Genomic DNA, 230,686 nt, shown 5'->3' with positions numbered 1-230,686 from the left:
GGCATTTGGTAACGCATCATCGCGCACCACCACTCGCGGGGTTTTCACCAGCCCGGCCTCAATCGCATCGTACAAGCCAAAATCGGAAATGACCCACGGAAACAACGCCGATTCGGTGTTGCGCTTACCAGTCGGGGCAAACGGGGTGGCGGACAGGTCGAAACAGCGGGTAATGCGGCGCGTTTTGTGGATGCGGTCTAGCCCTTCAATCCAGCGGGTAGCCTCATCCAGATCAATGCCTTGTTCAGCGGCTTGCGCTTTGCTGATCTTGAGTTCGGCGGGTTTGCGGTAAGCGTGGTGGGCTTCGTCGTTGATCACCAGCAGACCGCGCTTGCTTGACAGTTTACCCAATACCCGGCGGGTAAAAGCTTCGTCGTTTTCCGCACCTTTTTTCTGTACCGAACGTTCCGGTTCTTTCAAGGGCATTAGGCTGTGCCAATTTTCAATCAGCACTTCCATCTGGTTGAGTTTGTGGCGCAGCGAAGTATTGGGGCAAAGACTGAATGCATCGTAATAGTTGTCGGTTGCCCCCGGTTGCAACACTTGCAAACGTTCCTTGACGGTCAAACCCGGTGCAATGATCAGGATGTTGCTGGAAAACTCCTTGTGGCGTTTGGGGAACGCGAGGGCGTTGAGTACCTGCCATGTGATGAGCATTGCCATGACAGTGGTTTTGCCTGTACCCGTCGCCATTTTGCTGCACAAACGTTCCCACGCGCCGCCGTCGCCTTCAATCACGATGCTTTGTTTGTAATCGGGCAGGGCTTCTACCCACCAGATCAGGGTTTCGATGGCTTCCAATTGGCAGAAATAGAAGGGGTAATCGCGGGCAGTGCTGTCGTGCCAATGTTCCAGCAGACTGCGGGTAATCGTGGTAATGCCGGGGTAGCCAGCGGTACGCCATGCGTCCACCCGTGCGCGGATTTGGTTGACCAGCGGCAATTCGACTTCGCGACTGGTATTGTTGCGGGTGTCGAAGATTTCGTAACTGGCAGGGCGGCGACCGACTACCTGCTCTAATTTGGGCGTAGTGGAATTGTTTTGTGTTGCCTTTCGCCAATATTGTTGCGGGCAGGCGTAGGGGCTATTGATGATCAGGGATTTGGGGGCAGTCATGCGGCTTTTCCCTGTACACATCTCAGTGCTGCACTTAATAATGCTGGGAGATTGATAGAGGATGCATACCATTCACTAACGTGCAAACCATTGCGTTCTTCAAATTGAAACGTTAAATGTTTACTGGGTTGATTTCTTGCACGTCTTTGGTCGCCGTAGCACAAGACACCGAAGAAATGCGGTGGATGAGCAGTACATTTACTGTGCAAAGTGAGTATTTCAAGCACAAAATTGACAAATAACTTGCTTGATTTCATTTGCTGTAGGTAATGCCCTTTATTTGCCTGTTTCATCTCGATCAGGAAGACAAATAAATTCTCATCACGACTGCCAATTAGAATCAAATCACACTGTTGGGTAATGCCTGACTCGGTGGGTTCAAAAAATGGTAGCAAGCTGTCTTTAGCGATTGACTTTGCTTGGTTGCTGTCTTTGTTACGGTCAACATCCGTGGACAATAGCAGGCATTCAGCCGCATTTTTGGTATTGATATTGAGTTCTTGACGGCTTTTCTCATCAACTATCGTCAATTGGTATATGCCGCTGTCTTTGCTTGATTCATTCGCAAAGAAATCACGTTGAATACAGCGTTTAATCGCTTTTACCGTTTCAATCGCAGGGTTTGACATCGTTGTTAGTTCCCTTTGCCTGCGCCGTACTTTAATGTATAAAAAATGTCGTCACTGGTTTCATTCAAATCGTTAATGACTTCATCAAAAGTGGTGGCAATGATGCCTTCCTCCTGTGATACTTCCATTGTTTGAATACTGTTTTTGTCAAACAAATACGCCCCAACCTGCTCAGGCTTCAGAATTTCAGCTTCGGTATAACCGTATTTCTCCATTAGATCAGCGCGTTGTGGGTGTTCTTGTGACAGCATGATCAAAGAGTTGATTTCACGTATCAAGTAGTCGCTGTGCGTACTAATCACAACTCGCATTCCTTTATTTACTAATTTTGAAATCAAACGAGCAAATGCTCGTTGATTACTTGGATGAAGATTTAATTCAGGTTCATCAATCATCAATGTCGCCAATTTTCCTGATGGTTTTCCCATACCATTTCCATTCAAAAAAAACCATAAGCCTGCTAAAGAATTGGCAGTGGAGGAAGAGAGATGAAGTTCGGTTTGAATATTATTGTTAATAAACGATATTTTATTATTATCGTCAATCTCATAAGAACCACCACTGATTTTTTCTATATCAAACGTTAGTTCTTGCATTGGCGTTATTATTTTAATAAAAGACTTACCACCTAGCGATAACGTATTTAACCAATCAATATAATCAGCTATAGGTTTTGCATAAAGAGAAAGACGCTTTAAATAATCTTCTAATTCTCTTGATCCAATCCGACCAGCATGTAATGCCTGCACTCGTGTAAAATTTAACTCCCTAAACACTAAATGCAGTCCATTTCTTTCCGCAGGCAATAAGAAAGGATGACCAGCACCCAAATAGCGTTCCCCAGCAATATGTCTAAAAATAAATCTCTTTAAATGCATTTCTATATCAGGCAAACTCGCATCAAGCAAAGTAAATTTTATATCTAGGTGTTGATGTTCTTTCTCTGCATGAAAAACCGGATGCCCGCCTATATCTGCAAGACTAGTATTAATTTGTAATGCTTGAAAATATTTTACCGACCATTCTTTGTTTAAAGCATAATTAAAAACTGATTCTTCAAAAAAATCACTTGAAGAATTCAAAATTCTAGCCAATTCATTATTAATAGAGTTTTTAATGATATTCTCAATAAGAATAAAATTCCTCTCAAACCATTCACTAGGATTTAATAGTGCTTTTCCAGAAGTGCGCAATTGATTTGCCAGATTTTTAATCTCTGGCAGTTCGCCATCTATATCAATGCCACTTAATACTCCGTAGAGGGCATACATTGCCCATGTTTTTCCAGTATTATTTTTTCCACAGAAAATAGTCAACGGCTTTAATTGAAACTCTCCTTTTTGGATACACCCAAAATCTTTCACCGAAAACGTAACGTTTTTAGGAGGGTCAATACTGCCCTCAAAGCTAAAATAGCCTGTCATACCAAGATTATTTTGATCCATATCTATCACTCCAACTCCATCACTTTCAGCGATTCTATCCCACGGTCATCCACGATTTTGACGGCAATGCGCTTGTGGTCGCCCGCCGCAAATGGCAAAGACACCGTGCCGTGGAACGCATCCAGCCGCGTTTCGTCGAGTTCGGCGCGGATGTCTTTCTTGAGTTTATACCAGCCGTCCTGTTTGCCTGCCATCGGAAAGAAAACTTGTGCAGGAAACAGCGAGCGGTTGTCGTAGTCCGTATCCAACGACCAGACGGCGATGCGGTTTTTGCCGCCGGATTGCAACTCGCCTTTAGTGGTGTCGAAGTAGTCGAAACCGTGGACTTCGATTTCGTACTGACCGTCTTTGCGTTTGCGCACTTCTACGTCGGGTTGTCCCATGAGCCAGAAACTTTGGTTGTTGGCGCGTTGTTTTTTGAGGTCTTCGGTGAGCAAGTCGGTGTTCATTTGCGCTTTCAGGGCGGTGATGCCTTTGGTCGCGTCGATGTCTTTGGCTGCTTCGGGGTCGAAGGTGAAGGCGCAAAACACGATCATTTTCGGCAGCGGGAACAGTTCCCCGGCTTCGCGCAGGGCATTTTCGACTTGGCGTTGTTCGAGTGCGGCGTGTTCGGGACCGAAACTGACCACCACGCGCTCGCCGGTATCGAGAGTGCCGCTGCTGTGCAGGTAGCGCGTACCGGGCAAGGTTTCGAGTTCGGCGAATTTGAGCATTTGTTTATTTTTGCCACGGATGCCGGTTTTCATCAGTTCGTCGCGCCATTGGGTTTGGCGGGACGTTTCACCGCTGCGGGCAACGCTGTTGTCGGCTTGGGTGGGTTGCACGGCATCGTTGAGGGATAGCACGGTGGGGAATGGCACGGCTTCGAGCGAAAACGGGCCGGTGATGCGCCGTTTGTCTTTGGCGATTTGCGGCTGGTCGTAGAGGGTTTCTTGTCCGGCATTGGCGGCGATGCTGTCATCCATGCGGCGTTGCATCGTCTGACGCGCCGTGTGGAAAGCGTCGAATGAGGCGCGGGCGGATTCTGGCCAATCGGCGGGGAAATCGAACGGCACATCCCATTCTTGTAGCTGCCCCTTAGGAGGGGGCCGTTTTATCATGGCATTCAGTTCCCGTAACGCCTGTTCAATCGCCGGATGCAGTTTATCGTAAATCAGGTCGATTTCGGGGTTGTTGGCGATGGATTTTAGCGTGACGTGCGGGACGGTTTTGTAAATGAAGCCGCCTTTCAAGCCTTCTTGCGGGTATTTGAGGTCGAAGTAGTCGAAGCTGGCGGTCATCAGGCGTTGTTTTGCCAGCGTTACGGCTACCCGTGAGGTATCGCAGGTAATCCAGCGTCGCCCCCACTTTTCTGCCACGAATGCGGTTGTGCCGCTGCCGCAAGTCGGGTCAAGCACCAAATCCCCCGGCTCCGTCGTCATCAACATACACCGCTCAACAGCCTTGTCTGCCGTTTGAACAACATAAATACGGTCACTTGCTCCCGCTGTATCTACCCAGTTATTTCCTAGCGGGAATGCTGAAAAGTCGTCAATAAAGCGTTTGTATGAAAGTCTTATACCTTGTGGGACAAGCCTTCCAGCTTTTGAAAGCCGTTCCATACCTTCTGAGGTTGTTGTCCAACCCCGTGAACTTGGCGGATAAAATTCACTACCATTTACTTGCACTGGAAAATACATTGCTGAACCCAAACCAGAATCACGACCCTGCCTTTGTGAAGTAACATCGCCCAAACGAAAAACTTTAGCGGCATCTGGCGGATTTTTTTGTCCCAATCTTTTTACTTCTCCGGTGTCGAGCTGAAAGAATTGATACATTGCACTACCAGCACCACCAATTTCTTTTGATAACAATGGCTGTCGGTATTTTAAGTATTCAATATCTTTTGCATACCAAACCAAGTAATCACAAGTTCCAGATAAAAATCGGGACGTTTGCCCAGATGTTTTTTGAACAGTAATGAGCGCAACAACGTTATCGACACCGAAGATTTCGTCCATGAGTTCGCGGACGTGGTGGAGGTTTTCGTCGGAGATTTGGACGAAGATTGAGCCGCTGTCGGCGAGCAGGTCACGCGCCAGCAGCAAGCGGTCACGCAAGTAGGTGAGATACGAGTGGATGCCGAGTTCCCACGTATCGCGAAACGCCTTGATCATTTCCGGCTCTTGCGTCAAATCCTCATCCTTGCGGTCTTTGACATCACGCTTGTTCACAAACGGCTGGAAATTCGAGCCATACTTAATCCCATACGGCGGATCAAGGTAAATCATCTGCACCTGCCCCGCCATGCTCTCCTTCTGCAACAACGAATTCATCACCAGCAAGGAATCCCCCGCCACCAAGCGGTTCGACCACCCCTTATCGTGATGGTAAAAATCCACCGCATCCCGCAACGGCAAATTCTCAAACGGCGCATTAAACAACCCAAACTGAAACCGACCAGAACCAAACCTCTTCGCTACCTCGCCCCTTGAGGGAGAGGGCTGGGGTGAGGGGTTCTTCATCCCCCGCTGCAACGCCGACAAAATACTCAACGGATCAATCCGCTCATGCACATGCAAACTGACCGTATCCACCGCAAAGCTGGTACGTTCCGCCTTCCCCGCCCAATTCAAAAACGGCGACTGCATCCGCTTGAGTTCCGCCAACGCCTCCCGCATCACCGCCTCATCACCACTCGCCAGCGCCTCATCAATCAATTGCTCCACCGCCGCCCGACTGGAATCAAACTGCAATTCTGGCGCAAGGTGCGGATTATGCGCCCACTCAGTCTTAGGCTGTGCCGGGTCATTGGCATCGTTGACCATGCCCACTTCCGGGTTGTTCTTGCGGGTTTCGCCGTGGCGGTAGGAAATAATCGGGGTTTCATCCACTGCTTTAGGCTTGGGAGCAGGTTTGGCAGCGGCTTTACCCGTCAATTTGAGACCTTGCTGTTTAGGAGGCGTAGGCGGCACGACTTGCGCCGTAAGATCAAGGGATTCAGCAGGTTGGGTATTATCAGTTTTGTTGGAAGGCATGAGGCAACATCAGGTTACACAATAATAATGGCGATTGTACCCGAAAAATTTTCATGATGTGTCAACCGAACCTGCGCTTAATCGTTATACATACTGACTAAGCCCAAGAGTCCCTAAAAATAGTCATCATAAAAATTCACAGCCCTTAATGCTTCAAAACCCTCCTGCGCCGGAGGGTTTTATTTTTCAGGGACATCCGCCGGACTGAACTTCACCCGCACGCGCAATTGCCGTAAAACATCCGACGGCACACTGTCCGGCATGACAATCAGCGAATACAACTTACCGTTTTGCGTCCGCCAATTCAGCACACACCCCCACGGATGCAAAAAGCTACTATCATCCAACCACGCAAAAAACCCCGCAGAAGCAGTACGCACCAAGGCATTATCCACCTGATAAAAACGCACTTCCTGCACCGCATTCGGCGCAACCCGGCTAATATGCAGCCGCCAGTAATAACGCAACGACACCGCGATCAACACCAGCAGCAAGCCCTTGCCCCACCACGGTAATGCAGGCATAAAACCCACCACGAGCGCCGCCAGCACATGGCTTACCAGAATAAAAACAGCCAGTCGCCGTGAAGCCACTGGCTGTAAATACAAGGGCGGCTGGTTATCCAAAGCTGATCAGCACACCAAGGCACGCAACAAAGCACGCGCATTCGCCATGCCCACCACTAAATTCTGCTGAATATCCTCCATGGTGATTTCTTCACTGTCTTTACCTGCTGCCCAGTTCGCCACCACCGCACAAGCCGCGTAACAAAGATCCAACTCGCGGGCAAGCGCCGCTTCTGGCATCGCCGTCATGCCCACCAAATCACAGCCGTCACGTTCCAAACGGGTAATTTCAGCAGCCGTTTCCAAACGCGGGCCTTGGGTAGCGGCATACGTGCCACGCGGTACCACATCCAACTTGGCGCATTCAGCCGCCGCCAGCAACGCATTGCGCACTTCTGCACAATACGGCCACGAAAAATCAATGTGCGTCACATCGGTCAAACCGTCTTCAAAAAAGGTATGCGCCCGCCCATGGGTATAATCAATAATCTGATCAGGAATCACCAAACGCATGGGCTGCATTTCCGGCGTAATCCCTCCCACGGCGGCAATCGCCACTATTTTTTTAACACCCAAACTTCTCAGCGCCCATAAATTCGCACGGTAATTCACCCGATGCGGGGGGATATTGTGGGTATAACCGTGCCGCGCCAGAAACACAATGCGCTTACCAGCGATCATCCCATGCGTCACCGGGCCGGACGGCTCACCGTAAGGCGTATGCACCACTTCACGGTGAATCACTTCCAAGCCTTCGATTTCGGTCAGCCCGGTGCCGCCGATTACTGCAAATTCAATCGTGCTCATTTCACAACCCTTTTACTGCGTAAATACCGTTGGCATTGCGCCAATATTCCTTGTAATCCATCCCAAAGCCAAACACGTAGCGATCCGGTAATTCCAACGCCGAAAAATCACGGTGAACACCTTCAACCCGACGCTCGTGTTGCTTATCCGCCAAAACTGCTACATGCACGCTTGCCGCACCCTGTTCCCAACACCAGCGGGTAATTTCACGCAAGGTATAACCTTCGTCGAGAATATCGTCGAGTAACAAAACATTCCGCCCCGCTAACGATGTATCCGGCTTGTGCAACCAAGCAATCGTTTTACTGCCACTGGTTTTGCCACGGTAGCGCGTGGCGTGCAAATAATCCTGTTCCAAGGGGAATGCCAAGCGCGTCAGCAAATGCCCCGTCAAAATCACGCCACCCGTCATCACGCACAACACCAGCGGGTTTTTATCCGCCAGTTTTTCAGTAATTTCGGTCGCCATCCTATCCAACATGGCAGCAATATCCTCAGCGGAATACAATAAATCAGCGTCTTCCATGGCACGGGCAACGTCAGCAGATGTGATAATCATTTGTTCACCTATTGTTCAAGCAATCTTGGTATTCTAACTTAAATCAACAAATCGTCATGAAAAAACAGAAATATCACGAACAGGTATTGCATTAGCACAATCAGAATATTATGATTTGCTTATATTAATTAAACCCTTTTTACGCGCTGATGAGCGCATTACTCTCCGCTAGAGGTATATCCCATGAAACATACAAAAATCGTACTGATGATCGCATTACTGGCTGCTTCCGGTGCTGCATCTGCTGAATTCTTCGACGGCTTTGACAATGGCAGCGGCGTCGGTCAAGGCCAAGGCCAAGGTCAAGGCAGTACTAGCGGTCAAGGCCAAGGTTACGGCACTGGCGCTGGCGACGTAAACGGCTGGGGTCGTGGCAAAGGCGATGCTGACGGTGAAGTTGATTTCAGCATCACGTTCAAAGGCAAAGGCAAAACCGACTTGGCTGCTGATACTTACGGTCAAGGCCGTGGCGATGGCGCTACCAATGTACAAGGCAGTGGCTACGGTTACGGCGATGGCAACAGCAATATGTACGGCTACAGCAACACTTCAGCTAACGGTGCTAACGGCGGCAACCCTTGGGGCGGCTACGGTATGCAACAAGCACCTGCTATGCAGCAAATGCCTGCTCAAGGTCAAATGCCAACAGCAGCAGCACCTGCTCAAGGTCAAATGATGCAGCAAATGCCTGGCTACGGTTACAGCCCAATGATGATGGCACCTAGCTACGCGATGCAAGCGCCTAGCTTCGAGCAAATCCAAAAGCAAATGGAAATGCAACGCGCTCAAGCTGATGCTTTCTTCAAGAAAGTCGAAGAACAGCGTGCAGCGATGGCTGCTCAACAGCAAAAAATGACTGAAGCCAACAAAGCGGCTGCTCCTGCTGCACCAGCGACAGGCACTTACGCTGCTCCAGCCGCTCCTGCTGCTGAAGTCAAAGTTGAAGCGGCTGCTCCTGCTGCACCAGCCGCTCCTGCTGTTAAGTAATCAGATTTCATCATCTGAAGAAAAAGGCCGGTCTTATCCGGCCTTTTTTGTGGCCTCCACACACTCACGCACCAACCCCGCCCCTCGGTAAATAAATCCGCTGTAAACCTGCACCAAACTCGCACCCGCTGCCAATTTCGCTTGCGCATCCGCCCCCGACAAAATCCCCCCGACCCCAATAATCGGAATCCGGCTATCCATATCCGCCCGGAACTGCCGAATCACTTCTGTCGAATGCTGCGTCAACGGCTTACCGCTCAATCCACCTTGTTCATTGGCATGAGGTAAACCTTGCACCGTTGATTTATCCAAGGTTGTATTAGTCGCAATCAAGCCATCAATCTGCACCTCGGAAAACACCTGCGCCATATCACGGATTTCCACCTCGCTTAAATCCGGCGCAACCTTAATCGCCACCGGCACGTAACGCCCGTATTGCTGGACAAGTCGATTTTGCTCTTCACGTAAAGTGACCAATAAACGCTTCAATTCATCCCCGTATTGCAAAGTGCGCAACCCCGGCGTATTCGGCGAGGAAATATTGACCGTGATGTAATGCGCCACAGGGTAAGCTTTACGCAAACCGATTAGGTAATCATCCGCCGCTTTCTCAACCGGTGTATCGAAGTTTTTACCGATATTAATGCCAATAATACCGGGATAATGCGCTTTGGAGACATTCTCCAGCAAATAATCAATCCCGTGATTATTGAAGCCCATGCGGTTGATAATGGCTTGCGCTTTGGGTAAACGGAACAAACGCGGTTTAGGATTGCCGGGTTGCGGACGTGGTGTCACTGTGCCAATTTCAATGAAACCAAAGCCTAATGCCGCCAGAGCGTCGATGTATTCGCCGTTTTTATCCAGCCCTGCCGCCAAGCCTACGGGATTCGGGAATTCAATGCCCATTACCGTGACAGCTTTGCCCGGCAACGCCGCCGGTTTGCCCAATACGCCGGTTTTGCCAGCCAGTTTCAGGGAATCCAATGCCAGATGGTGTGAGGTTTCAGCGGGAAATAGAAACAGCAGATCGCGTAGGAGTGTGTACACAGAAAAATCCCCGATTCAGGATAAAACCGGGGATTATAGAGGTTTAGTGCATGTTTTGCAGCGCGGCAATGCGGTCTTCCAGCGGCGGGTGGGTCATGAAGATTTTCTTCAAGCCATCGCCCAAACCGCCAGCGATACCGAATGCTGCCATGCCACCGGGTAAATCGTGTACCGCATGAGCGCTTTGCAAGCGTTTCAGTGCATTGATCATTTTCTGACGACCTGCCAAATCCGCACCGGCAATATCCGCTTTGAATTCGCGGTAACGTGAAAACCACATCACAATCGCAGTTGCCAAGAACCCCAGCAGAATATCGGCAATGAACGAACCCACAAAATACCCGATACCCGGCCCGCTGTTTTCGCTATTGTTACCACGGAAGAAGTTATCCACCATCATGCCAATCAACCGCGCAAAAATAATCACGAAGGTGTTCAACACACCTTGCAGCAAGGTTTGCGTCACCATGTCGCCATTGGCAACGTGACCAATTTCATGCCCCAATACCGCTTCGACTTCATCCGCCGTCATGTGGTCTAGCAAACCTTGGCTGACTGCCACCAGCGCATTGTTACGGCTGGCACCTGTTGCAAATGCATTCGGGTCGGGTGAATAGAAAATCCCAACTTCGGGCATTCCAATACCGGATTTTTCGGCTTGGCGGCGCACCGTTTCCACCAACCAACGTTCTTGCGCAGTTTGTGGGTTTTCAATGATTTGCACGCCCATGCTGCGCTTCGCCATCCATTTGGACATTAGCAAGCTGATAAATGAGCCGCCAAAACCCATCACGACCGCCATTATCATAATGCCGCTCATGCTGCCCGCACTCATATTAATGCCGAACAGCCTGCCGATAATATTCATCGACAGAAATAACACAGCCATGACCGCAAAGTTGGTCAGTGCCAGTAAAATAATCCGCATCATGTCTTTCGACCTCTAGGTTAGATGTTATGCCATGAATAGTAGGTTACGCGGGGCGGGATTCAAGTTTTCCTTACTAATTGACGCTTATTTCCAGACCAGTGACATTTTGGTAGCCTTTCGGAAGCAATTTGCCGCGTTTCGCACGTTCACTGCGGTATTCATCCAGTTCCGCACCTTTAATCGTTTTGAACTGCTTACCCGCACGAATCAGCAACGCTGCATTCGCAGGCAAAATCACCGCAAACTGCACGGTTTCATCGGCAATGCCCAACCCGCCTTTTTTCAGGCTGATCAATTTGTTGCCCTTGCCCTTGGAAAGCTGTGGCACATCTTGCAAGCCTATCACCAGCACATAACCCGATGATGACACCAGCACCAGCGAATCGGTGGCAAGGTTTGTCACCAACAAGGGCTGTAAAATCGCCACGCCCTCGCCCACCGTCAGGGTCACTTTGCCCGCCTTCACCCGACTTTGCATCTCGCCAAAGGCACACAAGAAACCGTAACCTTCCGCTGAATGCAGCAAATACTGATCGCTGTCTTTGCCCATCAGCGCGTATTGGAACTTCGCGCCTGCCGGTGGTGCTAACTTACCCGTCAAAGGCTCACCTTGCCCGCGTGCCGATGGCAAGGCATTCGCTGGCAATGTATAGGTGCGCCCAGTGCTATCCAGCAGTACCACTTGCTGGCTGGAACGCCCGCGTACTGAGGTTAGGAATTCGTCACCCTGCTTATAGCTCAATGACGCGGGGTCAATATCATGCCCTTTTGCCGAACGAATCCAGCCCATTTTCGACACCACCACCGTCACCGGCTCGGATGGTGTTAGCGCAGTTTCATCCAACACTTGTGCCGCCGCACGTTCTTGCAGGGGCGAACGCCGTGCATCACCGTACAACTTCGCATCTTCTTTCAATTCTTTGCGGATCAGATTGGTCAATTTAGTATCCGAACCCAGCAATGCCAGCAAGGTTTCTTTTTCCTTTTCCAACTCGTCCAATTCGCCGCGAATCTTCATTTCTTCCAAACGTGCCAATTGGCGCAATTTGGTATCGAGGATGTGATCCGCCTGAATCTCGGTCAAATCGAAGCGGCGCATCAACACCGCTTTCGGCTCGTCTTCGGTACGGATAATGTGGATCACTTCATCAATATTGAGGAATGCCACCAGCAAACCCGCCAACAAATGCAGGCGTTTTTCGACTTTATCCAGCCGCCATTGCAAGCGGCGCGTCACCGTTTGCCGCCGGAACGTCAGCCATTCGGTTAAAATATGCAGCAAATTTTTGACTTGCGGGCGACCATTCAGACCGATCATATTCATATTGACGCGGTAACTGCGCTCTAAATCGGTGCTGGCGAACAAATGCGACATCAGCATGTCCACATCCACGCGGTTGGAGCGCGGCACAATCACCAAGCGCACTGGCTGTTCGTGGTCAGATTCATCGCGCAAATCTTCCACCAACGGCAGTTTCTTCGCCTGCATTTGCGCGGCAATTTGCTCCAGAATCTTGCTGCCTGACACTTGATACGGCAAGGCGGTAATAATAATGTCGCCATCTTCGATTTCGTAACGCGCCCGCATTCTAAACGTGCCGTTGCCTTTTTCGTAAAGCGCGAGGAAATCCGCCGCCGGAGTAATGATTTCGGCTTCGGTAGGAAAATCCGGCGCGGGAATGTGCTGATGCAGATCCTGCAAGGTCGCATTGGGGTGATCCAGCAAATGCAGGCACGCATTCACCACTTCACGCAGGTTATGCGGCGGAATATCGGTCGCCATCCCCACCGCAATGCCGCTGCCACCGTTGAGCAAAATATTCGGCAAGCGGGCGGGCAAAATGGTTGGCTCTTCCAACGAACCGTCGAAATTCGGTTGCCATTGCGCCGTACCCTGCCCCAATTCTTGCAGCAATACTTTGGCGTAAGCGGTCAAACGCGATTCGGTGTAACGCATCGCCGCAAACGATTTCGGGTCATCTTGCGAACCCCAGTTGCCCTGCCCGTCCACCAGCGTGTAGCGGTAGGAAAACGGTTGCGCCATTAACACCATTGCTTCGTAACACGCCGAGTCGCCGTGTGGGTGGAATTTACCCAATACGTCACCGACAGTACGTGCGGATTTTTTGTGTTTGGAAGCCGCCGTCAGCCCTAATTCGGACATGGCGTAGACAATGCGGCGTTGCACAGGCTTTAAGCCATCGCCAAGATGCGGCAAAGCGCGGTCAAGAATGACGTACATGGAATAGTCGAGATAGGCTTTCTCGGTGTATTCCTGTAGCGGGAGGGTTTCGATGCCTTCGTAGTTCATGGGTATCCTTTATGCTGGCGGCACTAATGGGGGCAAAGCATAGGGGGGTACATCGAAGGACGCAAGTAATGGATGTGGCAGCGGTCGTTCTGCCACATCCGTCAGACTCAAACCAAATTAAACGTTCATGATCTTAATGGTCGGGAACTTGGTGCTGTAGTCTTTGGCTTTTTGTGCCAAACGTGACGAGGCTTTGCGGGAAATCTCTTTGTAGATTTGCGTGACCGCGCCATCCGGGTCAGACACCACGGTCGGGTTGCCGTTGTCGACTTGTTCGCGGATTTTGATGTCGAGTGGCAGACCACCGAGGTAGTTCACGCCGTATTGTTCTGCCATGCGTTGACCGCCGCCTTCGCCGAAGATGTGTTCGACTGTGCCGCAGTTGCTGCAAATGTGCATACTCATGTTTTCGACAATACCCAAAATCGGTACTTCGACTTTTTCAAACATTTTCAGACCTTTACGTGCATCCAACAAGGCAATGTCTTGTGGGGTAGTGACAATGATTGCGCCAGATACCGGGATTTTCTGGGAAAGTGTCAATTGAATGTCGCCCGTGCCGGGTGGCAGGTCGATGACCAGATAATCCAAATCGCCCCAGTTGGTATCACCCAGCAATTGCTCCAGTGCTTGTGTGACCATTGGGCCGCGCCAGATCATTGGGGTGTCTTCTTCGATCAGAAAACCAATCGACATGGCTTTAATGCCGTGGTTTTGCATTGGCTCTAGGCTTTTGCCATCGCTGGATTCGGGTTGACCGCTGATGCCTAACATGCGCGGCTGGCTGGGGCCGTAAATATCCGCGTCAAGCATACCGACTGTTGCGCCGTCGGCTTTCAGGGCGAGTGCTAGGTTGACGGCGGTGGTGGATTTGCCTACGCCACCTTTGCCGGATGCGACCGCGATAATGTTTTTGATGCCGTCTTTACGCTTGACGCTTTTCTGCACAGCGTGTGCTGCCACTTGGGTGGTGACGCTGACGTCTGTGTTGGTTGCGCCAGCGGCGGCTAATGCGGCTTTGATTTCTGCTGCCAATTCATCCCGATAGTTGCCCGCCGGGTAGCCTTGCACCACGCTGACGGCTACATTGCCGCCTTCCACACGGATGTCTTTTACTTGATGCAGGGATACGATGTCCTGCTCCAAATAACGGTCTTTGATGCCTTTCAGTAGCGTTTCAACGTGGTCACGGGTCATGTCTGTCATTCTGTTTTCCTCAGTCAACTTGAATATCTGGGCGCGAGTTTACACCATCCTGACGCATACTCGAAATAAGCACCCATTCAGGGATGGTATTACCTAGTGGTTTAGTCGGGAATAGTGTGGGTAAGCAATGGCGCATGATTGCTGGTAATGGTGCTTAAGGTGCGATTAATTTTTGTAATCCGGCGCAATCAAGTGTAAATTACAGCCTATTGTTGCAAAATCAACGCAACGCATCGGGTGGGGTCAATACAGATCAGGGCGGTAGCGTATCTCAGACTCACTACATCATATCGGCGGGGCTGCGCACACTGATACCGGGCGTATTCAGCACATGGGTATAAATCATCGTCGTCGACACATCCGAATGCCCCAACAACTCCTGCACCGTGCGAATGTCATAACCGGATTCGAGCAAATGGGTCGCAAACGAATGGCGGAAGGTGTGGCTGGTAGCGTGTTTGGTGATGCCCGCTTGTTTCACCGCCCGACGAATGATTTTCTGCAAACTGGTTTCATGCACATGATGGCGACGCACCACCCCAGAACGCGGGTCAGCAGCGACACCACTGGAAGGAAACACGTATTGCCAGCGTAATTCTTTCACCGCATTTTGATACTTACGACCCAAGGCATCCGGCAAGTACACCTCACCAAACCCGTTCTTTAAATCCATTTGGTGTTGACGCTCAACAAAAGCGATTTGTTGTTTAAGTGCCTCTTTGAAACGCTCAGGCAATGGCACAATCCGATCTTTAAACCCTTTGGCATTGCGGATCAGCAGTTGGTTGTAATCAAAATCCACATCCAAAATCCGCAAGGTCACGCATTCCATGAGGCGCAAACCGCCACCGTAGAGCAAGCCCGTCATTAAGTGATGCGTTCCTTTCAGGTGTTGGAATACGCGGCGCACTTCATCGCGGGACAGCACCACCGGCAGTTTACGCGGGCGTTTTGAACCGATAAAGTCGCCCAAATCATCCAGCGGCTTTTTCCAGACTTGATTAAACAGGAACGCAAGCGCATTTAATGCCTGCTTTTGGGTGGAAACCGACACATTGCGTTTAAGCACAAGGTATTCGAGGTATTGTTTGACTTCTTTACCCCCCAAATCATGCACGTCATTGGGTTTGTGGAAGTAGAAAAACCGGGAAATCCAACCACGATAGGTTTGTTCAGTGCGCATCGCGTAATTTTTGAGGCGTACCACTTTGACCACTTCAGCTAAGGCTGGCTGGTAACGTTGGTAAAGCTCATTGGAACAACGCTCTTCCCCTTCGAGCATTTCCAATCCCTCCAGACCTTCGAGGGCATCCGTGTAATCGCGGGCAACGGTGGCATGGTTGGCTTCCAACTTTTTCGCCGACGCTGACCAATATTCCCAATCGAAGTCGTTTGCCCAACTTTTTTTCAATGCCAGACAAAACAGAATCCGTATAGCATCGACGACTTGCCCAAATTGCCAGGCTTTCAAGTTGACTTCACGCCCCACTTTGGTGAGATATTCCTCTACCTGTTGGGGTGTATGGGTACGGATATGGTCGTCGGGAAAGTAAGCAATATACTGCTTAGTACGCAACACATACCATGTCACATACTTCTGACTAATGCCTTGTTTAACAAGAAAAAGTGTGTAATTTTCCCAGAACTCATGGGAATACGTAGTTGCCGGTTCTACGGGGCTTCGTGTATGCTTCTTATCCATTAACATTAACTGAATTTTGGGGACACGATTTATGATAATGCCAGACTATGCGGAATTCTCGACGAACCAGATAGGCGGCGTGTGCGCACCGATTGAGCGCAGGCTTCCTATCCTGATATTCCAGAACGCCGCCTAATAAACTGTTAGAAATCAAAATTGACCAACACCAAACATAAAGGAAATCAAAGATGAAAATGTGGGTTTTTAGATTACCAACTGGGCCTGGCGGTGATCCCAATGGAGGAGCCTGCGACGTTAATAAACTAAATGCTTCAGAGATAGCATTGGGCGAGAAAAATTCAGAAGTTCATTGTCATACAAATTATGATAACTGCCTAGATTTTACGTTAGATGAGTTATTTACATTTGGCAACTTAAGACAAGGATGGGGCATTCCTACATTAGATTTACGACTACCTGAAGATGTTTGGTTAGTCAAATATATAATTGCCGCTAAAAAATATTGGAGCGTTGAGGTGGGTTGTGAGGCAGCAAGAGGACGACGCGATATTTTAGCTCATATGTTAAATATGAATAAAGGTGATATTATCTTCTTACCAAAAATATCAAAAAATGGAGAGTCAAAATCGCATTTTACTGTCGCTACAGTATACGACCCATATTTCTTTGAAGATCGCAGCCAAGAAGATATTAAAGATTTTGCCCACACAATAAAGGTGAGTTCTGTAAAAACATTCCCTTATCCGATTGATGATATATCTGATGGTATTTTTGGAGCACCGTTCATGCGTGCTGTTGAGCCAGTTGAAGAACACTACGCACATAATGTTCACAGCCGATTGTTAGGGTTTATTAACAAACATTACCAATAAAATTTCTAACGATTTATTCGACGACGGACGCGGTGACAGCCCGCGATTTTTAACGGCTTACTCCCCGCCGCGCCCGTCAATTCGGACGTTATGCAGATAAATGTAACAGCAGTAAAACCTGATACAGCACAGAACAAAGAAACCAACCTACTTTTATGAAGGATTTATCCAATGAAATTTATAGTAACTATCTTATTTGTTGCAGCACTTACTGGATGTTCTAGCACTCCATCCCACAAAGACTACATAGGAAAAGATGCAGCTATTGTAGAAGGTAGCTTTGCTGGCTTAATTGGTTTTTTAGGTGGTGATGCACACGCAAGAGTTCAAGAGATTGATGGCATAAGAACTCCGGGGGGCGTGACTTCATTCAAAGTATCGCCGGGTGTTCACGAGCTTGGTCTAATTATTATAGGAGATCGTGGCACTGCGACTACCTATATTAAACCCAACCTTCAACCCTCGAAAAAATACCGTGTCACTGGTGATATGACAGGTATCACGGCAAAAATACGACTGTATGATGTTACGTCAGACACTCAATCATTGGTCACTGAAGAACGTAAAGAAATAACCCCCAATGCTCCGCAACCTATGGTTATCATGCCTGTAATAGTTAAATAAAATATATTAAGAGAAATAAATGGACATAGAATATTTCCTCAAGAGCCGAACTAAATTCATTTGGTATTTCTACGAAAATGCTTCAGCTCCATTTTGTAAAATCATATCAGCTATTGAAGATGAAGAAGAACCTTACATTCCCATATATAGTGAAAACCCAGAACCACCGTTTTGGCAAGAATGGAGTGAAGCTAAAATAGGCTTTGATACCGTTGGACATACAGCACTGTCCATGCTTTCATCTTCATTACAGCTTTTTTTAGAAGAATGGGTTGATCGTTTAAAAAAGCAACATAATCAAAAGCTTAAATTAGACAAAAATAATGGCTGGCTTAATGGGTACTTAAAAATAATTGAAGAATTAAATTTGGATATAACAAAATGCCCTGCAAACTTAGATACTATTAAACAAATAAGAATAGCTAGGAATAATGTTCAACACCCCAAAATAATCAGCTTATTGAATATTCCTTATTCAAAAAATAATTTGGATCAATATCCTCATCCATTTTTCGCACAAGAAGATGAGATTCAATTATTAACTGAATTGTTAACTGACAAAGCTGATGCGGTAGCTTTACACTGGTTTAAGCCATCCGTTGCAATTACAAAAGAAAAAGTTGCTACAGCTATAACGGAAGTTGAGTCCTTTTGTAGTTGGTTAGAAGCAGAATATTGGAAAGTAAGGAATAAGGCATAACGAGATTCTCGACGACGGACGCGGTGACAGCCCGCGACTCTGATTTAATTACTCCCCGCCGCGCCCGTCAGATTTGACGTTAGCAGGTCATAGTGAATCACCAAAGTTAGTGTTTTAAAACAAAATATAATTAATCCATTATACGATAAATTCATCATTATATGAGCAAACCATCACAAGTAAATTTAACTGCATCTTTAGAATATCCCATCGCAACTGCTTACGACTTGGAAATGCTATTAGGACAGGAAGTAGTAGAAAATTTAGTTGCTGATTGTACTATTTATGCGATAACTCAACGACCAGCTATATATTTCGATAATGTAAATATCAAAGAACTAGCGCGTGGTAGATTTATCTGTCAAATAACAGATGGCAAAAATATACCAATCGACTGCTTTTTTAACATACCTGTTGAAGAATGGGACGTTTTAAACGTTGAGTCAAAATTTTATAGCAAAAAAGAAAAGAAAGATGCAAGCAATGATTTTTTTAACAAAATAGAAGCGATACAAATTCACCTAAGAAATAAACCACCCATGTGGATTAGCGCAAATGTTTTCATTTATCTACATTACAACTCACCTCTTCACTACAAAATATCTGGGAATATTACACCATATCTAATACATAAATTGCATTATATTGGACAAACGACAAAGCAAAACATCACAAAAAGGTTGGCACACCATAGAAAATTGACTAGGGTTATTACGCTTGAAGAACCTGTTAACAATAATAATATAGGAACTCCTCATGAAATAACTATTATGACTTTTAAAATAAACTCTGACGACGAAGCTATTTCCGGGATTCACATCACAAATGAAATTGAAGCTGCTTTAATTAATAAATTTCAACCATTTTACAACGAAGTGAAATATAATAATTATCCAAATATCGAGAATGGATTTAAAAAAATAAATAAGGCACTTTGGCAGTTTGAAATAAAAAATTTACCAATAAGCCTATATACAGAAAAATACAGCATGAAAAACTCTATAATTGAATGGGAATAAGATTGCTAACGAGTGTGTCGACGACGGACGCGGTGACAGCCCGCGATTTTACCCAACTTACTCCCCGCCGCGCCCGTCACACGAGACGTTGGCTTTTCAATCTACCAATTATCAGTAAAAATAACTATTTTATCGGTTGATGAGCATAGTTGTTAGAATTAATTGACTACATTTGAAGACTTCAAAGGGTTTAGGTAGTCAAGGATGATGACAATGAATACAGTTAGCAGCCAATCTCGGAATACTAATAGTGTTAGCCATCAAGCCACGCAGTTCAGGACCTCTTCAAAGGGTAGCTCTTCTTTAGCCGCCAAATTCGATAACATAAGTTTTACACCTCCCGCAACATTGAAGCAGAACTTCGCCAAAGTTGCCGAGCAACATACGAAGGCTATTCGTGAAGTGGCTACTCAAGGTGTAGGTTTTGTGAAAGGAGTCGGTGAGGTCATCGGCGAAACAGCATCAGGACTTTACACGTTGGGTAAAAATTCTGCCGCCACCTATATTGACATTGTTGAAGGTGGAAAACTTGATTTGGCAGATAAGATAATTAGTACTACAACTGGACATAAAATTGAACGCCCTGAATGGATGCCCAATCGACAACGTGGGGTCGAACGGTTGGAGTAAGGAGGAAAAGTATTACAAGGAGTGATAGAAAATCCTAAAGTACTTTGGCAGGCAGTAGCTGACCCTATTAAAGAAGATTGGAATGCTGGGCGATATGGGGAGGCTGTTGGGCGAGGTACAGCGGAGGTTGCGGGAATATTCTTAGGCTCAAAGGGAATGGATAAACTAAGTGTAGCAAACAAAGCTGCTAAAACTGTTTCCCATCTTGATGATGCGGCTTCTGTTTATAAAAAAGAACATATACAGAATACGAAATTTAATCATCAAGGTGTTCCGTTGGATTTAGTCAATGATGTCGCCACATATATGGGAAAAACAACACAAGAAGTTGAAAAAATGTATGATTCATTGAAAAATACTAATGGGATTGATTACAATTCCTACCTTGACAAAGCTGTAAACAATAACCAGCGTGGAATTACAAAAGAAGATGCACACTATGTTTTTGCATATACTACAAATCTTTTTTATGAAAAAATGAATCAAGAGTTAAGAACGACTGGAAAATTGAACAATCAAGCAGGAGAAAATATATATAATAAATTAGTGGCAGCTTTGGATAAACTACCTGATAGCCCAAATAAGTATTATAGACATCTCGAAAACTTAACTGACGATATAACCACGCTCATAGATAACAAATATAAAACAGGCAATGTAGTCACAGAAAGAGCTTTTTTATCAGCCGCTGATGCTCCTAGTCCAGATTACCAGAATGGATTATCGCGAACTTTTATAATTAATGCAACACACTCTGCCAAAGACATATCAGAAATGACATTAAATACCGAGCTTGCTTCAAAAATAGGAGCAAATCCAATGAATAAAGAAGTTGTTATAATTCCTCCCATTGAAGTTAAAGTCATAAAAAATATTAACGATAGTTTCTATTTAGATACTTTATAAAGGAATATTTATGGTTTTATTATCAAATTTAAACAGCATAATAAGTGATGGGGGTTATTCTTCAATTTCCGAAGATAAAAAAATTCAATTCTGGGTTTGGTATATTCATGCAGCACAAAGAAATTGGATTGATGCTTGCTCCATAGCAGGCATATCTAGTAATGACTTTTACTTAACAAAAAATATTTATGCACTAATGGCTGACAATGAATCTAATATTGACAATATAATTCTTGATGTTATGTATAATGTAGTGACTGAATCTTATTTATATCCAGATGACTTCATTGAAAAATCATTTTTAAATTTAAATAGAGTTGATCTTCTGGAGTCCTACCAAAAGAAATATGAGAAATCAAATGGATAAAAACATATTGCATAAAACTCTAGTACACGAGTATGGACAACCTCAAGTATTTTTCAGGGATACTACTCTCGATACTATAATTTCTACAAAATATCAATCTGGTATATTCTTGCGAGAACCTACATTTTGTGATGCAACGTACAAGTTAGGTGGTTTACTTGGAAATCAACGCTTTTATATTATTTCAACTAATGCTCATTATATTGATAAAGCTCTCTCTCATTCTAAATGGGGTTTGTGTATCTGGAAACCAAATACTCACTTTAAGGTAATTGGTCGAATAGATCAAGCTGGTAAAACTCAAATCACACTGCTTGAAGTACCAGAAATATTGTTACCATTTTTTCAAAGCTCCCAATCTGCCTATATTGAAGAACTTTTTGTCCATCAGGCTCATGAACACTTTGTACAGGCATTAGAATTACCGATATTACCAGAGCTTGATAGTATCGAATGGCGGCAGCGTGTCGCTCATCCCTTGGGAATGGATAAAAATGGAATATTTTTCCCGATTATGCAACCTGATTCCGATTAAAATATCCAAATTACACCAGAGTTTATTCCCATTAATTAATGAGCCAACAAGTTATTCGACGACGGACGCGGTGACAGCCCGAGACTTCGCCCAGCCTACTCACCGCCGCGCCCGTCAATTCAGACGTTGGCGGAGCGATGTCTCATTCTTAACTTTCTGCCATAGAGTAAATAACTTATGGAAATATGAAGATATCGCAGCACAGCTTATTTCTCCTTATATCTATTTCAACTTCCTGTTTCTTGGTGAATTGGTTCGAATGGTATTTGAAAAAAATTTCCATATATGATTTAAAAAAGCAAGTCTAGCAATGAGCAATTTTCTACCGCACTTTTAAGTAGCTTAGATTGCGCGAATTATAATGGAGATGATTTAATTGATTGCTATGACAGTATGTGAACTTTTCTGGAGTTATTCTATGTGTAATTATCAAGATCCCCTAAATGAAAACATTCCCAAGCTGGCTTTAAACGGTAATTGTTGGGTAAGTGGCTGCTATTGTCTAGAGTTCATAGGTAGTGGTGATATATGTCAAACTTGCCATCACGAATATCGTATGCATGAAGGCTGGAGAAATGGTATTCCATCAGATAGAGATGACGATGACGATGATTTTGACTTTTAATAAGGAGCGTAGCTATGGATCCTATTTCAATGTTCGTAGCATTTGTAGCCTATAGAACATGGCTGGAAAAAAATAATTCTTCATCACCTCCACCACCTCCACCACCTCCGTCACCTAAAAAATCAGTCAAAAGACCGCCATTTAGGAATCCATCGAATGACGATGACGATAATGGTGATAATGATGGCGGTGATTTTGGAGGAGGTGATTTTGGAGGATTCTAGCTTTATAGTTATATCCGTCCCAAATGAGTTTTCGGTTTTCCCTATATTTAGAAGAAACCCTTCCTAACCCATAGTTTTACACATAAGTCGAAAAATAGTTATTAAATCGCAACTATTTATCCGCTGATAATACGCCAACAAGTTATTCGACGACGGACGCGGTGACAGCCCGCGACTCTGATTTGATTACTCCCCGCCGCGCCCGTCATGCTGGACGTTAGACTTACATAAAGCAATCACACTATGACTTATCAATATGCCTTTGATGAAATACATCAACTTCTTAAAAAATACAAAAAAGAATGGGATAGCAAACAATATGATACGCCTACAATTCGTTATATTTGTGCATTATTTGCCGAGTTAGCATATTATCAAATCCCCGATTTTGAGTTAGATAATCAAAAAAGAGGTAGTTTGTTTAGCTTTTCTTTCCTTAAGAGAAGAAAAGCAAAGAGAGTTCCATCAACAGAATATTCTCGAATATTCACAAAAGGTATTGATACAAATATCCAAGAATATATGAGGTCGCTAGATATTCAGATTTTATTTTTAATTGTTGATGTTAATATTCTTGTAATTGGGGTCAAGATCAATAGATTTTTGTTTATAACATTTAGAGGAACTAGATTTTTATTTGACTGGAGAATAAATTTTCAATCAAATTTAAAGAAATTGACTTTTTCAAAAAAAATTGATTATTTATGGTTTTTAGGTCATGATGTTTCTTTGTCAGTAGAGACTTACCCTATGTGTCAGCCTACTTGTCGCGCCCTCTTTTCATCTCATTTAGAATGAGAAGGGCGACCTAAAGGACAAGGACATGAAACATTACACAGCAGACAGTAAAGCCGCGATCATCAAACGCCTGATGCCGCCCAACCCTGTATCGGTAGCCACACTGAGCAGCGAAACGGGTATTCCCAGCGCGACGTTGTACAACTGGCGCAAACAAACCCAAGCCAGTGGTCAAGCCGTCCCCGCTACTGCCAAGCATTCCGACCATTGGGCAGCCGCTGACAAGCTCGCCATCGTGTTTGAAACCCGCAGTCTGAACATCGCTGAATTGGGGGAATATTGCCGTAAAAAAGGGCTTTACCCCGAACAAATCAAAGCATGGGAAGCCGCCGCCCTGAGTGGCTACCAGCAGCAGGAACAGCTCGACAAACAACGGTTGCAACAAAGTAAAGAAGACCGTAGCCGCATCCAGCAACTGGAAGCCGAATTGACCCGAAAGAACGCTGCCTTGGCTGAAACTGCTGCCCTGTTGGTGCTCTCAAAAAAGTCCCGTGCCATCTGGGGGGACAGCGGGGAATGTTAATCTCCCCTGCTGACCGCCAGATGGCACTTCAACTTCTCGCTGAAGCCGTGGAAGCCGGAGCGCGGCGACATAAAGCCACTGAAATCCTTGGCTTAAGCAAGCGTACCTTACAACGCTGGAATAAAGCCGATGCCAGTCTGGTAGACCGGCGGACAGTGCGTACCCACCTACCGGCTAACAAGCTCAGTGAGGCAGACCGCCAACAGGTGCGGGACATTGCCAACAGCGAAGCCTTTAGCAGCCTTTCGCCCAAACAAATCGTCCCTGCCTTGGCTGACCGTGGCGAATACATCGCTTCTGAATCGACCATTTACCGCATCCTGCGTGAAGCCGACCTGATGCACCATCGGGGACGCACCGCAGCACCGGTTGCCCGTCCTGCCAAACCTGAAGGCTTTTGTGCCACCGCTGCCAACCAAGTATGGAGTTGGGACATCACTTATTGCGCCAGTGCGCTGCGTGGGGTGTTTTACTACCTGTACCTGATCATGGACGTGTACAGCCGCAAGATTGTTGGTTGGGAAGTGCATGAAACCGAATCGGCTGACCATGCCGCCACCTTGGTGCGTAAAGCCTGCCTCGCCGAGCAGGTACAAGAAGATCAAGTCACCTTGCATTCTGACAACGGTTCACCCATGAAAGGCGCGGTGATGCTGGCAACCTTGCAAAAGCTGGGGGTTGCACCATCCTTTAGCCGCCCGTCGGTTAGTAATGACAACCCCTATTCGGAAGCTTTATTTAAAACCTTCAAATATCGACCTGATTATCCCGCTAAGCCATTTGCTGACATTGACACTTTGCGGCAATGGGTGCACGGTTTTGTGCAATGGTACAACCATGAACATCGCCACAGTGCCTTGCAATACGTCACGCCCATGCAACGCCATACCGGTGAAGACATCGTGCTGCTACAGCAACGCACCGCCGTTTATGCACAAGCCAAGGCTAACAAACCGGAACGCTGGAGTGGCGATACCCGCGATTGGTCACATGACAATGAAGTTTGGCTCAACCCCTCGCAGGGGCAGGCAAACGATGAGATACAGATGAAAAAGACAGCCTGATTTTTAATCAGAAGTGACAAGTAGCTTGACACCTACCGCTTATGGAGAGTTTCATTGCGGTTTTACAGAAGAATCGTACAGAATCAGTCTTTTAATAAAAAATGAAATGACTAAAAAAGGACTATCTGATATTGAGCATATTTTCTTATGCGGGCATTCACTAGGTGGTGCGGTCGCAGCCATTTCTGAGAAGTTATTAAGAACTACAATAAATGAGCTATCTTCTGATCAATGTAAAGTTTCCACATACATTTATGGCTCTCCAAGATATTCTGATATTTCTTCCTACATTTCATCGCCTTATCCTCCAGCTATACAGATAAGGCGTCTTGGGGATATGGTTCCTTTCGTTCCACTTAAGAAAATGGGATACACTGATCACCCATATTCATTCAATACAAATGGAAAAACAGACAAATACAAATTAAATGATAGATGGTTGCCATATATGTGGTTTCCCTTCTTTATTAAAAAAGTGGAGCCTCATTCTATGGAGTCATATAGAAAAGAACTTGCAAAAACTGCCGAAGTAGATGCGTTAGATTTATCCTTAATCTCATTAGAAAAGTTGAGCAAGATAGATAGTTCAGATAAAGAATAATAAAAAAGTCTAACAATAATATCGACGACGGACGCGGTGACAGCCCGCGATTCCGTCCAGTTTACTCCCCGCCGCGCCCGTCATATTGACGTTCTGCACATAGATTCCTCACTCACTTGACAAAATCCAGAAAAGAAAATACCGTCTAGTCTGTCCAGTTTAATTTGAGATTGAAGCTATGGAACAGAACATATGGCAACTCCAAGATGCAAAAAGCAAATTCAGCCAATTAGTCGATAGTGCAATACACCACAAACCTCAGTTTGTCACTAAACATGGGAGCAATGCTGTCGTTATCATTTCATTTGAAGATTATATAAAATTTATTAAGCCAAAAGATGATTTGGTATCATTCTTCAGAAACTCGCCTCTGGCAGAAAGTGGGCTTGATTTCTCAAGAAATAAAGATATGCCAAGAGATATTGAACTATGAAATACCTACTAGATACCTGTGTTATCTCTGAGGTCATAAAAAGAGAACCAAATAAAAATGTTATTTCATGGTTGCAAGCTCAAGATGAAGCTAATTTATTTTTGAGCATATTAACGTTTGGTGAAATACACAAAGGCATTCAAAAAGATCCCGATCAAAATAGAAAGCAGAAATTAAAGATATGGGTTGAAGAAGACCTAAAAAAACGCTTTGAAAATCGAATTATCCCCATTGACTTAAAAGTTGTGACTAACTGGGGTTCTATTCAAGGTTTAGCGGAACTAGCTGGAAAAACAATGCCAACCCTAGATGGGCTTATAGCTGTTTCAGGATTAACTTACAATTGTACTGTAGCCACAAGAAACACCTCAGACATGGAACAAAGCACCGCAGAGCTATTCAATCCTTGGGAATATCACTAACGATTTATGCCCAACTACTACCTCCACACAGACAACGCCAAACAAGCGTTGGATGCCATCGCCGCAGGGCTTCCCCTCGTCCGGCTTTCCACCGACCTGAATCTTTCCGAACAAGATTTTGCCCTAAATGATCAAAGTCTAGTGCTCGACGCAGACAATCAACTCTCCATCGACACCCTCAAAAGCATCATCAAAAAGACCCAACGGATCTACCTCTGTCGCGATGGCGCAATGACTCCCTTGGAAGACCGTAGCACAGGCTACTACAAGCTCGTTCCCACCGCTGGCGCACCGCTGCTAGAAATTAGCGGTGTCAAAATGCACATTTCCAAGGGAACCGACCCCTTTACCAGTGCTTCCGAGATGGCTCAACAAGCCGTGCGCAAGGGTGACAAAGTGCTGGATTGCTGTAGCGGCTTAGGCTACGCCGCCATCGCTGCCCACCGCCTAGGCGCAAGCGAAGTACTCAGCATCGAACTAAGCCCAGAAGTCATGGGGTTACGTGCGCTAAACCCTTGGTCAAACGACTTGAAGCAAACGGGAATCGTGCAACACCAAGGCAGCAGCTACGAGCTAATAAGCACCCTGCCTGCGGCTTCCTTTGATGCGGTCATTCACGACCCCCCGCGTTTTTCCCTCGCTGGAGAGCTATACAGCGAAGAATTCTACCGCGAAATCTTCCGAGTGCTACGCCGCGACGGACGACTCTTTCACTACACCGGCAATCCGCACGTCGTCAAAAAAGGCAGCAGCTTTGTCGATGGCGTTATCCACCGCCTCAAAGCAGCAGGCTTCAAAAACGTGCAAAAAGTCGAACACCTGATGGGTGTCAGCGCACAAAAATAACCGCAAAAAAAAGCGGCTCGTTGTTCAAGCGAGCCGCCAACCGGTTTCTCACTTACGTGAGGAGTCAAACTCAAAATCTCTCTCTCTTACTCCCTTCCCCCCTTGCGGGGGTAAGGGCTGGGGATGGGGGGTTACTTCTTCGGCGCGTAAATATCCGTGCAAGTCCCCTCTGCCACTTCCGAAGCAAAATTCAGCGTCTCGGAAAGCGTCGGATGCGGGTGGATAGTCAAGCCAATGTCATGCGCATCCGCCCCCATTTCCAACGCCAGCACCGCCTCGGCAATCAGCTCACCGGCATTCTTGCCCGCAATGCCCGCACCAATCAGTTGCCCCGTTGCCTTATCAAACAGCACCTTGGTAATCCCGTTGCTGGCATCCATCGCCAACGCCCGCCCACTCGCTGCCCAAGGGAACGCGCCTTTTTCATACGCAATCCCTTCCGCTTGGCACTGCTCTTCGGTCTTGCCCATCCACGCCACTTCCGGGTTAGTGTAAGCAACCGACGGAATCGCTTTCGCATCAAAATAGGCTTTATGCCCCGCAATCACCTCCGCCGCGACTTTGCCCTCGTGCGTGGCTTTGTGCGCCAGCATCGGCTGTCCCACAATGTCGCCAATCGCAAAAATGTGCGGCACATTGGTACGCATCTGATTATCCACCGGAATAAAGCCGCGTGTATCCGCAAACACCCCCGCCTTACCCGCGTCAATCAGTCCACCATTCGGCGAACGCCCAATTGCCACCAACACCCGGTCAAATGTATCCGTCGCAGGCGCACCTTTGCCCTCAAACGCACACACCAAACCCTCTGCCGTCGGCGTAATCGCGGTGACTTTGGTATTCAGGTAGATGGCCTCGTACATCCCCTTAATCTGATTGTGCAAGGGCTTCACAATGTCACGATCCGCACCGGGCATCAGACCGGGTGAGAGTTCCACCACGGTAATTTTTGCACCGAGCGCATGGTAAACGGTCGCCATTTCCAACCCGATAATCCCACCACCCACCACCAGCATCCGCTTAGGGATTTCCGGCAATTCCAGCGCATCGGTCGAATCCATCACCCGTGGATCGTCCCACGGAATAAACGGCAATTTCGTCACCCGCGAACCGGCGGCAATGATGCAATTCGCAAACTTCACCGTCTGCTTGCTGCCATCCGCCGCTTCCACTTCGATGGTATGCGCCGAGGTGAAACGCCCGTAGCCGTGGACGATTTGCACTTTGCGCTGTTTCGCCAGCCCTTTCAGACCCGTCGTCAACTTGCCGACCACATCGCTTTTATGCGCTCGCACGGCATCAAGGTCGATGTCCGGTTCTCCAAACTTCACGCCATGCTTGGCAAACTCTTTCGCCTCGTTGATCACTTCTGCCGTGTGCAATAACGCTTTCGAGGGGATGCAACCGACGTTGAGGCATACGCCGCCAATGTTGGGGTAACGTTCGATCAGCACCACTTTTTTGCCAAGGTCAGCGGCGCGGAACGCAGCGGTGTACCCGCCGGGACCAGAGCCTAGAACGACGAGTTCGGTTTCAAGATCAGGCGTTCCGCCTGTTCCCCCCATCCCTAACCCTTCCCCCGCAAGGGGTGAAGGGGACAAGACAGAAGAATTGGACGGAGTGCCTCTTGCTCCTTCCCCCCTGCGGGGGAAGGCTGGGATGGGGGGATTCTTCCGCTTCCGCCACCTCCAACATCAGCAACGCCGACCCTTCCGACACCCGATCCCCCACCTTCACCAGCATCTGCTTAATCGTGCCAGCCAGCGGGCTAGGAATTTCCATCGACGACTTATCAGACTCAATCGTAATCAGCGAATCTTCCACGTCAATCTGGAAACCGGCATCGACCAACACTTCAATGATTTCAACGTCTTTGAAGCTGCCAATGTCAGGGACTTTGACTTCGATAATCTTGCTCATACCAGCAACCTCCGAATATCACCCAGCATTTTGGCGAGGTAAGTGGTGAAACGTGCGCCATCCGCGCCATCAATCACGCGATGGTCATACGACAGCGACAGCGGCAACATCAAGCGCGGCACGAATTCCTTACCGTTCCACACAGGCTGAATGTCGGACTTGGAAACCCCCAAAATCGCCACTTCCGGCGCATTCACAATCGGGGTAAATTTCGTGCCCCCAATCCCGCCAAGGCTGGAAATCGAAAAGCAACCGCCCTGCATATCCGCCGGTTTCAGCTTCTTGTCACGCGCCTTCGCCGACATTTCTTTCAGCTCTTCGGACAATTGCATAATCGACTTTTTGTCCACATCACGGAACACCGGCACAACCAGTCCATCCGGCGTATCCACCGCCACCCCGACGTTGTAATAGCTTTTGCGGATCAAGTTTTCGCCCTTCGCATCCAACGAGGAATTGAAGCGTGGGTAAGCCTTCAAACCCGCCACCACCGCTTTCATAATGAACACCAGCGGGGTAATTTTCATCCCCGACTTAGCATTTTCCTCATTCAACTGCTTGCGGAAAGTTTCCAGATCGGTGATGTCCGCTTGGTCAAACTGCGTGACGTGCGGAATGTGTACCCAGTTGCGGTGCAAGAATTCGCCCGTCAGCTTATTGATGCGCGACAACGGCACGGTTTCGATTGCACCCCATTGGCTGAAATCAATGTCCGGCATGGGTGCTACACCCAGCGTATTGCCAGTCGCCGCACTTCTGCCCGGTACACCGCCCATGCTCATCACGTCTTTGATGTACGCTTTTACGTCATCTTGGGTAATGCGCCCTTTGCGGCCTGAGCCTGTGACCTTGTTCAAGTCTGCGCCGAGTTCGCGGGCAAACTTGCGCACTGAGGGGGTGGCGTAGGCTTTGCTGAAGTCGAGTTTTGAAGAGGAAGAAGCCCCCTTCCCTAACCCTTCCCCCGCAAGGGGTGAAGGGGACAAGACGGCTGGGACAGGTGCAGGTTTAGCAGGTTCGGAGGCTGTCTTCGCCCCTTCCCCCCTTGCGGGGGAAGGCTGGGATGGGGGGGCTTGCGAAGCAACAGCCGCGCCAGCGGCTGCCTCTACCACCTCCATCATCACCACCAAACTCCCTTCCGAAATCCGATCCCCCACCTTCACCTTCAGCTCTTTAATGACGCCCGCGACCGGCGATGGAATTTCCATCGACGATTTGTCGGATTCAATCGTGATCAACGAGTCTTCAACCGCGATGGTGTCGCCAACGCTCACCAATACTTCAATGATTTCAACATCTTTAAAGCTGCCAATGTCTGGCACTAAAACTTCTTGGATTGCCATGATCGCGCTCCTTATGCCAGACGTGGGTTAGGTTTTTCAGGGTTAATGCCGTATTTTTCCATCGCTTTCACCAAATCAGCGGCTGGCAGGGATTTTTCATCCACCAACGCTTTCAGTGCAGCAATCACGATGTAATGACGGTTCACCTCGAAATGTTTACGCAATTGCGCACGGGTATCGCTACGCCCAAAACCGTCTGTCCCCAACACGGTGAACGGCATTGGCAGCCATGCACGAATCTGGTCAGGGTATTGGCGGATGTAGTCGGTGGCAGCAATCGCGGGGCCACGTTGCCCTTTCAAGGCTTGGGTGACATACGGTACTTTCGCGTCATCCAGTGGGTGCAACATATTCCAGCGGTCACAATCACGCGCTTCCCGCGCCAGTTCGTTGAAACTGGTCACACTCCACACATTCGCATCCACGCCCCATTCCTTGTCGAGCATTTCTGCTGCGGCGATCACTTCGCGCAAGATCGTGCCTGACCCCATCAGTTGCACTTTTTTGCGCTTTTTGCCGCCGCCACTGAACAAGTACATGCCTTTCACGATGCCGTCTTCGACACCGGCTGGCATGGCAGGATGCGTGTAGTTTTCGTTCATCGCAGTGATGTAGTAGTACACATCTTCCTGATCCTGATACATGCGTTTCAGGCCGTTCTGGATAATAACCGCAAGTTCGTAGGAGAAGGTTGGATCGTAAGACAAGCAGTTCGGAATCAAACCCGCCTGAATCAGCCCATGCCCATCCTGATGTTGCAAACCTTCACCCGCCAGTGTGGTTCTACCGGCAGTGCCACCAATCAGGAAGCCACGCGCACGCGAATCACCCGCTGCCCACGCCAAATCACCAATGCGTTGGAAACCAAACATCGAGTAGTAAATGTAGAACGGCACCATGTTTACGCCGTGGGTGCTGTACGCCGTAGCTGCTGCAATCCATGACGAAAACGCGCCCGCTTCATTAATGCCTTCTTCCAGAATCTGCCCAGTCTTGTCCTCTTTGTAGAACATGACCTGATCTTTATCCTGTGGCTCGTACAATTGCCCAACCGAGGAGTAAATCCCCATCTGGCGGAACATGCCTTCCATCCCGAAAGTACGCGCCTCGTCCGGCACAATCGGCACGACGTTTTTACCCATGTTTTTGTCACGCGCCAACAAGGTCAGCAAACGCACAAACACCATCGTGGTAGACATTTCGCGGTCGCCCGTGCTTTCCAGCAGCGGTTGGAAAATCGAAATATCCGGTACTTTCAGCGGAGTCGCGTGGGTTTGGCGTTGTGGCAGAAAACCACCCAAGGCTTTGCGGCGTTCCAGCATGTACTGCATTTCTTCGCCGTTCGGGTCGGGGCGGTAATATTTGGCTTCTGCCGCATCCGCATCGCTCAACGGGATATTGAAGCGGTTTTTGTAGGCAATCATTTCGTCGCCACTCAGCTTTTTCTGTGAGTGGGTACGGTTCTGGCCTTCGCCCGCCGAACCCATGCCGTAACCTTTCACGGTGTGCGCAAGGATAACGGTCGGTTGTCCGGTGTGATTCACGGCTGCATGGTAAGCCGCATAAACTTTGTGCGGATCGTGACCGCCACGGTTTAAACGCCAGATGTCCGCGTCGCTCATTTTCGCGACCATTTCTTTCAGCTCAGGGTATTTGCCAAAGAAGTTTTCGCGCACGTATTTGCCGTCTTTGGATTTGTAATTCTGGTATTCGCCATCGACCGCCTCCATCATGCGATCTTTGAGGATGCCGTCTTTATCTTTGGCGAGGAGTGGATCCCAATACGAACCCCACAGCACTTTGATCACGTTCCAGCCTGCGCCACGGAATACCGCTTCGAGTTCCTGCACGATTTTACCGTTGCCGCGTACCGGGCCGTCGAGACGTTGCAGGTTGCAGTTCACGACCCACACGAGGTTATCGAGTTTTTCGCGTCCACCCAAGGAAATTGCGCCGAGGGTTTCCGGTTCGTCAGTTTCACCGTCACCGACGAATGCCCAGACTTTACGGTTAGCGGTTTCTGCCAACTTGCGGTCTTGCAGGTATTTCATGAAACGTGCTTGGTAGATCGACTTGATCGGCCCCAAACCCATTGAAACGGTCGGGAACTGCCAATAATCTGGCATCAACCACGGGTGCGGATACGATGACAAACCGCCACCATCGACTTCCTGACGGAAACCATCAAGATCGGTTTCGGTAAAACGGCCTTCGAGGAAGGAACGTGCATACATCCCCGGTGCGGCGTGACCTTGGATATACAGCAAGTCGCCGCCGTGTTGCGGGGAAGGTGCGTGCCAGAAGTGGTTCATGCCCACGTCATACAAGGTGGCAGCAGAAGCGAAAGTGGCAATATGCCCGCCCAATTCCGGGCTTTCGCGGTTGGCGCGTACTACCATTGCCGCCGCATTCCAGCGAATGTAGGAGCGCAAACGCGCTTCAATCGCGGGCTTGCCGGGGGTATAGCTTTCTTTATGCGGGGGAATCGTATTAATGTAGGCGGTATTCGCGGAGTACGGCAAATTCGCACCATTTTGACGGGCGGTAGCAATCAGCTCTTGCAATAGAAAATGTGCGCGTTCCACACCTTCAGTTTCGATGACAGCTTCAAGTGACTCAATCCATTCATGAGTTTCTTGAAAATCAATATCTTGTAATGATTTATTCATTTTTCATCCTCTTTCTTCCAGCAGTAAATCTGGTAAGCCAAATGGCAGGAGCATTCCAGATGGACAAGAAAGATAACACAGACCGACATGCTTTTGAAGAAAAAGTTCATATAAAAATAAAAGCTAAATTTTCAAATACTTGTAGCAAAGAAATAATTTTTAAAATCTTTTGTAGGCATTTTCTATCAGTTCCGTTAAGCTCTCGTTATGACAGATGATATAGATATAATCCCCATTGCCGGACGTTTCCGTGGCTTTCTCCCTGTAGTGGTAGACGTGGAAACAGGCGGCTTTGATTGCCGCAAGGATGCGTTGCTGGAACTGGCAGCCGTGGTGTTGCGCATCGACGAAAAAGGTGAGCTATCGCGCCACCGCACGTTCAATTGGCACATCGAACCCTTCCCCAATGCCAATATGGATCCCAAATCGCTGGAAGTGAACGGCATCAAGCCCTTCAGCCCACTGCGCATGGCAGTGCCTGAGCCGAAAGCGATGGAAGAATTCTTTAAAGTAATCCGCAAAGAAGTGAAGCTCAACCGCTGCAACCGTGCCATTTTGGTCGGGCATAATGCGCCGTTTGACTTGAACTTTGTTCACGCCGCTTCTGACCGCATTAAAGCCACGCGCAATCCGTTCCACCCGTTTAGCACGCTGGATACGGTTTCATTGGGAGCGGTGATGTACGGGCAAACGGTATTGGCGCGACTGGCGCAAGCCGCAGGCATGGGGTGGGATGCCGAATCTGCACATTCAGCCGTGTATGATGCTGAAAAAACAGCGGATTTATTTTGCCATTTTGTGAATACTTGGCAAACGCTAGATGCGGCGTTTAAAGCGGTCGAGAATTAGGGAAACCCCTCACCCCAACCCCTCTCCCTCAAGGGGCGAAGGGCTAAGAGATTGCTTACTTCCCTGTCTTCAGCTTTTCCCAGTAGCCGTCGTACAGCTTCATGGCGTCGCCGATGTCGTTTTGGAATTCGCCCTTGGCAACGTCTGCTGCTGAGGGGAAAATCACTGGGTTGCTGCTGGTGTCTTCATCCAACAATTCTTTTACCGCGATATTCGGGGTGCTGTAGCCCAGCTCTTCCACCACTTGCTGCCCGACTTCGGGGCGTAACATGTAGTCGATAAATTTGTGGGCGTTATCGGCATTGCTGGCACCTGCCGGAATCACGAAACTATCCACCCAAAAACCCGCGCCTTCTTTCGGAAAAATGTATTCAATGTCGGGATTTTCCTGCTGTGCCATTGTGACTTCGCCGCTCCAGATCATGCCGAGATTCACATCACCTGCCAAAAACGGTTCACGGGGTGCATCTGCATTGAAAACCAACACATTCGGCATTAGCTTTTGCAGGTCTTCGTAAGCGACTTTGATTTCATCCGGGTTGGTGGAGTTAGTGGAAAAGCCGTTCTTTTTCAGCGCCATGTGGAAGACTTCGCGCACATCGTCGGTCAGCAATAACTTGCCCTTCCACTTTTCATCCCACAAATCTGCCCACGAGGTGATGGTCGAGGAGTCGATTTCTTTGCCATTCACGCCAATGCCGGTGCTGCCCCACAGGTAAGGAATGCTGTATTCATTGCCGGGGTCATAAGGCTTATCCAGCAAGTCCGCTGACAAATTTTTCAGGTTAGTCAGCTTGGTTTTATCGAGTTTTTGTAACAAACCTTCGCGGCTCATTTTCGCCACCAAATAACTGGACGGCACCACGATGTCGTAACCCACGCCTTTTTGCAGCTTGAGTTTGGAATACATCACCTCATTGTTTTCATAGGTGGAATACTCAACCTTGATGCCGGTTTCTTTCTCGAATTCTTCCAGCGCAGTTTCGGGGATGTATTCTGCCCAGTTATACACCACGAGTTTTTCTTCAGCGTGCAGCGCGGTCGCCGTCAACAGCAACAAGGTTGCGAACAGGGAGGTTGATTTCATGTCAGTGCTTTCTCCTGAGCAATAAGGTCGATAGGGTGACTAAGACCAGCGAAATCGCCAGTAACAAGGTCGCTAATACGTTCACTTCGGGCGACACGCCAACTTTTACCATTGAAAACACCCGAATCGGCAGGATTTCAAAGCTAGGCCCCGTCACGAATGAACTGATGATTACATCATCAAGCGACAGGGTAAAGCTTAATAACCACCCAGCCACAATTGCCGGGAATACCAATGGCAAAATAATCAGCCGAAAAATACGCCCTTCGCTTGCGCCCAAGTCTTGCGCGGCTTCCAGCAAATATTTATCAAAGCCTTTGAGCTGCGCATACACCGTAATCACCACAAACGGCAGGCAAAACGTAATGTGCGCAATCAGCAACGACCAGAACCCCAGTTGAATCCCCAGAGCAATGAAAATCACCAGAAAAGTAATCGCCAGCACAATATCCGGTGACATCATCACAATAAATAATAAGCCACTGGCAGTTGCTTTCAAGGGAAAACGGTAGCGGTGTAACGCCAATGCCATTAGCGTCCCAATGAACGTGGCAGCGGTTGCCGCCAGACTTGCCACTAGCAAGGAATTTAGAAAAGCTTGGGTAAGCGCCTCATTTTCAAATAACTTGCCATACCATTTCCACGTGAAGCCTTGCCATTCGTAGCCGTATTTGGAGGCGTTGAAGGAATTGATGACCAGAATCGCAATCGGTAGATAGAGATAGAAGAAAATCGCCGCAATAAAACTCCACTTAAAGACCTTCATCATCCAACCCCCCTTGCCGATTAATGCGCCGATTTGCCAACACATACAACCACAACAACCCCGCCATAATCACAATCAACGCCACACTAAACGCCGCCCCAAACGGCCAATCGCGCGCCACCAAAAACTGATTTTTAATGATATTCCCCAGCAATAAGTTTTTCGCGCCTCCCAACAAATCCGCCACGTAGAACATGCCCATCGCCGGTAAAAACACCATCAAACTCCCCGCAATAATCCCCGGCATGGTCAGCGGCACAATAATCAACCGAAACCGCGCCCAAAAACTCGCACCCAAATCTTGCGCCGCCTCCAACAAGGTTTCGTCCAACTTGCCGAAACTCGACACCAACGGCAACACCATAAACGGCAGCAACACGTAAACCAACCCAAACACCACCGCAAACGGCGTGTATAACAATTGCAACGGCTCATCAATCAGCCCCATGCTCATCAAGGTGCTGTTCACAATGCCTTTATTGCCTAAAATCAATTTGATAGCGTAAGTCCGAATCAGGCTATTCGTCCAAAACGGCACAATCATCAAAAACAGCAACACCCCGCGCCACACCGTCGGCAATTTCGCCAACAAATACGCAAACGGATACCCCACCACCAAGCAAATCAGCGTAGTCAGTGCAGACAGCCACAAACTGCGCCAAAACACTTCCGCATAGACCGGCTCAAATAGCCGTTCCCACGAATTCAAGGTCAGCGGCCACACCGCCAAATGTTGCGCATCCGGCGACATCACACTGGTCAATAACACCAATACGTGCGGAACCAGCACAAACAAACCCAGCCACACCAGCGTCAGCACAATGGCAAAACGCCGGAAATTCAACAGACTCATGACTTACCCGCCCTTTCCGCAGGGATCACATGCTCCCAGCCCGGAACCCAGTCGACACCGACTTTTTGATTAATGCTGTAATCGAAATCGGGGTCATCTTCGTCGAAAAACTCATGCGCCATGACGGTTTGCCCATTTTCCAACCGAATATGCGAATTCAAGGTTTGCCCGGTGTAATTGCGCTCCAGCACCACGCCGGGGAAACCTTTGCGTTCCTTCACGTCCGGGCGACAGTCGATGCGCAAATCTTCCGGGCGCAACATCACATGCACCTTATCACCCACCGCAAAACGGTGATCACACCGAATTTCGCGTTCCACGCCGTTAATCATGGCTTGGTACTGGTATTCGCCTAGTGCATGGGTAATTGCGCCGTCAAACACATTGATTTCACCAATGAATTGCGCCACGAACAAATTACGCGGCGCTTCGTAGATTTCGCGAGGTGTGCCGACTTGCTGCGCTTGCCCGTTGTGCATGACTAAAATCCGGTCAGACATCGACAAGGCTTCTTCCTGATCGTGGGTGACGTACACAAAGGTAATTCCCAACTGGCGTTGCAATTGCTTGAGTTCGAGCTGCATTTGTTGACGCAATTTGTAATCGAGTGCGCTAAGTGATTCATCCAATAACAAAATTTTGGGGCGATTCACCACCGCACGCGCAATCGCCACGCGCTGTTTTTGCCCACCGGAAAGCTGATGCGGTTTGCGCGTCGCAAAATCAGACAAGCGCACAATCGCCAGCGCATCGGCCACGCGCACCGCCGTATCCTGCGGATCCACGTTCGCCATTTTCAAACCAAACGCCACATTGTCGAACACACTCAAATGCGGAAACAACGCATAACTCTGAAAAACCGTATTCACCGGGCGCTTTTCCGCTGGCATTCCGGCAATATCGTCATCATTCAGCAGGATTTGCCCCTCATTTGGCTGCTCAAAACCCGCAATCAGACGCAATACCGTGGTTTTACCGCAACCCGATGGGCCTAAAATCGTGAAAAATTCGCCATCGTGGATAGTGAGGTTAAATTCAGAAAGCACTTCCTGAGCGGCAAAGCGTTTGCTGACATTGCTCAGCGTTAGGATCGGAGGTCGGTTCAATGGCTACTCCTAGCGTAAATTGCCTAGCGTGGCGGGGTGTCATCCATTATATTTCCCACACGCACAGATTCAATGGATAATATCCTCGCTAACTGAAGGAATTGGAAGAACCCGACCACCCATGAAAATTACCCGACGCTTACGCTGGCTACTGGCAGGCGGCATCTTATTAATGACGCTGCTGTTTTTGCTGTTCCTGTTTTTTGCCACCAAAAATTTCCTCGACTTATGGGACAGGTTGCTATTACTTCCGCATTGGCTATTTTACAGCTACAGCACCGTTATTGTGGCGGTGATGGGATTCAGCGGCTGGCTCATTGTGAAATTGGTATCCGGTGGGCGTTCCCCCACAACGCTCAAACGCCCTATTCCCAAACCTGTCACCGAAGCCTCGCTGACCCAAGACATTGCGCAAATCAAAGCAGCGGGCATGGATACCGCGCCGCTAGAAATCGAAATCGCCGAATTAAACGAACGCAGAACGGCTGGAAACGCGCACATTGCCTTTTTCGGTGACATTAGCACCGGTAAATCGTCCATTATCAAAGCCCTGCTACCGGAAGCGGGTGTGGAAATCAACCTGCGCGGCGGTTCAACCCGCGAGATTCGCGAATACACTTGGCAAACCTTGGCTGGCGACCACCTGTTACTCACTGATTTACCGGGGCGCAATGAAGCCGAAGGCACACTCGATGCCGCCGCTCGTGATGAAGCGATTCGGGCGCACATTGTGGTGTACGTCACCGATTCCGATCTGAGCCGTACCCAATTTCAAGATTTGCAAGAATTAGCCGCTTTCGGCAAACCGTTATTAATTGCCATCAACAAGCGCGATCAATACACCGCCGAAGAACAGGTACAACTTGCCACACGCATCCGTACACGCTTCGACGCCCACTCCGTGAAAGGCGTCTTACCGCCAGAAGTGCTGTTCATCCAATCCGGTGGCACGGAAGAAATCGTGCGCGTCTACCCCGATGGGCGCGAAGAAACCGTACAACGCCCCCGCAAAACCGACATTTCCGCCCTCGCCACCCACTTGCAGACCGAAATCGACCAACGTCTGGAAAGCCTGACACAACAACGCGATACCAGCGTCTTGAATCTCGTACAGGAAAAACTCGACACCACCCGTGAAGATTACCGGCGCAACCAAGCGGAAAAAATCGTGCGCAGTTCCACCCACAAAGCCATACTGGGCGCATTGGCTTCCGTCAGCCCCGGCACGGATCTGGTGATTCAGGGTGTAATCGGCACGCGCATGGTACAAGAACTCTGTAAACTTTATGATAGCCCCGTGAGCCAACTCGACATTGACCAATTCCTAAATTTCACGCAAGGGAAGTTAGGGAAAAGTATCCCGCTGCTACTCGCTGTCGCCGGAAATGGCTTAAAAGCCTTCCCCGGTGTTGGTACGGTCGCGGGCGGTTTGGTACATGCCGTCGCTTACGGGCTAATTTTTGACGCGCTCGGCAAATCCGTCGCGCACACCCTCGAACAACGTGGCGCACTCAAAGCAGCGCCCGCCGCCGCAACATTTCAGGAGATGCTCAGTGGAAATCTGGAAGAACGTACAAAAACATTTGCCAGATTGGTTATTGAACAGTATCGGGGCAAGTAAGGAAGAAGAAACCAACACCGCCGTCACCGTCATTGCGGACACGCCGCCACCCAGTAGCGGCGATACCCACTTGCAACTGGCCACCGAAAGTTTGCGGCAATTGCTCGAAGACTCGCGCATCCCCGATGATGTGCGCGAAAGCTTGCGCAATGATTACACCCAAGTGCGCGGAATGCTCGACAAGCTGGAACACGGGCATGTCCACATTGCCGTTTTTGGGCGCGTCAGTGTGGGGAAATCTTCCCTGTTGAATGCCTTATTGGGGCAGTCGGTGTTTAGCGTCAGCGTTTTGCATGGCGAAACCCGCAGCGTCAATATGCAGCAATGGCAGGAATACAGTGATGGCGGTATTTTCCTCATCGACACCCCCGGCATTAACGAAATCGACGGCGAATCCCGCGAAAAAATGGCGCACGAAGTCGCCAGCCGTGCCGATTTGGTGTTATTCGTGGTCGATGGCGATTTAACCGATGTGGAATTCCAAGCGCTTAAAACCGTGACCAGTTCGCACCGCCCCACCCTGCTGATCGTGAACAAAGCCGACCGTTACACCGAAAAAGAGCAGCAGCAATTGCGCAGCATTATGCGCACCCGCACCCAAGGCGTGATTGCCCCGGAAAACTTGATTTTCACCACCGCGCAAGCCAGCCGCCAAACCATTATTTACGTGGATGAAGACGGCGAAGAAGTCGAAGGTATCCGCGAACGCCCCGTCAATATCAGCGCCCTCAAAACCCGCTTGTGGGACATTATCGAAGCCGAAGGCAAAACCCTTGCTGCCCTCAACGCCACTCTGTTTGCTGGGCATCTCAGCAAGGAAGTCGGGCAGCGCATTCTCGCTATCAAACGCGAACTCGGCGAAAAAACCATCCGCCTGTATTGCATCGGCAAAGGCGTGGCGGTGGCATTCAACCCGATTCCGGTGGCGGACTTGCTGGCAGCCGCCGCGATTGATGCCAGCATGATCATGCATTTATCGAAACTGTACGGCTTACCCATTTCCCGCAATGAAGCCAGCGACTTAATCCGTACCATATTGGGGCAAATGTTATTACTCGCCGGAACAGTCTGGGCAGTGCATCTGGTTTCTTCCGCGATGAAACTAGGCACGGGGGGCATTTCCACGATCATCACCGGCGCAGCACAAGGCGCAGTGGCTTGGTACAGCACCTTAGTGGTTGGACGTGTCGCCGAAGAATGGCTGGCAAACGGCAAATCATGGGGCGAAGTCGGCCCCAAACTCACGGTGGAACGCATTCTGGAATCGTTGGATCGGGATTCGGTATTAACTGAAGCGCGGGAAGAAATTCTCACGTACTTGCACAAAACGGTTAAAAATCCGCAAAACTGACCCCAAATAAAAAGGCGACCATCAGGCCGCCTTTTTTCACACGATCAGCACAAATTAACGCAACAGGCCGAACGGTGACAGCAAACCACCCACACCGCCGTAATCTTGGATAGCTTCTTTGGTCGAAGAAGAATGCACTTGAATTTTGTCGCCCGCCATCACAATCGGGTCGGCGATTTTACCTTGATTCACGTCTTCCAAACGTACCGTATACGGTTTGCCATTGCGGAAAACGGTCACATTGTCTTTGATTGCTAAACGGTTTAAACCTTCTGCCAACGCAATTGCTTGGGTCACGGAAGTATCGCCCGCTAATGGGTACACACCGGGTTTATTCACCGCACCAGACACCGTGATTTTGCTGGCAGTCGCTTCTTTCACCAGCACATTCACTTGCGGGTTGTGCATGTAGTCTTTTTCCAAACGGGTCGCAATTTGCTTTTCCAACTGGCTGGCGGATAAACCTTCCGCCCGTACCGTACCAATCAGCGCCAGCGTGATATTGCCATTGTCATCAACGCGCACTTCTTTGGACAAATCGGGTACTTTGAATACATCAATTTCCAGCAAATCTTGTGGCGCAATGCGGTCACTGCCCGATGTGCCAGTCGGCAAACTCGCTTCTGCCACACTCGTAGTAGAACCCGGTAACGCGGTGTGTTGCGGCGCATTATTAGAACAAGCACCCAACGTCAGCGCCGCCAAGAGAGGAAACAGTAATTTCCAAGTCATTTTCATGAAGAATCTCCCTAGTCATATTTTTAACAATTAAGTGGGATAAGGGGTTAGCCTTGCTAATGAGCATCAAACCGAATGATAAATTCACTGCGGCGCTTACGCTAATGCATTCTGAATGAACGTAAGCAATCCACAGACAACAGGAATATAGCTCAAATCAGGGTTGGCTATCGGAGTTTATGACACACAAGATTTAATTATAACCACGCGGGTTAGTGCTTTGCCAGTGCCAAGTATCCCGACACATATCCACCAAATTCTTTTCAGCCTTCCAATGAATCAACTGTTCCGCCAAGGCGGGGTCAGCATAACAACTCGCAATATCGCCCGCCCGCCGTGCCACAATGCGGTAAGGCACCTCGCGTTCACTAGCAGCACTGAAGGCATTGACCATATCCAATACCGAATAGCCTTGCCCTGTACCGAGATTCACGATCAATAAATTCGGTACGTCAGCACGTTGAAACGCTTCCAAGGCTTTCACATGCCCTTTCGCCAAATCCACCACGTGGATGTAATCGCGCACTCCCGTACCGTCATGCGTCGGGTAATCGCCGCCAAATACCGATAAATATTCGTATTGACCGACCGCTACTCGCGCAATATAAGGCATCAGGTTATTGGGAATACCTTGCGGGTCTTCACCAATTTGCCCGCTGCTGTGCGCTCCCACCGGATTGAAATAGCGCAGCAAGCCAATTTTCCAATCAGGGTCTGCCTTGTAAAGATCGCCTAGTATTTCCTCAATCATCAACTTGGAACGCCCGTAGGGGTTAGTGGCGGATAAAGGGAAATCTTCCTGAATAGGTGTAGTATGCGGGTCGCCATACACCGTGGCGGAAGAGCTGAACACAATGTTTTTCACACCGTGTTGTTGCATGGCTTGCAACAATGTCACCGTGCCTGCGACATTATTGTCGTAATACGCCAGCGGCTTTTCGACCGATTCCCCCACCGCTTTCAATCCAGCAAAGTGAATCACGCTGTCAATCGGATACTCGTTAAAAATACGCCCAAGCAGCGTTGCATCGCGAATATCCCCCTCAAAAAAAGGAATGCTCTCAACACCAGCCAGTGCTGCGGCACGGCGTAACGCTTCTGGGGAGCTATTACACAAATTATCCAGCACCACCACCTGAAAACCGGCAGCAAGGAGCTCAATACAGGTATGTGAACCAATGTAACCCGCGCCACCCGTCACCAAAATATGTTTCGTCATTTGTTGCATGTTCGCCCTCATTAATCGACAGACGTAAATCACGTTTACGCCTGCCGTAGGGTAACAAAATCGCTTAGGATTTATCAGCTTTTGCAGCCGCTTTATCGGATACTTTATCGACAGCCTCGGCTTTGTCGTCTTTAGCAGCCGCTTTCTCCGCTTTCGCATCGGTTTTTTCGGCTTTGTCCGTATCAGCTTTGGCAGTTTTATCGGTTGCCTCAGCATCCGTCAACGCAACCTGATCCTTGATTTTATCGAACAGTTTGTCGCCAATACCGGAGACTTCTTTCAGGTCTTCCAAAGTCTTGAATTCACCATGTTCAGTGCGGTATGCCACAATCGCTTCAGCCTTTTTTTCACCAATACCATCCAGTGAGTCCAGCGCTGCCACATCAGCAGTATTGATGTTAACGGTTTCCGCCAGCACCACAGAGGATACGAACAGGGAAAGCAGCAAGGATGCAATGGCTAGTGTTTTTTTCATCATCAGTTTCTCGTTATCAATTAATTTTAAATATTGTGTTGATAAGCTCAACCAGTACACTTTGCCACAACGCATTTACTGAGACAGCCAACTTCTGACGAGTGACTATGCTATTGGTCGGAATCCTGAAAATGACATGCCACCCATCTGCCTTGCGTCACCTCCCGCAACGCAGGCACTTGCGCCCGACACTTTGCCTCTGCCTGTGGGCAGCGCGTATGAAACACACACCCCGACGGCGGATTCAGCGGCGAAGGCAACTCCCCCGCCCCCACGCGAATCTGCGCTAACCGCTCTCGCTCCTGCTGCGGGTCGGTCAACGGAATGGCCGCCAGCAATAGGCGCGTATACGGGTGCAACGGTTCGGCATACAAACGTGCTGTATCCGCAATTTCCATAATTCGCCCCAAATACAGCACCAACACGCGCTGACTCAAAGTTCTGACCACCCGCAAATCGTGCGAAATAAACAGCAAGGTCAAGTGATGATCACGCTGCAAATCCGCCAACAACTTCACGACTTGCCCTTGAATCGACACATCCAACGCACTCACCGGCTCATCGCATACAATCACTTGCGGCTCGACACTCAATGCCCGCGCAATCCCAATCCGCTGGCATTGCCCGCCGGAAAATTCGTGCGGGTAACGGTTGTGCATTCCGCTTTCCAAGCCCACCGCTTGCAGTAAATCAGCAGCACGTTGGCGAATCGCCGCCTTACCCAATTCTGGGCGCAACGCAAGGAGCGGTTCTTGCACAATATCGCCGACCGTCATGCGCGGATTCAGCGCATCCAATGGGTCTTGAAAAATGCACTGCACGGCACGGCGATAGGCTTTCATGCTGGCATTATCGTGCGGATTCAGCGTGTTACCTTGCCACTCGACTGTGCCTTGCGTGGGTGTCACCAATTGCAAAATGGCGCGGGCAAGTGTGGATTTGCCACAACCCGATTCGCCGACAATCCCCAAGGTTTCCCCTGCTGGCACGCTAAACGAAACGTCGGTAAGCGCCTGCAACGCCTGCCCGGTTTTGAGCCGGAAACGCACGCTGAGGTTGCGCACTGCCAGTTGTGGCGCGGTCATTCAGTCAGTCATCCAGATCAGGGAAGCCATGCGCCCGGTTTGCCCGTCGCGACGGTAGGAGAAAAAGCGTTCCACATCGGTATATGTGCAAAGGTCGCCGCCATAAATGGCGTGAACGCCAACCGCATTCAAACGTTGTCGTGCCAGCAGGTAGATGTCTGCCAACCACTTGCCTTCATTGCCGGAAGGCTGGAAAGCGTTGGCGGCAGCGGGGTCATGCTGCATGAAAGCCTCGCGGACTTCTGCGCCAACTTCAAACGCCGTCGGCCCAATCGCAGGCCCTAGCCATGCCAACACATCGGCGGGTTGGCATTGCAGGGATCCGACCGTGCGTTCCAATACACCGGCTTCCAGCCCGCGCCATCCGGCATGAGCGGCGGCTACCCGCGTCCCTGCTTTGTCGCAAAACAGCACGGGTAAGCAATCGGCGGTCATAATCACGCACACTTGCCCCTTGCCGAACGCGGTGGAGGCATCGCCGGTTGGGTAGCATTCACCCACATCCATGCCGCATACGTCGACACCGTGGACTTGCTTGAGCCACAAGGGTTCAGAGGGCAATTGCAGGGCATCGCCGACAATCATGCGGTTGCGGGCAACAGCGTAGGGGTTGTCGCCGACGTGATCGCCGAGGTTGAGGCTATCGAATGGTGCTGCGCTTAAGCCGCCGTGACGGGTGGTGCATACAGCGCGGATGTTGGCGGGGGCAGGCCACGCGGGGGTAAGCCACCCTTCGGCTGCGCTCAGGGTACGGTTCGGGTTCATGCGGGAATTACCGATGCGCGAAACAGCGCCAACAGCTCCGCCATATCCTCCGGTACTGGCACTTCCCACGCCATCGCCTCCCCCGTTGCCGGATGCGTCAACCCCAAACGGGTCGCGTGCAACGCCTGACGCGGGAACGTCTGAATCGCCGTGCGCAATTCCTCCTTCACCCCCGCAGGCACACGCGGACGCCCGCCGTAAGTTTGATCGCCCACAATCGGCATGTGCTTCCAGCTCAGATGCACGCGGATTTGGTGAGTACGCCCCGTTTCCAGTGATACGCGCAACAACGTATGGTGTGGGAAACGCTCTTCCACGCGGAAATGCGTAATCGCCTCCTTGCCGCCATCATGAACCGCTTGGCGCTTGCGGTCGATGTGATGCCGCCCGATATTGCCCTCAATCGTTGTCCCCGCAACCACTTGCGCGGAAACCAGCGCGAGGTATTCGCGGCTGACATCACGATCTTGCAACTGTTCGACCAGTTTGCCGTGCGCTTCCAAGGTCTTGGCGACTACCATCAAACCCGTGGTGTCTTTGTCGAGGCGATGCACGATTCCCGCACGCGGCAACATTTCCAGCGAACGGTCATGGTGCAATAAGCCATTGACCAGCGTGCCTGACCAATTGCCCGCGCCGGGGTGAACCACTAACCCAGCAGGTTTATTGATAATAATAATGTCATCATCTTCATAGATGATAGTGAGCGGAATGTCTTCCGGCTCGAATTCGGTTTGTGGCTCGTGAACAGCCTCTATGGAAATTTCCTCGCCGCCTATTAAGCGCTCCTTGGGTTTGAGGATTTTATCATCGACGCGCACGCAACCGGCTTTGATCCATTTCTGAATCTGGCTGCGCGAATATTGGGGGCATAAAGTAGCAAGAGCCTGATCCAGGCGCTGACCTTCCATATTGAGTGGAACTATGCTGACGATCTGTTGATTTAGGGGCATTCTTAATCCGGTTGAATACGCTATACTTGCAAACTCATTCTATCATCATGTGTTGTTAAGCAAATGTCGATAAATACAAAAAGACTACGCGCCAGCGTTTATCTGGCAAGTGTATTGGTTATGTCGGCGGCGACCAGCGGCTGCTCGATCTTTTCCCAGACTGAAAAAGACCTGACAGAAGGTTGGTCAGCCAATAAAATTTATACCACGGCACGCGAAGCCGCCAACGCAGGCGACTACGAACGTGCCATTGGCTTGTACGAGTCGCTCGAAGCACGTTACCCCTTGGGGCGTTTCGCGCAACAAGCGCAATTGGAAACCGCTTATGCGTACTACAAGTTCGATGAGCCGGATTCCGCTTTGGATGCGATTGACCGCTTCCTGCGCATGAACCCTAGCAGCGAAGATGCGGATTATGCCCTGTATTTGCGCGGCCTGGTAAACTTTAACCGTGGGCATAGCATCGTGGATAAATTATTTCCACGTAGCATTGCCGATTTGGACACAGTACGCCAAAAAGAATCGTTCCAAGACTTTTCACACCTGCTAACGCGCCACCCCAGTAGCAAATACGCACCGGATGCGCAAGAACGCATCAAGCATTTGCGCAACAGTTTGGCACAATCCGAGTTAAATGTGGCGCAATACTACATGACACGCGGCGCGTGGCTCGCGGCATTCAATCGTGCGGAATACGCGGTGAAACATTATCAAGGCTCACCCGCGATTGCGGATGCGTTGGAAATCAAGGTCAAAGCCGCTCACAACCTCGGCAAACCGGATTTAGCCGCTGATAACCTGCGGGTGCTAGAACTCAACTTCCCGGAACGGGCGGCTGCTCTCAAAACTCAACTGCGCTAAGCCCCAAACGCCGATTATCGGTTAATGCTGGCAGCTTGCCTGCCAGTCATTTACAGTCGTGATAAAAGCTACCCAGCAAAATAATAATATCGGGGCTACACACATGACGATTTCCAACACTGCCGCGCTTGCCGTGTGCCTATTCAGTGTACTGAGCAATACTGCGATGGCAGACAACAGTTCACCTTTTTCCAAAATCAAACCGATGTCACCCATTGGCATGAATTCCAACGCCAAAGCACCCAACTATTTGGGGGCAAGCATCGGCACGACCACCACCGATGGGTTTTGCGATCCACTTGGCGACTGTGACAACGGCGATAAAAGCTGGAAAGCTTTCGCCGGGGTGCGCATGAATGACAATATTGTGCTGGAAGCAGGCTATGTCGATTTTGGCAAACAAAGCGGCACAGCTACCACGGGTGAAGTTAGCCAACAGGCAACCGCTTTCACCACCGCCGCCGTCGCTGGCATCCCCATGACCGACCAAATCGAACTGTTCGGCAAAGCGGGCATTGCACGCTGGACATTGGAACAAACCGATAGCAGCGGCACGGTAGAAAATACCGGCACGGATGTATTGGTCGGCGTGGGTGCAGACTACAACCTCGGTGACAATATGGGCGTGCGTGCCGAATGGGAACGCTTTAAAGACGTGGGCGACACCGCTGCTCATGCCAATGACATTGACTTGCTGAGTCTTGGCTTTATTTTCTCATCGTTATAATAAATTCCCTCTTCGGGAGGGGGCATACAGAAAGGGGCTTGTATGAAAATTTTGCTTTCCTGCTCAGTAGCAGGCTTGGCGCTATTGGCAAATAGTGTGTACGCAGGTGGTCTGGAAGGCTACGGCGCACCATCCAATGTTTCACTATACGGCGGTTTGAGTGCGGGTCTAAGCAGTCATGATGGCGCTTGCGCAACCGACACCACTGACTGCGAAGACGGTGATACCGGGCATAAAGCCTTTGTCGGTTTACGTGCTGATCCTAATCAAAATCCGAGCGAATTATGGGCAACGCCAGCCGGTGTCATGCCTGCATCATCCCTGCCGACCATGGGTGTGGAACTTGGTTACATGGAATTGGGCGAAAATACCGCAAAAGGCACGGCGGGACGTGAAGGTATTTACGACAGCGAACTCCAAAGCGAACTCTCCGCCAGTTATGTTGCGGGCGTAGGCTACGTTCCGGTTGCGCCACGCACGGAATTACTGGGCAAAGTCGGCGCAGCCTTTTGGAAACAAAATGGCAGCAAAACCGTCGCCGAAGACTCTGAACTGGATACCACCAGCACCAACAGCGGCGTTAGCATGTTATTGGGGGCTGGCGCACAAGTTAAGCTTAACCCTAACTTGTCATTGCGTGGCGAATATGAACGGGTGCTTGGCACCGCCGCTGATACCGATTACGAAGCTGATGCGAGCTTATTGAGCGTCGGTGCGGTTTTTTCCACCTTTTAAACACGGGGCAACAGGATGAAACGTCAATTGGCATGGTGTTTGTGCATCGGTTTAATGGGTAATGTGCAAGCAGGTGATTCCATAATGGGCAGCGATTTCAGCAATGGTCCTAAATTGTATGTCGGCGGCAGTGCGGGCAGCGCTAAACAGGGTGATACCTGCAATGACCCGTTTTTCAGCGGCGAATGCGATAATCAAGCGTTTGCGTGGAAAGCCTTTGGTGGCGCACGCTTCAACCCCATGTTGGGCGCTGAAATCGGTTATTACGACCTCGGCGATAGCAATATGAATGGCACAACGGGTGGCAGTACCGCCAAATTAAGCAACAGCACCACCGGCAGTGTCGTGACTGGGGTCGGTTACGTGCCACTTTCCCCGCAGCTAGAAGCGTTTGGCAAAGCGGGAGCGATGGCGTGGGAAAGCAAGACCAGCAAAACCTCCGGCAGCCAAACCGAAGCAACGGAAAACAGCGGCACCAGCATTCTGGTAGGCGGCGGTGCACAATTCCAACTCAACAGCAATCTACACCTGCGCGGTGAATGGGAGCACATGCTCAATATTGGCGCTGACTCCGCTTACGAAACCGATGCGGATCTGTATTCACTGGGCGTAAGTTATTCCACACTCTGAAAACCTATCTCCCTCGGAAGGGCTGTATTAGCACAGCCTTTCCGGTAAAGTGGCAGCACTTTTGCCTTTTTGATCGCCACGTTTTGAGGAGAATAGTTATGGCACGTCAAGCCGATTTCATTGCACCATCCATCCTGTCTGCTGACTTTGCCCGTCTGGGTGAAGAAGTGGTAAACGTCTTAGCCTCCGGTGCGGACATTGTGCATTTCGACGTAATGGATAACCATTATGTTCCTAACCTGACCATTGGCCCTTTGGTTTGCGAAGCCCTACGCAAGCACGGCGTAACTGCACCGATTGATGTGCATTTGATGGTTAAACCGGTTGACCGCATTATCCCTGACTTCGCCAAAGCGGGCGCGTCTTACATCACTTTCCACCCGGAAGCGTCTGAACACGTTGACCGTACCCTGCAACTGATCCGTAACGAAGGCTGCAAGGCTGGCTTGGTATTCAACCCGGCTACACCGCTGAATATCTTGGAATATTTGATGGACAAAGTGGACATGATCCTGCTGATGTCGGTCAACCCCGGCTTTGGTGGGCAAAGCTTCATCCCGTCAACGCTGACCAAATTGCGCCAAGTCCGCAAGATGATTGACGATTCCGGTCTCGATATTCGTTTGGAAGTCGATGGCGGCGTTAAACCGGGCAATATTCGCGAAATCAAGGAAGCCGGTGCGGATGCATTCGTGGCAGGTTCTGCGATTTTCAACGTGGCTAACAAAGCTGACCCGAACCATTACAACACTGTTCTGGCTGAATTCCGTAAGGAATTGGCAGCAGCAAAGGTTTAAATCCCCATGTTCAAACCGAAAATGGTATTGATCGACGTGGACGGGACGCTGGTTGACAGCGTTCCCGATCTGACGTTTTGTGTCGATGAAATGATGCAGCAGTTAGGTATGCCAGCACGCGGCGAAGCGATGGTGCGCCAATGGGTCGGAAACGGGGTGCAACGTTTGGTAGAACGCGCCTTGACCAACGATTTGGAGGGCTACCCTGACGCAGAATTGTTTGCGCGTGCCATGCCGATTTTCATGGAACTGTACGCGGAGAACACCTCGAAACGCAGCCGTTTGTACGATGGCGTGTTAGAAGGCTTGAATTTTCTGCAAAGCTGTCCCGGTTTGAAAATTGGTTGCGTGACCAACAAAGCCGAGCAGTTTACCCTGCCCTTGCTGACCGATTTGGGTATTGTTGACCGCTTTGAAATCATTATCAGCGGTGATTCTTTGCCGGAAAAGAAACCGCATCCCCTACCCTTGTTACACGCCGCCGAAAAGCTGGGTGTAAAACCGGAAGATTCGGTAATGATTGGCGATTCCAAATCTGATGTGAAAGCAGCGCGAGCGGCGGGCTTCCAAATCATTTGCATGACCTATGGCTACAATCACGGCGAAGACATTCGTAACTATTCGCCGGATGCAGTCATTGATTCCATGACCGAACTCGCCAACTTGATTAGCGCCTAAACACTGAAATCCACCTCTCAATTCCTCCCCTGATAAGGGGAGGTCAGGAAGGGTTTCTTCCTATTCCGGCCTCATGTGCGGAAAAAGTATCACGTCTCTTATCGAAGGCGCATCGGTAAACAACATCACCAAGCGATCAATCCCAATCCCCTCACCCGCTGTTGGCGGCATCCCGTATTCCAACGCACGAATGTAATCTGCATCAAAATGCATCGCTTCATCGTCGCCCGCGTCTTTATCCGCGACTTGCTGCATGAAACGTTCTGCCTGATCTTCCGCGTCATTCAACTCGGAAAAGCCATTGCCAATCTCACGCCCGCCAACAAAAAACTCGAAGCGGTCAGTGATGAACGGATTAGCATCATTGCGCCGCGCCAATGGCGACACTTCCGCTGGATATTCGGTAATAAACGTTGGTTGCAGCAAACGGTGTTCGACAGTTTTCTCGAAAATCTCGATTTGCACTTTGCCCAAACCGTAACCATCTTTGAGCGGAATGCCAAGTTTACGCGCCACTTCCCGTGCACCTTCCAGCGTATCAAGCTGTTCGGCAGACAGTTCCGGGTTGAAGTGCAGAATGGAACTGCGCACACTCATCCGCGCAAACGGTTTGTCGAAATCGAAGGTTTCGCCCTGATACGTAATTTCATGGCTACCGACCACATCGGTGGCGATACCGCGCATCAGGCTTTCGGTCAAATCCATCAAATCGTGGTAAGTCGCATACGCCTGATAGAATTCGATCATGGTGAATTCAGGGTTGTGGCGCGTGGAAAGCCCCTCGTTGCGAAAGTTGCGGTTGATTTCAAACACCCGTTCAAACCCACCCACGACGAGACGCTTCAGGAACAACTCCGGCGCAATCCGCAAATACATCGGCAAATCCAGCGCGTTATGGTGCGTGATAAACGGACGTGCCACCGCACCACCCGGAATCACTTGCAACATCGGCGTTTCCACTTCCAGAAAATCGCGCTGCATGAAAAAGTTGCGGATATAACTGACGATTTTGGAACGCATCACAAACGCTTCACGGCTTTCCTGATTCATGATCAGGTCAATATAACGCTGACGGTAACGCTGTTCGTGATCGGTCAAGCCGTGGAATTTTTCCGGCAGCGGACGCAGCGATTTGGTCAGCAAGCGGATTTCATGCACCTTCACCGACAATTCGCCCGTTTTGGTTTTGAACAACATCCCGGAAGCCCAGATAATGTCGCCCAAATCCCAATGGCAATAATCGTCAAAAATCTCATCACCCAGCACGTTTTTCTGCGCGTATAGCTGAATACGCCCGGACGCATCCGAAATCGTCGCAAAACTCGCCTTGCCCATGATGCGCTGGAGCATCATGCGCCCCGCCACGGTCACGGGAATGGCGTGCTCTTCAAACCATTCCTTATCATTTGCGCCGTATTCCTGCTGCAAATCCGCCGCTTTGTGCTCACGCACCACGTCATTGGGAAACGCCTTGCCCTGTTCGCGCAATTTTGCCAGCTTGTCGCGGCGTTGCGTGATCAGTTTATTCTCATCATGCTGGTCGTGATGGTTGTCGTGTTCGCTCATAACAGTCTCGCTTTTACAGCCCGCTTTTTAAGCTGGCTTCAATAAATTTGTCCAGATCGCCGTCCAATACGGCTTGCGTATTGGCTGTTTCCACACCCGTGCGCAAATCCTTGATGCGCGACTGGTCGAGAACATACGACCGAATCTGACTGCCCCAACCAATGTCGGATTTGCTGTCTTCCAACGCCTGCTTTTCGACGTTGCGCTTTTGCATTTCCAACTCGTAGAGTTTGGCACGCAATTGCTTCATCGCGTTGTCTTTGTTCTGGTGCTGGGAACGCCCGCTCTGGCATTGCACCACCGTATTGGTGGGCGTATGGGTAATCCGTACCGCCGATTCGGTTTTGTTGATGTGCTGACCGCCCGCACCGGAAGCGCGGTATACGTCGATACGCAAGTCGGCAGGATTGATGTCGATTTCGATATTGTCATCGACTTCCGGAGACACGAATACGCCGCTGAAGGAGGTGTGGCGACGGTTGCCAGAGTCAAACGGCGATTTGCGCACCAAGCGATGCACACCTGTTTCGGTGCGCAACCAGCCAAAGGCGTAAGGGCCTTCAAAGCTGATACTCGCGCCTTTAATGCCCGCCACGTCGCCGGGGCTGGCTTCGAGCAATTCCACTTTGAAACCTTTGGCTTCACCCCAACGCAAGTACATGCGCAACAGAATTTCTGCCCAGTCTTGCGCTTCCGTGCCACCCGAACCGGCTTGGATGTCGAGGAAGGCGTTGTTGCGATCCATCGGGCCGGAGAACATGCGTTCAAATTCGAGCTGGGCAACGTGTTTGTCGATGCCATCGACATCAGCAATCACGGCATTGGCGCTGTCTTCGTCGTCTTCCATTTCGGCGAGTTCGAGCAGCTCTTTGGCGTCAGCAAGGCCGGAACTGATTTTATCAATGCCGCCGACAATGCCTTCGAGAATGGCGCGTTCTTTGCCAAGATCTTGCGCCCGCTGCGGGTTATCCCAGACTTTGGGGTCTTCGAGTTCGCGGGTAACTTCTTCTAAACGTTCGTGTTTGACTTCGTAGTCAAAGATACCCCCGCAGAGCGTCCACGCGCCCTTGGAGATCTTTGATTTTGGTGTAGGTGGGGTTGAGTTCCATGATATTTCGCTAATACGAGAGAAAGCGAAGGATGATAGCAACCCCGGTTACAGATTCCTAGGGCGACGTGTGGCTGTTCCACATTTGGCACAAAGGCTTTATCCGCAGCCGCCCCGTGGATGGCATTCTCGGTCGCCGCAGTATACCGCCATTCAATTTCACCGATGCGGAAATCCGCTACACCTGCTGCAACTCCGCCGCCGTCACCAGCCGATAACTGGTACTCCGCCCCTTCGCCGGATTCTGCACCAACACGCCCCACGCCAGCAACGCTGCAATATCGCGCAACGCCGTATCATTCGAGCATTTCGCCAAGGTCGCGTATTTTGAGGTATTCAAATACCCCTCGAAATCACCCAACATCCGGTTCAACACCACCCGCTGCCGCGCATTCACGGCATAAGGGTGCAAGCACTCCCACACCTTAGCTTTGTGCAACACCGCGCCCAACGTCTCCCCAGCACTCACAATTGCCCGCTCCAGACAGCCCAAAAACCAGCCAAGCCACGGCGTAATATCCAGCGAACCGCGTTGCTGGCGTTCCAATTGCTCATAGTAGTGTTTGCGTTCGGCTTCAATTTGCGCCGACATGCTGTAAAACCGTTGCGGCGTTTGATCCGCTCGTGCCAACGCCATATCTGCAATCGCTCTGGCAATGCGCCCGTTACCATCCTCAAACGGGTGCAAGGTGATAAACCAGAAATGCGCCACGCCCGCTTTCAGCACCGGGTCAAGCCCGCCATCAGCCGCGAACCAATCCAAAAACGCCGCCATTTCCTCTGGCAAGCGGGTCGCTTCTGGTGCTTCAAAATGCACCCGTGTACGCCCGTAACCACCGGATATAACCTGCATCGCCCCCGCCGAAGGCGGTCGCCACATGCCCACCATAATCGGGGTCATGCCACTGAAACCGCTCGGAAACAAAGCTGTGTGCCATGCGCATAAACGTTCTTCGGTCAACGCTTGTGGATAAGCCTGCGTCGCATCCAGCATCACTTCGACAATGCCCTCCACATGGCGGCTGGCAGGCAAACGCCCACCCTGATCCATGCCCAGTTTGCGGGCAATCGACGAACGGACTTCCTCGCGGTTCAGTCGCTCACCTTCAATCGCGGACGATTTCACCACGTCATTGGTCAACGCATTCAAGCTGGCTTCCATCTGGAACGAAAACCCCAACGCCTCCATACGCCCCAGCAACCGCCCTTGTTGATGGCGCACCGATGCCAACGGGGTGCTTAAGGCTTTGTCATCCCAGTAAAAACGAGGCCAGTCAGATTGTTCATGTATCCATTTCATCGTAATCACCGCAGCTATTGCGGTGTTTATAGAACCTAATCGCCGCAAATGCAAGCCTAATCACCGTATGATTTGCGGCGATTAACCCGGTTATTCACCGCAACAGCCCTTGACCTGAATCAATGTCCCCCACACCACCATGCCCTAACCTTGCCCCATGCTTGACTTCAAAGGGTATGACAATGGCTAAGTCGATATACCGATCCGCGAACAAGGGCGTGATTTGTCGTGTCTGTTGCTGGCGGATTTTTCGATGTCCACCGACAGTTGGGTCAGCAATACCTCGCGGGTGGTGGACGTGGTACGTGACGCGCTGATCCTGTTTGCCGAAAGCCTGAGTGCCACCCGCGACCGTTTCGCCCTGTACGGCTTTAACTCGCTCAATCGCCAGAACGTGCGCCTTTACCACCTGAAAAAGTTCACCGAACACTACGACGGGCAAGTACGCGGGCGCATTATGGCTACCCAACCCGGCTATTACACCCGCATGGGTGCTGCAATCCGCCACGCTACGCAATTGCTGGAAGCTGAGCCATCGCAACAAAAACTGCTATTGCTGCTGACTGATGGCAAGCCCAATGACCTCGACATTTACGAAGGGCGTTACGGGCTGGAAGACACGCGCATGGCATTACAGGAAGCGCGGCGCAAAGGCTTGAAACCGTTTTGCGTCACCATTGACGACAAGGCGGAAGATTATTTGCCGCGTTTGTTTGGGCAAAACGGCTGGGTGCTGGTAAAGAAAGCGGAAGAGTTGCCACAGAAATTGCCGCAGTTATATGCGCTGCTGACCGGGCGGTAAACGCAGGGGTTGCATTCCGCCCGTGTCCGTCGCATTATGTTAGTAAGTACTCGCTAACATAAACACTGGAATACCTGCCATGAATGCTGCCACCGTTTCCCTACGCCAACCCGCTGAAGCCCGCCAAGCCGAAATGGTGCAAGCCGTGCTAAGTCTGGCAGCCCAGCAAGAACCTGCCAGCATTACCACCACCGACATTGCCAAAGCGGTCGGCTTGAGCCAAGGCGCAGTCTTCCGCCACTTTCCCAATAAACAGGCGATCTGGTTGAATGTGGCGCAATGGCTGGAAGCCACCTTACTTCCATTGGTGCAAACGGCGGCGCAGTCATCCCCCGACCCGCTGACCAGCCTCGGTAACATTTTTTGCTCCCATCTGCAATTTGTGCAGGAAAACCCCGGTGTGCCACGCTTCATTTTCCACGAATTGCAACAACCTGCCGCTTCCCCCGTCAAGCAGCAAGTCGCGGCGATGTTGCAAACCTACAGCGGCATTCTGATCCGCGTACTCCAGCAAGCCAAAACCGCTGGGCAAGTTTCGCCAAATCTGGATGAACGCAGTGCTGCCACCTTATTCATCGGCTCGATTCAGGGCTTGGTGATGCAAGCCATGTTGCTGGGTTCAAGCACCAGCATTCAGCCCATGATAGCGGGGGTATGGGCATTGTATTTAAGTGCTATCCGTCAGGAGGTTGCGTCATGACATCGCCGTTATTGAAAAAAATCCTGTTACCGCTGATTGGTGTGGTGGTGCTGGGAGGTTTTGGCTGGGTCGTGACCCAACAAGGGCCAATGGCAGCCACCCGCATCACGGTGGTGACGGTCACAAACCAAGCCATCAGTGCCAGCGTGTTTGGCATTGGCACGGTGGAAGCGCGTTACAATTACCGCATCGGCCCCACGGCTGCGGGGCGCGTCCAGCAAGTGTTGGTCGATGTCGGTGACAGCGTACAAGCGGGGCAAACCTTGGCAATCATGGATGCGGTTGACCTCGATTCCCGCATTCAAGCCGCTGGTTTAGCCGCCGAACGCGCCACTGCCAGCATCGCCAGTGCCAACGCGCAAACCAAGGAAGCGAACGCCCGCTTCACCCTTGCCCAGCACGAAGCCCAGCGGCAGCAAAGCCTTGCCGCCAAATCCCTCGTCAGTCAAAGCAGCAGCGATGCCCGTCAGCAAGATTTAGCCGTTGCCAACGCCGCTGTGGAAGCCAGCCATGCCGCCGCCGCTGTCGCCAAAAAAGAACAGCAACGCCTGCAAGCCGAACAGCAAGCCTTGCGCCAACAACAAGCCAACCTCACCCTGACCGCGTCCGTTGCAGGCATGATCACCAGCCGCGATGCCGAACCGGGAACAACGCTGGTTGCGGGTCAGGCGGTTCTCACCCTTGCCGACCCGCAAAGCTATTGGGTCAAAGCCCGCATCGACCAAAGCCTTGCCTTGGGTTTACAAGCGGGTCAAACGGCAAGTATCACCCTGCGTTCTGCCCCGCAACAAGCCTTACCCGGCAAGCTGGTACGCATCGAACCGTTAAGCGATAGCGTCACCGAAGAACGTATCGTCGGCATCGCGTTCACCCCCGTACCCGCTGCGTTGTCCTCCGGCGAACTGGCGGAAGTCACCCTGCAAACCGGACAAAAAGATTCCGCGCTGGTGATTCCCAACGCCGCCATTCAGCAACAAACGGGGCAATCCGGCGTATGGAAACTCACCCCTGACAACAGCCTGCAATTCACCCCGGTGCAAACCGGCATCCATTCGCTCGACGGTCAAATAGAAATCCTCAGCGGCTTGCAGGCGGATGACACCATCGTGGTCTATACCAGCAGCGCCCTCAGTGCTGATAGCAAAATCAAAGTGGTAGAGAAACTATGATCAGCCTTGCCGCCCGTGACATTGCGCATTCGTGGTCAAAATACGTCCTCACTGGCATTGGCTTGGGTTTGCTGATCGGAGTCACGCTGTCGATGGCGGGGATTTTTCGCGGCATGGTGGACGACGCGCAGGTGCTATTGCGCAACAGTCAGGCGGATGTGTGGGTGGTGCAAAAAGACACCCAAGGGCCTTACGCCGAATCGTCCAGCCTGCCCGACGATGTGTACCGCAGCATTCTGGGAATGCCGGGGGTGCAACAAGCCGCCAATGTCACCTATTTCACCATGCAGGTGCAGCATCAGGGCAAGGATACCCGCGTGATGGTAGTCGGTTTCGAGTCGGGGCAACCGGGTGCGCCGCCGTCGCTGATTGCCGGTCGGCACGTTACCCGTTCGCACTACGAAGCCGTGGCGGACGTGAAAGCCGGTTTCAAGCTGGGCGAAAAAATCCGCATTCGCCGCAACGAGTACACCATTGTCGGCTTGAGCCAGCGCACCGTGTCATCCGGCGGCGACCCGATGGTGTTTATCCCACTGGCGGATGCGCAGGTAGCACAGTTCCAGAAAGACAACGATGCGATTGTGAGCGGGCGTGAACGTACCGCCGCCAACCCCGCTTTCAACCGCCCCAACGTGCCGGGTTTGCTGGAAGCGGTGCAGATGAGCCAAACCACCAGCCACAACGTCAATGCCGTGCTGGTGCAAGTGCGGGCGGGGTGGGATGCGGCGCAATTGGCGGCAGACATCCAACGCTGGAAACACTTGCAAGCCTACACCTACGCCGACATGGAAGAAATTTCGGTGAAAAAACTGATTGCCACGTCCGCCAAGCAAATCGGCTTGTTTCTCGTCATCCTCACCATTGTCAGCACCGCGATTGTGTCGTTCATCATCTACACCATGACGCTGGGCAAAATCCGCGAAATTGCGGTGTTGAAGCTGATCGGTACGCGCAACAGCACGATTTCATGGATGATTTTGCAGGAATCCCTCGGCTTGGGGCTGGTGGGTTTCATTATCGGCAAAACGGTGGCGACCTTATGGGCACCGGTTTTCCCCAAATACGTCTTGCTGTTACCGCTGGATGCTGTGCTAGGGCTGCTGGTGATCGTGGTGGTGTGTACGCTGGCGAGCGTCATGGCGATTCGCGCCGCGTTGAAAGTTGATCCCGCTGAAGCCATAGGAGGCTGAACATGGCAGATAACACCACTCCAGCCATTGAACTGCGCGGCTTATGCAAACGCTACGGCAGTGGCGACACCGCAGTCGATGCACTCAAGGGCGTGGATATGCGCATTGCCCCCGGCGAAGTCGTCGGGCTGGTCGGCCCCAGCGGTTCGGGCAAAAGCACCTTGCTGAAATGTCTGGGCGCGGTCATTGACCCGACCGCAGGGCAGATGTTTTTGGGCGGCGAAGCCATTTTCGATGGGGTATGGAAGGTGAAAGATTTACGCACCTTGCGCCGCGACCGGATTGGTTTTGTGTTCCAAGCACCGTACCTGATCCCGTTTCTGGACGTGACCGACAATGTGGCACTGTTGCCGATGCTGGCGGGCAAATCCAACAAGGAAGCCCGCCGTCGTGCCTTGGAATTACTCGAAGCCCTCGACGTAGCCCATCGCGCCAAATCCAATCCGGCACTGCTCTCCGGTGGTGAACAACAGCGCGTGTCGATTGCGCGGGCATTGGCAAATAATCCGCCGGTGATTCTTGCCGACGAACCCACCGCGCCGCTGGATGGCGAACGGGCATTGGCGGTGGTGAAAATCCTCAACGACATGGCGCAACAGCATCAAACCGCGATTATTGTGGTCACGCATGATGAGAAGATTATTCCGACCTTTAAGCGGCTGTATCATATTCGCGATGGCAAGACGTATGAGGAAAGTGTGGGTTAACGCTGCTGCTTCGCCACCTCCCGCAAACCCTGCACCGCCTGTTCCAACACCATGCTCTCCGCTTTTTGCGGGTAAACCATGTACGCCGGATGGTCGTATTCCGGTGCACCCAACACCGGAAACAATTGCCGCGTTGTCAACAACGGCTGTGCCAAACGCACCGGCAAGAAACAGCAGCCGCCATTCGCCAGCACCAGTTGGATTGCCAGCCAGCCGATATTCGCCACCAACGCAGGGGTTTCCATTTGCGGGAAACTTTGGCGGTGCTGCGCATGAAAACTTGCACCCCAATCAACGTGGACATAACCCGACCCCGGTTCGTGAACATCGGGGCGACTGCTGACCAGAATCAGACGTTCGTCAAACAAATGTTCAACGATTAACCCCGGCTGATGACTGGGCGTGTACATCAAACCCAGATCGAGCGTGCCTTCAATCAAGCGGCGCATTAGGTCATCTTCAAAGCCGATTTCCGTGCGCATCGCCACATCGGGATTGGTGCGGCGCATCCACCCGACCCATTGCGGCAAAAAACCTTCCCACAACGCAATGCGCCCACCGACACGCAGCGTGGCGCGGTAACGGCTGGATGAACCCACGTCGTGAATCGCCTGTTCTGCGGTGAATACCAGCCGTTTGGCGTATTCCAGAAAGCGTCGCCCTGCGGGTGTCAGGCTCGCGCCGGAGCGATTGCGCACGAACAGCCGCGCATTCAAGGTTTCCTCCAGCCGTTGAATCCGCGCACTCACGGTGGATTGCGTGAGGTGTAGCTGGCTGGCAGCGGCAATAAAACTGCCGTGGGCAGCAATCGCGAGGAACGTACGGGCTTGTTCGGTATCCATGCGGTACTCTTTATATCGACGATTCCGATATTAGACAGCAAAAAATATCGTTATGTAAGGGTTAAGGCTTATCGTTATACTTGAATTTGAATGGTTTAGTAGGAAAAGGAGATGCATCATGCTCACAGAAATAAACGCTGAACGCGATGCCGAAGGCTATCTCGTCAACCCCGAAGACTGGAATCCAGACCTTGCCCACGCCTTAGCCGCCGAAGAAAACATCGAATTGACCGATGCGTATTGGGTGGTATTGAACTTCGTGCGCGATTCGTGGGGCGAGAACCAAATCACGCCCGATATTCGCCACGTCACCGATTTCATGGCAAAACAGCAAGGCATCGACAAAAAAGCTGCCAAGCAGCAATTGTTCCAGTTATTCCCGTATGGCTATGTGAAACAGACCTGCAAGATTGCGGGGATGCAACGTCCGCGTGGGTGGAGTACGGGTTAAGCCGTGACACAAACCGCACCAAACGATAATGCCCTGCGCTGGCTGGAAGGCTTGCCGCCGGGCTATTTTGCGGTGGCAATGGCGAGCGGTATTTTGAGCATTGCCTTCGATATGATCGGGCAGAATGTTCTGGCTAAGGGGTTATTTGCCGCCGCTTTGCTGGCATGGGTGGTGATGCTGGGCTTGAGTGCGTGGCGTTTGTGGCGTTTCCCGCAAGCGGTGAAAATCGACTTGTTGAATATCCGACGGGTATTTGCGTTTTTTACGTTGGTGGTATCGACCAATGTGGTGGGGATTTTGCTGCATCAACACGGCTATCCGCAATGGGCGTTGGTGTGTTGGGCAATCGCGTTTGTGGTGTGGTCGTTGCTGTTGTACCTGAGCTTTAGCGTGCTGACGTTTTTGACGCATCCGCATACCGTGAATGTGGTGCATGGCGATTGGCTGACCTCGATTATTGCCACGCAATCGCTGGTATTGCTGGGGGTGATGGTTGCGCCGGATTTGGGCATTTACACCGATTACATGCTGGTGGAAGTGCATTTGCTGTGGCTGCTGGGGCTGGTGTTATACGGAATTTTTGTCACCTTATTTTGCTACCGGATCTTCTTCCAACGATTTCAGCCGGAAGACACTTCGCCGTTGTTGTGGGTCATTATGGGTGCAGCGGCGGCAGGGGTGAATGCCGGAACGGTATTGCTGCAAACCTCAACGACCCTGAGCTTTTTACAAGCCTTGCACCCGTTTATTGACGGCGTGGCGATGCTATTGTGGTCGTGGGCAACGTGGTGGATTCCGATGCTGGTGATCTTTGGGCTGTGGAAGCACGGGGTGAAACGTTACCCGCTACGCTACGAGCCTGCGATGTGGAGCATGGTGTTTCCGCTGGGGATGTACGCGGTTGCCAGTTTCCGGCTGGGTTTGGCGGCAGAATTTCCGCCGTTGCAGTGGATTTCATTGCTGATCGTGTGGATAGCGTTTGCCGTGTGGTGTTTTGTATTGCTGGGGTTAGTTTTATTCATGTTTTTTAGTCACAAGGAAAGCTCACAATGAGAGATGTTTTTAAGCGTATTGGTGGTAAAGCCGCAGTGGATGCAGCGGTTGATCGTTTTTACGAATACATGCTGACAGATGATCGCGTCAAACACTTTTTCGCAAATATCAATATGGAAAAGCAACGCCAACACCAAAAGGATTTCATTTCCTTTGCGTTGGGCGCGGAGGGCGGTTATGCGGGTAAGGACATGCGTTCCGCTCACCAGCACATGGTCGATCACATGGGGCTTTCTGATGTGCATTTCGATGCCACCGTGGAAAATCTGGTCAAAGCCTTGCGTGATTTGAATGTGCCGGAAGACATTATCGCAGATGCAGGGGCAATCGTGGAAAGCACTCGTACTGACGTATTGTGTCGGTAAGCTAAAGCGTGTGCGGGTGGTGCAATGCCATTCGCATCCAAAATGCCACTTGATGTAGATCAACGCCCGCCCCACGCGATTACCCTAGTGTTTACATCAACTTTATTAGTGAGAAAACTTCGCCATGATAAAACTGGAGATTACCCCGCCCGCTTCACAGCGTCATGCGTTTACCCACCTCGGTTTCCGCCCGTTCTTTCTGGCGGCGGGTTTGTATGCGGTTGTGGGCATGTTGTTATGGACTGCCCTTTACAGCTTTAACTGGCAAGGCTTGCACAGCGCTTACCCGTCGGTAACTTGGCACGCGCATGAAATGGTATTTGGGTATGCGGCGGCGGTTGCGGCGGGATTTTTGTTGACGGCTATCAAAAACTGGACGGGGCAACAAACCTTGAGTGGTACGCCATTGCTGCTATTGGTGGGATTGTGGTTGGCGGCGCGGGTATTGCCATTTACCGGATTGCCGCTGTTTTGGACGGCAGTGTTGGATGTATTGTGGCTCAGCGGCTTACTGATCGCGGCAGCACTGCCCATTATCCGAGCGAAACAATGGAATCAAGCCGCGATTGTGGGCAAGGTTGGGTTGCTGTTGCTGGCGAATGCGTTGTTTTATCTGGGTTTGCTGGGTATTTGGGCGCAAGGAATGCAACTGGGTTTGTATGCGGGTTTTTACGTCATTGTAGCGTTGATTTTGACAATGGGGCGGCGGGTAATCCCGTTTTTCATCGAACGTGGCGTGAGTTGCCCGTTTACTGCGCAGAACCATTCGTGGATTGATCGCGCCAGCCTGATTTTGTTTTTGCTGTTTATGCTGGCGGATTTGCTGGCAATGGCAAGCGGTCATCGCGGCGCAGCGTGGGCGGCAGCACTTTTGGCATTGGTGCAAGTGCCGTTACATATTTTGCGTTTGTGGGGCTGGTATCACCCCAATATCTGGCAAAAACCGTTGTTGTGGGTGCTGTATCTGGCGTATGGCTGGTTGATTGCGGGTTTTGCGCTGAAATTTCTGAGCGTGGCGGCGGGAATTTCACCGTTTTTGGCAGTTCATGCGTTTGCGTATGGCGGAATTGCGACCCTGACGGTGGGGATGATGGCGCGTGTGACCCTGGGGCATACCGGGCGTAATGTGGCTGAGCCGCCGTCGTTGGTCAGCCTGATTTTCGGCTTATTGCTAATCGGTACGCTGGTGCGGGTGGTCGCTGCGGGGCTGTTGCCGCAGTTTTATCCCGTTTGGATATTGAGTGCGCAATTTATCTGGATTGCAGCATTTGCGCTGTTTGTGTGGCTGTATGCGCCAATGTTGATCAAACCGCGTGTGGATGGTCGTTATGGCTGAAGAAAGCGGCTGATGCAAAATCAATAAAGTTATAGTTATAACTTTATTGTAGAGCTTGCTACTATGATCAAATGAATTGGTTATTACTCATTATTTCCCTGCCCACCGAAAACGCCACGGCACGAATGCGCATCTGGCGGGCATTAAAAACCCTTGGTTGCGCCAGCCTGCGTGATGGCGTGTGGCTATTGCCCTCACGCCCTGATACCCATGCACGGTTTGATGGCATTGCCGAAGACACCCATAAATCAGGCGGCGAGGCGTGGGTGCTGGCACTGCAAGCCGATGCGCAACAAGCCGACAGTTTCCCCGCTTTGTTTGATCGCAGTGCCGAATACAGCGCGTGGCTGGATGACTTGGCGCAATTCGACCCGCTGGCAACCGATCTTGCTGCTACCCGCAAACAACTGAAAAATCTCAGCAAACGGCTCACCGCCATTACCGACACGGATTATTTCCCGCATCCGTTGCAAGTCACCGCACACGAACGCTTACACACCGCAGAAGCAGCATTGCACGGGCGGCTGACGTGTGCCGAACCCTCATTCCAGCAAGGTGAACCGGAACGGCTTACCCTTGCCGATTTCCAAGGCAAAACATGGGCAACCCGCCGCGATTTGTGGGTAGACCGCCTTGCCTCTGCATGGCTGATCCACCGTTTCATTGACCCGCAAGCGCAATTTCTGTGGTTGGGCGATACCGCCGTTTGCCCCACCGACGCGCTCGGTTTCGATTTTGACGGGGCGCGTTTTAGCCACATTGGACGCTACGTGACGTTTGAAACCTTGCTGCATAGCTTTGGGCTGGCTCAAGATATTGGGCTGCAACGCTTGGCGCATCTGGTGCATACGCTGGATGTGGGTGGCAATGCGCCGGAAGCCGCCGGGTTTGCGGTGCTGCTGAAAGGTTTGAAACACCGCTCCCCGAATGATGACGTGCTGCTGGCGGAAGGCGGGCAGCTCCTCGATGACCTTTATTGCGCTTTTTCCTTACAGGAGGATTCCCTTTGAGCGATAACCCACAGACTGCACCGCAAGCCCCAACCTTGGGTGAAGCGTTTTTCTACTGGCTGAAACTTGGCTTCATCAGCTTTGGTGGCCCGATGGGGCAAATTGCCCTGATGCACACCGATCTGGTGGAAAAGAAACGCTGGATTTCAGAACACCGTTTTTTACACGCGCTGAATTTCTGCATGATCTTGCCGGGGCCGGAAGCGATCCAGTTAGCGATTTACATTAGTTGGTTGATGCACGGGGTACTCGGTGCGGTCATGGCGGGAGTGTTGTTCTTTATGCCTGCGTTCTTGCTGCTATCGGTATTGGCGGGGGTGTATCTGGCATGGGGCGATGTGCCGCTGATGCAAGGTTTGTTCTATGGCATAAAACCCGCAGTGGTGGCGATTGTGCTGTTTGCTGCGTGGCGGATTGGCTCGAAGGCGCTGAAAAACAGCGTCCTATGGGGTATCGCCGCCGCCGCTTTTGTCGCTATCTTTGTGTTTGATGTGGGTTTCCCGTGGATTGTGTTGGCAGCCGCTTTGCTGGGTATCATTGGTGGCAAAGTCATGCCGGACAAGTTCAAAGGTGGTGGCGGGCATGGTGCATCGGATAAGCAATACGGCGCGGCGGTGATTGATGATCATACGCCAACGCCCGCACACGCCAAATTTTCGTGGGCAAAACTGGGTATCACTGTCGTCGCTTTTATCGGCATTTGGGCAGTTGCGATGTTCGCATTGAGTGGCAATCAAGCCTTGAGCGAGATGGGTAACTTCTTCACCAAAGCGGCATTCCTGACCATTGGCGGGGCGTATGCGGTGTTGCCTTACGTCTACCAAGGCGGTGTGGAGCAGTTCGGCTGGTTGACGGGTGCGCAAATGATGGATGGTTTGGCATTGGGTGAAACCACGCCGGGGCCGTTAATCATGGTGGTTACTTGGGTCGGCTATCTGGGCGGTGTGGCAAAAACAGTGGTAGCCAACCCGATTGCAGCAGGCTTTGCCGGGGCTGCCGTCGCCACCTTTTTCACGTTTTTACCGTCATTCCTGTTCATTCTTGCTGTGGGGCCAGTGGTGGAAAGCTCGCGTAATGACCTCAAATTTACCGCACCCTTGACGGGCGTGACCGCTGCGGTGGTGGGTGTGATTATGAATCTAGCGGTGTTTTTCGCGTGGCATACGTTCTGGCCTAAAGCGACAGATGCGACCCCGTTTGTTGCCCCGTTTGAATGGTTCGCCGTGGTGGTGGCAATAGGTGCATTCGTCGCGCTGTGGAAATACAAGGTAGATGTGATGAAAGTGATCGGCGTGTGTGCCGTATTGGGTTTGAGTTATACACTGGCTATGGGAGCAATGTGAGTATGGAACGTACTATTAAACCAGAATAACTCGGCTTGAAAGTGAGGGGCGGGTGTTGCTGATGCTTCACCCACCCAACGCTCATTGCTTGGCTTCATCTTTCGCTGGTGTTGCCGTTGCCGGAGCTTCTGTTTTCTGGAGCGGCGTGTAGCGTACTGTCATCGGCGCAGGCGTGACCGAAAGCACCACTTTCATATCCTCACTGGTTTTGAAATCGCCCGTGCCTTTCAGCAGGTTTTCCTCCGCTGGTTCGAGTTTCACCTCGGTTTTGGTTTCACCAGAAAGCACCGTAGCAGTGGCGGTCATTCCCGCGCTGGGCTGGGCTTCATTGGCGTGGTTCATCACGTACACAGTAATGTCTTTGTCCTTAATCACTAATTCAAGGTGGTGGGTATCGGTCATGCGGATTTGCCCATCGTGCGGGGATTTTTGGCTGTCGAGGAATTCATCGGTATGCGCCACGGCATAACCTGCAAATAGCAGTGATGCCGCCAGTAGGGTGGTTTTAAACAGTTTCATGGGAATCTCCTTGAGTGGATAACAATTGGTTCAACGGTTGCTCGCCCCAGCGGTAAAACAGTACCGGGGTGAGCAGGGTATCCAGCAGGGTGGAACTGACCAACCCGCCGAAAATGACTAATGCCACCGGATGCAAAATTTCCTTGCCCGGTTCGCCGCTGGCTAAGATCAGGGGCAACAACGCAAACGCTGCCACCAACGCGGTCATCAACACGGGTGTCAGGCGTTCCAGACTGCCGCGCACGATCATGGGGATGCCGAACGTTTCGCCTTCATGCTGTACCAGATGCTGGTAATGGCTGATTTTGAGGATGCCGTTGCGGGTTGAAATCCCCGCCAGCGTGATGAAGCCGACCAGACTTGCCACCGACAGCGTTTGCCCCGCCAGCCACAGCGCCACCACCCCACCAACCAATGCCAGCGGGATATTTCCCATGATGATGAGCGCCAACACGCTGGATTGGTAACGACTGTACAGCACCAGAAAAATCAGCGTCAGTGAGACCAGCGCCAGCATGGCAATGAGTTGGGTAGCTTCCTCTTGTGCTTGGAACTGCCCTTCGAGGCGGGTGAAATAGCCTTCGGGTAGCGGGAAATCGGCAAGTTCGGCACGGATGGCTTGCACCACACCTGCCATATCCGCACCATCAGCGGCATTGGCAGACAGCACAATGCGGCGGCGGCTGTTTTCGCGCACGATCTGGTTGGGGCCGCTGCTGTCTTCGATGCTGGCAATCTGCTGCAAGGGAATGTAACCGGAATGGGTTTCCACCAGCAGATTGCGCAAGCCATGAGCCGTGCGGTCAATGTCTTGCAAGCGGATCACCACGTCAGCCCGGCGGTTGTTGTCCAGCACTTGCGCGACGCTTGCGCCATTGGCAAGGGTTTCGAGAGCCTGGTTGATGCTGGCAGGGGTAACGCCGTATTGCTGCACTTTGTTGTAATCGACCCGTACCTGCAATTGCGGGATGCGCACCTGTTTTTCGAGTTGCAGATCAACCACGCCGGGAATCGCTGCCAAGCGGGTTTGCAGCGCCGTTGCCAAGCTGCGTAAGGTGTCAGTGTCATCACCAAACACTTTCAAGGCTATTTGCGCCCTGACTCCAGAAAGCAAATGGTCAAGGCGGTGCGAAATCGGTTGCCCGATATTGATGGCAGCCGGAATCACCGCCAATCGGCTGCGAATGTCCGCCAATACCCCGTCACGCCCACGTTCCGAAGGCTCCAGATCTACGTCAATTTCGCTGGAATGCACCCCTTCCGCGTGTTCGTCCAGTTCAGCGCGTCCGGTGCGCCTCCCGACCTGTTTCACCTCCGGCACTTGCAACAACAGGTTTTCTGCCAATGTGCCAATGCGGTTGGATTCGGTCAGGGAAATGCCCGGTTGCAACAGCAGGCTGACCGTCAACGTGCCTTCGTTGAACGCGGGCAGGAACGCACGGGGGAAAAAAGGGATGCTGGCGATGGCGAGCAATACCACGATCACGGCAGCACTGAGCAATAGCTTGACGTGGCGAAATGACCAGTGCAGCAGGCGGGTGTCGAGGCGTTTGAGGAGGTGGACTAGCGGGCTGTCGCCCGTACCCCTCACCCCTAGCCCCTCTCCCTCAGGGGGAGAGGGGAACAAGAGGGCAATTTTCTTAGCCCCTCGCCCCTTGAGGGAGAGGGGTTGGGGTGAGGGGTTCTTCAGCAAGTAATAGCACAACACCGGCGTCACCGTGACCGCCACCCCCAGACTTGCCAGTATCGACACAATGTAGGCAATGCCCAAGGGCGTAAACAGCCGCCCCTCAATCCCCGCCAGAAAGAACAGCGGCACGAACACCAGCACCACAATCAGCGTGGCATACACCACCCCGGAACGCACTTCCCGCGAAGCCGCCGCAATCACTTGCAAGGCAGGCAAGGGCTGTGGCAGCAAGGCATTCTGGCGCAGGCGGCGCAGCACGTTTTCCACATCGACCACCGCATCATCCACCAGTTCGCCCAAGGCAATCGCCAAACCGCCCAGCGTCATGGTATTGACCGACAAGCCAAACGCATGAAACACCAAACCTGCTGCCAGCAAGGATAGCGGGATGGCGGTCAGTGAAATCAGCGTGGTGCGCACATTCAGCAAGAACAAAAACAGCACAATCACCACCATGATAGCCCCGTCACGCAAGGCTTCTTCCACATTGCTGATGGCGCTTTCGATGAAGTTGGCTTGCTTGAACAGCAGGTTATCCGCCTTTACCCCGGCTGGCAGGTTGCGGTTGATCTCTGCCAAGGCGCTTTCTACTTCACGGGTGAGCTTGACCGTATCGACGCTGGGCTGCTTTTGCACCGACAGGATCACCGCCGGTTTGCCCATGAAACTGGCTTCCCCGCGTTTCACCCCAGCAGCAAATTCCACCTTCGCCACCTGTTGCAGCAGGATCGGCACGTTGTCGCGGTGTGCTACCACTAATTGCTGCATGTCTTCCAGCTTGGTGGTGCGCCCAATGTTGCGGATCAGGTATTCCTGCGACTGTGCTTCCAGAAAGCCGCCGCTGGTGTTGCTGGCAAAGCCGTGCAGCGCGGTTTGCAACTGGCTGATGCTGATATTGAGGCGTTCCATGTTTGCCACATCGGGGGTAATGCGGTACTGGCGCACTTCGCCGCCCATCGGAATCACTTGCGACACCCCCGGAATCCCCAGCAAGCGCGGGCGCACCACCCACTCCGCCAAATCCCGCACCTCCATCGGTGTAATCTTGCTCCCCTCTCCCCTTGAGGGAGAGGGGCTGGGGGTGAGGGGTTCTTCCGCCGTCATTGCCACCAGCAAAATCTCACCCATGATCGAACTGATCGGCGACATTTGCGGCACAACCCCGACAGGCAACTGGTTAGTGACAGCGCCCAGCCGTTCCGAGACTTGCTGGCGGTTACGGTAAATGTCCGTCCCCCAGCCAAATTCCACGTACACAATCGACAAGCCCACACCGGAGACGGAACGTACCCGTGTCACGCCTTCCAGCCCATTCATCGCCGTTTCCAGCGGGAAGGTGACTAGTTGTTCGACCTCTTCCGGGGCGATACCTTCGGCTTCGGTCATCAGGGTGACGGTGGGTTTATTGAGGTCGGGGAATACGTCCACGGGCAATTGCCGCAGGGTAAACAGCCCGTACAACATCAGCAGCAATGCCCCCATCAACACAAACAAGCGTTGTTTCAGGCTGGTCTGGATAATCGCGTTAAACATGGCAACCCCCTAGCGCACTTGCGACAGCAAGACCGCGCTGCTGGTGACGGCGCGGATACTGCTGTTCGGCAAGCCTTCGGTAATGATTACGGTATCGGCATCCAGCGTTTGCAGCTTGACGGTGTGGGGGGTGAAGCGTTCGGCGGCGGTTTTTACCCACACGGTTGGCTGTTGCTGGTTATTATTGACCACGCTGCTGGCGGGTAAGGGCGTGCCTTGAATGCTGGTGCGGGTTTGCACGGCGAGTTTGAGCGGTTGCCCGACGGTGAGAGTAGAAGAACCCCCCATCCCCAGCCCTTCCCCCGCAAGGGGTGAAGGGGGCAAGACCGTGAAGCGGAGGGGTAGTGCTTGGTTGCGCAGTTGTTGGCTGCTGCCGATGAAGTCCAGTGTCAGGGTTTGACCGTTGAGGGTGGTGGTTGCACCGGTGATTTGTGCTGCTACCGTTGCGTCGTAGGCGAGGGCTTCGACTTGTAGCTGTGCTGGGTCGATGATTTCAAACAGGACATCGCCTGCGTTGGCTTGTTGCCCTAACACTACCTTGGCACTGCTGATAATGCCGGACAGTGGGGCAAACAGCGGTTGTGGCTGTTGCGCAAGGTGGCTTTGCAGGGCTTTAAGGCGGGCGTTGAGGGTCTCGGCGGTGTTGCGGGCGGCATCCACTTCCATTTGTGGAATAACGCCTGCAATGCTAGTCAGGCGTGCGGCGTTTTTCTCTGCCAGTGCCAGTTCGGAGCGTACTTCAGCGATTTTGTCTTGCTGGTCGCCCTTGTCGGTATTGCTGGCGGCGGGTTCGAGGATGGCGAGGATTTGCCCTTTTTTGACCGTGCTGCCAATGCTGGGGAAGCCGTTTTCCGGTGCAAGTAACCGTCCGCTCAGCGGCGGTTGAATCACTGCGCTGGCGTTCGGGTCGGTCACGACTACGCCATTAAGGGTGACACGTTGGGCAACGGTTTGCGGTTTACTGGCCGTGGTGTGTAAGCCAAGAATTTGTTGGGACGCTTGCGGCATGAACACGCTGCCATCGGTCAAGCGGGTGGCTTGTGCTGTGCCATTGCTAAACGCCAGTTTGCCCACTAGCAAATCGTTGACACCCTTGGCTTGCACGGTTGCCAGCAATTCGCGTTTGTCCGCTTGTTGCAACCATGCTGCCTCTGTTTCACCTATGCCGTTGACATCGGTTTGCAGCAGCAGCTTTTGCCCCTTGCTTTCCAGCTCGATGTTGGCATTGGGAATCGGGGTGTTGTCGCGGAAATGGCTGGCATACAGGGTCAGTTTGCCGTCATGGAGTGCGCCGAGCAATTCCACGTCGGGCGATTGTAATTCCCAGCGTATGCCACTGTTATTGGGGGCAATAATGGGCGCAGGGGGCGCGTCATCGTGGCTGTGGTCTTCGCCACCGTGGGCAAATACAGCCAAGGGGAGGCTTGCCATACCCATGAGCAAGCAGCCGCTTAAGGCAGCAATCAAATAATTGTTCATCGTTATTCACCTAAAAAACCAAATACGCAGAAAAGGGATGCGGAAGGTTCTTTAGGCAATCGGTGGGCGATAGAGCACGTCAGTGCGTTCGGGCAAAGGCTGGAATGACAAAGCAGGCGGGATAAAACGGTTGGTTGGTGCAGCGGCTGGCATTTCCGGCAGGCTCAAGATAAATTGAGCGTGCTGGAGTTGGTCGCAATGGCAGGTATCAGCGGACACTTGCGCCGACTGCTGTGTTTGCATCTCAAGGCAGCAGTGATGGTCGGTGGCTTGCGGCGTTGGCACATGATGGCACACCATCGACGCTGACCAGACTGGCAGGGCAGCCATCAGCAAGATGAGGAATGTGACAATGTGCTTACGCATACGATTAGTAAATACCTGTATGATTTGGGTTCAAACATAGCAAAAGTCTCACGTATAGGCAAATGCCCCGTCCAGACATTACTCCGCCTCTAGCTGCAAGTACGTCTGATGCACATTGCGCCCGTGCAAGTCTTTGGAAAGTTTAGCGACATTTCCACGCCACCGATGGTGAGGGTTTTTTCATCGTCCTCAAAGGTTTCGCTGGCGTATTCCACCTTCAGGTCTTCGGGCTTGCCGCCAATCGCGCTGGAAAAAGGTAGCCATCATTTTATTGCCTACCCCCCCGTCATCGACATAAACCGCAACACCTGCGTTTGCGTTTGGTTGAAGTTATGCTCCAGCGGCTTCAGCCACAACGCCTTGCGGATCACTCCTTGCAACGCCACATCGCTAATCCCCGCCCGCAATAAAGGACGCAATGCCACGCTGTGTTCCTGCCCCAGACACAAATACAACGTGCCATCCACACCCAGCCGCACACGGTTACAGGTAGCACAAAAATGCTGCGAAATCGGCGTAATAAACCCAATCTTCAACCCCGTATCGCCAATGGTGTAATACTGTGCCGGGCCACCACCCTCCATAATCGACGGCAACAAATTGTAGTGTTCCGCCAACCGTGCCTTAACCGTTTGCAGGCTCAGGTAATACGAATCGCGGGCATTGCGTCCCGTTTCACCCATCGGCATGGTTTCGATAAAACGTAGGGTGAAACGGTGTTCCAGACAGAATTCCACCATATCCAGCACTTCGTCGTCGTTGATGCCCTGCATCACCACCATATTGATTTTGATCGGAGCAAATCCGGCAGCTTTGGCTGCCATCAAGCCTGTCATGACTTTATCCAACTTGCCTTTGGTAATGAGTTGAAAGCGTTTGGGTTGCAGGCTATCGAGACTGATATTGAGGCGGGAAACGCCTGCCTGCTTGAGTGCCACTGCCTCATGCGCAAGGCGGTTAGCATTGGTGCTTAAGGATAAATCGGTAATACCGGGTAATGCTGCCAGCCGCGTCGCCAGTTCAGGCAAGCCCTTGCGCACCAACGGTTCACCACCTGTCAAGCGCAACCGACTCACGCCCAAGGCGGCAAACGCTGCCGTGACCCGCTCGATTTCCTCGAAGCTCAGCCAATGATCCGGCACGGTATAATCGTTGAAGTGTTCGGGCATACAGTAAAAACACCGCAGGTCACAGCGATCCGTCACCGATACCCGCAAATAGCTAATTTCACGCCCAAACGGGTCAACCAATCCATTACCCATACACCACCACCCACCCTTACTGCACTAACGGCGAACCGGCGGCATTGAAGGCAATCCCCTCAACACCAATTTCTGCACCCAACACCTGCAAGTATTGGCTCAACGCCCGCCGCGTTACTTGCTCATGCAAATACTGACGGATGCGCGTTGCCACATGCTCATATTCCAACGGCTCGCCTTCCACGCGCTGATCGACGCGCACCAGATGGAAACCAAAGCGCGTTTCCACTGGCTGTTCGGCAAGTCCGACCGGCAAGCGCCATACTTGCCGCTCGAATTCCTCCACGGTTTGCCCTTTCGACAATTGCCCCAGACTGCCACCCTGCCCCGATGATGGGCAGGCAGAATATTGCTGGGCTAATGCCGTAAAGCTGTCCGCGTCAGCTTGCAACTGCCGCAGCAATTGCGTCGCCAGAATGCGCTGTTGGTCACGTTGCTGCACATCATCCGGTGCGGCGGGCAGCAAGATATGACTCACTGCCAGCAATACCGGTGTTTGAAAGCGTTGCCGATTGCTCTGAAAATAGTGAAGACACTGCGCCTCTGTTGGATCAGGCACTTGCAGCTCCCTTTCCAACAACAGGGCAGTGCGTTCTTCTTCACTAGCGGCTTCGATACCCAATTGTGCAGCACGCTGTTCCAGCAAGGTTTTCACCACCAAGCTGGTTGCCGCTGCTTGCCATGCTTCATCCAATTGTGCTGCCGGGTGGTATTGCAACTCTTCCGCAATCGCCTCCTCAGCCAGCACTTGCGCACCAACACGCACGGGGGTATACGTTCCAACTTCCATAAATTACCCCCGCGCCCGCACGATCTGATACTGACGATTCACGTATTGCACCGGCACGCTCCAGATATGCACCAAGCGCGTAAACGGGAACAACAGGAACACGGTCAATCCAAGGAAAATGTGCAGCTTAAAGATAAAGCCCACATCCGCCAGATGCGCCGCTGCACCGCCCTTGAAGAACACAATGGATTGCGCCCATTCCGCCAGTTTCAGCATATTGCTGCCATCCAGATGCCCCAAGGTCGGAATGATGGTCAGCAAACCCAACGTCACTTGCACCAGCAAAATACCAATCACCACCAAGTCCATCGTTGAGCCGGTAGCGCGTACCCGTGGATCATTCTTGCGGCGCATGAACAGCAAGAACGCGCCATACCAACAAGCCGCCCCCGCAATCCCACCGACCAGAATCGCCATCACCTGTTTAGTACCGGGTGACATAAACGGTTCATACAACCAATGCGGCATCAGCAAACCGACTAAATGCCCAAAGAAAATCACCAGAATGCCCACGTGGAACAAATTACTTGCCACCTGCATCCCAGATTTACTGAGCATCTGGCTAGAACCCGCACGCCACGTATATTGCGCTTGGTCATAACGCAGCCAGCTACCAATCAGAAACACTGCCCCCGCCACATACGGGTACAGCCCAAAGAAAAGTGAATCAAAGTAAGACATATCAGTTCTCCCGAAAATGCAGCGTGTGGGTTTGGTTGGTGGATTGGGTGGGTCGGCACGACGCGCCTTTGTCTTCCACAAAGGCGACCATTTCCTCTTCCCAGACCTTATCCATCGCAGCGGCGGTGTCATCGCGGGGTTCAGTTGCCACTTTACCGCGCAATTCCCCCATGTTCGGCTGGATGCCAATCATCGCCAGCAACGCATCAAACAACAGGTGGTAATGACTGCCGCGTTCCTGCAAACGTGCCGATAACAGCGCGAGAATGGGGTGAACATCCCCCAAGCCTTGCGCCGCTTCCGCTTCGCTGCGGGTGGCGAGGTATTCCAGATACAACGGGATGTAATCCGGCAATTCCTTGACGCTCAGTTCCAGCCCCGCATCGCGGTATTGCTGGAGCAAATCCACCATTGCCTGCCCACGATCCCGCGATTCGCCGTGAACGTGTTCAAACAGCAACAAAGACAGCGAACGCCCGCGATCAAACAGCGCCACGTAATCTTCCTGCGCATCCAGCAAATCGCCCGTACCCAGTTGCTGGATAAAAGCGGTCAGGGAATCGCGCAAGCTCTGCGGCAAACGGGTTTCTTCGCGCACTACGTCAATCAAAGCACTCCGCGCTTCGATCAGTTCCGCCGTGGGGTAATCCATTAAGCGTGCCAGTACGGCAAAAATCTTGATCATGGCTTGACCTCCTGCTTCACGAAGTCGATTTTCTGCACCATTGTCACGGTCTGCTTGCGCCCGCCGAACAGGTTGACCTCGTTATTCCCCGTGCTAGTGCCGCAACCGTCGCCGAAGCTGAAACCGCAGCCGCCGCGTTCGGGGAAGGCTTCGCGTGCCAGTTCGCGGTGACTGGTAGGAATCACGTAACGGTCTTCGTAATTGGCAATCGCGAGGTAACGGTACATTTCCTTGGCTTGCGCTTCCGACAAACCGACTTGTTCCAACGCACGGGTATCGTGGATGCCTTCCACGGTTTCCGCTCGCTTGTATTGGCGCATTGCCATCAGGCGTTTGAGTGCCAGTTTGACGGGTTCTTCATCGCCCGCAGTGAGCAAGTTGGCGAGGTAGCGCACCGGAATCCGCAAGCTGTCCACATCCGGCAATACGCCGTCGTAGCCGATCTTGCCCGCATCCGCCGCCGATTGAATCGGGGAGAGTGGCGGCACGTACCACACCATTGGCAAGGTACGGTATTCAGGGTGCAACGGCAGTGCCAGCTTCCAATCCATCGCGAGCTTCCACACGGGGGACTCTTGCGCGGCTTTCAGCACATTGTCAGGAATGCCGTCTTTCTTCGCCTGTTCAATCACTTTCGGGTCGAATGGGTCGAGGAATACTTCCAACTGCTTTTGGTACAAATCCTTTTCGTTAGGTGTACTGGCGGCGGACTCAATCTGATCCGCGTCATACAACAATACGCCAAGGTAACGGATGCGCCCCACGCAGGTTTCCGAACACACCGTCGGCATCCCCGCTTCAATGCGCGGGTAGCAGAAAATGCACTTCTCGGATTTACCGGACTTCCAGTTGTAGTAAATCTTTTTGTAAGGGCAACCACTCACGCACATGCGCCAGCCCCGGCATTTGTCCTGGTCGATCAACACAATGCCGTCTTCGTCACGCTTGTAAATCGCACCGCTGGGGCAAGACGCGACACACGCCGGATTCAAGCAGTGTTCGCACAAACGCGGCAGGGTAAACATAAAGGTGTTTTCAAATTCACCGTAAATGTCCGCCTGAATCTGGTCGAAGTTTTTGTCCTTGCGGCGTTTGGAAAATTCCGTGCCGAGGATTTCTTCCCAGTTTGGCCCCCATTCGATCTTGTCCATGCGCTGCCCAGAGATCAGCGAACGTGGGCGTGCCACTGGCTGATGCTTGCTATCGGGTGCGTTGTGCAAGTGTTGGTAATCGAAATCGAACGGCTCGTAATAGTCGTCAATCGCGGGCAAATCGGGGTTGGCAAAGATATTCGCCAATACCCGAAACCGCCCGCCAATGCGCGGCTCAATCTTGCCATCGGCACGGCGCAACCAGCCGCCTTTCCACTTGTCCTGATTCTCCCATTCTTTGGGATAACCAATACCGGGTTTGGTTTCGACGTTATTGAACCACGCATATTCCATGCCTTCGCGTGAAGTCCAGACGTTTTTGCAAGTAATCGAGCAGGTATGGCAGCCGATGCACTTGTCTAAATTCAGCACCATGCCGACTTGGGAACGGATTTTCATTTTACTGCCTCCTGAATCGTGTCATTACCTTCGCCGTCCAGCCAATCGACATTGGTCATCTTGCGCACAATGACGAATTCATCGCGGTTAGAGCCGACCGTACCGTAGTAGTTGAAGCCGTAAGCCTGTTGCGCGTAACCGCCGATCATGTGCGTCGGTTTCGGGCACACACGGGTAACAGAGTTGTGAATACCGCCGCGTTCGCCGGTAATGGCAGAACCGGGTACGTTCACAATGCGCTCTTGCGCGTGGTACATCATTACCATCCCCGGCATGACGCGCTGGCTGACCACTGCCCGCGCTGCGATTGCACCGTTGGCGTTGAACAGGTCGATCCAGTCGTTATCGACAATGCCCAGCTTTTTGGCATCATCCTCACTCATCCACACAATCGGCCCGCCGCGTGACAGCGTGAGCATCAGCAAATTGTCGGTGTAAGTAGAGTGGATGCCCCATTTTTGATGCGGGGTAATCCAGTTCAATGCCAGTTCGGGGTTGCCGTTGGACTTTTGGTTGAGCATCGGCTTGATGGTTTTGGTGTTGATCGGCGGGCGATACACCAACATGCTTTCGCCGAAATCACGCATCCAGTCATGGTCAAGGTAGAACTGTTGCCGCCCCGTCAAAGTGCGCCACGGAATCAGCTCGTGAACGTTCGTATAACCGGCGTTGTATGACACATGTTCATCTTCCAAACCCGACCACGTAGGGCTGGAAATGATTTTGCGCGGTTGCGCCACGATGTCGCGGAAGCGGATTTTCTCGTCTTCCTTGTTCAAGGCGAGATGGGTGTGGTCAATGCCGGTGATTTTCGACAAAGCTGCCCACGCTTTCACCGCCACTTGCCCGTTGGTTTCGGGGGCAAGTGAGAGGATCATTTCCGCCGCATCAATCGCACTGTTCAGGCACGGACGACCTTCATTCGTGCCGCTGGTGTGCTGATGGTTGAGTTTGCCGAGGAATGCGATTTCGGTTTCGGTATTCCAGCCAATGCCTTTGCCGCCGTTACCGAGCTTTTCCATCAAGGGGCCAATCGAGGTGAAGCGAGCGTAGGTTTCGGGGTAATTGCGTTCGACCGCAATCATGGCTGGGGCAGTTTTGCCCGGAATCAGGTCGCATTGGTCTTTTTTCCAATCCTTCACGCCGAAAGCTTGACCCAATTCGGCTGGCGCATCGTGCAACAGTGGCAGTGTCACCAAATCGGTTTCCACCCCCAAATGCCCGACGCATACCCGTGAGAATTCCTTGGCAATGCCCTTGTAGATTTCCCAGTCGCTCCGCGCTTCCCATGACGGATCGACGGCGGCGGTCAGCGGGTGAATGAACGGGTGCATATCAGAAGTGTTGAGGTCGTCCTTTTCGTACCAAGTTGCGGTTGGTAGCACGATGTCGGAATACAAGCAGGTGGTGGACATGCGGAAATCGAGTGTTACCAGCAAATCGAGTTTGCCTTCGGGCGCATCTGTATGCCACTTCACTTCTTGCGGTTTCACCCCGCCCATTTCACCAAGGTCTTTGCCTTGCACACCGTGTTTTGTGCCGAGCAAATACTTGAGCAAGTATTCATGCCCTTTGCCGGACGAACCCAGCAAATTGGAACGCCACACGAACAGGTTGCGCGGGAAGTTTTGCGCGTTATCGGGGTCTTCCGCCGCAAACGCGATCTTGCCGGATTTGAGGCTGGCAACGGTGTAATCCGCCGGACTCATGCCCGCATCTTTCGCGGCTTGGGCAATACGCAACGGATTAGTATTCAACTGCGGCGCGGAGGGCAACCAGCCCATGCGTTCTGCCCGCACGTTGTAGTCAATCAAGTTGCCGGACTGACGCTCTTTGTTCGCCAGCGGGGAAAGGATTTCCTTGATTTCGAGCTTTTCGTAACGCCATTGGCTGGAATGGTTGTAGAAGAACGATGTGCCATTCATTTGCCGTGGCGGACGTGACCAGTCCAGCCCAAACGCCAGCGGCAACCAGCCGGTTTGCGGACGCAGCTTTTCCTGCCCGACGTAATGCGCCCAGCCACCGCCGGATTGCCCGACGCAGCCGCACATGGCGAGCATATTGATCAAACCACGGTAGTTCATGTCCATGTGATACCAGTGATTCATGCCCGCGCCGACGATAATCATCGACTTGCCTTTGGTCTTGTCGGCGGTATCGCCGAATTCACGCGCAATGCGGATCACTTTGTCACGCGGCACACCCGTAATCGCTTCCTGCCACGCCGGAGTGTACGGCGCATTGGCATCATCGAAACCTTTGGCACTGTCATCATCGCCCAAGCCACGGCTGATACCGTAGTTGACCATGTTCAGGTCGTACACCGACACCAGCAAGCCTTCGCTACCATCCGCCAAGGTCACTTTGCGGGCAGGCAATTTATACTTGAGAATGTCTTTGAGGGTATTGCCTTGGAAATAATCGCTCGGTACACCGCCGAAATAAGGCAGTGCAACGTCTACCACTTCATCGTGACGCTCAACCAAGGACAATGACAGTTTGACATCTTCGTGGGTTTTGCCATCTTTCTGTTGCAAATTCCACTGCCCACTACCATCCCAGCGGTAGCCGATAGAACCATTCGGGGAAATGATTTCACCCGTGGCATCGTCAATTGCCACCGTTTTCCAATCCGGGTTTTGCTCTTCGCCCAAACCCGCTACGAAATCGCTGGCACGCGCAAAGCGTCCCGCTTGATAACTGCCATCGTCCCGCGCTTCCAGCAACACCAGATTCGGCCAGTCGGTGTAACGGCGCACGTAATCGGTGAAGTATTCGCTCGGCTTGTCAACGTGGAATTCTTTCAGAATGACGTGCCCGAACGCCATCGCCAATGCCGCATCTGTTCCCTGTTTCGGGTTCAGCCATTGGTCGGCATGTTTGGCAACTTCCGCGTAGTCCGGCGTAATCGCGACGGTTTTCGTGCCTTTGTAACGCACTTCGGTAAAGAAATGCGCGTCAGGAGTACGAGTCTGCGGAACGTTAGAACCCCACGCAATGATATAGCTGCTGTTGTACCAATCGGCAGATTCCGGCACGTCGGTTTGCTCGCCCCACACCATCGGTGACGCAGGCGGCAAGTCGCAATACCAATCGTAGAAGCTCAAACACACGCCACCAATCAGCGACAGGTAACGGCTACCCGCAGCATACGACACCATCGACATCGCCGGAATCGGTGAGAAACCAATCACGCGATCCGGGCCATATTGCTTAGCAGTGTACACATTCGCCGCTGCAATCAGTTCATTCACTTCATCCCAGTTGGAACGAACGAAACCACCCAAACCGCGCCGGGTTTTGTAGGATTTCGCCGTGGTTGGATTTTCAACGATGGATTCCCACGCCGTGACCGGATCAGGGGTTTTGGCTTTGGCTTCACGCCACAATTCCATTAACTGGCGGCGCATCAAGGGGTATTTGAGGCGGTTCGCGCTGTACATATACCACGAATAGCTTGCGCCACGCGGGCAACCACGCGGCTCATGATTCGGCAAATCCGGGCGGGTACGCGGGTAGTCGGTTTGCTGGGTTTCCCACGTCACCAAGCCGTTTTTCACGTAGATTTTCCAACTACATGAGCCTGTGCAGTTTACGCCGTGGGTGGAACGTACCACCTTGTCGTGTTGCCAGCGTTTGCGGTAGCCGTCTTCCCAGTCGCGGCTTTCCTCGGTCATCGCGCCATGCCCGTTGGAAAACGGCGTTTGGGTGTGTTTGAAAAAATTCAGGCGGTCAATAAAGTGGCTCATGGCAATCAATGCTCCCCTTTGGTTCTACGGATACCCGCCAAGCGATTGCCCTGCTTTTGCGGGCCGCCTTTAGGGAAAATTTCATGCAGGTAATGGTTGGTGGCGAACTCTTCACCCCACGCTTGTTTGAAGTGCTTGAGCATGTCACGCACCGGGGCTTGCACGCCGTGTTCCTGATGGTAGTTACGCAGGAACTCGATGATTTCCCAATGCTCCTCGGTCAGCACCAAGCCTTCACGTTCGGCGAGGGCTTCCACGAAACCTTCGCTCCAGTCATCCATGTTCTGGATGTAGCCTTCCTGATCGGTGAGAACTTGCTTGCCATCCACGTCCAACGCCAAGGTATAAATCGCGTAAGGATTGGTTTGCAGATTGTCGTCATACTGTTGAATTGCCATATTTGTAGCTCCTGTCTTACGGATTCTTAATGTCGCTGCCACTACGCAGATAAAACCACCAGTTCAAAATCAGGCACAGCGCGTAGAAAATCGCAAAGCCATACATCGCATTTTCCGGCGTACCCGCTTTCACTTGCGCCCCGATTACCACGGGCGCAATGAATGAACCGTAAGCCGCCACTGCTGAAGTCCAACCCAACACAGGGCCTGCTTGCAGACGGTCAAAAATCACCCCAACGGTGCGGAAGGTCGAGCCATTGCCCAAACCGGTGGCAGCAAACAGCAACACAAACGTCCACAAAAACGGCTGGAAGTAAATTTCGGGGGTAGCCGATTGATAAGCCTGCATCATGATGTAACCGGCATACGCCGACGCGCCTACCATCACCACCGAAATCACTTGCGTAACGATAGAGCCGCCTACTTTGTCAGAAATCCAACCACCGACCGGACGAATCAACGCACCTACGAAGGGGCCAATCCATGCGTAAGTAAACACCGAAATAGCGTTCGGATTTTTGGCATGTACCCACGCTTGCGTCGCTGCGTCAAACACATGGGTATTGCCAAAAATAACTTTGATCGCCAGTGGTAATGCCATTGAAAAACCGATGAAAGAGCCGAAAGTCAGCAGGTACAACACGGTCATTGACCAAGTATGCTTATTGCTGAAAATCGCGAATTGCTTGTTGATGCCCACCTTCATTTCACCAAAGGCAGTCACTTTCATAATCCCCAGCGTTGCCACAATGATCAGCGGCAGCGCTATCCACATATTCAACAAACCCAAACCCGTGGGCGCAGGCAAGTACAAATACAAGCCAACCGCCGTGGTGATGAACGCCAAGCCATACAGCCACAAAATTTTCACGAACGCCGCAAGCGTGCCGCCAATAGCTGGAGAAATCGGCAACAGGTTATTCATGCCAAAGAAGCCAAAAAACGCCAGCGGAATCAGGAATACCAGCCACACAAAGCCCGCGTTTTGCACCCACGTTTCTGTGCCTGCCAAAATTTTGCCAAGAATCCAACCGGAATCTTTCATCAAGGGCATGGAATCGCCACCCAATGCGCCAAACACGCCCATCGTCATCGCTAACGGGATGAGGATTTGCATGGTAGTCACACCAAAGTTACCCAAACCCGCGTTCAAACCCAGTGCCGTACCTTGCAAACGCTTGGGGAAAAACGTGCTGATATTCGACATGGAACACGCAAAGTTACCGCCACCAATCCCGGACAAAAACGCCAGAATCTGGAAGGTTAGCAGCGGGGTTTCCTTGTTTTGCAACGCAAACCCCGTGCCGATAGCCGGAATCATCAGCAGCGCGGTGGTCAGGAAAATGGTATTGCGCCCACCCGCCAAGCGGATAAAGAAAGAAGCCGGAATCCGCAGGGTCGCGCCTGCCAAACCGGCAATTGCCGTCAAGGTAAACAACTCTTCGTCTTTAAACGGAAAGCCCAGATTGGACATCTGTACGGTGATAATCCCCCACATCAGCCAGATGGCGAAACCCATCAGCAGGCTGGGGATCGAAATCCACAAATTGCGGTTGGCAATCTTCTTGCCGGTGCTTTCCCAGAACGTGGTGTCTTCCACGTCCCAATTTTTAATATCAGTCATCAGGTATTCCTCGCGTTAAACGGTTGTGGTGAGGGACTTTGCGTGTAAATCGGCATGAACCGGGCGAACTTCGGTGAAATACATCCACATCAGCGACACCCACACCACCCCGAACATCAGCATGAAGGCGGAAGAGCGAATACCGGTGAGATCCACCAATGCGCCAAACATAATCGGCATCAGGAAACCACCCAAACCGCCCGCCAAGCCCACTACGCCGGATACCACGCCAATGTTGTCGGGGTAGTCGTCCGAGATGTACTTGAAAACCGAGGCTTTACCGATGGCGAACACCACGCCGAGGGTAAACAGGATGATGGTGAAGACGGTCGGGGTCAGCCCGAAGTGAAAGGTTTTCGCCCCATTCAAGGTTTGAATCGTAATGTCACTTTGCGGGTAAGACAGGAAGAATAAGCACACCAGTGAAACCCACAATACCCACCAAGTCATGGTGTGTGCGCCGAGTTTGTCGGAGAAGTAGCCGCCAACTGCCCGCAATAAGCCGCCGGGAATACTGAAAGCGGCTGCCAAGAACGCGGCGGTTTTCAGGTCGAAACCGTATTCGCTGACATAATATTTGGTCATCCACAAGGCCAGTGCCACGTAGCCGCCAAACACGATGGAATAATATTGGCTGTAACGCCACACCTTGGGGTCTTTGAACGCCGCCAGTTGTTCCCGCACCGTGACCGATTTTCCGACCTTGTGGCTCGGTTCGCTAAAGGTGAAAAACCAGAACACAATCGCCGTGACCAGCATCAACACGGCGTAGACTTTGGGTACCATTGTCCAGCCATACCCCACCACAATAATGGGCGCGAGTAATTTGGTGACTGCCGCGCCGGTGTTGCCTGCACCGAAAATACCCATCGCCAAACCTTGACGTTCCTTCGGGAACCAGCGGGCACAATAAGCGATACCGACCGTGAATGAACCACCCGCTACGCCGACAAACAAGCCAGTTACGAGGAAATGCCAGAATTGGGTTGCCTGCGAAATCATCCAAATCGGAAATATGGTGGACAACATCAGGATGAAAAACACGATGCGCCCACCGAATTTATCCGTCCACATCCCTAGCGGCACGCGAATCAACGAACCGGTGAGTACCGGTGTTGCGATCAAAATCCCGAACTGGGTTTCGTTCAAACCCAAGGTTGCCTTGATAGGAATCCCGATGACGGCAAACATCATCCAGATCATGAAGCACACGGTAAAAGCCAGCGTACTCATGATGACGACCGACCATGCCTTGTATTGCTGCGTTGCCATAATTCACCTCGTAACAAAACCGTAAGTGGTTTCAAGGTGATTCTATGCCGATGAATTCCTTATTCTAGTGGGGGTAATAGGCGAAAAGAGGAGCGAAGTACCACTTTGGTGGTAGGGGTGGCATTGCGTAACCTATTGTTTTATAAGATTGTGATTTTAGGATAGAGGATGGGAATGGACGGTGGTAGCGTAAAGGTGGTACGCCTTTTTAGCTGCCGATCGCCAACCAATTAGGAGGGAATTGGAAGTGATTAACGTGTTAGGTACATAAGTTTATGACGTAGACTACCCATTAATTGCGCACCCGAGCGTCTTTGTTGTTCCGGGGTCGTTTGTAGCCCTAACTACGACCGTCCCTTGTAACGTTTGCCATAAGGCGTTGTTAGCTATGTTTAGAGTTTGGTGCATAGCTCTAACAGGCTGTTAAAACTCTTCAGTGCATCTGGATGCTCAGCGCCGCCAACCAATATGCAGTCAATACCGGCGCTCTTTGCACCACCCAAGTCTCTTCTCGGTGAATCACCAACCACAATGGCTTCTGAATTAGCAATTCCGAGCTGATCCAACACAAGCTCAAAGGGTTTTGGTGATGGTTTTACCATGCCATGATCGGAGGAAAAAGAGGTGGCGGAAAACAGACCTGAGATACCCGCACGCTCGAACTCATTTAACCATGCTGTTTTTGGTGCCCAGATGTCTATGACGGCAGCCAACGTAAATCGCTGCCGCAATTGATGGAGCGCTGCGGCGTATTCTTTGGGGATGTAACCGAGTTCATGGAAGGTAAAGGTATCGATAATTTTAGTTATTTCATTCCCGTCCAATATTTCGCTGGCAACTTTGCGCACTGCACTTTCCAGAGAAGGGAAACTATGCCGGTAGTTTTCATCGGGGTAGCGGGCGTCCAAGTATTTATATACTGCCCGCACGATTTCATTAATTTTATCTTGAGGGAGTGCCCCGCCGATTTTGAAATAGTGAACCGAGAAGTCTTCGGATGCACTGAATCTGTCCTCACCAAACATGAACGTGCTGTTCATATCAAGCAGTAGTGCCTTTTTCCCTGCAAACACGATAGAACTCCCTTCTGTGAACAGCTAACGTAAACTAGGCGACCTAATGTCGCAGTTAAAAACGACATCCTGTCGCATACCTCCGACCAGATGCCAACGATTTCAAGCGATTGTAACGAGTCATCCCGTTTGTTGCAACCTAAACGGAAGGGGTAGGTAGCCGGACGGGAATACTATTCATCCCGAATCTGTCGCAAAATTTTCAGGGAAACCCGATAACCAGCCAGCCTTACGGTTTCAACTGCTTGCTCCGCGCTATCGAGTAAACCTTGCTGCTCGGCAATAGCCAGCAAACGCACCAAACCGATAAACGTCAGTCCTAATTTCGCTGCTTGCCGACGCGCTAACTGGTCATCCACGATCAGCAGGGAATGTTCATGTTGAATTGCCAGACAAATGGCTTCTTTTTCTCCATCGCCCAAGCTGCGGGGCAAAACCATAGAGGAGATGGCATCACTGGGAATGACGTGCAATTGTTGGCTATCAATCGCTTGCTGGATGCGCTCGCTATCTTCACCAGACTTTGCCAGACATTCCCGCTGCACGGCTTCCGGTATCAATACTGTGCCAAACAGTTTTTCTAACAGGTGTAAACCATCCAGTTTTGCCAAAGCAAGCAATGGCCCAGCATCAGCAATTACGACTTGAGCCATGCACTCACATCCTTCGCTTCTTGGGCAACAGTTTCATCGGCTTTGACGATTTCGATGTCGAGGCTATCAAGGTGCTGGATGAAATCCACAAGGGGTAAACCACTGAGTTTGGCAGCAGCACCCAACGACAACACACCGTCACGGAATAAGACGGAAGCCAACGCAGGGCGCAATGCCAGCATGGTATCACCCAAAGTCGATTCCAGATGCAGCAAAACAGAATCGGGTTGATTGCCTTTGAGGATGAGTACTGGCTCATTGCGTGCATGGCGCAAGGCGGCAGAAGGGTTCTTTTTCAGGTCGCGGACATTGGTGGCGTACATAAGTTGCACCTCGTTAAATGGTGTGCTTAGTGTAGTCCACATTGTATCAGTTTGCCATTTTGGCTACGAAGCAGGTGGCATGGCAACTACAGCAACGCTTCGGCGGAAATGCTATGATTGCCCCATGCAGCCACACGCAGGAACACCCATGAAAACTCCCTACGGCGAAAGTAACTTCAAGAAAGTCATCAGCCAAGGTTTCATCTACATCGACAAAACAGCTTACATCGCCAAGCTGGAGGATCATGGCAGCTACCACTTTTTGTTGCGCCCACGCCGTTTCGGTAAAAGCCTGTTCATTTCGATGCTGGAACATTACTACGATGTGCAACGCACGGATGAATTCGCGGCGCTGTTTGGCAAGCTCTACATAGGTCAGCACCCAACCCCATTAAAAAACACCTATCAGGTGCTGTTCATGGAGTTTAGCGGGATTGAGACAGGTAGCCACGCACAGGTATTTAATGGTTTCAATGCCAATACCAGCCTGCACTTGCAGGCATTTCTCGAACGCTACGGCTATGGGGATGCCGCAATAGCGGGGTTGGCAAACTACCAAACACCTGCGGATAAGATGAAATACGTATTCACCTTGGCGAATAACCAGAAAATCCTGCTACTGATCGACGAATACGACCACTTTGCTAACGCACTCCTCGCTGAAGACCCAGGCTTGTTCCAAAGCGTTATGGGCAAAGGTGGGTTCGTGCGTAGTTTTTACGAAACCATCAAAACGGCAACCCAACGCGGCACGGTAGACAGGCTATTCATCACAGGCGTTACGCCGCTCATGCTTGACAGCCTAACTAGCGGTTTTAACATCGGTAAAAACCTTTCCCTGCACCAAGACTTCAACACCACCATGGGCTTCACCCAAACCGAAGTCGTTAGCCTGTTACAACCGCTGGTTGAGCAGTGCAAACTGGATGCGGACACATTACTCGGTGACATGGCGCACTGGTATAACGGCTACCGCTTCCACCCCAAAGCCAAGGAAACCGTGTACAACGCCAACATGGTGCTGTATTTCCTTGATAATTTCAGGATGGAGGAATGTGCCTACCCCGAATTGATGTTGGATGACAATATCGCTTCGGATTACCGTAAAATCATGGCGTTATTCCACATCGGCGACCGTGAAGCCAATTATCAAGTGCTGGATGAACTCATCAACGTAGGCACAGTAACCGCACAACAACAACGTAAGTTTGAACTGGACAAGGATTTCAACCGCGACGCTTTCATCAGCTTGCTGGCTTACATGGGGTTTGTGACTATTGCAGGGAGTACCCTGACCCAAACGGTATTCGCCATTCCCAACCACGTTATCCGCGAACTATATTTTCAGTATTTCAAGGTCGAACTGGAACGCCGTAATCAAATCCGCATTCCTGATCAGGCGGTGCTGCAAGCCATTGAAACGCTGGCTTTGCACGATGACATCCAACCGCTGATCAATGAAATGCAAGGCGTTTTGCAGCTACTGTCCAACCGTGATTTTGTCAAAATGGATGAAAAACACGTCAAAACGCTCTTACTGACGTTGCTTTACCAATCTCCGGTGTACTTCATCCAGAGCGAACGTGAAATGAATCAGCGTTACCCCGATATTTTACTGCTGGAACGCAGCCCCTATAGCGTTCCACATCAGCATTTGATCGAACTGAAATACGGGAAAAAATCTGCCAAAGCTGACGGTTGGAATGCCAAACGGCAAGAAGGCATTGAGCAGGTACACGAGTATTTGCAATTGCCGACCATTGCAGCACTTCCCAAACTCAGCGTGTGGGTGGTACTCACCAATGGAGAAGAAGTCGAGGTCGTGAAAGAAAAATGAACCGCCTTCTGTGGAACAAACTCCAAAACTCCCTGCTGCTACGGCTAGGCGGCATGATCGCTGCCATCACCGTTCTCGCCGTCGTCGGCATGTCCACCTCGTGGATGGTCGCGGAAACCACCCAAGGCAACGGCGAAGCCATCAACGTCGCCGGAAGTTTGCGGATGCAAAGCTGGCGCATGGCATCGCTCTACCAACGCATTCTACAAGACCCCAGCCCCACGCACCGTAACGACTTACAACAAGCCATCCAACGCTTTGAAACTGATCTCACAGCGGACTCGATCCTCTCCGTATTGCCCGCCGACGAAACCACCCCGCTCAAACAAGTATACCGACAAGTGGAAAATGGTTGGCAGCAACGCATCAAACCCGACCTGATTCCCCTGCTGACCACGATCACCACTACTGCTGCCGATACCGCGTTACTCGATGCCATCCCACAATTCGTTGCGCACATCAACGATCTGGTCAAGCAGATTGAAGAAGCCACCGAAGCCAAAATCTTCGTCTTGCGCGTCATTTTGGGTGTCGCTGTGATTGGCACAATCCTCGCCGTCATCCTCTCCATTTACTTGGTCAACAACCTGTTCGTCACCCCTCTCAAAGGGCTGTTGGGGTTAACCGACCAAATCCGCCAAGGCAATCTCGCGGTGCGCACCGAACTCGGCGGCGAAGACGAAATCGGGCAATTGGGACAAGCTTTCAACCTCATGGCAGAAGATTTGTCCAAACTCTACCAAGACCTCGAAGCACGGGTCGAACAAAAAACCGCCGAACTCACCCGCAGCAATCGTTCGCTGGATTTGTTGTACCGCTCCATCACCCGCTTGCACGGCATTGCCCCTGACCGCGCCGTCTTCCATAACGTGTTGAAAGATGCCGAAGCCGTGCTGGGTTTAGGCAATGGCACGATTTGCCTCAAAGAAGACAACAATCAGCAAGGTGATGTCGTCGCCACCACATCCAGCGATGGCAAAAGCCCCATGTGCCAACGCGCCAACAGTTGCACGGAATGCCACGACCCGCACGCCGCCCGCATGGACACACTCCCCGACGGTCGCCAAATCCTGCGAATGCCACTCACCGATGCCGAAAAACGTTACGGCATGTTAGCCGTCGATGTCCCCGCCAACACCACCGCCGAACGCTGGCAAGTGCAATTGCTGGAAGCATTATCGCGCCACATCGGTGTCACCATTGCCTCCGAACAACGCAGCGAACAGCACCGCCGCGTCTCCTTGCTGGAAGAACGCGCCGTCATCGCCCGCGAATTGCACGATTCCTTGGCACAATCGCTGGCGTACATGAAAATTCAAGTCAGCCGCTTACGTGCCGCCGTGAAAAACCCAGCGGATGCTACCGAAGTCACCGCAGCTTTGGAAGAATTACGCGAGGGTCTCAACAGCTCCTACCAGCAATTGCGCGAACTGCTCTCCACCTTCCGTTTGCGCATGGAAGACGACGATTTAGGCATGGCACTGGCGCAAACCACCACCGAATTTGCCGAGCGCGGCAACTTGCCGATTGCGCTGGAGGTCAGTTTAGGCAACCTCAACCTGACCCCCAACGAAGAAATTCACCTGCTGCAAATCGTGCGCGAAGCCTTATCCAACACCCTCAAACACGCGCACGCCAGCCAAGCGTGGGTGTCGTTGCAGCGTCAAGACGATAACCATAGCCTGCAATTGCGCATCGAAGATGACGGCGCAGGTATCCAAAAAACCGCCAACCTGCACCATTACGGCATGGCAATTATGGACGAACGCGCCCGCGCCCTGCATGGCATACTGCAATACTTGCCGCGCACGGGCGGTGGCACTTGCGTACAACTCGATTTCACCCCCAAAACAAGGATTGCCCATGCCGCTTGAAACCCCGCAACGCCTGCTGATCGTGGATGATCACCCCTTGTTTCGCAAAGGCGTGCGCTATTTGGTCAATATGGTGCCTGATTTCATCATCGTCGGCGAAGCTTCCTGCGGGCAGGAAGGCATCGACATGGCGTTGGAACTTGCCCCCGACATGATCCTGCTCGACCTGAACATGAAGGACATGAGTGGCATCGAGGTACTAAAAGTCATCAAAGCCTCTGGCAGCGATGCACGGGTAGTGATGCTCACGGTTTCCGATCAGGCGAGTGATTTGGTGGCAGCGTTACGCGCAGGCGCAGACGGCTATTTGCTCAAGGAAATGGAACCTGAAGATTTGGTTGAAAAGCTGGCGGAAGCGGCGGCGGGACGCATTACCCTCACGGAACGCCTGATCAACTTGCTGGCACACGCGATGCGCCACGACGCAATTCACCCCAAAACCAGCTCCGAAGCCGGTTTGACTGAGCAGGAACAGCGCATTCTGGAGCGCGTCGCGGCGGGTAAAAGCAATAAGTTGGTAGCGCGTGAATTGGGCATTACCGAAGGCACAGTCAAAGTTCACGTCAAACATTTGTTGCGCAAACTCAACCTGCGGTCGCGGGTGGAAGCAGCGGTGTGGTTTGTGGATCAGCACAAATAAAAACAGCGAGCCGCTTTAAACGTAAGGAACTTTCGCTGATAGCCACCACCCGCCAAACGAGTTACCAGCAAAAGCAAATCAGGGCAGAGGGGCAGCAATTCGCTAACATGACCTTGGGAAAAGTGTTCAAGGATTATCTGACATCGCATAAGAATCTGAAGCCCGTCACGATTGCCGATTATGAGCGTGCTGTCAGCGTCGGTTTTTCCGACTGGGAGTCTCTGCCGTTGATCAGCATCACCCGTGACATGGTAGAGGAACGTCACCGCGAACGTAGCCAACACTCAGAGGCACGGGCAAATAACGAGATGCGCGTGTTACGTTGCATCTTCAATTACGCTGCTGAGGAATACTTTGATGACAATCAGCAACCGCTGATCAAATCCAATCCGGTCAAGCGCCTCTCACACAGCCGCGCATGGAACCGCGTTGACCGCAAACAGACCATTATCAAAAATGACGAACTCCCGATCTGGTACGAAGCGGTAAATTCACTGCCGGAATGGTACGGCGGCGCACTCGCTGAAAAGGCGCGGGTCTATTTCCTGCTAACCCTGTTCAGTGGCTACCGGTGCACGGAGTCCAGCACCTTGCTGTGGGAAAATATCGACCTGATCAACAATACGATCAGGCTGGAAGACACCAAAAACCACCAAGCGCACACACTGCCGCTCACCACCTACACCCGCGATTTGTTGACGCAATGGCAAGCCCGCAGTGGACAGGGCAGCGGCTTAGTATTCCGGGCGACTGACAACACCTCGCCCCTGTCCAGCGTGGAGAAAACGATAAAGGCCATCCGCACCAGGTCGGGTATTCACTGGGAAATGCACGACCTGAGACGCACGTTCGCCACCACTGCCGAAAACATCGGTGTTCGCGGCTATACCCTGAAGCGCCTGATCAACCACAAGACCGGCGCGGCGGATGTGACCGGCGGTTACATCGTGACCGACGTGGAAAGTCTCAGAGAACCGATGCAAACCATCACCGACAAGCTCTTAAGCCTGACATCCGGTACACTATCCGCATCCAAGACCGCAGCGGCGGCAATCAATACCTGAAAAGGAAGTTTGGACATGACCGACACCCCGAAAAAAACCTTAAGCATTACGCGCAAACCTGCCAACAGTGGCACGGTAAATGCCACCGCTGGCACAATCCAACGCACCGGCAAACGCATTATCAGGCGTGACGAACTGCCGCAAGTGCAGCGCATCCCCGCACCCAAACCCAAGCCACCCGCCAGCGCCAAACCCAAGAAACCGCGCAAGCCACCCGCACCGAAAAAGCAGGTCACGCCACCGTCACAACTGAAGATGCGCGAATTGAACGACCGCCTAAACGCCTTCCGCGTCTGGTTCAACTGCCAACCGCTGGCAATCGGTATTGAAAAGGAAATCTTCCGACTGGTGAACGAGGAGCACTTCCCCGGCGCAAGCAAGAACGTTGTGCAAAAGCTGCTGAGGATGCACGTTAATCACGGTGTCTACCTGCAAAACCTCAAACACGGCACAGACCGCTATCAGCTCGACGGCACGCCCGACGGCACGATTGATGACTATCAGCGCCAGCTCGCAACCGACACCCTGACAACACGCTTACAGGGTAAGTCTTGACAGGCAAAACAAGCGTATGTACAAAAGCCATATATGGAAGAGTTAATATTTACATGGGATGAGCGCAAGCGCCAAACCAACCTAAAGAAGCACGGTATCGACTTCGCAGACGTGACCGGGATTTTTTACGATGATGAAACCATCATCATAGAAGATTCCAGTCATTACGATGAGCAACGCTATATTGCTCTTGGAATGGATGCAAAGAACCGTGTTGTTGTCGTTGTCCATGTTTACCGTGAAGAGGATGTTATCCGCATCATTTCAGCGCGTAAGGCAGACAAGACAGAACATCAACAGTTCACAGGTGGAATATGAAAGAACACTATGATTTCAGCAGCGGTGTACGCGGCGCGGTTATCAAAACCAGCAAAGAGAAAATCACCATCAGGCTCGACCCTGAAGTTATCCAGTGGTTTCGTGACCAAGTGCAGGGCGGCGGCAATTATCAAAGCCTGATCAATGACACCCTGAAAGCGCATATCAAGCAACAGGGCGAACCCCTAGAAGCAACCTTGCGGCGCGTTATCCGCGAAGAAATGCAAAGCGTAAAACTGTCAGAGGCGGCATGAAAAGAGGGTAGTAGCCATGAGCCTAGACAAAGCCGTTAAGCACGGCAAAGAGCGACGCAAGCCGCATACAGGCGGCAAACTCATTGCTAATTCATGCAGGAATCACGGTGGTTGTCCGTGGTGCGAAGGCAACCGCCTACACAAGCACAAGCGCCGCGAACCCATATCAGACGATCAAATCATTGACCCCGAAGAGCCGCACCTGATGCGGCTTTTTTGTGTCTGGGATTCCCCCGGCCTGCTTGCGTGTCAAGGTCGGGCGTAGCCCGTTCATTTTAACCTTGATACGCCTTCTTAAGACAAACTAACGCAAGGGGTGCAACATGGTTGCACCCCACTAGCCTAGTGGCAATGAGCGACAAGGAAAGCATTACTTATCAATGTATTAAATATAATAATTAAAGTAGATTATTAGGTTGTTTGGAACGCCAACGCCCAAGAATCGCATTCTTTCTTGCTCGCACTTGCCGTTTTTGAATTCCGTCCATATTGGAAATGATCTTGGATTGGAAAAGGGCGGCAATGGTGAAAAACGAAACAACTAAAACGGTATTTTTGGGGTTTGAGGGTAAAACACTGGACAATGGTTTCTTTATAAATAACGTCGTGATGACGTAAAGGACAAATCTCATGGAAGCCTTACAGACACAAGTAACCCAAGCGATCAAGCAAGCCCGTTACAACCTGAAAGACGGGCAAATGAAACCCGAAGACGAAACCACTCTGAAAACAATGCAAGCCGACATTGATCAAAAAATTGCAGACCTTCAGGGAATCCGTAAGCAAATTGCATCATTCAATCTTTCGATTGCTGGTCACTACTCTTAAGGGGTGTTGTTATGTTCCATTTTGTGGATGAGCGGGCAACGAGCCTGCAACCATTATTTACTGACGATCTGCAAACCGTCTGTGACGACTTCTTCGCATTTGTCGACGCGCACGGGCTGGTATACAACTACAGTCCATTCAAAGTGGGCAAGCCCCCCAAGGGTTTGCACATCGCCATGTATCGGACTGAGTATGACCGGATATTATCCCGGCTCAATAAAAGCCCCGACACCTTGGCAGTACTGCAACGAGTGGCAAACGACCTGCAATCGCATATTGAGCGCCTTGATAACTCAATCACCGATCAATCGCGAATCCTCGCAGAGTCTAACGACTGGTTAACCACCATCGACGATGACTATTCCCAAGCCGTTATGTTTGCCGACGATGACAAGCTCTATGAGATTGAGGTGGCAATCAAAGACAAGCAGGATTTGATGCAGCGGCTAACGATCAAAAAAGCCGGACTTGAAAAAGCACGGCAAAAAATCGCGAATATAAAAGCCATTGTGTCGGCTATGGCGGCGTGGTTATCGCATCAACTCGCACTCGACGCGGCATTAACCGCAGAGCAAGCGTTTAATGAAAAATTGGCACAATTTGCCCAAGACCTCCATGAGTTCCGTGGCGTGGCTAATCGTGTGCGGATGTACACAGACGGCGGCATCGTCATGAAAGTGGTCAACGCGCTCGGCATGGCTAAACATTTATATGGGCATCAACAATGGATGATTTCAGAGCGTTATTAGATAGCTATTGCAACACCGGCACACCGGCACACCTGCAAACCTAGACCGCGCTACCGCAAAAGCCACCAGCAAAACCGCTGATATATACCTGTTCGGCGTAATCGGCGGCGAAACTGCCAACCTTGACCAATTCAAGCGCAATCTTGATGCAGCAAAAAAAGCCGACACCATTAACGTGTACATCAACACCGTCGGCGGCGCATTCAACGATGGCTTGCCCATCTACAACCTGCTCGAACAACACCCCGCAAAAATCACCGTAAAGATAATGGGTTACTGCCTATCCATCGGCTCGGTAATCATGCTGGCAGCGGATAAGATCGAATGCGCGGCAAACGGTATGATCATGATTCACCGGGCGCAAGGGTTCACCTATGGCGACGCTGGCGATCACGCCAAAACAGCCACCGTCTTGCAAAAACACGAAGCGGCAATTATTCCTCACTATGCCAGCAAGTTACGCAAGACTCCCAACGAAGTGCAAGCGCTGCTGAATGCCGAAACGTGGTACACCGCACCAGAGGCAAAAGCCGCCGGTTTGATAGATGCGATTATCGGTAGTGTTGACCCGGATACCGCCAGCGACGGCGCGGGCATGACTGGCAGCGGGCGTGACATCATCAATGCCTACAAGTGCAAACCCGGCACACTCTGCTTACCACACAGCGGGCAGGGCAGAGGGCATTACTCATGACTAACTCATTAATCAAATCAGGCGTTTACAAGGTATATCGCGGCGCGGTACTCAGTGGCACTTTTACCGATTACGGCGGCGCGTGTCTCCATGCCAGAAGCGGGCAGTGGGTGATGCTTGCACCGTTCGCCACGTTGACAGCGCAACCAAAGACGAAACCCCGCTTTATCGTGCGGATTTGCTCACAGCGGCGGCGGATTGGGTATTAAAACCACTGCCAAAATCAACAGAGCCTTGATTCATACAGCCGATTGACAGACAGTCGACAACCTAACGACATAAAAAAAGGGGAACTGTTGAGAGTCATACGCGCCAACTTAAGCCCCTAACCCCTTGTTTCCTCTTGCAAACAAGATGTGGCAACCCCACACAGATGCTTTTACCGACCAAAGTGAAAGTTCCCATGAAGTTGCCACCATTATTAGATACCCGTTTTGCCCAATTCCTGCAAGTGCTGCCAGCCGATTATCAGGAACAAGCGTATGCCTTCAAAGCCTTCGCCCGTCCCCGCAAGATCAAAAGCCCGCTGCAATTGCTCCAGTTAGTGCTGGCTTACTGCGGTTTGGACTTGTCGCTACGCAGTTGCGCCGGGGAGGTCGCCCAGAGGCAGGGCTACCTCAGTGACACGGCGGTAAAAAAAGACTGGAAGCCTGTGTTCCGTGGGTAAAATCCCTGCTGGCAGGCGTATTTGGGCTAAGCGAGGTGGTCGATAGCGGCAAACTGCGCTTTATCGTCATTGACGGCTCGACCGTGCAAGAACCGGGTGCAACTGCCACAACGTACCGCCTGCATATCGCGATTGATTTGATCAACCTCAGCCTGCATCAAGTGGAAGTCACCACCGATAAAGAAGGCGAAAACCTCGACCATTACACCTTGGAAGCAGGCGATGTGGTGCTGATTGACCGGGGTTATAACCAACCCAAAACGCTTGTCCCTTTCATCGACCGGGGCGGTGACGTGGTATTACGCTACAACGCCCACAGCATGAACCTGTATGAAGATGGCAAAGGGGATGATACCGGACACCTAGTCAAAATCGACTGGTACACGCGCTTACGTAAGCTCGGTAAACGCCCCAGTTGTGTGCCGGTTTGGTTATGTCATGGCAACAAACGCATTCAGGGCTACCTTCATGCCATCCCCTTACCCGAAGAAAAGGCTGCTGAAGCCCGGCGCAAAGCCAGACAACGCGCCAAAGACAAAGGACGTAACCCCAGCACGGAAGCCCTTTGCCTGAGCGAATGGGTACTGATTTTCACGTCATTACCGCCTGAAGTGCTGTGTACCACCACCGCATCTGCACTCTATCGTGTCCGCTGGCAGGTTGAATTGGTGATCAAACGCCTCAAAAGCTTGCTGAATGTCGATGAACTACGAGCGCACAAAGGCTCAAAACTGGCTGAACTGTATCTACACGGCAAATTATTGTACGCAGCCGTGCTGGAAAAGATGACGCAAAGTCGCTTTGCCGATGCCAAACGCAAACTCGACAATCCTCGCCAACTCACTGATTGGCGACTTTGGAAAACCGTCGCGGACGACCTCAAAGCAGGCATCAAAGCCTGTTTTCCTGTCGATGCACGCTTTGCGGATGACAATATCAAGAGTTTGAGCGAACGCCCCAGAAAGCGGACGTTGCAATGTTTACCCAGCCCCATTTTTGCTCTGTTGAACCAATGCCGAGAAATGGCGTTGAGCCGTGTTTAATCAAGGGGATAGGGGCTTAAGTTGGCGCGTATGACGAATCCCCTACCCCGCCAATTCAGCGTATGTCTGTATCTGACACCATCCGTGCGTTAGTGGATGCAGTTAAAAAGTCAGGTGCTACCACTGAAGCCGATATTCAGGCGCAAGTATTCGACGCTTATGCAAAACTGTTTAACCCGTGCGATCTTGACGATAAAGACCTGTTAAAAGTAGCGGGCAAAATTGCCAAGAGTGCCACCCCTGCCACCGCATTTCCTGCCACACCATTTCAGCAACGTACCGGCGCAACTGGCCTCCACAACCCCGCGTTAGGCACGGCTGAAGAGCATTTTTCTCTCCCACTTCCCGTGACCGAATCCGTGATCGATTCCCGTGACCGTGACCGAAATTCCGTGACCGGTCACGGAAACCCGGTCACGTCGGTCACGCCGGTCACGGAATCGGTCACGGACGAAGAGAAAATTAAGATGCGTGAAAAACTAGCAATGCTTGAACAAAAATTAGCCGATCAAAAAGCCGAAATGGAAGCACAAGCAGAGCGTGACCTAGAAAGTCGGTCACGGATGGAAGCCAATGCTCAAGCCAAACGTGAAGCCGAAAAAGAGGAGCAGGAGAGGGCGGAACAGGCACAAGCAGAGCGTGACCGAATCCGTGAACTAGAAAATCGGTCACGGGCTGAAGCAGCAGAGAAGGCCGCTCGGTCACGGGAGGCCGAAATTCGGTCACGGGCAGAGGCAGCAGCAGCACAAGCGGCGCGTGACCTAGCAGCAGCAGAGGCAGCAGCAGCGGAAAAAGCAGAGCGGGGAAGCGTGACCGACGAACAGATTGAACTAGCAACGGCGGTGATTAGAACGGCAATTGTTGAAGGTCATATTCAGAAAGTCGGTTCACCGCAAACCAGTCCAATTTTAAAAGCAGCGGGTTTGCCAACCAGTAGCGACACCCTGAAAATATTGAGCAAATACGCCTGCAAACAACTGGAAACAGAAAAACTGGTTGTGCAGAATCCGAATAAGGCAAACGGGCAACCACTTTATTTAATCGCATAATCACCCAAAGCGGGCAGGGTAGCACCTGACCCGCATTAAGTGACCATCAAAGAGCCGGGATTATTCTCGGCTTTTTTCTATTAACATTTTTATTAATCTGTCAGTGAGGTAATTATTTTGTATCAAGACTGGAAACAATGGGCGCGGGCGGTTTATGCCATCCTGATATTATTAATGGTCGGATGGCTGATAAAACCGGAGCAATTAATTCACGGCGCAGGCTGGCAAGAAATCAAAGAACTGTGGTGGGGAACAGGCTTCGTTCAAGCCGTACTGTTTACCGTATCCGCCGGGTTGATATTCCCCAAAGAAAAAAAGCTGGAAGAGAATTTTTTAGACGTGGGCGGGGATTTTTGGCAGTTCATTGTCGGATGTTACCTAAACGGCTTTGCGTGGTTCATCGCCATTCTCTAGTGTGCATCAAAACCTGATCAAGAAAGCCGTGTCATCTGATGCGGCTTTTTTTGACCATAGAGTAGGGTGCTAATCCCTTGCGCCTTGTCCCCACAAAAACCGCAGGGATGACCCTATCATGACCCCGACCAAAACGGCGGGGAATCATCGGGCGGCAAAACAACGCAACACCTTGATAAAATTGGTGGGCCCACTAGGACTCGAACCTAGAACCAAAGGATTATGAGTCCTCTGCGCTAACCATTGCGCCATAGGCCCTAAAATCGCTACGCTCAGTTTGTGGGTAAGACACCCGGCTCGTATTCTAAGAAGCTGCGAAGCATATCCGAACGGCTCGGATGACGCAACTTGCGCAACGCTTTGGCTTCAATCTGACGGATACGTTCACGGGTTACGTCGAACTGCTTACCCACTTCTTCGAGCGTATGGTCGGTGTTCATGTCGATACCAAAACGCATCCGCAGCACTTTAGCTTCGCGGGAAGTCAAACTGGACAAGACATCACGAGTCACTTCCGACAAACTGGAAGTAGTCGCAGACTCAATCGGCGACAAAATATTGCCATCCTCGATAAAGTCACCCAAGTGAGAATCTTCATCGTCACCAATCGGCGTTTCCATCGAAATCGGCTCTTTGGCAATTTTCAGCACTTTGCGGATTTTATCCTCCGGCATATCCATCGCTTCAGCCAATTCTTCCGGTGTAGCTTCACGACCTTTTTCCTGCAACAGCTTGCGCGAAATGCGGTTGAGCTTGTTGATGGTTTCAATCATATGTACCGGAATACGGATAGTGCGCGCCTGATCCGCAATCGAACGGGTAATCGCCTGACGTATCCACCAAGTGGCGTAAGTCGAGAACTTGTAACCACGGCGGTACTCAAATTTATCCACCGCTTTCATCAGACCAATATTGCCTTCCTGAATCAAATCAAGGAATTGCAAACCACGGTTGGTGTACTTCTTCGCAATGGAAATCACCAAACGCAGGTTGGCTTCGACCATTTCCTTTTTCGCACGTCGCGCCTTGGCTTCACCTACCGACATGCTGCGGTTAATGTCTTTGATTTGCGAAATGGATAAATTGCATTCGCGTTGAATGCCTAATAATTCTTGCTGCGCTTCCTGAATTTTTGGCAAGAAGCTCTTCAAACGGGTATGGTCGCCGCGTTTATCCGCACAATAACGATCCAACCAAGTCAAATCGGTTTCATTTTGTGGGAAACTGTCGATGAAATCCTGACGCGCCATGCCGCCTTTTTGGACGCACAATTTCATAATGTGGCGTTCATTTTGGCGAATCTGATCCACGATTTCATTTAACTGCACGGTCAACTGTTCGATGATCGGTTGCGCTAAACGGAATTCCATGAACTTGAGTGCCACCGCCTCACGCGCCGCCGTGTAAGCCGATTGGTTATTGCTGGCGCAAGCTGTTTTGGACGCTTCGTACAATTCGCGCAATTCTGCAAATTTAATCCGCGCTTCTTCAGGATCAGGGCCGGTATCGACTGGATCAGCAGCGTCTTCGTCATCTTCTTCTTCGACGACGGCGACCGCTTCTTCTTCAGCCGCAATAGCGGCTTCTTCCAATTCTTCCGGCACAGCAGCAACCTGAAATGCCGTCAAATCTTCATCCGGGTTAACAAAACCGTTGATGATGTCGGTTAAACGGATTTCTTCAGAATCAATCAGGCTGGCTTTTTCCAGCAACACCTCTGTCGAGGCCGGGTATTGCGCCAACGCTCGCAAGATTTCGTTCAAACCGTCTTCGATGCGGATCGCAATCTGAATTTCGCCTTCACGGGTCAACAGTTCCACCGTTCCCATTTCACGCATGTACATGCGTACCGGGTCAGTAGTTCGCCCGAAATCGCCATCCACATTCGCCAACGCTGCGGCGGCTTCTTCTGCGGCTTCATCGTCGGCCTGCACCGCTTCATCGTTTAGCAACAGGGAATCGGCATCCGGGGCATGTTCATACACCGTAATACCCATATCGTTGATCATCGCAACAATATCTTCAATCTGCTCCGGATCAACGATGGTATCGGGAAGGTGGTCGTTGACCTCAGCATAGGTGAGGTAGCCCTGCTCCTTACCTTTGGCAATTAACTCTTTCAAGCTGGACTGCTGCTGCTCTTCTTGACTCATGCCCTAAAACTCTCTGGAAAAAAGGTCGGTAACTATATCACATTTTTCTAAAATGCAACCACATGCGCTCACTCACGCCCCCGGACTTTTATAGTCTTGGAGCAGTAAATAAGCTAAATCACTGCGCTCTTGCTCGCTCAATGCGTGGGTTTGACCCCGATGCAACAAGGCTTCAAGCTGTTTTTGACGCGATTGCCGTCTGATTTGTTGCAGACAGTCGGCAAATTCACGCCGTATAACGGTTTCATCATCCGTCTCAGGTCGCCAGTCAGTGAGGCGCTGAATAATAACCTCGTGTTCGGTCTGACGAAAACGCTCTAACAAACCCGCCAAATGTATATGGGGGCTTTCCTCGATATTTTCAATGATAGCTGCCAGCAATGCGGTACCGGGCAGGTCATAGCCAAGAATCTGTTCGGAACTACCCGCCAGCTCCACCAATACCGGATGGTGCAACAGCAACGCAATCGCGTGCCGGATGGGAGTGCGCCGCACATCTTGGTCGCCCAAACGCGCTTGATTATAGGCGAGTGGCGCGTCACCCGTTGAACTTTTTTTCAGATGACGGTGCACCAGCTCTAAAGGCGTATTGGTGAGTGTAGACAATTCTCCGAGAATTTGCTCGCGCAGCAAAATAACCGGCATGGTAACGAGTAATTTTACCCCGTCATTTAACAAGCGCGACTTGCCTTCTTTGGTACTCAGATTGAAGCGCTCCTTCAGCACTGCCAGTAAATAAGCGCTGAGCGTGAGTGCCGTGTCGAAGCCCGCTTCAAACGCTGCTTTACCCATTTGACGGATTTGCGTATCGGGGTCTTCACCTTGCGGCAAAAACAAAAAGCGGATTTCCTTATCATCGCGCAATTCTGGCAAAGCGTTTTCCAAGGCTCGCCATGCCGCATCCCGCCCCGCACGGTCGCCGTCAAAACAAAACACCACTTCAGGCACGAGACGCAATAATTGGCGGATGTGTTCCGGCGTAGTTGCCGTTCCCAACGTCGCCACCGCATAGGTAATGCCGTATTGCGCCAGCGCAATCACATCCATGTAGCCTTCGACCACTAACAGACGCTCCAGCTTACGGGTGTCGTTACGCGCTTCAAATAAGCCGTAAAGCTCAGCGCCTTTGTGAAAGACCTCGGTTTCGGGGGAATTCAGGTACTTGGGTGAACCATCGCCAATCACCCGCCCGCCAAAACCGATCACGCGCCCGCGCCGATCCCGAATCGGGAACATAATGCGTTCCCGAAAACGGTCATACACCCGCCCGGTTTCGTGGCGAATCGCCATGCCGCTGGCGACCAACTTATCGTCCCCGTAACGCGCCAATTCCCGCCCTAAGAAACTATTTGGAGGAGCAAACCCCAAACCAAAGCGTTTTATCACGTCTTTGCTCAAGCCCCGCCGCTGCAAATACCCAAGCGCATCAGGGTTTTGCGGCAATTGTGCTTGAAACCATGCCGCCGCTTCTTCCAGCAAGGTATACAGGTTTTTGTCTTTACGCGGGCGTTTGGGGGCATCTTCTGCACCTTCACGGGGAACAGGCACGCCAATGGTGCGGGCTAACGCCTCAATTGCCTCTGGATATTCAAGATGTTCGTATTCCATTAAAAAAGTAATGGCCGAACCGTGTACCCCGCAACCAAAACAATGGTAGAACTGTTTCGTCGGACTCACCGTGAAAGAAGGCGTTTTTTCATTATGAAACGGGCAACACGCGGTATATTCCCGCCCTGCCTTTTTTAATGGCACACGCCCACCGATCACGTCGATAATGTCGACGCGAGCTAACAGTTGGTCAATAAACTCTTTTGGGATGCGACCTGCTTTACTCATAAGCTGTGTGCGATCTTGCTCCGTTGTGCTGGTAGCGTAGTATACGCTAAATAAGATACCGCTTTCTGGGCGTGTCGACAAAAACGCACCAAGGTGTCTAGCCCTAAACTGGCATTTTGGTACATAATACTCACCCTTTTATCGCCTGAGAATACGATGAGATACACTGAACTACCCCCATCGCAAGGTCTTTACGACCCTGGCTTTGAACACGATGCATGTGGCATGGGCTTTGTGGCTCACCTGAAAGGTGTTAAGTCACATCAAATCGTCCAACAGGCATTAAAAGTATTGACCCACATGGAACACCGTGGTGCGTGCGGCTGCGAGGAAAATACCGGCGATGGTGCGGGTATCCTGCTCCAACTGCCGCATGAATTCCTTGCCGCTGAGTGCAAATCACTCAATATTAAACTGCCCGCACCCGGTCATTATGCGACCGGCATGGTGTTCTTGCCACAAGATGCCGACGCACGCGCCGAGGTTGCCGCTATCTTCGCCCGCATCGTTGAAGAAGAAGGTCAAACCCTGCTCGGCTGGCGTGATGTTCCCACCAACTCGACCCCGATTGGCAAAACCGCGCTCAAAGCCATGCCTTTTATTCGCATGGTATTTGTTGCCAAATCCGCTGACATCGCGGAAGGCATCGACTTTGAACGCAAGCTCTACGTGATTCGCAAACGCACACAAAACAGCGTTGATACCCCGGAAGTCGCAGGACACGTTTATTTCCCTAGCCTGTCGTCACGCACCCTTGTTTACAAAGGCATGTTGACCACCGAACAGGTTGGGCAGTTCTACCGCGATTTAACCAATCCACGCATGGAAACGGCGATTGCGATGGTGCATTCACGCTTTTCCACCAACACTTTCCCAAGCTGGGAACGTGCTCACCCGAACCGTTACCTAATTCACAACGGTGAAATCAACACCATGCGCGGTAACGTTAACTGGATGAATGCACGGCAAGGTGTGATCAAAACCACTGTCTTCAACACCGATGTTGAAAAGCTATTTCCAGTCGTCAATCCTCACGGCAGCGACTCCGCGATGTTTGATAACACCTTGGAATTCATGTATTTGTCAGGCTATTCCCTGCCCCATGCAATGATGATGATGGTTCCCGAACCGTGGTCGAACCACGAAAGCATGAGTGCGGAAAAGAAAGCCTTCTATGAATACCACAGTTGCCTAATGGAACCGTGGGATGGCCCTGCCGCAATGGGTTTCACCGACGGCACACTGGTTGGCGCAACGCTGGATCGCAACGGTTTGCGCCCCTCGCGTTACTACGTCACCAATGACGACATGATTATCCTCGCCTCCGAAGTCGGGGTATTGGATGATCTTGATCAAAGCACGATTGTCTCCAAGCAACGCCTGCAACCGGGGCGAATGTTACTGGTCGACACCGCACAAGGCCGTATTATTGCTGACGAAGAAATCAAGCAGCAAATCGCCACCGCTAAGCCGTATCAAGACTGGCTGGCAAGCAATTTGGTCGAACTGCAAGAACTACCGGCTGCCCCACAAAGCGCCCTGCCAGAACACGAAACGCTGGTACAACGCCAGAAAATGTTCGGCTACACCTACGAAGATGTGCGCAAAGTCATTGTGCCGATGGCGCGTGACGGCATCGACCCGCTGGGTGCTATGGGTATCGACTCGCCAATTGCGGTGCTATCCAACCAAGCACAACCGCTGTTTAACTACTTCAAACAGTTGTTTGCGCAAGTGACCAACCCGCCGATTGACTCGATTCGCGAAGAAATCGTGACCTCGTCTTACACTACTTTGGGGTCAGAGGGCGATATTACTGCGCCTACCGCAGCAAGTTGCCAGCAAATTCTGCTGAAAACCCCGATTTTGGACAACGATGAACTGGCGAAACTGACGCACATTAACCGTGAAGGTTTCAAATGCGTCACCCTGCCGATTATGTTCCGCGCTGCCGATGGCAAAAATGCACTGGAAGCCGCATTGGAACACCTGTTCGCAGCGGCCGATAACGCCATTAATGACGGCGCAAATTTGATCGTGCTGTCCGACCGCTTGGCGGATGCGGATAATGCACCGATTCCGTCACTCTTGGCGGTCGCGGGCTTGCATCATCATTTGATTCGTAACGGTTGCCGCACCCGTGTGAGCCTGATTCTCGAATCCGGTGAACCGCGTGAAGTGCATCATTTCTGCACACTTTTGGGTTATGGGGTACAAGCAATCAACCCTTACGTCGCGTTTGAGTCAATTGGTGATTTGATTCGCGAAGGTTTATTGCCCGGTATTCAGCACGATTACGCTGTACAGAAGTACATCAAAGCCGCCACCAAAGGCGTGATCAAGGTCATGTCCAAAATCGGTATTTCCACGATTCAATCTTACCGTGGGGCGCAAATCTTTGAGGCGCTGGGGATTAGCAAAGCAGTCATCGACAAATATTTCACCGCGACGGCATCGCGCATCGGTGGTATTGATTTAGCCACTATCGCGAAAGAAGCCTTGATTCGCCATCAAACCGCTTACGATCACCACGACGCGGAACAACGTTCGTTGCGTGCCGGTAACGTGTTCCAATGGCGCAATGAGGAAGAAGAGCATCAATATAACCCCGCCACGATTTACGCGCTGCAAAAGGCGGTTCGGCTAGGTGATTACGGTTTATACAAGCAATACAGTCGCTTGATGCACGAAGATGCGGAAGTTAAATTCAACCTGCGTAACTTGCTGGAGTTCAATTTTTCGGCGCAACCCATTCCGCTGAGTGAAGTCGAATCGGCACAAACCATTGTGAAACGCTTCAAATCCGGCGCAATGTCCTTCGGCTCAATCAGCCAAGAAGCACATGAAGCCTTAGCGATTGCCATGAACCGTTTGGGCGGACGTTCCAACTCCGGCGAAGGTGGCGAAGATTCCGCACGTTTCATTCCTGATCCGAATGGCGATTCACGCAACAGTGCGATCAAACAAGTGGCTTCAGGACGCTTCGGAGTCACCAGCCATTACCTGAACAATGCGCAAGAAATCCAGATCAAGCTGGCACAAGGTGCAAAACCGGGTGAAGGTGGTCAATTACCGGGCAAGAAAGTGTACCCTTGGGTGGCGCGAGTGCGTGGTACAACACCGGGTGTAGGGTTGATTTCACCGCCACCGCACCACGATATTTACTCGATTGAAGACTTGGCGCAGCTCATTCATGACCTGAAAAACGCCAACAAACGCGCACGCATCAACGTCAAGTTGGTATCCGAAGTCGGCGTTGGCACGATTGCAGCCGGTGTTGCCAAAGGCAAAGCGGATGTCATTCTGATTTCCGGTTATGACGGCGGTACGGGCGCGTCCCCGAAAACCAGCGTCCAACACGCCGGTTTGCCGTGGGAATTGGGGCTGGCAGAAACCCACCAAACGCTGTTGCTCAATAACTTGCGGAGTCGGGTGCGTCTGGAAACCGACGGCAAGCTGATGACTGGGCGTGACGTCGCCATTGCCGCGCTATTGGGCGCGGAAGAATACGGCTTCGCAACGCTGCCACTGGTGGCGCTGGGTTGCGTGATGATGCGCGTTTGCCATCAGGACACTTGCCCCGTTGGGATTGCGACCCAGAACCCAGAGCTGCGCAAGAAATATGCTGGCGACCCGCAATACGTGGTGAATTTGCTGATGTTCATCGCCGAAGAGTTGCGCGAATACATGGCGAAACTCGGCTTCCGCACCATTGATGAAATGGTCGGGCGTGTCGATAAACTGCGCCAAGGCACGGCGGAAGGTCACTGGAAAGCCAGCATGGTCGATTTGAGCGCCTTGCTGCATACCCCAGAACTGGAAGAATGTGACGGTATCCGTTGTTTACGTGAACAAGATCATGGCATTGCGCAATCCTTGGATGAACGTGAAATTCTCAAAGCTTGCCAACCCGCGATTGATCACGGCACACCGGTCACCGCAACGTTTGCCATCAAAAACATTGACCGCGTGGCAGGCACGATCACGGGTTCAGAAGTTACTCGCAAATATGGCGCGGCAGGCTTACCGGAAGACACGATTCGCCTGAAATTTAACGGCTCGGCTGGGCAAAGTTTCGGCGCATTCCTGCCCAAAGGCATGACGCTGGAACTCGAAGGCGATTCCAACGACTACATCGGCAAAGGGTTGTCGGGTGGCAAGCTCATTGTTTACCCACGTAAAGATGCGCAGTTTGCGGCAGAAGACAATATTCTGATCGGCAACGTGGCATTCTTTGGCGCAAGTGACGGTGAAGCCTATGTACGCGGTGTCGCGGGCGAACGTTTCTGTGTGCGCAACTCCGGTGTGCGTGTCGTCGTTGAAGGCACGGGCGACCACGGCTGCGAATACATGACCGGCGGGCGCGTGGTGGTATTGGGCAAGGTTGGGCGTAACTTCGGCGCGGGCATGTCCGGCGGCGTGGCTTACGTGTATGACCCCAGCGGTATTTTGGCGGTCAGCGGCAATACCGAAATGGTCGCTTATAGCCCACTGACTGCTGCCGACGAAAAAGCCGAAGTCAAAGCGATGATCGAAAAGCATGTGCTGTATACTGGCAGCGTGCGCGGTAGCCTGATTTTGGCGGACTGGGACAAATACTCAGCCGATTTCGTGCGCGTCATGCCGAACGACTATCAACGCATGTTGGAAGCGATTCGCTCGTTTGAGCAGCAAGGTCTCTCCGGGGAAGAAGCATTGATGGCCGCTTTCACCGCAAACAATAGCGACGCTTCGCGTGTCAGTGGCAATTAAGGATTAAAGGTAACAATCATGGGTAAACCTACTGGTTTCATGGAATACCAGCGCGAGCTGCCAGCCGACCGCGCCCCGTTGGAACGCATTAAAGACTGGCGTGAAATGCATTTGCATTTCGATCGTGAAGCGGAAAGCCGCGAGCAAGGGGCGCGTTGCATGGAATGCGGCATTCCGTTTTGTCAAACCGGCAAAATGTTGCCCGGTGGCGCGAGCGGCTGCCCGGTACACAATTTGATTCCTGAATGGAATGACCTGATCTTTCGCGGCTTGTGGAAAGAAGCCTACGAACGCCTGCGCATGACCAACAACTTCCCGGAATTTACCGGGCGAGTTTGCCCAGCGCCGTGCGAAGGTTCTTGCACATTGGGTATCAATGAACCACCTGTGACCATCAAATTGAACGAAGTGTCGATCATCGACAAAGCGTTCGAGGAAGGTTGGGTTAAGGCTGAACCGCCAACAGAACGCACCGGCAAGAGCATTGCCGTCGTCGGTTCTGGTCCTGCGGGGTTAGCGTGTGCTGACCAATTGAACAAAGCCGGTCACAGCGTCACCGTTTACGAACGCGCGGATCGCATTGGTGGCTTGCTGATGTACGGCATTCCCAATATGAAGCTGGATAAACAGGACATCGTGCAACGCCGCGTTGACCTGATGGCTGCCGAAGGCGTGAATTTCGTCACGGGTGTGGACGTAGGCAAGGACATTTCTGCTGAACAGTTGCGCAATGACTTTGATGCGGTAGTGTTGTGTGCGGGGGCTACCCAGCCGCGTGATCTGCCAGTGGAAGGCCGTCACCTCAAGGGTGTGCATTTCGCGATGGATTTTCTCACCGCGAATACCAAAAGCTTGCTGGATTCAGGCTTGGCAGATGGTCAGTATATTTCGGCACAAGGCTTGGATGTGATCGTGATTGGTGGCGGTGATACTGGCACGGATTGCGTGGGTACGTCGGTACGGCATGGCTGCAAATCGGTCACACAACTGGAAATCATGCCACGTGCACCGGACTCACGTGCAGCGGATAACCCTTGGCCGGAATGGCCGCGTGTGCATAAAGTTGATTACGGTCAGGAAGAAGCGGCTGCGGTGTTTGGGCGTGATCCGCGTGACTATTTGATTTCCACCAAGAAACTGGTCGGCGATGAAAGCGGTCATGTAAAGGAAATTCATACGGTTGGCGTACGCTGGGAACAGGGTGTTGGCGGACGTATGAATTTGATCGAAGTCGAAGGCACTGAAGAAGTATTGCCCGCGCAATTGGTGTTGCTGGCAATGGGCTTTACCGGGCCGGAAAAAACGTTGGTGGATGTACTAACGCTGGACACTGACCCACGCGGCAATGTCAAAGCCGACTACGGTAAATACACGACCAATCTACCGGGCGTGTTTGCTGCCGGGGACATGCGCCGTGGGCAAAGCTTAGTGGTGTGGGCGATCAATGAAGGCCGCGAAGCCGCACGGGAATGTGATCGGTTTTTGATGGGTAAAACTTACTTACCGTAAGTTCAAAGCCGACGTTTCACATGACTAAAAAGCGCCCCATTAGTGGGGCGTTTTTTTGGATGAGGCAGCACTAAACCGGGGCAAGATTCAAACCCTTGCGTTTACTTTTAGCCGCTTTGGTTTCAGCCTTGCTGGGATGAACCGTGTGGTAACGGTCATAATAGCGCGAGTCCAGCGCTTCTTCTTGCGATTTCACCATTAAAAATCCGACTACGTTTTGGCGCACGCGCCGTAATTGCTCAATGACTGTCAGCAAGCGTTTGCGGTTGATGCGCTCTTCATCGGCAACAATCACCGTTGCTTCCGCCATTGACGACAAATAGAGTGCATCTGCAAAACCTGCTGTCGGCGGGCCGTCAATAATCACACTGTCGAAATGCTTGGTCGCCAGACTCAGTAATTGCGCCATCGCCGGGCTGGACACCATCCGCACCGGATCCGTCATCAATGTACCCGCCAAAATCAGGTACAAACCTTTAAGCTCGCGGGAAGGATGCGTCACGCTGGCAATATCAACCTCGCCATTCAGGTAATTGCTCAAGCCTCTGGCATGTGGCAAACCCAATTTGACATGCACCGACGGGCGACGCAAATCCGCATCAATCAGCAATACCTTCAAGCCCTGTTGTGCTTGGCTCATGGCAATATTCACCGCCGAGGTTGACTTGCCTTCCGCCGGATTCACGCTGGTAATCAAGGTGACACGCGGCGCAACCCCGCCGGGCAGTACAAACCGCAAGTTTGCCGTCATCACCCGATACGATTCCGCCAGCAACGACCCAGCGTCGCGCACCGTCGCCAGCGCTAAATTGCCCTCGGATAAATGCCGCACATGCGGAATCGTTCCCAATACCGGCAACCCGCTCAGTGTCTGCAATTCGCTCATCGAAGCCACGCTCTGACTCAGGGTTTCACGCAATAGCGCCGCCCCCACCCCCAACATCAGCCCCACTAAGCTACCAATAATCAGGTTCAACGCTTTTTTAGGGCGGAATACATCGTCATCGGGAGCCGCTGCATCCACCACCCGAATATTGCTGCTGGTCACATTAGAAGCGACATTGACCTCCTTCATGCGTTGCAACAAACCATCATACAAATCCCGACTGGTTTCAACTTCGCGTTTCAGAGCGTTGTATTCAATGCTGCGGTCACGCAAATCCACCAACTCGCTTTTATAAGCTTCTAATTGGCTACGCAAATCATCTTCCAGATTTTTTGCTGCTGAATATTCGGCTTGCAACGCTTGTTTCAACCCACCAACTTCTTGTTGCAATTGGCTACGCACTTCCTGAATTTGTTGCTGCAAACGCTGCATATCCGGGAACGCGGGTTTGAATAATTTAAGCTTTTCTTGGTATTCCGCTTCCAAGGTATTCAGGTTTTGCTTAATGCCCTCTACGACCGGATTATTCAGCACTTCACGCACATTGCCGTGCTTGCGGCCTTGAATCATCTGGCTTTCGGCTTGAATACGGGTGCGTTCCGCAGCACCTAGCGCAGAATACAGCTCATCCAGTTGACGTTCCTGACTCGACTGGCTGTTATTCACTTCCAGAATGCCATTTTGCTTGGCGTATTCAATCAGTTTGCCCTCTTGCAAGGTCAAGCGCTGCCTGGATTTATCCAATTCCTGTTCCAGAAATTCCTTGGCGTAAGTGTCTGTTTCGCTTTGAGAGCTGATGTTTTCCTTGATGAAAGCATTAATCAGCGCATTCACAATGTCCGCTGATAATACCGAATCCGGGCTTTCATAAAATACTTTGACCAAATGCGTCTTTTCAATCGGCTCGACATAAAGCTTTTCAACAAATTGCGCGGCGTAGTCAGCCGTCTTATTACTACCCGCAGCGGTTTGCTTAGCAGGCAAGAAACTCCCAATAAAGCCTTGGATAATCACTTTAATAGACGTCAGCAGACTAAATTTTGCAGGACGCTCAAACAAACGGGTGCGCAAATCCAGATCAGCAATGACACGCTCTGCCAACTTACGGCTTTTCAACTGCTCGTATTGGGTACGGAAAAAAGGATCTTGCTCGCCCATGTCCGGCGATGCACTTGTCACTGTCCCAAAATTAACAACTTGCACCCCTTCTTTCTCAATCTGGATTGTCGCACCGGCACGGTAAGAAGGGGTCGCTGTCCAAGTGAAATAAGCCGTCAGCAGTAAAACAGCTAAAGCGGTGAGCAGTAACGTCCATTTTTGCCGTAGCAAACGCCGCCAGACATCTTCCAGTGTCAACGTATGGGCAGCAATCCCATTAGTAGGCATCGCAATGTACGGCACTGACGCACTGACAGGATGAGACGGACTCGAAGCACGGTTAGCGTTGACAGTTAGCATGGTTCTCTGCTGGAGATAATTGTTAGTATGTCATTCATTGTCCGACAGCATCGCCCATACCGCAAAGTTTAGCCTGCATTCGCGGGCATTTTCTGGATAAGCGGGCATAGCACCAGACGAATGACCGCCCACCCAACAAAGTTGCCCCGTTAATCTGCTCAGACTGGCATGACTTTCCCCAACGTCATACAAATAGGTAATCATAAAAACAAAGCCGTTTGGAAGATGAGTATAACGATTACGCCAGACCTGCCACTTACGCCAACATTTACGAATGGAGGGGTTTTTCTCGATCCCGCCTTTCGCGCAATTCTGGCACGCGAGTTCCGGTTGCAGCCCGTGCAAGTGCAACTGATAACGGCTGAACAGGAATGGACTATTCCGGCTTTCTTACGCACAGCTTGGCTCGGCAAACAAACACTGATTTTGGGCGCAGGTTTCGATAAAACCGGCATAATTCCCAACACAACACCCGACAATTATGGTGTGATGATTGCAACGTTGGCACAAGAACTTGCCACTACGCGCATTGACACGCTGGAAATACGCACCGCGCAACACATTCCCTGCTTGACGGATACAGCCGATAAAGTCGAACTGAACCTCGATATTCAACCCTCAGTCGATGCTATCTGGCAGAAGCTATCCAGTAATACCCGCAAAAACATTCGTCGCCCGTTGAAAATGGGGTTTACATCAGTCGTAGGCGTGAATTCGCGATTATTCGATGAATTTTACCAACTGTACCGCATGAGTCTGCACGACCTTGGCAGTTTGCCGCACCCCAAAGCATTTTTCACCGACTTAATGCAGCAATGTCCCCAACACTTGGCAATTTTTGTGGGCTATATTGACGGCATTCCGGTGGTATCATCCGTCAATTTCGTGAGCCAAACCGAAGTGTATGGTGCTTGGTCAGGCATTCATACCGATTACAAAAAGCATAATGTATTCCTCGCCATGCTCTGGCAGATGGTTGAATATTGCGGTACAAGCGGGCGCACCACTTATAACCTAGGACGCTCATCCGCCGGTAGCAATCCGCACCAATTCAAGCTCAAACTCGCCAATCGCAGCCACAAGATTTACTACTACAAAATACCCACGCCGCAACCGTCATCCACACATTCCAAGGTACAAGGTGCTGCCTCTTGGCTAATCCGCAATACGCCGGAAATCGTGATGGATGGCTTATCCCGCGCCCTGCTCCACAAATTTTACTGAACACCCCATGACAACTAACCCACTGAAAATTTTGGAAGTTTGCACCGTTAGCAGTTCCGCCTATGCGCTGGTGTTTCATCGCGCTCAGGCACTTAACCAACGTCATGCGGGCGCGATACAAGTCGACGTGCTGTGCAGTGACGGCCCCGAAGTCGCCCTGATGCAAGCCCAAGGCATGACTGTAGTAGTAGCAGATCAACACCGCAGCCTAAACCCACTGCAATTGGCGCGTTCAGCCTGGAATTTACGCCGTGCCATTCGCCAAGGCGGTTATCATGCTGTGCACCTGCATTTTGGCATACCCGGTTTGGTCGGGCGTTTTCTCGCTTTGTTTGATCACCAAACGGTGTGGATTTACCAAAGCCACGGTTACAGCATTGCCGAAAATACCAGCCCACTGGCACGCAAAGCCTATCTGCTGATCGAAAAACTGCTGAAAAAAACCGTGCGTTACTCGTTATTCCAATTGCGTGAAGACATGGAATTGGCGCGTGAACACCGCTTACTCGACGAATCACAAATGGTATTTCTCGGCAATGGCATCGACCTAAACAAATTTGAGCCGCATTTTACTGCCGCTACCAACATCACGATATTTGGCATGGTGGCACGCTTTGAACCCATTAAAAACCATGCCTTATTACTGGATGCCGCCGCATTACTGGCAAAACAAACCCGTGATTTCAACATCAAATTGATCGGTCAAGGGCATTTACAAGCCGACATACAAGCCAGCATCCAACGAAAAGGGCTGAGTAATCTGATCGAAATCATGCCATACCGCAACGACATGCCTGCGTTTTACCAAAGCATTGATGTCGGTGTCCTGACCTCGTTCGCCGAAGGCATTCCCCGCGCCTTAATCGAACCGATGGCGTCCGGCAAACCCGTCATTTGCACCGATGTGAAAGGCAGCCGCGAAGCCATTATTGCTCAACAAACCGGCTTCAAAACCCCCATTGATTCCCCGCAAGCGCTTGCCGACCACATGTTGTGGTGCATCCAACACCCCGAACAACGCCAACAAATGGGCAAAGCCGCTCGCAAACACGCCTGCCAGCATTTTTCCGAAACCCGCATTCTCGACATTCTCGGTGACATCTACCTAAGTTGTGAGCAAAACCTATGATCTTCACCGCCGACATCGAAGACTGGCAACAATCCGTCTACGATTTTGACCGCGCCGTTTCCAACCGCGTGGTACGCAATACCAGCCGCTTATTGGATATTTTGGATACACACAACGTTACAGGCACGTTCTTCATCCAAGGCATGGTCGCAGAAAAATTCCCGCAATTGATCCGCAGCATTGCACAAGCTGGTAACGAACTCGCCAGCCATTCGCACACTCACCGCATGATTTACAACTTGACCGAAGCCCAATTTCGCGCCGAAATGCAACGCTCGGTCGGCTTGCTGGAAGACATTAGCGGCACGAAAGTCATCGGTTTTCGCGCCCCCACCTTTTCGGTACGCGACGATATTCTGGATTGGTATTGCGATGCATTGCGGGAACAAGGGATTATTTACGATTCATCCATTATGTTAGCCACCGTGCGCAGTTGCTACGGCTTTGGCGATGACGGTATTTTGCAACGCATTGCGGCACGTGGGCTGGATTGTTACCCCATGAGTGTCAGCCGCGTGTTGGGCAAGAATTTGCCGGTGATGGGCGGTGGTTATTTCCGCATTTACCCTTATTGGCTGTCACGCTGGCTGGCGCGTGATTTGAATCACGCCACCAGTATTTTCTACATGCACCCTTACGAATTGGATACCCACGAACACCGTGAAGTGTCACAACAGGTCAAGATTCCGCTGAAAATGGCAGTCCACCAATTTGCCCGACGCGGCAGCATTCCGGGAAAACTCAATAAACTGTTGCAGGATTACCCTTTCACTTCATTCAAGGAACATTATTACGCCGATGCACCTACGGTAACAAACGCGATCCAATAATCCGATAAGTCTCCGTGCTAAGCAACGTATCCCAAAATGCATGGGAATCCGGCACAACCGCCCATGCAACAATCGTGGCAATCACCAGCACCGTGGATTTTTCACGTTTCTTCCAGTCAAGGATCTTAAATGCCGTGCCGAACGAGCGTTTAATGCGGTGATTCATGAAATCCACGCTGTACAACTCATCCAGCACCAGATGTAGCACAAACCCTAAAAACACAAACAAGCCAAACAACCAAGACACAAACGGCGTTTCCCCCATCACATGGTGTGCGAACGCTGTCATCAAAAACATGAACAATACCGCCGCCACCAAGGAATGAATCGACCCACGGTGCGTGGTGTACTCATGGAATACCGTCCAAATCGGAAAGCGAATTAACCCAAAAGTGATCAACCCCACGCCCCACAATTCCACAATCGACAAATTATTTTCGCTGGAAAACACCACCATAAAGGCGGCAAGGATCGCAAACAAGGAAAACATAATTCGGCTAGGGTAAGCGTGTTGCAGATCAATATCCGGCAGGATACCGCCGATGGTTCCCAACAGCGCCAGCATCAAGGCTTCACGCGGCTCGGCTAAACCCACCTGCAAGCAGAGGACAGACAATAAGCCTGCCCCCGCTGCTGCCACGCTAATATGCGTACTAAAATTTGCCATGATGAAGAGGGCGTATGCAATACGCCCCTACGGGTGATTTCTGTCTCACGCGGTTTTCGCCACAATGAACTGCTTGATGGCTGCGGCATCCGCGTCCATCACTTCAAAACGCTGCGGCAGGCTTTCCAGATCGCTCATACTCGCCGGACGCACGGGATCACGCCCCAAGGCTTCGCGAATGGAATCTTCAAATTTCGCAGGCAACGCTGTTTCCAGCACCAACATTGGCACACCCGCTTCACGCTGTTCCAACGCCACTTTCAAACCATCAGCGGTATGCGTGTCAATCATGACGCCATACGTTTCAAACGTCTGGCGAATGGTTTGCATCCGGTGCGTATGCGAACTTGCCCCTGACTGGAAGCCGAATGTTGGCACTTGTGCAAACACACCATCCGCATTCAAATCAAATGCGCCGCCGTTATCCACTTCATTCCACAAACCGCGTACTTTGTCGCCATCACGCCCAACCAAATCGAACACGAAACGCTCAAAATTCGACGCTTTGGAAATATCCATCGACGGGCTACTGGTGTGGTAGGTGTTCGCCGCACCACGCGGACGGTACACGCCTGTGCGGAAAAACTCATCCAACACATCGTTTTCGTTGGTTGCCACGAGCAAATGCTTGATCGGCAAACCCATCATCCGCGCAATATGCCCCGCGCACACATTCCCGAAATTACCGGAAGGCACGGCAAAGCTCACTTGCTGATCGTTTGAATCCGTCGCCGCAAAGTAGCCTTTGAAGTAGTACACAATCTGTGCTGCTACTCGCCCCCAGTTGATCGAATTGACCGCACCGATTTTGTTTGCAGCCTTAAACGCATGGTCGTTAGACACCGCTTTCACAATATCCTGACAATCGTCAAACACGCCATTGACCGCGATATTGAAGATATTGTCATCTTGCAAGCTGAACATTTGCGCGGTCTGGAAGCGGCTCATCTTGCCATGCGGCGACAGCATGAACACGTTAACCCCGTGTTTGCCGCGCATGGCATATTCCGCTGACGAACCGGTATCGCCCGACGTCGCCCCCAGAATATTGATGCCCTGCCCCGCTTTTGCCAGCACGTATTCAAATAAATTGCCGAGCAATTGCATCGCCATGTCTTTAAACGCAATCGTCGGGCCATTTGACAAGCACAGCAGGTGCAAATCCGGTTCGAGCGTGTGCAACGGCGTAATGTCTTCAGCATTTTCGCCGTCACGCACATTGCAATACACCTCAGCGGTGTAAGTTTTGTCAATAATCGTCTTCAAATCAGTCGCCGGAATATCCGTGGCAAAACGCGACAGCACCGCAAACGCCAGTTCGCGGTAATTCATGCCGCGCATTTGCGTCAAATCGTCCGCGCTGAAATGCGGGTAAGTTTCCGGCAAATACAAACCGCCATCAGGCGCAAGCCCGCCCAGCAGGATTTCACTGAAAGATTGCGCAGGCGATTGCCCGCGAGTCGAAATGTATTTCATATTATTAGCCCAAAGTCTCGACACGGATGCGCGTAACGCTGCTGCAAATGGTGTCCAACGCTTCAATCGCCGCCAGTGCCGCGTTCATATTGCCTTCGCGCACGCGCTGGGTCAGCATGATAATGTCGACTTTATCCACACCGCTGGTCGGCTCTTTCTGAATGAAAGCCTCAATGCTGATTTGGCGATCACCGAGAATGCGCGTCACATCCGCCAAAACACCGGGGCGATCCAAGGCACACATGCGCAAATAAAAGGCCGTTTCCACTTCCTCAATCGGCAAAATGGCAGTATCCGCAAGCTGTGACGGTTGGAACGCCAAATGCGGCACGCGGTTTTCCGGGTCAGCCGTCAGCGCACGAGTAACATCCACCAAATCCGCGATCACAGCAGAAGCCGTTGGCTCTGCACCCGCACCTGCGCCGTAATACAAGGTCGCGCCGACCGCATCACCTTTCACCAATACCGCATTCATCACGCCATCGACATTGGCAATCAAGCGCCGCTCAGGAATCAGCGTGGGGTGAACCCGTTGCTCAATGCCCGCCGCAGTACGCCGTGCAATGCCCAAATGCTTGATGCGATAGCCCAGCTCAGTTGCATAAGTCACATCTTCAGCACTGATTTTGGTAATGCCTTCGGTGTACGTTTGCTTAAATTGCAGCGGGATACCAAACGCAATCGACGACAAAATCGTCAGCTTGTGACCGGCATCAATGCCTTCCACATCAAAAGTTGGGTCAGCTTCGGCGTAACCGAGTGCTTGTGCTTCCGCCAACACATCCGCAAACGCACGGCCTTTATCACGCATTTCGGTGAGAATGAAATTGCCCGTACCGTTAATAATACCCGCCAGCCATTCAATGCGGTTAGCCGACAACCCTTCACGGATCGCCTTAATGACCGGAATGCCACCCGCCACCGCTGCTTCAAACGCGACCATCACGCCTTTGGCTTGTGCTGCCGCAAAAATTTCATTGCCATGCAGTGCAATCAATGCTTTATTCGCGGTAACAACATGCTTGCCATTGTTAATCGCCTGCAACACCAAATCCCGTGCCACGGTATAACCACCGATCAGCTCGACCACAATCTGGATGTCAGGGTCATTGACAACATCGAACGCATCCTGCGTTAAGCGCACGTTCCCCAAGCCCAATTCTTCGGCACGACTGAGGTCGAGGTTGGCAGCGTAATCAATCACAATGCCACGCCCAGCGCGACGCGCAATTTCTTCGGCGTTACGCTTCAACACGATGGCAGTACCGCCACCAACAGTCCCCAGCCCTAGCAGGCCAACCTTGACGGGATCCATGCTCACTCCTTTAAACCTTGATCTTTACGAAACATTTGTTTGATATTGCGAATGGCCTGACGGGTACGGTGTTCGTTTTCAATCAGGCTGAAACGCACGTGATCGTCACCGTATTCACCGAAACCAATGCCCGGTGACACCGCGACTTGCGCATCTTTTAACAATTTTTTGGCGAATTCCAACGAACCCATCGCGGCATAATGCTCAGGAATTTTTGCCCACAAGAACATGCTCGCTTTGGGGCGTTCGACTGCCCAGCCCGCTGCATTTAAACCATCACACAACACATTGCGACGGCTTTCATACATCGCGCTGATTTCTTTGACACAATCTTGCGGGCCATCCAGTGCTGCAATCGCCGCAATCTGAATCGGCGCAAACATGCCGTAATCCAAATACGATTTAATCCGCTCCAAGGCTTTCACCAGCACGGGATTACCGCACATGAAACCTACCCTCCAGCCGGGCATATTGTAGGTTTTGGACAGCGAATAGAATTCAACCGCAATGTCTTTCGCCCCCGGCACTTGCAGGATCGAAGGCGCTTGGTAGCCATCAAAGCAAATTTCACCGTAAGCAATGTCGTGGATAACCCAGACATCATGCTCTTTGGCAACTTTGATCACGCGTTCAAAGAAATCGAGTTCCACGCACTGCCCTGTCGGGTTGCCGGGGAAGTTGATAATCAGCATCTTGGGCTTAGGCCAAGAGTTTTTGATCGCCGCTTCCAATTCGACAAAGAAATCCTTGCCTTCCACCAGCGGTACGTGGCGAATATCGGCATCGGCAATAATGCTGCCATACGGGTGAATCGGGTAAGCAGGGTTTGGCACAAGTACCGTATCGCCACGGCTCAAGGTTGCCAGCGCCAAATGTGCCAAGCCTTCTTTTGAGCCGATGGTGACAATTGCTTCGGTTTCCGGGTCAATGTCCACGTCAAACTTGCGCTTGTACCAATTACTGATCGCTTTGCGCAGCCGTGGGATGCCCCGCGACATGGAGTAGCGGTGGGTGTCGCCACGTTGCGCTGCTTCTACCAGTTTGTCTACAATGTGTTTAGGCGTCGGCTGATCGGGATTACCCATCCCGAAGTCGATAATGTCTTCGCCCTTGGCGCGTGCTTCCCGTTTAAGCGCATCGGTGATCTTGAAAACGTAAGTGGGAAGCCGGTTTATTCTTTGAAAATCGTCCTGCACGGTTCTGGGTATCCTGATTGCTAATGCCAGTCACATTACAATTCACCATGCAGGCTGTCAATTACAGATAAAGGCTAAGGTAGGCTAAATGAAGTTCAGCGAGGAATTGAATAGCGCTCATTACCGCATTACCGGCTACGGCGATACGTGGGTAGCCGTTAACCAGAACACTTTGAGCAATAGTTTTTTGATCGGTTCGCAAACCTTAATCACTGATTGGCAACCGCAATCCATCCAAGCCTTGCAACCGGCTCATTTAGAACCGTTGTTTGCGATTGGTGCTGAAGTCATCTTGATTGGAACGGGGAAAAATCAGCAATTTCCATCCCCCGAAATATGGAAGGTTCTAGTGCAAAACGGGGTAGGTTTTGAAGTGATGACCACCGCTGCTGCTTGCCGCACTTATAATGTATTGTTGTCGGAGGCAAGGCGTGTAGCAGCAGCATTTTTTTTAACGTAGCAAATTAACCAATACCCAACAGGTTTTCGCCGGATAATCCTTTATTTTCAAGGATACGGCGCAAACGCTTCAACGCATCCATCTGAATCTGCCGGACGCGCTCGCGGGTCAAACCCAGTGCTTCACCGACCTGCTCCAAGGTAGCACGTTCATGACCGTGCAAACCAAAACGCCGCACAATCACTTCTTTTTGCTTGAATTCAAGCTGACTTAACCAGCTATCAACGGACTGCGTAATGTCTTCATCTTCGAGCTTACTGTCGGGTTCATCACTGGTTTCTGCACTCACGAAATCGACTAACGGGCTGTCACTGTCTTTACCAACTGTCACATCCAATGAGGTAATCCGTTCATTGAAATCCAGCAGCTTACGCAAGGTTTCAATGGGTTTATCTAATGCTTCAGCCACTTCTGGCAAAGACGGCTCATACCCCAATTTCTGGGTCATTTCGCGAACCTTGCGCAAATAAACGTTCAGCTCTTTGTTCACATGAATCGGTAAGCGGATGGTGCGCGTTTGGTTCATTAATGCACGTTCGATGTTTTGGCGAATCCACCAAGTGGCATACGTCGAGAAGCGGAAACCACGTTCGGGATCGAATTTCTCAACCGCGTGGATCAAACCCAGATTGCCCTCTTCAATCAAATCAGGCAATGGCAAACCGCGTCCCATGTAACGGCGGGCAATTTTCACCACCAAGCGCAAATTGCAGGTAATCATTTTCTTACGACCGAACTCATCGCCATCACGGGCGAGACGACCATAAAACACTTCTTCTTCGGGAGTTAGCAGCGGCGAAAACTCAATCTCGCGCAGGTACATCTGAGTTGCATCAACATCAGCCATGGATGCCGCAACCGTGACGCTGGCACTCTCAGTCAGGCTTGAAATTTCATCGTCATCGGCAATAATGCCTTCATCCTCAAGATCATCGTCCAAATCTATAACATCGCCAGCTTCTGATGACACAAAAGGAATCACCTCTTTGCTATCAATATGGGTCTGTGGTCGTGACATTCTTGAGACTCCTTTTCTTGCAAGGCGCTATGGCCTTATATATTTTCAGCAAAACACCGTTTACGCCGCTACGTCAGCATAAATCGTTTCAACCCCAATAAGACGAACGCACTTTGAAGATTATTATGTAAGCACATTAGCACAAATCCGTATCAACGAGAAGACCTTAACGCAAACTTAACAAGAGATCCAACATGTTGTTTTTCAAACAAAATACATCATAATAAATAAAATTGATTAAAACTTATCCTTAATGAAACCTGAATATCTAAAAAATAATTTAGTACGTAATGGCAATATCAATTGATTTTTCTGATATTACCCACTACTTCCCATATTGTTGCTGCAAATCTTTCATGTACGCTCTGCGCTCAGCATCCGTCATAACTGCCCACTTTTCACGCAATTGCTTGCGCTCATTTTCTGGCAATTTTTTGACCCACTCGTGCCATTGTTTAATTTTGGCTTTCTGGGCGGGTGACATGGCTTTGTAACGCTTGAGTTGTTTCGCAATCTTTTTTTGTTGAGCAGCCGACAATTGCTGCCAATCACCAAAACGTTGCTTGATTCTGCTACGCTCTATTGCAGGTTTCGCGGCCCAACGCTTCAAATTGCCTTGGGTTTTATCCGACAAGGAAGACCAATCACTTTGAAAAGCCTTCAATACCGACTTTTCGTTATCGCTTAAACTTTCCCACGTTACTGAACCCGCCATCGCGTTTCCACCTGCCAACAGTAGCGCCATCATTGTCAAGAGCGCCATGAAAAAACCGACAAAACGGCGTTTATTGCTGCTGTTGGTCATCTGCTTGCTCCATCGCGTTCTCGGCTAAGAGGTATTCTTGGTCATTACCCGCAAATTCGATGAAAGCTTCCGCTTTTTCCCACTCACTACCGACTTCATCCCACCAAGTGAGCATGGTTGTAATTTCTTCGGCTGTTTCAGCAGCAGCAACCGAACCAACACTTATCAGCAACACCACCAATGTGCTGCACACCCACAGGATTCCTTTCCTTTGCATTGTGTTCTCCTTAACGACTTAGTTAATGCGGTTAGCCGTATTCGGCCTCCAACCACTCATACATGTCCAGATTTTCCAGCAAGTCCATGTCCTCGCTGGCCATCAAGACTTCCATAACATTGACATCCGCATCCGTTTCGGCAGCGGCATCCGTGAAGTGATCACTAGAAGCAGCCGCTAAACTATCAGGGGGTATCGCAGTATCGGGCAATACCCAAAGCGTTGCCGCCAATGTGACAGCCGTTGCAATCGCAAATCCCCGTGAAAACGCTGAAAGGCCGAAACCCTCCGACCAATGGCGTTTCTGTTCGCGTTCTAACGCTTGTAAACGTAAACGTGTCAATGTTGCCTGCGTCTGCCAATCCAACCCCATGACAGCCTGATCCATCCCCTGCTTCACGGCACTGACTAATAGCTGCTCAGTAATTTCGTGTCTCATCTTGGTCATTGATAATCTCCCAGTTTTTCTCGCAAACTGTGGACAGCCCTTGAATAATGTGTTTTGACGCTCCCTTCGGAACATTTCATGATTTGTGCGGTTTCCGCAATGTCATAGCCTTCCCAACCCCTTAACAACAACGCCTGTTGCTGACGCAGGGGCAATTGCCCGATCGCTATTTGCATCAGCACACTCATTTCATCCTGTAGTAATTGACGTTCTGGCTCTAAAAATTGGGTCTGGACAGCCTGTTCTGCTACATCAATATCTTCCTCATCGTCTTTGCTTGAAAAAAACACCCGCCAGCGATTGCGTACTGTCTGCCGCCGGTGCCAATCATTGATTCTGCTGTGCAAAATCGTATGAAATAGCGCACCCCATTCACCGTGCGGATGCCCCGAATACTTTTGCACCAGTTTGAACAAAGCATCCTGCACAATATCCAGCGCCTCTTCTTCGTCTTGAGTCGCCAGACGCGCCACCACAAAGGCACGTCGACTCACCTCTTTGAGGAACTGATCCAAACGTGCCGCATTATTCAAACCGTCGTTTTCGTGCGAATCGCTCTCTAACCGCTCGTTATGCGCGGTTATCAATGCCGCCATTCTCATCATATTCCTTTGAGTGCCCCTCGTTCCCCTGCTAACAGCCGGAGACTCCAGTAGATTAACGCCTTAGTCATTTATAAGTTGACAGATTCCGCTTAATTGGCTTTAGTTCTACGCAACGTGAAATAATTCCCGCAAATATTTTTATGGAGCAAAACATGCGCTGGAAAACAGGACGACAAAGCAGCAACGTGGAAGACCGGCGCGGTGGTCGTAGTAGCGGTGGCGGCGGCGGGATGAAAATTGGGTTGCTCGGCACTATTGCGGCTGTCTTAATTGGCTGGTACATGGGATTTAACCCGATTCAAATACTCGGACTGGTCGGTGGAGCCAATACGATTTTAGGCGGTTTTGGCGGCGGCAGTTCCACCCAAACGGTGGCAACGGGTGTACCACAAGATGATGCGGGCAAGTTTGCATCCACGGTGCTTGCCTCAACTGAAGACGTGTGGAATCCGGTGTTTCGTCAATTGGGCGGGCGCTACGTTGAGCCTAAATTGGTATTATTCACCGACAGCACCGATTCCGTATGCGGCTACTCCACGGCTGCCACTGGGCCGTTTTATTGCCCTGCCGACCAAAAAGTTTACATTGACTTAGGTTTCTTCCGCGAACTGCAAAACTTGGGCGCATCTGGCGATTTTGCGCAAGCTTACGTCTTGGGGCATGAAATCGGGCATCACGTGCAAAACCTAATGGGCACAACCGACGAAGTAACCCGTTTGCAAAACAGCATGAGCAAAACCGACGGCAATGCACTCTCGGTAGCACTCGAACTACAGGCGGATTGTTATGCCGGTGTCTGGGCGCACCACGCCCACAAACAATTCAACATTCTGGAAGAAGGCGATATTGAAGAAGCCATCAATGCGGCTGGCTCTATTGGCGATGACCGCTTGCAACGCATGTCAGGGCGACGCATCAATCCCGATTCCTTCACCCATGGTTCCTCTGTACAACGCATGGAATGGTTTCAACGCGGTCTAAAATCAGGCGATTTAAAATACTGCGATTCTTTCAAAAGTTAACCGTTATCTCCCCGTAATCCCCGTTCCAGACGCTCCACCGCCTGCGCCAACCGTGCCACACGCGTGGTGTAAGCGAAACGCACATGCGTTGTCGCCTGATGGCTACCAAAATCAATCCCCGGCGTGAACACCACGCCGGTTTTATCCAGCAAATTCGCACACAACCGTTGCGCATCATCCCCGAAACGTTCCGAACCCGCATAGATATAAAATGCCCCTTGCGGTTCAGCTCGCACCGAAAAACCCAGCCCTTGCAGGGCTGGCAATAAAAAATCCCGCCGTTGCTGCAATTCCTGCCGCTGCGCCTCCATGATTGCCAACGCTTCCGGGGTAAAGGCTGCCAGTGCCGCGTATTGCGCCGGGGTCGATGCGGCCAGAAAGATGTTTTGCGCCAAACGATCCAGCGTTGATACCGCCCATTCGGGGGCAACCACCCAACCCAACCGCCAGCCGGTCATGCCGAAATATTTGGAAAAGCTATTGATGACCCAAATATTGTCCGCGTCCACCGCCAGCGCCGTGGTATCGGGTACACCGTAAGTCAGCCCTTGATAAATTTCATCGACAATCAATTCCCCACCGCGTTGCCTCACCTCGCGGTAAATGTCCGCCAATTGCGGCACACTGAGCAACGTTCCGGTAGGGTTCGCCGGGCTTGCCAACAGCACCGCACGGGTATTGGCATTCCAATGTGCTTGAATATGCGCACTGTTCAGTTGATAAGCAGTCTCTGCCCCCACCGGAATTGCCACCGGCTTGCCTTCAAATAAACGCACGAAATGACGATTACACGGGTAGCCGGGGTCGGTCATCAACACCTCATTCCCCGGATTCAATAATGCCCCCAACACCAATTGCAACGCGCCGGATGCACCGGGGGTTACGATAATTCGTTGTGGCGCAATCGTCACCCCAAAGCGACTGGCATAGTAAGCGGCAATCGCTTCACGCAAGGCAGGCAAACCGCAGGCAGGCGTGTATTTCGTCTGCCCGGATTGCAATGCCTGTATGCCTGCTGCCACAATAGGTGCAGGGGTTGGAAAGTCGGGTTCACCGACTTCCATGTGAATAATATCCTGACCTGCTGCTTCGCGTTGGCGGGCTTCTGCCAACAAAGCCATGACATGAAAGGGCTGGATTTCCCGCATTCGTTCCGCTGCTATGCTATGCTTCATCGTAGCGTTTTACTCGTTCGATTAGGTTAATAAAAATGAAAAAATGGTTACTGTTGAGCTTAGCATTGTATTCTTGCAACGTACTGGCTATGCCACGCGAAAACCCTGTGCCTGGCGGTATTGCCCACCTCCCCATCGCACCACTGTCCGCACAAGCGCCGCTGGTACAGTACGAAGGCAAGCGGGTAACGGTTGTACCGCTGGATGCATACTGGGTTGCCTTGGTCGGCATTCCTTTGGATACGGCAGGCGATCAAACCGTGCAGTTACAAGGCGGTCAAACACTATCCTTCCCGATACAAGCCAAGGAATACAAAACCCAGCGTCTGACGATTAAGGACAACAACAAAGTTGAGCCAGATGATGAATCCGGCGAACGCATTGTGCGTGAAATGGCGGTACAGGAACAGGCTAAAACCCACTTCACCGCAGGCGAAGCGCAACTGGATTTCATTAAACCCGTACCTGGGCGTGACACAGGGCGCTTTGGTTTAAAACGTTTCATCAATAACCAACCACGCAACCCACACAGCGGGATGGATATTGCCGCCGCGACTGGCACACCGATCAAAGCCACTGCTGCTGGCACTGTCATTCACACCGACGATCTCTTTTTCAGCGGTAATACCGTTTACTTGGATCATGGCGCGGGCGTGATTAGCATGTATGCGCATTTAAGTGAAATTCAGGCGCAAGTAGGTGATACCGTCCAGCAAGGCGACGTGATTGGCAAGGTAGGCAGCACCGGCAGAGCCACAGGGCCACACCTGCATTGGTCGGTGTATTTGAATGGTGAAGCGGTGGATCCGGCGTTGTTTTTACCGAATAAAAAATAAGCCAAGGGTTCAGGTTCGATTCATGGATTCGAGATTAATATAGTCCCAACTTCAGCAGAAATCGCGAACTTGGGGTTTGTGGTAACGATTTCGTCGTCAAAAGTATCTGAAATAAAAAATAAGCTTGTTCCGCCGTTCTGACACTCAATGGCATAAGAGATTCGGGATGACGGCACGCTGAAGTTACTTTCTCAACCCCCACCCTTACAACCGGCCATTTATTGGGGAGCTGGTTGAATGGTGAGGATTGGGCAATGGATGCATGTTCGTAAACAGGGGGTTTACCTGCATTCACTACCGCAGCAATCCGCTACGGCGTTCTTGAGTTATTTTCGCAAAAAGCGAGTCATTCATGGCTCGCTTTTTTTTGCCGTTCTGACACAGACATTAACATTATTATACAGCTTTCGTTCATAAATAAAATCTTTTTGTGCGCTCAATACCGGAATAGAATAGGTTATCCCTCGCCAGACACGCTACACTTAGCAACAGATTATAAAAAGGAGGACAGATGTCATGGCTTATGCCTTACGCAAGACGGTTGGTTTTATTCTTTTAGTGGTCACGGTTGGTGGCGTTAGCGTGCTATCCATCTTCAACTTATTTCCACCGCTGTTCTAATGGGAGACACCATGACCACAACCGTCAAATCGGCTGCCAAACGTTATGAGCCTACCATTCACAATGTCCGTTATGGCATCAAAGGCATTCTGCTTTATTTATTGCCGCTACCTGCCCTGATTACGGCTATCGGTTCACTGATGCGCGGTGACGTCATGGCTACGTTGGTAACGGGTGGGGTATTCGCCGCGTTCATGGTGGGCGCGAGTGTGGCGCGTCACGGTTTCCGGCTGGAAGGCGAATACGAACGGCGCAAAATTGCCCGTGCACCATCGACTCCGTTCAAAACCGTTGCCGCACTTATTATCAGTATTGCCACGGGTATTTTAGACTGGTGGAGTTCGGATTATGCCATGAGCGGCATTTTGCCAGCGGTGTTGATTGGCGCAGTAACCTTCCTTGGGTTTGCCTTGTATTACGGATTAGACCCTCGTAAAGACAAAGCGGGCAATATTTCCATCGGCGTCACGCTCGAAGAAGTCTTAGACGCACTCGATGCCGCCAATGTGAAAATCGACGCGATCGAGCAAGCACGCCGCCAAATTCCCAACCCCGAATTCAATGCCCGCCTGCAACGCATCACCAGCAAAGCCCGCGAAGTGCTCACCAGTATCGAAGATGACCCGACCCGCCTGTCACGCGCCCGCAAATTCCTCAAAGTCTATTTGGACGGCACACAACGTGTGACCGAAGGCTATGCACGCACGCATCAGGGAGAAAAGGCAGTTGCTCTGGAAACCAATTTCAGTCGTGTGCTGGATTCGATAGAACAGACCTTCGCCGAACAACAAGCAAAATTATTGGAAGACAACCATTTTGATCTGGACGTGCAAATTGAAGTCCTCGAAACCCAACTCAAACGCGAAGGCGTTCTCTAATTAAGCGATAAACTCAAGGAGAAGACCCCCATGAATGAAACTCAAACCACAACCACCGTAACCCAAACCGCGCCTGCCATCGTTCCCGGTACCGAACTCACTCCCCTGCCAGAAATGACCACCGAACTGGTCGCTTACGCCCAAGCCGATGATACCAATAAAAGTAAACTCGAAACTATCATCGCTGAAATCGATATGAACGACCGCAGCAGCATTATGTTCTTCGGCACCAAAACCCAAGAACAAATGACGACCATTTCGGAAAAAATGCTCAACGGTGTCAAAAACAAAGACATTGGCTCCGCTGGCAAATCCCTGACCAATATGGTTGTCGCCATCAAAGGTTTCGACATTGATTCCCTCAACCCCAATGACGAACCCAGTTGGTGGGAAAAACTCATTGGCAAAGCCAAACCCGTGGTCGCATTCCTGAATCAGTACGAAGAAGTCCGCAAGCAAATCGACACCATTACCGACGAAATGGAAGGCCACAAAACCCAATTGCTGACGGATGTGGTCACACTCGACAAGCTCTATGAAGCCAACCTCGACTTTTTCCACAATCTCGAAGCCTATATCGCCGCCGGTGAAGAAAAGCTGCGTCGCCTCGAAACCAATGACATTCCTGCGCTGGTTGCCAAAGTCGAAGCCAATACCGCCGACATGATTCTGGCGCAAAACCTACGCGATTTACGCAGTTCGCGTGACGATCTGGAACGCCGCGTACACGATTTACGCCTAACCCGCCAAGTCGCCATGCAAAGCTTGCCCAGCATCCGTTTGGTGCAAGAAAACGACAAAACCTTGATCAATAAGATCAATTCCACGTTGATCAACACCGTGCCGTTGTGGAAAAACCAATTAGCGCAAGCCGTCACCATTTTCCGCATGAGCGATGCCGCTGAAGTCGTCAAAAAAGCTTCCGACCTTACCAATGAATTGCTGGAAAAAAATGCCGAAACCCTGCGCATGGGCAATGCCGAAACCCGCAAACAAATGGAACGCGGCGTGTTCGACATCCAATCGGTGAAAAAAGCCAACCAAAGCCTGATCGACACCATCAACGACTCGCTGCGCATTGCCGACGAAGGCAAGGTCATGCGTGCCAAAGCCGAGGAAGAAATCAAGGTCATGGAAAGCGAATTGCGCCATGCGCTGACTTCCGCCAAAGCCAAGGCAGACAGCCCACGCCAAGGAGTATAAATCATGGGATTATGGGACAAATTGATGGGTGAGTTTGTTGATGTCATCGAATGGACTGACAGCAGCAGCGACACCATGGTTTACCGTTTCGAGCGCCACGGCAACGAAATCAAATACGGTGCAAAACTCACCGTGCGCGAATCGCAAGTCGCGATTTTCGTTAATGAAGGCCAAGTAGCCGACGTACTCACCCCCGGCATGTACGTGCTGGAAACCCAAAACCTGCCGCTGCTATCGACCCTGCAACATTGGGATCACGGTTTCAGCAGCCCATTCAAAGCCGAAGTCTATTTTTTCAACACCAAGCAATTCACCAATCTGAAATGGGGAACGCGCAATCCGGTGATGATTCGTGACAGCGAATTCGGCGGGGTACGCATTCGCGCTTTCGGTACGTATGGAATGCGCATTGACGATTCGCGCAAATTCATGCAAGAAATCATGGGGACAGATGGGAACTTCACCGTCGATGAAATCAGCGACCAGTTGCGCAATCTGATTGTGACACGCTTTAGTAGCATCGTTGCCAGCGCCAATATCCCGGTGCTGGATATGGCAGCCAATTACGAACAATTGGGGCAATTCGTCACCCAGAAAATTGTCCCGGAATTTGCTGCTTATGGCCTGAAGCTCACCAATATTCTGGTGGAAAACATTTCCCTGCCCACCGAAGTGGAAGAAGCGCTCGACAAACGTACCAGCATGGGCATGATCGGCAACCTCGACAAATACCTGCAATACCAAACCGCGCAAGGCATTGGCAATGGTGGTTCCAACAGTGCGCTGGATATGGGCATGGGTTTTGCGGTTGCCAATAAAATGGCAGAAGTGCTTAACAAACCGGCAACAGCAACGCCACCACCGTTACCGGATACCGGCTGGCACGTTGCGATCGGGCAGGAATCCAGTGGCCCGATTGGAATGCCACAATTGCAACAAATGGCGCAAAATGGGCAACTCACCGCAGCAACGCTAGTGTGGCAAGCGGGCATGGCAAACTGGCAAGCGGCGGGGGAAACGGCAGCACTGAGGGGTTTGTTTGCAGGGCAAGCAACCCCGCCGCCGATTCCACCCTCAGCGCCCCCTCACAGTAGCGAATAACAGTGCAGGCTTAAATGGCGGATAATAACAACACCAAACAACAGCATTTTCCGTGCGAACAATGCGGCGCTGATCTGCTCTACCAACCGGGGACAGAAACGCTTCAGTGTAACTATTGTGGACATCAAAACCTGATCCGCCCTAACCAGCAAGAAATTCGTGAATACAGTTTCGAGCAGGCATTGCGGGCTATCCAACAGGGCAAATTGCGCCCGATGGATAACACTCAGGTTATTAAATGCCCCAATTGTGCCGCCACGTTTGAGCTGAAGCAAAACACGCACGCGGGTGACTGTCCCTTTTGCGGCACGCCCGTGGTAACAGGGACGGAACAAGCACGGTTGTTCCAACCCAAATCGTTGTTGCCATTTTTAATCACCGAAAAAGATGCCCGTAGCGCGTTTGATAAGTGGATTGGTGGCTTATGGTTTGCGCCTTCTGCCCTGAAAAACAAAGCTAAACGCGATGAAAAATTGCTGGGCATTTACATCCCATACTGGACGTATGACAGCCATACCGACAGCTATTACAGGGGTGAACGCGGCGTGATTTATTACGAACGCCAAATGGTCACAGTAATGGTGAACGGGCAACCCCGCCAACAAGTGCAAAATGTACCCCGTATTCGCTGGACACCGGTCAGTGGACGAGTACGTTTATTCTTTGACGATGTATTGGTCGGCGCTACCCATACTCTGCCCCGCGCGATTCTTGACCGCCTCGAACCGTGGGATTTGCCCAACCTCGTGCCTTACAACGAAAGCTATCTGAGCGGTTTCCAGAGTGAAATTTATCAGGTGGATTTGGACGAAGGTTTTGAGCAAGCCCGTGGCATCATGGATAGCCGCATTTACAATGCCATTGCAAGCGATATTGGCGGTGATCAACAGCGCGTTCACAGCCTGCAAACGCAACATTCAGCCACCACGTTTAAACACGTTTTGCTGCCGGTTTGGTCGGCGGCATTCCGTTATAACAGCGAAACTTACCGCTTTGTGATCAATGGGCGTAACGGCAAAACCCAAGGCGAACGCCCTTACAGCGTGGTGAAAATTGTGTTTGCCGCGTTATTGGGGCTGACATTGCTCGGCGGCTTGGGCTATGTCATGGAAAAGGCGGGCGTATTTGAACAAGCCTTGCAACAAAGCGGGGATTATTACCAATACCAACAGTATCAAGCACCCCGCCGCTTGCCTGATCCTTACCGTGCGCCGAGGTATTAGCGCCGGATTTATACACCGTATAATTGCTGCATCAAACGTAATTGCTCTAACACCGCCCAAGGTGCATCCAAGAACAGCATGGCATCACGGTGGGCAGTATGCTGTTGCAAATGCTCGAATATGGCGCGTAAAGCTTGCGGCGATAACACTTCATTAGTGCGTATTAAGCCGATTTGAGCCTCTGCACCTTGCGGCATTGCAGCAAACCACTCGCCTTCCGGCAAGACATGCACAGCAAAACGCTCTAACCACGCCGCCGGTATCCAAGGGACTACCCCAGCATCTGCCACAATACCCAGCACTTGCGCCGCCAATTCTTGTTCAATCGCAGCACGTACTGCCTCCCAATGCGCTGCTTGCAACAGTTCTGGGGTTAATTCCACATAGAAATCGAAATCTTGCCCGACTTCCGCCGACCACGCCTTGGCTTGCTCCACGGGTGCTATCCAATCACGCGCAGGAATCAGTAAGCGACTGAATTCATTGGCGTAATACGAAGCCTGCCAATCCACTGGCAAATCATCCGGGTAAAAGACACTTGCCCAATTAGCAGGCGACCAACCATAGGCTGCCAAGGTTAACGTTGTGAAAGTGGGAGTAACGGCGCTCATGAACACTCGACCATGCAATAAAATAACAGTTGCCCAGCATACCACGCGACTCAGGCGCAGACATAACTTGACTTATGCGCTCGGAAATACTACTTTTAGGATATAAGCAAGGTATCAAACCACACCACTAGAGATAGTCGGGTTTGTCATCACCACAGAAAACACTCAGGAGGATTGAGTTATGATGTTTAGCGATGTTTCTTTGGATGAGATGTTCCCACGCGCCCACGCGGTCATGCGAGCACCGTTGCCCACACTTAAAACCCATGACGTTTACCAGCTAATTCGCACCAACGCCGCTGAACGCGGCATGACCTTGACAGCAGAACACATGGCAGTGATCAATTTCATACTCGACTTCTACGAACACTGCGATGACTGTCAGAATGCGCGAATGCTGGCAGATATGCTGCAAGACGAATTTTTACCCCAAGGCGGGCGTAAATACTTGTATCAACTCTTCCCCGATGGCCCACTGAGCACCATCCACGACATTGCTGAATTGCCCAAATTAGGCAATGAAACCGATAAAAGTTTCGGCACTAACTGGTAACGCCAAGTCACGACTGCTAAAAACCAACCCAATCGCCTGAAGTGATTGGGTTTTTTGTTTGTGTTCAGGATTGAACTTATAGAATGCCCTTACATTCTAAATGCATAACAAAAAACAGGGCAGATCATAATGGGCAATATTAAAGCAGCACTGCTAATGGGTGCAGTCACTACTGTACTCGGCGGATGCGCACCAATGGGTTCATACCCGCAGACCGCACAATACCCGTATTGGAACCACACCGTTCCGGGGGTTTACCAAAACCAAGCACGACCGTATTTCACCAGTTATAATCAACCCTCGATGTCGCAACCGGCATTTTCACAACAATACCAACCGTTTTCGCAACAAGCCGAACCGTATGATGCACCCGCCCGCCGCGCCTTATTAGCACAAGCGCATCAAGCCTTAGGCGTGCGCTACACATTTGGGGGTGAAACTCCACGCGAAGGCTTTGATTGCAGCGGCCTGACTCAATACGTCTACAAAAATGCCCAAGGCATCACCCTACCGCGCACCGCCGCCGAACAAAGTACCGCCAGTCGCACCCTTAGCTTTGAACAAATGCGCCCCGGTGACTTAATTTTCTTCCGCACCAGTGGCAGCAAAGTCAACCATGTGGGTATTTATATTGGGCGTGGGGATTTTATTCATGCCGCATCCGGTGGCAGCAAGGTGAGTATCGACAACTTGAGTAAAACCTATTGGCAACAACGTTTGGTTAAATTTGGCGCTTTTCTCGCTTAAAAGTCTCCCATTCATGAACCTTTCAACAAAATTTGCCGACTGACCGTCAGGCCAGTTGTTAATTTTGGCTGAATAACGTCTATACTACGAATGGAGATTAATCCATACGTAAACCAAGGAGAAAATAAGATGGGACTGTTTGATTTCGCCCGTAACATTGGCAAGAAAATTTTCGGTAAGGAAGAAGAAGCACCTGCTGCGCTGACTCAACACATCAATGAAGACAATCCTGGCGTTGAAGGCTTGCAAGTGGAAGTCAAAGACGGCGTGGCTACGTTGACAGGTCAAGCGCAATCGGCTGAAGCACTGGAAAAAGCCGTATTGATGGCGGGCAATGCCATGGGCATCGAATCCGTGAAAGCGGATGGCATGACCATTGCGGACGGCAGCCAAGTCGGTGGTGACGACGAATTCTACGTGATTGAAAAAGGCGACACCCTGTGGGAAATCGCTGAGAAAGCATACGGCAATGGTTCAAAATACACCCGTATCGTCGAAGTTAACCGTGAAGTCATTAAAGACGCGGACAAAATCTTCCCCGGTCAAAAAATTCGCATTCCGAAAAGTATTTAAATAAAGGTACAGGCACACATGGACATAATGCAAATTGCTACCCAAGTATTCAAAAGCCAATTGGATACTGACCGTGATGGTCAATTAGAGATCACTGAAATTGCGTCAGCCATGATGAAACTCATGGGCAATAGCGGTAATCAAGCACAAGCAGGCGGTTTGGGTGGCTTAGCCTCCATGATTTCCGGTATGCAAGGTGGCGGTGACTCTGGTTTGGCGTCACTGGCGGCTTCATGGTTAGGCAACGGTCAAAACGCCCAGCCTTCTGGTAGCCAACTGACTCAAATGTTTGGTCAAGACAAAATTGCAGCGTTTGCCCAGCAATTAGGTCTTAGCCCGGATCAAGCGCTGAAAGGTCTGCAAGCGGCTGTTCCAGAAGCCGTGGACAAAGCTTCCCCTAACGGTTCGTTGGATATGGGTAGCCTGTTGGATTCGGTCGGTGGCGTGTCTGGCGCTATTGGTCTGGCAAGCAAGCTGTTTGGTCGCTAAAGCGCACCTAACATCACGTTTACCCTGTTAAAAACCGCTCTTCCAAGGGCGGTTTTTTGTTCTAAACCATAATTTTCATGGGAATACTGTTCTGTCATTAACATCTCACCTATAGTTAGATGATTACTGTACAAGGCTGCTACAAATCCTATGACTTTTGTGACTGATCACAACACTAGCGACATTACTGCCCTCTTCCCTATTGGCACAGTATCCGAACAGACAGGCGTGAACACTGTCACATTACGCGCATGGGAACGCCGCTACGGTTTACTTAAGCCGCGTCGCACCCCGAAAGGGCATCGTCTTTACAGCCGCCAAGACGTCGATCGTGTCAAACAAGTGCTGATATTGCTGGAACAAGGCATTCCCGTAGGCCGCGTCCGTGACGTGCTCGACAGTGGTGAAACCCCGCCCATGCGCTTACGCACCGCACAAGATGTACAAACCGACGACCCTTGGCGGCACTATTGCTCACTGTTTCAACGCTGCATCCACAAACTGGATACCCGTTCCTTGGAACACACCTTCAACGAAGCCGTATCGTTGTATTCGCTGGAATTGGTCGCCAAAAAATTGATATTGCCCCTGTACCAGCAACTGTGGCAACAGCAGGCAATGTTGCCATCTACCCGCGCTGACTACGCTTTCCTGCATGAATTTTTGTGCGTGAAACTCGGCTCACGCTATTTGCATTACAACAGCCGCGCCAATGGCAAACGGGTGTTGCTGGTCAATACCCAAACTCATGCAGTGCAATTGGAAACGTTATTACTCGCGAATATTATCAGCCAACACGGTTATCAAGTCAGTTTGCTTGGCACGGAAACCACGCTGGATCATTTACCGCTGATTATCGAACGCGCCGAATTTGATGCCTTACTGCTGCCCAGTACTGACGTATCCGACAGCCTGCAAGCCTTGAGCATTATGACCCAAATCACCGTTTTTCTGAGTGGTGAAGCCAAACCAGAGTCACAACCCGGCACTGCACCGCTACGCAATATTCACTGGTTGCCCGAAGAATTGAGCGAGATTTGTTTAACCCTTGATAAAGTACTGGCAAAAGAACCTGCGCATGTACTCATACCGGTTGCCGCTGTATGACGATCGCGATTGTTTGGCTACGGCAAGACTTGCGTCTGGCGGATAACCCTGCGCTTTACCAAGCTTGCCGCACTTGTGAACAGGTTATTCCGGTTTTTATTGACGACCCGCTGCCCAGTTCCATCAGCCAACTCGGTGCGGCGAGTCGGGTATGGTTGCACCACAGTTTGCAGGCGCTCGATACGCACCTGCAAACGCTAGGCAATCGCCTAATCTTACGCCAAGGCGCTGCCCTCCCCGTTTTACAGCAATTGATCGCCAACACCGGCGCAACCCATGTGTATTGGAATCGGGTGTATGACCCCGCCAGCCTTGCCCGCGACAAACACATTAAAGAAACCCTCAAGCAAACCTGCGAAGTCCACAGCTTTAATGCCAGCCTACTGAATGAACCGTGGGAAGTCTTAAAAGCCGACGGCACACCTTACAAAGTGTTCACCCCGTTTTGGAAAGCGATGCTGAAACACGGGATTCAACACTTGCCGCTGCCCACGCCAGAACGCATGGTTGCGCCCGCCAATTTGCCGGATAGTTTGCCTCTGGATGCGTTGGGCTTATTGCCGACAATCCGCTGGGATACCGCGATGATGACCCATTGGGAAGTCGGTGAAGCGGCGGCGATGCAAAAATTGCTGGCATTCTTGCCACAGGGTGCAGATTACAAAGAAGCACGCAATCTGCCCGCCCAAACCGGCACCGCCCGCCTCTCACCGCATTTGCACTTCGGCGAAATCAGCCCGCGTCAGGCGGTTTATCACACCGAACACTATTTGCAAACACACCCCGAAGCCGATAGCGGCCTACGCCATTTTGTACAAGAAATCGGCTGGCGCGAATTTTCTTACCACTTGCTGTATCACTTTCCGCACACGCAGGAACGGGCGTTGGATGCACGTTTCGATGTTTTCCCTTGGGCAGACGATTACGCCGCTGTGCTAAACCGTTGGCAACAGGGGCAAACCGGCTTTCCCATTATTGATGCGGGGATGCGCGAATTGTGGCAAACCGGCTGGATGCACAATCGGGTACGTATGATTGTGGCATCATTGCTCACCAAAAACTTGCTCGTGCCTTGGCAAGTGGGGGAACAATGGTTTCGGGATACGTTGGTAGATGCTGATTTAGCCAGTAATGTGTTTGGCTGGCAATGGACTGCCGGGTGTGGGGCTGATGCTGCGCCATACTTCCGCATTTTCAACCCGATTTTACAAAGCCAGAAATTTGACCCGGAAGGGGAATACATTCGCCGCTGGGTTCCAGAATTGCACGCACGGGATAATAAGCAGGTGCATTTGCCGCGTGAATTGGGCGATGGTTTGCGGGATTATCCCCTGCCTGTGGTCGACTTAAAAATCAGCCGTGAACGCGCATTGACGCTGTTTAAGCGCATTTAACATGAGATTGCCCACGCGATGGAGCGCGGGCAACCTGAACTGGTGAATTACACGCCGTATTCTGCTGTCAATCGGAATTCTCCGCCTGCCACTACTTCCACCACATCATCCGCCGCATTCGTCGTTTCGACGCATACGAAGCGGGTGTAATCGTCGTCCTGCAAGTCAGCCATGCCCGCTGCGATTTTTGCCCATGGATTCCACACCACCGCCGTTTTATTGCCGCTGGAAGTAATGCGAATCGTTCGGTTCAACGCGCCATCGACAATCGCCAGCTCCGCCGGAACACCGAGGTAAACGCGGTCAACTTCGCTGTTGATGCTAATTGCACCGTCTTGCTGCTTGGTAGCACCATTGCCGTCTGCCGCTTTGTCGAGGTATTGCGTACCTTCCAACCCGGTCACAGTCGTTTGCGCAATATCACCCACCGCAAAATAGGTGTGCATCGCTTGGGTAATAGTGAACGCTGCATCGCCGGTATTGCGTGTCACCAATGCCAGTTGCAAGGTTTTACCGACGGTAATTTCCATCGCCAAACGGAAGGCATGAGGCCAAATCGCCAAGGTTTCGGGGGAGGATTCCACGCCCAAAATTACCGTGGTTGAGCCATCCGCATTTTCGCGGGTTTCCCACTCGCTCCACATCCGATTGCGCATAAAACCGTGAGCGGGGCGGCCTTTGCTTTCGGGGTCTGCGCCAAACCAAGGCCAGCAAATCGGCACGCCGCCTTTGATTGCTTTGCCTTCGGCGTAATAGGCTTTGTCGCTGACAAACAGCACATCCGCCGCGCCCTTGGGGGTAAAGGACAAAACTTGCCCTGCGTAAACCGAAATCACGGCATCGGCATGGTCGTTGCTAACGTTGATCATCGGCAAGCCACCGTTGCCTGTTACACGAGTGATTGTCATGGTGCATTCCTGTTTATGGTTAAAATCGCCGCCATCATACCGCATCCCTCAAGGCAGATGCAGCACCTGATCTATCGCCTCTAACCCATGCGCACGGTGCGTAATCAGCAACAAGCTTTGCCCGTTACGCGCCACATGCGCGAGGATATTGGTCATTACTTGTGTCGCGGTTTCTGGGTCTAAGCCTTCGGTAGGTTCATCAAGAATCAATAACCGCGCCGGTTTCAGCAAGGCACGCGCAATTGCCACGCGCTTGGCTTGCCCGCCGGACAAACGCACGCCCGTTTCGCCCACCCACGTTGCATAGCCTTGCGGCTGTTGCGTAATGAAATCGTGAATCAGCGCAGTGCGGCACACCGCTTCCAGCTCCATATCCGTCGCATCACGCTTTGCCAGCAACAGGTTTTCGCGCAAGGTGGTGTTGAACAAATGCGTTTGCTGCGGCACAACCGCGATGTGCTGGCGCAAAGCTTCGCCGCTGTATTGGGAAATAGCTTGCCCACCTAACAGCAATTCACCACTGCTCGGTTCGCGGAAACGCAGCAGCAAACTGGTCAGGGTGCTTTTGCCAGCGCCGGTTACGCCGACAATGGCGAGCTTGTGGCCTTGCGGAAAATCCAGCGTCAAACCATCCAATACCGCATCACCCTGCGGCTGGTAACGGAAACCCAGTTCCCGCAACGCAAAATCCAGACGTTCCGGCACAGCTTGCGGATGCGCTGGTTCTGTCACCGCTGCAACTTGATCCGCAAGGCTGAAAATACGTCGCGCCGCCGCCAAGGTTTCACCCAAGGATTGGAACGCCAGCGGCAAAGGCAACACCGCTTCAAAACTTGCCAGCGCAAACAGTGCCAACATCGCCAATTCCGGCGGGGCTATCGTGTGATCACGCACCAACGGAATCGCCAGCACCAACATCCCCCACATTGCCAGATTGGCACACAACCCCAGCGCGCCTTGCGCCACGCCATTCAAGCGGCTCAGGGTTTGCTGTTGCGCTGCCAAGGTTTGCGACAACTGTTGAACGTGCGCGGCATGGTCATCCGCCGCGCCATACACCAGCAATTCGCCCATGCCCTGCAAATCATTCACCAAAGCCGAGCGCAATTGCGCAGCCGTTTCCACCGATTGCTGCCCTGCTTCATGCCCCAAACGGTTCATCAACCACGGGATCAACACGCCCGCCACCAACAACAAACTCAATTCCAGCAGTGCCAACAACGGGTGATAAAACAGCAACGCCACCACAAACACGAGCATCGCCAACGCTGCCACTACCACTGGCACTAGTAGGCGCAAGTACACATTATTCAGCGTATCAATGTCGGCACGGATGCGGCTCAATACATCGCCACTGCGATATTGCTCCAACACCGCCGGAGCCAGCGGCTCGATGCGCTCATAAAACCACACCCGCAATTCCGCCAACATCCGAAACGTGGCTTCGTGCGTGACCAAACGTTCGCCGTAACGTCCCGCCGTGCGCACAATCGCCGCCAGCCGAATCAATGCCGCAGGGGTGAAATAGTTCATCGACGCGCCCGCCACACCTGCCATTGCCATCGCAGTAATGAACCAGCCCGACACCGCCATCAGCCCCACATTTGCCAGCAAGGTGATGAATGACAAGCCCATGCCCAACGCAGCCCAGTTCCAATACGGCTTGAACAGGCGCAATAATCGCAGTAAATCGTTCATGCTTCACCCCCGTAAGCCGCTTGCATCTGCTGGTAGAGCGGAGAATTTGCCAGCAATTCGGCGTGCGTCCCGATTGCGCTCACCTGTCCCTGATCCAGCACCACAATCCGATCGGCGGTTTGCACGGTGCGCAAACGGTGCGCAATCATCACCAGCGTGCGCCCTTGCGCCAAACGCTCGACCCCGGCTTGCACCAAGGTTTCACTGGCTCGGTCAAGGTTAGCGGTGGCTTCGTCGAGGATCACCAGCGGCGCATCCTTGAGGAACGCCCGTGCCAGTGCGATGCGTTGCACTTGTCCGCCGGAAAGCCCTTGCCCCGCTTCACCAATCAGCGTGTCGTAGCCTTGCGGCAATTTGACGATGAATTCGGCGGCATAGGCTTGTTCAGCAGCGGCTTGCACTTGCTCCAACGTCGCCGAGGGGTTGCCGAGGCGGATATTGTCGGCAACCGTGCCGGGGAACAGTTGCGGTTTTTGCGGCAGCCATGCCAGTTGCTTGCGCCATACGTCGGGGGAAATGGCGGTTAGCGGCGTATCGCCGATGAGGATTTGCCCGCCTTGGGGTTGCAGGAAACCCATTAGCAGGTTGATTAAGGTGGTTTTGCCAGCACCGCTTGCGCCGACGATGGCCAGGGTTTCGTTGAGGTGGATGTCCAGCGAGAGGTTGCTTAGGGCGGTTCTAGCGTCGGGGTAGGTGAAGGAGATTGAGCGGAAAGAGTACCCCTCACCCCCCAGCCCCCTCTCCCTCAAGGGGCGAGGGGGAACAAGAAACTCTTCTCTTAGCCCCTCGCCCATTGAGGGAGAGGGGGCTGGGGGGTGAGGGGTTTCCCCCAATATCCCCACCATCTTCTCCGCCGCCCCAATCGCCGCCATCCGCGCATGATATTGCGTCCCCATATTGCGCAGCGGCAGGTAAAATTCGGGTGCAAGCAGCAACACAAAAAAGCCGTACAGAAAATCCATTTCCCCCCAGAACAGGCGGAAGCCGATCAACACTGCAATAATGGCAATGCTGACTGTGCCAAAAAATTCCAGCACAAACGAAGACAGAAACGCGACCCGCAATACCGACATAGTGCTTTGGCGGTATTGGTCGGAAATTTGCGCGACAACTTGCGCTTCACGGCGGCTGGCATTGAACAGTTTCAGGGTAGTTAAGCCTTGAATCACGTCGAGAAAATGCGCACTCATTCGCGCCAGTTGTTGCCATTGCTGCTGGTTGCGCTTTTCCGTGCCTTTGCCGATCAGGATCATGAACAACGGAATCAGCGGGGCTGTCACCAGCATTACCACCGCCGAAAGCCAATCATTGGCAAGCACGAACACCAATATCGCCAGCGGCACGAGTGCCATCAGCGACATCGCGGGAATGTAGCGGGCGTAATAGGCTTCGAGAGCCTCCACTCCATCACTGAGGGTATTGAGCAAATCGCCGCTGCGCTCCCCCGTCAGCCATGCGGGGCCGAGTTGCTGCACTTTTTGGTAAAGCTGGGTGCGGATGGCGAGCTTGACCTGCACCGCAGCATGAAACGCGGCTTGTTCGGATGCCCACGCCAAACCTGCCCGCAGGAGAAATAATGCCAGCAAACCCCACAGACTGGGCATGACATCCGCTAAAGCGGCTTCGGCAAATACTACGGCATTGACGACATTTGCCAACAACCATGCCTGCACGATCAGCAACAAACCGGAAGTGAGACCAATCGCAACAGCGGCTTTCAGCCAGAAACCGGAATGGATTTTCCAGCCTTTGAGCGCGGCAGTAATCGCAGGGTCGGGTTTGTGTGGTTTCGATTTATTTTCATTACTCAAAGCGGGATTCCCCATAAGCAAAGGGAGTGCCAAAACACTCCCTTTTTTCAACTCAGACGCAGTTTACACCTTACTTCTCATCATCCGTATCCAACCCACCGTGAAACTCCAGCCACATCACGTTAATGATACCGAAGGAACACGCCAGCAATACGCCGAGCAACCAAGCAAAATACCACATGGTAAAATCTCCTTAATAGACTGAGTGATCGTTTTCACGGATGAATTTAACGGTAATTTTGCCCCACATCTGCTTGTAGCACCACACGGTGTAGAACAAAATAATCGGCACAAAAATCACCGCCGCCCAAAACATAATCGCCAGCGTCAAATGGCTAGAAGCCGAATCCCAAATCGTCAAACTGTGGCTAGGGTTCAAACTGGAAGGCATCACGAACGGGAACAAGGAAACGCCCGCCGTCATAATCACCCCAATCAAGCACAAAGAGCTGTGAATAAAGCTCAATACCGGACGACCTTTACCACCCGCCAAAATCAACACGCCAAACGCGCCAAGGAACCCCGCAATCGGTGCCATAATCGCCAGCGGATAGGTGCTGTAATTCGTCAACCACGCGCCCGCCATCGGCACAACCGTTTTCGCAATCGGATTTGGCAAAGAATCATGCGGTGGCGCTTGGGTAATCACATACCCATCAATGCCCGCCCATAACCAAATGCCCGCCAGCCCGAAGGTGATAATCACCCCAGCCGCCGTCCATTGCGCCGCTTTGCGTGAACGCGCATAGACCGCCTCATCCGTGCGCAACATCAAATACGTCGCGCCCTGCATGGTAAACATCAGCAAACTCACCAAGCCCACCAACACTGCAAACGGGTGGAACAACTTAAAGAATGAGCCATACGTCGTAATCCGCAAAAACTCATCAAACGCAAACGGCACACCCAGCAACAAATTGCCAAACGCCACACCGATGACCAACGGCGGCACAACCCCCGCGATCACCAACCCCCAATCCCACGTGTTCCGCCAGCGCGTATCCGCAATCTTGGAACGGTAATCAAACCCCACCGGACGGAAAAACAGCGAAAACAACGTCAATACCAACGCCCAATAAAACGTCGAAAACGACGCACCAAAGGTAATCGGCCAAGCCGCAAAAATTGCCCCCGCTGCCAGAATCAACCATACCTGATTGCCGTCCCAATGCGGCGCAATCGCATTGATCGCTACGCGGCGTTCCTCATCGGTTTTGCCGACAATGCGCAATAACGCACCCACGCCCATATCGAAGCCATCGGTCAAGGCAAAGCCAATAAACAGCACGCCGACCAATGCCCACCAGATTAACTTAAACGTTTCGTAATCAAAAATCATGGTTTGCTCCTTAGACCTGATCGTTCATTTTATCAGCGTAAACCGCACCCGCATGACCGCCACCGTGCTTCTCATGGTAATAACGTCCGGTATGCAGGCTGCTCGGCCCTTGTTTCGCAAACTTGATCATCAAGTACATTTCCACCACCAACAACACGGTGTAGAAGAACACAAACCCCGCAATTGAGCCGATCAAATCCCATTCTGTCAGCGTCGATGTGCCCATGAAGGTTGGCAAAATTTCACCAATCGCCCAGGGCTGACGACCTGTTTCTGCCACAAACCAACCGGATTCAATCGCAATCCACGGCAACGGCAAACCCGCCACCGCCAGACGCATCAACCAACGCTTTTCATACGCGGTCTTTTTCGCGGTGTAATAAAACGCCAATGCAAAAATAAACAACATCGCCACACCCGATGCCACCATGATACGGAACGTCCAGAACAATGACGCAACGTGTGGCACAGTGTCTTTCGAGGCTTGCTGAATTTGCGCTTCCGTCGCATCCACCACATTCGGCGTATAACGCTTCAGCAACAAACCGTAGCCCAAATCGGCACGCATCCCTGCAAACGCGGTTTTTTCCGCTTCAGTTGCCGTGCCTGCACGCAATTTCAGCAATAAGCCGTAAGCGGTCATGCCGTTGCGAATCCGCTGCACATTTTCCTCAACCAAGTCATTGATACCTTTAACTTCCTCGGTCAAGGAGCGCGTTGCAATCAAACCCAGCGCGTAAGGAATCTTGATGGAAAATTCGTTTTCCCCTTTTTCCTGATTAGGCCAAGCAATCACATTGAAACCTGCTGGAGCGGGTTCGGTGTGCCATTCCGCCTCAATCGCTGCCAGTTTCATTTTCTGCACATCGCCCGCTTCGTAACCGCTTTCGTCACCCAGCAAAATCACCGACAGAATAGATGCCATGCCGAAACCCGCTGCCACCGCAAACGAACGCTTGGCAAACCCAAGATCACGCCCTTTGAGGATGTACCAGGCACTGATCGACAGCACAAACATTGCGCCTGTGACATAACCCGCCGCCACGGTATGAATAAACTTCACCTGCGCCACCGGATTCAGCAAGACAGCAGCAAAATCGACCATTTCCATACGCATGGTTTCATAGCTGAATTCCGACCCAATCGGGTTTTGCATCCAGCCATTCGCAATCAAAATCCACAGTGCGGAAAGGTTCGTGCCAATCGCCATCAACCAAGTGACAGACAAATGCTGCACTTTGCTCAGACGATCCCAACCGAAGAAGAACAAGCCGACGAACGTCGATTCGAGGAAGAAAGCCATCAAGCCTTCAATAGCCAATGGTGCGCCAAACACATCACCGACGTAGTGTGAGTAATACGCCCAGTTCGTGCCGAACTGAAATTCCATTGTCAGGCCGGTGGTGACACCGAGCGCGAAGTTAATACCAAACAGTTTGCCCCAAAATTTCACCATATCCTTGTAGATTTGCTTGCCGGTCATCACATAGACCGACTCCATGATCGCCAGCATGAAAGTCATGCCTAACGTCAGGGGGACAAACAGGAAATGGTAAAGGGCGGTGACTGCAAATTGCAGCCGCGAGAGATCGACGACTTCTTCCGTAATCATGTGGCGCTACCTCCTAGCACATTAAACGACTAACGGAGCAACACCATACCCAGTATTGCCCCGTTATTTTTCAGGGAACAACTCTACTTACCGTGATCAGAAACATACGCCGCATCGCAGTGCAGCAGCATTGATTTCGCGCAAATCCGGTAAAATTATCTGCTTTATTATTTAGATACGGGTGATGCCCAGCATTTTCATAATGGACTTTTCATAGAACGGCTCAGAACTGCCTTTCTTCATTTTACGGATGAAGTATTTCTCAAAAGCAATCTTGGCAAGGTGTACCCACTTGCCTTTTTTCGCCCACACCATATTGCGGGGTGGGATTTGCGGAATGGCCACAAACGCCGCGCCGCTATCGCCAAAGTCTGCCAGACAAATCGTGCTCCACGTTCCCGTGGTGTGCGGTGTTTTGCCTGCAATTTCGTCAGCGATATTGTGAACAGCAGACGTGACCATTGACTCGATCATGTAGCCGGTTTTTGGCATACCGGTGGCGACTGGCGTGGCTTCCAATGGCGGAATCGCAATACATACACCAGCCGAGTAAATATTTTTGTATTTCGGGCTGCGGTGCAATTCATCGACAATCACGAAACCACGCGGGTTACACAAACCTTCCACAGCAGCCACCGCTTCCACACCTTTAAACGCTGGCAACATCATCGCAAAATCGAAGTCGATGACGTGTTCTTTTTCCACTTCACCCTTTGCGGTCATTTCGGTGACGTGCATTTTGCCTGCTTCGACTTTGTGGGTCTTGGCATTCACCATCCAATTGATGTGGTGGTTGCGCAATTCGGATTCGAGCATTCCTTTGGAATCGCCCACTCCGCCCAAGCCCAAATGCCCAACGTAAGGCTCGGAAGTCACATACGTCATCTTGAATTTGTGGCGAATTTTACGCTTGCGCATATCGGCATCGAGGATGAACGCAAATTCGTAAGCGGGGCCAAAACAGCTTGCTGCGGGCATTGCACCCACCACAATGTGACCACTGCCTTTTTCCAACAGCTTTTGGTATTCCTCATACGCTGCCACGGCATGATTCACATCACACACCGATTGGGTATGACCGCCATGTGGCCCAGAACCTTCGACTTCATCAAAGAACAACTTGGGGCCAGTGGCAATGATCAGGTAGTCGTAGCCGACCACTTCGCCATTGTCCAAATGCAGTTTGCTGCCGTCTGCATCAATTTTGTTGCAACGACTGGCGATGAACTTGATGTTTTTGCGGCTCAGGTATTTTTCAATCGGGAAAGTAATGTCATCACGGGTACGCCAGCCCACCGCAATCCACGGATTGGATGGAATGAACTGGAAATAATCCCGTTCATTGATGACGGTGACTTCGTGTCCCTTACCCAAAATTTCGCGTAATTCATACGCAGCAGGCATTCCGCCTGTACCAGCACCAAGAACGACGATGTGCGCCATAAAAAAGACTCCTAGCGATTATGTTAATTTGTGTTTCTGGACGCAGATAACACCATAATCAACCCAAAATGTCAAAAAAATATCATTTAATTTCAATCATTTATAAAGTAAGTATATAATTATTTACTTATGCAGATAGTAAAAATACTGGTTTTTTTTGATAACTATCAATGCAAAATCATAGCAACTACTAAACCAATAGAAAAACCGCCAATCCGCACGCGGGGGTTTCGCAAAGGCGCGATGAATTCTATAATTGGCGGTTTCCCATACCGGATAGAAGACAACACCATGCGAGTTTCCCGATTCCCCCTGAGCACCCAGCGCGAAACGCCCGCCGATGCCGAAGTCATCAGCCACCAATTAATGCTACGTGCGGGCATGATTCGCCGCCTCGCCTCCGGTTTGTATACGTGGATGCCGTATGGCTTGCGCGTATTGCGCAAAGTCGAAGCCATCGTGCGTGAAGAAATGAACAACGCGGGTGCAATTGAAGTGCTGATGCCTTCCATCCAGCCTGCCGAATTGTGGCAAGAATCCGGTCGTTGGGAAAAATACGGCGCGGAATTGCTGCGCATTCGTGACCGTCACAGCCGCGACTTTTGCTATGGCCCGACGCACGAAGAAATCATTACCGATTACGCCCGCAAAGAATTGAGCAGCTACAAGCAGTTGCCGATCAATTTCTACCAGATTCAAACCAAATTCCGTGACGAAGTACGCCCGCGTTTTGGCGTAATGCGGGCGCGTGAATTCTTGATGAAAGATGCGTATTCCTTCCATGCCACACAAGAATCGTTGCAGGAAACTTACGACATTATGTTTGCGGCGTATTCGCGCATTTTCCAGCGGTTGGGGCTGGATTTCCGCCCGGTGCAAGCGGATACCGGCTCGATTGGTGGCAATGCATCACACGAATTCCACGTCCTTGCTGATTCGGGTGAAGATGCGATTGCCTTCGCCAGTGGCAGCAATTACGCCGCGAATATCGAATTGGCGGAAGCGGTGTGCCTAATTGCCGAACGCGCCGCGCCAACGGAAGCGATGCGCGAAGTCGACACGCCTAACGCCAAAACCATCGAGGAATTGGTGGCGCAATTCGGCTTGCCAATCGAGAAAACGGTTAAGACCTTGATCGTGGCGGCGGCAGAAGAGTCCGAGCACGCCTTCATTGCTTTGCTGGTACGTGGCGATCATACCCTCAACGAAATCAAAGCGGAAAAAATCCCCGGCGTTGCCGTGCCGTTGCAGTTTGCGCGGGAAGATGAAATTCGCGCCTTGATCGGTGCAGGCCCCGGCTCATTGGGGCCAGTCGGTTTGACCATTCCGGTAATCGCTGACCGTACCGTGGCGAATATGTCCGACTTCGGCGCAGGCGCGAATGTCGACGGCAAACACTTCTTCGGCATCAATTGGGAACGCGATGTCGCGCTGCCGCAAATTGCCGATCTGCGCAATGTGATCGAAGGCGACCCCAGCCCCGACGGTTGCGGCACACTGTCTATCGTGCGCGGTATTGAAGTCGGTCACATCTTCCAGTTGGGCAAAACGTATTCGTCGAAACTCAATGCGACGGTGTTGGATGAAAGCGGGCGGGCGCAAGTGATGACAATGGGTTGCTACGGCATCGGCGTTTCCCGCGTGGTCGCCTCAGCGATTGAGCAGAATAACGACGAATTCGGGATTCGCTGGCCTACGGCGATTGCGCCATTCACGTTGGTGATTGCGCCGCTGAACATGCAGAAATCGCCGGATGTGGCAGCGAAAGCAGAAGAACTTTACGCGCAATTGCAAGCAGCGGGCGTGGATGTGTTGCTGGATGACCGTGCGTTACGCCCCGGTGCAATGTTTGCCGACCATGAATTGCTGGGTATTCCGCACCGCGTCATTATTTCTGAGCGTGGTTTGCAAGCGGGCGAGTTGGAATACAAAGCGCGGAGTGGCGGCGATGCGGTGAAAGTGCCGGTTGCGGATATTCTCGCGTTTATTGCCCAACTTTAACCGAAACTTAACCGCAATGTGATAGTCGTCACGGTATCCGGGCGATTATTGCAAGATAATCCGTTTATGGCTTTCGTCGGGCAAATTTCGGGGCTGATTATGGATATTCTTACAGTGTCGTTTTTATTGCTGTTGGGTGCGGCAGCAGGTTCATGGTTGGGCTATTCACAAGGGCTTGCACAGGGCAAACAAGTCGGCAAATTGGCGGGGATAAAAGAAGGCATTAAAGAGCAACTGCGTAAAGAACTGATTGAGTCCAAGATCATTGGGGGGGCTTATGAGGTTAAGGTTCACGCGGATGCCTGCAAAGAGCTGGAAGCCGCCTTATCCGGTAAGCCGCAGAAGAAAGCTCCCGCGTCATCACTACCGGGCTGGGTGATGGTGGCGGGGGTATTATTCGCGAGTTGGCTGCTGTTGATGTAGCGAATCAGCGCCAACGCTTTGGATGAAATACACCGACGAATGGTAGAGCAGCGTCAGCAGCAGGGTTTTGATGTGCTTTTCATCCATCTTCATGAAATCGCGGTTGGAAAGCACCTGCAACACGCGCTGCATCTCATCCATTAACGGCTGGATATTGTCATCCGCCGCCAAGGATGCCACTGCCGAAGCTAAGCCACGATTGGGAATCTCAATCTGGTTACGCCGCTCCAATTCCGCTTTGAAATACTGGAAATACATCTCCTGCATCACATGGTTGGGGATAGCAAACACCTCCCCGGCCAACTCTTCGCGTTGCAGCGACACAAACCCCATATAGGCTAACAAGCTGATGAAATCATCCCGGAAAAAGCCTTTGTCGAAATCAAATTTTTCCGCCTGTCGTGCGATGACTTCGCCCGTGTTGAGCAACTCATCCAGCACCTTGTAATTGTCTTCACGGTCGCCGATACCGAACAAGCCCATTAACTTACCATAGTCGGAGGCAATATTCGCATCCAACATTTTTTTCGGGTAAGCACAGCGTTTCGTGTCGAAATTATCCAGAAAATACAACACCATATTGGCGTTATAAACCGTTTCGGGTGCATCCGCGTGAAAGCGGTAGCCGTTGTACCACCGTGTCACGTCATCCAGCAACACTGAGGCATCCAGATGGCAGTCGACCGCCAAGGGCTGGAGTAAGCCCGCTACTTCATCCTTGGTAAAACCGACGGCTGCATTGAAGTCTTCTTGTAACGACAGGTTTTTGCCAATATTAAACCCACTGGTCAGACTATCCAGCATGATCGGCGTAACCCCCGTGATGAACAAACGGTCTACCGTGCCGCGCTGGGTAGCTGCCTTAATGGTTTCGTAAAAGCTGCGCACGAAACCGCCCTTGCCGACGATACTTTTGAACAGCGGCATATTCTCCGCCAGTATCGAATTGGCGAAATGGTCGTATTCGTCGAGCAACAGGAACAGTTTTTGGTTCGCTGTTACCCCAAAAAAGTACTCCATTTTTTCGTATGGGGAGGTCAATGCAGCAACCCCGGCCTGCTCTTGTTGCGTATACTCGTAACGCTTGAGGAAGTTCTGCAAAGCCACATCGACTTTGGTATTGAACGCCCGGTAAACCGATTCCGCGCTATCCGTGGCAATCCCGCTGAACTCCATGAACAGCACCTGATAGCTGCTGCGCGTCGGGGTTGGATGTTGCCCGATGTGGAGTTGGGAAAAGATTGCGTCGAAATCTGCTTGGTGCTTTACGTCGTAGTAATACTCCAGTGCTGAGATGAACAGGCTTTTACCGAAACGGCGCGGGCGCAACAGAAAGTGGTACTGCCCATCGGCTTCTAGCGCGGCGATGTAGGCGGTTTTGTCCACATAGACAAAGCCTTCGGTGATGACTTTCTTGAAATTGCTCAAGCCGTAGGGGATTTTCATGGCACGTCCTGCACGGTGGTGATGTGGCAGATGATAGCATATTGCCATGTAGCGTTTACGCTTGACACGCCAAATCTCGTACATACAATGTAACCATGATGAAATTCGAGTGGGACACAGCAAAAGCTGCTTCAAATCAGCGCAAACATGGCATTTCTTTTGAGGAAGCCAAGTCGGTTTTCTTTGATGAATTTGCTGTGCAATTTTACGATGAGGAACATTCGGATGTGGAAGACCGTTTTTTGATGCTCGGTCTTAGTGATGAATCCAAAATCCTGCTTGTTTGCCACTGTGAGCGTGATTCAGGCACTACCATCAGAATCATCTCAGCTCGCAAAGCAACCAAAAATGAACGTCAATACTACAAAGGTAGCGTGCCATGAAAGCGGAATATGACCTGTCTCAAATGAAATCTCGCAAAAATCCCTACACCTCCAAACTGAAAAAGTCCGTCACCATTCGATTGGGCGAAGACGTGGTAGGGTATTTCAAAGAAATGGCTGAAAACACGGGTGTACCTTACCAAAGCCTGATCAACTTGTACTTGCGTGACTGTGTGCGCCAGCACCGGACAATTGATATTTCGTGGTTATCGAATCCGGCATAAAAAATAATTTCGCTTTAAACTCTTATGGATTAGATGAGTTTAAAATGATTAAAAATTTAAATAAGAAGTCAGTGAGATCAATCATGACCTCTTTGATTAAGTATCAAAGGATAAATAATGGAAGAAATTGATGATCTTTGGATAAAATTTAATGAACATTCAAACAAACTTGCCAAAGCATTAGGAAGAACAAGTAATTTAGTTGGTGAATACGCTGAATATCTTGCCCATCAATATTATGGTGGTAAGTTGCTAAATATTTCTGGTTTCAGTGCAGATATAGAAACCGACGATGGAAAACTATATCAAGTTAAATCAAGAAAAATCAAAGGTACTCCAACAACACCATTAAATGTAATTCGCTCATGGGAGTTCGATTATTTGGTAGTAATTTTATTCAATGAGCAAGGACTTATTAAGAAAGGATTAGAAATACCTGTTGAGATTGCAAAAGAATATGCCATTAAAAATAGTCACCAAAACGGCTGGATAATTACAACAACTCAAAAATTCTTAACTGATAAAAGATTAAAAGACATCAGCGTCGATCTATCATTATTGATTAATTCAAAAAAAGCATCTTCAGAAAAAAACCAACAAATTAATACATCATTTTCGTCAAATAAAAACACCAACGAAAGTAAATTATTAATTATTTTAAACCCATCCAATCCAGAAGAATTCAAAGCGAAATTATTAGTTTCAAAGTTAGCTGAAATCAAAACAACCTATTCAGATGGTAGAACTGAACTAAAAAAATGGAATGCAGATCGGTTCAAACAAAGCTCTAATATACTTAACAACATCCGCTCTAGACCTGAATATCGTTCTGGTCAATGGCAAGCCAATAATATTATTCGTGTTGATGTGGCGGTAATAAATAATGTTTTATAGAAATAACTATAGACAAGCAAAGCCCGCAAAAATTTAATTGGAGATCCTAAACCATGACTCAATCCTATTCCCGAATCTTTTTACTCAGCCACATGCGAGCCTATAGCAGTTTGCTAGGACATATTATCGGCTCACAACCGCGTATCAATGGCTATTACGAAATGCACCAAAGCTACCTCAGCGACGCTGATTTAGCCCAGCAAATAGCGGATTATAGCCAATACGATAGCATAAAAACTTGGATTTTAGCCGGACTGATGATGTATTCTTGGCTGCATTCATCCATTTTTCGAGACTATCAATGACAATTCAGCAAGCAATAAATGCTCTGGCGCTCGACTACTCAAATCGGCTGCGGGCGGCGATTGATGCAAGAACAGAGGAAATGTTAGCCGATGACGTATCACATTATTTGATATACCGAGTGTTGGGGATTTCTAAGCTTGAAGGTCAACAAATCGACATTTACCAGAACAAAGGTCGATTTTTATATAAGTACGCCGGTTCATTTCTCGAACAAGCCACCAAAAAATGTTTTGAACATGCATTCCCCGATTCGGGAAGCCTTCGCATCCCAAATACCAGAGGTCAAAAACCCAAAACATTTGAAATTGATTGCTTGGTAGGAAATGACGCGCTTGAAATAAAATGGAAAGATGCAACCACTGATGGTGATCATATCACCAAAGAGCACACCAGAATCCAAGTCATTGCTGATGCGGGATACACACCTATTAGAGTCATGTTTTATTACCCAAATCGTCAGCAAGCCATGCGTATTCAGCAAACTCTTGAAACGCTTTATCAAGGAATGGGTGGTCATTATTACTATGGGGACGCTGCTTGGGCTTATGTGCAAAAGAGAACAGGCATAGATTTAAAAGCAATACTAGAACAAATCGCCAATGAGCGCGTTCCAAATGAAGACTAAATCCAATATGAAAGAATTATATCACGGTGATTGCCTAGAAATAATGAAGGGTTTGCAAGAAAAAACCATTGACATGATTTATCTTGACCCGCCGTTTCTCACCAATAAAAAACACAGTTTAAGTTCTAGGGACAGAACCTCCCACTATAGCTTTGATGACCTGTGGGCGTGCCATAAAACATACGCTGACTTTATGCTGTATCGCCTAATTGAAGCAAAGAGAATCCTAAAAGACTCTGGTACAATATTTATTCATTGTGATAAAACGGCTAACCACATCCTGAGATTAATTGGTGAAGAGGTATTTGGTCAGGATAACTTCCTTTCTGAAATCATTTGGTCATACAAAAGATGGTCAAACTCTGCTAACAATCTCACGCCAAATCATCAGAATATCTTATTTTTTTCAAAAACCGACAGCTATAAATTCAATAAAATATTTACTGACTATTCAGAAACCACCAATATTGATCAAATTCTGCAAAAAAGATCGAGAGATGCACACAATAAATCCATTTATGCGCGTGAAGATGATGGCAGTGTTGTTTCAGCCGATGAGAAAAAAGGTGTTCCATTAGCCGATGTGTGGGAAATCCCTTTTCTAAATCCAAAAGCCAAAGAGCGCACTGGATACCCAACCCAAAAGCCCATCTTATTGCTTGATCGAATCATTGAAATATCAACCGATGAAGGTGATTTAGTGCTTGACCCCTTTTGTGGAAGTGGGACTACTCTAGTCGCCGCCAAGATGAAAGGCAGAAAATTCATAGGAATAGATACGTCGTTAGATGCAATTGAGTTATCTAAATCGCGACTAGAAACATTAGTAAAAACAGAATCCGCCTTGCTAAATAAAGGTCGAGAGTCCTATATCAATGCAGATGAAAAATCTCTGGCAATACTCTCCGGTCTTGATGTGTTGCCCGTGCATCGCAACGCGGGAATAGATGCAATCTTAAAAAGAAACTATCAAGCTAAACCCGTACCAATAAGAGTACAACGTGAGAACGAAACCCTTTATGAAGCAGCGTCAAAATTATCAGCAGCCGCGAGAAAAAAAGGCGCTAAGATTGCATTTCTTGTTGCTACCCGTAAAGCACAAGATTTAATTGAAATGAAATTTGACGATCATATCGTGCAAATCATTAATTCTCCGGCATTAGAAATTGGCTCATTCATAGATGAACAGTGGTCTAAGCAATTACTCAACCAAACGGGCTAAAAGTTTATTTGACCGGAAATCCTAATATGAAACACTCCTACTCCCGAATCTTTTTACTCAGCCACATGCGAGCCTACAGCAGTACGTTGAGTCATATTATCGGCTCACACCCGCGTATCAATGGCTATTACGAAATGCACCAAAGCTACCTCAGCGACGCTGATCTAGCCCGGCAAATCGCGGATTACAGCCAACACGATAGCTTAAAACCCGACAGTCACTATCAATTTGATAAACTGCTGCACAACGATTATCGGCTGAATTTAAGTCTGCCCGCATTACAAGATGCTGTCATTTTTATTGCGTTGCGCCAACCTGAGCCAACCATTAAAAGCATCATTAAGTTATTCCGGCAAAAATCCAGCGATGATTTGTATGCGCAACCCGCTGGCACAAACGACTATTACCTTGAACGGCTGCAAACCCTTACCGACTTCGCCCAGCAACACCCGCAACGTTATTACTATTTTGATACCGAAAAAGTCTGCACTGACACCGACGGCTTATTAAGCCAGTTACAGCAATGGATAGGCGTGACTGAACCGTTATCGCATGAATACGGTAGCTTTGCCAAAACGGGCGTAGCCGGTGCGGGGGATACCTCACCACTCATTCACACCGGCAAAATATTACCGAATTTTCAAGAAGCGGTGGATGATGTGGAACTGGATGCGACGTTATTGCAACAGGCAGAACAGGCTTATCAACGCAGCCGCGCTTTATTGCTGCACTACGCCAAACAGCATTGCTAATAATCGACTTTTTTACGCCCCGATTTAATATCGCTGTGCTTTTTCTTGCTGTCAAGCCGCTTGAGCCGCGAGCTAAACGTCGGGCGCGTGGCTTTGCGCTTCTTTTGCACTTTGGTCGCATCCGCGATTAATTGTTGCAAGCGTTCAAGCGCGTCCGCCCGGTTTTTTTCCTGACTGTTGTGGGTTTGCGCCTTGATGACCACCACGCCATCGCCGGAAATGCGCTGATCAGCGTAGTTCAACAGCTTTTCTTTCCAACTATCCGGCAAGGAAGAAGCGCGGATGTCAAAACGCAAGTGAATCGCAGTCGAAACTTTATTGACGTTTTGCCCGCCGGAACCTTGAGCGCGGATGGATTGGAAATCGAGTTCTTCGGGCGGGATATTCATAATGACCTTCAAAACGGCGTCTAATTGCTGTTTACTTTAACGTCCAATGGCCGATTAGTGAAGGTATTTGACGGGAGTTTAGTATTCCAGCACGGAATACTGACGCTCTACAGCGCTGCGGTATATCATGCACCTTTCAACCAACACCAAAACCACTTTTTATGGCTACCACCAACACACTTTCCGACCCCGCTATCCAGCTCCAGCTCCGCCAAGCCAAAATGGATGACATTCCCCAAATTGCCGCGCTATCCGAGCGCGTTTATGCAGGCACGGGGATGTACGGCTACCCAGAGCCGGTACTGATCGGGCAGCAAAATCACTTCCCAGAAGGGCAATTTGTGGTGGTCGCAGGCGAAAAAATCGTCGGTTACTGCGCCACCCTGCGCGTCAGCGAAAAACGCGCTTTCAAACAACATAACTGGAGCGAAATCACCGGCAACGGCTACATCGCTACCCACGACCCCCACGGCGAATGGCTCTACGGCATGGAAGTGTGCGTCGACCCCAACTACCGTGGCTACCGCATCGGGCAACGCCTGTACAATGCCCGCAAACAATTAGCGCAAGACCTCTCCCTGAAAGGCATCGTCTTCGCCGGGCGTTTGCCCACGCTTGCCAGCCGCATCAAGCGTTACGGTACAGCGGAAGCGTATGTCGAAGCCGTGCGCAAAAAGGAACAACGCGACCCGGTACTTTCCTTCCAGCTACGCAATGATTTCGAATTCATTGGCTTAATCCCGCATTATCTGGATGCTGACCACCAATCAATGGGTTACGGCGTCCACATGATTTGGCGCAACCCCAAAGTTTCGCAGACGCCCGCCAAAGGCAAACAGAAAAACTACGGCAAACGTCAACCCGATAGCGTGCGCGTCGGCACGGTGCAATACCAGCAACGCAAAGTGCAATCGTTCGAGGAATTCATGGAAGCCGTCGCCTACTTCGTTGACGTGGTAGCCGATTACAAAGGCGATTTCGTGGTGTTCCCCGAACTGTTCACCCTGCAATTGTTGTCGATGGAATCGCAGCAATTAAGCCCCGTGGAAGCCATTGAAGCGCTCACCAAATACACCCCGCAATTCCGCGAAGCCATGCGCGACTTGGCGTTGCGTTACAATATCAACATTATTGGCGGCTCTCACCCCACACGGATGCCGAATGGTCGGGTGGAAAACATTTGCTACATTTTCCTGCGTGACGGCACAGTACACGCACAAGCTAAAATTCACCCCACGCCCAATGAAGCGTATTGGTGGAATATCGAAGGCGGCAGTGAATTGGATGTCATTCAAACCGATTGCGGCCCCATCGGGGTACTGATTTGCTACGACTCGGAATTTCCCGAACTGGCACGCCACCTCACTGATCAGGGCGCACAAATTTTGTTTGTGCCGTTTTGTACCGATGAACGCCAAGGCTACTTGCGGGTGCGTTATTGCTGTCAGGCACGCGCCGTCGAAAATCAGATTTACGTGGTCATGTCCGGCAACTGTGGCAACCTGCCCAACGTCGCCAATATGGATATTCAATACGCACAAAGCTGCATTCTTACCCCGTGCGACTTGCCGTTTGCGCGTGACGGTATCGCCGCCGACACCACCCCCAATACCGAAATGGTCGCCATGGCTGACCTGCGTCCCGATTTATTAATGACTGCCCGCAATAGTGGCTCGGTACAAAACTTGCGCGACCGCCGCCATGACTTGTACCACGTCCGCTGGAAAGGCAAATAGCCTCAAGGCAATGCCACAACCTCATCCCACACGGCGCGTTCTGCTTGATAACTCAGCAGAGCCGCCAGCATCTGCTGTTTACGCTTTGCCCGATGTTCAGCCGATTGGATTTGCTGCCAAGCCAACGACTGATCACTGAAATTGCGGCGAATATTCCCCAAAAACTGCAATACTTGCGCCAACGCGGGCGAACCCTGCCAACCGTGCTGCGGCTGTTGCACCCACTGTTCCAAGGCTTGCACCTGCGCATTCACTGCTGCATGTTTAGCCTCATACAAGTTCAGCAATTCCGACTCCACCGACTCCATCACCTGTTGCACCGCAGCGGCGTTGGCTAATTGCGCCAAATCGTGCTGCTTCAGCCACTCCACCACCGAGAACAGCATCAAATCGCCGAAAAACTGGCGTTCAAACTCATCCGAAATATCAATCGCCGCATCGTGCTGTTGCTCCACACCGGGGCGAAAACCGTCATCGGCATCCGTGGTACGCTTGTGCAACATCGGCAAATTCGCCGCCGCAAACCGTTCGCCAATTTCCGCCTGAATCAACCGTCCCGCCGTCGGCCCCGACATCCGCAGCCGCAAATGCCCAAACGGAATAATGTATTTCAAACCCTCGAAATTGACGATGTAATTTCCGGGGTAAATGGTACGTGCCGGGGTCAGTGCCAATGGATCAGCACCCGGTTGATACACCGTCTTGCGCGTCAAATGTTCGCCAAAGAAAAATGCCTGTAACCGCGCTGCAAAGGTTTCCAAACACGCCCGATGATCATGCGCCCCCGACAACGGACAGGGGTAATCAAAATGGCTAGTCTGCTGTTCAAACCCAAATAATTTCGCCAAATCGTGATAAGCAGCATCGTGCGGCACGGGCGTATCCCGATGAAACTGGCACGCGCCATTGAGATCATAGTCGGCAATTTCGTGCAAAAACGCACTCACATCATCCAGAAAATTCGCTGCCATCACCGAGGGCGATACCGGCGGATCACCCACCAGTTTTCCGGTCAACATAGCGATGTCATTGGTTTGGAAAATCTGATTAATGTGATGGAAATAATCCAGTTCCGGCAAAAACAACTGATCACTATCCACCAGATAATACAAGGTGCGGTCTTTATCCCGCGTCAGTTGCAGCATTTTCAGGTAACTGAGATTGCGGTTGGCTGCCTGCCCTTTGCGGTAAAAACGTTCAGCAGGTTGCGTGGTAAGCAAATTCCCCAAGGACTGGCGTTGCGCGACGGGGATACTTTGCAACACCTGATATTGTTCGGGCAGGTCGAAATGAATCACGTCCAGCCCTTTCGCGCTGTATTCCGCCACCAACGCCTGATGTGTGGCGATGCACTGCGGCTCACGGCTGTCTTCGGCAACCACAATGATAATGCCGCCGTCATAGCCGTAACGGGTAATTTGCTGGTGAATGCTTTCCAGACAGTTGCGTAAATGCGCGGGGCGATCAGCGACTGGAATGCTCAAGATAAAATCAAAGGTTTGCATCATGCAGCCTTCCTTCTTTGATTTCTATCCACGTAAAAGCATCCAACGGGCTACGTGCCAGAATATCGACGGCTTTAAAATCCAATGGGGCACGTTGTACAACCATGTCATAAAAACCGTTGGGTGCATCATAGCTTATCGCCTGCCATTCCGTTGGAAAATGGAAGGTTAGTTGCCCTTCTGTGACTTCAGGCATGGTGTGCATCCTGTTCACGGTCAAACTGGGCTAACTCTTCATCCAGTGCCACGATGGTTTGCAAGTCATCCAAGGAATCACCAGACTCCACCACTACGCCATCCTCCCCCTTGAGCAAGGAAAAGTAGCGTGTGTTTGTGTCCACTTGCTGCATGGAAACTAATTGAATTTCTTTTAGTAAAAAATAGCTATGTGTGGTTACAAAAACTTGTATGCCACTATTCGCAAGCTCACAAATAACTTTTGCTACTAATTTGACTAAACGAGGATTTAATGTAGCTTCTGGTTCGTCCCAGAATAAGCAGCTCTTTTCTCGCAATGCTCCGGTTGCTAATAAACGTGCCATCATCGCCAACTTACGAATACCCTCTGCCACCAGTGGTATTTCCAAATCCCCAAGCCCTTTGGTGTATAAATAGAATCTACCATTATCGGCTAAGATAACTTTTCCACCCATTGCTTCTTCTAGTATTTCAACGACGTCATTCATAAAACGAGTACGTGTCACGGGTAGACTTAATGCTAAACATGTATCACGGTAGGTTTCGTCAAACTCTAAATAACGCTGCTCATACAACGCGAGAAATCCGGGATAAATACTCAACAACTCGCGAGTAGGGAAAAATACCGTCTGCTCTTCCTTCAAAACATCAGGAAGTTGCAGAAACTGCACTTCAACTTTACTGCTAGTACCAAACTCAAAAGCGCTATTACGCGCTGTATCAGTGAACTGCAATTCAATCCCACAACGCCCTCGCCCCGCACGACGTGCTAGTTTACCTAAAGACTCCGCCTTAAAGACATTTTGTAATTTTTGGGCGTATTGGCGTTGTAAACTGCTTTTAATAATACGTGAATTATCGTTTCGCTTAAGCTCTTCATTTGTCGCGGCCAATATTGCGTACAGTAATTTCAGTACATGCGTTTTACCCGTACCGTTTTCACCGACGATGACGTTCAGACCCGCTGCGAACTCGAAGCTGGCTTTAGAAAAAACAGTAAAATTTTCAATACTTAATCGTTCTAGCATGGTTTTTCCTATCAGTCCAGATGAATCACAAGCTTGTTAGCAAGCATAGCACAATCGCATCACGTTATCGGCGCGAAGAGTAATTGGGGTAAGCATCCTGATCCACCATCAGCTCGATCAGATTAATACCCTGATGAAAATCAGCTAATTCAAACACTTGCTGGCAATCGGCATCGCTGGCAATTTTAAAATGGTTAATCCCAAACGATTGTGCCAATAGCGCGTAATCCGGGTTTTGAAAATCACAATCGAGAAAACGCTGTTGGTATTGCTGGTGCTGGTTTTTGCGGATTAAACCCAAAGTCTGGTTATTGAACATAATAATCGTCAGCGGAATCTGGTAATTCACCGCCGTCATGATTTCCATGCAGCACATTTGAAAACCGCCATCGCCGAGAATCGCAAATATCGGTTTGTTCAACGCAAAGCGTGCGCCAATCGCCGCAGGAATCGCATGACCTAATGACGACACGCCGGTATTCGGTACAAACAAATCATCCGCTTTCACCCGATAAAGGTTTTGCGCAAAAATGATATTGTCATCGACCAATACAATGCCTTCGTCAAAATGCCGTTCCAGCCGCGCAAACAGGGTTTTCACCAGCGCAAATTTATCGCCAAAAATCACCGTATTATGCGCTATGTTTTGCTGGTCAATACGGCGTTTGAAGGCAGCAATATCCGGGCGTGGTTTCGGTTCAAGCCCTTGCGGGACACAACAGGCATTCATGGATTTGAGGAAATCACCAAGGTCGGACTGAATGGCTAAATCCGCTTTGAATACCTTTTCCAGTTGCGCCACATTACGGTCAACCTGAATAATTTTGCTGGGGTTTAATACACCCTGTTTCCACACATAACTGGTACGCTCATTAAAACCCGCCCCCAGCAGAATAATCAGGTCGGCTTCTTCCATGAAATAATGCATGGCGTGACCACTGGACGTAACCCCCAAACTGCCCAAAGCGAGTTCGGAACGTTCGTCAATAGCGCCCTTGCCCTTCAAGCTGGTGGCTACCGGAATATTGAGGTGGTCGCTGAACCGACGCAATTCGGCACGCGCTTGCGCCGATTGCAGGCAACCGTAACCCGCGAGAATCACCGGACGGTGCGCTTGGCGGATCATGTCGGCGCATTGTTCCAACAGTTGCGCGGGGATTTGCAGCTTGGGGGACGGTTTCAGGCTGGGTAATTTTTCCAGAATCGCCGCATCAACCAGCTCCTTTTGCACATTCACCGGGATGCTCAACACCACTGGTCCCGGCACGTCGGAAACCAGTTGCCGGGCGGCTTGGTTCAGCACATTGGTGAGGTAATCGGTGCGCTCGATCAGCTTGTGGTAGCGGGTCACACCGGAAAATAGCGCGGTCTGGTCGATACTGCCGCCCTCCCCCGAACTTTCCTGTAAACCGCCGCGCCCAAAAATGTGGGTCGGTGCTTCGCCGGTAATCACAATCATCGGCAATTTGTCGGCGTAAGCGTTGGCAATGCCCGTAATCAAATTACTCGCACCGGGGCCTGCGGTAGTAATGCAAGCCCCGATACGCCCACTCACGCGGGCATAGCCACCCGCCATGAATGCCGCCCCCTGCTCATGCTTGACTAGCACCGTCTTAATACTGGAATCATACAAGTCGTCATACACCGGCAAAATGTGCGCCCCCGGCATCCCGAAAATCGTGTCCACCCCCAACTGTTGCAGGAATTTGACGATGAGTTGGCTGACCTGAATTTGCATGAAAGGCTACCTGTGCCGCTTAAACGTAGAATTGGCAAACGATAACCCAAACAGCGCCGCTTGTGGCACTGATTTTGTGCAAACTTCCAACGCTAGGCGGCTAACAGCACCAATTGCGGCACGGCGGTGGCTGAATCTGCCCACAAAATCGCGTTCTGCGCGTACTGTTCACCCAGTGATTTGGCATTTTCCAAGTCCAAACCCGGCACCAGAAAACTCGCTTCGCCTTGCCACTCGCCCGCCGGGTCTAAGCCAATCGCAGGAATGGTCATATAACCGTGCTCTGCTAACTCTGCCGCCAATTGCTGTTGCGCAAGGGCATTTTCAGCCTCACTCAACGGCCAGCTATGCGGATTGCAAGCCGTAATAAACGCCGCACACGTATGCCCGGTTTCCCGCAATAACTGCGCTAATTCGTCGGAGGGGCTGTCGGTGCGCAGCGTAAATGCGCCCTGTGGGTATTGCACTTGGTAATGGGCAGCGTGATACGCCGCCAGCAATTCTGTTGTCATCATCGGAAATCCCCATTGATTAATTCTGTTATTCGCCCAAAATCACGCCACCGAACAGCGCCGGATTTTGCCAAGCGTCGTCTTGTTTGGCTTTCCATGCCAATTTGCCGTCGCGGTCGCCGCCGTCGTCGTCGTCGTCCACATGAATATCCAAGCCCATGCGTTGCCCTGCACGCGGGCTAATTCCCAGACCTGCCCAAGGTAAGGTGACATCCAGCACGTAGCCATTGCCGGAACGAGTCACTGTATGCCGCAACGGTACGCGGTCAATTTTCGGTGAATTTTTACCCAAAACGATATTGCCCGCTTTTAAATTAACAATAAAGTGGAAATCGTTGCGTTGGTCGTATTGCTGGCTCATCGAACCGTCCGCATCCAAGTACAATTCAACCGCGTCATCTTCCCAAGGCACAGTGGAATCGCTCACGCCGGGGCGATCATCTTCTACCCCAATACGTAAGTACAGATTTTGCTGATCCCAACTGGCTTGCCACATGGCGGCCAAATCTGCCGTGCCGTCGATCTTGCCATTCAACACATTGCGCAATTGATAAGCCGAAGCTCCCGCCCAAACATCCGCCGGATTACGCGCTTGCCGAATCAAGGCACTGCCACCCGCTACGTATTGTTCATTAGGCATGGTGCGCATCGTCACTAAGGTGGTTTCCACTGACGGCGGCGCGGCATCTTCTGGCGGAATATTTCCCATGGGGAATGGCGGCGGTTCGCCGTGAATCGGTTCGTATTGTGGCGCAGTCGCATCCAAGGGTTCGGATTGGGTTTTCATCGCCTCCAATGTCACCGCCGGTTTCGCCTGACGTACCAAGGTATCCCCAGAGCAACCGTTCCACCAACAACGATTCACACGGGTAAATTCCAGCAAAGCACGGTGTTTGGGTGCTTGCGCATCCGGCTGGGTAATGTATTCCTTAGTGCCAAAACTGCCGTATTTGCGGTAAATGCGCGGTGAACTGAAATGCACGAATAATTTACCCCCCGCTTGCTTCCAGCCCGTCAGAAGTTGCTGATAAATAGCAGCCATTTGCGGGTGACGGTTAGCAGCGTAAAACAGGTTGTTGGGGTGCTGAGTGTCAGATTTCGTGGTCATATCCACCAAATGTTGCCCGCCTTCATACGCGATCAAATCCACCCCGAAGCTTTTGGCCACCTCTGCCTGTTTCGCAATTAACTTGATTTCATTCGGCAAGGAATGCGGGTATTTCGGGTCAGTCATCACTTGGAAAATATCACTGACGCTACGCGCTTTGCGCAAGGCATTGGCATCGCCATACACATACGGTGCGACCGCGTAAGCGTCGGTAAAGCGGTAAGCACCGTTATAAGACAAAATCGTTTTGCTCATCGCGGTGCTGCCGACCAAACCGGACATCACCCGCACCACGCGCTTATTGCCGCGAAACACTTGCTCCCAAATCCCAAACACATCCACCGAACGTTTGGAATAAAATTTATACGCCGCTTGATTCGGGGCGGGGTCTAAGCCCATTTGCACGCCTTGTTGCTTGGCAAAAGCGTGTTGGGTAAACACGCCGTTCCACACTTCGTTGGAATATTCCACGTACACTTTCAAGCTCGGCTCAAGATTGGCTTGCACGTATTCGGCAAAGCGGCGGATAAAATCGTTACTCGCCGCATGAGGCATCGAAAACCACGGATCGGCGTGCAAACGGTTCGCGAGTTCCACCATCACTTCCATCGGTGCGCCGCGAATGCCCTCTGCCCCACCCCAGGTTTGCTGGTCGATGCTGGCGCGGTCTTCCCACGCATACACCGGGTTACGGGTAATCCCGCTCATGTTCATGAAACGGATCACCCGAAAATCGCGCATGTATGTCAAATAATCGGGGTTAAAAATAATCTTGCTGGAATGCTGCTCGAATGACAAATAATTCCCTTTGCATTGCCCCGCTCCCGCCACGCGCTGAAACGGGTTATTCGCACAAATGCCACCCGGCGGCAGAATGCGAATATTGCGGATGGGATTCGCCGGATTCGTCGCCAGAATAAACAAGGTCGCGTTCAGCTCATTGTCCTTGCCCGGATCGAGATTAATGATGTCGCGCCCCAACGCACCCGCTACCAAACTCGCATCGTTGCGATAATCCAGCTTGCCCTCGCCTTCATACAACACAATGTACTGTCCGCTGGGAATTGTGCCCACCGGTAATTTGCTCACAAAGCGCGTGCCTGCCTGCCCGCCTTGCGAAATGGTTTTCGGCCAACCGTTGCGATCGTATTCGATATTGCCCTTGTTTAACTGCCGTGCTTCGCGAAATGGCAACGCCATTTTCATTAAATCAATGAACGGCGCACTGGAATCGTCATCCATGATTTCATTGGTATTCGTTCCCAGTGCCGAATGGCTGTTGTAAAACGCGGCGGCAGGTTTAACCGCACTTAAACCCAATAGCAGCAGCAAAGCAGCCATAGCCCAGCGGCTCCCCCCCAACGGTAAGCATTTATCATGATCCATTAACCCCATGTTATCGTAAGCAGCAGCCCTAACCTCGCGCTAACGCCGCCTTATTCCCCAATTCGTTATGCTTGGAAAACCAATATGTTCTTTAAGTTCCCTTTTCGTTATTATTCCATCCTTTTGCTGACAAGCGACTGAACCGGATCTTAATACCATGCAAAAGCTGATTATCGAAGGCGGCGTAACCCTAGACGGAGACGTAGAAATCTCCGGGGCGAAAAACGCTGTCCTGCCCCTGCTCGCTGCCACCTTACTGGCAGAAACCCCGATGACGATCCGCAATGTGCCGCGCCTGAAAGACGTGTCCACGTTGGCGGCAGTCATCGCGGGCATGGGCGTTACCGTGGAAACTGACGAACACAATAATGTCCACACCGACACGTCCACCATTCAGCATTTTGTTGCGCCGTATGACTTGGTACGCACCATGCGGGCTTCGATCCTCGTCCTCGGTCCGATGGTGGCACGTTACGGTGAAGCCGAAGTTTCCCTGCCCGGTGGGTGCGCAATTGGCTCACGCCCCGTCAATATTCACCTTTCCGGTTTGGAAGCGATGGGAGCAAAGATTGTGGTCGAAGAAGGCTACATTCGCGCCACTGCCAAGCGCCTCAAAGGTGCAAAAATTGTCATGGACATTGTGACGGTGACAGGCACAGAAAACTTGCTAATGGCGGCGGTATTAGCGGAAGGCACAACGGTTCTGGAAAATGCCGCGCGTGAACCGGAAGTGGTCGACCTTGCCAATTGCCTGATTGCGATGGGTGCAAAGATCAAAGGTGCGGGTACTGACAAAATCACCGTCGAAGGCGTGACTAACCTCAAAGGCGTCGATTACAGCGTGCTGCCCGACCGTATCGAAACGGGTACTTTTTTAGCAGCCGCCGCGATTACCGGCGGGCGTGTGAGGACATTAAAAGCCGCACCTGATACACTCGATGCTGTACTGCACAAATTTACCGAAGCGGGTGCATTGGTCACGACCGGCGCGGATTGGATCGAAGTCGATATGCGCGACCGCATCCTGAAAGCGGTCGATATTCGCACTGACCCCTACCCCGCGTTCCCCACCGATATGCAGGCGCAATTCATGGCGATGAATGCCGTTTCACGCGGCATTGGCGTAATCGTTGAAACGATTTTCGAGAACCGCATGATGCACGTTGCCGAACTGATGCGCCTAGGGGCAAACATCCGCTTGGAAGGTAACACAGCGATTGTGGCAGGAATGCCTTACCTGAAAGGTGCGCCCGTCATGGCAACCGACTTACGCGCTTCCGCCTCGCTGGTGTTAGCAGGTTTGGCAGCGCAAGGCAAAACCACGATTGACCGGATTTACCACACTGACCGTGGCTATGAACGCATTGAAGAAAAACTCTCCCGCTTGGGTGCGCGAATCCAACGGGTAAATGGATAAGATTGTGAAACAAACACTGACCATTGCGCTCTCCAAGGGGCGCATCTTCAAAGACACTGCGCCGCTGTTAAAAGCCGCCGGTATCGAACCTTTGGACGACCCCGAAACCAGCCGCAAGCTGATCCTCGACACCAACCGCGACGACGTGAAGCTGGTTATTATCCGTGCGACCGACGTACCCACGTATGTGCAGTACGGCGCGGCAGACCTTGGCGTGGCAGGCAAAGACGTGCTGATGGAACACGGCGGGCAAGACCTATACGAACTGGTCGATTTACAAATTGCACGGTGCAAGCTGATGGTGGCAGGCTTTCCTGATCGCCCCTTGCCCGCTACCGGATTGAAAGTCGCCACCAAATTCGTCAACTGCACGCGCCGCTATTTCGCCGAACAAGGTCGTCAAGTCGATGTGATCAAGCTGTACGGCTCGATGGAACTTGCCCCGCTGGTCGGCTTGGCGGATTGCATTGTAGACGTGGTAGACACCGGCAATACCTTACGCGCTAACGGGCTTGCGCCACTCGAACACATGGCAGACATCACTTCACGGCTGATCGTTAATAAAGCATCCATGAAACTCAAACATGCCGCCATTCGTGAGCTGATTGCGCACATTCAAACGGCAGTCGACCAAAGGAATCCCTAATGAAACACCAAACTGACGACCTGCGTATCATCGGTATGCACGAATTAACGCCGCCGGTGGAATTGCACCGCGAATTCCCCTTAAGCGATACCGCGACCGAAACCGTATACACAGCGCGTCAAGAAGCCCACCGCATTTTGCACGGTGAAGATGACCGCTTGCTGGTGGTCGTTGGCCCGTGCTCGATTCACGATGTGGAGGCGGCAATGGAATACGCCGCGCGTTTGCAGCCGTTGCGCGATGAGCTGAAAGACCAGTTGCACATTATCATGCGGGTGTATTTCGAGAAGCCACGTACCACGATTGGCTGGAAAGGCTTGATCAATGACCCCGATATGGATAACAGTTTCCACATCAACAAAGGCTTGCGCATGGCGCGTAAGTTATTGCTGGATTTAAACAATCAGGGAATGCCAGCGGCGACTGAATACCTCGACTTGATCAGCCCGCAATACGTCGCTGATTTGGTAAGCTGGGCAGCGATTGGCGCACGTACCACCGAAAGCCAAGCGCACCGCGAACTCGCTTCTGGCGTATCGTGTCCGATTGGTTTCAAGAACGGCACGTATGGCAATTTGAACATTGCGATTGATGCGATTGGCGCGTCTTCACGTCCACACCATTTCCTGTCTGTCACCAAGGAAGGGCATACCGCGATTTTTGCGACCAAGGGTAATGAAGATTGCCATGTGATTTTGCGCGGTGGGCAAGAGCCGAACTATGACGCAACCAGTGTTGCCGCCGCCGTTGCCGCGTTGGAAAAAGCCAAATTGCCACCGTATTTGATGGTCGATTTCAGCCATGCCAACAGCTACAAAGACTACCGCCGTCAGCCAGAAGTGGCGACCAACGTTGCCGAACAGCTTGCAGCGGGTAGCAAAGCCATTACCGGCGTGATGATCGAAAGCAATCTGGTTGAAGGCAACCAAAAAGCCGACGGCAAACAGCGCGAAGAACTGGTTTACGGGCAAAGCATTACCGACGCTTGCATCAACTTCGACACGACTGAAGCGGTGCTGCGTCAGTTGGCTGAAGCAGTGAAAACACGGCGGGCAGGCTAACCACAGAGGGAGTGAAGAGGGCGACCGCCGGTTGCCCCTACATGTCCTCCGTAGGGGCGACCGGCGGTCGCCCTCTTATATTCTTAGGAGTTAACACATGCTCAACATTACCGAATTAAACACCACCGCCAGCGATTTCTGGGCAAAGCTGCAAGACTTGCTGGCGTGGGAAAGCGTCTCTGATGACGCGGTATTCAATACTGTCAACGGCATCCTCAAAGATGTGCGCAAACGTGGCGATGCGGCAGTGGTCGAATACACCAACCGCTTCGACCGCATGAGCGTCGGCAGCATGGCGGAACTCGAAATCCCCGCCGCTCGCTTGCAGGAAGCACTGACTAAAATCACGCCAGAACAACGTGTTGCCTTGGAAGCAGCAGCAGCTCGCCTCAAGTCCTACGCGCAACACCAATTGCTGGAATCGTGGAGCTACACCGAAGCCGACGGCACATTGCTGGGGCAACAAGTCACGGCGCTGGATCGGGTCGGTTTATACGTCCCCGGTGGCAAAGCAGCTTACCCCTCTTCCGTGCTGATGAATGCCGTACCTGCCAAAGTCGCGGGCGTGCCGGAATTGATCATGGTTGTGCCCACGCCGGATGGTGAGGTGAATGAATTGGTGCTGGCAGCGGCAGCGATTTCTAACGTTGACCGCGTGTTTGCCATCGGTGGCGCACAAGCAGTCGCGGCACTCGCTTACGGTACAGCCACCGTCCCGCAAGTGGATAAGGTCGTCGGCCCCGGCAATATCTACGTTGCCACGGCTAAACGTATGGTATACGGCACTGTCGGTATCGACATGATTGCAGGCCCATCTGAAATTCTCGTCATCTGCGACGGCAAGACCAACCCAGATTGGATTGCGATGGATCTGTTCTCCCAAGCGGAACACGACGAAGACGCACAATCCATTCTGGTCTGCCCCGATGCGGCTTTTATCGAACAAGTGAAAGCCAGCATCAACCGGCTGGTGGAAGAAATGCCGCGCAAGGCGATCATTTCCACCTCACTGCAAAACCGTGGCGTGCTGATCCATGTGCAAGATATGGCAGAAGCAGTGAAAGTCGCCAACTACATCGCGCCAGAACACTTGGAGCTTTCCGTGGAAAATCCGCGTGACATGGCGACGCAAATTCGTCATGCAGGCGCGATTTTCATGGGACGTTATACGGCGGAAGCAGTGGGCGATTATTGTGCAGGGCCGAACCACGTATTGCCGACTTCACGTACCGCGCGTTTTTCCAGCCCGCTGGGGGTGTATGACTTCCAGAAACGTTCGTCGCTGATTGATTGTTCGGCAGAAGGTGCGTCGGCGTTGGGCAAGATTGCGTCAGTATTGGCACGCGGTGAAGGCTTAGTGGCACACGCTCGCTCAGCCGAATATCGCATCAAAGATTAAGCGCTTGTGTTCGCGGTTTAGCCTTCAAAAGCCCCCTTCAGCGGGGCTTTTTTGTTCTCTGTAAAAAGTTCACTGTTATTGCAAAAAATTTGCAGAAAACGTGCAAAACCTCTTTACATTAGTAAATGCTAATATTATTATTATCCCATACTGAAGTTTTCCAAAATACAACCTGCTAGGAGATAAAATTATGAAACTGCAAACTATCGCTTTCGCTGCACTGGTCGCTTTTGCTGGCACTGCTTCTGCTGAATTCACAGACGGTTTTGACAATGGCTCTGCCACTGGTCAAGGCGCAGGTCAAGGCACTGCTTCTACTAGCGGTCAAGGCACTGGTTACGGCACTGGTAAGAGCGACGTAAACGGCTGGGGTCGTGGTAAAGGCGACGCTGATGGTGAAGTTGATTTCGCTATCACGTTCAAAGGCAAAGGCAAAACCAACTTAGATACCGACATGGCTGCTAACGGCAAAGGCAATGGCGACTGGTACGGTACTGGTAACGGTTATGGCTACGGTAACGGCAATAGCAATGCTTACGGCTACAACAACTTTGCTGCTAACGGCGCTAACAACGGCTTTGCTCCAGCAATGATGGCGCCACAAATGCCAATGGCAATGCCTACTGCACAAGCACCGGTTGCTGCGGCTCCTGTTGCTCCAGCCGCTCCTGCTGCTGCGAAATAAGACTGACGCAAGCATCACAGTTTGCTAAAAGGCATCCTTCGGGATGCCTTTTTTGGTTTATTCTCCCCGCTTTTACCGTATTATCCTGCCTTTAGCCGCTAACACACGAATTCTGCATGAATCTACTCGATATTCTAAAAGCTTGGCCTCTGTACATTTTGCCGCATCACTTCATCTCTCGATTGGTATTCCGCCTGACTCGCATCCAATGCCCAACCCTTGTACCACCTGCTATCCGTTTATTCAGCAAGGTGTTCAAGGTCAATTTAGCGGAAGCGCTCAACCCTGATCCCGCGAGTTATCCGACATTTAATGCGTTTTTCACCCGCCCATTGCAACCTGCCCTGCGCCCAATGGCAGCAGGTGATCAGGTAATGGTTAGCCCGGTGGATGGGCGCATTAGTCAAATGGGTAAAATTGAAACGGGGCGTATTTTCCAAGCCAAAGGCCATGAATATTCTGCGGTGGAATTGCTCGGTGGGGATGAGGTGCGGGCTGCCCCGTTTATGCAGGGTCAGTTCATGACAATTTACCTGTCCCCGCGTGATTATCACCGCATCCACATGCCACTCACCGGCACATTGACTGAACAAGTTTACGTACCGGGGCGACTTTTCAGCGTGGCGGGGCATACCGTGCGCACCATTCCGCGCTTATTTGCCCGCAATGAACGAGTCGTGACGCTGTTTGATACCGAATTCGGCAAGCTGGCAATGGTTTTAGTGGGCGCAATCAATGTTGCCGCCATTGAAACCGTGTGGGATGGGCTGGTCACGCCTCCACAAGGTTGGGGCGTCAAGCGTCAAACATTCCCAGATGTTAATTTGGCAAAAGGTGCGGAAATGGGGCGTTTCAATATGGGTTCTACCGTGATCTTATTATTGGAAAACCCCAGTCTGGCATGGAATCAAGCACTAGGGGCTGACGTAGCGCTTCAGTTAGGACAAGCATTAGCGAATTTACCCGCAAAGGATTAAGCAATGAAAAGCTATCAACAAGATTTTCTGGATTTTGCCATCGGGCAAGGCGTCTTGCGTTTCGGCGAATTCACCCTCAAATCAGGTCGGATTAGCCCGTATTTTTTCAATGCTGGCTTATTCCAAACCGGCTCGGCACTTTCACGTCTTGGTAAATTTTATGCGCAAGCCATCGTCGACTCTGGCGTAGCGTTCGACATGCTGTTTGGCCCGGCTTACAAAGGCATTCCGTTAGCAGCGGCAACGGCGATTGCGTTATATGAACACCAGGGCAAAGATTACCCCTACGCTTTTAATCGCAAAGAAGCCAAAGATCATGGCGAAGGCGGCACAATTGTGGGCGCTCCCTTGCAAGGCCGAGTTTTGGTCATTGATGATGTCATGACCGCAGGCACTGCCATTCGTGAAGCAGCGGATATTGTCGCGGCTCAAGGCGCAACCTTGGCGGGTGTGGCTATTTCACTCGACCGTCAGGAACGTGGCAAAGGGGCGCAATCCGCCGTGCAAGAAGTGGAAGCCCTGTACGCTATTAAGGTGATTAGCATCGTGGGTTTGCGCGAAGTCATTAATCACGTCGATAGCAGTTTGCACGATGCCGCTTTGCTGGAAAAAGTACAGGCTTACCGCCGCGAATTCGGAATTTAAAACCGCGCCTAAAACCGCGCCTGCAATACCGATTCTGGTAAGTTTGCGCCGGACGGTATCCAACGCTGTAAACAATCCGGGCGTGTCACACACGGGTCAGTCAGCGTGTGCAGAAAAGCAAGCAAGTGTTGCACATCCTCTTCCTGATACGCCTGCCCTGCTAGGTCGGTATTGCCACCCAACATTTCCCGTAAATTCACCGCCAATTGCGCGGTGGGAATGTTGGGCTGGGTTAATTGCCCACGGTCATAATTCAGCGCCGCCTGAAACGGATTCAGCATGTGTCGCACAACCGCTTCAAGGCTGGTATACGCGCCGTTATGTCCCCACGGCCCGGTCACTGCCACATTCAACAAACTCGGTGTACGAAACCGGAACTTATCATCGGGGTGTTGCGTGACTAACCAACGCCCATAATCTTGTTGCAGGGCTGCATCTTTATTGCCCTTGCCCGGCCCGATGGGAGGCATTAAGACATGGCGAAATTGCTCATCCGTAAAAAAATCGCCGCGATGACAGCTTGCACAAGCATACCCACCGGCGTCACGTTCCCGAAAAAATAGTAAAGCACCGCGTTTTGCCGAGGCGCTGATAGCTGCCAGCTCACCTTGCACATATTGTTTCCAAGGGGTATTCACGAACACTTGGGAACGTTGGTATTCCGCTAACGCTGCCGCAATCGTTTGCTCGGTAATCAACGCGCTGGCGTCAGCTTGCGGTTGTTGGTAAACATGGCGAAACGCCTCCAACCAATAAGCCGTTTCCGCAATAGGCAAGCGTGATTCAGTGCTTGCGCCATGCCCACCCAAACGCTCGGCTAAACGTTCGCGACACGATTGCGTAGTTCCACCAGCATCAAAGATTTCCCCCCGCATTTCATGATTGGACGTCACCGGAAAACGGGCTTGCGCATGAACCAAATTATCCCCAGCCAATGGGTCGGGCTGCAAATAAGCCACATCGGGGGTAGTAATGCCTGTTTCAAGCTGCGCAACACGCCCATCATGAAACATAAACTGCTGCCACAAACCGCTATTAAACGTCGTCGGTGCATTGCGTGGCACACTGGGGCTAAGTTTGCCTTGTAACAAACGCTTGTGACCCAACACATTCGGCTCGGCAGCATCTACTCCAATCGACAATGACAAATTATCACCACCACCCAGTAAAGGATGATGACAACTGGCACACGCCACATCGCGATTGCCAGACAGGGCTTTACTGAAAAATAATTGCATCCCCAATTGGGCTAAGGGTGATTCGATCGCGGGCAAAATTCGACCTTGCTGCGCATCCCCCGTTAAGCCATGCTGCCGAATGAGCGTATTCAAAGTAGCATCATGTTCAGAGCGCAATACGTTAGCGCTGCTGTTGTCGGGCTGATAAATGGTGTGCGTCACTGTTTCATCCTGACAAGCTGCCAATAATAACACTACACACATAACCGCAATAAAATTTGACGACATAGCGAGAAAGACACTAATAGCAATGAGGTCATGCATTATTACATTGTCATAGATCAAGCTGGGAGGAGGTTTGTCTGCCAAACCCTACCATTTGGTGTATTCTGTGTGCCGTATTATGTGTTTAGAATCCGCTTTGCAATAAAAAGCATTAAATACACGCTCAATTAATGGAGTTTCACAATGTCTAAACTAGTAGGCGTATTTATTCTTGGGATCTTAGTCGGTTGGTTAATCGAATGGATTTTCGTCAGATTATTTGTCCCCAACCCCAAGAAAAAACTTGAAGTCGCCCTGCAAGCCAGTCGTAAAGAAAATAGCACACTGCAACAACAAAACCGCACCTTACAAGCGGAATTAACGGTTGCCAAAACGGAAAAAGTTGCCCCGCCAGCGCCTCAAACCACACTTGAAGCCGTCACAGCCGCTGAACCTGCTGTTACCACGCCAGAACCCGCCGCCATTGTTACCGAAACACCCGCAGTCGTAACAACAATCACTGATAGCGCAAATGATGATGATTTGACCAAATTAAGTGGCATCGGCCCTAAATTAGCCGAAGCCATGCAAGCCAATGGCATAAAACGCTATGCGCAATTAGCGGAATTAACCACGGATGATGTGAACGGAAAATTGGCTTCTAGCGGTATTCGCTATAGCAAGACATTCGCAGAAAGCTGGGCAGAACAAGCAAAACTTGCGGCTGCAAGCGATTGGGATGGATTGAAAACGTATCAACAAACCTTGAAAAACTAATACTAATATCCGGGGCGGTTCATGATAACCGCCCCTTCTAACCATGTTTACTCTCGATTAGAGCAAGTTATGGCGCTTCAGCTTAGTACGCAGCGTCGCACGGTTAATGCCCATGCACTGCGCCGCCTTAGACTGGTTGTTATGCGTATAACGCATCATGATTTCCAGCATAGGGCGTTCAACCTCATCCAACACCAAACGGTAAATGTTTGATGCTTCATGATCACCCAGTGTATCCAAGTAATCTTGTAAAGTACGAGCAACCGTTTCAGACAAAGAAGCGTCCAGACCGGCACGAGAAGATGTATTCGTCATATTGATGCAACCTTTTTAGTATTTGTTGGTACGATTCTACACAATGTTTCATTAACCGTAGCCAACTGCTTTTCAGGAGTCGTGATCGCAAAAATCCCTTTAATAACTTGTATCGGAGGTGATTCGATCCAGATACCACCCGAATGCTTCCGTGCAATACGGACACCTGTATCCGTTCCATAGAAGTCGTGCATAGCCCTAATGTGATCTAAAACGACTCGACACCTTCCATAGACTGCTAGTTGTGCAAAAAGTTTTCTAAAATTTAAAAAAATTAGCAAATTTTTGCCTATCCTAGCACGTCTCTGGTTGATTCAAGCCACTCTACCCATCATCAGGCTATCGGCATGTGTGAAATCCAGAATGGTTTTTTATACAGAAACCATCTAACTAAACGCATATCCTGAATAAAAGAATACCACAGAGTGAAATATATCCAATGGATTAGGTGGATAAACGGTAGTTTACCACAGAAAAACGGCTTGGATTTAATGCATATAAAATGTATTGACAGGCTCGCCGCAAAGCTTAAAAAACAACCAGCTCAACCAAGCCCCTCAAATATCGCCCGCAACAGGAATAGTTGCCTTTGCCAACTTGCCCCCTGTCCGCAAAACAGTCTCCACTTCGCGGAAACATTCCGCTTTGCCACCTTCCAGCACCAATACATCACCGGCTTGCAACAGAATATCGGCTGATGGCTCTTCACCACGAATATCCCCACGCCGCAATGCCTTAATGGACACCGCAAAACGTCCTAATTCCAGCGCCGAAATTTGCTTGCCGGTGGCATAATCCTCGTCTTGCAACCGAAACGTATGCAAAAAAGCCTCGGTTTTTTTACCCACCGGCAACGTTTTGTCGCGCTCACCGTGGTAATAACTGTGCAATGCGCGGTAACTGTCACGCCGGGTTTTTTCGGTCATCTGAAACACTTCATCCGGGCTAAAACCGAGCTGTTCCACAATGCGCTGGGTGATCATCAGGGTAGCCTCCAGCGTTTCGGGCAACACACTGGTAGCACCTAAACGCTCCAAAGTTTTCAGGTGACGCTCATCACGGGTGCGCACCAAGACCGGAATATCCGCACGTTTGAGGCGCACCGCTTCAATAATGCGTTTGGCGACCTCGACCTCCACCACCGTAATCACCACCATGCGGGCGCGTTCCAAACCGGCTGCCATCAGGATTTCCGGGCGAGTGGCATCAGCATAATGCACCGGATCGCCTGCCTCCCATGTCCTTTCCACAATGCTAGGGTCAAGATCCAGTGCAATGTACGTCACACCTTGTTCTTGCAAGAAACGCGCAATATTTTGACCCATGCGCCGATAACCGCAGAGAATCACATGATTTTCCACCTCATTGACGGCAGTACTGACTTCTTCCGCATCTTTAAAACGCTGGTGCGTGTAAGTATCCGCCAACAATACATTGGTAATTTTTTCATTGTAACGAATCAAAAACGGTGAAATCGCCATGCTGATCACAATAGCCGCCAAGGTCGTTTGTGCCTCACCCTGTGACATCACTTTATTGCTTAATGCCAATGCCAACAATGCGAACCCAAACTCGCCCCCTTGCGCCAACACCAAACCAGTACGCAAGGACGTCGCATTATTTTTTACAAACAAGCGGGTGAGCAGCGCAATCAACAAACCTTTGCCGACAATCAAACCCAACACCAATAGCAATATCGGCAGCCACAAGGAAGGCAGTATCGCAATATCTAACTTCGTTCCGACCGTGATGAAAAAGATACCCATGAGAATGTCGCGAAACGGGCGGATTTCACTCTCGATCTGATGCTTATATTCGGTTTCACTCAGCAACATTCCGGCTAAAAACGCCCCCAGTGCCAATGACAAGTGCATGGATTGCGTCAACCAAGCCGCCGTCAGCGCCACCAATAGCACCGTAATATTAAACAGCTCGACCGATTCAGCACGGGAAATATACTGAAATAATGGGCGCAGCGTGTAATGCCCCACCAACATCATCGCCACAAACAGCAACGCTGCAAAAAAAATCTTCAGCAATAATTCGCTAGGGTTTAACGCCAAATCCGCGCCGCCCGCCAACAACGGAATCATGACCAGAAACGGCACAACCGCAATGTCTTGAAACAACAAAATACCCAAAGCTGATTGCCCGTGCGCGGCCCGCATTTCTGCCTGATCCGTCAATTGTTTGACCACAATTGCCGTCGATGACATCGCCATTGCGCCACCCGCGACCAACGCACTCGTCCACGGCACACCGAAGTACGACAAAATCATCACGCCCGACAAGGTAGAAATCACCACCTGCAACCCGCCCAAGCCGATAATCGTGGTGCGCATCGCCATGAATTGCTTGAGTGAAAATTCCAGCCCAATCGCGAACAACAGAAACACCACCCCAACTTCGCCCATAAAGGCCAAGCCTTCGCTGTCCGGGATAAAGCCCAGCCCATGTGTCCCCATTAAAGTTCCCACGAGGAGATAGCCCAAAATAGGCGGCAAATGCAAGGTGCGGAATGCAGCAACAGCCCCAACGGACATCACCAACAGCAGCAGGATGCTTTGTAATAAGTCGTGTTCTTCCAAGGAATCCCCTACAATTTGTTCAGTTGTTTTAGCCAAGTATACGGGTTTCTGACCTTATAGACACAGTGTCAGTTCAATTCTTATCCAAATTTTAAGCGAGCGAATACGTGCACACGATAAGCGATTGGCAACAATTACTCCGGTATTTATGGGTCGCCCCCATTACCCTTTGGTGTTTACCGTTCGCGTTACTGGCAAAATGGACAGGTGGCGGTTACGCCCTGCACACGGGTGTTTTGGAAATTTGGGGCGGTTGGGTCGGGCGCTGGTTGGCGCGAGGCATTCCCTTTCTCGGTGCGGTCAATGCCATTACCGTCGGGCATTGTGTCGCAGGCGTATCCCCCCAACACTTGCGTAATAGTCGGGTGCATGAACGGGTGCATGTGGAACAATTCGAGCGCTGGGGTTGCTTATTCCCCTTCGTGTATTTTATCGCTGGGGTACGGGCGCAACAACGCGGCGGCAGCTTCTATTGGGATAACCCTTACGAAATCGAAGCCCGCGCCAGAGTCGCAGCAACAAGGGACTGTTAGAACATGGATATTATTTTTCGTGAATATGGCGCAATCATCCGCCAGAAATGGGGCTGGTTTGTCGTCGTTATGATCGGCATTACCGGCGGCGCGGGGCTGGAGCTGTTAGTACCGCTGTATTACAAAGAAATTGCCAATGGCTTGTCCAAAACCTTCACGGCGGATACGCATCACACACTGCTGCAAAATCTGAGCTACATTGCCATGACTTACGGCGTCATTTGGCTGAGTTGGCGAGCGCTGGAACTGGGCATGATCATGTTCCAAAGCTGGGGCTTAAACAAACTCGATAAACGCTGTTTTGATGTGCTGGTAAAACAACGCACCCATTTTTTCGAGAACAATTTTGCAGGCAGTTTGGTCAAGCAAGCCAACCGTTTCATCAAAGCATTTGAAACCATTATCGACTGGATGATTTTTCAGTTTTACGGCAATTTGCTGCAAATCACCCTCGCCTTCATTATTTTTTACCAACAACAACCCACGTTTGCGCTGTACTTTCTGATATGGGTTGCCATCTTTTTGGGCTGGAGTGGTGGCTTTCTGATTTGGAAACTGAAATTCGACCTGCGGGTTGCGGCGATGGATTCCAAACTCGGCGGCGCGTATGCCGATGGCATTAGCAATATCGCCATTGTCAAAAGCTTTGCGCTGGAACAACACGAACGTGCCAATATTGGCGCACTGGCGGATGAATCTTACCGAGTGCGCAATATCGCGTGGCTATTGACCTTTGTCTCGTTTGCCGTACAAGGCATCTTGGTGTTCAGCATCGAATTGCTGCTGATTTATTGGATGATCGGCGAATGGCAGAACGGCGCATTCGAGATCGGTGAATTTGTATTATTCCAAACCGTGCTGCTCATCCTGATCAAACATTTGTGGGATTTTGGGATGAATTTCCGGCGCTTTTTCAGTGTGTTGGCGGATGCGCGTGAAATGGCAGACGTTTTCCGGCAAACCGATTTGGAAGACGATCATGCGGCTATGCCAACCCACACCATTACGCAAGGCGACATTCGGTTTGAGCAACTGGGGTTTGCGTATGGCACAGCGGATAAGCAAGTCGGCTTATTTAATGATTTCAACCTGCACATCCAGCCCGGTGAAAAAGTGGCATTGGTGGGGCATTCTGGCTCAGGCAAAACTTCGCTGACCAAATTGCTGTTTCGTTTTGTCGACCCGCAGCAGGGCAGAATTTTGTTCGATGGCGTGGATGCTACTGCGTTTTCATTGGCATCATTACGTTCACAAATTTCGCTGGTTCCGCAACAACCGGATCTGTTTCACCGCAGTATTCGCGACAATATTGCACTGGGCAAAGCCATTCCCGATGAGGCGTTGCGTGAAGTCGCCCGTAAAGCCCGTGCGCTGGATTTCATCGACAAACTGCCACAAGGCTTTGACACGCTGGTGGGCGAACGCGGTGTGAAATTATCTGGTGGTGAAAAACAACGCATCGCGATTGCCCGCGCGTTTCTGGAAGATGCGCCGATTGTAGTACTCGATGAAGCCACCAGCGCGCTGGACTCGCTCACCGAACAGCAAATCCAAGTCGCTATTTTCGAGCTGATCGAACGTAAAACCGCGATTGTGATTGCGCACCGACTGGCAACCATTCTGCGCATGGACAGAATCATTGTGTTGGAAAATGGCGAGATTATCGAACAAGGCACGCACAGCGAATTGCTGGCATTGCGCGGCAAATACCACGAAATGTGGCAACACCAAAGTGGGGAGTTCCTGTAACGAAAAAAGGCTGACGTTAAGTCAGCCTTTTTAAATGAGATGGCGCATCTGGAAGGATTCGAACCTCCGACCACCTGGTTCGTAGCCAGGTACTCTATCCAACTGAGCTACAGATGCGCTGGAAGAGGTGCGCATTATGCTAACTTGTTCAGAGTCGGTCAAGCAAAATTTTCAAAAAATTTTACTTGTTTGGCATCTTTTATTGCCGGAAGCGTGAAGTTGCCCTGATATACTCATCAATGTCCGTAACACCAGAGGTTTGTCATGCAAGCGATAAACAATATGCCAGCAACACCCGCGCATTTGCCCTTTTTACAGGCAATCTGCTGGCAAAGAGACGACGTGACCAGCCTCGATGTCGATGAAATGCTCGACCTGTATGAGCGCGGCTGGAATTATCGGGGTGTGCTGGCTGATTTGGAAGGTGAGGAATTGGCTTTTTTAAAAGCGTTGGCAAGCGCCAAACACTCATGGCTGCTTAACGATGTTTGAACTTGATCACCATCGCAAAATGGCGGCTGATCATGGGCTGGCAAGGACAGAGAGAACCATTACAGAAAGCCTTTAAGCACATTTCTAGGTGCTTCTGCTATTCTTATCAAATAATTGTTTACGTAGACTACTGCCATGCTGCAACGCCTCCCTGTTGGTATCCAAACTTTTGACAAGTTGCGTCAAGATAACTACTTGTATGTAGACAAAACACAAGCTATCCATAATTTGCTGACGGGCAAAGCAGGCTATTTTTTCCTATCGCGCCCGCGTCGTTTCGGTAAATCGTTGCTGCTTTCCACCATCAAAGAAATCTACCAAGGCAATCGTGCGTTGTTCGATGGGCTGTGGATCGCGGATCAGTGGGATTGGAGCAAGACACACCCTGTCATTCACCTATCTATCAATAAACTCGACTATCAGGGATTGGGTTTAGAAACGGCATTACAACAAACGCTGGAGGCGATTGCAGCGCAACATGGTCTCACTTTGGTGAGTACGACGCTGAAAAACGTGTTTGCGGAACTGCTGGAAAAACTCGCCAAACAACAGGGCAATGTGGTGTTGCTGATCGACGAATACGACAAGCCGTTGATTGACTACCTCGATGACATTCCACAAGCCAAAGCCAACCAACAGACCATGAAAGCATTTTATTCGGTGCTGAAAGACAGTGACCCGTATTTGGAGTTTTTGTTGATTACGGGCGTGTCGAAGTTCAGCCGCGTGTCGATTTTCTCGGATTTGAATAACCTGTTTGACCTGACGTTTGACCGCAGTGCCAGCACGCTATTGGGGTATACACAAGCGGAATTGGAACACTATTTCACACCCTATATGCCGGAAACGGAAAGCTATCTTGGCTTAACTCGTGAGGCGTTGCAGGAAAAAATCCGCGAATGGTATAACGGTTACAGTTGGGATTTGCGTACCCGTGTTTACAATCCGTATTCGATCTTGAGCTTTTTTCAGGCGCAGGCATTCCGCAATTTCTGGTTTGAATCTGGTACACCGACGTTTTTGCCGAAGTTGATGCGCCGCAAGAAAGTGTATCGTCTGGATAAATTGCGGGTAGATGAATTGGCTTTGGGCAATTACGATCTTGAAGAATTGGAGCTTGTCCCCGTGATGTTCCAGACAGGCTATTTGACCCTCAAAGACCAAGATAAACGTGGCATGTATTGGTTGGATTATCCTAACCGTGAAGTACGGGCGTCAATGATGATGTTTTTGATGGCGGAATGGGCGCATGTTGAACCTGCAAAAACAACGCCGATGGTGGTACACCTGAGTGAAGCCTTTGACGATAATGATTTGCCTGAGGTGATTGAAATCATCAAAACGGTATTCAAGAAAATTCCGTATCAGATTTTCTTACAAGACCGTGAGGCGTATTACCACAGTTTGATTTACTTGACGTTTTTCTATCTGGGGCAGTACAGCGAAGCGGAAGTCAATGAAAGCAACGGGCGGGTGGATTGCGTGGTGAAGACGGCAACGCATATTTACATTCTGGAGTTCAAGCTGGATAAGACGGCACAGGCGGCAATGGCGCAGATTAAAGAGCGCGATTACGCTGGGGCATTTAGGGATGATCCGCGCCCGAAGGTGTTGGTAGGGATTAATTTTAGCAGTGAGCTGAAGAGTGTGGATGATTGGGTGATGGAACAGTAAACCTCACCCCATCATCCTCACCATTTGTACTATTTTGCGGTACACCCTCGCGAGCTGCTTGCTTGTTCCCGCAACTCACGCATAAAATTATAAATAACTCCACGGTTGGCGCGTTGTGGCTCAGCCCCTTCTAGGGATGCGGCAGGCGTTATGAACGCCGCTGTGGAGTCGTTACTAACGCACGCTCATTGAAACTTGCAACAGCCTGCGCAATACTAGACACAAGCTCGGTTGAGCGGGTTGAAGTCAGGTTAACGCCGCCAGCGTTAGCAGATGCGGCAACCCATTGAGCAGCCTTGCCTACAACCCCAGCAGAGCGGATTGAAGTCGGGTCAGTCAAACCAGATTGAACAGTCGAGTCAACCCATTGAGCTGCTGGGGTTTCTTCATCGAATACGACGGCTTTAACCATATGACACACCCACTATCAGGCGCACCCTCTACCACGCAGTCCTGAGCGCTATTTGCACCTTATAACAGCTTGACAACATCAGTGTCATTAATTACTTTGTTGACAGAGCCAGCAGAATTGGAATCCTCATTGGGCAAGTGGAGTCCTCTCGATTGAAACCACTGCTGGCTTCTCTGTTTGTGCCAATACTTCAATAATCTATTAGCTGCTTGCTTGTCTTGCAACTCACGCATAAAATTGTAAAGAACTCCACTGTTAGTGCGTCGTGGCTCAGCTCCTTCTAGGAATGCGGCAGGCTGATTTAATCCTCCAGTGGGGTTCACTTTTTTCAACACAACCTCATACACATAAAGCCTGCTTTCAGGCGTTAATGCTCTAACTTCCATCAGCAGGAACTTGGTCATCAACATTGATTATTTTGTCGGTTTATGTCGCCCGTAGCAGCATCCTGATTTCGTCGGCTGACTCCCGCATCTCTTTCAGCAAGGATTCAACTTCTGACGGACTCAACAGGCGTGGAGTTGGCAAGGTAGTGAGCTTCGCTTTGGTTAATGGCTGCAAAACCGTAGCCGGTGGCTTCTCTGAACGCATTCTCAATATCCCCATAATTGGTTCTGAGCTTGGAAAGTATCTCATCTAAAGGCTGCTTCAAAGTAGCATTCATCTATTTTACGGTGAAAACACCATCCGCCCAAGCCATGCGCACTATTTCCACCCTGCAACAGCTTGACAACATCAGTTTCATTAATTACTTTCTTGACAAAGCCAGCAGGATTGGAATCCTCATTGGGCAATTGTAGCCCCCTAGATTGAAACCACTGCTGGCTTTTTTGCCTGAGCAGACCGACACCAGCCTAAAAAGTGTGGATGGTTGGGTGATGGAACAGTAACAATAGCCGATTACTGCTAAACTCTCCGGCTTGATTACGCAGCCCCGACGAGCCATGAGCAAAGAACAGCAACACACTCCCATGATGCAGCAGTATTTCCGAATCAAAGCGGAATACCCCGACATTCTCCTGTTTTACCGCATGGGGGATTTCTACGAACTGTTCATGGACGACGCAAAAAAAGCCGCCGCGTTGCTCGACATCACCCTCACCGCACGCGGCGCAACAGCAGGCGAACCCATCCCAATGGCAGGCGTTCCCTACCACGCCGTCGAACAATACCTCGCCAAACTGCTCAAAGTCGGCGAATCCGTCGCCATTTGCGAACAAATCGGCGACCCCGCCAAATCCAAAGGCCCAGTCGAACGCAAAATCACCCGCCTACTCACCCCCGGCACTGTCACCGACGACTACCTCCTCGACGACCGCCGCGACAACCTCCTAGTAGCGATTCATAGACTCCCTGCCCCCCTTGCGGGGGAAGGGTCGGGGAAGGGGGGTTCTTCCTACGGCATCGCCGCCATCGACCTAAGCACCGGACGCTTCACCGTCCAACAAGCCGATTCCGACACCACCCTGCACAACGAAATCGAACGCCTGCAACCCGCTGAAATCCTGCACGACGAAGACTGGAAACCCGCCTTCGCCCGCAACCGCATTTCCACCCCACGCCCGCAATGGCACTTCGACCTCGACACCGCCAAACGCCTGCTGCTACGCCAATTCGGGGTACACGATCTCGACGGTTTCGGCTGCAATCATCTGCCACTCGCCATTGCCGCTGCGGGCGCATTACTCAATTACGTGCAAGAAACCCAGCGCACCGCCCTGCCCCACATCAACAGCCTCACGGTGGAACTCAGCGACGAAGGCATCATTCTCGACGCTGCCAGCCGCCGCAATCTGGAACTCGAATACAGCATCAGCGGTGAACACAAAAACACCCTGATTTCAGTGATCGACAAAACCGCCACCAGCATGGGCAGCCGTCTGCTACGCCGCTGGCTCAACAAGCCGCTGCGAGACCGTTTCACCCTGCGTAATCGCCACCAAGCCGTCGGCGCATTGCTCAACCAATACCGTTACGAAGCCCTGCTGGAAACCTTGCGCGGCATCGGCGACATCGAACGCATCGCCAGCCGCATCGCGCTAGGTTCAGCACGTCCGCGTGACCTGTCCACCCTGCGTAGCTCATTGCACGTATTGCCGCGCATTCACAGTTTGATCGGCAGCATCGACAACCCGCACATTCAGCAATTACACAGCAACATCGACTTGCACGAGGCACTCCGCTACCTGCTGGATTCCGCCATTATCGACAATCCACCCGTGGTCATCCGCGACGGCGGCGTAATCGCCCCCGGTTTCGATGCCGAACTCGATGAATTACGCAATTTGAGCGAGAACGCCGACCAATACCTGCTCGATCTCGAAGCCCGCGAAAAAGTCCGCACCGGCATCAACAATCTCAAGGTCGCCTACAACCGCATTCACGGCTATTACGTTGAAATTCCACAAAGCCAGTTGAGCCGGATTCCCGCCGACTACATCCGTCGCCAAACCTTGAAGGGCGTGGAACGCTTCATTCTGCCCGAACTGAAAAAATTTGAAGACAAGGTACTGTCTGCCCGCGAACGCGCCCTTGCCCGCGAAAAAGCGATTTACGACAACCTGTTACGCGACTTGCTGGAACACTTGAATCCGATTCGCAACACCGCGCAAGCCATCGCCGAACTGGATGTATTGAGCAATTTCGCCGAACGCGCCAACACCCTAAATTACAACTGCCCCGCGCTGGTGGATGGTGCGGGTATTCAAATCGAAGGCGGACGGCATCCAGTCGTAGAACGCACCCTCGATAACCCCTTCGTGCCAAACGATCTGTACATGGACTCGCGCCGCCGCATGTTGATGGTGACAGGCCCCAATATGGGCGGAAAATCCACCTACATGCGCCAAGTTGCGTTGATCGTGTTGCTGGCACACATTGGCAGTTACGTTCCCGCGCAAACCGCTCGTCTTGGCAATATCGACCGTATTTTCACCCGCATCGGCGCACACGATGACTTAAGCACCGGGCGTTCCACCTTCATGGTAGAAATGACCGAAGCCGCCAACATTCTCAACAATGCCACCGCCCACAGTTTGGTATTGATGGACGAAATCGGGCGTGGCACCAGCACTTTCGACGGTCTGTCATTAGCATGGGCAATCGCCGAATTCCTCGCCCGCGACCGCAAAGCATTCACCCTATTTGCCACCCACTATTTCGAGCTAACCTCCCTCGCCGAACAAATCAGCACCATTGCGAACGTGCATATCGACGCAGTGGAACATGGCGACAAAATCGTATTTTTACACGCGGTGAAAGAAGGCTCAGCCAACCAAAGCTACGGCTTACAAGTCGCGCAACTGGCAGGTGTGCCAAAAGGCGTGATTGCACAAGCAAAAAAGAAACTGGTATCACTGGAAAAGCACAGCCAGCAAGCCCCACAACCGGGACAAACCCTGCCCCTGATGTTTGCAACACCCGCCGAACCCAAAGATGAAATTGCCGAAAAAGTGAAAGCGGCACTCGCCGCCGTAGACCCGGATGAACTCACTCCACGCCAAGCGCTAGACGAGTTATATCGGTTAAGAAAATTGTTGTGAAGACCCCCTCACCCCAACCCCTCTCCCTCAAGGGGAGAGGGGCTAAGAAGTAATCTTTCTTGTTCCCCTCGCCCCTTGAGGGAGAGGGGGCTAGGGGGTGAGGGGTTCTTTCCCCTTACTTCGCTGCTGCCGCTTTCGCGTCATCCAACATCTTGGCTAACTGATCCGCCGGGCGATACCCTGGAATCATCGTGCCATCCATTGTCAGCAAGGCCGGTGTACCATTCACACCCAATTTTTGACCCAATTCAAATTGCTCAGCGACAGGATTAGTGCATTCTTTGGCTTCTAATTCTTTACCGTCATTCTTGACTTGATTCATCGCAGCGGCTTTATCATCCGCACACCAAATGTTTACCATTTTTTTATAAGCCGGTGAACCCACCCCTGCACGCGGATACGCCAAATAGCGCACGGTCACGCCTTTTTCATTCAGTGCTGGCACTTCTTTATGCAATTTCACGCAGAATGGGCAATCAACGTCAGTGAAGGCATACAACACGTGTTTTTCTTCGCCTTTAGCTTTGAACTCAATGCTCTTGGTTGCGTCGATGGTTTTGACGATGGCAACGCGATCAGCAGAGCGTGATGCTTCGGTCAGGCTGGATTTGTTTTGTGCATCAATCAAATCGCCGACAAACACATAACGCGCATCGCCCGTTACGTAAATAATTTCGCCGCCAAATTTGGCTTCAAACATACCCGCTACGGGGGTTGACTTCAACGAGTCAGGGGCGCTGCCACCAAACATGGGTTTCATTTTGTCGCCCAGATCCGCAGGCACATCGTCAGCCATTGCCCCGGTCGTTGCGAGCGCAACACTGATCAGTGCGCCCAGAATCATTTTTTTGTACATGGTTTCTCTATTCCTGAATGAAAATCTTGTCGTAAAAAGTGCTTATTCTTTAATCAGATAGTGGATAATACCTTATCATGGCTGACTGTAGCGTGTATACGATTCCCCACATTACAGTCCCTTAACCACGCGGGTGATGCTGGCGATGCAAATCCTGTAACCGCGCCTGTGCGACGTGCGTGTAAATTTGCGTGGTGGAAAGATCGCTATGCCCCAGCAACATCTGTACGACGCGCAAATCCGCCCCATGATTCAGCAAATGGGTGGCAAAGGCATGGCGCAAGGTATGCGGGGAAATACTGCGCACAATATCCGCTGCAAACGCATAACGCTGAATCAGCACCCAAAACATCTGCCGTGTCATGCCGCTGCCGCGTGTGGTCACAAATACTTGCTCAGCAATATCCTTGCCGTGCATCAACACCGGGCGAGCCTCGCTTAAATAGGTTTGTATCCAATCGTGAGCTTCTTCCCCCATTGGCACGAGGCGTTCCTTATTGCCTTTTCCGGTAATGCGAATCACGCCATTGGGCAGGGAAATTTCATTCAAACGAATCCCCACCAATTCCGACACTCGCAACCCCGTGGCATACAACAATTCTAGCATCGCTCGATCGCGCAGCCCCAATGGGCTGGCAATATCCGGCGCTTGCAATAAGGCATCGACTTCAGCTTCTGACAAGGTATGCGGTAAATGCCTGCCTTGTTTGGGCGCTTCAATTTGTGCGGTAGGGTCATCTTTGCGCAAATTTTCACGGACTTGCCAACGGTAAAAACGCCGCAAACTTGATAGCAAACGCGCCGTCGTCGCCGCCTTCGCCCCCTCACGCACCCGAATCGCTAAATATTCCAGCAAATCCCCGCGCTCGGCTTGATCCAGCACCACACCGCGTTCGTCCAGCCAATGGCACAACATCCGCAAATCACGTTCGTAACTCGCCAAGGTATTGCGGCTTACCCCACGTTCCGACCAAAAAGCGTCTAAAAAACGGTCAATTAATACCTGATTCAGGCATTTTGTTCGCATGATAGTGGGTAGGGATTTTTTTTCAGGTTTCATGGTCTTATTACGAGAGAGTGAAAAATGGGCAGACTCTACTAATATCCAAAGGGCTAAATAATGACTAACAACGAATACCAGAGCATGGCAATGAGCCATTACATGCTGCGAGAATTTCAAGAACAATGCAAGCAACAGGAAGCGGCGAAGCAAGCAGATGAGATCAAGCTTGAATACCAGCATTTCAACCATGAAGTGCTGACCTATCCGATTTTTTCCAACCATGCGTGCGGCAATCACGATGCCAAGGAATTACTGGGTACGGGTTCGGAAGAAGCCTATTGTGAACGCTGGAGTTTTTTCTACGATGCTGATCCGTGGAAATTGCCGCAAATTGCTTACCAGCAACAAATGGATACCCAGCTTGCCGCGCTCAAACAGCGGCTGTTTGCGCTGAATTCGCCGCGTCTGGTTTTATTTTCCGCAACATTCATCATCATTATTTTGCTGGTGATGCGTGGGCATTTCCTCTTGCCCGCGTTGCCTATCTTCGCATTAGCGTGGTATTGGTGGGTGTCGGAACGCAATATCAAAACAACCCAACACGCTTTGCAGCAACACCTCGATAAAATGCAAGCTTTGGATGTGCAAAAAGAAGGCATCGCGCATCAGCTTGAAAGCCTGCCGCCACCAACCGGTTTGGCGCAATTGCACGCGGATTATCGCCAAGCCGTGCAAGAATTGTTTCAAAACACCTTGCGGCAAGTACTGCCGCCTTCAGAATGCGCTGATTTAGCCACGACCTTGCAACAACAACGTTGGGAAGGCTTTATTACCGAAAGTTGGGGGTATCTGCAATTGCCATTAGCCGCGCAGCAACACAGCATTATCAAACACACTTTGTTGGATGAGGCGCATATTCCGCTGATCGCCCTGCAAGATGACCCGCACGGGCGCAAAGGACACAGCTTATACCGCGTGCAATACCTGCACATTTGGATTTTAACGCAACAGGGGTTAGTGATGCGGCAAGGGTATTTTGACCGCGTAGCCAAGCAATTTCTGTTTGAGCAACAAGAGTTCTACCCATACAAGCAATTGCTGCACCTTGAACTCAGCGAGCAAACTTTGCCGGAAGAACCGTTACTCAAGCAGCGCTTACCCGCGCACTTGTACAAGCGCTATTTCGAGCAGCCGGTCAGCATTTTGTCGCTAAAAACCGTGAGCGGCAAAACGCATGAATGCGCAACCTTGCCGGTGAGCGAACGCCCGTTTCAACAACGCGAATGGCAGCAACGTTACGGGCTGGACACCGATATGCAGCGTCTAAACCGTTGCTTGCACCAACGATTGTATTAGTAGAGACGCAAAATCTTGCGTCTCTACGGGTGGGTGATGCGGATGAGGATATTGGTCATTACGACGCCATCAGTGAAGCGATTTTTTCAGCCGTGGGGTTTTCAATCACGCCTTTTTCGGTGACTAGCGCATCGACTAAGGCGGCGGGTGTCACATCAAATGCCGGATTCCATGCCTGAGTGTATTGTGCGGCGATCCGCTGGTTATTCACGTTCAAAACTTCATCTTGCGAACGCTCTTCAATGGGAATGTCGTTACCACTCAAGGTCGCTAGATCAATGGTGCTGGTCGGGGCAACCACCATGAACTTCACTCCGTGATAACGGGCATTCACCGCGAGGCTGTAAGTGCCAATTTTATTCGCCACATCACCGTTCGCCGCAATCCGGTCTGAACCGACGATAACCCACGACACTTTTCCCAATTTCATCAAATGCGCCGCCGCACCGTCGCACAACAAATGCGCGGGGATTTTATCTTTGACCAATTCCCATGCGGTCAGACGTGAACCTTGCCACCAAGGGCGGGTTTCATCGGCATACACGTGTTCGATTTTGCCGCTGCTGTAAGCGCTGCGAATCACGCCCAACGCAGTGCCGTAACCGCCTGTCGCCAGTGATCCGGTATTGCAATGGGTTAAAACCCCGTGCGACGGTTGAATCAAGGCACTGCCTAATTCTCCCATGCGGTAATTGGCGTTAATGTCATCTTGATGAATCTGCTGTGCTAATGCCAATAACGGCTCTTCCGGGTCGCCATCCACGGCATCGGCTAAATCGCACATGCGCTTTAATGCCCACATGAGATTCACAGCAGTTGGGCGGGAATTTTGCAATAGGTCAATTTCAACGCTCAAACGCTTGCGCCAATCTTGCGGGTATTGCTTGTAACATTTGCGTGCTGCCATTGCTGCGGCATAGGCTGCGGCAATCCCGATGGCGGGCGCACCGCGTACCACCATGTTACGAATAGCGTCGGCAGTATCTTCCGCGCTGTATAACGGCACGAACTGCTCGTTATGCGGCAGTTTGCGCTGGTCAAGCAGCACCAGATGATTGTCTTTCCACTCTACGGCACGGATCGAATCGTGTTGACTCATGATGATTTTCAGCATAAATAGGTTACTCTACCGTGGCAATCTTACAACACCCAATGGCACATTATGGCAATGGAAATTGATTTACTCATTACACCTGAATGGATTATTACCGTCGATTCGGGTAATCAGGTTTTGCGACACCACACTATAGCGATAGATAATAGCAGGATTGTGGCAATCATGCCCACTTCTGAAGCAGAAAAACGCTATATACCCCGACAGACTGTAGCGTTACCACAACAGGCTGTATTACCGGGGTTTGTCAATGCGCATACTCACGTCGCAATGTCGCTGCTGAAAGGTTTGGCGGACGATTTACCCTTAATGGACTGGTTGCAACACCACATCTGGCCTGCGGAAGCGCAATGGGTGGATGCAGAATTCGTGTATGACGGCAGCCAGTTAGCCATTGCCGAAATGCTGCGTTCCGGCACAACGTGTTTCAATGACATGTACTTCTTCCCCGAAGCCACCGCACAAGCCGTCATGGAAAGTGGCATTCGGGCATGTATTGGCATGATCATGATCGACTTCCCGACCCGCTGGGGCAGTGGTGCAGCAGAATACATTCAAAAAGGCTTGGCCTTGCATGAGCAATTGCAGGCAAATCCGTTGCTTACCACGGCATTCGCCCCACACGCACCGTATACCGTGTCTAATGACCCCTTGCAACAAGTGCGGCATCTGGCGGGCGAACACGCGCTCCCCATCCACATGCACGTGCACGAAACCGCGTTTGAAGTGCAGCAAGCCATCGAACAAAGCGGAATGCGCCCCCTCGCCCGACTTGCGCAACTTGGCTTGCTCGACCAACACTTTCTTGCCGTCCACATGACGCAATTGACCGATGCTGAGATTGCCCTGCTCGCACAAACCGGCACGCACGTTATTCACTGCCCCGAATCGAATTTGAAACTTGCCAGCGGTTTCTGCCCCATCGCTAAACTCACTGCCGCTGGGGTTAATGTCGCTCTCGGCACGGATGGCAATGCCAGCAATAACGATCTGGACATGTTCGGCGAAATGCGTACCGCTGCCCTGCTCGCTAAAGCCGTGGCGCAAGATGCCAGCTTAATCCCAGCGGCACAAGTCTTGCGCATGGCAACCATCAATGGCGCACGTGCCTTAGGGTTGGATAGCGAAATCGGTTCGCTGGAAGTCGGCAAATTCGCTGACATGATTGCGGTTGATCTTGGTACACTGGAAGCCAGCCCCCTGTATGACCCCGTGTCACATTTGGTCTATTGCACCAGCCGTGAACAAGTCACCCATGCATGGGTAGCAGGCAAAGCCCTGTTGGAAAACCGCCAACTGACCACGCTAGACAGCAGCGCCCTCATCGCCAAAGCGCGGCACTGGCAACAAAAAATTGGAGCAACCCCATGACCAACCCGACACAAAACGTTGACCCCAACGAAATCCGCAAGTTTGAAGACCTCGCCTGGCGCTGGTGGGATCGTGACAGCGAATTCAAACCGCTGCACGACATCAACCCGTTGCGCCTCAACTACATTGACGATCACGCGCATTTGCAAGGCAAAAACGTCATCGACATCGGCTGCGGCGGCGGCATTCTTGCCGAAAGCATGGCACGCCGTGGCGCGACTGTTACCGGCATCGACATGGGCGCAACCCCGCTGGAAGTCGCCGAATTACACGCGCTGGAATCCCAAGTTGAAGTGACTTACCGCCAAATCAGTGCCGAAGCCATCGCTGCTGAAGCCCCTGAGCAATTCGATGTCGTGACCTGCATGGAAATGCTGGAACACGTCCCCGACCCTGCATCGGTGATTGCCGCCTGTGCCGCACTGGTGAAACCCGGTGGCGACGTCTTCTTTTCCACCCTCAACCGTAACCCCAAAGCGTTTGCGTTAGCGATTATCGGCGCGGAATACGTGATGAATATGCTCCCCAAAGGCACGCACGAATACGCCAAATTCATCAAGCCCTCCGAACTCGAACGCTGGGCGCGTTCTGTCGGCTTGGAGCTGCGGAATATCGCGGGCATGACATACAATCCGCTGTTCCAGAGTTATCGTCTGGGCAAGGATGTGGATGTCAATTACCTGATGTATTTTAAGAAGGAAATGTGATTAATGGTTGAGATGAAACGACTGGTAGGCTTACTGCTGGTCTTGTTTGCCGTGAGTGGCTGTGCCGTGCAATACGACAATGTAACCATCGCCCCGGATGGCAGCCCGCGCCTGCAAACCCTGACACCGAAGATGAAACAGCGCATTGATGAACTCGCGCAAGCGCTGATTGCACTTGACCCTGCCATTATTGACACGCGTGAAGCAAAGTCTGTCGCGCACGATGCGTTTGTGTACCCGATGTATCTGGCGAATGACTGGGGCTTGACTTGGCCGCCCGTTTTCCACAACACCTTGCGCAATTCCAAGCAGCGCAAAGCAGGTTTGTGCGTGGACTGGGCGCGAGCGATGCGGGCGCGGATGCGTACCAAAGACCTCAAAACGTTCGACCTGTATTGGGGTGTTGCTTACAAAGGCAATCCTTGGCGCGAACACAGCACCCTGATCGTCACCGCCAAAGGTAAACCCTTTGCGACCGGCATTTTGCTGGATCCTTGGCGCAACTCCGGTGATTTGTATTGGAGCACGATCAAAGACGACCTCCAATACCCTTGGAAATACTTTGAAGGCCCCGGTTAAACGCTAAACCAGCGCTTTGTGAAACGTCAACACCAACACATCCCGCCAAGCGGGTTGGGTTGGGTCGGCGGGGCTAATCGCGGTCACGCCGTGATAAACCGCGTGATCATTCACCAACACCAAATCCCCCGCTTGCGCCAACGTGCCTTCCGCTAAGGGGCGCATGGTATTGTCATAAATGCGACTCTCACCGCCGTGAACATTGTGGCGATCCATCATCATGATCAAGATGTATTCCGCACCATCCTTATGAATGCCTTCTGGAGTCGGTTTTCCCTGTTGATCAGGGCGGGCAATAATGCGGAACTGGTGCGCTTGAATGCGCCACAACTCGGCAGGGCTGCGCGAAAATTGTTGCGTTGCCCAACCAATCACTTCCTTCAACACCGGATTCGCCAAGGTCGTGGGCAGCCAGCCGCGAAAATGGCGGTTAAATCCACCGTGTACCCGGTTGTAATGGCTGCTTTGATAATGCGGCTCGTGCGGCAATACGGTTAAGGCATTATGTTGCCAATGAAACACCGAATAACGCCGATAGCGATAATTTCCGCCATCGCGCAAATACGGGTCGAGCAACAAGCCGCCCCAACTGTCGCGGAAGCGCTTGTATGCCTGCCCCATTCGCCGGGCAAGGCGTTGCTGCAAGCGATTGGTATCACCCATCGCGAACATAAACCCTGGTTTGTGCAATAACGTATCCACTTGGCTCACTTTATTTCAATGCTTAATCATATTGTAATTTAGTGATATTCCCTTGAACAGATCACGCGGGGGTATTAGCGATAAGCGTCGCTCTTACCGGCGCGGGGTATCCTTCTATAGTGCGGCTAATATCTTGGGAATCAAGGAAGTCCGCCAACGATTCGCCTTTACTCCACGCCGTACAACGTTGTTCTTGAGTGCTGGTTGTTGTCACATCTACCACACGAATATGGGTGAATCCCAACCGTTTCAACCACAATTCCAATAATGCCACCGAGGGAATGAACCACACATTGCGCATTTTGGCGTAACGATCGTGCGGCATTAGCACGGTATGTTCGTCACCTGCCACCACCAAGGTTTCCAGCACCAACTCGCCACCGGCTCGCAGAGCGCGGCGCAATTCCTGCAAATGCCCCAACGGATCGCGGCGGTGATACAACACGCCCATCGAAAATACCGTATCAAAGCCTTTTTGACGCAAATCAGGCAAATCTTCGCTTTTCAGCGGCAACATCCAGACCGGCTGTTCCCCAGCATAACGCTTAATTAATTGAAATTGCGTCAGAAACAGCAACGTGGGGTCAATGCCAATCACCGCCTCAGCCCCCGCCCCGCGCATCCGCCACAGGTGATAGCCACTCCCGCAACCCACATCCAACACCAAACGCCCGCTCAACGGACTCAGATGCGGCAACACCCGCTCCCACTTCCAATCGGAACGCCATTCGGTATCCACCTCAATCCCGAACAAGTGATAGGGGCCTTTGCGCCAAGGAATCAGGGCTTGCAAACACGTCGATAATTGCGCACGGGAGGCTAAGTCAATGTCGGCAGCAGTGCCAAGCGTTATGGCACTGCTATTCAAATCAAGCTGTTGCGTGTGTAAATCGGGTGCGGCAACCAAAGCCGCCTGCCATTCTTCCCACTTGCCGTGCGAACCTTGCAACGCGGTTTCGAGTTGTGCGGGCAAGCTATTCAACCAAGGTGCGAGACGCGAATCTTGCAAAAAACGGTACAATGACTGCATTGCGCTCACGCTTTCACCGCTAACAATGACGCAAAGTTAAAGCCCTGAAACCAGTTCACCACTTGGGTAAAACCCGCAGCCTCCAAGCGCTCGACGTGTTGCACAAACGTGTCAGGAATCAGCACATGATCCAGCGCGGAACGTTTCTGGCTGATTTCGAGTTCGCTATAACCATTGGCACGCTTGAATTCCAAATGTATATCGGTCAGCAGTGCTTGTTCCGCCGCATCCGCAAACTGGAGCTTTTCTGACAAAATCAGCACGCCACCCGGCAATAAACCCTCATAAATATGACGCAACATCGCCAAGCGTTCATCCGGCTTAAGAAATTGCAGCGTGAAATTCAGCACCACTACCGACGCATTACTCAAAGTAAGCGCCTGAATATCCGCGCACTCCACCTGAAACTGTCCGCTGGGTAAGTGCCGTTGCAAAATTTGCTCACAACGGCGCGTCATCGCGGCAGAATTATCCACGCACACAAAACTAAGATCTTCCGCCCGCACTTGCGCCGCCATCGACAAAGTTGACGCCCCTAAGGAACAACCCAAATCATAAATGCGGCTGTGCGGCTGCGCATAACGCCGCGCAATCACGCCCAATAACGCAATAATGGTTTCATAGCCCGGCACCGAACGGCGAATCATGTCAGGAAAGACATCCGCGACTGCTTCATTAAAAGCGAAATCGACGACCTGTCCTTGGGGAAGTGCGTAGATGGAATCACGTTGCATTAGGTCGCACTCGCCTCGCCGACCCACTGAGCATCGCCCGGTTGCCGTGCAAATACCACGTGTTCGCCCGTGCGTTTGCCCGCATCTGCACCCAAAAAGTACAAATACGGCGCAACCAAGGCTTCGGGGCGAGCCACGCTATTGGGGTTTTCACCGGGGAAATTCAAGGTGCGCATACTGGTACGTGCCGCGCCAGTATCCACGGTGTTGACACGAATGAAATGTGCCGCATCGTCATGTTCAGCCGCGAGAATATCGCAAAACGCTGCCATTCCCGCTTTTGCCACCCCGAATGCGCCGTAAAATGCCTTATTCGACGCATGGCTGGCAAACACAATCGCGGGGTCAGCAGCCTCCTGCAATAATGGCAAACACGCATGTGTCAGCAAGAAATTCGCGTGCAAATTCACCATAATCATTTTCGACCACAATTCGGTGTCGTAATGCGAAATCGGCGTGAATGAACCTAACCATGCCGCATTCAGCATCAAACCGTCCAAACGCCCTAATTGTGCGCGGATGTTTTCGGTGAGATCGAAATAATCCTTAGCGGTTGCGCCCTGCATATCCAGCGGGTAAATAGCGGGTTCGGGGTAGCCAGCGTTGACGATAGCGTCGTAAGTATCTTCGGTGCGGCGCATTTCTTTATCGAGCAACACCACGGTTGCCCCGTATTGCGCACACGCACTGGCAATCGCTTTGCCCATGCCTGCGGCAGCGCCCGTGACCAAAATCACCCGCCCTTGCAAGGCACTCGCTGATGGCACATACGCCAATAAATCTTGCACATCTTGCTGCATTCCTGTCTCCGCTTGGGGTCAGCCTGAAAAGAAACAGAGTTTAGCGCTTATCGAAGCGGGGGTGTAGGGCGTAGATCAAGGTTCTCGGTAATACGCACCACAGAATCTGTAACCGTTAAGCAAATTAAGGCATCATATCCACAAGCATTGCAACGCAAACCAGCCAATAGGTGATTACCCATGTTAATCGGTATTTTAGAAACCGGACGTGCGCCGGATGAACTGATCCCCGAACACGGGACGTATACCACCATGTTTGCCGCCTTGTTAGAGCAAACCGGCGCTGATTTACACTTTCAGGTATTTGCGGTGATGGATGGCGAATTCCCAGATTCGCCGCAAGCCTGTGACGGCTGGCTAATCACTGGCTCGCGGCATGGCGTGTACGATGATTTACCGTGGCTAGAACCGTTAAAGGTATTGATCCGCCAGATCCAACAGGAACAAGTCCCGCTGATTGGCGTTTGTTTCGGGCATCAAATCATGGCGGAAGCCTTGGGCGGCAAAGTGACCAAAGCGCCGCAAGGCTGGGGTGTCGGGCGGCATCACTATCAGGTAGTGCAATCCTTGCCTTGGATGGGTACAGCCCCCGCCGACATCACTCTCAATGCTATGCATCAGGATCAGGTGATGGAATGTCCGCCGCAAGCGCAGGTGTTCCTGCAATCAGCGTTTTGCCCGTATGCAGGGTTGGTCTATGGAACATCAGCCTTCAGCGTACAAGCTCACCCGGAATTTACATTGGCGTTTGAACGCGCATTGATTGAGCTGCGGGATGATGCGCCCTTGCCCCATGAGATTGCTGCACCAGCGTTGGCGGATTTGAATCAAGCCAATGCCAGCACCGACAGCAACGCGGTTGCCCGCTGGATGGCTGATTTTTACATCACTGCGACGGGATAAGACCCTAACACCCGCACCACTTCCGCCTCGTCACGCAACGCCGCCAATGCACCGCTGATGTCCGCGTCTTGCTCATGCCCACGCACATCCAAGAAGAAAAAGTATTCCCAATTGGTGGTGCGAGCCGGACGCGATTCAATCCGTGTCATATCCACGCCATTTTCCGCCAAGGGTTTCAGCAAGTGATACAGCGAACCGGGGCGATTGCGGGTGGAAACCAACAACGACGTGCGATCATTGCCGCTTGGTGTAACAACTTGATCCCCAATCACCAAAAAGCGCGTAGTGTTATTGGGATTATCTTCGATACTGTCCTGCACAATGTGCAAGCCGTAAATCGGCGCAGCTTGCCGACTTCCCAGCGCCGCAGCACCATCATCATGGGATACCAAACGCGCCGCTTCCGCATTGCTGCTCACCGGAATGCGTTCAGCATGAGGCAAATGCTTATCCAGCCAATAACGGCATTGCGCCAACGATTGCGCGTGTGCATACACTTTTTGCACGCCTTGCCAGTTTTCATGCCGACACATCAAATTCTGGTGGATGCGCAAAGAAATTTCCCCGCAAATCCGCAAACCCGACTGCATGAACATATCCAACGTGTGCGTAATCACGCCTTCAGTAGAATTTTCAATCGGCACAACCCCGTAGCGTACCCTGCCCGCTTCCACTTCACGGAAGACTTGCGGAATGGAATCCACCGGCAATGTACCGACATTCATGCCAAAATGCTTGAAGGTCGCTTCTTGTGTAAACGTCCCCGCTGGCCCCAGATACGCAATGCGCATGGATTCTTCCAGCGCCAAACATGAGGCAATGACTTCGCGGAACAAGTGCGTGACCTGTTCATCACGCAACGGGCCCGCATTCAACGACTGCATCCGCGTGAGGATTTGTGCCTCGCGTTCGGGGCGGTAAAACGTCGCGTTCGGGTCTTCCGCCAACTTCGCGTGTGCCACCTGCTCGGCACATTGTGCGCGTTCGTTGAGCAAGGCTAAAATTTGGGTATCCAGCGCGTCAATGCGCTCACGGATTGCTTGCAAATTGAAGGTATCAGCCATTGCGTTGCGCGAAGTCCTGCATGAAGTGAATCAAAGCATCCACACCGGCTTCCGGCATGGCGTTGTAGAGGCTGGCACGCATCCCACCTACCGAACGGTGTCCTTTCAGGGAAACCAATCCGGCTTGTTCGGCTTCAGCAGCAAATGCCTTATCCAAGGCGGGCTTTGCCAGCGTAAACGGTATATTCATCCATGAACGGCACGTCAGGTCAACAGGGCAGTGATAAAAATCTGAAGCGTCAATTACCGCATACAACTTGTTGGCCTTGCGCTCATTGATCGCCGCCATTGCTGACAAGCCACCTTGCGCTTTCAACCACTTAAACACCAAACCTGCCAAATACCATGCGTAAGTTGGCGGCGTATTATACATCGAACCATTATCCGCCTGCACTTTGTAATCAAACATGACTGGCGTACACGGCACGGTTTGCCCCAGTAAATCCTCACGCACAATCACGATGGTCAAACCCGCAGGCCCGATGTTCTTTTGCGCCCCCGCGTAAATCAGCCCAAAACGACTGACATCAATCGGACGCGACAAAATCGTGGACGAGAAATCCGCCACTAACGGCACATCACCCGCGTCCGGCACAAAACCAAATTCAACACCGCGAATGGTTTCATTCGGCGTGTAGTGCAAATACGCCGCGTTCGGATCACATTGCCAGCTTGCCTGATCAGGAATGCTGGTGTAATTGCCTGCGCTGCTCGATGCCACCACGTTCACGTCGCCGTAACGCCGCGCTTCATCAATCGCTTTCGACGACCAGTCGCCCGTGTCGACGTAATCCATGCGCGTCTTACCACGCAATAAATTCATCGGAATCATCGAAAATTGGCTGTACGCCCCACCCTGCAAAAACAACACTTTGTAATTGCTCGGAATGCCCAGCAATTCGCGTAAATCCGCCTCGGCTTGCGCGGCAATCGACGCGAAATGCTGTTCGCGGTGGCTCATTTCCAGCACCGACATGCCGCAGCCGTTCCAGTCCAACATCTCCGCTTGCGCTTGCGCCAAAACCGCTTCGGGCAATACCGCAGGGCCTGCGCTGAAATTGAATACTCTACTCATGGATACCTATCCCTAATTAATAGCATTTCTAGTTAGGCTCAAGTTCTGAAACTTCTTGTAAAACAGCAAGTAAATCAGGTTCATTATGAGCAATAACGGCATCTTTGATATGTTTATGATGCGGAAATGTTGATAAATTCCGAAAATGTGGCGTGTCATCATAACGGATCAGCATGATATTGGATGCATCCTGACAATGATAACGATAGCCTAGCGTCTTAAGACCGTCTGCTTCCACCACCATAGCAGCACTTACTTCCAGTAAAAAACCATTACTAAAACGCAAACGAAACGCCAAATTCGCCCGCTCTGCGGTCAAAACTTCTTCTATATAAGTTTCTGCATACGCTGGCAATGCCGCAACCGCCGCTTCTACCTTATTTAGGTATGCTTCGAGTAACTCATGCAGCCGCACGTAGCAACCCCGCTAATTGTTGGTGCAATGCAAGGTAATGTTTATAGTCGTTTGACCATTCAACAAAAACGGCATCATCTGACACGTTTCCTTTACGATAACGATCAGCGAATGTCTCCGAATCCATGTGCTGTTGGGCTTCATACAAACTCAACCGCTTGCTGATTGCCACTAGTGCATCCAGCGGCGAAGTGTAAACGATACGTTGTTTGCGCATACAAACCTCCGTTTTCCCCAAAATTCTATAGCAATATTAATACAAACACACATCAAACATAGTATTTTATCGAGTTAACTCTCCAATCTTCAGCGTTTTGTACCACTCTTCGTATAGCGCAACAAAACGTCTTATGATTGCTTCTACTAACGCTGCTCGTTGCTTATGGCAATCAGGATCAGCAAGATAGCTATGAGGGAAATCCTCTAATGGAGTAGACTTTTCCCAGAAAGGCCACATCTCATCATTGATAACTGATGATTCTCTGTCTTCGTGCCTTTGTAACTTAGATGACGGAGCTGAATCACCATCAGATCGATTCAGCTCTAAAGGCCACGCCCGAAAATTTCCAATAGAACCATGCCAATCTTTAATCAGTTGTGGAATTTTCTTGTGATTTTTTAGATAACTGTGTGGATGGATGTGATCATAATCCCAAGGACGGTTTGTATCTTCCATGCTATCCGGCAGAGAAGGATCAAAATCAGGAAACCATTGATTCAATGATACTCGCTGAGAATATAGCAAAATTGACTTATTATCCCATAACGAATTAATAAATACTTGCCATGCTTCTAAATACCATCCCGACAATTCTTTTTGGGTATTTACGCTGCGCTTCCAACTTTCATTATACGAATCTGCATACCAATTTTTCAAAGGAATTGGCATTGTGTTTGAAAGCCAACGATCCCAATTCCACTCCTTAGTCCATATGATGCTATCTTTTTCTTTGATTCCAGGATAGTTGCGTACACCAGACAAAATCCTGTTTTCAAAAGCACCTCTTAATACATCTGGTGGTATTAATGGTAATAATCTATAGTCACCAGAATTTGTAAGCTCAAATGCAGATTTGAAATTTCTTTTCGAGAAGAACGATTTTATTCCGCCTCTGTCACTTGCTTTTGCTTCTTGCAACTTAGGCCACAAATGACTAACCACTTGTGTTTTATCTTTTGCAAACCATGAAATTGCTGTTAGAAACCCTAACATTTTCTTATGATCATCAGTTTTCAACTGCATATCTAATTTTTCTTGCTGCATACGATCAATCCAGCGAAGCAGCAGAAAAAATACATCTGGTGATCGTTGTGCAAGTTCAGCAGCCAATACCGCTGGTAGCGCAAAATTATGTCCTGTTAGATACGAGTGAGCATATTCAAATATCTTTACTGCATCATTCGCAATAAATGCCTGCATTTTCGAAAAATATTTCTCATCATGCATGAAACGCCGGAAGTCTGAAACATTACTAATAAAAGGAGGAAGTTTCGTTTGATCAGTTTCACGAGCTAATACTAATCCAGCGCATAAAATAGCAATACGGGATGGCAACGCTAATTTATGTTGTAATTTATCAATAAAATTAGGAGCTTCTGACCAGCTTGCCTTAAGAAGTGAGTACATGAGTTCCTCACCCTCTAGGCGAGTACCGCTGCTATTAATTCTAACAAATAATGTCTCAACAGCATCGGGCGCAGGCTCATTCGCCTTATCTTGTGATGCAAGATTAAGAGTAGCTTTTGATGAAAACTCGTCTAATGATAACGTCAGAATAGGGATTTGATAGTTTTTCTCTTGAAAAACATGCCAAACCCTAATTAATAAAGTATCAAGTCTATTGGATAAGCATTGATTACTTCCATCAAACGCCTGCACTAATTCTTTATACTTATCCGATGATACAAAGAAATTTAACGATCTCAATTGCTTTTCTAAATACTCCCTAGCTTGCTCCACACTTGAACTTTCACGAACAGCAGCAATAACAAAAGCAAAAGGAATCGGAGCAATAGCATCCCAAGGCCAAACAACAGATAAAGGTATCTGAGCAACTCGAGCATCTTTATACGCGGGCGTTGCTTGTTGGTAAGCTTCTAAAGCCTCTCTTCTATACTGAGTCGTTAGAATTTTCGAGGAATCGTCACGACTATACCCCCAAGGATGGGAACGAGTTAAAACACGAAAAATAAACTCAACATCTCGCTTTTTAGGTGCTTCACCAATATCCACCCACAAAGCACTTCCGCTATCACTGCTCTCAGACCAAACATCCATAAAGCCAAGCGCAATTGCCGTAGAGCGTTGTTGCCCATCCAGCAAATGATGAGTAGGCGTGAATGTTACAGCATCAACTTGTTCATGCTTTTGCTCATACTTAAAACGCTGCTTTCCTTGTTTTTCATCGAAAGGTGACAATAAAAATGCACCGATGGGAAACCGCCGAATGATGGAATCCCATAACTCTTCAACTTGTCGCACCTTCCATACAAATCCTCTCTGCAATGCAGGCAACGCTGCTCTTACTTCACCCATTTCAGGGGCAAGTTGCCAGTTTGCAATTTCGTGGAGAGAAAGAACATCCGACATTTATTCAGATCCACCTACATCAGCATCATCTTCAATGACATCAGCATTTTCATCAGTAACATCGGTCAAAATCGGCGCAATTTGCACCAACTTTTCCTCATCATTGAGGCGAATCAAGGTCACACCCTGCGTATTGCGCCCGACGATGGAAACGTCAGCGACTGGGGTGCGCACCAATGTGCCGCCGTCGGTGATGAGCATAATCTGGCAATCTTCGCGCACTTGCACCGCACCGACCGCATTACCGTTGCGGTCAGAGGTTTGAATCGCAATCACGCCTTGCCCGCCGCGCCCTTGCTGCGAGAATTCTTCTGCACGGGTGCGCTTGCCGTAACCGTTTTCGGTCGCAATCAGCAGTTCGCCTTCGCCCAAAATGATCAGCGCGTTGACTTCCTGCCCCTCGTCCATGCGGATACCGCGCACGCCTGCCGCCGTCCGTCCCATTGCCCTCACATCGGATTCGTGGAAACGAATCGCTTTGCCGGAGGTGCTGAACAGCATGACTTCGCTATCGCCGTTGGTCACAGCCACGTCGACCAATTGGTCGCCGTCGCGCAAGTCCACCGCGATAATGCCCGCCGTGCGTGGACGCGAGAAATCAGTCAACGGCGTTTTCTTAACTGTACCTTCGGAGGTTGCCATGAAGATGTATTTGTCTTCAGCGTATTCGCGGATTGGCAGCACTGCATTGATGCGTTCGCCCTCTTCCAGCGGCAGCAAATTAACCATTGGCTTGCCACGTGCGCCGCGTCCGCCCATTGGTAATTGGTAAACTTTCAGCCAATACATGCGCCCACGGCTGGAGAAGCACAGCAAGGTGTCGTGCATACTGGCAACGAAGAGCTTTTCGATGAAATCTTCGTCTTTCATCGCTGTCGCCGCTTTGCCGCGCCCGCCGCGTTTTTGCGCACGGTAAGTGTCCAGCGTTTGCGCTTTGGCGTAACCCGCGTGCGAGAACGTGACCATGACTTCTTCGTCAGCAATCAGGTCTTCCATGCACAGGTCTTCGCCGACCACGTTGATTTCGGTACGACGCGCATCGCCGTAGGTATCGCGCACCAACAGTAATTCATCACGAATCACTTGCAGCAAACGGTCAGGATTGCCGAGGATTTCCAGCAAATCGGCAATCTTTTCCAGCAATTCGCGGTATTCGGCAATGATCTTGTCTTTTTCCAAACCTGTCAGACGGTGCAAGCGCAAATCCAAAATTGCTTGGGCTTGTACTTCGGAGAGCCAATAACCGTCAGAGCGCAAACCGTATTGCTCAGGCAAATCGTCTGGGCGGCAGGTATCCGCACCGGAACGGCTCAACATATCGCTGACAATGCCTGCATTCCAAGCGCGTGCCACCAAACCGAGTTTGGCATCGGCAGGGCTAGGCGCGGATTTGATCAGGGTAATAATGTCGTCGATATTGGAGAGCGCAACCGCTAAACCTTCGAGGATGTGGGCGCGTTCGCGGGCTTTGCGTACTTCAAAAATGGTGCGGCGCGTGACGATTTCGCGGCGGTGACGCAGGAAGGCTGCCAGTATGTCTTTTAAGTTCAGCAAACGCGGTTGACCGTCGATCAACGCTACCATATTGATGCCGAATACGCTCTGCATCTGGGTTTGCTTGTAGAGGTTATTGATGATCACATCGCCGGATTCGCCGCGCTTGAGTTCAATCACCATGCGCATCCCGTCTTTGTCGGATTCGTCGCGCAATTCGGAAATGCCTTCGAGCTTTTTCTCTTTGACCAGATCGGCAATTTTTTCCAGCAAACGCGCCTTGTTCACCTGATACGGCAACTCGGTGACGATGATGGTTTCACGGTGCGTGCGTTCATCGACTTCAACATTGGCACGGGCGCGGACGTAAATGCGCCCTTTGCCGGTGTGGTAAGCGTCGCGGATACCGCGTGCGCCATTGATAATACCGGCGGTGGGGAAATCAGGCCCCGGCAGGTATTCCATCAAATCGCTGATGTCCATATCGGGATCAGCCAGCAACGCGAGGCACGCATTCACGGTTTCGGTGAGATTGTGCGGGGGAATATTCGTCGCCATCCCGACCGCGATACCGGATGAACCGTTGATCAGCAAGTTGGGCAAGCGCGTGGGAAACACGCTGGGTTCTTTCTCGTTGCCGTCATAGTTGGGGACAAAATCGACGGTTTCTTTGTCGATGTCCATCTGCAATTCGTGGGCAATTTTGGACATGCGCACTTCGGTGTAACGCATCGCCGCAGGCGAATCGCCATCCACAGAACCAAAGTTCCCTTGACCATCCACGAGCATGTAGCGCAGCGAGAACGGTTGCGCCATCCGCACCATTGTGTCGTACACGGCGGTATCACCGTGCGGGTGGTATTTACCGATCACGTCACCGACGATACGCGCGGATTTTTTGTAGGGCTTGTTCCATTCGTTGCCGAGTTCGCTCATCGCAAACAACACGCGGCGGTGGACGGGCTTCAAACCGTCGCGCACATCCGGTAACGCACGTCCAACAATGACACTCATTGCGTAGTCCAAATAGGACTGGCGCATTTCATCTTCGAGATTAACCGGGATAATTTCCTTGGCAAATGTGGCCATATTCTTGTTCGATCACCTAAATCATGAAGAGCGGGATTATACCAGAAAAAGTATGGATGTGTGCGTTTGCGTTAAGCGCTTTGCTTGCCTAATGCACCTTCCACATCGGATTCAGCAATCGGAAAACGCAAGGTCAGCAACAACGGAAACCGTTCCGTCAACCGCGCCAACTGGTGGGCATATTCGCGATCGTAAAATACCACCACCCGCGTATCCGGTGTGCGCTGCACCACTGCCATCATCGACTCCAAACTGCTGGTGCGATCCCGAAAATCCGACTGAAAGTTAAACTCCGCGACGATCACCGCAGGCGTGTTTTTCTTCAGAAACTGTAACACCTTACGCATACTGGTTTGCTTTTCGACGCGAAAACCGAGGCGCTCATACAAAGCGGTAAAATCGGGATAACCGCCCAATTCGACAATACTCAACAGCAATTTTTGGCATTCTGGCATTCCGGGTGCTCCTGCATGAAAGAACGCCATCATGCCACAATCCGTAGAGACGCAAAATCTTGCGTCTCTACCCTGCCCTACGCATTCCGTACAAAACGCGGGGCTTCCGCCATCACAAACTGCTTAAACTCGCGCGCAATCGGCGACAGCCGTTTACCTTTGCGCATTACGACATGCCAATGGCGATGAATCGGGAAATTTTCCACCTGCAAAATCACCAACCGCCCGCTATCCAGTTCCGGCTGAATCGTGTGCATTGACACAATCCCCAGCCCCAAGCCCGCCTCTACCGCGTGTTTGATGGTTTCATTGCTGCGCATTTCCAACGAATTTTTGCAACTGGCATTGTATTTATGCAAATGCCGTTCGATCGCGCTGCGTGTCCCCGACCCTTTTTCTCGCACAATAAAGCGTTCCGCCAACACATCACTCAGCAACAGCGGGCGACCAATGCTTACCAGCGGATGCGTCGGCGCGGCAATCACCACCAGCGGATTTTCCATCAAACGTTCGGATTGCAAACCATGGCCTTTCGGCGGTTCACCCATGATCACCATGTCCGGCTCGTGATTTTCCAACTGATCCAGCAAGGTGTGGCGGTTGGTCACGTCCAGCGTGATATTGATGCCTTCGTGTTGTTGTGAAAACTCTGCCAGCAATTGCGTGACGAAATAATTAGCCGTGGTTGCCACCGAGACAACCAAATGCCCGCCTTTCGTGCCTTTAAGCTCTTTCATCACCCCCAGCATGTCGTTGTGAGCCTGTAATACGCGGCTGGCGTAATGCTGCACTTCCTTACCAATTGGGGTTAAGCACATTTTTTTGCCTTGACGTTCAAACAATGCCAGCCCGCTATCCTCCTCCAACTGCTTGATTTGCATGGAAACAGCCGGTTGCGTCATGAACAGCTTTTCCGCCGCACGGGTGTAACTTTCGTATTGTGCCACCGCTTCAAAAATGCGGATTTGGCTTAATGAGTATGGCATCTGTCCCTCCTAAAAACATCAGCGTTGCTTATATTTACACGTTTCATTATTGAGTTTCAATTATACCTACTGTTTGGCATACTTCTCCCCCATCAGCAGGCAGTGCTTGTTGTTTAGGCAAAAACACTTTTTTCTTATAACCTCGTTGGAGGAACTCACTTCATGGCAAAGAATTACAGCGCAGGTGTTAAAGAATACCGCGAAACTTACTGGATGCCGGACTACACCCCGAAAGACACCGACATCCTTGCTTGCTTCAAAATCACTCCTCAAGCGGGCGTACCGCGTGAAGAAGTAGCAGCAGCGGTTGCGGCAGAATCTTCCACAGGTACATGGACAACGGTTTGGACTGACCTGTTAACCGATCTGGACTACTACAAAGGGCGTGCTTACGCGATTGAAGACGTACCCGGCGATGACACCTGCTTCTACGCTTTCGTGGCATACCCGATCGACCTGTTTGAAGAAGGTTCAGTCGTAAACGTACTGACTTCATTGGTCGGTAACGTGTTTGGTTTCAAAGCGTTACGTGCACTGCGTTTGGAAGACATCCGCTTCCCTATCGCTTACGTCATGACGTGTAACGGCCCGCCACAGGGTATCCAAGTCGAACGCGACATCATGAACAAATACGGTCGTCCACTGTTGGGTTGCACCATCAAGCCAAAGCTGGGTCTGTCTGCGAAAAACTACGGTCGGGCGTGCTACGAAGGTCTGCGCGGCGGTTTGGACTTCACCAAAGACGACGAAAACGTTAACAGCCAGCCGTTCATGCGCTGGAGACACCGTTTCGACTTCGTAATGGAAGCGATCCACAAAGCGGAAGCGGAAACCGGCGAGCGCAAAGGTCACTACCTGAACGTTACCGCGCCTACCTCTGATGAAATGATGCGCCGTGCGGAATACGCCAAAGAAATCGGTGCGCCGATCATCATGCACGACTACCTGACCGGCGGTCTGTCAGCGAACACCCAATTGGCGCAATGGTGCCAAAACAACGGGATGTTGTTGCACATCCACCGTGCGATGCACGCGGTACTCGACCGCAACCCGCACCACGGTATCCACTTCCGCGTACTGACCAAGATTTTGCGTCTGTCCGGCGGCGACCACCTGCACTCCGGTACAGTTGTGGGTAAATTGGAAGGCGACCGCGAAGCCACCTTGGGCTGGATCGACATCATGCGCGATTCCTTCATCAAAGAAGACCGTTCACGCGGTATTTTCTTCGACCAAGATTGGGGTTCAATGCCGGGCGTTATCCCTGTCGCATCCGGTGGTATCCACGTCTGGCACATGCCTGCGCTGGTTAACATCTTCGGTGATGACTCCGTATTGCAATTCGGCGGCGGCACACTGGGGCACCCGTGGGGCAATGCAGCAGGTGCAGCGGCTAACCGTGTCGCGGTTGAGGCTTGCGTTGAAGCGCGTAACATGGGTCGTGAACTGGAAAAAGAAGGTAAGGACATCCTCACCAATGCAGCGAAGTCTAGCCCTGAACTGAAGATCGCTATGGAAACATGGAAAGAAATCAAGTTCGAGTTCGACACCGTTGACAAACTTGACGTTGCTCATAAGTAATTGATTCGTTAAACCTTATTTTGGAGTACATCACATGAGTGATATGCAAGATTACAAATCAAGCTTAAGCGATGCTGGCAGCCGCAAGTTTGAAACTTTCTCCTACCTGCCTGCGATGAATGCGGAACAAACGCGCAAGCAAATCCAGTACATCATCAACAAAGGCTGGAATCCGTCCATCGAACACACTGAGCCACAGAATGCGTTTGCCAACTACTGGTACATGTGGAAATTGCCAATGTTTGGTGAAACCAATGTTGACGCGATTCTGGCGGAACTGGACAACTGCCACGCTGCACACCCGAACAATCACGTTCGTTTGCTCGGCTTGGACAACTACGCGCAATGCGCCGGTGCATCTATGGTTATCTACCGTGGTAAAACGGTTTAAAAGACCCTCACCCCCTATCCCCCTCTCCCGCAAGCGGTAGAGGGGGAGTAAGATGCGATTCTTCTTAGCCCCTCTACCTTTGGGAGAGGGGTTGGGGTGAGGGTTTTTTACTTATACACATCACAGGAAATACGCCATGAACAAGCCCAGCACTTACATCGGTATCGACAAAGATCTGCAAGGTGGCATGACCACGATTGGCAAGATTATCCGCGACGCTTGGGTATTTGGCATTTTGCCTGAAACACAAACTTGTGAAGGCTGGAACCTAGCCGGGATTGACTCCGTGTTACAGAAGGTCAATGCCGAGTGGGACAAATACGGTTGCTTAGTCAGCCGCCTACCACCTGATTTAGCCGAACGCCATCAACGCTTTCACGGTGCTGCCATCGAAAAAGCCCGTGCCAATGGCTGGTGCGGCGAGCATGAAACCGACGACGAAGATTAACCCTGCGAGAAAATGAGGTCGCCTTATGTCTGCTACTACTGTTGATCCCAACCAATACCTCGTTAAAAACGAACCTTATTACGAAGCGGTTGGTGACGAAATCGCTTTGTACGAAGCTGCCTATAGCGCACGTATGCCGATGATGCTCAAAGGGCCAACAGGTTGTGGTAAATCGCGTTTCGTCGAACACATGGCATGGCGGCTGAAACGCCCACTGATTACCGTAGCGTGTAACGAAGATATGACGGCCTCCGACTTGGTGGGGCGTTTTTTGCTCGACAAAGACGGCACGAAATGGCAAGACGGCCCTTTAGCTACTGCCGCCCGCATCGGCGCAATTTGCTATTTGGATGAAGTCGTCGAAGCACGCCAAGACACCACCGTCGTGATTCACCCGTTGACCGACCACCGCCGCAGCTTACCGCTGGACAAAAAAGGCGAGTTGATCGAAGCGCACCCTGATTTCCAATTGGTGATTTCCTACAACCCCGGCTATCAGAGCTTGATGAAGGATTTGAAGCAATCGACCAAGCAACGTTTCGGTGCGTTGGATTTTGACTACCCGCGTGAACAGGTCGAAGTCGCCATCGTTTCCAAAGAATCCGGCGTGGATGAAAAGACCGCCGCCAAATTGGTACAAATTGCACACCGGGCGCGTAACCTCAAAGGTCACGGGCTGGATGAAGGGATTTCCACCCGTTTGCTGGTGTACGCAGGACAATTGATTAGCAAGGGCGTTACGCCGCTGGCTGCCTGCTCGATGACGATGGTGACACCGTTGACCGACGACCCCGATATGCGGGATACGCTGAATGCGGCGGTGCAGACGTTCTTTGGGTAAACCAAACGGTAGGCAATTATGGCAATCCATCTTGAAGAGTATCGGGAATTCCTCGAAAAAATAACGCCACGGGTGCGTGATGTCCTCGATGGTTCGTACCAAGAAGCCACACGGGTGATGTCACCAGCCGGATTGCTGGATTATCTGGACGGTGCAAAAGCCATTCAGAAACTCGGTCGTGGCGAAGACCTGCTCATCACCTATTTGCAGGAAATGCCGCTGGTTGCCAAAGAATGCGGCGAAGACATTATCCCCGATGTGGTCACGTCAGCGATGAAACTGTCGTCGATGGTATCCGGTGAAGTGATTACGCTGATGATTTCCAGCCTGCCTACCGCGTCACGGCATTTGGGCGATGCGGAATTGGTGCGCGGCTACCTGACGTTTATTCACCAGTTTTCCTCGACAGCGGCACGCGGCTTGCGCCCGATGCTGAATCACATGGATGAATTGCTCTCCAAACTCACCTTGAGCGGCTTGCGTCGCTGGGCGAATTTTGGTGCGCAAGCCTACCGCCGAGATTTCAATAACCTCACCAAATACTTTGATCTGGAATCGGCGGATAGCCGCGCAACCTTGCAAAAAGAACGGCGCGGGGTGTTGTTCGTCAAAACCCAGCGCAAACTGAATTTCTACCTGCGGGCATTGTGGGCGCGTGACTTTTTCCTGCGTCCGACGGGTGCGGATTACACCGATTTTCGACCCTACATCGAACACCGTATTTTTCACATGCCGGATGCGGTGGATGATATGGGCGATATTCCGGGGCTGGAATTGTACCGCGCCACCGCCGCGCACATGGCTGCGCATTTGATGTATACCCGCAAGGCATTGTCGGCGGAACAGCTTAGCCCTGCGCAATTGTTTTTCATCGGTTTTATGGAAGATGCGCGGGTCGAATACAAAGCCACGCAAGCGTTTCCGGGGCTGAAAACCTTGTGGAGTCGGCTGCTGACCGCGAATTATGATGGCGCGGTGGAACACCCAACCATGCGTTTGCTGGAAAACATTGCGCTGATGTTGCTCGATGAGCAGGTGACGGGTGCGGGTGATGAAGCGATTAGCTCGTTCGTGGCGAAATTCCACGCCAATATCGCGGAAAAACAGGATGATGGGCAGTTCTCGTGGTTGATGGGAGTGGAACTTTACAACCTGTTTGCGGGGCGGCGTGAAGTGCCGAGCTTGCGAATTCTGGAGCGCATCCGCATCCCTTACCGCGATGACAACCGTTACGTTTGGACGATGGAAGAAATGACGTGGGATGTTGGCTTTGAATACGTCCCCGCCAGCCAGCGGCAGGTGCGCCGTCAGGTCAATGTGATGATGATGGCAAACGAGGTTGATTGCGAACTCGCGGGCGATGACGCGCAGGAAATCTGGACGTGTTCCACCGAAATGCGCCCGTATGAAGACGATTTGACCGATAACACCAAAACTTTCAATGAGATGTGGGGCAAAGAGCCGGTTTCTGAGCCGTTTCATTATCACGAATGGGATTACCACATTCAGTTGCACCGCCCCGATTGGGTGACGGTGTACGAACGTCGCCAGCAACGCGGTGATCCTGATGATATTCGGGCGATTATTGACGCTTACCGTCCGGTGGCGCATCGCATTAAACAGATTATCGACTTGCTGACGCCCGATGGAGTGCAACGCCAACGCGGGCTGGAAGATGGCGACGAAATCGACATTAATGCGGCGGTGGATGCGATGATTTCGATCCGCATGGGCGAACAGCCGAACCCGCGCATTACCATGCGCAATGTCATTAAAAACCGTGACTTGGCGGTGGTGGTGTTGCTGGATTTGTCGCAATCTACCAATGAGGCGATGAAGGGTTCGGACAAAACGGTGCTGCAATTGACCCGTGAAGCCTCCACGCTGGTGGCGACGGCGATTGAGGGCATTGGCGACCCGTATGCGATTCACGGCTTCGCGTCGGATGGGCGGCACGATGTGCAGTATTTCCGCTTGAAGGATTTTAATCAGCACTTTGATGATGAGGCGAAATCGCGCTTGGCGGGGATGAAGGGTGGGCTTTCCACGCGCATGGGGGCAGCGTTGCGCCATTCCGCATACCATTTGCACAAGCAACCGGAACGCCGCAAACTGATTTTGTTGGTGACGGATGGCGAACCGGCGGATATTGATGAGCGCGATCCGCAGCATTTGCGCTTCGATGCGAAAAAGGCGGTGGAGGAGCTGTACGCCACGGGTGTGCAGACGTATTGTTTGACGCTTGACCCGCACGCGGATGATTATGTAAAGCGGATTTTCGGGCAGAATAATTACACGGTGATTGACCATGTGGATCGGTTGCCGGAGCAGTTGCCGGTGTTGTTTGCGAGTTTGACGAAGTAAGGAATTAAGCCAGCAAAAGCTGCTGGTAATCCTGCGAATACCATTAATCTGCGTGCGAATAAATATGTGCGGGATATTTCAGATAAGCATCTTAAATTGAAATAGCCCTCCAACCCCAACTTGCCTTTTTTCTGTTGTAACTTAACACTGCAACACCTGAAATTTTTTTCCCATCGACAACTTGGTATTCAGTTACTAAAGGTGGTGATATAAAGATATTACTTTTGGTAAAACCCATACCATTCGACACACGAACCTCTTCAGAAAATTCTTTTTTTATCAATGCACTAGGAATCAGGCTTGTTATGGCAGCATGAATAATACGGTGTTCAGTCCCTTTTTTTGATGTATGTTGAAATAACTTAACAGCTATAGCATCACCTTCTTTACATTCTCCTTCTAGTTCTCTAATTGGCACAACACCATCTATATTCCGATCGACAATAAAGTGAATAACGCCCCTCTCCTCATTTACATGATCAATCACACCAATTTTCTCTGTAAAAATATCCCATAACTTTACAGTATGTCTTTCCTCGATCACATATACTTGAAATCGTTGATTGCTATCAAATTCCCCTTTTATACGCAGCCCAGCTCCCAGTGTTAATTTTCTGTATGGAAATTTCGATTCTGACATACTTACTTCTATCGGCTCGTCCGAAATTTTTACAAATATTTTTCGCCTCGGTTTGTCTTCCTTACCCGGAATCGTGAATTTTTCGCCGACATTTGCATTAATCCATTGCAGTGTACTAAATAGTAGTGACTCCGCAACTGAAGTATTCGCTTTATAATAGTCTAAATTAGATGTGTTAGTCTGGGTTGCTGCATACCATGCTTGCGAACTGATTCGGATGGCATCTTCGGGCATATGCTGTGATTCTCTTTCTCTAAAAGCCAAGACTCTCTCAACTTCGTATTTAGCTCTAGACAATTCACCAACATCTACCAGACGCTGAGCAAGTTTCAGCCTAACCTTTCCAGTAAACTTATCATCAGTCGAACACAATAAAGCCTTACAATAACAACTAAGCGCATTACTAAGATTAGTGCCAGCACAAATATCACCCAATAAGTCCCAAGCCCAGTAATCATTAACCTTTGACTTTACGACATCCAACCCAAATATAAAAGCATCATCATACTTATCTAATGCCAACAAAAGCTTAGCTTTATTAAGCTTTAGCCAGATATTATCTGGATATTGATCAATGGCAGAATCAACATAAGGCAAAATATAGTTCAAATATTCAAGATTATCTGAACTTACCGCTTTTTTACTAGCCTGCTGAATCACTTTTTCCGCCAATGATGGGAAATCCTTACCGTTATTATCGCGATAACGTTCAAAATCTTCTGGACGTAGATATTCCAGATTCCATTGATATGAAAAAACCATCATATTGAATTGATCTTGTGCTGTAATTTTTACCGCAAGCTGAAGAAAACAGGAATGAAGTAGTGAAGGTTTCTCAACATCTAGCTTGAGATAGTCATTCAGGTTTCGCTTAATAATACCAAGATTTACATTTTCTTTAGCTACTAATTCCTTAGAAATTTTGTATAATTCCCAACCAAAACTAGTTTGAATCTCCCGATCGGCTGAACTTGCCATCCAAACCTTACGATAAAGACTTGCAGCTTCCTCATGCTTGTTCTCTTTGCTTAATGCCTTTGCCTGACTGATTAATTGACCATGAGGATTACAAAGTGACAATACGTTCCGTATTCCTCGCTGCAACACATCATCGGTCGGAAACGTTTTAATGCTTTCCAATTGTTGGCGATATAGAATCAAGTTTTGCTGATTTTCAGCATTCACCTCTCGTTTGATTAAATCAATCAAACACCAAGCTAACGCTTTGAAATCCCAGTCATCAACACTCGGCTGATTCGTCAACTGCAAAGCCATTTGGTAGGCATCATCCAGTGCGCCTTCTTTGCGTTTCGCAAATACTTCTTTACTGGTAATCATGAATTCATACCCTTAGTTAATAGCTCTTCAATCTTGCCGACTAACGTTCCTCGCGAACATTGTGCAATGACTGCCTGACAACGGGTAAACTGGCTTTTCCCGTTATACCAAATATCGTATACGGCACGTTCCTCATCTTTGACAAAAGTGTATCGCTGAGACCATTGCTGTTCTACTACATCCTGAACAGTAATACTGTTTTCAGTAGTCAAAGCTAGAATTCTCTGGTGAAAATCATTCAAAAAAGACTTCTCAAAGTTAAACTCATGAATCGTTTTAATAGTGCTTATAACTATCGGCAACCCTTGAAGCGGTGAAAGCAAACTGACTATTTCATTACTCATTTCCGTTGATTGTGATGTCGTTATACGAGTGATTTTACCTTTGCCATTGTAGCGCACATCAATATGGGAGAATTCGTCACCACGCCTAAAAAGATAAGCCTCTTGGTATTGGTGGTGAGTGATACTATCAATTACAATTCCTTTACCATCGACCAATTTGCGTAATTCTTTCAAAATGGCTAATCGGAATGGTGCATTTTGTGGGATGCCAAATGTATCCAAAGCACCGGACACATCAATAGATGAAGTTTTTTGAAAATTACTTCCTTCGTCTATGAGCTGTTGCCCTAGATTAATACCTATATTTGGAACAGACTTAATTCCGGCTCCCAGTTTAAGATGAGGTGGATCAAGTAGATACAATTTTTGCGTCGTTCGAGTAATTGCTGTATAGAGCCAACGAAAGTAATCAGATGTCAGTTGGTTTTGATGGCTTTTACACTTCACAAAAACATTATTCCATTCACTACCTTGTGCTTTGTGACAAGTAATAGCATAGCCAAATTTAAGACGCAATGCATTGAAGTAAGGATCAATTTTCAGCAACTGCTTAAACTCCTTGCTTTTCCTTGGAATGTTATTGTTACGTATGCAGAAGTCGAGATACAGTGCCTTATTCTGATCAGAAGATAACCCAGGCTCTTTATCATAAAGTAAATTTTCAATAATTTTTGCGTGGAAAAAATATGGAGTGCCATCCAGATTTTTAAAACCAATTTTCACTTCTCTAAATATCAATTCAACCTGGATTTCTTCAATTTCCTTTGAATCTTGGTTTTTTCTTTTGAGTGTAATTCTGCGTTTTTCTGAATTTTCCAGTACTTTGCTAATTAAGCCAAAATCGCCATTGGATATAAAAATACCATGAGCGTCACTGTTTGCCAGTGCCATCACCTTGTCGCCACGAGCTATTTCTGGGCAATTTGGAAAGAAATGCTCTCGAATCATATGATTGTAATCAGCAACATCTGCATTAGAGTGTGCAATAATGATAGATTCCCCATTAATTTCATTATTGCAAGACTCTAGGTAATGAGATATTAAGTCCTGGTATTCTACCTGTGTCACGTCGGAGTACTTGAAGTCAATATCTAACTGATTAAACACATTTTCCTGTAATGCCTTGCGAAGCGGTATTGAGTTCTTAATGACACCGCTTTCAGCTTTCTGACGTACTACCTCCGTCAACTCGAAGTCTGTAGAATGCACATGATGTTTATTAAGTAGGTATTCTGCATTCAGAGCCGGTGAAGCATTCATTCCAATGGGCGGTAATTGTGCATTATCACCGATAAAAATTACTTTCTTACGATGATCGTTGTGATCCAGATTAACAAATTTGAGAAAATCAGAGAGTAAATAGCCAGTACCAAAACGAAAGAATTCTGCCTCCTGATAAACATCAGAAATCATAGATGCTTCGTCCACAATATAAACCGTGTCAACAGAGTGTTCATTTACTGCTATTTTTGCATAGAATTTGAATGTTTCTGTACCATCAATGTCATCATCACGATACTCAACAATATCATGAAATGAATAAATGGTTTTATGAATCGTATAAGCGGGTGAATTCGTTTTAAGGGCAATAACTTTGGAAGCTTTACCAGTTGGAGCCGCTAATATATAGTTACGACCAATAGCACGAAAATATTCTGTCAATCCCTTAGTGATAAAGGTTTTACCTGTACCTGCGTAACCTTTGAGTAGAAAAATGTTATGTTCTTTACTATTAATAAACTGATTAAGTCGGTTAATCAACTCTGTCTGCCCATCATTAAGGGTATATTCTGCAAAAATATCATGCATATTGATCAGCTTGCGGGTGGTTTCGACTTGAAAATCTATCGTACTGGCTGCTTGGGCAGCCGAGTTCTTGAAAGTTTGAAGTTTGACCTGATCCAGTGACTGGTTGAGTACCGCCACTTCTGCCAGCGCAGCTTTCTCCGACTTTTTCAGTCTATCTAATTCATCTTTGGCAGCTACCAACTGTCGAGTTAGATTCTCCTTTACCTGATTGAGTTCGTTCAGACGATCTGGAGGCTTAACAGGAATAGTATACGCAGGGTATTCATCGTAAATGTCGGCACTGTAGGTTTTATAGAACCATTGACCGATCAAGTAAGCTTCTTTGATCAGAGAAAGAGCATCATCTTTGTCTATGCTGCGACCATGAGCTGCTTTGTTACCCAGCACACGAATAGCATGGAGTTTGTGGAGAACAGCCTCATCAACAATTTCTTGGAAAGCCGTAGCCTTTAGTTTCCCGAAAAAATCATCAGGAGACTCACAAGGTAGGTTTAGTTCTCGGTAAAGAATGCCCACTAGGTTTTCTGCAAAGCAGCGAAGCTTGATTGTGGTTGTATGAGGATCTGAGTACACATACTCTTCGGCAAAACGGGCATATTCATACAAATATGGCCAGCGAGATTTCAAGGGCTGGAAATTAGTTGACTGCATTTCTTTGTGGAACGCTGAAAAATAAGGCCATCATTGTAACCACATTACCAGCACAAGATCATAAGTATTTTACACTTGATGAAAGGAGAATGAGGGGGATAAGTTGCCCACCCAAGCTACAGTTACGATGTTCGATTCTTCCAAAAACGCGTCTAATCATTGTTGACTGCCATCGCCAGTGTTGTTATCTTCTCCAACATGAGTGCTACCGAAATCTTCCAACGCCGCATTGTCTTATCTGCCAATAGCTTCGCAGAGTTGGTGGCGTGGGAGTTGTCCTCACCTGTGCGTGGCAGTTTGCATCACTACAAATATCGCCTTGCGTTCGTGGTCGATGGCACTTGTGTGGTGCGCTATGACAATGAAGCAGGCAAAGGCGACCACAAGCATCTTGGCGAACAGGAAGTAGCCTGTACCTTCACAAGCATTGATCAACTGGTTTCGGACTTTTATACCGATGTAATGAGGTGGCGCGATGAACACAGTCATACTTGATGTCCGCACGTTGAAAGATTCACTGGCAGACTTCACCAAGGCATTAACAACTGGGGCAAGCTCCACACCCCGCATCAGTTTTGAAACTCCTGAACTGTTATGGCAAACCCTAACGATCAAACGTTGGGAAATCCTCAAAGCTATGACCGGATGCGGCGTTCTATCTATCCGTGAAGTGGCTCGGCGAGTGAACCGTGATGTGAAAGCCGTACACGGCGACATTCACGCCTTGCTCAATGCTGGCTTGTTGAAAAAATCAGACGATGGTGTTTTATTCCCCTATAGCGGTATTCACGTTGATTTTATGCTGCAAGCTGCTGCCTAAGTATCGTGGAGGGACTAATCTCATGGGTGCAATCGCCGTTAAAACTGCAATGGAACACTGGTGCTATGTTGCGCCGCTGCTGCTGTTGCCCCAAACCGAAGATGACTACAACGCACTGGTTGAAGCCTTAGATACTGTGTTGGATGCAGGCGGAGCGGATGAAACCCATCCCCTCGCTGCTCTGGCTGATCGCATGGGTGAATTGGTTTCCCAATACGAAGAGGCTCATCTGCCGCCAATTCCTGCTACTGGCATTGATGCGCTCCGCTTCCTGATGGAAAGCCAGGATGTCAGGCAAGCGGATTTAAGCGAAGTTGCCAGCCAAGGCGTTATTTCCGAATTACTCAGTGGCAAACGCGATTTGAATGTACGACAAGTTCGAGCGTTGAGCGAACGTTTCAGCGTCCCCGCTCAAGTATTTATTGAGTAATTAGAATTATTTTTGATCTAAAATGGTGAATTTTAGCAGGATGATGGAGGCCGAACTCAGAATCGAACTGAGGTACTCGGATTTGCAATCCGGTACATTACCACTATGCTATTCGGCCTTTGTTGTGGGTAAGACCACTGTGCAGAAGAAAATTGGAGCGGGAAACGAGGCTCGAACTCGCGACCCCGACCTTGGCAAGGTCGTGCTCTACCACTGAGCTATTCCCGCATTTGACTTGTTACAAAAAGCACGGATGGTATGCGTACTTTCTTTGAATTTGGAGCGGGAAACGAGGCTCGAACTCGCGACCCCAACCTTGGCAAGGTTGTGCTCTACCACTGAGCTATTCCCGCTGAACAGGTTGCGAATAATAAAGATCAGCGCTGATTCTGTCAACCTGTGAAGCGGTTTTTTTTACAATGACGTTATGAGTGGTTCAATAAGGCCGATAAAGCGGCCTCATCCAGCACCTCCACGCCAAGGCTCTGCGCTTTGTCCAGCTTTGAACCCGCATTTTCGCCCGCAATCAACGCCGTGGTTTTCTTGGAAACGCTGCCCGACACTTTCGCCCCTAACGCTTCCAGATCGGCTTTGATGTCCTCACGCGCACGGCTGAGCGTGCCGGTAATCACGTAAGTCTTGCCCGCTAATGGCAAGGCTTCGGCAGGCTTGGCTTCGTAGTTTGCCCAATGTACGCCCAAATCACGCAAGTGCTGGATGGTATCGCGGTTGTGTGCTTCTGCGAAAAACTGGGCAACATTCGCCGCCACAATCACACCAATGTCCGGCACTAGTTTCAGCGTTTCTTCGTTAGCGGCTTGAATCGCTTCCAGTGAGCCGAAATAGCGTGCCAAGCCTTTGGCAGTGCCTTCACCTGCATTGCGGATACCTAGCGCGTAAATAAAGCGTTCTAGCGTGGTGGATTTGCTGCTTTCGAGCGCGGCAATGAGGTTTTCGGCAGATTTTTTACCCATGCGTTCCAACGCGGCAACCGCTTCAACATCCAGACTGTAGAGGTCGTCAACGTGGCGGATCAAACCGGCATCAAACAATTGTTCCACCATTTTGTCGCCCAAGCCGTCGATATTCAGGGCTTTGCGTGAGGCGAAGTGTTTGATGGCTTCTTTGACTTGCGCGGGGCAATACAAACCACCGCTACAGCGGGCAACGGCTTCACCTTCGGGGCGTTGCACCTCTGAACCGCACACAGGGCAATGGGTGGGCATCACAATCGGTGCAGCACCAGCTGGACGGCGGTCGAGGATGACACTGGCAACTTCGGGAATCACGTCCCCTGCCCTGCGCACGATCACGAAATCGCCGATACGCACATCCTTACGCTCGATTTCATCCATATTGTGCAAGGTCGCATTGCTGACAGTCACGCCACCGACGAATACCGGTTTGAGGCGTGCCACGGGTGTGAGTGCGCCGGTGCGCCCGACCTGGAAATCAACGCCTTCGAGTTCGGTGATTTCTTCTTGCGCGGGAAATTTATGCGCGATTGCCCAACGCGGTGCACGGCTGATGAAACCCAGTTCCTGCTGGGTGGCAATGCTGTTGACTTTATAGACCACGCCGTCGATGTCATAGGGCAAGCCGTTACGCCGTGCGCCAATCTCGCGGAAATAGTCCAGACAGCCTTGCGCCCCCTGTACAATGCGAATATCCGGGCAAACCCGCAAACCCCATGCGCGGAATTGTTGCAGAATCGCGAAATGCGTATCCGACACTGTGCCTCCATCAACCTGCCCTACCGCGTAGCAAAAAATATCCAGCGGACGTTGTGCAGTGAGACGCGGATCCAGTTGGCGCAAACTGCCTGCTGCGGCATTACGCGGGTTAACGAAAGTTTTTTCGCCCAAGGCCCGCATTTTCGCATTGAAGGCTTCAAACCCGGCTTTGGGCATGTAGATTTCACCACGCACTTCCAACACCGCCGGATAACCTTCGCCCAGCAACCGCAATGGCACAGAGGCAATGGTACGCACATTGTGGGTCACATCTTCGCCGGTTTCGCCATCGCCACGGGTGGCAGCGCGGGTAAATGCGCCGTTTTCGTAGAGGATGCTGATCGCCAAACCGTCGAGCTTGGGTTCGGCAACGAATTCGGTTTCAGCGTCGGATTTGAGGCGGTCGTGGATGCGTTTGTCGAACGCCAGTAATTCTTCATCGCTGAACACGTTGCCCAATGACAGCATCGGGATAACGTGCTTAATTTCGCCAAATTCGGTGAGCGGTGCTGCCCCGACACGCTGCGTGGGCGAATCGGGGGTTATCAGATCCGGGTGTGCGGCTTCAAGGCTTTGCAACTCGCGGAACAGACGGTCGTATTCCACGTCGGGGATTTGCGGGTCGTCCAGCACGTAGTAACGGTGGTTGTGGTAGCGCAGTTGTTCGCGCAGGGTTTCAAGCTGTTGTTGTACTTCTTGCATGGGAGTTCCCTTGTTATTTCTCTTATTTTTCAAATACCGCAATCGACTCAACGTGCGAGGTATGCGGAAACATATCCATCACGCCCGCCCCAACCAGCCGGTAGCCGTGTTCATGCACCAGCTCGTAAGTATCCCGTGCCAGCGTTGCGGGGTCACACGACACATACACAATACGCCCCGCGTTGAGCTTGCCAAAATGGGCAATGACTTCTTTCGCGCCCGCACGCGGTGGGTCGAGCAAAATCTTGTCGTAGCGGTTTTTCTTCAACCAGGGTTCGTGCTGCAATTTGTCACCCATCAGGTTACAAACATGGTAATCGGTATTCATAATGCCATTGGCATGAGCCGCTGCACGGGCGCGTTCTACCATTGTTTGTTCGCCTTCCACGCCGATGACTTGCGCCGCCATCCGTGCCAATGGCAGGGTGAAATTGCCTAGGCCACAAAACAAATCCAGCACGGTATCGGTCGGTTCGGGCGCAAGCAATTCCAGCGCACGCGCCACCATTGCACGGTTCAGCGGCTGGTTGACTTGAATAAAGTCCAGCGGCATGAAATTAACCCGCGTATTGAATTGCGGGTGTTCGTAATACAACTCTGGGTTTTCAGGGTAAATGCAATGAACAGTTTCGGGGCCTTTGGGCTGCAAATATATCTGGTAGTTGAACTGCTTGCCAAATGCCAGCAGCTTGGCGGTATCGCCCTCGGAAAGATCTTCCATGTGGCGGAAAATCAGCGCGGTAGCGTTATCACCATCACCGACAGCGGTTTCGATTTGCGGGACAGACTCACGCGCATCCAAACTAGCAATCAGCGCTTGGAAGTCGTGCAAATGTTCGCCGATACTGGGATGCAGGATTTCGCAGCGATTGAGTTCGGCGAGAAAACCGCCTTCTTTTTCGCGGAAGCCGACGAGCGCCTTGTCTTTTTTGCGTACCCATTTTGCACCAAGGCGGGCTTTGCGGCGGTATGCCCAGCCGTCAGCGGTCAATGGCGCAAACACGGTTTCTGGCTCGGCTTTGCCGATGTGTTTGAGGTTGCTGAGCATGGCGCGTTGTTTGTGCTTAATTTGCGCTTCCAGTGACAGGTGTTGCCAGCTACATGCGCCGCATACGCCGAAGTGTTCGCACTTGGGTTCAACACGATCCGGCGACGGCGTGAGGATGGTTTCGACCTTGCCGATGTCATGCTTTTGCTTGTGCGACGTATAGCGGAATTCAACGGTTTCACCAGGCAATGCACCATCGATAAACACGGTTTTGCCGTCAACGTGGGCAACGCCTTGACCTTCGAGGGTGAGGGATTCGATGGTGGTTTCGATCAGCGGGCTATTTTGCACACCCTTGGATTTTCTGTTTCTGTGTCGGCTCATGCGCTCGCCTCCCATGCGGCTTCAAATGCTAGTAAATGTTCCTTGCCGGAATGTTGTAAATGTTTGCGCACTAATTCGCACTCGCTATTGTATTTGTCGATGAGAATATGCCCGCGCATCAATTGGAAACGCAGGTAAACCAACCAGGTATTCAGCACATCGGTTTCGCAATAGTTGCGGATGTCGGCAAGTTTGCCTGCCTGATACGCATCCCAGACTTTTGCGCCGCTCATGCCCATTTTGCCGGGGAAACCGAACAGCGAGGCAAGTTCGTCCAGTGGTGCATTGGCGCGTCCGCTGTAGAGTGCCAGCAAATCCATCAAGTCGGTGTGGCGGGTGTGATAGCGGCTGATGTAGTTGTTCCACTTGAAACTGCTGTCGTCTTCGCCCATGTCCCAGTAGCGTGGGGCAGAAATTTTGTGCTTCATGGCGCGGTAGTGGATCACAGGCAGGTCGAAACCGCTGCCGTTCCACGAGACGATGGTGGGGGTGTAGCGGTCGATGCCGTCGAAGAAGCGTTGCAGGATTTCTTTTTCATCGGCGGATTCGTCGCCTAGCGTCCAGACTTTGAAGTCGTCGCCTTTGCCACGAAAGGTCACTGAAATGGCGACGATTTTGTGCAGGTGATGTGCCAGAAACTCCGTGCCGGTTTTCTGGAAACGCAGGTGGTACATGGCTTTGGCGATGCCGTCAGCGTCGAGGTCGCCAAGGTCGTAGAGTTTGCGCCCGCCTTCAATGTCGGGGATGGTTTCGATGTCGAAAACTAAAGTGTTCAATTTAATATCCTTTGGTAACTATTCATACGCCGCCACGAATCATTTCAAGCATATCCTTCGCCGACAACTTGCCGCTCACATCTGAGCCTTCCAGCAAACTGTCCGCCAAATCGCGCTTGAGGGCGTGCAGTTTAACAATTTTTTCTTCAATCGTGTTTTCCGCCACCAAGCGGTACACCGTCACGGGGCGTTGTTGTCCAATGCGGTGTGCACGGTCGGATGCCTGATCTTCCACCGCCGGGTTCCACCACGGATCCATGTGAATCACGTAATCCGCCGCCGTAAGATTCAAGCCAAACCCGCCCGCCTTGAGGCTGATCAGGAAAATGTCGCCTTCGCCATGCTGGAACGCATCGACCCGCTCCTTGCGCTGTTCCATCGGAGTCGAGCCGTCCAAATATTGGTAGTGGATGCCCTGCCCGTCCAGCCATTCGCGCAACAACGTTAAATGTTTGACGAACTGACTGAATACGAGTGCTTTGTGCTGATTTTCGCGCAATTCCAGCACCAATTCGCCGAATGCCTGCAATTTGCTGGACGGCAAAGCACTTCCCGGCATCGCCAGTTGCGGATGGCACGCCGCCAGACGCAAACGGGTAATTTCTGCCAATACTTGCAAATGCTTGTTTTCACCCTCGGCGGTTTCTTCGCTAAGGCGCTCCAAAGCTTGTTGGCGCAAGGCTTCGTACAAAGCCATTTCCGCATCACTCAAGCTCACAGAGAGGGTAATTTCCGTGCGCGGCGGCAATTCCTGCAATACCTGATTTTTGGTACGGCGCAACATGAAGGGCTGTACCAATTTTTTCAGCGCGTGGCGGCTCTTGTCGTCTTGGTCGCGTTCAATCGGGGTTTGGAAGCGTTCGCCGAACTTTTGCTGCGAGAACAACAGCCCCGGATTGAGGAAACGGAACAAACTCCACAATTCACCCAGATGGTTTTCAATCGGCGTACCCGTGGTGACAAGCCGGAAATCGCCCTGCAATTGGTAAGCAGCTTGGGTGCGTTTGGTGTTGGCGTTCTTAATGGCTTGCGCTTCATCCAGCACAATCGTTGTCCAACGAATCGCTTGGAAAGCCTCCGTGTCTTGCTGCAACAGCCCGTAGCTGGCAATCAACAGGTCATGCGGCTGCAAATCATCCAGCAAGGCTTGGCGGTCTTTACCGCGATAAAACACCGGACGCAACGACGGGGCAAAACGTTGGCATTCGCTGTACCAGTTATTGCACACCGATACGGGGGCAACCACCAACGCCGCGCCCTTGTCGGCACGCGCCAGCAGCAGACCCAGCGTCTGCACAGTTTTGCCCAAACCCATGTCATCTGCCAGACAACCGCCCACACCCCATTCCGCCAAACGCATCATCCAGCGGAAACCCTCCGTCTGGTAGTCGCGCAAATCCGCCTGCAAATTGGCAGGCACGACTGGCTGGCTATTACGCACGTTTTTCAGCTTGGTGACTTGTGCTTTCCAGTGTTTATCGGTTTCAAGTTTGCCTGCTTCGTCGATGAAATCTTCCAGCGCCATACCTGCGAGTGCGCCGACTTTCAAACCCTGTTTGCCGGAGGTTTCCGCATAGGCGCGTAAGGTATCAAGCTTTTTCTGGAACTGGCGCGTCAGGGTGAGGAATTGCCCATCTGCCAGTTGCACGAAACGCCCTTTCGCGGTTTGGCTGAGATCGAGCAATTGGCGCAAGGTCAACACAAGGTTTTCATCAACGTACAACTTGCCGTCGATGTCAAACCAGTCGCCGGACTGCTTGATCTTGAGCGAGAGGTTGTTGCCGCTGACTTGCTGGGTAATGCGCAGCTTTTCGCCTTCCGGCCATGCCAGGGTTACCTTGTCGCTGAGGGCATGGAGTTGTTGCAGGGCTTCGAGGCATTGTTCGGGGTCATCCAACAGCAGGTCATCGCTGGAGTCTTCCCAAGTGGATAAGGCGGGGCAATCTTGTAGCAGAGCGTCCGCCTGTTTGCGCTCTTGCTTGAGGTTGCGGGTGGTTTTGAGCAGCTTGCGGTCAACTTCGGTCATGGCATTGCTGCGCCCACTGCCCGGTGGAAAGATTGGGCCAATGTTGCCGAAGGGTTGCACACGCATCAGCATTCGCAAGCCTTCGCCCCACGGCAATAGGTGGATGTGCAAACGCGGATCGGCTTCGACCGTTTCAGCGTTATCCATGCCTGCAATGTCGGACTGAATGGTGATCAACGGCGCAAGTGCAGACAGGGTTTGGCGGACAGTCGCTTCCGCTTCGTTGGGGACAAGCAAGCCGGACTTGCCCAAAATGCTGTGCAATTGCAACACGCTGGCGGTGAGTTTATAGAGCTTGAGTTGCAGAGTGGTTTCTTCCACCACAAAATAGCTGTCGGCTTTGTATGCGTCGCTGGGATGCGGTAATTCGGGGAATAGCTTGATGCGTAGCTTGCCCTTTTCCTTAAGGATTTGCAGCTCTTCACGACCTTGCTGGATGTCGAGCGGGGAATTCGTCGCTCCTACCCAGAATACACGCGGATGCCCGATCAGGTGCTGCCACGCATTAGCAATGTGCAGTTCGTAGCTTTTTTCGTAATAGCCATAGCTGTAAAGGTGGATGCTTTGGCAAAGTCGGCGGTCTTCATCAGTCAACGCAGCAACGGTTTCCGGTTCGGTGGCCAGGCGTTTCAGAGCGATATTGCGCCCCGCCGACCAGCCCGCTTTGGTGGCTTTTTGTAAGGTCGGATGCATGGAATAATCGGTTTGGGAAGCGTATTTTTGCTTGCTTAATTCCCAGATGACCCGTTCCGCGCCGACTTTGGCAGTTCCGGCAGACTTGCTGGGGGCTGTTGCACCCAGACGCTGCAAAGCCAGCAAGGTACGTTCCCACACGGGTTGGGGTTGGTACAGGGTAATCAGCGGTTGTGTGCCTGCCTCGGTGCGCGCGGCAGCAGATAAATCGACATAGTAAGACTTGCGTTTATCTTTGCTGGGTAGCAGTTGCGCTAATGCGGCGGCGTATTCGTTTGCCAACCATGTATAGCCAATGCTGACCATCTGCTGATAGCGAATAACAGCCGTTTCTAACCATGCGCTGGGGATGGTTTGCTCTAACCAATGGCGCACGATCAAAGCAAACAGGAAGGATAGCGGCGTTTGTTGCCAAGCTTCCACGTCATTATCCAGTGCCTCCGACTTACCCAGCAGGCGCGAATTGGCAAAATACGCAAGTGCCTGATAGCTTTCATTATGTGCGCTAAACTCTCTGAAATAGGCCGGAACTTCTTTGATAGATTTATCTGAGCCATCCAGCAAGAGCGCGAGGACATACACGACTTCCAATGGTGTGCCGTACAACGCCTTGCGGCTGTTTTGACGCTTGCGTAGCAGTTTCAATCCCGTTTGATACAGACTGATAGCTTCATCGCGCTTGCCTTGGGAAAGTGCTTGCGCCGAAGCAAACAGATGCCAGTATTCCAAACGCACCCCGCTATCGGCTGGCGGTTGTGCCGCTAAAGGGCTTGCCCATTGTTGGCGCTGGAACAATTGCCAATAATACGTGCCACCAAACACTGTCCAGAGTGCGCTGGTATCCATCTGTTCGGCTTGCAGCAGTTGCTGGCAATGCGCCCAAAGTGGGCTGGCATTCTCGTTATTCTTGTCAGCCACTGATAAATAAATCGGGGCGATAAATTGCAGGAAAATGGTTTCAGGAATAAACGGTAGCCACGCGGGATCAAGCGTGTTTCCCCACAGCGTGAACCACGGATGTGGGCGAAATTTTGCGTTACTCGCGTACTGTCGGTTGGCATGTTCCAGCAGTTTCGCCAGCCATTGACCATTATTTCCCAGCAATACCTGTAGACGTAAATCACGCAAGGCATGGTTCACATCTGCCCAGAACTCATGAGCATAGGCATGACGCGGGGCTTCGGGACTGAGATTTTCCACGACGATGTTTGCCCAGTTGACAAAACGCCCTTCACGCAAGCTACGACGGGTCAATTCGTCACGAATTTCATCCACACAAGCGTAATAATTAACGCTATTGACCGTCAGAAAACCGAGGTTGACCAGATCGTTCAACAAGGGGCGTAATACTTTGACATCCACCGCCACTGGGGAAAGTTTTGACAACGGCGTAGCCGCTATCGGTGCATAGATAATGGACATGAATTCCAGCAACTGCTGGGTGCTTTCGGTGAGCTGGAGAAATTTTTGTTCGTCAAATATCGAAGTCATGTGTCAACTGGGTCAATTGTTGTTGGAGATAAGCCATCGGGATGCGTTCCTGTTCCAGCCGCTGGTGGGTTTGTTGCAAGTGCTGGTAAACGGCGACTTCTTCCGGCTGCAAATGCTGGAGTATATCAGCACAGCGGGCGTTTTCCGGCTCTTCGACGCATAAATGCGCGTATTGCTGCAAGGTTTGCGTATCCATCAGCAGGGATTGGGTGTGCGGAAAATGGCGGCGCATCCGCGACAGGATCGAGAAGCCGTGGGTGTCGAGGTCGCCCCAGTAAATCAGCGGACGGGTATGCAGCCAAGGGATTTCTGCCAAAGCATCCACGCCGTAGCCAAGGCCGAAAATCACGATGGCTTGCGCGTTGTCGGGAAAACTCAGGCCGTTGGTTTTGTTTTCGGTGACAAACACGCGCTGGCAAGGGATTTCCCATTGCGCCAGTTGCGATAACGGCAGGCTAACATCGGTTATGCCTGCAACGGGGCTGAGGGCGGTATCCAGCAAGCGCAGGCGTAACAGCGGTTCGTCGTATTTCAAGCCATAACGGCGCTCGAAACCGTATTGGCGCAGCCCCGTACTATCGGGGTCGATGGCTGATTCTGGCAGCACGGCATCCAGCAATTCGCTCAAAATGGCTTTGTGTTGCCCGATGAATTTGCTGTCCACGCCGGGAATATCGAGTTCGCGCAGGTAACGCTCAGGGCGCGGATGGTGCAGGAAATAGCGGCATACTGCGAGTAAGGCAGACCAGACTGATGCGTGTTCCATCAGTTTGGTGGGGTATTTCAGCAGCCATGCGCGTAGGACTGGGAATTCGGCGGCGGTTTCTAGCCCGGTTTGGTACAGGGTTGGGAATGCCTGTTTTTTCTGGATGAAGCGCAGCAAGTCATCGCGGGTGTCGAAGCTGATTGTATCCGGCAACAGTTGTGCGCCGAGTTGGCGGTGTTGCACTTCGCGGTAGCTGATGCGGTAGCCGTAGCCTTTTGCCTCAACGCTGGCTTGTTTGAGGGTGGTGATCCAGCCGCGCACTTGGGCGAACTGTTCCATCTGTGCGCTGGCGTTTGGCTTGCGGAAGGGGATTTCCCACGGGAACAGCTCGCCCGCTGCCCATGCGTCTTGTAGGATGCGCCCGCTGTCCCAGAGTTTTTGGGCTTTGGTGCGGATGTCGGCGGGGGTGATCATGTCAGCAATTATGCGTCTTTCTTCGGGGAAAACTCCACGGTCACATTGACTGAGCCTTCGGCTTTGCCACTGGTGATGAAGGGAATGCCAGCTTCACCACCAAGGGTAATGCCGAACTCCAGCGTTACCTTGTCCACATTGCCGAAGGCGGAATCTTGCAGGGCTTTGGCGGCAGTGTCGGACATGGCGCGGATTACATCGCCGAGTTTGTCTACGGCTTTATGGGCTTGGGTTGCCAAACCTCTGGTGGTGTCGCCTTTGCGTTCAAAACCGCCGCCGCGTGTGACGGGTTGTGTTTCGGCTGGGGTATCGGCAAAGGTGATGTTTTCATTCACTTGCACGTATACCCATTGCCCGTTTTCCAGTTCCATTGCTTTCAGCGTTGCCATGCGGTTTACCTTTTGTCGTGTGGAGTTTTCATACTACCATAGGGGCGTTTGCTGCTACAGAGAACTCGCTTATGTCGCGCCGTATCGCCCTAATTGTTGGTGTCAGCCAGTATGAATCCCGTACTGGGCTGCATAGCCTTTCTGCGCCCGTAAACGATGCCCAACGGGTTTACAAGGTGTTATCCGAATACGGTGATTTTGACATGCTGTATCCATTGCCGTTAGCGGATGGCGAGGTGGGCAGTTCTGGCAAAGTCTATGCGCACGACTTGCAAGCCAAATTATGCGAAGTGTTGAGTCCATCCACCGATGAAGAGGTGGATTTGGCGGTATTCTATTTTTCTGGGCATGGGGTCAGTGAGCGGGGGCAAGTGGTCTATCTGTCCACTAGCGATGAGCGTTTGGCAATCGCTATACCGTGGCTGGCGGAGTTAGTAAAGACGAGTGCGGTAAAGAATGTCTGCATCTGGTTAGACTGTTGCCACAGTGGCGAGGTGTTGAAATTTACCGATTTGGGTGAAAGGGGTTTTTGTGTGGTGGCGGCTTCACATGCGGAGGGTGAAGCACTTGCTAGAGCGGATGGGAATAGCTTGCTGACGGATATACTGTGCAAGGCGTTGACTCCCAGTGCAGACTGTCAGGAAATTCAGGTAAAACATTTCATCAATGAACTTGAGCAACAACGCCATAACTTACCGCAACAGGTGTTGTGCCGTTGGAGTGATACCCCGTTCACGCTGACACAGCTCAATGGTGAAGTAGTGCGGGAGTCGTCCTCACTGCGCAAGCCTGCCCGTGGCTGGGTTAGGCATTCCACCGACGAATCCATCGCTGCTGGACAAATATCGGTGCTGTCCGTACTCGAAACCTTCTTCGCTCTCGGCTTGTACGGCTGGCTTGCCTTCCACTTCGAGCATCAATGGTGGTTACTCATCAGCGCGGTCGCCGCACCCATCATCCTGCTCCGCTCCCCCGAATCCAAAGCTTTAGGCGTGAAATGGTTTCGCAGCTATTGGGAAAAACGGGATAAAAAATGGAGTGACCTTTCTACCACTAAAAAGATGTTCATCATTGCCGTACCCATTACCATAGGTCTGTTGACGTGGTGGTTGGCGGTCTTATGGCTGCCCGGTCATGAGTATTCAGAACTATTCTGGCGAGCTTTTGCGTTAGGGGTAGGAGCGAGTACTGGGGCAGTTGCAGTTGATATTGTGTTTATGGATATAAATACGGGGAAGTTTACAGGAGCAGGTGCGGGGGTATTGATGCTTGTGCTTGTAGGTGCGATGGCGTTTGCATTTGCGTCGGCGGATTTTTTTGCTGCGTGGGTGATGGCGTTTGTGATAGCGGTTTTTGCAGTGGAGTTTGGTATTTGGCTGCGTAGCTTATTCATCCGTATTGTTGCCACTGGCTTACGTCCTGTTGCGGGCTTAAGGCATCTGGCGAATAATTGGCGGGAAACAGTTGCTGTGGTGGACTTTACCCATTTGCCAGAATTGTTGCCCGGTGCTACGGAGGTTGACGCTGATAACCTAACCATCCGTGGTTATTTCAGCCAGATACACTCCCACAAGGATGAAGACCGTTGGATTAATGTCCTCTTTTTTCCACCGGTTTTGTATCTGCCTGCGATGATGTGGCGGTGGAGTTTGAAGGCGACGTTGTGGCTGTGGTTTCCGCTGGCGTTGCTGTTGCGTTCACCGTTTGAGGAGAAGAGTTTAGGGGCATCTCCTTATACACAAATCAATCCATTCCCAACTCACTAGCCATCTGAATGCCATAAATGCAGTCCAGCACCCTTGAGTAGCCAAGCCAGATACTTTTAGCCCCCGGTTCGCCATCGGATTTTCTGCCCAAAAAGCCCCCCAGTTCTGCCAGATTGCGGATCACTTGATTAAGGGTGGGTATGCCATCGGGTAGTGCTTTTTTGCCGAGCCGGAAGGATACTTTCCATTCCAGCGGGTCAAACACCAGATCAGCCGGAAGTTCTGGGCAGGTACGCCCCAAGCGCATCAGAAACATAATCCGCCAGGCCACCATGATGTAGAGCGCGAGGGCTTTTTCGATGCGCTCTTTGGTGTCCAGTTGCAGTTTTTCGATGCGACAACCAACTTTCAGGACATCAAAAAACATTTCGATTTCCCAACGCGCTCGATACCAGTCGATGAGTTCACAGGCAGCATCAGCGGTCTCCACACAACGGTTGGTGACTAAACGCCAAATGAGGGGCGATTTTCCGGCGGGTGGGTTGATTTCTTTGGCTTGAACTAAGGTTAATAGCATCGGATGCTTACTCTTGGGACGCAAGGTATAACGTAACACCTTGATTTCTTGTACCACTTTACGGGGCTTTTCACCCTGCTTGCGCGGTTTGGTAAAGGTGATACGGGTCAACGCCTTTTGTTGATCAATGGCGTCCCACAGTTTGAGGTCATCCCCCAAGGCGCGGTTATGTTGCGCCCGTATCAGCAGGTCAGCCGGGTAATCCAAGGCTTGCGCCCGTTTGAGTAAGTCGTAAAAGTCGCTTTCACGGTCGCCCGCATAGATGAGGCGGTGTTCAGGGCAGCGTGCCGCCAGTTCGGCTACTCGCTCATACCCTTCAATCCAACGGCGGCTTTCTTTGATGCTGGGGTTGGCTTGGTCGGCAGCTTTGCTCAATCCCCGTGACCACATCCACGTATCGGTGATGCCCAACGGCAAACGTTCTGGGGTGATACACAAGGTCGGATGCAGGTACATCCCGCGTTGCTTGTCGTAGGATAACCGCCCTAAACCCTCGGTTTCCTGTCCATTGAAGTCCAGTTCGGTCGTATCTTGAATACACAGGATAATCCGCGAATCTTGTTGACGAATTCGGCACTCTGTCGCTTCAAAGTGGGATGCCATCAAAGCATCATGGCTCACCGCTTCATTCCAGAAGAAACGGTACGTCGCCAAGGTGCTTGACCAACTTTGGCAAGCCTTAGGGATGCTGGACTGGGGGGCTTTCAGCATGGCTTTGAGGATATGAGCGGCTCGTGTTTCGAGACGCTTGTCTCCCAAATCAAGATCGGTGAGTTCGGTAGATGACCAGTTCATGAGTGAAAATTGCTTATCTTACATCAGCTTGGGAACTTGTGTATAAGGAGATGGTTTAGGGGAAGTGCGTGATATTGCCGCCATTCGGATAAATGGATTGGGAAAATGGTTGCCATTATTAGCGGTTGTCGTGATGTTATGGCTGAGTTCAGGATACTTTTCACCAGAAGACATTAAATCTTGGGCAGAATTAGGTGGCGATACTCTTTCCAAGTTGCTGGATAAACTATTAACCATTGCACCTCCGCCACCGGGTTTACGCCATTGGGCTTTATGGCTGGTCTGCGGACTCAGCATAATCATGTGGTGGCTATCTGATCGACTTCAAATCATGCACAAAAAAGTACTTGAAGAAGAAGATGCTCTGGATGGACTAACAAAAGAACGGCGGAATCTATTTTTGCAACGCGCCCACCGTTTGGAACGCTGGCATACGGCAAGAGTGGTGAGTTTTATCCTGCTAGGCTATTCATTTGTGCTGTATCTGGCAAATGAGTGGTATCCGCTGGAGTTGGGGCGGTTTGTTCCAGCTTGGTTGATTGGCTGGTTATGATGCTACGCCGCCATTTATAAGAAAGCGTAGCGGTAACGATGGATGAATTTCAATGTAATCCATTGAATTCGGGGTTAGGTTGTATCAAATCAACGCCGTTAAACCATGCTTCTGCACAATCCCCAGCAGACGCAAAGCTGGCCCACCGGGTTTTTTTACCCCCCGTTCCCAGTCTGAAACCAGATTACGGGAGATATTCAAATAAGCTGCAAACACAGGTTGTGACACATGCTCCCGTTCCCGCAATTCACGAATGGTTTGAGGGGGCATGTCACTGATAGGTGCTAAACAAGCAGCATCAAACTCCCGCATGGTTTTTTTGTTGATAGCCCCCACCTGATAAAGCGCATCCATCGTTTCATGAATCGCTGCAAATGCATCAGATTTGTAATGTTGCTCATCTTTCATGGTGTCACCTCGGTTAATGCGCCGTTTTCCAACAACGTCTCCAATTGCTCTTCATCCAGTGCCAGCAAATGTACTGCTGCTTGTCGGAACGCTTCCAGTTCTGCTTTATCAATATTTGCCCGGTCACTCTTGGCGAAACCATACACAAAGAATGACTTGTCGCCTTGCTGAAAAATGACAATGGTACGGTATCCACCCGATTTACCTTGTCCGGGACGGGCAACCCGTTGCTTGATTATATGCCCACCAAGGTCAGCGGCGACAACTCCCCGCTCTGCTTCAGCGATAGCTTTGCACAATGCGTCATCACTGATTTTTTCGCGTTTGGCAAAACGGGTGAACCATGTGTTTTTGAAGATTCGCATGAAGACTGAGTGTCCGTGTTAACTGTTCGCAAGACTAGTATAACACATAGTATTAGCTTTTATCTTCCTTGTCAGAATTGTTCGATACCGCCCACAGCAAGCACTGATCCAGTCATTCGGCTCAACGTTTCAAGCCCGGTATCCTCCTAAAGTTTCTGCCGCCATTGGGTTTAATCAAACGGCTCACGCAAAAATTAGGCTGATGAAACGCTCGGCCTGCACTTCGCTCAAACTGGCAATCAAAGCGGTAATCCGATTGAGGCGGATTTCGGTATCAGTGAGGTTTGCCATGCGGAAGCTCCTTACACCGCAGCCCTTGATGCGCTGCTGGCGCAACTGGTCACACACGAACGGCTGCTGACCCAAGACCACGACGACCACGGGCAAGCTACCATCACCGTAGCGCATGAAGCCCTGATCCGCGATTGGCAGCGGTTACGGGGCTGGCTGGAAAGCAACCGTGAAATCAAAAGCTGGCGACTTCGTTTGGAAGACAGCATTACCGCATGGAGAAACGGTGTCAGCGGCAGCCTGTTACGGGAAAAACGGCTGGCAGAAGCGCATCAGGTCTTAGAGCAATACCCGGATTCCCTGTTGATTGGCGCAGATGAGCGCGGATTTATTACGGCGAGTGCGAAAGCGGCGAAGCGGAGGCAGCACCTGCAATGGACGGCAATAGTCGCATTTATTGGAGTGTTTTTGGTGGGGATACTAACAACACTATGGCAGGCGAATGAGAAGGAGCAGCAGCGGGAATTAGCCGTTCAGCAGAAGGAAGAGGCAGAACAACGAACATTGGAGGCGAATTATAACCTCGCCAAAGTATTTGAAGAAAAGGTATTTCAGCTTATCCCCGATAAGGTCATCCGGGGTGAAGCGCTTGCCGATCCTATGCAAATGCGCACTGCTTGGTTGTACGGGCTGGATGCTGCCGCACAGGCAGTGTCTGAAGGTAAAGAGGCAGTGCTGCCTGCCACCTTGGGGCATTTGAGCGCCATTCGTGAACAGGATTTATCAACGGAACGCAAGCAAATCCCCTCACTCAATATCGGTGCTATCAGCGAACTGGTATACAGCCCGGATGGCAAGGTGATCGCCTCCGGCTCAGAGGATAAGACTATGCGCCTGTGGGATGCAGCGACGGGCAAGGAAATGAAAACGCTCAGCGGTCACAGTTTGGGAGTGTCGGCACTGGCGTACAGCCCGGATGGCAAGGTAATCGCCTCCGGTTCAGGAGATATGACCGTGCGCCTGTGGGATGCGGCAACGGGTCAGGTGTTGAACACGCTCAGCGGTCACAGCTTGGGAGTGTCGGCACTGGCGTACAGCCCGGATGGCAAGGTGATCGCCTCCGGTTCAGGGGATAAGACTATACGCCTGTGGAATGCAGCGACGGGTCAGATGTTGAACACGCTCAGCGGTCACACGAATTATGTATCGACACTGGCATACAGCCCGGATAGCAAGATGATCGCCTCCGGTTCAGGGGATAAGACCATGCGCCTGTGGGATGCGAGCAGCGGTGACACTCTGAAAACCCTGCAAGGTCATACTGCCCCTATTCGGTCAGTGGCGTACAGCCCGGATGGCAAAGTGATCGCCAGTGGTTCAGAAGATAAGACCGTTCGGTTGTGGAAACTGGATAGCCCGATTTTCCGCCTGATTTACGACTTCGACCCGGCTGCGGTGTCTGCTACACTGCGCTTTATCTGGGAAATGCAGCGCGATGAATTGCAGATTAAATCTGTACCTCATCCCTGTTTCCTGAACTGGGTTATCACATCACTTGGACGGACGAAACCCGCAAGTTGCGCCCGTTACTAGATGCACCAAACCCGGATGAAACCAAACTGGGTCAGGTGGTACGTTTCCTCGAAGAACGCTGTGCCTATAAACGCGAAGCAGACAAACAAGCGGAAACCTCTAAAAACCCGGCATATTGCAGTGGTTAGCGTTGGCCTATCGGCATTTTGTTAAAAAACAGCAATCCATCTCAATTTTCAGGTTGTTTTCCCGCATTTTTGCGGCTTTTTCGGGGATTTCCCCTCAAATAGGCACAACTCCGCTTGCTTTGAGCGAACAAAGCCGCCGCAGGTT

At 51.0% G+C, this 230,686-nt stretch carries 220 protein-coding genes and 5 tRNA genes (2 of these 225 running past the window's edge); 112 read left to right on the top strand and 113 right to left on the bottom strand.

Annotation, left to right across the window (positions count from 1 at the left end; all coding sequences use genetic code 11):
* The 7 genes from HMY34_RS17485 to HMY34_RS17455 all read right to left on the bottom strand — a co-directional run.
* Positions 1–1,116: the beginning of a BPTD_3080 family restriction endonuclease gene (locus HMY34_RS17485; RefSeq protein WP_202716713.1), read on the bottom strand. It extends 1,698 nt beyond the left edge of the window; 1,116 of the gene's 2,814 nt are visible here — the first part of the coding sequence; the start codon lies at positions 1,114–1,116; its stop codon lies off the left edge, out of view.
* The gene (locus HMY34_RS17480; RefSeq protein WP_202716712.1) at positions 1,113–1,745 is read right to left on the bottom strand and encodes a hypothetical protein; all 633 of its coding nucleotides are present in this window, start codon (positions 1,743–1,745) and stop codon (positions 1,113–1,115) included. Before HMY34_RS17480 ends, HMY34_RS17485 begins: the two co-directional genes overlap by 4 nt.
* A gap of 5 nt (positions 1,746–1,750) precedes the next feature.
* Positions 1,751–3,190 carry an AAA family ATPase gene (locus HMY34_RS17475; RefSeq protein ID WP_202716711.1) on the bottom strand — a complete coding sequence of 480 codons (1,440 nt, stop codon included), beginning with the start codon at positions 3,188–3,190 and terminating at the stop codon, positions 1,751–1,753.
* A gap of 5 nt (positions 3,191–3,195) precedes the next feature.
* Positions 3,196–6,207, bottom strand: a complete 3,012-nt coding sequence (locus tag HMY34_RS17470) for a site-specific DNA-methyltransferase (protein WP_202716710.1) — start codon at positions 6,205–6,207, stop codon at positions 3,196–3,198.
* Positions 6,208–6,386: 179 nt separating this feature from the next.
* Complete coding sequence (locus tag HMY34_RS17465; RefSeq protein WP_202716709.1) at positions 6,387–6,833, bottom strand: protein YgfX; 447 nt, start codon at positions 6,831–6,833, stop codon at positions 6,387–6,389.
* Positions 6,834–6,839: 6 nt separating this feature from the next.
* Positions 6,840–7,580, bottom strand: a complete 741-nt coding sequence (locus tag HMY34_RS17460; protein ID WP_202716708.1) for an S-methyl-5'-thioinosine phosphorylase — start codon at positions 7,578–7,580, stop codon at positions 6,840–6,842.
* A 1-nt stretch (position 7,581) separates the two neighbouring features.
* Entirely contained in the window at positions 7,582–8,139 is a 558-nt protein-coding gene (locus HMY34_RS17455; RefSeq protein WP_202716707.1) for a hypoxanthine-guanine phosphoribosyltransferase, read from the bottom strand.
* 183 nt (positions 8,140–8,322) lie between these two features.
* On the opposite strand from HMY34_RS17455, the gene HMY34_RS17450 reads away from it, so the two are divergent.
* The gene (locus tag HMY34_RS17450; protein ID WP_202716706.1) at positions 8,323–9,126 is read left to right on the top strand and encodes a hypothetical protein; all 804 of its coding nucleotides are present in this window, start codon (positions 8,323–8,325) and stop codon (positions 9,124–9,126) included.
* A gap of 33 nt (positions 9,127–9,159) precedes the next feature.
* Here HMY34_RS17450 and HMY34_RS17445 read toward each other — a convergent pair whose 3' ends face one another.
* The 5 genes from HMY34_RS17445 to HMY34_RS17425 all read right to left on the bottom strand — a co-directional run bounded on the left by HMY34_RS17445 (position 9,160) and on the right by HMY34_RS17425 (position 16,326).
* Positions 9,160–10,176, bottom strand: coding sequence for a quinone-dependent dihydroorotate dehydrogenase (locus HMY34_RS17445; RefSeq protein WP_202716705.1), 1,017 nt, complete (start codon positions 10,174–10,176; stop codon positions 9,160–9,162).
* 43 nt (positions 10,177–10,219) lie between these two features.
* Positions 10,220–11,107: a protease HtpX gene (gene htpX, locus HMY34_RS17440; protein WP_202716704.1), complete on the bottom strand. Its 888-nt coding sequence runs from the start codon at positions 11,105–11,107 to the stop codon at positions 10,220–10,222.
* Positions 11,108–11,180: 73 nt separating this feature from the next.
* Positions 11,181–13,418, bottom strand: a complete 2,238-nt coding sequence (parC, locus tag HMY34_RS17435) for a DNA topoisomerase IV subunit A (protein ID WP_202716703.1) — start codon at positions 13,416–13,418, stop codon at positions 11,181–11,183.
* Positions 13,419–13,535: 117 nt separating this feature from the next.
* Complete coding sequence (apbC, locus tag HMY34_RS17430; protein ID WP_202716702.1) at positions 13,536–14,624, bottom strand: iron-sulfur cluster carrier protein ApbC; 1,089 nt, start codon at positions 14,622–14,624, stop codon at positions 13,536–13,538.
* A 280-nt stretch (positions 14,625–14,904) separates the two neighbouring features.
* A complete protein-coding gene (locus HMY34_RS17425) occupies positions 14,905–16,326 on the bottom strand; it encodes an integron integrase (RefSeq protein WP_202716701.1) in 1,422 nt (473 codons plus the stop codon).
* A gap of 188 nt (positions 16,327–16,514) precedes the next feature.
* Here HMY34_RS17425 and HMY34_RS17420 point away from each other — a divergent pair, with 188 nt between their 5' ends.
* The 15 genes from HMY34_RS17420 (at position 16,515) to HMY34_RS17350 (ending at position 27,476) form a co-directional block, all read left to right on the top strand.
* Positions 16,515–17,159 carry a hypothetical protein gene (locus HMY34_RS17420; protein ID WP_202716700.1) on the top strand — a complete coding sequence of 215 codons (645 nt, stop codon included), beginning with the start codon at positions 16,515–16,517 and terminating at the stop codon, positions 17,157–17,159.
* 171 nt (positions 17,160–17,330) lie between these two features.
* Entirely contained in the window at positions 17,331–17,783 is a 453-nt protein-coding gene (locus tag HMY34_RS17415) for a hypothetical protein (RefSeq protein ID WP_202716699.1), read from the top strand.
* A gap of 19 nt (positions 17,784–17,802) precedes the next feature.
* Entirely contained in the window at positions 17,803–18,483 is a 681-nt protein-coding gene (locus HMY34_RS17410; protein ID WP_202716698.1) for a hypothetical protein, read from the top strand.
* Between the two features lie 161 nt (positions 18,484–18,644).
* Positions 18,645–19,502, top strand: a complete 858-nt coding sequence (locus tag HMY34_RS17405; protein ID WP_202716697.1) for a hypothetical protein — start codon at positions 18,645–18,647, stop codon at positions 19,500–19,502.
* A gap of 213 nt (positions 19,503–19,715) precedes the next feature.
* A complete protein-coding gene (locus HMY34_RS17400) occupies positions 19,716–20,132 on the top strand; it encodes a hypothetical protein (RefSeq protein WP_202716696.1) in 417 nt (138 codons plus the stop codon).
* 21 nt (positions 20,133–20,153) lie between these two features.
* Positions 20,154–21,038 carry a hypothetical protein gene (locus HMY34_RS17395; RefSeq protein ID WP_202716695.1) on the top strand — a complete coding sequence of 295 codons (885 nt, stop codon included), beginning with the start codon at positions 20,154–20,156 and terminating at the stop codon, positions 21,036–21,038.
* A 10-nt stretch (positions 21,039–21,048) separates the two neighbouring features.
* The gene (locus HMY34_RS17390) at positions 21,049–21,405 is read left to right on the top strand and encodes a hypothetical protein (RefSeq protein ID WP_202716694.1); all 357 of its coding nucleotides are present in this window, start codon (positions 21,049–21,051) and stop codon (positions 21,403–21,405) included.
* The gene (locus HMY34_RS17385; RefSeq protein WP_202716693.1) at positions 21,398–21,940 is read left to right on the top strand and encodes a hypothetical protein; all 543 of its coding nucleotides are present in this window, start codon (positions 21,398–21,400) and stop codon (positions 21,938–21,940) included. The genes HMY34_RS17390 and HMY34_RS17385 overlap by 8 nt, the downstream gene beginning before the upstream one ends.
* Before the next feature lie 639 nt (positions 21,941–22,579).
* Entirely contained in the window at positions 22,580–22,789 is a 210-nt protein-coding gene (locus tag HMY34_RS17380) for a hypothetical protein (protein ID WP_202716692.1), read from the top strand.
* 243 nt (positions 22,790–23,032) lie between these two features.
* A complete protein-coding gene (locus HMY34_RS17375) occupies positions 23,033–23,587 on the top strand; it encodes a hypothetical protein (protein WP_202716691.1) in 555 nt (184 codons plus the stop codon).
* A 25-nt stretch (positions 23,588–23,612) separates the two neighbouring features.
* Positions 23,613–25,174 (top strand): IS3 family transposase gene (locus tag HMY34_RS17370; protein WP_202716690.1). Its coding sequence is split into 2 segments (ribosomal slippage): positions 23,613–24,066 and positions 24,066–25,174, totalling 1,563 coding nucleotides; the frame shifts between segments, so codons are not numbered across the junction.
* 25 nt (positions 25,175–25,199) lie between these two features.
* Positions 25,200–25,775: a lipase family protein gene (locus HMY34_RS17365; protein ID WP_202716689.1), complete on the top strand. Its 576-nt coding sequence runs from the start codon at positions 25,200–25,202 to the stop codon at positions 25,773–25,775.
* A gap of 178 nt (positions 25,776–25,953) precedes the next feature.
* Positions 25,954–26,208 carry a type II toxin-antitoxin system Phd/YefM family antitoxin gene (locus tag HMY34_RS17360; RefSeq protein WP_202716688.1) on the top strand — a complete coding sequence of 85 codons (255 nt, stop codon included), beginning with the start codon at positions 25,954–25,956 and terminating at the stop codon, positions 26,206–26,208.
* Positions 26,205–26,630 (top strand): type II toxin-antitoxin system VapC family toxin, encoded by a 426-nt coding sequence (locus tag HMY34_RS17355; protein WP_202716687.1) that lies wholly within the window; start codon positions 26,205–26,207, stop codon positions 26,628–26,630. The genes HMY34_RS17360 and HMY34_RS17355 overlap by 4 nt, the downstream gene beginning before the upstream one ends.
* A 6-nt stretch (positions 26,631–26,636) precedes the next feature.
* Entirely contained in the window at positions 26,637–27,476 is an 840-nt protein-coding gene (locus HMY34_RS17350; RefSeq protein WP_202716686.1) for a class I SAM-dependent methyltransferase, read from the top strand.
* A 131-nt stretch (positions 27,477–27,607) separates the two neighbouring features.
* On the opposite strand, the gene lpdA is transcribed toward HMY34_RS17350, so the two are convergent.
* From lpdA to aceE, 4 genes are read right to left on the bottom strand one after another with little or no spacing between them, the layout of a single operon-like run.
* Positions 27,608–29,041, bottom strand: a complete 1,434-nt coding sequence (lpdA, locus tag HMY34_RS17345; RefSeq protein ID WP_202716685.1) for a dihydrolipoyl dehydrogenase — start codon at positions 29,039–29,041, stop codon at positions 27,608–27,610.
* On the bottom strand, positions 29,016–29,396 hold the full coding sequence (locus HMY34_RS17340) for a biotin/lipoyl-containing protein (RefSeq protein WP_202716684.1): 381 nt from the start codon (positions 29,394–29,396) through the stop codon (positions 29,016–29,018). Before HMY34_RS17340 ends, lpdA begins: the two co-directional genes overlap by 26 nt.
* Entirely contained in the window at positions 29,393–30,736 is a 1,344-nt protein-coding gene (gene aceF, locus HMY34_RS17335) for a dihydrolipoyllysine-residue acetyltransferase (protein WP_202716683.1), read from the bottom strand. Before aceF ends, HMY34_RS17340 begins: the two co-directional genes overlap by 4 nt.
* 11 nt (positions 30,737–30,747) lie before the next feature.
* Complete coding sequence (gene aceE, locus HMY34_RS17330) at positions 30,748–33,405, bottom strand: pyruvate dehydrogenase (acetyl-transferring), homodimeric type (RefSeq protein ID WP_202716682.1); 2,658 nt, start codon at positions 33,403–33,405, stop codon at positions 30,748–30,750.
* Positions 33,406–33,464: 59 nt separating this feature from the next.
* Here aceE and HMY34_RS17325 point away from each other — a divergent pair, with 59 nt between their 5' ends.
* Both HMY34_RS17325 and rnt read left to right on the top strand, forming a co-directional pair.
* Positions 33,465–33,623 carry a hypothetical protein gene (locus HMY34_RS17325; RefSeq protein WP_202716681.1) on the top strand — a complete coding sequence of 53 codons (159 nt, stop codon included), beginning with the start codon at positions 33,465–33,467 and terminating at the stop codon, positions 33,621–33,623.
* On the top strand, positions 33,613–34,254 hold the full coding sequence (rnt, locus tag HMY34_RS17320; RefSeq protein WP_202716680.1) for a ribonuclease T: 642 nt from the start codon (positions 33,613–33,615) through the stop codon (positions 34,252–34,254). The genes HMY34_RS17325 and rnt overlap by 11 nt, the downstream gene beginning before the upstream one ends.
* A gap of 55 nt (positions 34,255–34,309) precedes the next feature.
* Here the strand turns inward: rnt and HMY34_RS17315 are convergent, their stop codons facing one another.
* The 4 genes from HMY34_RS17315 to potA are packed head-to-tail and all read right to left on the bottom strand — an operon-like array spanning position 34,310 to position 38,066.
* Positions 34,310–35,341, bottom strand: a complete 1,032-nt coding sequence (locus HMY34_RS17315; RefSeq protein ID WP_202716679.1) for an extracellular solute-binding protein — start codon at positions 35,339–35,341, stop codon at positions 34,310–34,312.
* Between the two features lies 1 nt (position 35,342).
* Positions 35,343–36,110: a spermidine/putrescine ABC transporter permease PotC gene (gene potC, locus HMY34_RS17310; protein ID WP_202716678.1), complete on the bottom strand. Its 768-nt coding sequence runs from the start codon at positions 36,108–36,110 to the stop codon at positions 35,343–35,345.
* Positions 36,094–36,960 (bottom strand): spermidine/putrescine ABC transporter permease PotB, encoded by an 867-nt coding sequence (potB, locus tag HMY34_RS17305; protein ID WP_228287902.1) that lies wholly within the window; start codon positions 36,958–36,960, stop codon positions 36,094–36,096. The genes potC and potB overlap by 17 nt, the downstream gene beginning before the upstream one ends.
* Positions 36,957–38,066: a spermidine/putrescine ABC transporter ATP-binding protein PotA gene (gene potA / locus HMY34_RS17300; protein WP_202716677.1), complete on the bottom strand. Its 1,110-nt coding sequence runs from the start codon at positions 38,064–38,066 to the stop codon at positions 36,957–36,959. Before potA ends, potB begins: the two co-directional genes overlap by 4 nt.
* Before the next feature lie 121 nt (positions 38,067–38,187).
* Here potA and HMY34_RS17295 point away from each other — a divergent pair, with 121 nt between their 5' ends.
* Both HMY34_RS17295 and HMY34_RS17290 read left to right on the top strand, forming a co-directional pair.
* Positions 38,188–39,687 carry a GTPase gene (locus HMY34_RS17295; protein ID WP_202716676.1) on the top strand — a complete coding sequence of 500 codons (1,500 nt, stop codon included), beginning with the start codon at positions 38,188–38,190 and terminating at the stop codon, positions 39,685–39,687.
* Positions 39,620–41,038, top strand: coding sequence for a GTP-binding protein (locus HMY34_RS17290; RefSeq protein ID WP_228287901.1), 1,419 nt, complete (start codon positions 39,620–39,622; stop codon positions 41,036–41,038). Before HMY34_RS17295 ends, HMY34_RS17290 begins: the two co-directional genes overlap by 68 nt.
* A 54-nt stretch (positions 41,039–41,092) precedes the next feature.
* Here HMY34_RS17290 and HMY34_RS17285 read toward each other — a convergent pair whose 3' ends face one another.
* The 6 genes from HMY34_RS17285 to rluD all read right to left on the bottom strand — a co-directional run bounded on the left by HMY34_RS17285 (position 41,093) and on the right by rluD (position 46,282).
* Positions 41,093–41,776 carry a polysaccharide biosynthesis/export family protein gene (locus tag HMY34_RS17285; protein ID WP_202716675.1) on the bottom strand — a complete coding sequence of 228 codons (684 nt, stop codon included), beginning with the start codon at positions 41,774–41,776 and terminating at the stop codon, positions 41,093–41,095.
* A 193-nt stretch (positions 41,777–41,969) separates the two neighbouring features.
* Complete coding sequence (galE, locus tag HMY34_RS17280) at positions 41,970–42,995, bottom strand: UDP-glucose 4-epimerase GalE (protein ID WP_202719233.1); 1,026 nt, start codon at positions 42,993–42,995, stop codon at positions 41,970–41,972.
* A 73-nt stretch (positions 42,996–43,068) separates the two neighbouring features.
* A complete protein-coding gene (locus HMY34_RS17275) occupies positions 43,069–43,482 on the bottom strand; it encodes a ComEA family DNA-binding protein (RefSeq protein WP_228287900.1) in 414 nt (137 codons plus the stop codon).
* 107 nt (positions 43,483–43,589) lie between these two features.
* A complete protein-coding gene (locus tag HMY34_RS17270) occupies positions 43,590–44,564 on the bottom strand; it encodes an ABC transporter ATP-binding protein (RefSeq protein ID WP_202716674.1) in 975 nt (324 codons plus the stop codon).
* A complete protein-coding gene (pgeF, locus tag HMY34_RS17265; protein WP_202716673.1) occupies positions 44,565–45,329 on the bottom strand; it encodes a peptidoglycan editing factor PgeF in 765 nt (254 codons plus the stop codon).
* Entirely contained in the window at positions 45,326–46,282 is a 957-nt protein-coding gene (gene rluD / locus HMY34_RS17260; protein ID WP_202716672.1) for a 23S rRNA pseudouridine(1911/1915/1917) synthase RluD, read from the bottom strand. Before rluD ends, pgeF begins: the two co-directional genes overlap by 4 nt.
* Positions 46,283–46,345: 63 nt before the next feature.
* Between rluD and HMY34_RS17255 the strand changes: the two genes are divergently transcribed.
* The 6 genes from HMY34_RS17255 to HMY34_RS17230 all read left to right on the top strand — a co-directional run bounded on the left by HMY34_RS17255 (position 46,346) and on the right by HMY34_RS17230 (position 50,710).
* The gene (locus HMY34_RS17255; RefSeq protein WP_202716671.1) at positions 46,346–47,143 is read left to right on the top strand and encodes an outer membrane protein assembly factor BamD; all 798 of its coding nucleotides are present in this window, start codon (positions 46,346–46,348) and stop codon (positions 47,141–47,143) included.
* A 103-nt stretch (positions 47,144–47,246) separates the two neighbouring features.
* A complete protein-coding gene (locus tag HMY34_RS17250) occupies positions 47,247–47,870 on the top strand; it encodes an outer membrane beta-barrel protein (protein ID WP_202716670.1) in 624 nt (207 codons plus the stop codon).
* Between the two features lie 42 nt (positions 47,871–47,912).
* Positions 47,913–48,605: an outer membrane beta-barrel protein gene (locus tag HMY34_RS17245; protein WP_202716669.1), complete on the top strand. Its 693-nt coding sequence runs from the start codon at positions 47,913–47,915 to the stop codon at positions 48,603–48,605.
* A 15-nt stretch (positions 48,606–48,620) separates the two neighbouring features.
* On the top strand, positions 48,621–49,235 hold the full coding sequence (locus HMY34_RS17240) for an outer membrane beta-barrel protein (protein ID WP_202716668.1): 615 nt from the start codon (positions 48,621–48,623) through the stop codon (positions 49,233–49,235).
* 98 nt (positions 49,236–49,333) lie between these two features.
* Complete coding sequence (rpe, locus tag HMY34_RS17235) at positions 49,334–50,032, top strand: ribulose-phosphate 3-epimerase (protein WP_202716667.1); 699 nt, start codon at positions 49,334–49,336, stop codon at positions 50,030–50,032.
* A 6-nt stretch (positions 50,033–50,038) separates the two neighbouring features.
* Entirely contained in the window at positions 50,039–50,710 is a 672-nt protein-coding gene (locus HMY34_RS17230; RefSeq protein WP_202716666.1) for a phosphoglycolate phosphatase, read from the top strand.
* A gap of 60 nt (positions 50,711–50,770) precedes the next feature.
* Here HMY34_RS17230 and lysS read toward each other — a convergent pair whose 3' ends face one another.
* Positions 50,771–52,276 carry a lysine--tRNA ligase gene (lysS, locus tag HMY34_RS17225; RefSeq protein WP_202716665.1) on the bottom strand — a complete coding sequence of 502 codons (1,506 nt, stop codon included), beginning with the start codon at positions 52,274–52,276 and terminating at the stop codon, positions 50,771–50,773.
* A 13-nt stretch (positions 52,277–52,289) separates the two neighbouring features.
* Positions 52,290–53,385 (bottom strand): peptide chain release factor 2 gene (prfB, locus tag HMY34_RS17220; RefSeq protein ID WP_202716664.1). Its coding sequence is split into 2 segments (ribosomal slippage): positions 52,290–53,312 and positions 53,314–53,385, totalling 1,095 coding nucleotides; the frame shifts between segments, so codons are not numbered across the junction.
* Positions 53,386–53,452: 67 nt separating this feature from the next.
* Here prfB and HMY34_RS17215 point away from each other — a divergent pair.
* Entirely contained in the window at positions 53,453–53,602 is a 150-nt protein-coding gene (locus HMY34_RS17215; protein WP_202716663.1) for a hypothetical protein, read from the top strand.
* Here the strand turns inward: HMY34_RS17215 and HMY34_RS17210 are convergent.
* Positions 53,563–54,684: a Fic family protein gene (locus tag HMY34_RS17210; protein WP_202716662.1), complete on the bottom strand. Its 1,122-nt coding sequence runs from the start codon at positions 54,682–54,684 to the stop codon at positions 53,563–53,565. The two genes, HMY34_RS17215 and HMY34_RS17210, sit on opposite strands and share 40 nt — an antisense overlap.
* 223 nt (positions 54,685–54,907) lie before the next feature.
* On the opposite strand from HMY34_RS17210, the gene HMY34_RS17205 reads away from it, so the two are divergent.
* The 5 genes from HMY34_RS17205 (at position 54,908) to HMY34_RS17185 (ending at position 59,252) form a co-directional block, all read left to right on the top strand.
* Positions 54,908–55,486, top strand: a complete 579-nt coding sequence (locus tag HMY34_RS17205; protein ID WP_323127448.1) for a nitric oxide reductase activation protein NorD — start codon at positions 54,908–54,910, stop codon at positions 55,484–55,486.
* A gap of 79 nt (positions 55,487–55,565) precedes the next feature.
* Positions 55,566–56,186: a TetR/AcrR family transcriptional regulator gene (locus HMY34_RS17200; protein WP_202716660.1), complete on the top strand. Its 621-nt coding sequence runs from the start codon at positions 55,566–55,568 to the stop codon at positions 56,184–56,186.
* Entirely contained in the window at positions 56,183–57,355 is a 1,173-nt protein-coding gene (locus HMY34_RS17195) for an efflux RND transporter periplasmic adaptor subunit (RefSeq protein ID WP_202716659.1), read from the top strand. The genes HMY34_RS17200 and HMY34_RS17195 overlap by 4 nt, the downstream gene beginning before the upstream one ends.
* The gene (locus tag HMY34_RS17190; RefSeq protein ID WP_202716658.1) at positions 57,352–58,545 is read left to right on the top strand and encodes an ABC transporter permease; all 1,194 of its coding nucleotides are present in this window, start codon (positions 57,352–57,354) and stop codon (positions 58,543–58,545) included. The genes HMY34_RS17195 and HMY34_RS17190 overlap by 4 nt, the downstream gene beginning before the upstream one ends.
* Positions 58,546–58,547: 2 nt before the next feature.
* Positions 58,548–59,252: an ABC transporter ATP-binding protein gene (locus tag HMY34_RS17185; protein WP_202716657.1), complete on the top strand. Its 705-nt coding sequence runs from the start codon at positions 58,548–58,550 to the stop codon at positions 59,250–59,252.
* Here the strand turns inward: HMY34_RS17185 and HMY34_RS17180 are convergent.
* The gene (locus tag HMY34_RS17180; protein WP_202716656.1) at positions 59,249–60,094 is read right to left on the bottom strand and encodes a LysR family transcriptional regulator; all 846 of its coding nucleotides are present in this window, start codon (positions 60,092–60,094) and stop codon (positions 59,249–59,251) included. The genes HMY34_RS17185 and HMY34_RS17180 overlap by 4 nt on opposite strands.
* A 118-nt stretch (positions 60,095–60,212) precedes the next feature.
* Here HMY34_RS17180 and HMY34_RS17175 point away from each other — a divergent pair, with 118 nt between their 5' ends.
* The 6 genes from HMY34_RS17175 (at position 60,213) to chrA (ending at position 65,652) form a co-directional block, all read left to right on the top strand.
* Positions 60,213–60,545, top strand: a complete 333-nt coding sequence (locus HMY34_RS17175) for a TusE/DsrC/DsvC family sulfur relay protein (RefSeq protein WP_202716655.1) — start codon at positions 60,213–60,215, stop codon at positions 60,543–60,545.
* Positions 60,546–60,548: 3 nt separating this feature from the next.
* Positions 60,549–61,598: a tellurite resistance/C4-dicarboxylate transporter family protein gene (locus HMY34_RS17170; RefSeq protein WP_202716654.1), complete on the top strand. Its 1,050-nt coding sequence runs from the start codon at positions 60,549–60,551 to the stop codon at positions 61,596–61,598.
* Positions 61,595–61,963 (top strand): group I truncated hemoglobin, encoded by a 369-nt coding sequence (locus tag HMY34_RS17165; protein ID WP_202716653.1) that lies wholly within the window; start codon positions 61,595–61,597, stop codon positions 61,961–61,963. Before HMY34_RS17170 ends, HMY34_RS17165 begins: the two co-directional genes overlap by 4 nt.
* 124 nt (positions 61,964–62,087) lie before the next feature.
* Complete coding sequence (locus tag HMY34_RS17160) at positions 62,088–63,299, top strand: NnrS family protein (protein ID WP_202716652.1); 1,212 nt, start codon at positions 62,088–62,090, stop codon at positions 63,297–63,299.
* Between the two features lie 71 nt (positions 63,300–63,370).
* Positions 63,371–64,309, top strand: coding sequence for a chromate resistance protein ChrB domain-containing protein (locus HMY34_RS17155; RefSeq protein ID WP_202716651.1), 939 nt, complete (start codon positions 63,371–63,373; stop codon positions 64,307–64,309).
* Positions 64,306–65,652: a chromate efflux transporter gene (gene chrA, locus HMY34_RS17150; RefSeq protein WP_202716650.1), complete on the top strand. Its 1,347-nt coding sequence runs from the start codon at positions 64,306–64,308 to the stop codon at positions 65,650–65,652. The genes HMY34_RS17155 and chrA overlap by 4 nt, the downstream gene beginning before the upstream one ends.
* Positions 65,653–65,733: 81 nt before the next feature.
* Here chrA and HMY34_RS17145 read toward each other — a convergent pair whose 3' ends face one another.
* The 16 genes from HMY34_RS17145 to HMY34_RS17070 all read right to left on the bottom strand — a co-directional run bounded on the left by HMY34_RS17145 (position 65,734) and on the right by HMY34_RS17070 (position 85,299).
* Positions 65,734–66,171: a hypothetical protein gene (locus HMY34_RS17145; RefSeq protein ID WP_202716649.1), complete on the bottom strand. Its 438-nt coding sequence runs from the start codon at positions 66,169–66,171 to the stop codon at positions 65,734–65,736.
* On the bottom strand, positions 66,158–69,394 hold the full coding sequence (locus HMY34_RS17140) for an efflux RND transporter permease subunit (protein WP_202716648.1): 3,237 nt from the start codon (positions 69,392–69,394) through the stop codon (positions 66,158–66,160). The genes HMY34_RS17145 and HMY34_RS17140 overlap by 14 nt, the downstream gene beginning before the upstream one ends.
* Positions 69,395–69,403: 9 nt before the next feature.
* Entirely contained in the window at positions 69,404–70,873 is a 1,470-nt protein-coding gene (locus HMY34_RS17135) for an efflux RND transporter periplasmic adaptor subunit (RefSeq protein WP_202716647.1), read from the bottom strand.
* Positions 70,874–70,924: 51 nt separating this feature from the next.
* A complete protein-coding gene (locus HMY34_RS17130) occupies positions 70,925–71,239 on the bottom strand; it encodes a hypothetical protein (protein WP_202716646.1) in 315 nt (104 codons plus the stop codon).
* Positions 71,240–71,514: 275 nt separating this feature from the next.
* A complete protein-coding gene (moaA, locus tag HMY34_RS17125; RefSeq protein ID WP_202716645.1) occupies positions 71,515–72,501 on the bottom strand; it encodes a GTP 3',8-cyclase MoaA in 987 nt (328 codons plus the stop codon).
* Positions 72,502–72,517: 16 nt separating this feature from the next.
* Positions 72,518–73,291 carry a peptidylprolyl isomerase gene (locus tag HMY34_RS17120; RefSeq protein WP_202716644.1) on the bottom strand — a complete coding sequence of 258 codons (774 nt, stop codon included), beginning with the start codon at positions 73,289–73,291 and terminating at the stop codon, positions 72,518–72,520.
* Between the two features lie 3 nt (positions 73,292–73,294).
* Entirely contained in the window at positions 73,295–73,972 is a 678-nt protein-coding gene (gene narI, locus HMY34_RS17115; RefSeq protein WP_202716643.1) for a respiratory nitrate reductase subunit gamma, read from the bottom strand.
* Between the two features lies 1 nt (position 73,973).
* Positions 73,974–74,657, bottom strand: coding sequence for a nitrate reductase molybdenum cofactor assembly chaperone (gene narJ / locus HMY34_RS17110; RefSeq protein WP_202716642.1), 684 nt, complete (start codon positions 74,655–74,657; stop codon positions 73,974–73,976).
* Positions 74,654–76,207 (bottom strand): nitrate reductase subunit beta, encoded by a 1,554-nt coding sequence (narH, locus tag HMY34_RS17105; protein ID WP_202716641.1) that lies wholly within the window; start codon positions 76,205–76,207, stop codon positions 74,654–74,656. Before narH ends, narJ begins: the two co-directional genes overlap by 4 nt.
* The gene (locus tag HMY34_RS17100) at positions 76,204–79,956 is read right to left on the bottom strand and encodes a nitrate reductase subunit alpha (RefSeq protein WP_202716640.1); all 3,753 of its coding nucleotides are present in this window, start codon (positions 79,954–79,956) and stop codon (positions 76,204–76,206) included. The genes narH and HMY34_RS17100 overlap by 4 nt, the downstream gene beginning before the upstream one ends.
* A 5-nt stretch (positions 79,957–79,961) precedes the next feature.
* Positions 79,962–80,354 carry a TusE/DsrC/DsvC family sulfur relay protein gene (locus tag HMY34_RS17095; protein ID WP_202716639.1) on the bottom strand — a complete coding sequence of 131 codons (393 nt, stop codon included), beginning with the start codon at positions 80,352–80,354 and terminating at the stop codon, positions 79,962–79,964.
* A 16-nt stretch (positions 80,355–80,370) separates the two neighbouring features.
* The gene (locus HMY34_RS17090) at positions 80,371–81,978 is read right to left on the bottom strand and encodes an MFS transporter (RefSeq protein WP_202716638.1); all 1,608 of its coding nucleotides are present in this window, start codon (positions 81,976–81,978) and stop codon (positions 80,371–80,373) included.
* Between the two features lie 15 nt (positions 81,979–81,993).
* Positions 81,994–83,250 carry an MFS transporter gene (locus tag HMY34_RS17085; protein ID WP_202716637.1) on the bottom strand — a complete coding sequence of 419 codons (1,257 nt, stop codon included), beginning with the start codon at positions 83,248–83,250 and terminating at the stop codon, positions 81,994–81,996.
* Between the two features lie 392 nt (positions 83,251–83,642).
* Positions 83,643–84,323: an HAD family hydrolase gene (locus HMY34_RS17080; protein ID WP_202716636.1), complete on the bottom strand. Its 681-nt coding sequence runs from the start codon at positions 84,321–84,323 to the stop codon at positions 83,643–83,645.
* A gap of 173 nt (positions 84,324–84,496) precedes the next feature.
* On the bottom strand, positions 84,497–84,976 hold the full coding sequence (locus HMY34_RS17075; protein ID WP_202716635.1) for a PIN domain-containing protein: 480 nt from the start codon (positions 84,974–84,976) through the stop codon (positions 84,497–84,499).
* Positions 84,961–85,299, bottom strand: a complete 339-nt coding sequence (locus tag HMY34_RS17070; protein WP_202716634.1) for a UPF0175 family protein — start codon at positions 85,297–85,299, stop codon at positions 84,961–84,963. The genes HMY34_RS17075 and HMY34_RS17070 overlap by 16 nt, the downstream gene beginning before the upstream one ends.
* A 148-nt stretch (positions 85,300–85,447) precedes the next feature.
* On the opposite strand from HMY34_RS17070, the gene HMY34_RS17065 reads away from it, so the two are divergent.
* The 16 genes from HMY34_RS17065 (at position 85,448) to HMY34_RS16990 (ending at position 97,285) form a co-directional block, all read left to right on the top strand.
* Positions 85,448–87,136 carry an AAA family ATPase gene (locus HMY34_RS17065; RefSeq protein WP_202716633.1) on the top strand — a complete coding sequence of 563 codons (1,689 nt, stop codon included), beginning with the start codon at positions 85,448–85,450 and terminating at the stop codon, positions 87,134–87,136.
* Positions 87,133–89,010, top strand: a complete 1,878-nt coding sequence (locus HMY34_RS17060) for a histidine kinase (protein ID WP_228287899.1) — start codon at positions 87,133–87,135, stop codon at positions 89,008–89,010. Before HMY34_RS17065 ends, HMY34_RS17060 begins: the two co-directional genes overlap by 4 nt.
* On the top strand, positions 89,000–89,650 hold the full coding sequence (narL, locus tag HMY34_RS17055) for a two-component system response regulator NarL (RefSeq protein WP_202716632.1): 651 nt from the start codon (positions 89,000–89,002) through the stop codon (positions 89,648–89,650). Before HMY34_RS17060 ends, narL begins: the two co-directional genes overlap by 11 nt.
* Positions 89,651–89,757: 107 nt before the next feature.
* On the top strand, positions 89,758–90,714 hold the full coding sequence (locus HMY34_RS17050; protein WP_202716631.1) for a tyrosine-type recombinase/integrase: 957 nt from the start codon (positions 89,758–89,760) through the stop codon (positions 90,712–90,714).
* A gap of 15 nt (positions 90,715–90,729) precedes the next feature.
* Positions 90,730–91,269: a ProQ/FINO family protein gene (locus HMY34_RS17045; protein ID WP_202716630.1), complete on the top strand. Its 540-nt coding sequence runs from the start codon at positions 90,730–90,732 to the stop codon at positions 91,267–91,269.
* Positions 91,270–91,302: 33 nt separating this feature from the next.
* Positions 91,303–91,587, top strand: a complete 285-nt coding sequence (locus HMY34_RS17040) for a BrnT family toxin (protein WP_202716629.1) — start codon at positions 91,303–91,305, stop codon at positions 91,585–91,587.
* On the top strand, positions 91,584–91,841 hold the full coding sequence (locus HMY34_RS17035; RefSeq protein WP_202716628.1) for a BrnA antitoxin family protein: 258 nt from the start codon (positions 91,584–91,586) through the stop codon (positions 91,839–91,841). The genes HMY34_RS17040 and HMY34_RS17035 overlap by 4 nt, the downstream gene beginning before the upstream one ends.
* Before the next feature lie 16 nt (positions 91,842–91,857).
* Complete coding sequence (locus HMY34_RS17030; protein ID WP_202716627.1) at positions 91,858–92,106, top strand: hypothetical protein; 249 nt, start codon at positions 91,858–91,860, stop codon at positions 92,104–92,106.
* 365 nt (positions 92,107–92,471) lie between these two features.
* The gene (locus HMY34_RS17025; RefSeq protein WP_202716626.1) at positions 92,472–92,669 is read left to right on the top strand and encodes a hypothetical protein; all 198 of its coding nucleotides are present in this window, start codon (positions 92,472–92,474) and stop codon (positions 92,667–92,669) included.
* 11 nt (positions 92,670–92,680) lie between these two features.
* Positions 92,681–93,418 (top strand): hypothetical protein, encoded by a 738-nt coding sequence (locus HMY34_RS17020; RefSeq protein ID WP_202716625.1) that lies wholly within the window; start codon positions 92,681–92,683, stop codon positions 93,416–93,418.
* Between the two features lie 7 nt (positions 93,419–93,425).
* Positions 93,426–94,112, top strand: a complete 687-nt coding sequence (locus HMY34_RS17015; protein WP_202716624.1) for a head maturation protease, ClpP-related — start codon at positions 93,426–93,428, stop codon at positions 94,110–94,112.
* Positions 94,109–94,321 (top strand): hypothetical protein, encoded by a 213-nt coding sequence (locus HMY34_RS17010; protein WP_202716623.1) that lies wholly within the window; start codon positions 94,109–94,111, stop codon positions 94,319–94,321. Before HMY34_RS17015 ends, HMY34_RS17010 begins: the two co-directional genes overlap by 4 nt.
* A 194-nt stretch (positions 94,322–94,515) precedes the next feature.
* Positions 94,516–94,779: a hypothetical protein gene (locus HMY34_RS17005; RefSeq protein ID WP_202716622.1), complete on the top strand. Its 264-nt coding sequence runs from the start codon at positions 94,516–94,518 to the stop codon at positions 94,777–94,779.
* A 35-nt stretch (positions 94,780–94,814) separates the two neighbouring features.
* On the top strand, positions 94,815–95,822 hold the full coding sequence (locus HMY34_RS17000) for a transposase (protein WP_202716621.1): 1,008 nt from the start codon (positions 94,815–94,817) through the stop codon (positions 95,820–95,822).
* Positions 95,823–95,884: 62 nt separating this feature from the next.
* Positions 95,885–96,871 carry a hypothetical protein gene (locus tag HMY34_RS16995; RefSeq protein WP_202716620.1) on the top strand — a complete coding sequence of 329 codons (987 nt, stop codon included), beginning with the start codon at positions 95,885–95,887 and terminating at the stop codon, positions 96,869–96,871.
* A 117-nt stretch (positions 96,872–96,988) separates the two neighbouring features.
* Complete coding sequence (locus HMY34_RS16990; RefSeq protein WP_202716619.1) at positions 96,989–97,285, top strand: hypothetical protein; 297 nt, start codon at positions 96,989–96,991, stop codon at positions 97,283–97,285.
* Positions 97,286–97,467: 182 nt separating this feature from the next.
* On the opposite strand, the gene HMY34_RS16985 is transcribed toward HMY34_RS16990, so the two are convergent.
* From HMY34_RS16985 to dnaG, 3 genes are all read right to left on the bottom strand, one after another.
* A tRNA-Ile gene (locus HMY34_RS16985) sits at positions 97,468–97,543 on the bottom strand.
* Positions 97,544–97,557: 14 nt separating this feature from the next.
* A complete protein-coding gene (rpoD, locus tag HMY34_RS16980; protein ID WP_202716618.1) occupies positions 97,558–99,438 on the bottom strand; it encodes an RNA polymerase sigma factor RpoD in 1,881 nt (626 codons plus the stop codon).
* 72 nt (positions 99,439–99,510) lie between these two features.
* A complete protein-coding gene (dnaG, locus tag HMY34_RS16975) occupies positions 99,511–101,274 on the bottom strand; it encodes a DNA primase (protein ID WP_202716617.1) in 1,764 nt (587 codons plus the stop codon).
* 156 nt (positions 101,275–101,430) lie between these two features.
* On the opposite strand from dnaG, the gene gltB reads away from it, so the two are divergent.
* Both gltB and HMY34_RS16965 read left to right on the top strand, forming a co-directional pair.
* Positions 101,431–106,026 carry a glutamate synthase large subunit gene (gene gltB, locus HMY34_RS16970; protein WP_202716616.1) on the top strand — a complete coding sequence of 1,532 codons (4,596 nt, stop codon included), beginning with the start codon at positions 101,431–101,433 and terminating at the stop codon, positions 106,024–106,026.
* An 18-nt stretch (positions 106,027–106,044) separates the two neighbouring features.
* Positions 106,045–107,535, top strand: coding sequence for a glutamate synthase subunit beta (locus HMY34_RS16965; protein ID WP_202716615.1), 1,491 nt, complete (start codon positions 106,045–106,047; stop codon positions 107,533–107,535).
* 70 nt (positions 107,536–107,605) lie between these two features.
* Here the strand turns inward: HMY34_RS16965 and HMY34_RS16960 are convergent, their stop codons facing one another.
* Positions 107,606–109,879: a GumC family protein gene (locus HMY34_RS16960; protein WP_202716614.1), complete on the bottom strand. Its 2,274-nt coding sequence runs from the start codon at positions 109,877–109,879 to the stop codon at positions 107,606–107,608.
* Between the two features lie 225 nt (positions 109,880–110,104).
* Here HMY34_RS16960 and HMY34_RS16955 point away from each other — a divergent pair, with 225 nt between their 5' ends.
* From HMY34_RS16955 to HMY34_RS16945, 3 genes are read left to right on the top strand one after another with little or no spacing between them, the layout of a single operon-like run.
* The gene (locus tag HMY34_RS16955; RefSeq protein WP_202716613.1) at positions 110,105–111,103 is read left to right on the top strand and encodes a GNAT family N-acetyltransferase; all 999 of its coding nucleotides are present in this window, start codon (positions 110,105–110,107) and stop codon (positions 111,101–111,103) included.
* Positions 111,104–111,110: 7 nt separating this feature from the next.
* The gene (locus tag HMY34_RS16950; RefSeq protein WP_202716612.1) at positions 111,111–112,232 is read left to right on the top strand and encodes a glycosyltransferase; all 1,122 of its coding nucleotides are present in this window, start codon (positions 111,111–111,113) and stop codon (positions 112,230–112,232) included.
* The gene (locus tag HMY34_RS16945; protein WP_202716611.1) at positions 112,229–113,062 is read left to right on the top strand and encodes a polysaccharide deacetylase family protein; all 834 of its coding nucleotides are present in this window, start codon (positions 112,229–112,231) and stop codon (positions 113,060–113,062) included. Before HMY34_RS16950 ends, HMY34_RS16945 begins: the two co-directional genes overlap by 4 nt.
* Here HMY34_RS16945 and HMY34_RS16940 read toward each other — a convergent pair.
* From HMY34_RS16940 to alaC, 4 genes are read right to left on the bottom strand one after another with little or no spacing between them, the layout of a single operon-like run.
* On the bottom strand, positions 113,037–113,729 hold the full coding sequence (locus HMY34_RS16940; RefSeq protein WP_202716610.1) for a metal-dependent hydrolase: 693 nt from the start codon (positions 113,727–113,729) through the stop codon (positions 113,037–113,039). The genes HMY34_RS16945 and HMY34_RS16940 overlap by 26 nt on opposite strands.
* Positions 113,730–113,774: 45 nt before the next feature.
* Entirely contained in the window at positions 113,775–115,205 is a 1,431-nt protein-coding gene (gene thrC / locus HMY34_RS16935; RefSeq protein WP_202716609.1) for a threonine synthase, read from the bottom strand.
* Positions 115,206–115,209: 4 nt separating this feature from the next.
* Positions 115,210–116,520, bottom strand: coding sequence for a homoserine dehydrogenase (locus tag HMY34_RS16930; protein WP_202716608.1), 1,311 nt, complete (start codon positions 116,518–116,520; stop codon positions 115,210–115,212).
* 2 nt (positions 116,521–116,522) lie between these two features.
* Complete coding sequence (gene alaC, locus HMY34_RS16925) at positions 116,523–117,716, bottom strand: alanine transaminase (protein WP_202716607.1); 1,194 nt, start codon at positions 117,714–117,716, stop codon at positions 116,523–116,525.
* Positions 117,717–117,804: 88 nt separating this feature from the next.
* On the opposite strand from alaC, the gene HMY34_RS16920 reads away from it, so the two are divergent.
* Positions 117,805–118,176, top strand: coding sequence for an Mth938-like domain-containing protein (locus tag HMY34_RS16920; protein ID WP_202716606.1), 372 nt, complete (start codon positions 117,805–117,807; stop codon positions 118,174–118,176).
* A gap of 4 nt (positions 118,177–118,180) precedes the next feature.
* Here HMY34_RS16920 and rpoS read toward each other — a convergent pair whose 3' ends face one another.
* The 5 genes from rpoS to HMY34_RS16895 form a co-directional block, all read right to left on the bottom strand.
* Complete coding sequence (rpoS, locus tag HMY34_RS16915) at positions 118,181–119,194, bottom strand: RNA polymerase sigma factor RpoS (protein ID WP_202716605.1); 1,014 nt, start codon at positions 119,192–119,194, stop codon at positions 118,181–118,183.
* A gap of 325 nt (positions 119,195–119,519) precedes the next feature.
* A complete protein-coding gene (locus tag HMY34_RS16910; protein WP_202716604.1) occupies positions 119,520–119,999 on the bottom strand; it encodes a DUF3106 domain-containing protein in 480 nt (159 codons plus the stop codon).
* Positions 119,980–120,216, bottom strand: coding sequence for a hypothetical protein (locus HMY34_RS16905; protein WP_202716603.1), 237 nt, complete (start codon positions 120,214–120,216; stop codon positions 119,980–119,982). Before HMY34_RS16905 ends, HMY34_RS16910 begins: the two co-directional genes overlap by 20 nt.
* Positions 120,217–120,247: 31 nt before the next feature.
* The gene (locus tag HMY34_RS16900; RefSeq protein ID WP_202716602.1) at positions 120,248–120,664 is read right to left on the bottom strand and encodes a hypothetical protein; all 417 of its coding nucleotides are present in this window, start codon (positions 120,662–120,664) and stop codon (positions 120,248–120,250) included.
* Positions 120,661–121,260, bottom strand: coding sequence for an RNA polymerase sigma factor (locus HMY34_RS16895; protein ID WP_228287898.1), 600 nt, complete (start codon positions 121,258–121,260; stop codon positions 120,661–120,663). Before HMY34_RS16895 ends, HMY34_RS16900 begins: the two co-directional genes overlap by 4 nt.
* 161 nt (positions 121,261–121,421) lie before the next feature.
* On the opposite strand from HMY34_RS16895, the gene ypfJ reads away from it, so the two are divergent.
* Positions 121,422–122,291 carry a KPN_02809 family neutral zinc metallopeptidase gene (ypfJ, locus tag HMY34_RS16890; protein ID WP_202716601.1) on the top strand — a complete coding sequence of 290 codons (870 nt, stop codon included), beginning with the start codon at positions 121,422–121,424 and terminating at the stop codon, positions 122,289–122,291.
* Here the strand turns inward: ypfJ and HMY34_RS16885 are convergent.
* Positions 122,288–123,466 (bottom strand): pyridoxal phosphate-dependent aminotransferase, encoded by a 1,179-nt coding sequence (locus HMY34_RS16885; protein WP_202716600.1) that lies wholly within the window; start codon positions 123,464–123,466, stop codon positions 122,288–122,290. The genes ypfJ and HMY34_RS16885 overlap by 4 nt on opposite strands.
* A 35-nt stretch (positions 123,467–123,501) precedes the next feature.
* On the opposite strand from HMY34_RS16885, the gene HMY34_RS16880 reads away from it, so the two are divergent.
* The 5 genes from HMY34_RS16880 to HMY34_RS16860 all read left to right on the top strand — a co-directional run bounded on the left by HMY34_RS16880 (position 123,502) and on the right by HMY34_RS16860 (position 129,328).
* Positions 123,502–124,302, top strand: a complete 801-nt coding sequence (locus HMY34_RS16880; protein WP_202716599.1) for a peptidoglycan DD-metalloendopeptidase family protein — start codon at positions 123,502–123,504, stop codon at positions 124,300–124,302.
* A gap of 632 nt (positions 124,303–124,934) precedes the next feature.
* A complete protein-coding gene (locus tag HMY34_RS16875; protein WP_202716598.1) occupies positions 124,935–125,801 on the top strand; it encodes a 5-bromo-4-chloroindolyl phosphate hydrolysis family protein in 867 nt (288 codons plus the stop codon).
* Between the two features lie 30 nt (positions 125,802–125,831).
* Positions 125,832–127,004 carry a toxic anion resistance protein gene (locus HMY34_RS16870; protein WP_202716597.1) on the top strand — a complete coding sequence of 391 codons (1,173 nt, stop codon included), beginning with the start codon at positions 125,832–125,834 and terminating at the stop codon, positions 127,002–127,004.
* A gap of 3 nt (positions 127,005–127,007) precedes the next feature.
* A complete protein-coding gene (locus HMY34_RS16865) occupies positions 127,008–128,105 on the top strand; it encodes an SPFH domain-containing protein (protein ID WP_202716596.1) in 1,098 nt (365 codons plus the stop codon).
* A 14-nt stretch (positions 128,106–128,119) separates the two neighbouring features.
* Positions 128,120–129,328, top strand: a complete 1,209-nt coding sequence (locus HMY34_RS16860) for a TFIIB-type zinc ribbon-containing protein (protein ID WP_202716595.1) — start codon at positions 128,120–128,122, stop codon at positions 129,326–129,328.
* Between the two features lie 8 nt (positions 129,329–129,336).
* On the opposite strand, the gene HMY34_RS16855 is transcribed toward HMY34_RS16860, so the two are convergent.
* Positions 129,337–129,939 (bottom strand): hypothetical protein, encoded by a 603-nt coding sequence (locus HMY34_RS16855; RefSeq protein ID WP_202716594.1) that lies wholly within the window; start codon positions 129,937–129,939, stop codon positions 129,337–129,339.
* Between the two features lie 181 nt (positions 129,940–130,120).
* Here HMY34_RS16855 and HMY34_RS16850 point away from each other — a divergent pair, with 181 nt between their 5' ends.
* The 6 genes from HMY34_RS16850 to HMY34_RS16825 all read left to right on the top strand — a co-directional run bounded on the left by HMY34_RS16850 (position 130,121) and on the right by HMY34_RS16825 (position 134,802).
* Positions 130,121–130,492: a TusE/DsrC/DsvC family sulfur relay protein gene (locus HMY34_RS16850; RefSeq protein WP_202716593.1), complete on the top strand. Its 372-nt coding sequence runs from the start codon at positions 130,121–130,123 to the stop codon at positions 130,490–130,492.
* Positions 130,493–130,621: 129 nt separating this feature from the next.
* Positions 130,622–131,239 carry a C40 family peptidase gene (locus HMY34_RS16845; protein WP_202716592.1) on the top strand — a complete coding sequence of 206 codons (618 nt, stop codon included), beginning with the start codon at positions 130,622–130,624 and terminating at the stop codon, positions 131,237–131,239.
* 129 nt (positions 131,240–131,368) lie between these two features.
* Positions 131,369–131,812: a peptidoglycan-binding protein LysM gene (lysM, locus tag HMY34_RS16840; RefSeq protein WP_202716591.1), complete on the top strand. Its 444-nt coding sequence runs from the start codon at positions 131,369–131,371 to the stop codon at positions 131,810–131,812.
* Between the two features lie 18 nt (positions 131,813–131,830).
* The gene (locus tag HMY34_RS16835) at positions 131,831–132,301 is read left to right on the top strand and encodes a YidB family protein (protein WP_202716590.1); all 471 of its coding nucleotides are present in this window, start codon (positions 131,831–131,833) and stop codon (positions 132,299–132,301) included.
* Between the two features lie 228 nt (positions 132,302–132,529).
* Positions 132,530–133,408: a MerR family transcriptional regulator gene (locus HMY34_RS16830; RefSeq protein ID WP_202716589.1), complete on the top strand. Its 879-nt coding sequence runs from the start codon at positions 132,530–132,532 to the stop codon at positions 133,406–133,408.
* Positions 133,405–134,802, top strand: coding sequence for a cryptochrome/photolyase family protein (locus tag HMY34_RS16825; RefSeq protein ID WP_202716588.1), 1,398 nt, complete (start codon positions 133,405–133,407; stop codon positions 134,800–134,802). The genes HMY34_RS16830 and HMY34_RS16825 overlap by 4 nt, the downstream gene beginning before the upstream one ends.
* Before the next feature lie 47 nt (positions 134,803–134,849).
* Here the strand turns inward: HMY34_RS16825 and HMY34_RS16820 are convergent, their stop codons facing one another.
* The 7 genes from HMY34_RS16820 to HMY34_RS16790 form a co-directional block, all read right to left on the bottom strand.
* A complete protein-coding gene (locus tag HMY34_RS16820; protein ID WP_202716587.1) occupies positions 134,850–135,710 on the bottom strand; it encodes a D-hexose-6-phosphate mutarotase in 861 nt (286 codons plus the stop codon).
* Positions 135,711–135,758: 48 nt separating this feature from the next.
* Positions 135,759–137,408: a thiol reductant ABC exporter subunit CydC gene (gene cydC / locus HMY34_RS16815; protein WP_202716586.1), complete on the bottom strand. Its 1,650-nt coding sequence runs from the start codon at positions 137,406–137,408 to the stop codon at positions 135,759–135,761.
* On the bottom strand, positions 137,405–139,219 hold the full coding sequence (gene cydD / locus HMY34_RS16810) for a thiol reductant ABC exporter subunit CydD (RefSeq protein ID WP_202716585.1): 1,815 nt from the start codon (positions 139,217–139,219) through the stop codon (positions 137,405–137,407). Before cydD ends, cydC begins: the two co-directional genes overlap by 4 nt.
* 70 nt (positions 139,220–139,289) lie before the next feature.
* Positions 139,290–139,400, bottom strand: a complete 111-nt coding sequence (gene cydX / locus HMY34_RS16805; protein ID WP_093066620.1) for a cytochrome bd-I oxidase subunit CydX — start codon at positions 139,398–139,400, stop codon at positions 139,290–139,292.
* 12 nt (positions 139,401–139,412) lie between these two features.
* Positions 139,413–140,558: a cytochrome d ubiquinol oxidase subunit II gene (cydB, locus tag HMY34_RS16800; RefSeq protein ID WP_323127447.1), complete on the bottom strand. Its 1,146-nt coding sequence runs from the start codon at positions 140,556–140,558 to the stop codon at positions 139,413–139,415.
* 10 nt (positions 140,559–140,568) lie between these two features.
* Positions 140,569–142,170 carry a cytochrome ubiquinol oxidase subunit I gene (locus HMY34_RS16795; protein WP_202716584.1) on the bottom strand — a complete coding sequence of 534 codons (1,602 nt, stop codon included), beginning with the start codon at positions 142,168–142,170 and terminating at the stop codon, positions 140,569–140,571.
* Positions 142,171–142,341: 171 nt separating this feature from the next.
* Positions 142,342–143,613 carry an NAD(P)/FAD-dependent oxidoreductase gene (locus HMY34_RS16790; RefSeq protein WP_202716583.1) on the bottom strand — a complete coding sequence of 424 codons (1,272 nt, stop codon included), beginning with the start codon at positions 143,611–143,613 and terminating at the stop codon, positions 142,342–142,344.
* Between the two features lie 291 nt (positions 143,614–143,904).
* On the opposite strand from HMY34_RS16790, the gene HMY34_RS16785 reads away from it, so the two are divergent.
* Positions 143,905–145,614 (top strand): proline--tRNA ligase, encoded by a 1,710-nt coding sequence (locus HMY34_RS16785; protein WP_202716582.1) that lies wholly within the window; start codon positions 143,905–143,907, stop codon positions 145,612–145,614.
* A gap of 99 nt (positions 145,615–145,713) precedes the next feature.
* A complete protein-coding gene (locus tag HMY34_RS16780) occupies positions 145,714–146,037 on the top strand; it encodes a hypothetical protein (protein WP_202716581.1) in 324 nt (107 codons plus the stop codon).
* On the opposite strand, the gene HMY34_RS16775 is transcribed toward HMY34_RS16780, so the two are convergent.
* On the bottom strand, positions 146,008–147,483 hold the full coding sequence (locus HMY34_RS16775; protein ID WP_202716580.1) for an AAA family ATPase: 1,476 nt from the start codon (positions 147,481–147,483) through the stop codon (positions 146,008–146,010). The genes HMY34_RS16780 and HMY34_RS16775 overlap by 30 nt on opposite strands.
* A 95-nt stretch (positions 147,484–147,578) precedes the next feature.
* On the opposite strand from HMY34_RS16775, the gene HMY34_RS16770 reads away from it, so the two are divergent.
* The 7 genes from HMY34_RS16770 (at position 147,579) to HMY34_RS16740 (ending at position 151,889) form a co-directional block, all read left to right on the top strand.
* Positions 147,579–147,866, top strand: coding sequence for a BrnT family toxin (locus HMY34_RS16770; protein WP_202716579.1), 288 nt, complete (start codon positions 147,579–147,581; stop codon positions 147,864–147,866).
* On the top strand, positions 147,863–148,090 hold the full coding sequence (locus tag HMY34_RS16765) for a CopG family antitoxin (protein WP_202716578.1): 228 nt from the start codon (positions 147,863–147,865) through the stop codon (positions 148,088–148,090). Before HMY34_RS16770 ends, HMY34_RS16765 begins: the two co-directional genes overlap by 4 nt.
* A gap of 117 nt (positions 148,091–148,207) precedes the next feature.
* Positions 148,208–148,984 carry a DUF6998 domain-containing protein gene (locus tag HMY34_RS16760; protein ID WP_202716577.1) on the top strand — a complete coding sequence of 259 codons (777 nt, stop codon included), beginning with the start codon at positions 148,208–148,210 and terminating at the stop codon, positions 148,982–148,984.
* A 53-nt stretch (positions 148,985–149,037) separates the two neighbouring features.
* A complete protein-coding gene (locus HMY34_RS16755) occupies positions 149,038–149,289 on the top strand; it encodes a hypothetical protein (RefSeq protein ID WP_202716576.1) in 252 nt (83 codons plus the stop codon).
* Positions 149,286–149,915 (top strand): ApaLI family restriction endonuclease, encoded by a 630-nt coding sequence (locus tag HMY34_RS16750; RefSeq protein WP_202716575.1) that lies wholly within the window; start codon positions 149,286–149,288, stop codon positions 149,913–149,915. The genes HMY34_RS16755 and HMY34_RS16750 overlap by 4 nt, the downstream gene beginning before the upstream one ends.
* Positions 149,916–149,922: 7 nt before the next feature.
* Complete coding sequence (locus HMY34_RS16745) at positions 149,923–151,137, top strand: DNA methyltransferase (protein WP_228287896.1); 1,215 nt, start codon at positions 149,923–149,925, stop codon at positions 151,135–151,137.
* 26 nt (positions 151,138–151,163) lie between these two features.
* Positions 151,164–151,889 (top strand): sulfotransferase family protein, encoded by a 726-nt coding sequence (locus HMY34_RS16740; protein ID WP_202716573.1) that lies wholly within the window; start codon positions 151,164–151,166, stop codon positions 151,887–151,889.
* On the opposite strand, the gene arfB is transcribed toward HMY34_RS16740, so the two are convergent.
* Complete coding sequence (gene arfB, locus HMY34_RS16735; RefSeq protein ID WP_202716572.1) at positions 151,886–152,278, bottom strand: alternative ribosome rescue aminoacyl-tRNA hydrolase ArfB; 393 nt, start codon at positions 152,276–152,278, stop codon at positions 151,886–151,888. The two genes, HMY34_RS16740 and arfB, sit on opposite strands and share 4 nt — an antisense overlap.
* A gap of 161 nt (positions 152,279–152,439) precedes the next feature.
* Here arfB and HMY34_RS16730 point away from each other — a divergent pair, with 161 nt between their 5' ends.
* A complete protein-coding gene (locus HMY34_RS16730) occupies positions 152,440–154,014 on the top strand; it encodes a bifunctional GNAT family N-acetyltransferase/carbon-nitrogen hydrolase family protein (protein ID WP_202716571.1) in 1,575 nt (524 codons plus the stop codon).
* A 2-nt stretch (positions 154,015–154,016) separates the two neighbouring features.
* Here HMY34_RS16730 and HMY34_RS16725 read toward each other — a convergent pair whose 3' ends face one another.
* The 6 genes from HMY34_RS16725 to HMY34_RS16700 all read right to left on the bottom strand — a co-directional run bounded on the left by HMY34_RS16725 (position 154,017) and on the right by HMY34_RS16700 (position 161,444).
* A complete protein-coding gene (locus HMY34_RS16725) occupies positions 154,017–155,522 on the bottom strand; it encodes a glycosyltransferase family 2 protein (protein ID WP_202716570.1) in 1,506 nt (501 codons plus the stop codon).
* Positions 155,506–155,715 carry a hypothetical protein gene (locus HMY34_RS16720; protein ID WP_202716569.1) on the bottom strand — a complete coding sequence of 70 codons (210 nt, stop codon included), beginning with the start codon at positions 155,713–155,715 and terminating at the stop codon, positions 155,506–155,508. Before HMY34_RS16720 ends, HMY34_RS16725 begins: the two co-directional genes overlap by 17 nt.
* Positions 155,708–156,745, bottom strand: coding sequence for an AAA family ATPase (locus HMY34_RS16715; RefSeq protein ID WP_202716568.1), 1,038 nt, complete (start codon positions 156,743–156,745; stop codon positions 155,708–155,710). The genes HMY34_RS16720 and HMY34_RS16715 overlap by 8 nt, the downstream gene beginning before the upstream one ends.
* A gap of 64 nt (positions 156,746–156,809) precedes the next feature.
* The gene (locus tag HMY34_RS16710; RefSeq protein WP_202716567.1) at positions 156,810–158,483 is read right to left on the bottom strand and encodes a thiamine pyrophosphate-binding protein; all 1,674 of its coding nucleotides are present in this window, start codon (positions 158,481–158,483) and stop codon (positions 156,810–156,812) included.
* A gap of 92 nt (positions 158,484–158,575) precedes the next feature.
* On the bottom strand, positions 158,576–158,998 hold the full coding sequence (locus HMY34_RS16705) for a DUF3293 domain-containing protein (protein WP_202716566.1): 423 nt from the start codon (positions 158,996–158,998) through the stop codon (positions 158,576–158,578).
* Between the two features lie 25 nt (positions 158,999–159,023).
* Positions 159,024–161,444: a sugar-binding protein gene (locus tag HMY34_RS16700; protein WP_202716565.1), complete on the bottom strand. Its 2,421-nt coding sequence runs from the start codon at positions 161,442–161,444 to the stop codon at positions 159,024–159,026.
* Positions 161,445–161,646: 202 nt separating this feature from the next.
* Between HMY34_RS16700 and murA the strand changes: the two genes are divergently transcribed.
* The 7 genes from murA to pyrE all read left to right on the top strand — a co-directional run bounded on the left by murA (position 161,647) and on the right by pyrE (position 168,319).
* Positions 161,647–162,906, top strand: coding sequence for a UDP-N-acetylglucosamine 1-carboxyvinyltransferase (gene murA / locus HMY34_RS16695; protein ID WP_202716564.1), 1,260 nt, complete (start codon positions 161,647–161,649; stop codon positions 162,904–162,906).
* Positions 162,907–162,910: 4 nt separating this feature from the next.
* Complete coding sequence (gene hisG / locus HMY34_RS16690; protein ID WP_228287895.1) at positions 162,911–163,552, top strand: ATP phosphoribosyltransferase; 642 nt, start codon at positions 162,911–162,913, stop codon at positions 163,550–163,552.
* On the top strand, positions 163,552–164,613 hold the full coding sequence (gene aroG / locus HMY34_RS16685; protein WP_202716562.1) for a 3-deoxy-7-phosphoheptulonate synthase AroG: 1,062 nt from the start codon (positions 163,552–163,554) through the stop codon (positions 164,611–164,613). Before hisG ends, aroG begins: the two co-directional genes overlap by 1 nt.
* A 97-nt stretch (positions 164,614–164,710) precedes the next feature.
* Positions 164,711–166,012, top strand: a complete 1,302-nt coding sequence (gene hisD, locus HMY34_RS16680) for a histidinol dehydrogenase (protein WP_202716561.1) — start codon at positions 164,711–164,713, stop codon at positions 166,010–166,012.
* Positions 166,013–166,202: 190 nt separating this feature from the next.
* Positions 166,203–166,697, top strand: a complete 495-nt coding sequence (locus HMY34_RS16675; RefSeq protein ID WP_202716560.1) for a hypothetical protein — start codon at positions 166,203–166,205, stop codon at positions 166,695–166,697.
* Between the two features lie 116 nt (positions 166,698–166,813).
* Positions 166,814–167,674, top strand: a complete 861-nt coding sequence (asd, locus tag HMY34_RS16670) for an archaetidylserine decarboxylase (protein ID WP_202716559.1) — start codon at positions 166,814–166,816, stop codon at positions 167,672–167,674.
* A gap of 3 nt (positions 167,675–167,677) precedes the next feature.
* Positions 167,678–168,319: an orotate phosphoribosyltransferase gene (pyrE, locus tag HMY34_RS16665; protein ID WP_202716558.1), complete on the top strand. Its 642-nt coding sequence runs from the start codon at positions 167,678–167,680 to the stop codon at positions 168,317–168,319.
* An 8-nt stretch (positions 168,320–168,327) separates the two neighbouring features.
* On the opposite strand, the gene HMY34_RS16660 is transcribed toward pyrE, so the two are convergent.
* Positions 168,328–169,719, bottom strand: coding sequence for a cytochrome-c peroxidase (locus HMY34_RS16660; protein WP_202716557.1), 1,392 nt, complete (start codon positions 169,717–169,719; stop codon positions 168,328–168,330).
* 246 nt (positions 169,720–169,965) lie between these two features.
* Here HMY34_RS16660 and HMY34_RS16655 point away from each other — a divergent pair, with 246 nt between their 5' ends.
* Entirely contained in the window at positions 169,966–170,538 is a 573-nt protein-coding gene (locus HMY34_RS16655) for a helix-hairpin-helix domain-containing protein (RefSeq protein ID WP_202716556.1), read from the top strand.
* 57 nt (positions 170,539–170,595) lie between these two features.
* On the opposite strand, the gene HMY34_RS16650 is transcribed toward HMY34_RS16655, so the two are convergent.
* Both HMY34_RS16650 and HMY34_RS16645 read right to left on the bottom strand, forming a co-directional pair.
* The gene (locus HMY34_RS16650; protein ID WP_202716555.1) at positions 170,596–170,853 is read right to left on the bottom strand and encodes a helix-turn-helix domain-containing protein; all 258 of its coding nucleotides are present in this window, start codon (positions 170,851–170,853) and stop codon (positions 170,596–170,598) included.
* A gap of 557 nt (positions 170,854–171,410) precedes the next feature.
* On the bottom strand, positions 171,411–173,441 hold the full coding sequence (locus HMY34_RS16645; RefSeq protein WP_228287894.1) for a monovalent cation:proton antiporter family protein: 2,031 nt from the start codon (positions 173,439–173,441) through the stop codon (positions 171,411–171,413).
* 107 nt (positions 173,442–173,548) lie between these two features.
* Between HMY34_RS16645 and HMY34_RS16640 the strand changes: the two genes are divergently transcribed.
* Positions 173,549–173,974 (top strand): hypothetical protein, encoded by a 426-nt coding sequence (locus HMY34_RS16640; protein ID WP_202716554.1) that lies wholly within the window; start codon positions 173,549–173,551, stop codon positions 173,972–173,974.
* A gap of 3 nt (positions 173,975–173,977) precedes the next feature.
* The gene (locus tag HMY34_RS16635; protein WP_202716553.1) at positions 173,978–175,723 is read left to right on the top strand and encodes an ABC transporter ATP-binding protein; all 1,746 of its coding nucleotides are present in this window, start codon (positions 173,978–173,980) and stop codon (positions 175,721–175,723) included.
* 40 nt (positions 175,724–175,763) lie between these two features.
* Here HMY34_RS16635 and HMY34_RS16630 read toward each other — a convergent pair.
* Positions 175,764–175,840: transfer RNA gene (locus HMY34_RS16630), tRNA-Arg, on the bottom strand.
* Positions 175,841–175,987: 147 nt separating this feature from the next.
* On the opposite strand from HMY34_RS16630, the gene HMY34_RS16625 reads away from it, so the two are divergent.
* Together HMY34_RS16625 and HMY34_RS16620 are read left to right on the top strand one after the other, a co-directional pair.
* A complete protein-coding gene (locus HMY34_RS16625; protein ID WP_202716552.1) occupies positions 175,988–176,215 on the top strand; it encodes a hypothetical protein in 228 nt (75 codons plus the stop codon).
* A gap of 135 nt (positions 176,216–176,350) precedes the next feature.
* Positions 176,351–177,889, top strand: a complete 1,539-nt coding sequence (locus tag HMY34_RS16620) for a PD-(D/E)XK nuclease domain-containing ATP-binding protein (protein WP_202716551.1) — start codon at positions 176,351–176,353, stop codon at positions 177,887–177,889.
* Positions 177,890–178,360: 471 nt separating this feature from the next.
* Here the strand turns inward: HMY34_RS16620 and HMY34_RS16615 are convergent, their stop codons facing one another.
* Positions 178,361–178,711, bottom strand: a complete 351-nt coding sequence (locus tag HMY34_RS16615) for a hypothetical protein (RefSeq protein ID WP_202716550.1) — start codon at positions 178,709–178,711, stop codon at positions 178,361–178,363.
* A gap of 16 nt (positions 178,712–178,727) precedes the next feature.
* Complete coding sequence (locus HMY34_RS16610; protein ID WP_202716549.1) at positions 178,728–178,892, bottom strand: hypothetical protein; 165 nt, start codon at positions 178,890–178,892, stop codon at positions 178,728–178,730.
* A 353-nt stretch (positions 178,893–179,245) separates the two neighbouring features.
* Here HMY34_RS16610 and mutS point away from each other — a divergent pair, with 353 nt between their 5' ends.
* Entirely contained in the window at positions 179,246–181,843 is a 2,598-nt protein-coding gene (gene mutS, locus HMY34_RS16605) for a DNA mismatch repair protein MutS (protein ID WP_202716548.1), read from the top strand.
* 115 nt (positions 181,844–181,958) lie between these two features.
* Here mutS and HMY34_RS16600 read toward each other — a convergent pair whose 3' ends face one another.
* Positions 181,959–182,699, bottom strand: a complete 741-nt coding sequence (locus HMY34_RS16600) for a DsbC family protein (protein WP_202716547.1) — start codon at positions 182,697–182,699, stop codon at positions 181,959–181,961.
* 121 nt (positions 182,700–182,820) lie between these two features.
* Entirely contained in the window at positions 182,821–183,759 is a 939-nt protein-coding gene (gene xerD, locus HMY34_RS16595; protein ID WP_202716546.1) for a site-specific tyrosine recombinase XerD, read from the bottom strand.
* A 60-nt stretch (positions 183,760–183,819) separates the two neighbouring features.
* Here xerD and HMY34_RS16590 point away from each other — a divergent pair, with 60 nt between their 5' ends.
* On the top strand, positions 183,820–185,058 hold the full coding sequence (locus tag HMY34_RS16590) for a hypothetical protein (protein WP_202716545.1): 1,239 nt from the start codon (positions 183,820–183,822) through the stop codon (positions 185,056–185,058).
* 58 nt (positions 185,059–185,116) lie between these two features.
* On the opposite strand, the gene mtnA is transcribed toward HMY34_RS16590, so the two are convergent.
* Positions 185,117–186,172 carry an S-methyl-5-thioribose-1-phosphate isomerase gene (gene mtnA / locus HMY34_RS16585; RefSeq protein WP_202716544.1) on the bottom strand — a complete coding sequence of 352 codons (1,056 nt, stop codon included), beginning with the start codon at positions 186,170–186,172 and terminating at the stop codon, positions 185,117–185,119.
* A 54-nt stretch (positions 186,173–186,226) separates the two neighbouring features.
* On the opposite strand from mtnA, the gene HMY34_RS16580 reads away from it, so the two are divergent.
* The 3 genes from HMY34_RS16580 to HMY34_RS16570 are packed head-to-tail and all read left to right on the top strand — an operon-like array spanning position 186,227 to position 188,829.
* Entirely contained in the window at positions 186,227–187,543 is a 1,317-nt protein-coding gene (locus HMY34_RS16580; RefSeq protein WP_202719227.1) for a TRZ/ATZ family hydrolase, read from the top strand.
* On the top strand, positions 187,540–188,250 hold the full coding sequence (gene ubiG, locus HMY34_RS16575; RefSeq protein ID WP_202716543.1) for a bifunctional 2-polyprenyl-6-hydroxyphenol methylase/3-demethylubiquinol 3-O-methyltransferase UbiG: 711 nt from the start codon (positions 187,540–187,542) through the stop codon (positions 188,248–188,250). The genes HMY34_RS16580 and ubiG overlap by 4 nt, the downstream gene beginning before the upstream one ends.
* A 3-nt stretch (positions 188,251–188,253) precedes the next feature.
* Positions 188,254–188,829: a hypothetical protein gene (locus HMY34_RS16570; RefSeq protein ID WP_202716542.1), complete on the top strand. Its 576-nt coding sequence runs from the start codon at positions 188,254–188,256 to the stop codon at positions 188,827–188,829.
* 3 nt (positions 188,830–188,832) lie between these two features.
* Here HMY34_RS16570 and HMY34_RS16565 read toward each other — a convergent pair whose 3' ends face one another.
* Genes HMY34_RS16565 through HMY34_RS16550 form a run of 4 tightly spaced genes read right to left on the bottom strand, consistent with a single transcriptional unit; the run spans position 188,833 to position 192,095 of the window.
* Positions 188,833–189,540 carry a 2OG-Fe dioxygenase family protein gene (locus HMY34_RS16565; RefSeq protein ID WP_228287893.1) on the bottom strand — a complete coding sequence of 236 codons (708 nt, stop codon included), beginning with the start codon at positions 189,538–189,540 and terminating at the stop codon, positions 188,833–188,835.
* 52 nt (positions 189,541–189,592) lie between these two features.
* The gene (cmoB, locus tag HMY34_RS16560) at positions 189,593–190,561 is read right to left on the bottom strand and encodes a tRNA 5-methoxyuridine(34)/uridine 5-oxyacetic acid(34) synthase CmoB (RefSeq protein ID WP_202716541.1); all 969 of its coding nucleotides are present in this window, start codon (positions 190,559–190,561) and stop codon (positions 189,593–189,595) included.
* A 5-nt stretch (positions 190,562–190,566) separates the two neighbouring features.
* Complete coding sequence (gene cmoA / locus HMY34_RS16555; RefSeq protein WP_202716540.1) at positions 190,567–191,295, bottom strand: carboxy-S-adenosyl-L-methionine synthase CmoA; 729 nt, start codon at positions 191,293–191,295, stop codon at positions 190,567–190,569.
* Entirely contained in the window at positions 191,295–192,095 is an 801-nt protein-coding gene (locus tag HMY34_RS16550; RefSeq protein WP_202716539.1) for an SDR family NAD(P)-dependent oxidoreductase, read from the bottom strand. Before HMY34_RS16550 ends, cmoA begins: the two co-directional genes overlap by 1 nt.
* A gap of 180 nt (positions 192,096–192,275) precedes the next feature.
* Here HMY34_RS16550 and HMY34_RS16545 point away from each other — a divergent pair, with 180 nt between their 5' ends.
* Positions 192,276–192,998, top strand: coding sequence for a glutamine amidotransferase-related protein (locus tag HMY34_RS16545; protein ID WP_202716538.1), 723 nt, complete (start codon positions 192,276–192,278; stop codon positions 192,996–192,998).
* Here the strand turns inward: HMY34_RS16545 and pheA are convergent.
* The 8 genes from pheA to HMY34_RS16505 all read right to left on the bottom strand — a co-directional run bounded on the left by pheA (position 192,977) and on the right by HMY34_RS16505 (position 202,166).
* On the bottom strand, positions 192,977–194,062 hold the full coding sequence (pheA, locus tag HMY34_RS16540) for a prephenate dehydratase (RefSeq protein ID WP_202716537.1): 1,086 nt from the start codon (positions 194,060–194,062) through the stop codon (positions 192,977–192,979). The genes HMY34_RS16545 and pheA overlap by 22 nt on opposite strands.
* Positions 194,055–195,137 carry a 3-phosphoserine/phosphohydroxythreonine transaminase gene (serC, locus tag HMY34_RS16535; RefSeq protein ID WP_202716536.1) on the bottom strand — a complete coding sequence of 361 codons (1,083 nt, stop codon included), beginning with the start codon at positions 195,135–195,137 and terminating at the stop codon, positions 194,055–194,057. The genes pheA and serC overlap by 8 nt, the downstream gene beginning before the upstream one ends.
* 28 nt (positions 195,138–195,165) lie before the next feature.
* Positions 195,166–195,552, bottom strand: a complete 387-nt coding sequence (tumE, locus tag HMY34_RS16530) for a toxin TumE (protein WP_202716535.1) — start codon at positions 195,550–195,552, stop codon at positions 195,166–195,168.
* Entirely contained in the window at positions 195,539–195,769 is a 231-nt protein-coding gene (tumA, locus tag HMY34_RS16525) for an antitoxin TumA (protein ID WP_202716534.1), read from the bottom strand. The genes tumE and tumA overlap by 14 nt, the downstream gene beginning before the upstream one ends.
* Positions 195,770–195,835: 66 nt before the next feature.
* Positions 195,836–198,142, bottom strand: a complete 2,307-nt coding sequence (locus HMY34_RS16520) for a DUF262 domain-containing protein (protein WP_202716533.1) — start codon at positions 198,140–198,142, stop codon at positions 195,836–195,838.
* The gene (gene gyrA, locus HMY34_RS16515; RefSeq protein WP_202716532.1) at positions 198,143–200,725 is read right to left on the bottom strand and encodes a DNA gyrase subunit A; all 2,583 of its coding nucleotides are present in this window, start codon (positions 200,723–200,725) and stop codon (positions 198,143–198,145) included.
* Positions 200,726–200,796: 71 nt separating this feature from the next.
* Positions 200,797–201,180 carry a hypothetical protein gene (locus HMY34_RS16510; protein WP_202716531.1) on the bottom strand — a complete coding sequence of 128 codons (384 nt, stop codon included), beginning with the start codon at positions 201,178–201,180 and terminating at the stop codon, positions 200,797–200,799.
* 77 nt (positions 201,181–201,257) lie between these two features.
* Entirely contained in the window at positions 201,258–202,166 is a 909-nt protein-coding gene (locus tag HMY34_RS16505; protein WP_202716530.1) for a LysR family transcriptional regulator, read from the bottom strand.
* 162 nt (positions 202,167–202,328) lie between these two features.
* On the opposite strand from HMY34_RS16505, the gene HMY34_RS16500 reads away from it, so the two are divergent.
* From HMY34_RS16500 to HMY34_RS16480, 5 genes are all read left to right on the top strand, one after another.
* The gene (locus HMY34_RS16500) at positions 202,329–203,747 is read left to right on the top strand and encodes a form I ribulose bisphosphate carboxylase large subunit (protein ID WP_202716529.1); all 1,419 of its coding nucleotides are present in this window, start codon (positions 202,329–202,331) and stop codon (positions 203,745–203,747) included.
* Positions 203,748–203,781: 34 nt separating this feature from the next.
* Positions 203,782–204,138 (top strand): ribulose bisphosphate carboxylase small subunit, encoded by a 357-nt coding sequence (locus HMY34_RS16495; protein ID WP_202716528.1) that lies wholly within the window; start codon positions 203,782–203,784, stop codon positions 204,136–204,138.
* 136 nt (positions 204,139–204,274) lie between these two features.
* Positions 204,275–204,586 (top strand): hypothetical protein, encoded by a 312-nt coding sequence (locus HMY34_RS16490; RefSeq protein WP_202716527.1) that lies wholly within the window; start codon positions 204,275–204,277, stop codon positions 204,584–204,586.
* Between the two features lie 25 nt (positions 204,587–204,611).
* Complete coding sequence (locus tag HMY34_RS16485) at positions 204,612–205,427, top strand: CbbQ/NirQ/NorQ/GpvN family protein (protein ID WP_202716526.1); 816 nt, start codon at positions 204,612–204,614, stop codon at positions 205,425–205,427.
* Between the two features lie 18 nt (positions 205,428–205,445).
* On the top strand, positions 205,446–207,791 hold the full coding sequence (locus tag HMY34_RS16480) for a nitric oxide reductase activation protein NorD (RefSeq protein ID WP_202716525.1): 2,346 nt from the start codon (positions 205,446–205,448) through the stop codon (positions 207,789–207,791).
* A gap of 91 nt (positions 207,792–207,882) precedes the next feature.
* On the opposite strand, the gene HMY34_RS16475 is transcribed toward HMY34_RS16480, so the two are convergent.
* Positions 207,883–209,769, bottom strand: coding sequence for a DUF7017 domain-containing protein (locus HMY34_RS16475; protein ID WP_202716524.1), 1,887 nt, complete (start codon positions 209,767–209,769; stop codon positions 207,883–207,885).
* Positions 209,766–212,573: an ATP-dependent DNA helicase gene (locus HMY34_RS16470; RefSeq protein ID WP_202716523.1), complete on the bottom strand. Its 2,808-nt coding sequence runs from the start codon at positions 212,571–212,573 to the stop codon at positions 209,766–209,768. The genes HMY34_RS16475 and HMY34_RS16470 overlap by 4 nt, the downstream gene beginning before the upstream one ends.
* 159 nt (positions 212,574–212,732) lie before the next feature.
* Between HMY34_RS16470 and HMY34_RS16465 the strand changes: the two genes are divergently transcribed.
* Genes HMY34_RS16465 through HMY34_RS16455 form a run of 3 tightly spaced genes read left to right on the top strand, consistent with a single transcriptional unit; the run spans position 212,733 to position 213,823 of the window.
* Entirely contained in the window at positions 212,733–213,068 is a 336-nt protein-coding gene (locus tag HMY34_RS16465) for a toxin-antitoxin system TumE family protein (protein WP_202716522.1), read from the top strand.
* Entirely contained in the window at positions 213,049–213,393 is a 345-nt protein-coding gene (locus HMY34_RS16460; protein ID WP_202716521.1) for an HVO_A0114 family putative DNA-binding protein, read from the top strand. The genes HMY34_RS16465 and HMY34_RS16460 overlap by 20 nt, the downstream gene beginning before the upstream one ends.
* 22 nt (positions 213,394–213,415) lie before the next feature.
* Positions 213,416–213,823 (top strand): helix-turn-helix domain-containing protein, encoded by a 408-nt coding sequence (locus tag HMY34_RS16455; RefSeq protein ID WP_202716520.1) that lies wholly within the window; start codon positions 213,416–213,418, stop codon positions 213,821–213,823.
* 44 nt (positions 213,824–213,867) lie between these two features.
* On the opposite strand, the gene HMY34_RS16450 is transcribed toward HMY34_RS16455, so the two are convergent.
* The 9 genes from HMY34_RS16450 to HMY34_RS16410 all read right to left on the bottom strand — a co-directional run bounded on the left by HMY34_RS16450 (position 213,868) and on the right by HMY34_RS16410 (position 224,185).
* A tRNA-Cys gene (locus tag HMY34_RS16450) sits at positions 213,868–213,941 on the bottom strand.
* 35 nt (positions 213,942–213,976) lie between these two features.
* Positions 213,977–214,051 (bottom strand) — tRNA-Gly (locus tag HMY34_RS16445).
* A 50-nt stretch (positions 214,052–214,101) separates the two neighbouring features.
* Positions 214,102–214,176, bottom strand: a tRNA-Gly gene (locus HMY34_RS16440).
* A 72-nt stretch (positions 214,177–214,248) separates the two neighbouring features.
* The gene (gene ligA, locus HMY34_RS16435) at positions 214,249–216,258 is read right to left on the bottom strand and encodes an NAD-dependent DNA ligase LigA (RefSeq protein WP_202716519.1); all 2,010 of its coding nucleotides are present in this window, start codon (positions 216,256–216,258) and stop codon (positions 214,249–214,251) included.
* A 22-nt stretch (positions 216,259–216,280) separates the two neighbouring features.
* Entirely contained in the window at positions 216,281–217,630 is a 1,350-nt protein-coding gene (rlmD, locus tag HMY34_RS16430; protein WP_202716518.1) for a 23S rRNA (uracil(1939)-C(5))-methyltransferase RlmD, read from the bottom strand.
* Positions 217,627–218,406 carry a 3'-5' exonuclease gene (locus HMY34_RS16425; RefSeq protein WP_202716517.1) on the bottom strand — a complete coding sequence of 260 codons (780 nt, stop codon included), beginning with the start codon at positions 218,404–218,406 and terminating at the stop codon, positions 217,627–217,629. The genes rlmD and HMY34_RS16425 overlap by 4 nt, the downstream gene beginning before the upstream one ends.
* 22 nt (positions 218,407–218,428) lie before the next feature.
* Complete coding sequence (locus tag HMY34_RS16420) at positions 218,429–222,616, bottom strand: DEAD/DEAH box helicase (protein WP_202716516.1); 4,188 nt, start codon at positions 222,614–222,616, stop codon at positions 218,429–218,431.
* Entirely contained in the window at positions 222,600–223,796 is a 1,197-nt protein-coding gene (locus HMY34_RS16415; protein WP_202716515.1) for a Wadjet anti-phage system protein JetD domain-containing protein, read from the bottom strand. The genes HMY34_RS16420 and HMY34_RS16415 overlap by 17 nt, the downstream gene beginning before the upstream one ends.
* Positions 223,797–223,804: 8 nt before the next feature.
* On the bottom strand, positions 223,805–224,185 hold the full coding sequence (locus HMY34_RS16410) for a CU044_2847 family protein (protein WP_202716514.1): 381 nt from the start codon (positions 224,183–224,185) through the stop codon (positions 223,805–223,807).
* Positions 224,186–224,256: 71 nt separating this feature from the next.
* On the opposite strand from HMY34_RS16410, the gene HMY34_RS16405 reads away from it, so the two are divergent.
* A complete protein-coding gene (locus HMY34_RS16405) occupies positions 224,257–225,951 on the top strand; it encodes a caspase family protein (protein WP_202716513.1) in 1,695 nt (564 codons plus the stop codon).
* Here HMY34_RS16405 and HMY34_RS16400 read toward each other — a convergent pair.
* On the bottom strand, positions 225,929–227,263 hold the full coding sequence (locus HMY34_RS16400) for an IS4 family transposase (RefSeq protein ID WP_202716512.1): 1,335 nt from the start codon (positions 227,261–227,263) through the stop codon (positions 225,929–225,931). The genes HMY34_RS16405 and HMY34_RS16400 overlap by 23 nt on opposite strands.
* Positions 227,264–227,327: 64 nt before the next feature.
* Between HMY34_RS16400 and HMY34_RS16395 the strand changes: the two genes are divergently transcribed.
* Entirely contained in the window at positions 227,328–227,816 is a 489-nt protein-coding gene (locus tag HMY34_RS16395) for a hypothetical protein (protein ID WP_202716511.1), read from the top strand.
* Positions 227,817–227,900: 84 nt separating this feature from the next.
* On the opposite strand, the gene HMY34_RS16390 is transcribed toward HMY34_RS16395, so the two are convergent.
* From HMY34_RS16390 to HMY34_RS16380, 3 genes are all read right to left on the bottom strand, one after another.
* Positions 227,901–228,224: a helix-turn-helix domain-containing protein gene (locus tag HMY34_RS16390; protein ID WP_202716510.1), complete on the bottom strand. Its 324-nt coding sequence runs from the start codon at positions 228,222–228,224 to the stop codon at positions 227,901–227,903.
* Positions 228,221–228,589: a type II toxin-antitoxin system RelE/ParE family toxin gene (locus HMY34_RS16385; RefSeq protein ID WP_202716509.1), complete on the bottom strand. Its 369-nt coding sequence runs from the start codon at positions 228,587–228,589 to the stop codon at positions 228,221–228,223. Before HMY34_RS16385 ends, HMY34_RS16390 begins: the two co-directional genes overlap by 4 nt.
* A 183-nt stretch (positions 228,590–228,772) precedes the next feature.
* Positions 228,773–228,997: a hypothetical protein gene (locus HMY34_RS16380; RefSeq protein WP_202719272.1), complete on the bottom strand. Its 225-nt coding sequence runs from the start codon at positions 228,995–228,997 to the stop codon at positions 228,773–228,775.
* On the opposite strand from HMY34_RS16380, the gene HMY34_RS16375 reads away from it, so the two are divergent.
* Both HMY34_RS16375 and HMY34_RS16370 read left to right on the top strand, forming a co-directional pair.
* On the top strand, positions 228,914–230,413 hold the full coding sequence (locus tag HMY34_RS16375; protein WP_407701860.1) for a WD40 repeat domain-containing protein: 1,500 nt from the start codon (positions 228,914–228,916) through the stop codon (positions 230,411–230,413). The two genes, HMY34_RS16380 and HMY34_RS16375, sit on opposite strands and share 84 nt — an antisense overlap.
* A complete protein-coding gene (locus HMY34_RS16370; RefSeq protein ID WP_202716507.1) occupies positions 230,398–230,541 on the top strand; it encodes a hypothetical protein in 144 nt (47 codons plus the stop codon). Before HMY34_RS16375 ends, HMY34_RS16370 begins: the two co-directional genes overlap by 16 nt.
* Before the next feature lie 94 nt (positions 230,542–230,635).
* Here HMY34_RS16370 and HMY34_RS16365 read toward each other — a convergent pair whose 3' ends face one another.
* Positions 230,636–230,686, bottom strand: partial view of an IS5 family transposase gene (locus HMY34_RS16365; RefSeq protein WP_202716506.1) — the 3' portion only. It continues 990 nt past the right edge of the window; only the last 51 of its 1,041 coding nucleotides appear in the window; its start codon lies off the right edge, out of view; it ends in the stop codon at positions 230,636–230,638.

Origin of the sequence: Thiothrix subterranea, from assembly GCF_016772315.1 — a bacterium.
Classification (GTDB): Bacteria; Pseudomonadota; Gammaproteobacteria; order Thiotrichales; family Thiotrichaceae; genus Thiothrix; species Thiothrix subterranea.
This window is presented reverse-complemented; position numbering and strand designations above follow the sequence as displayed.

Coding starts and splice junctions, on each gene's coding strand:
- HMY34_RS17480 (WP_202716712.1), bottom strand. CDS start 1,745: ATGTCAAACCCTGCGATTGAAACGGTAAAAGCGATTAAACGCTGTATT.
- HMY34_RS17475 (WP_202716711.1), bottom strand. CDS start 3,190: ATGGATCAAAATAATCTTGGTATGACAGGCTATTTTAGCTTTGAGGGC.
- HMY34_RS17470 (WP_202716710.1), bottom strand. CDS start 6,207: ATGCCTTCCAACAAAACTGATAATACCCAACCTGCTGAATCCCTTGAT.
- HMY34_RS17460 (WP_202716708.1), bottom strand. CDS start 7,580: ATGAGCACGATTGAATTTGCAGTAATCGGCGGCACCGGGCTGACCGAA.
- HMY34_RS17455 (WP_202716707.1), bottom strand. CDS start 8,139: ATGATTATCACATCTGCTGACGTTGCCCGTGCCATGGAAGACGCTGAT.
- HMY34_RS17450 (WP_202716706.1), top strand. CDS start 8,323: ATGAAACATACAAAAATCGTACTGATGATCGCATTACTGGCTGCTTCC.
- htpX (WP_202716704.1), bottom strand. CDS start 11,107: ATGATGCGGATTATTTTACTGGCACTGACCAACTTTGCGGTCATGGCT.
- parC (WP_202716703.1), bottom strand. CDS start 13,418: ATGAACTACGAAGGCATCGAAACCCTCCCGCTACAGGAATACACCGAG.
- apbC (WP_202716702.1), bottom strand. CDS start 14,624: ATGACAGACATGACCCGTGACCACGTTGAAACGCTACTGAAAGGCATC.
- HMY34_RS17425 (WP_202716701.1), bottom strand. CDS start 16,326: ATGGATAAGAAGCATACACGAAGCCCCGTAGAACCGGCAACTACGTAT.
- HMY34_RS17420 (WP_202716700.1), top strand. CDS start 16,515: ATGAAAATGTGGGTTTTTAGATTACCAACTGGGCCTGGCGGTGATCCC.
- HMY34_RS17415 (WP_202716699.1), top strand. CDS start 17,331: ATGAAATTTATAGTAACTATCTTATTTGTTGCAGCACTTACTGGATGT.
- HMY34_RS17410 (WP_202716698.1), top strand. CDS start 17,803: ATGGACATAGAATATTTCCTCAAGAGCCGAACTAAATTCATTTGGTAT.
- HMY34_RS17405 (WP_202716697.1), top strand. CDS start 18,645: ATGAGCAAACCATCACAAGTAAATTTAACTGCATCTTTAGAATATCCC.
- HMY34_RS17400 (WP_202716696.1), top strand. CDS start 19,716: ATGAATACAGTTAGCAGCCAATCTCGGAATACTAATAGTGTTAGCCAT.
- HMY34_RS17390 (WP_202716694.1), top strand. CDS start 21,049: ATGGTTTTATTATCAAATTTAAACAGCATAATAAGTGATGGGGGTTAT.
- HMY34_RS17385 (WP_202716693.1), top strand. CDS start 21,398: ATGGATAAAAACATATTGCATAAAACTCTAGTACACGAGTATGGACAA.
- HMY34_RS17380 (WP_202716692.1), top strand. CDS start 22,580: ATGGATCCTATTTCAATGTTCGTAGCATTTGTAGCCTATAGAACATGG.
- HMY34_RS17375 (WP_202716691.1), top strand. CDS start 23,033: ATGACTTATCAATATGCCTTTGATGAAATACATCAACTTCTTAAAAAA.
- HMY34_RS17360 (WP_202716688.1), top strand. CDS start 25,954: ATGGAACAGAACATATGGCAACTCCAAGATGCAAAAAGCAAATTCAGC.
- HMY34_RS17355 (WP_202716687.1), top strand. CDS start 26,205: ATGAAATACCTACTAGATACCTGTGTTATCTCTGAGGTCATAAAAAGA.
- HMY34_RS17350 (WP_202716686.1), top strand. CDS start 26,637: ATGCCCAACTACTACCTCCACACAGACAACGCCAAACAAGCGTTGGAT.
- lpdA (WP_202716685.1), bottom strand. CDS start 29,041: ATGGGGGGAACAGGCGGAACGCCTGATCTTGAAACCGAACTCGTCGTT.
- HMY34_RS17340 (WP_202716684.1), bottom strand. CDS start 29,396: ATGAGCAAGATTATCGAAGTCAAAGTCCCTGACATTGGCAGCTTCAAA.
- aceF (WP_202716683.1), bottom strand. CDS start 30,736: ATGGCAATCCAAGAAGTTTTAGTGCCAGACATTGGCAGCTTTAAAGAT.
- aceE (WP_202716682.1), bottom strand. CDS start 33,405: ATGAATAAATCATTACAAGATATTGATTTTCAAGAAACTCATGAATGG.
- HMY34_RS17325 (WP_202716681.1), top strand. CDS start 33,465: ATGGACAAGAAAGATAACACAGACCGACATGCTTTTGAAGAAAAAGTT.
- rnt (WP_202716680.1), top strand. CDS start 33,613: ATGACAGATGATATAGATATAATCCCCATTGCCGGACGTTTCCGTGGC.
- HMY34_RS17315 (WP_202716679.1), bottom strand. CDS start 35,341: ATGAAATCAACCTCCCTGTTCGCAACCTTGTTGCTGTTGACGGCGACC.
- potC (WP_202716678.1), bottom strand. CDS start 36,110: ATGATGAAGGTCTTTAAGTGGAGTTTTATTGCGGCGATTTTCTTCTAT.
- potB (WP_228287902.1), bottom strand. CDS start 36,960: ATGAGTCTGTTGAATTTCCGGCGTTTTGCCATTGTGCTGACGCTGGTG.
- HMY34_RS17295 (WP_202716676.1), top strand. CDS start 38,188: ATGAAAATTACCCGACGCTTACGCTGGCTACTGGCAGGCGGCATCTTA.
- HMY34_RS17285 (WP_202716675.1), bottom strand. CDS start 41,776: ATGAAAATGACTTGGAAATTACTGTTTCCTCTCTTGGCGGCGCTGACG.
- galE (WP_202719233.1), bottom strand. CDS start 42,995: ATGACGAAACATATTTTGGTGACGGGTGGCGCGGGTTACATTGGTTCA.
- HMY34_RS17275 (WP_228287900.1), bottom strand. CDS start 43,482: ATGATGAAAAAAACACTAGCCATTGCATCCTTGCTGCTTTCCCTGTTC.
- HMY34_RS17270 (WP_202716674.1), bottom strand. CDS start 44,564: ATGACCGCGCCACAACTGGCAGTGCGCAACCTCAGCGTGCGTTTCCGG.
- pgeF (WP_202716673.1), bottom strand. CDS start 45,329: ATGAACCCGAACCGTACCCTGAGCGCAGCCGAAGGGTGGCTTACCCCC.
- rluD (WP_202716672.1), bottom strand. CDS start 46,282: ATGCCCCTAAATCAACAGATCGTCAGCATAGTTCCACTCAATATGGAA.
- HMY34_RS17255 (WP_202716671.1), top strand. CDS start 46,346: ATGTCGATAAATACAAAAAGACTACGCGCCAGCGTTTATCTGGCAAGT.
- HMY34_RS17250 (WP_202716670.1), top strand. CDS start 47,247: ATGACGATTTCCAACACTGCCGCGCTTGCCGTGTGCCTATTCAGTGTA.
- HMY34_RS17245 (WP_202716669.1), top strand. CDS start 47,913: ATGAAAATTTTGCTTTCCTGCTCAGTAGCAGGCTTGGCGCTATTGGCA.
- HMY34_RS17240 (WP_202716668.1), top strand. CDS start 48,621: ATGAAACGTCAATTGGCATGGTGTTTGTGCATCGGTTTAATGGGTAAT.
- rpe (WP_202716667.1), top strand. CDS start 49,334: ATGGCACGTCAAGCCGATTTCATTGCACCATCCATCCTGTCTGCTGAC.
- HMY34_RS17230 (WP_202716666.1), top strand. CDS start 50,039: ATGTTCAAACCGAAAATGGTATTGATCGACGTGGACGGGACGCTGGTT.
- lysS (WP_202716665.1), bottom strand. CDS start 52,276: ATGAGCGAACACGACAACCATCACGACCAGCATGATGAGAATAAACTG.
- HMY34_RS17210 (WP_202716662.1), bottom strand. CDS start 54,684: ATGAAATGGATACATGAACAATCTGACTGGCCTCGTTTTTACTGGGAT.
- HMY34_RS17200 (WP_202716660.1), top strand. CDS start 55,566: ATGAATGCTGCCACCGTTTCCCTACGCCAACCCGCTGAAGCCCGCCAA.
- HMY34_RS17195 (WP_202716659.1), top strand. CDS start 56,183: ATGACATCGCCGTTATTGAAAAAAATCCTGTTACCGCTGATTGGTGTG.
- HMY34_RS17190 (WP_202716658.1), top strand. CDS start 57,352: ATGATCAGCCTTGCCGCCCGTGACATTGCGCATTCGTGGTCAAAATAC.
- HMY34_RS17185 (WP_202716657.1), top strand. CDS start 58,548: ATGGCAGATAACACCACTCCAGCCATTGAACTGCGCGGCTTATGCAAA.
- HMY34_RS17180 (WP_202716656.1), bottom strand. CDS start 60,094: ATGGATACCGAACAAGCCCGTACGTTCCTCGCGATTGCTGCCCACGGC.
- HMY34_RS17175 (WP_202716655.1), top strand. CDS start 60,213: ATGCTCACAGAAATAAACGCTGAACGCGATGCCGAAGGCTATCTCGTC.
- HMY34_RS17165 (WP_202716653.1), top strand. CDS start 61,595: ATGAGAGATGTTTTTAAGCGTATTGGTGGTAAAGCCGCAGTGGATGCA.
- HMY34_RS17160 (WP_202716652.1), top strand. CDS start 62,088: ATGATAAAACTGGAGATTACCCCGCCCGCTTCACAGCGTCATGCGTTT.
- HMY34_RS17155 (WP_202716651.1), top strand. CDS start 63,371: ATGAATTGGTTATTACTCATTATTTCCCTGCCCACCGAAAACGCCACG.
- HMY34_RS17145 (WP_202716649.1), bottom strand. CDS start 66,171: ATGAAACTGTTTAAAACCACCCTACTGGCGGCATCACTGCTATTTGCA.
- HMY34_RS17140 (WP_202716648.1), bottom strand. CDS start 69,394: ATGTTTAACGCGATTATCCAGACCAGCCTGAAACAACGCTTGTTTGTG.
- HMY34_RS17135 (WP_202716647.1), bottom strand. CDS start 70,873: ATGAACAATTATTTGATTGCTGCCTTAAGCGGCTGCTTGCTCATGGGT.
- HMY34_RS17130 (WP_202716646.1), bottom strand. CDS start 71,239: ATGCGTAAGCACATTGTCACATTCCTCATCTTGCTGATGGCTGCCCTG.
- moaA (WP_202716645.1), bottom strand. CDS start 72,501: ATGGGTAATGGATTGGTTGACCCGTTTGGGCGTGAAATTAGCTATTTG.
- HMY34_RS17120 (WP_202716644.1), bottom strand. CDS start 73,291: ATGGAAGTTGGAACGTATACCCCCGTGCGTGTTGGTGCGCAAGTGCTG.
- narI (WP_202716643.1), bottom strand. CDS start 73,972: ATGTCTTACTTTGATTCACTTTTCTTTGGGCTGTACCCGTATGTGGCG.
- narJ (WP_202716642.1), bottom strand. CDS start 74,657: ATGATCAAGATTTTTGCCGTACTGGCACGCTTAATGGATTACCCCACG.
- narH (WP_202716641.1), bottom strand. CDS start 76,207: ATGAAAATCCGTTCCCAAGTCGGCATGGTGCTGAATTTAGACAAGTGC.
- HMY34_RS17100 (WP_202716640.1), bottom strand. CDS start 79,956: ATGAGCCACTTTATTGACCGCCTGAATTTTTTCAAACACACCCAAACG.
- HMY34_RS17095 (WP_202716639.1), bottom strand. CDS start 80,354: ATGGCAATTCAACAGTATGACGACAATCTGCAAACCAATCCTTACGCG.
- HMY34_RS17090 (WP_202716638.1), bottom strand. CDS start 81,978: ATGACTGATATTAAAAATTGGGACGTGGAAGACACCACGTTCTGGGAA.
- HMY34_RS17085 (WP_202716637.1), bottom strand. CDS start 83,250: ATGGCAACGCAGCAATACAAGGCATGGTCGGTCGTCATCATGAGTACG.
- HMY34_RS17075 (WP_202716635.1), bottom strand. CDS start 84,976: ATGGCTCAAGTCGTAATTGCTGATGCTGGGCCATTGCTTGCTTTGGCA.
- HMY34_RS17070 (WP_202716634.1), bottom strand. CDS start 85,299: ATGTACGCCACCAATGTCCGCGACCTGAAAAAGAACCCTTCTGCCGCC.
- HMY34_RS17065 (WP_202716633.1), top strand. CDS start 85,448: ATGAAAACTCCCTACGGCGAAAGTAACTTCAAGAAAGTCATCAGCCAA.
- HMY34_RS17060 (WP_228287899.1), top strand. CDS start 87,133: ATGAACCGCCTTCTGTGGAACAAACTCCAAAACTCCCTGCTGCTACGG.
- narL (WP_202716632.1), top strand. CDS start 89,000: ATGCCGCTTGAAACCCCGCAACGCCTGCTGATCGTGGATGATCACCCC.
- HMY34_RS17050 (WP_202716631.1), top strand. CDS start 89,758: ATGACCTTGGGAAAAGTGTTCAAGGATTATCTGACATCGCATAAGAAT.
- HMY34_RS17045 (WP_202716630.1), top strand. CDS start 90,730: ATGACCGACACCCCGAAAAAAACCTTAAGCATTACGCGCAAACCTGCC.
- HMY34_RS17040 (WP_202716629.1), top strand. CDS start 91,303: ATGGAAGAGTTAATATTTACATGGGATGAGCGCAAGCGCCAAACCAAC.
- HMY34_RS17035 (WP_202716628.1), top strand. CDS start 91,584: ATGAAAGAACACTATGATTTCAGCAGCGGTGTACGCGGCGCGGTTATC.
- HMY34_RS17030 (WP_202716627.1), top strand. CDS start 91,858: ATGAGCCTAGACAAAGCCGTTAAGCACGGCAAAGAGCGACGCAAGCCG.
- HMY34_RS17025 (WP_202716626.1), top strand. CDS start 92,472: ATGGAAGCCTTACAGACACAAGTAACCCAAGCGATCAAGCAAGCCCGT.
- HMY34_RS17020 (WP_202716625.1), top strand. CDS start 92,681: ATGTTCCATTTTGTGGATGAGCGGGCAACGAGCCTGCAACCATTATTT.
- HMY34_RS17010 (WP_202716623.1), top strand. CDS start 94,109: ATGACTAACTCATTAATCAAATCAGGCGTTTACAAGGTATATCGCGGC.
- HMY34_RS17005 (WP_202716622.1), top strand. CDS start 94,516: ATGAAGTTGCCACCATTATTAGATACCCGTTTTGCCCAATTCCTGCAA.
- HMY34_RS16995 (WP_202716620.1), top strand. CDS start 95,885: ATGTCTGTATCTGACACCATCCGTGCGTTAGTGGATGCAGTTAAAAAG.
- rpoD (WP_202716618.1), bottom strand. CDS start 99,438: ATGAGTCAAGAAGAGCAGCAGCAGTCCAGCTTGAAAGAGTTAATTGCC.
- dnaG (WP_202716617.1), bottom strand. CDS start 101,274: ATGAGTAAAGCAGGTCGCATCCCAAAAGAGTTTATTGACCAACTGTTA.
- gltB (WP_202716616.1), top strand. CDS start 101,431: ATGAGATACACTGAACTACCCCCATCGCAAGGTCTTTACGACCCTGGC.
- HMY34_RS16965 (WP_202716615.1), top strand. CDS start 106,045: ATGGGTAAACCTACTGGTTTCATGGAATACCAGCGCGAGCTGCCAGCC.
- HMY34_RS16960 (WP_202716614.1), bottom strand. CDS start 109,879: ATGCTAACTGTCAACGCTAACCGTGCTTCGAGTCCGTCTCATCCTGTC.
- HMY34_RS16955 (WP_202716613.1), top strand. CDS start 110,105: ATGAGTATAACGATTACGCCAGACCTGCCACTTACGCCAACATTTACG.
- HMY34_RS16950 (WP_202716612.1), top strand. CDS start 111,111: ATGACAACTAACCCACTGAAAATTTTGGAAGTTTGCACCGTTAGCAGT.
- HMY34_RS16945 (WP_202716611.1), top strand. CDS start 112,229: ATGATCTTCACCGCCGACATCGAAGACTGGCAACAATCCGTCTACGAT.
- HMY34_RS16940 (WP_202716610.1), bottom strand. CDS start 113,729: ATGGCAAATTTTAGTACGCATATTAGCGTGGCAGCAGCGGGGGCAGGC.
- thrC (WP_202716609.1), bottom strand. CDS start 115,205: ATGAAATACATTTCGACTCGCGGGCAATCGCCTGCGCAATCTTTCAGT.
- HMY34_RS16930 (WP_202716608.1), bottom strand. CDS start 116,520: ATGGATCCCGTCAAGGTTGGCCTGCTAGGGCTGGGGACTGTTGGTGGC.
- HMY34_RS16920 (WP_202716606.1), top strand. CDS start 117,805: ATGAAGTTCAGCGAGGAATTGAATAGCGCTCATTACCGCATTACCGGC.
- rpoS (WP_202716605.1), bottom strand. CDS start 119,194: ATGTCACGACCACAGACCCATATTGATAGCAAAGAGGTGATTCCTTTT.
- HMY34_RS16910 (WP_202716604.1), bottom strand. CDS start 119,999: ATGACCAACAGCAGCAATAAACGCCGTTTTGTCGGTTTTTTCATGGCG.
- HMY34_RS16905 (WP_202716603.1), bottom strand. CDS start 120,216: ATGCAAAGGAAAGGAATCCTGTGGGTGTGCAGCACATTGGTGGTGTTG.
- HMY34_RS16900 (WP_202716602.1), bottom strand. CDS start 120,664: ATGACCAAGATGAGACACGAAATTACTGAGCAGCTATTAGTCAGTGCC.
- HMY34_RS16895 (WP_228287898.1), bottom strand. CDS start 121,260: ATGGCGGCATTGATAACCGCGCATAACGAGCGGTTAGAGAGCGATTCG.
- ypfJ (WP_202716601.1), top strand. CDS start 121,422: ATGCGCTGGAAAACAGGACGACAAAGCAGCAACGTGGAAGACCGGCGC.
- HMY34_RS16885 (WP_202716600.1), bottom strand. CDS start 123,466: ATGAAGCATAGCATAGCAGCGGAACGAATGCGGGAAATCCAGCCCTTT.
- HMY34_RS16880 (WP_202716599.1), top strand. CDS start 123,502: ATGAAAAAATGGTTACTGTTGAGCTTAGCATTGTATTCTTGCAACGTA.
- HMY34_RS16875 (WP_202716598.1), top strand. CDS start 124,935: ATGACCACAACCGTCAAATCGGCTGCCAAACGTTATGAGCCTACCATT.
- HMY34_RS16870 (WP_202716597.1), top strand. CDS start 125,832: ATGAATGAAACTCAAACCACAACCACCGTAACCCAAACCGCGCCTGCC.
- HMY34_RS16865 (WP_202716596.1), top strand. CDS start 127,008: ATGGGATTATGGGACAAATTGATGGGTGAGTTTGTTGATGTCATCGAA.
- HMY34_RS16860 (WP_202716595.1), top strand. CDS start 128,120: ATGGCGGATAATAACAACACCAAACAACAGCATTTTCCGTGCGAACAA.
- HMY34_RS16855 (WP_202716594.1), bottom strand. CDS start 129,939: ATGAGCGCCGTTACTCCCACTTTCACAACGTTAACCTTGGCAGCCTAT.
- HMY34_RS16850 (WP_202716593.1), top strand. CDS start 130,121: ATGATGTTTAGCGATGTTTCTTTGGATGAGATGTTCCCACGCGCCCAC.
- HMY34_RS16845 (WP_202716592.1), top strand. CDS start 130,622: ATGGGCAATATTAAAGCAGCACTGCTAATGGGTGCAGTCACTACTGTA.
- lysM (WP_202716591.1), top strand. CDS start 131,369: ATGGGACTGTTTGATTTCGCCCGTAACATTGGCAAGAAAATTTTCGGT.
- HMY34_RS16835 (WP_202716590.1), top strand. CDS start 131,831: ATGGACATAATGCAAATTGCTACCCAAGTATTCAAAAGCCAATTGGAT.
- HMY34_RS16825 (WP_202716588.1), top strand. CDS start 133,405: ATGACGATCGCGATTGTTTGGCTACGGCAAGACTTGCGTCTGGCGGAT.
- HMY34_RS16820 (WP_202716587.1), bottom strand. CDS start 135,710: ATGACAATCACTCGTGTAACAGGCAACGGTGGCTTGCCGATGATCAAC.
- cydC (WP_202716586.1), bottom strand. CDS start 137,408: ATGAACGATTTACTGCGATTATTGCGCCTGTTCAAGCCGTATTGGAAC.
- cydX (WP_093066620.1), bottom strand. CDS start 139,400: ATGTGGTATTTTGCTTGGTTGCTCGGCGTATTGCTGGCGTGTTCCTTC.
- cydB (WP_323127447.1), bottom strand. CDS start 140,558: ATGATTTTTGATTACGAAACGTTTAAGTTAATCTGGTGGGCATTGGTC.
- HMY34_RS16795 (WP_202716584.1), bottom strand. CDS start 142,170: ATGATTACGGAAGAAGTCGTCGATCTCTCGCGGCTGCAATTTGCAGTC.
- HMY34_RS16790 (WP_202716583.1), bottom strand. CDS start 143,613: ATGGCGCACATCGTCGTTCTTGGTGCTGGTACAGGCGGAATGCCTGCT.
- HMY34_RS16785 (WP_202716582.1), top strand. CDS start 143,905: ATGCGAGTTTCCCGATTCCCCCTGAGCACCCAGCGCGAAACGCCCGCC.
- HMY34_RS16780 (WP_202716581.1), top strand. CDS start 145,714: ATGGATATTCTTACAGTGTCGTTTTTATTGCTGTTGGGTGCGGCAGCA.
- HMY34_RS16775 (WP_202716580.1), bottom strand. CDS start 147,483: ATGAAAATCCCCTACGGCTTGAGCAATTTCAAGAAAGTCATCACCGAA.
- HMY34_RS16770 (WP_202716579.1), top strand. CDS start 147,579: ATGATGAAATTCGAGTGGGACACAGCAAAAGCTGCTTCAAATCAGCGC.
- HMY34_RS16765 (WP_202716578.1), top strand. CDS start 147,863: ATGAAAGCGGAATATGACCTGTCTCAAATGAAATCTCGCAAAAATCCC.
- HMY34_RS16760 (WP_202716577.1), top strand. CDS start 148,208: ATGGAAGAAATTGATGATCTTTGGATAAAATTTAATGAACATTCAAAC.
- HMY34_RS16755 (WP_202716576.1), top strand. CDS start 149,038: ATGACTCAATCCTATTCCCGAATCTTTTTACTCAGCCACATGCGAGCC.
- HMY34_RS16750 (WP_202716575.1), top strand. CDS start 149,286: ATGACAATTCAGCAAGCAATAAATGCTCTGGCGCTCGACTACTCAAAT.
- HMY34_RS16745 (WP_228287896.1), top strand. CDS start 149,923: ATGAAAGAATTATATCACGGTGATTGCCTAGAAATAATGAAGGGTTTG.
- HMY34_RS16740 (WP_202716573.1), top strand. CDS start 151,164: ATGAAACACTCCTACTCCCGAATCTTTTTACTCAGCCACATGCGAGCC.
- arfB (WP_202716572.1), bottom strand. CDS start 152,278: ATGAATATCCCGCCCGAAGAACTCGATTTCCAATCCATCCGCGCTCAA.
- HMY34_RS16730 (WP_202716571.1), top strand. CDS start 152,440: ATGGCTACCACCAACACACTTTCCGACCCCGCTATCCAGCTCCAGCTC.
- HMY34_RS16725 (WP_202716570.1), bottom strand. CDS start 155,522: ATGATGCAAACCTTTGATTTTATCTTGAGCATTCCAGTCGCTGATCGC.
- HMY34_RS16720 (WP_202716569.1), bottom strand. CDS start 155,715: ATGCCTGAAGTCACAGAAGGGCAACTAACCTTCCATTTTCCAACGGAA.
- HMY34_RS16715 (WP_202716568.1), bottom strand. CDS start 156,745: ATGCTAGAACGATTAAGTATTGAAAATTTTACTGTTTTTTCTAAAGCC.
- HMY34_RS16710 (WP_202716567.1), bottom strand. CDS start 158,483: ATGCAAATTCAGGTCAGCCAACTCATCGTCAAATTCCTGCAACAGTTG.
- HMY34_RS16705 (WP_202716566.1), bottom strand. CDS start 158,998: ATGATGACAACAGAATTGCTGGCGGCGTATCACGCTGCCCATTACCAA.
- HMY34_RS16700 (WP_202716565.1), bottom strand. CDS start 161,444: ATGGCTGCTTTGCTGCTGCTATTGGGTTTAAGTGCGGTTAAACCTGCC.
- murA (WP_202716564.1), top strand. CDS start 161,647: ATGCAAAAGCTGATTATCGAAGGCGGCGTAACCCTAGACGGAGACGTA.
- aroG (WP_202716562.1), top strand. CDS start 163,552: ATGAAACACCAAACTGACGACCTGCGTATCATCGGTATGCACGAATTA.
- hisD (WP_202716561.1), top strand. CDS start 164,711: ATGCTCAACATTACCGAATTAAACACCACCGCCAGCGATTTCTGGGCA.
- HMY34_RS16675 (WP_202716560.1), top strand. CDS start 166,203: ATGAAACTGCAAACTATCGCTTTCGCTGCACTGGTCGCTTTTGCTGGC.
- asd (WP_202716559.1), top strand. CDS start 166,814: ATGAATCTACTCGATATTCTAAAAGCTTGGCCTCTGTACATTTTGCCG.
- pyrE (WP_202716558.1), top strand. CDS start 167,678: ATGAAAAGCTATCAACAAGATTTTCTGGATTTTGCCATCGGGCAAGGC.
- HMY34_RS16655 (WP_202716556.1), top strand. CDS start 169,966: ATGTCTAAACTAGTAGGCGTATTTATTCTTGGGATCTTAGTCGGTTGG.
- HMY34_RS16650 (WP_202716555.1), bottom strand. CDS start 170,853: ATGACGAATACATCTTCTCGTGCCGGTCTGGACGCTTCTTTGTCTGAA.
- HMY34_RS16635 (WP_202716553.1), top strand. CDS start 173,978: ATGGATATTATTTTTCGTGAATATGGCGCAATCATCCGCCAGAAATGG.
- HMY34_RS16625 (WP_202716552.1), top strand. CDS start 175,988: ATGCAAGCGATAAACAATATGCCAGCAACACCCGCGCATTTGCCCTTT.
- HMY34_RS16620 (WP_202716551.1), top strand. CDS start 176,351: ATGCTGCAACGCCTCCCTGTTGGTATCCAAACTTTTGACAAGTTGCGT.
- HMY34_RS16615 (WP_202716550.1), bottom strand. CDS start 178,711: ATGTTGATGACCAAGTTCCTGCTGATGGAAGTTAGAGCATTAACGCCT.
- HMY34_RS16610 (WP_202716549.1), bottom strand. CDS start 178,892: ATGCGTTCAGAGAAGCCACCGGCTACGGTTTTGCAGCCATTAACCAAA.
- mutS (WP_202716548.1), top strand. CDS start 179,246: ATGAGCAAAGAACAGCAACACACTCCCATGATGCAGCAGTATTTCCGA.
- HMY34_RS16600 (WP_202716547.1), bottom strand. CDS start 182,699: ATGTACAAAAAAATGATTCTGGGCGCACTGATCAGTGTTGCGCTCGCA.
- xerD (WP_202716546.1), bottom strand. CDS start 183,759: ATGAAACCTGAAAAAAAATCCCTACCCACTATCATGCGAACAAAATGC.
- HMY34_RS16590 (WP_202716545.1), top strand. CDS start 183,820: ATGACTAACAACGAATACCAGAGCATGGCAATGAGCCATTACATGCTG.
- mtnA (WP_202716544.1), bottom strand. CDS start 186,172: ATGCTGAAAATCATCATGAGTCAACACGATTCGATCCGTGCCGTAGAG.
- HMY34_RS16580 (WP_202719227.1), top strand. CDS start 186,227: ATGGAAATTGATTTACTCATTACACCTGAATGGATTATTACCGTCGAT.
- ubiG (WP_202716543.1), top strand. CDS start 187,540: ATGACCAACCCGACACAAAACGTTGACCCCAACGAAATCCGCAAGTTT.
- HMY34_RS16570 (WP_202716542.1), top strand. CDS start 188,254: ATGGTTGAGATGAAACGACTGGTAGGCTTACTGCTGGTCTTGTTTGCC.
- cmoB (WP_202716541.1), bottom strand. CDS start 190,561: ATGCAGTCATTGTACCGTTTTTTGCAAGATTCGCGTCTCGCACCTTGG.
- cmoA (WP_202716540.1), bottom strand. CDS start 191,295: ATGCAACGTGATTCCATCTACGCACTTCCCCAAGGACAGGTCGTCGAT.
- HMY34_RS16550 (WP_202716539.1), bottom strand. CDS start 192,095: ATGCAGCAAGATGTGCAAGATTTATTGGCGTATGTGCCATCAGCGAGT.
- HMY34_RS16545 (WP_202716538.1), top strand. CDS start 192,276: ATGTTAATCGGTATTTTAGAAACCGGACGTGCGCCGGATGAACTGATC.
- pheA (WP_202716537.1), bottom strand. CDS start 194,062: ATGGCTGATACCTTCAATTTGCAAGCAATCCGTGAGCGCATTGACGCG.
- serC (WP_202716536.1), bottom strand. CDS start 195,137: ATGAGTAGAGTATTCAATTTCAGCGCAGGCCCTGCGGTATTGCCCGAA.
- tumA (WP_202716534.1), bottom strand. CDS start 195,769: ATGCGCAAACAACGTATCGTTTACACTTCGCCGCTGGATGCACTAGTG.
- HMY34_RS16520 (WP_202716533.1), bottom strand. CDS start 198,142: ATGTCGGATGTTCTTTCTCTCCACGAAATTGCAAACTGGCAACTTGCC.
- gyrA (WP_202716532.1), bottom strand. CDS start 200,725: ATGGCCACATTTGCCAAGGAAATTATCCCGGTTAATCTCGAAGATGAA.
- HMY34_RS16510 (WP_202716531.1), bottom strand. CDS start 201,180: ATGCCAGAATGCCAAAAATTGCTGTTGAGTATTGTCGAATTGGGCGGT.
- HMY34_RS16505 (WP_202716530.1), bottom strand. CDS start 202,166: ATGCCATACTCATTAAGCCAAATCCGCATTTTTGAAGCGGTGGCACAA.
- HMY34_RS16500 (WP_202716529.1), top strand. CDS start 202,329: ATGGCAAAGAATTACAGCGCAGGTGTTAAAGAATACCGCGAAACTTAC.
- HMY34_RS16495 (WP_202716528.1), top strand. CDS start 203,782: ATGAGTGATATGCAAGATTACAAATCAAGCTTAAGCGATGCTGGCAGC.
- HMY34_RS16490 (WP_202716527.1), top strand. CDS start 204,275: ATGAACAAGCCCAGCACTTACATCGGTATCGACAAAGATCTGCAAGGT.
- HMY34_RS16485 (WP_202716526.1), top strand. CDS start 204,612: ATGTCTGCTACTACTGTTGATCCCAACCAATACCTCGTTAAAAACGAA.
- HMY34_RS16480 (WP_202716525.1), top strand. CDS start 205,446: ATGGCAATCCATCTTGAAGAGTATCGGGAATTCCTCGAAAAAATAACG.
- HMY34_RS16475 (WP_202716524.1), bottom strand. CDS start 209,769: ATGATTACCAGTAAAGAAGTATTTGCGAAACGCAAAGAAGGCGCACTG.
- HMY34_RS16470 (WP_202716523.1), bottom strand. CDS start 212,573: ATGCAGTCAACTAATTTCCAGCCCTTGAAATCTCGCTGGCCATATTTG.
- HMY34_RS16460 (WP_202716521.1), top strand. CDS start 213,049: ATGAACACAGTCATACTTGATGTCCGCACGTTGAAAGATTCACTGGCA.
- HMY34_RS16455 (WP_202716520.1), top strand. CDS start 213,416: ATGGGTGCAATCGCCGTTAAAACTGCAATGGAACACTGGTGCTATGTT.
- ligA (WP_202716519.1), bottom strand. CDS start 216,258: ATGCAAGAAGTACAACAACAGCTTGAAACCCTGCGCGAACAACTGCGC.
- rlmD (WP_202716518.1), bottom strand. CDS start 217,630: ATGAGCCGACACAGAAACAGAAAATCCAAGGGTGTGCAAAATAGCCCG.
- HMY34_RS16420 (WP_202716516.1), bottom strand. CDS start 222,616: ATGACTTCGATATTTGACGAACAAAAATTTCTCCAGCTCACCGAAAGC.
- HMY34_RS16415 (WP_202716515.1), bottom strand. CDS start 223,796: ATGATCACCCCCGCCGACATCCGCACCAAAGCCCAAAAACTCTGGGAC.
- HMY34_RS16410 (WP_202716514.1), bottom strand. CDS start 224,185: ATGGCAACGCTGAAAGCAATGGAACTGGAAAACGGGCAATGGGTATAC.
- HMY34_RS16405 (WP_202716513.1), top strand. CDS start 224,257: ATGTCGCGCCGTATCGCCCTAATTGTTGGTGTCAGCCAGTATGAATCC.
- HMY34_RS16400 (WP_202716512.1), bottom strand. CDS start 227,263: ATGAACTGGTCATCTACCGAACTCACCGATCTTGATTTGGGAGACAAG.
- HMY34_RS16390 (WP_202716510.1), bottom strand. CDS start 228,224: ATGAAAGATGAGCAACATTACAAATCTGATGCATTTGCAGCGATTCAT.
- HMY34_RS16385 (WP_202716509.1), bottom strand. CDS start 228,589: ATGCGAATCTTCAAAAACACATGGTTCACCCGTTTTGCCAAACGCGAA.
- HMY34_RS16380 (WP_202719272.1), bottom strand. CDS start 228,997: ATGCGCTACGGTGATGGTAGCTTGCCCGTGGTCGTCGTGGTCTTGGGT.